The sequence below is a fragment of the Polynucleobacter sp. AP-Kaivos-20-H2 genome (assembly GCF_018882215.1).
In the GTDB taxonomy this organism is placed as follows: Bacteria; Pseudomonadota; Gammaproteobacteria; order Burkholderiales; family Burkholderiaceae; genus Polynucleobacter.
The window spans coordinates 169,399-371,895 of sequence record NZ_JACVOX010000003.1 but is presented as its reverse complement, the minus strand read 5'-3'; the positions used below and the strand labels follow the sequence as shown (position 1 = coordinate 371,895).

Annotated in this window: 183 protein-coding genes, 1 tRNA gene, 1 other RNA gene and 2 pseudogenes (1 of these 187 only partly in view); 99 read left to right on the top strand and 88 right to left on the bottom strand. The window is 46.1% G+C overall.

Going from position 1 to position 202,497, the window contains the following annotated elements; genetic code table 11:
• From ICE89_RS10360 to ICE89_RS10340, 5 genes are all read right to left on the bottom strand, one after another.
• On the bottom strand, positions 1-6,620 hold a 6,620-nt coding region (locus tag ICE89_RS10360), incomplete at its 3' end, for a filamentous hemagglutinin N-terminal domain-containing protein (protein ID WP_216265820.1).
• A 189-nt stretch (positions 6,621-6,809) separates the two neighbouring features.
• Positions 6,810-8,549, bottom strand: a complete 1,740-nt coding sequence (locus tag ICE89_RS10355; RefSeq protein WP_216265819.1) for a ShlB/FhaC/HecB family hemolysin secretion/activation protein — start codon at positions 8,547-8,549, stop codon at positions 6,810-6,812.
• Positions 8,550-8,716: 167 nt separating this feature from the next.
• Entirely contained in the window at positions 8,717-9,328 is a 612-nt protein-coding gene (locus ICE89_RS10350) for a response regulator transcription factor (protein WP_216265818.1), read from the bottom strand.
• 115 nt (positions 9,329-9,443) lie between these two features.
• Complete coding sequence (locus ICE89_RS10345; protein ID WP_216265817.1) at positions 9,444-10,838, bottom strand: sensor histidine kinase; 1,395 nt, start codon at positions 10,836-10,838, stop codon at positions 9,444-9,446.
• A gap of 160 nt (positions 10,839-10,998) precedes the next feature.
• Entirely contained in the window at positions 10,999-11,640 is a 642-nt protein-coding gene (locus ICE89_RS10340; RefSeq protein ID WP_216265816.1) for a hypothetical protein, read from the bottom strand.
• Between the two features lie 350 nt (positions 11,641-11,990).
• Here ICE89_RS10340 and ICE89_RS10335 point away from each other — a divergent pair, with 350 nt between their 5' ends.
• On the top strand, positions 11,991-12,257 hold the full coding sequence (locus ICE89_RS10335) for a hypothetical protein (protein ID WP_216265815.1): 267 nt from the start codon (positions 11,991-11,993) through the stop codon (positions 12,255-12,257).
• Positions 12,257-12,532 (top strand): hypothetical protein, encoded by a 276-nt coding sequence (locus tag ICE89_RS10330; protein ID WP_216265814.1) that lies wholly within the window; start codon positions 12,257-12,259, stop codon positions 12,530-12,532. Before ICE89_RS10335 ends, ICE89_RS10330 begins: the two co-directional genes overlap by 1 nt.
• Positions 12,533-12,787: 255 nt before the next feature.
• On the opposite strand, the gene ICE89_RS10325 is transcribed toward ICE89_RS10330, so the two are convergent.
• Positions 12,788-14,134 (bottom strand): hypothetical protein, encoded by a 1,347-nt coding sequence (locus tag ICE89_RS10325; protein WP_216265813.1) that lies wholly within the window; start codon positions 14,132-14,134, stop codon positions 12,788-12,790.
• Between the two features lie 245 nt (positions 14,135-14,379).
• Here ICE89_RS10325 and ICE89_RS10320 point away from each other — a divergent pair, with 245 nt between their 5' ends.
• From ICE89_RS10320 to ICE89_RS10310, 3 genes are all read left to right on the top strand, one after another.
• Positions 14,380-14,880 carry a hypothetical protein gene (locus ICE89_RS10320; protein ID WP_216265812.1) on the top strand — a complete coding sequence of 167 codons (501 nt, stop codon included), beginning with the start codon at positions 14,380-14,382 and terminating at the stop codon, positions 14,878-14,880.
• A gap of 722 nt (positions 14,881-15,602) precedes the next feature.
• Complete coding sequence (locus ICE89_RS10315) at positions 15,603-15,833, top strand: AbrB/MazE/SpoVT family DNA-binding domain-containing protein (protein WP_072582921.1); 231 nt, start codon at positions 15,603-15,605, stop codon at positions 15,831-15,833.
• On the top strand, positions 15,823-16,227 hold the full coding sequence (locus ICE89_RS10310) for a PIN domain-containing protein (RefSeq protein WP_216265811.1): 405 nt from the start codon (positions 15,823-15,825) through the stop codon (positions 16,225-16,227). Before ICE89_RS10315 ends, ICE89_RS10310 begins: the two co-directional genes overlap by 11 nt.
• A gap of 29 nt (positions 16,228-16,256) precedes the next feature.
• Here the strand turns inward: ICE89_RS10310 and rpoD are convergent, their stop codons facing one another.
• From rpoD to rpsU, 4 genes are all read right to left on the bottom strand, one after another.
• Positions 16,257-18,815 carry an RNA polymerase sigma factor RpoD gene (gene rpoD / locus ICE89_RS10305; protein WP_216265810.1) on the bottom strand — a complete coding sequence of 853 codons (2,559 nt, stop codon included), beginning with the start codon at positions 18,813-18,815 and terminating at the stop codon, positions 16,257-16,259.
• A 234-nt stretch (positions 18,816-19,049) separates the two neighbouring features.
• Entirely contained in the window at positions 19,050-21,017 is a 1,968-nt protein-coding gene (gene dnaG, locus ICE89_RS10300) for a DNA primase (protein ID WP_216262665.1), read from the bottom strand.
• 49 nt (positions 21,018-21,066) lie between these two features.
• Positions 21,067-21,513, bottom strand: a complete 447-nt coding sequence (locus ICE89_RS10295; RefSeq protein ID WP_216262666.1) for a GatB/YqeY domain-containing protein — start codon at positions 21,511-21,513, stop codon at positions 21,067-21,069.
• Positions 21,514-21,649: 136 nt separating this feature from the next.
• Positions 21,650-21,862 (bottom strand): 30S ribosomal protein S21, encoded by a 213-nt coding sequence (rpsU, locus tag ICE89_RS10290; protein WP_011903537.1) that lies wholly within the window; start codon positions 21,860-21,862, stop codon positions 21,650-21,652.
• Positions 21,863-21,939: 77 nt separating this feature from the next.
• Here rpsU and tsaD point away from each other — a divergent pair, with 77 nt between their 5' ends.
• Entirely contained in the window at positions 21,940-23,013 is a 1,074-nt protein-coding gene (gene tsaD / locus ICE89_RS10285) for a tRNA (adenosine(37)-N6)-threonylcarbamoyltransferase complex transferase subunit TsaD (protein WP_216265809.1), read from the top strand.
• Between the two features lie 23 nt (positions 23,014-23,036).
• On the opposite strand, the gene folE2 is transcribed toward tsaD, so the two are convergent.
• From folE2 to xseB, 4 genes are read right to left on the bottom strand one after another with little or no spacing between them, the layout of a single operon-like run.
• Positions 23,037-23,864, bottom strand: coding sequence for a GTP cyclohydrolase FolE2 (gene folE2, locus ICE89_RS10280; protein ID WP_216262668.1), 828 nt, complete (start codon positions 23,862-23,864; stop codon positions 23,037-23,039).
• Positions 23,865-23,889: 25 nt separating this feature from the next.
• Positions 23,890-25,791: a 1-deoxy-D-xylulose-5-phosphate synthase gene (gene dxs / locus ICE89_RS10275; protein WP_216265808.1), complete on the bottom strand. Its 1,902-nt coding sequence runs from the start codon at positions 25,789-25,791 to the stop codon at positions 23,890-23,892.
• Positions 25,792-25,844: 53 nt separating this feature from the next.
• Positions 25,845-26,741 (bottom strand): polyprenyl synthetase family protein, encoded by an 897-nt coding sequence (locus tag ICE89_RS10270; RefSeq protein WP_216265807.1) that lies wholly within the window; start codon positions 26,739-26,741, stop codon positions 25,845-25,847.
• Positions 26,742-26,975, bottom strand: a complete 234-nt coding sequence (gene xseB, locus ICE89_RS10265) for an exodeoxyribonuclease VII small subunit (protein ID WP_072582862.1) — start codon at positions 26,973-26,975, stop codon at positions 26,742-26,744.
• 161 nt (positions 26,976-27,136) lie between these two features.
• Between xseB and ICE89_RS10260 the strand changes: the two genes are divergently transcribed.
• Together ICE89_RS10260 and ICE89_RS10255 are read left to right on the top strand one after the other, a co-directional pair.
• Positions 27,137-28,243 carry an SRPBCC family protein gene (locus ICE89_RS10260; protein ID WP_216262671.1) on the top strand — a complete coding sequence of 369 codons (1,107 nt, stop codon included), beginning with the start codon at positions 27,137-27,139 and terminating at the stop codon, positions 28,241-28,243.
• Between the two features lie 57 nt (positions 28,244-28,300).
• On the top strand, positions 28,301-29,131 hold the full coding sequence (locus tag ICE89_RS10255) for a sulfurtransferase (protein WP_216265806.1): 831 nt from the start codon (positions 28,301-28,303) through the stop codon (positions 29,129-29,131).
• A gap of 6 nt (positions 29,132-29,137) precedes the next feature.
• Here the strand turns inward: ICE89_RS10255 and ICE89_RS10250 are convergent, their stop codons facing one another.
• The 3 genes from ICE89_RS10250 to polA are packed head-to-tail and all read right to left on the bottom strand — an operon-like array spanning position 29,138 to position 33,654.
• Positions 29,138-29,911 carry a ZIP family metal transporter gene (locus ICE89_RS10250; RefSeq protein ID WP_216262673.1) on the bottom strand — a complete coding sequence of 258 codons (774 nt, stop codon included), beginning with the start codon at positions 29,909-29,911 and terminating at the stop codon, positions 29,138-29,140.
• A 5-nt stretch (positions 29,912-29,916) separates the two neighbouring features.
• On the bottom strand, positions 29,917-30,792 hold the full coding sequence (locus tag ICE89_RS10245; protein WP_216262674.1) for a dienelactone hydrolase family protein: 876 nt from the start codon (positions 30,790-30,792) through the stop codon (positions 29,917-29,919).
• A 36-nt stretch (positions 30,793-30,828) separates the two neighbouring features.
• On the bottom strand, positions 30,829-33,654 hold the full coding sequence (polA, locus tag ICE89_RS10240) for a DNA polymerase I (RefSeq protein ID WP_216265805.1): 2,826 nt from the start codon (positions 33,652-33,654) through the stop codon (positions 30,829-30,831).
• 116 nt (positions 33,655-33,770) lie between these two features.
• Between polA and ICE89_RS10235 the strand changes: the two genes are divergently transcribed.
• From ICE89_RS10235 to ICE89_RS10225, 3 genes are read left to right on the top strand one after another with little or no spacing between them, the layout of a single operon-like run.
• On the top strand, positions 33,771-34,142 hold the full coding sequence (locus ICE89_RS10235; protein WP_255537367.1) for a hypothetical protein: 372 nt from the start codon (positions 33,771-33,773) through the stop codon (positions 34,140-34,142).
• 22 nt (positions 34,143-34,164) lie between these two features.
• Positions 34,165-35,139, top strand: coding sequence for a homoserine kinase (locus ICE89_RS10230; RefSeq protein WP_216265804.1), 975 nt, complete (start codon positions 34,165-34,167; stop codon positions 35,137-35,139).
• Positions 35,136-35,915 carry a BPSS1780 family membrane protein gene (locus tag ICE89_RS10225; RefSeq protein WP_216265803.1) on the top strand — a complete coding sequence of 260 codons (780 nt, stop codon included), beginning with the start codon at positions 35,136-35,138 and terminating at the stop codon, positions 35,913-35,915. The genes ICE89_RS10230 and ICE89_RS10225 overlap by 4 nt, the downstream gene beginning before the upstream one ends.
• 8 nt (positions 35,916-35,923) lie before the next feature.
• On the opposite strand, the gene ICE89_RS10220 is transcribed toward ICE89_RS10225, so the two are convergent.
• Positions 35,924-38,290 carry a UvrD-helicase domain-containing protein gene (locus ICE89_RS10220; protein WP_216265802.1) on the bottom strand — a complete coding sequence of 789 codons (2,367 nt, stop codon included), beginning with the start codon at positions 38,288-38,290 and terminating at the stop codon, positions 35,924-35,926.
• Between the two features lie 24 nt (positions 38,291-38,314).
• Here ICE89_RS10220 and ICE89_RS10215 point away from each other — a divergent pair, with 24 nt between their 5' ends.
• A complete protein-coding gene (locus ICE89_RS10215) occupies positions 38,315-41,206 on the top strand; it encodes a valine--tRNA ligase (protein WP_216265801.1) in 2,892 nt (963 codons plus the stop codon).
• A 23-nt stretch (positions 41,207-41,229) separates the two neighbouring features.
• The gene (gene galU / locus ICE89_RS10210) at positions 41,230-42,120 is read left to right on the top strand and encodes a UTP--glucose-1-phosphate uridylyltransferase GalU (RefSeq protein ID WP_216262681.1); all 891 of its coding nucleotides are present in this window, start codon (positions 41,230-41,232) and stop codon (positions 42,118-42,120) included.
• 89 nt (positions 42,121-42,209) lie between these two features.
• Here galU and ICE89_RS10205 read toward each other — a convergent pair whose 3' ends face one another.
• The gene (locus ICE89_RS10205) at positions 42,210-42,455 is read right to left on the bottom strand and encodes a sulfurtransferase TusA family protein (RefSeq protein WP_216860449.1); all 246 of its coding nucleotides are present in this window, start codon (positions 42,453-42,455) and stop codon (positions 42,210-42,212) included.
• Complete coding sequence (gene alaS, locus ICE89_RS10200; RefSeq protein ID WP_216265800.1) at positions 42,452-45,076, bottom strand: alanine--tRNA ligase; 2,625 nt, start codon at positions 45,074-45,076, stop codon at positions 42,452-42,454. The genes ICE89_RS10205 and alaS overlap by 4 nt, the downstream gene beginning before the upstream one ends.
• Positions 45,077-45,197: 121 nt before the next feature.
• Between alaS and ICE89_RS10195 the strand changes: the two genes are divergently transcribed.
• The 3 genes from ICE89_RS10195 to ICE89_RS10185 all read left to right on the top strand — a co-directional run bounded on the left by ICE89_RS10195 (position 45,198) and on the right by ICE89_RS10185 (position 49,035).
• Positions 45,198-45,656 (top strand): tripartite tricarboxylate transporter TctB family protein, encoded by a 459-nt coding sequence (locus ICE89_RS10195; protein ID WP_216265799.1) that lies wholly within the window; start codon positions 45,198-45,200, stop codon positions 45,654-45,656.
• Positions 45,657-45,675: 19 nt separating this feature from the next.
• The gene (locus ICE89_RS10190; protein WP_215358500.1) at positions 45,676-47,178 is read left to right on the top strand and encodes a tripartite tricarboxylate transporter permease; all 1,503 of its coding nucleotides are present in this window, start codon (positions 45,676-45,678) and stop codon (positions 47,176-47,178) included.
• A gap of 84 nt (positions 47,179-47,262) precedes the next feature.
• Complete coding sequence (locus ICE89_RS10185) at positions 47,263-49,035, top strand: glutamine--tRNA ligase/YqeY domain fusion protein (protein ID WP_216265798.1); 1,773 nt, start codon at positions 47,263-47,265, stop codon at positions 49,033-49,035.
• On the opposite strand, the gene ICE89_RS10180 is transcribed toward ICE89_RS10185, so the two are convergent.
• On the bottom strand, positions 49,016-49,912 hold the full coding sequence (locus tag ICE89_RS10180; protein WP_255558803.1) for an SDR family oxidoreductase: 897 nt from the start codon (positions 49,910-49,912) through the stop codon (positions 49,016-49,018). The genes ICE89_RS10185 and ICE89_RS10180 overlap by 20 nt on opposite strands.
• Before the next feature lie 27 nt (positions 49,913-49,939).
• Between ICE89_RS10180 and ICE89_RS10175 the strand changes: the two genes are divergently transcribed.
• Both ICE89_RS10175 and ICE89_RS10170 read left to right on the top strand, forming a co-directional pair.
• Positions 49,940-50,980, top strand: a complete 1,041-nt coding sequence (locus tag ICE89_RS10175; RefSeq protein WP_216265797.1) for a 2Fe-2S iron-sulfur cluster-binding protein — start codon at positions 49,940-49,942, stop codon at positions 50,978-50,980.
• Positions 50,981-51,061: 81 nt separating this feature from the next.
• The gene (locus ICE89_RS10170) at positions 51,062-52,255 is read left to right on the top strand and encodes an acetylornithine transaminase (protein WP_216265796.1); all 1,194 of its coding nucleotides are present in this window, start codon (positions 51,062-51,064) and stop codon (positions 52,253-52,255) included.
• A 2-nt stretch (positions 52,256-52,257) separates the two neighbouring features.
• Here the strand turns inward: ICE89_RS10170 and ispH are convergent, their stop codons facing one another.
• Positions 52,258-53,199: a 4-hydroxy-3-methylbut-2-enyl diphosphate reductase gene (gene ispH, locus ICE89_RS10165; protein ID WP_216262688.1), complete on the bottom strand. Its 942-nt coding sequence runs from the start codon at positions 53,197-53,199 to the stop codon at positions 52,258-52,260.
• A gap of 3 nt (positions 53,200-53,202) precedes the next feature.
• A complete protein-coding gene (locus ICE89_RS10160; protein ID WP_072582845.1) occupies positions 53,203-53,649 on the bottom strand; it encodes a peptidylprolyl isomerase in 447 nt (148 codons plus the stop codon).
• A 30-nt stretch (positions 53,650-53,679) separates the two neighbouring features.
• On the opposite strand from ICE89_RS10160, the gene radC reads away from it, so the two are divergent.
• The 3 genes from radC (at position 53,680) to rpmG (ending at position 54,932) form a co-directional block, all read left to right on the top strand.
• On the top strand, positions 53,680-54,378 hold the full coding sequence (gene radC, locus ICE89_RS10155; RefSeq protein ID WP_370625357.1) for a DNA repair protein RadC: 699 nt from the start codon (positions 53,680-53,682) through the stop codon (positions 54,376-54,378).
• A gap of 141 nt (positions 54,379-54,519) precedes the next feature.
• Positions 54,520-54,753 carry a 50S ribosomal protein L28 gene (rpmB, locus tag ICE89_RS10150; RefSeq protein WP_011903570.1) on the top strand — a complete coding sequence of 78 codons (234 nt, stop codon included), beginning with the start codon at positions 54,520-54,522 and terminating at the stop codon, positions 54,751-54,753.
• A gap of 11 nt (positions 54,754-54,764) precedes the next feature.
• Entirely contained in the window at positions 54,765-54,932 is a 168-nt protein-coding gene (gene rpmG / locus ICE89_RS10145) for a 50S ribosomal protein L33 (protein ID WP_015421876.1), read from the top strand.
• 92 nt (positions 54,933-55,024) lie between these two features.
• On the opposite strand, the gene ICE89_RS10140 is transcribed toward rpmG, so the two are convergent.
• Genes ICE89_RS10140 through purN form a run of 3 tightly spaced genes read right to left on the bottom strand, consistent with a single transcriptional unit; the run spans position 55,025 to position 58,432 of the window.
• Positions 55,025-56,218 (bottom strand): acyl-CoA desaturase, encoded by a 1,194-nt coding sequence (locus ICE89_RS10140; RefSeq protein WP_216265794.1) that lies wholly within the window; start codon positions 56,216-56,218, stop codon positions 55,025-55,027.
• A gap of 28 nt (positions 56,219-56,246) precedes the next feature.
• Positions 56,247-57,806, bottom strand: coding sequence for an RsmB/NOP family class I SAM-dependent RNA methyltransferase (locus ICE89_RS10135; RefSeq protein WP_216262691.1), 1,560 nt, complete (start codon positions 57,804-57,806; stop codon positions 56,247-56,249).
• Positions 57,803-58,432 (bottom strand): phosphoribosylglycinamide formyltransferase, encoded by a 630-nt coding sequence (purN, locus tag ICE89_RS10130; RefSeq protein ID WP_072582842.1) that lies wholly within the window; start codon positions 58,430-58,432, stop codon positions 57,803-57,805. The genes ICE89_RS10135 and purN overlap by 4 nt, the downstream gene beginning before the upstream one ends.
• Before the next feature lie 39 nt (positions 58,433-58,471).
• On the opposite strand from purN, the gene ICE89_RS10125 reads away from it, so the two are divergent.
• From ICE89_RS10125 to dut, 5 genes are read left to right on the top strand one after another with little or no spacing between them, the layout of a single operon-like run.
• Entirely contained in the window at positions 58,472-59,422 is a 951-nt protein-coding gene (locus ICE89_RS10125) for a bifunctional riboflavin kinase/FAD synthetase (RefSeq protein ID WP_216265793.1), read from the top strand.
• Complete coding sequence (ileS, locus tag ICE89_RS10120) at positions 59,397-62,276, top strand: isoleucine--tRNA ligase (protein WP_370625363.1); 2,880 nt, start codon at positions 59,397-59,399, stop codon at positions 62,274-62,276. Before ICE89_RS10125 ends, ileS begins: the two co-directional genes overlap by 26 nt.
• Before the next feature lie 11 nt (positions 62,277-62,287).
• Positions 62,288-62,779 carry a signal peptidase II gene (gene lspA, locus ICE89_RS10115; RefSeq protein WP_216265791.1) on the top strand — a complete coding sequence of 164 codons (492 nt, stop codon included), beginning with the start codon at positions 62,288-62,290 and terminating at the stop codon, positions 62,777-62,779.
• 9 nt (positions 62,780-62,788) lie between these two features.
• A complete protein-coding gene (gene coaBC / locus ICE89_RS10110) occupies positions 62,789-64,000 on the top strand; it encodes a bifunctional phosphopantothenoylcysteine decarboxylase/phosphopantothenate--cysteine ligase CoaBC (RefSeq protein WP_216265790.1) in 1,212 nt (403 codons plus the stop codon).
• Positions 64,001-64,020: 20 nt separating this feature from the next.
• Positions 64,021-64,470, top strand: coding sequence for a dUTP diphosphatase (gene dut / locus ICE89_RS10105; RefSeq protein WP_215320885.1), 450 nt, complete (start codon positions 64,021-64,023; stop codon positions 64,468-64,470).
• A 71-nt stretch (positions 64,471-64,541) separates the two neighbouring features.
• Here dut and ICE89_RS10100 read toward each other — a convergent pair.
• From ICE89_RS10100 to clpS, 4 genes are all read right to left on the bottom strand, one after another.
• A protein-coding gene (locus ICE89_RS10100) for an IS3 family transposase (RefSeq protein ID WP_370625356.1) occupies positions 64,542-65,899 on the bottom strand; the annotation gives its coding sequence in 2 pieces (ribosomal slippage) (positions 64,542-65,437 and positions 65,437-65,899; 1,359 coding nt in all).
• An 84-nt stretch (positions 65,900-65,983) separates the two neighbouring features.
• The gene (locus tag ICE89_RS10095; RefSeq protein WP_216262697.1) at positions 65,984-66,217 is read right to left on the bottom strand and encodes a hypothetical protein; all 234 of its coding nucleotides are present in this window, start codon (positions 66,215-66,217) and stop codon (positions 65,984-65,986) included.
• A 43-nt stretch (positions 66,218-66,260) separates the two neighbouring features.
• Positions 66,261-68,567 (bottom strand): ATP-dependent Clp protease ATP-binding subunit ClpA, encoded by a 2,307-nt coding sequence (clpA, locus tag ICE89_RS10090; RefSeq protein WP_216262698.1) that lies wholly within the window; start codon positions 68,565-68,567, stop codon positions 66,261-66,263.
• Complete coding sequence (gene clpS, locus ICE89_RS10085; RefSeq protein WP_072582834.1) at positions 68,564-68,920, bottom strand: ATP-dependent Clp protease adapter ClpS; 357 nt, start codon at positions 68,918-68,920, stop codon at positions 68,564-68,566. The genes clpA and clpS overlap by 4 nt, the downstream gene beginning before the upstream one ends.
• A gap of 276 nt (positions 68,921-69,196) precedes the next feature.
• Here clpS and ICE89_RS10080 point away from each other — a divergent pair, with 276 nt between their 5' ends.
• Together ICE89_RS10080 and ICE89_RS10075 are read left to right on the top strand one after the other, a co-directional pair.
• Positions 69,197-69,400, top strand: a complete 204-nt coding sequence (locus ICE89_RS10080) for a cold-shock protein (RefSeq protein WP_011903586.1) — start codon at positions 69,197-69,199, stop codon at positions 69,398-69,400.
• Between the two features lie 84 nt (positions 69,401-69,484).
• On the top strand, positions 69,485-69,949 hold the full coding sequence (locus ICE89_RS10075) for a DUF192 domain-containing protein (RefSeq protein WP_216265789.1): 465 nt from the start codon (positions 69,485-69,487) through the stop codon (positions 69,947-69,949).
• 83 nt (positions 69,950-70,032) lie between these two features.
• Here ICE89_RS10075 and ICE89_RS10070 read toward each other — a convergent pair whose 3' ends face one another.
• The 3 genes from ICE89_RS10070 to argF form a co-directional block, all read right to left on the bottom strand.
• A complete protein-coding gene (locus ICE89_RS10070) occupies positions 70,033-70,338 on the bottom strand; it encodes a pyrimidine/purine nucleoside phosphorylase (protein ID WP_215358532.1) in 306 nt (101 codons plus the stop codon).
• 52 nt (positions 70,339-70,390) lie between these two features.
• Positions 70,391-71,623: an argininosuccinate synthase gene (locus tag ICE89_RS10065; protein ID WP_216153260.1), complete on the bottom strand. Its 1,233-nt coding sequence runs from the start codon at positions 71,621-71,623 to the stop codon at positions 70,391-70,393.
• A 78-nt stretch (positions 71,624-71,701) separates the two neighbouring features.
• Positions 71,702-72,649: an ornithine carbamoyltransferase gene (argF, locus tag ICE89_RS10060; RefSeq protein WP_216262945.1), complete on the bottom strand. Its 948-nt coding sequence runs from the start codon at positions 72,647-72,649 to the stop codon at positions 71,702-71,704.
• A 152-nt stretch (positions 72,650-72,801) separates the two neighbouring features.
• On the opposite strand from argF, the gene ICE89_RS10055 reads away from it, so the two are divergent.
• Complete coding sequence (locus ICE89_RS10055) at positions 72,802-73,116, top strand: DUF3579 domain-containing protein (protein ID WP_216153261.1); 315 nt, start codon at positions 72,802-72,804, stop codon at positions 73,114-73,116.
• Between the two features lie 73 nt (positions 73,117-73,189).
• Here ICE89_RS10055 and rpsT read toward each other — a convergent pair whose 3' ends face one another.
• Positions 73,190-73,456, bottom strand: coding sequence for a 30S ribosomal protein S20 (gene rpsT, locus ICE89_RS10050; protein ID WP_216265788.1), 267 nt, complete (start codon positions 73,454-73,456; stop codon positions 73,190-73,192).
• 151 nt (positions 73,457-73,607) lie between these two features.
• Between rpsT and murJ the strand changes: the two genes are divergently transcribed.
• Together murJ and ICE89_RS10040 are read left to right on the top strand one after the other, a co-directional pair.
• On the top strand, positions 73,608-75,161 hold the full coding sequence (gene murJ / locus ICE89_RS10045; protein WP_216265787.1) for a murein biosynthesis integral membrane protein MurJ: 1,554 nt from the start codon (positions 73,608-73,610) through the stop codon (positions 75,159-75,161).
• Between the two features lie 5 nt (positions 75,162-75,166).
• On the top strand, positions 75,167-76,009 hold the full coding sequence (locus ICE89_RS10040; protein ID WP_216262702.1) for a SirB1 family protein: 843 nt from the start codon (positions 75,167-75,169) through the stop codon (positions 76,007-76,009).
• 46 nt (positions 76,010-76,055) lie between these two features.
• Here the strand turns inward: ICE89_RS10040 and ICE89_RS10035 are convergent, their stop codons facing one another.
• On the bottom strand, positions 76,056-76,700 hold the full coding sequence (locus tag ICE89_RS10035; RefSeq protein WP_216262703.1) for a VTT domain-containing protein: 645 nt from the start codon (positions 76,698-76,700) through the stop codon (positions 76,056-76,058).
• A gap of 76 nt (positions 76,701-76,776) precedes the next feature.
• On the opposite strand from ICE89_RS10035, the gene miaA reads away from it, so the two are divergent.
• Positions 76,777-77,766, top strand: coding sequence for a tRNA (adenosine(37)-N6)-dimethylallyltransferase MiaA (gene miaA, locus ICE89_RS10030; protein ID WP_370624864.1), 990 nt, complete (start codon positions 76,777-76,779; stop codon positions 77,764-77,766).
• A gap of 11 nt (positions 77,767-77,777) precedes the next feature.
• Here the strand turns inward: miaA and purM are convergent, their stop codons facing one another.
• A complete protein-coding gene (gene purM, locus ICE89_RS10025) occupies positions 77,778-78,830 on the bottom strand; it encodes a phosphoribosylformylglycinamidine cyclo-ligase (RefSeq protein ID WP_216262705.1) in 1,053 nt (350 codons plus the stop codon).
• Between the two features lie 72 nt (positions 78,831-78,902).
• Here purM and ICE89_RS10020 point away from each other — a divergent pair, with 72 nt between their 5' ends.
• Genes ICE89_RS10020 through panB form a run of 6 tightly spaced genes read left to right on the top strand, consistent with a single transcriptional unit; the run spans position 78,903 to position 84,171 of the window.
• Positions 78,903-79,892, top strand: a complete 990-nt coding sequence (locus tag ICE89_RS10020) for an AI-2E family transporter (protein WP_216265786.1) — start codon at positions 78,903-78,905, stop codon at positions 79,890-79,892.
• Positions 79,893-79,903: 11 nt separating this feature from the next.
• A complete protein-coding gene (gene hda / locus ICE89_RS10015; protein WP_216262707.1) occupies positions 79,904-80,659 on the top strand; it encodes a DnaA regulatory inactivator Hda in 756 nt (251 codons plus the stop codon).
• An 18-nt stretch (positions 80,660-80,677) separates the two neighbouring features.
• Positions 80,678-81,358: an HAD-IB family hydrolase gene (locus ICE89_RS10010; protein WP_216265785.1), complete on the top strand. Its 681-nt coding sequence runs from the start codon at positions 80,678-80,680 to the stop codon at positions 81,356-81,358.
• Positions 81,355-82,755 carry a polynucleotide adenylyltransferase PcnB gene (pcnB, locus tag ICE89_RS10005; RefSeq protein WP_216265784.1) on the top strand — a complete coding sequence of 467 codons (1,401 nt, stop codon included), beginning with the start codon at positions 81,355-81,357 and terminating at the stop codon, positions 82,753-82,755. Before ICE89_RS10010 ends, pcnB begins: the two co-directional genes overlap by 4 nt.
• 52 nt (positions 82,756-82,807) lie before the next feature.
• Complete coding sequence (gene folK, locus ICE89_RS10000; RefSeq protein ID WP_216265783.1) at positions 82,808-83,335, top strand: 2-amino-4-hydroxy-6-hydroxymethyldihydropteridine diphosphokinase; 528 nt, start codon at positions 82,808-82,810, stop codon at positions 83,333-83,335.
• A gap of 17 nt (positions 83,336-83,352) precedes the next feature.
• Positions 83,353-84,171: a 3-methyl-2-oxobutanoate hydroxymethyltransferase gene (gene panB / locus ICE89_RS09995; RefSeq protein ID WP_216265782.1), complete on the top strand. Its 819-nt coding sequence runs from the start codon at positions 83,353-83,355 to the stop codon at positions 84,169-84,171.
• Between the two features lie 26 nt (positions 84,172-84,197).
• Here panB and dnaJ read toward each other — a convergent pair whose 3' ends face one another.
• From dnaJ to hrcA, 5 genes are all read right to left on the bottom strand, one after another.
• Positions 84,198-85,334, bottom strand: a complete 1,137-nt coding sequence (gene dnaJ / locus ICE89_RS09990) for a molecular chaperone DnaJ (RefSeq protein ID WP_216262712.1) — start codon at positions 85,332-85,334, stop codon at positions 84,198-84,200.
• Positions 85,335-85,434: 100 nt separating this feature from the next.
• Entirely contained in the window at positions 85,435-87,372 is a 1,938-nt protein-coding gene (gene dnaK, locus ICE89_RS09985; protein WP_216262713.1) for a molecular chaperone DnaK, read from the bottom strand.
• A gap of 164 nt (positions 87,373-87,536) precedes the next feature.
• Positions 87,537-88,085 (bottom strand): nucleotide exchange factor GrpE, encoded by a 549-nt coding sequence (grpE, locus tag ICE89_RS09980; protein ID WP_216265781.1) that lies wholly within the window; start codon positions 88,083-88,085, stop codon positions 87,537-87,539.
• A 66-nt stretch (positions 88,086-88,151) separates the two neighbouring features.
• Complete coding sequence (hemH, locus tag ICE89_RS09975) at positions 88,152-89,246, bottom strand: ferrochelatase (protein ID WP_216265780.1); 1,095 nt, start codon at positions 89,244-89,246, stop codon at positions 88,152-88,154.
• Between the two features lie 51 nt (positions 89,247-89,297).
• Positions 89,298-90,308: a heat-inducible transcriptional repressor HrcA gene (gene hrcA / locus ICE89_RS09970; RefSeq protein WP_216262716.1), complete on the bottom strand. Its 1,011-nt coding sequence runs from the start codon at positions 90,306-90,308 to the stop codon at positions 89,298-89,300.
• A gap of 37 nt (positions 90,309-90,345) precedes the next feature.
• On the opposite strand from hrcA, the gene ICE89_RS09965 reads away from it, so the two are divergent.
• Positions 90,346-91,251, top strand: coding sequence for an NAD kinase (locus ICE89_RS09965; protein ID WP_216262717.1), 906 nt, complete (start codon positions 90,346-90,348; stop codon positions 91,249-91,251).
• 26 nt (positions 91,252-91,277) lie between these two features.
• Positions 91,278-92,948 carry a DNA repair protein RecN gene (gene recN / locus ICE89_RS09960; RefSeq protein ID WP_216265779.1) on the top strand — a complete coding sequence of 557 codons (1,671 nt, stop codon included), beginning with the start codon at positions 91,278-91,280 and terminating at the stop codon, positions 92,946-92,948.
• A 13-nt stretch (positions 92,949-92,961) separates the two neighbouring features.
• Here the strand turns inward: recN and glnE are convergent, their stop codons facing one another.
• Positions 92,962-95,775 carry a bifunctional [glutamate--ammonia ligase]-adenylyl-L-tyrosine phosphorylase/[glutamate--ammonia-ligase] adenylyltransferase gene (gene glnE / locus ICE89_RS09955; protein WP_216265778.1) on the bottom strand — a complete coding sequence of 938 codons (2,814 nt, stop codon included), beginning with the start codon at positions 95,773-95,775 and terminating at the stop codon, positions 92,962-92,964.
• Positions 95,776-95,843: 68 nt separating this feature from the next.
• Between glnE and ICE89_RS09950 the strand changes: the two genes are divergently transcribed.
• From ICE89_RS09950 to ICE89_RS09935, 4 genes are read left to right on the top strand one after another with little or no spacing between them, the layout of a single operon-like run.
• Positions 95,844-100,004 carry a YhdP family protein gene (locus ICE89_RS09950; RefSeq protein ID WP_255558801.1) on the top strand — a complete coding sequence of 1,387 codons (4,161 nt, stop codon included), beginning with the start codon at positions 95,844-95,846 and terminating at the stop codon, positions 100,002-100,004.
• 6 nt (positions 100,005-100,010) lie between these two features.
• Positions 100,011-100,844 (top strand): carbon-nitrogen hydrolase family protein, encoded by an 834-nt coding sequence (locus tag ICE89_RS09945; RefSeq protein WP_216265777.1) that lies wholly within the window; start codon positions 100,011-100,013, stop codon positions 100,842-100,844.
• A 20-nt stretch (positions 100,845-100,864) separates the two neighbouring features.
• Positions 100,865-102,355 (top strand): metalloprotease TldD, encoded by a 1,491-nt coding sequence (gene tldD, locus ICE89_RS09940; protein ID WP_255558800.1) that lies wholly within the window; start codon positions 100,865-100,867, stop codon positions 102,353-102,355.
• A gap of 30 nt (positions 102,356-102,385) precedes the next feature.
• Complete coding sequence (locus ICE89_RS09935) at positions 102,386-103,510, top strand: 3-deoxy-7-phosphoheptulonate synthase (RefSeq protein ID WP_216262721.1); 1,125 nt, start codon at positions 102,386-102,388, stop codon at positions 103,508-103,510.
• Between the two features lie 42 nt (positions 103,511-103,552).
• On the opposite strand, the gene ICE89_RS09930 is transcribed toward ICE89_RS09935, so the two are convergent.
• Positions 103,553-104,122, bottom strand: coding sequence for a cob(I)yrinic acid a,c-diamide adenosyltransferase (locus ICE89_RS09930; RefSeq protein ID WP_216262722.1), 570 nt, complete (start codon positions 104,120-104,122; stop codon positions 103,553-103,555).
• 42 nt (positions 104,123-104,164) lie between these two features.
• Here ICE89_RS09930 and ICE89_RS09925 point away from each other — a divergent pair, with 42 nt between their 5' ends.
• From ICE89_RS09925 to proC, 5 genes are read left to right on the top strand one after another with little or no spacing between them, the layout of a single operon-like run.
• Entirely contained in the window at positions 104,165-105,655 is a 1,491-nt protein-coding gene (locus tag ICE89_RS09925) for an FAD-linked oxidase C-terminal domain-containing protein (RefSeq protein WP_216262948.1), read from the top strand.
• Positions 105,655-106,800, top strand: a complete 1,146-nt coding sequence (gene glcE / locus ICE89_RS09920) for a glycolate oxidase subunit GlcE (RefSeq protein WP_216265776.1) — start codon at positions 105,655-105,657, stop codon at positions 106,798-106,800. Before ICE89_RS09925 ends, glcE begins: the two co-directional genes overlap by 1 nt.
• 8 nt (positions 106,801-106,808) lie before the next feature.
• On the top strand, positions 106,809-108,086 hold the full coding sequence (gene glcF, locus ICE89_RS09915; RefSeq protein WP_216265775.1) for a glycolate oxidase subunit GlcF: 1,278 nt from the start codon (positions 106,809-106,811) through the stop codon (positions 108,084-108,086).
• Entirely contained in the window at positions 108,083-108,808 is a 726-nt protein-coding gene (locus ICE89_RS09910; RefSeq protein WP_216265774.1) for a YggS family pyridoxal phosphate-dependent enzyme, read from the top strand. The genes glcF and ICE89_RS09910 overlap by 4 nt, the downstream gene beginning before the upstream one ends.
• Positions 108,805-109,674 (top strand): pyrroline-5-carboxylate reductase, encoded by an 870-nt coding sequence (gene proC / locus ICE89_RS09905; protein ID WP_216265773.1) that lies wholly within the window; start codon positions 108,805-108,807, stop codon positions 109,672-109,674. Before ICE89_RS09910 ends, proC begins: the two co-directional genes overlap by 4 nt.
• Here the strand turns inward: proC and ubiA are convergent.
• Both ubiA and recG read right to left on the bottom strand, forming a co-directional pair.
• Positions 109,671-110,534, bottom strand: coding sequence for a 4-hydroxybenzoate octaprenyltransferase (gene ubiA, locus ICE89_RS09900; protein WP_216265772.1), 864 nt, complete (start codon positions 110,532-110,534; stop codon positions 109,671-109,673). The two genes, proC and ubiA, sit on opposite strands and share 4 nt — an antisense overlap.
• Positions 110,535-110,544: 10 nt before the next feature.
• Positions 110,545-112,608 carry an ATP-dependent DNA helicase RecG gene (recG, locus tag ICE89_RS09895; RefSeq protein WP_216265771.1) on the bottom strand — a complete coding sequence of 688 codons (2,064 nt, stop codon included), beginning with the start codon at positions 112,606-112,608 and terminating at the stop codon, positions 110,545-110,547.
• 30 nt (positions 112,609-112,638) lie between these two features.
• On the opposite strand from recG, the gene queA reads away from it, so the two are divergent.
• The 5 genes from queA (at position 112,639) to secF (ending at position 118,163) form a co-directional block, all read left to right on the top strand.
• Positions 112,639-113,685, top strand: a complete 1,047-nt coding sequence (queA, locus tag ICE89_RS09890) for a tRNA preQ1(34) S-adenosylmethionine ribosyltransferase-isomerase QueA (protein WP_216265770.1) — start codon at positions 112,639-112,641, stop codon at positions 113,683-113,685.
• The gene (gene tgt, locus ICE89_RS09885; RefSeq protein ID WP_216265769.1) at positions 113,682-114,839 is read left to right on the top strand and encodes a tRNA guanosine(34) transglycosylase Tgt; all 1,158 of its coding nucleotides are present in this window, start codon (positions 113,682-113,684) and stop codon (positions 114,837-114,839) included. Before queA ends, tgt begins: the two co-directional genes overlap by 4 nt.
• A gap of 134 nt (positions 114,840-114,973) precedes the next feature.
• The gene (gene yajC / locus ICE89_RS09880) at positions 114,974-115,300 is read left to right on the top strand and encodes a preprotein translocase subunit YajC (RefSeq protein ID WP_215362058.1); all 327 of its coding nucleotides are present in this window, start codon (positions 114,974-114,976) and stop codon (positions 115,298-115,300) included.
• Positions 115,301-115,325: 25 nt separating this feature from the next.
• Complete coding sequence (gene secD, locus ICE89_RS09875; RefSeq protein WP_216265768.1) at positions 115,326-117,185, top strand: protein translocase subunit SecD; 1,860 nt, start codon at positions 115,326-115,328, stop codon at positions 117,183-117,185.
• Between the two features lie 3 nt (positions 117,186-117,188).
• Positions 117,189-118,163 carry a protein translocase subunit SecF gene (gene secF / locus ICE89_RS09870; protein ID WP_216265767.1) on the top strand — a complete coding sequence of 325 codons (975 nt, stop codon included), beginning with the start codon at positions 117,189-117,191 and terminating at the stop codon, positions 118,161-118,163.
• A gap of 20 nt (positions 118,164-118,183) precedes the next feature.
• Here the strand turns inward: secF and ICE89_RS09865 are convergent.
• The 3 genes and pseudogenes from ICE89_RS09865 to purB form a co-directional block, all read right to left on the bottom strand.
• Positions 118,184-119,380: pseudogene (locus ICE89_RS09865) on the bottom strand (3-deoxy-D-manno-octulosonic acid transferase); the annotation flags it as partial.
• A pseudogene (locus ICE89_RS11805) lies at positions 119,350-119,421 on the bottom strand (hypothetical protein); the annotation flags it as partial. The pseudogenes ICE89_RS09865 and ICE89_RS11805, both read right to left, overlap by 31 nt.
• Before the next feature lie 108 nt (positions 119,422-119,529).
• A complete protein-coding gene (purB, locus tag ICE89_RS09860; RefSeq protein WP_216265765.1) occupies positions 119,530-120,909 on the bottom strand; it encodes an adenylosuccinate lyase in 1,380 nt (459 codons plus the stop codon).
• Between the two features lie 95 nt (positions 120,910-121,004).
• Here purB and ICE89_RS09855 point away from each other — a divergent pair, with 95 nt between their 5' ends.
• Complete coding sequence (locus tag ICE89_RS09855) at positions 121,005-121,619, top strand: glutathione S-transferase (RefSeq protein ID WP_216265764.1); 615 nt, start codon at positions 121,005-121,007, stop codon at positions 121,617-121,619.
• A 74-nt stretch (positions 121,620-121,693) separates the two neighbouring features.
• Here the strand turns inward: ICE89_RS09855 and mnmA are convergent, their stop codons facing one another.
• Positions 121,694-122,806, bottom strand: a complete 1,113-nt coding sequence (gene mnmA, locus ICE89_RS09850) for a tRNA 2-thiouridine(34) synthase MnmA (RefSeq protein WP_216265763.1) — start codon at positions 122,804-122,806, stop codon at positions 121,694-121,696.
• A gap of 179 nt (positions 122,807-122,985) precedes the next feature.
• Here mnmA and ICE89_RS09845 point away from each other — a divergent pair, with 179 nt between their 5' ends.
• From ICE89_RS09845 to ICE89_RS09830, 4 genes are all read left to right on the top strand, one after another.
• Positions 122,986-124,116, top strand: coding sequence for a Re/Si-specific NAD(P)(+) transhydrogenase subunit alpha (locus ICE89_RS09845; protein WP_216265762.1), 1,131 nt, complete (start codon positions 122,986-122,988; stop codon positions 124,114-124,116).
• Between the two features lie 24 nt (positions 124,117-124,140).
• Positions 124,141-124,479, top strand: a complete 339-nt coding sequence (locus ICE89_RS09840; protein WP_011903634.1) for a proton-translocating transhydrogenase family protein — start codon at positions 124,141-124,143, stop codon at positions 124,477-124,479.
• A gap of 33 nt (positions 124,480-124,512) precedes the next feature.
• The gene (locus ICE89_RS09835; protein WP_216265761.1) at positions 124,513-125,880 is read left to right on the top strand and encodes an NAD(P)(+) transhydrogenase (Re/Si-specific) subunit beta; all 1,368 of its coding nucleotides are present in this window, start codon (positions 124,513-124,515) and stop codon (positions 125,878-125,880) included.
• A gap of 102 nt (positions 125,881-125,982) precedes the next feature.
• On the top strand, positions 125,983-126,774 hold the full coding sequence (locus ICE89_RS09830) for a hypothetical protein (RefSeq protein WP_216265760.1): 792 nt from the start codon (positions 125,983-125,985) through the stop codon (positions 126,772-126,774).
• Positions 126,775-126,785: 11 nt separating this feature from the next.
• On the opposite strand, the gene ICE89_RS09825 is transcribed toward ICE89_RS09830, so the two are convergent.
• Entirely contained in the window at positions 126,786-127,553 is a 768-nt protein-coding gene (locus tag ICE89_RS09825) for a hypothetical protein (RefSeq protein WP_216265759.1), read from the bottom strand.
• Positions 127,554-127,890: 337 nt separating this feature from the next.
• On the opposite strand from ICE89_RS09825, the gene ICE89_RS09820 reads away from it, so the two are divergent.
• Positions 127,891-128,757 (top strand): tripartite tricarboxylate transporter substrate binding protein, encoded by an 867-nt coding sequence (locus ICE89_RS09820; protein WP_216265758.1) that lies wholly within the window; start codon positions 127,891-127,893, stop codon positions 128,755-128,757.
• 90 nt (positions 128,758-128,847) lie between these two features.
• On the opposite strand, the gene groL is transcribed toward ICE89_RS09820, so the two are convergent.
• Both groL and ICE89_RS09810 read right to left on the bottom strand, forming a co-directional pair.
• Complete coding sequence (gene groL, locus ICE89_RS09815; protein WP_072582791.1) at positions 128,848-130,497, bottom strand: chaperonin GroEL; 1,650 nt, start codon at positions 130,495-130,497, stop codon at positions 128,848-128,850.
• Positions 130,498-130,525: 28 nt separating this feature from the next.
• The gene (locus tag ICE89_RS09810; RefSeq protein WP_072582790.1) at positions 130,526-130,816 is read right to left on the bottom strand and encodes a co-chaperone GroES; all 291 of its coding nucleotides are present in this window, start codon (positions 130,814-130,816) and stop codon (positions 130,526-130,528) included.
• A gap of 315 nt (positions 130,817-131,131) precedes the next feature.
• On the opposite strand from ICE89_RS09810, the gene ICE89_RS09805 reads away from it, so the two are divergent.
• Genes ICE89_RS09805 through dacB form a run of 4 tightly spaced genes read left to right on the top strand, consistent with a single transcriptional unit; the run spans position 131,132 to position 136,591 of the window.
• The gene (locus tag ICE89_RS09805; RefSeq protein ID WP_216265757.1) at positions 131,132-131,974 is read left to right on the top strand and encodes a diguanylate phosphodiesterase; all 843 of its coding nucleotides are present in this window, start codon (positions 131,132-131,134) and stop codon (positions 131,972-131,974) included.
• Positions 131,974-132,597, top strand: coding sequence for a response regulator transcription factor (locus ICE89_RS09800; protein ID WP_072582788.1), 624 nt, complete (start codon positions 131,974-131,976; stop codon positions 132,595-132,597). Before ICE89_RS09805 ends, ICE89_RS09800 begins: the two co-directional genes overlap by 1 nt.
• A 6-nt stretch (positions 132,598-132,603) precedes the next feature.
• Positions 132,604-135,030: an ATP-binding protein gene (locus ICE89_RS09795; protein WP_216265756.1), complete on the top strand. Its 2,427-nt coding sequence runs from the start codon at positions 132,604-132,606 to the stop codon at positions 135,028-135,030.
• Positions 135,031-135,061: 31 nt separating this feature from the next.
• The gene (dacB, locus tag ICE89_RS09790) at positions 135,062-136,591 is read left to right on the top strand and encodes a D-alanyl-D-alanine carboxypeptidase/D-alanyl-D-alanine-endopeptidase (RefSeq protein ID WP_216265755.1); all 1,530 of its coding nucleotides are present in this window, start codon (positions 135,062-135,064) and stop codon (positions 136,589-136,591) included.
• Here the strand turns inward: dacB and ICE89_RS09785 are convergent.
• The 7 genes from ICE89_RS09785 to ICE89_RS09755 form a co-directional block, all read right to left on the bottom strand.
• Entirely contained in the window at positions 136,537-137,643 is a 1,107-nt protein-coding gene (locus ICE89_RS09785) for an L-threonylcarbamoyladenylate synthase (RefSeq protein ID WP_216265754.1), read from the bottom strand. The two genes, dacB and ICE89_RS09785, sit on opposite strands and share 55 nt — an antisense overlap.
• Before the next feature lie 2 nt (positions 137,644-137,645).
• The gene (locus tag ICE89_RS09780; RefSeq protein WP_216265753.1) at positions 137,646-138,830 is read right to left on the bottom strand and encodes a 5-(carboxyamino)imidazole ribonucleotide synthase; all 1,185 of its coding nucleotides are present in this window, start codon (positions 138,828-138,830) and stop codon (positions 137,646-137,648) included.
• A 4-nt stretch (positions 138,831-138,834) separates the two neighbouring features.
• Positions 138,835-139,329 (bottom strand): 5-(carboxyamino)imidazole ribonucleotide mutase, encoded by a 495-nt coding sequence (purE, locus tag ICE89_RS09775; protein WP_216262748.1) that lies wholly within the window; start codon positions 139,327-139,329, stop codon positions 138,835-138,837.
• Between the two features lie 49 nt (positions 139,330-139,378).
• A complete protein-coding gene (locus tag ICE89_RS09770; protein ID WP_216265752.1) occupies positions 139,379-140,278 on the bottom strand; it encodes a phosphoribosylaminoimidazolesuccinocarboxamide synthase in 900 nt (299 codons plus the stop codon).
• Positions 140,279-140,285: 7 nt separating this feature from the next.
• Entirely contained in the window at positions 140,286-141,350 is a 1,065-nt protein-coding gene (fba, locus tag ICE89_RS09765; protein ID WP_216265751.1) for a class II fructose-bisphosphate aldolase, read from the bottom strand.
• A 66-nt stretch (positions 141,351-141,416) separates the two neighbouring features.
• Positions 141,417-142,853 carry a pyruvate kinase gene (pyk, locus tag ICE89_RS09760; RefSeq protein ID WP_216265750.1) on the bottom strand — a complete coding sequence of 479 codons (1,437 nt, stop codon included), beginning with the start codon at positions 142,851-142,853 and terminating at the stop codon, positions 141,417-141,419.
• A gap of 2 nt (positions 142,854-142,855) precedes the next feature.
• Positions 142,856-144,067, bottom strand: coding sequence for a phosphoglycerate kinase (locus ICE89_RS09755; RefSeq protein ID WP_216265749.1), 1,212 nt, complete (start codon positions 144,065-144,067; stop codon positions 142,856-142,858).
• 209 nt (positions 144,068-144,276) lie between these two features.
• On the opposite strand from ICE89_RS09755, the gene ICE89_RS09750 reads away from it, so the two are divergent.
• The 5 genes from ICE89_RS09750 to ICE89_RS09730 are packed head-to-tail and all read left to right on the top strand — an operon-like array spanning position 144,277 to position 147,571.
• Positions 144,277-145,200: a branched-chain amino acid transaminase gene (locus ICE89_RS09750; protein ID WP_216265748.1), complete on the top strand. Its 924-nt coding sequence runs from the start codon at positions 144,277-144,279 to the stop codon at positions 145,198-145,200.
• Between the two features lie 23 nt (positions 145,201-145,223).
• Positions 145,224-145,412: a zinc-finger domain-containing protein gene (locus ICE89_RS09745; RefSeq protein WP_072582777.1), complete on the top strand. Its 189-nt coding sequence runs from the start codon at positions 145,224-145,226 to the stop codon at positions 145,410-145,412.
• A gap of 46 nt (positions 145,413-145,458) precedes the next feature.
• Positions 145,459-146,499: a lipopolysaccharide heptosyltransferase II gene (gene waaF / locus ICE89_RS09740; RefSeq protein WP_216265747.1), complete on the top strand. Its 1,041-nt coding sequence runs from the start codon at positions 145,459-145,461 to the stop codon at positions 146,497-146,499.
• Between the two features lie 17 nt (positions 146,500-146,516).
• Complete coding sequence (locus tag ICE89_RS09735) at positions 146,517-146,951, top strand: nuclear transport factor 2 family protein (protein WP_216265746.1); 435 nt, start codon at positions 146,517-146,519, stop codon at positions 146,949-146,951.
• A gap of 5 nt (positions 146,952-146,956) precedes the next feature.
• On the top strand, positions 146,957-147,571 hold the full coding sequence (locus ICE89_RS09730) for a DUF2946 family protein (RefSeq protein ID WP_216265745.1): 615 nt from the start codon (positions 146,957-146,959) through the stop codon (positions 147,569-147,571).
• Here the strand turns inward: ICE89_RS09730 and ICE89_RS09725 are convergent.
• Positions 147,568-149,268: a M48 family metalloprotease gene (locus tag ICE89_RS09725; RefSeq protein ID WP_216265744.1), complete on the bottom strand. Its 1,701-nt coding sequence runs from the start codon at positions 149,266-149,268 to the stop codon at positions 147,568-147,570. The two genes, ICE89_RS09730 and ICE89_RS09725, sit on opposite strands and share 4 nt — an antisense overlap.
• 23 nt (positions 149,269-149,291) lie before the next feature.
• Here ICE89_RS09725 and moaC point away from each other — a divergent pair, with 23 nt between their 5' ends.
• Both moaC and ICE89_RS09715 read left to right on the top strand, forming a co-directional pair.
• Positions 149,292-149,771, top strand: coding sequence for a cyclic pyranopterin monophosphate synthase MoaC (gene moaC / locus ICE89_RS09720; RefSeq protein WP_216265743.1), 480 nt, complete (start codon positions 149,292-149,294; stop codon positions 149,769-149,771).
• 23 nt (positions 149,772-149,794) lie between these two features.
• Entirely contained in the window at positions 149,795-151,303 is a 1,509-nt protein-coding gene (locus ICE89_RS09715) for a hypothetical protein (protein ID WP_216265742.1), read from the top strand.
• Between the two features lie 144 nt (positions 151,304-151,447).
• On the opposite strand, the gene ICE89_RS09710 is transcribed toward ICE89_RS09715, so the two are convergent.
• Positions 151,448-152,401, bottom strand: a complete 954-nt coding sequence (locus tag ICE89_RS09710) for an IS30 family transposase (RefSeq protein ID WP_216265741.1) — start codon at positions 152,399-152,401, stop codon at positions 151,448-151,450.
• A gap of 265 nt (positions 152,402-152,666) precedes the next feature.
• Here ICE89_RS09710 and ICE89_RS09705 point away from each other — a divergent pair, with 265 nt between their 5' ends.
• Entirely contained in the window at positions 152,667-153,608 is a 942-nt protein-coding gene (locus ICE89_RS09705; protein ID WP_216265740.1) for a glycosyltransferase family A protein, read from the top strand.
• A gap of 413 nt (positions 153,609-154,021) precedes the next feature.
• The gene (locus tag ICE89_RS09700; RefSeq protein ID WP_216265739.1) at positions 154,022-154,927 is read left to right on the top strand and encodes a hypothetical protein; all 906 of its coding nucleotides are present in this window, start codon (positions 154,022-154,024) and stop codon (positions 154,925-154,927) included.
• A 4-nt stretch (positions 154,928-154,931) separates the two neighbouring features.
• Here ICE89_RS09700 and ICE89_RS09695 read toward each other — a convergent pair whose 3' ends face one another.
• The 9 genes from ICE89_RS09695 to ICE89_RS09655 form a co-directional block, all read right to left on the bottom strand.
• Complete coding sequence (locus ICE89_RS09695; protein WP_216265738.1) at positions 154,932-155,456, bottom strand: pilin; 525 nt, start codon at positions 155,454-155,456, stop codon at positions 154,932-154,934.
• 127 nt (positions 155,457-155,583) lie between these two features.
• Entirely contained in the window at positions 155,584-156,285 is a 702-nt protein-coding gene (locus tag ICE89_RS09690) for a TerC family protein (RefSeq protein WP_216265737.1), read from the bottom strand.
• A gap of 91 nt (positions 156,286-156,376) precedes the next feature.
• Positions 156,377-157,270 carry a succinate--CoA ligase subunit alpha gene (gene sucD / locus ICE89_RS09685; RefSeq protein ID WP_216265735.1) on the bottom strand — a complete coding sequence of 298 codons (894 nt, stop codon included), beginning with the start codon at positions 157,268-157,270 and terminating at the stop codon, positions 156,377-156,379.
• Between the two features lie 15 nt (positions 157,271-157,285).
• Complete coding sequence (sucC, locus tag ICE89_RS09680; protein ID WP_216265734.1) at positions 157,286-158,455, bottom strand: ADP-forming succinate--CoA ligase subunit beta; 1,170 nt, start codon at positions 158,453-158,455, stop codon at positions 157,286-157,288.
• Positions 158,456-158,643: 188 nt separating this feature from the next.
• Positions 158,644-159,165 carry a regulatory protein RecX gene (locus tag ICE89_RS09675; RefSeq protein ID WP_216265733.1) on the bottom strand — a complete coding sequence of 174 codons (522 nt, stop codon included), beginning with the start codon at positions 159,163-159,165 and terminating at the stop codon, positions 158,644-158,646.
• Between the two features lie 4 nt (positions 159,166-159,169).
• Complete coding sequence (gene recA / locus ICE89_RS09670) at positions 159,170-160,255, bottom strand: recombinase RecA (RefSeq protein ID WP_370624865.1); 1,086 nt, start codon at positions 160,253-160,255, stop codon at positions 159,170-159,172.
• Between the two features lie 114 nt (positions 160,256-160,369).
• Positions 160,370-160,912 carry a DUF2878 domain-containing protein gene (locus tag ICE89_RS09665; RefSeq protein WP_216265732.1) on the bottom strand — a complete coding sequence of 181 codons (543 nt, stop codon included), beginning with the start codon at positions 160,910-160,912 and terminating at the stop codon, positions 160,370-160,372.
• Positions 160,913-160,966: 54 nt separating this feature from the next.
• Positions 160,967-161,043, bottom strand: a tRNA-Met gene (locus ICE89_RS09660).
• Positions 161,044-161,121: 78 nt separating this feature from the next.
• Entirely contained in the window at positions 161,122-161,553 is a 432-nt protein-coding gene (locus ICE89_RS09655) for a hypothetical protein (RefSeq protein ID WP_216265731.1), read from the bottom strand.
• Positions 161,554-161,610: 57 nt separating this feature from the next.
• Between ICE89_RS09655 and ICE89_RS09650 the strand changes: the two genes are divergently transcribed.
• Positions 161,611-161,934, top strand: coding sequence for a DUF6150 family protein (locus ICE89_RS09650; RefSeq protein WP_216265730.1), 324 nt, complete (start codon positions 161,611-161,613; stop codon positions 161,932-161,934).
• Between the two features lie 30 nt (positions 161,935-161,964).
• Positions 161,965-162,576, top strand: a complete 612-nt coding sequence (locus ICE89_RS09645; RefSeq protein WP_216265729.1) for an MOSC domain-containing protein — start codon at positions 161,965-161,967, stop codon at positions 162,574-162,576.
• A gap of 53 nt (positions 162,577-162,629) precedes the next feature.
• Here the strand turns inward: ICE89_RS09645 and ICE89_RS09640 are convergent, their stop codons facing one another.
• Complete coding sequence (locus ICE89_RS09640) at positions 162,630-164,300, bottom strand: MFS transporter (RefSeq protein WP_216265728.1); 1,671 nt, start codon at positions 164,298-164,300, stop codon at positions 162,630-162,632.
• 176 nt (positions 164,301-164,476) lie between these two features.
• Entirely contained in the window at positions 164,477-165,106 is a 630-nt protein-coding gene (locus ICE89_RS09635; protein ID WP_216265727.1) for a trimeric intracellular cation channel family protein, read from the bottom strand.
• Between the two features lie 89 nt (positions 165,107-165,195).
• Between ICE89_RS09635 and maiA the strand changes: the two genes are divergently transcribed.
• Positions 165,196-165,876 carry a maleylacetoacetate isomerase gene (gene maiA, locus ICE89_RS09630; RefSeq protein ID WP_216265726.1) on the top strand — a complete coding sequence of 227 codons (681 nt, stop codon included), beginning with the start codon at positions 165,196-165,198 and terminating at the stop codon, positions 165,874-165,876.
• Here maiA and ICE89_RS09625 read toward each other — a convergent pair.
• Genes ICE89_RS09625 through ICE89_RS09615 form a run of 3 tightly spaced genes read right to left on the bottom strand, consistent with a single transcriptional unit; the run spans position 165,847 to position 168,587 of the window.
• Positions 165,847-166,776 carry an AEC family transporter gene (locus ICE89_RS09625; RefSeq protein ID WP_216265725.1) on the bottom strand — a complete coding sequence of 310 codons (930 nt, stop codon included), beginning with the start codon at positions 166,774-166,776 and terminating at the stop codon, positions 165,847-165,849. The genes maiA and ICE89_RS09625 overlap by 30 nt on opposite strands.
• Positions 166,777-166,803: 27 nt before the next feature.
• On the bottom strand, positions 166,804-167,328 hold the full coding sequence (locus tag ICE89_RS09620; RefSeq protein ID WP_216265724.1) for a gamma carbonic anhydrase family protein: 525 nt from the start codon (positions 167,326-167,328) through the stop codon (positions 166,804-166,806).
• A 56-nt stretch (positions 167,329-167,384) separates the two neighbouring features.
• Positions 167,385-168,587 (bottom strand): ammonium transporter, encoded by a 1,203-nt coding sequence (locus tag ICE89_RS09615; protein WP_216265723.1) that lies wholly within the window; start codon positions 168,585-168,587, stop codon positions 167,385-167,387.
• Positions 168,588-168,725: 138 nt separating this feature from the next.
• Here ICE89_RS09615 and ICE89_RS09610 point away from each other — a divergent pair, with 138 nt between their 5' ends.
• Positions 168,726-169,088: a Rap1a/Tai family immunity protein gene (locus ICE89_RS09610; protein ID WP_216265722.1), complete on the top strand. Its 363-nt coding sequence runs from the start codon at positions 168,726-168,728 to the stop codon at positions 169,086-169,088.
• Between the two features lie 47 nt (positions 169,089-169,135).
• A complete protein-coding gene (locus ICE89_RS09605; RefSeq protein ID WP_216265721.1) occupies positions 169,136-169,423 on the top strand; it encodes a glycine zipper domain-containing protein in 288 nt (95 codons plus the stop codon).
• A gap of 55 nt (positions 169,424-169,478) precedes the next feature.
• On the opposite strand, the gene ICE89_RS09600 is transcribed toward ICE89_RS09605, so the two are convergent.
• Complete coding sequence (locus ICE89_RS09600) at positions 169,479-169,868, bottom strand: OsmC family protein (RefSeq protein WP_216265720.1); 390 nt, start codon at positions 169,866-169,868, stop codon at positions 169,479-169,481.
• 47 nt (positions 169,869-169,915) lie between these two features.
• A complete protein-coding gene (locus ICE89_RS09595) occupies positions 169,916-170,326 on the bottom strand; it encodes a rhodanese-like domain-containing protein (protein WP_216265719.1) in 411 nt (136 codons plus the stop codon).
• A gap of 58 nt (positions 170,327-170,384) precedes the next feature.
• Between ICE89_RS09595 and ICE89_RS09590 the strand changes: the two genes are divergently transcribed.
• The 9 genes from ICE89_RS09590 (at position 170,385) to ICE89_RS09550 (ending at position 180,356) form a co-directional block, all read left to right on the top strand.
• The gene (locus ICE89_RS09590) at positions 170,385-171,647 is read left to right on the top strand and encodes a putative Na+/H+ antiporter (protein ID WP_216265718.1); all 1,263 of its coding nucleotides are present in this window, start codon (positions 170,385-170,387) and stop codon (positions 171,645-171,647) included.
• A 66-nt stretch (positions 171,648-171,713) separates the two neighbouring features.
• The gene (gene miaB, locus ICE89_RS09585) at positions 171,714-173,063 is read left to right on the top strand and encodes a tRNA (N6-isopentenyl adenosine(37)-C2)-methylthiotransferase MiaB (RefSeq protein WP_216265717.1); all 1,350 of its coding nucleotides are present in this window, start codon (positions 171,714-171,716) and stop codon (positions 173,061-173,063) included.
• Positions 173,050-173,523, top strand: coding sequence for an rRNA maturation RNase YbeY (ybeY, locus tag ICE89_RS09580; protein ID WP_216265716.1), 474 nt, complete (start codon positions 173,050-173,052; stop codon positions 173,521-173,523). The genes miaB and ybeY overlap by 14 nt, the downstream gene beginning before the upstream one ends.
• 30 nt (positions 173,524-173,553) lie before the next feature.
• A complete protein-coding gene (locus ICE89_RS09575) occupies positions 173,554-174,393 on the top strand; it encodes an HlyC/CorC family transporter (protein ID WP_216265715.1) in 840 nt (279 codons plus the stop codon).
• 38 nt (positions 174,394-174,431) lie between these two features.
• Positions 174,432-175,940, top strand: a complete 1,509-nt coding sequence (gene lnt / locus ICE89_RS09570; protein WP_216265714.1) for an apolipoprotein N-acyltransferase — start codon at positions 174,432-174,434, stop codon at positions 175,938-175,940.
• A 49-nt stretch (positions 175,941-175,989) separates the two neighbouring features.
• Positions 175,990-176,880 (top strand): glycine--tRNA ligase subunit alpha, encoded by an 891-nt coding sequence (glyQ, locus tag ICE89_RS09565; protein ID WP_068319536.1) that lies wholly within the window; start codon positions 175,990-175,992, stop codon positions 176,878-176,880.
• Positions 176,881-176,906: 26 nt separating this feature from the next.
• Positions 176,907-179,045: a glycine--tRNA ligase subunit beta gene (glyS, locus tag ICE89_RS09560; RefSeq protein WP_216265713.1), complete on the top strand. Its 2,139-nt coding sequence runs from the start codon at positions 176,907-176,909 to the stop codon at positions 179,043-179,045.
• A complete protein-coding gene (gene gmhB, locus ICE89_RS09555; RefSeq protein WP_216265712.1) occupies positions 179,042-179,614 on the top strand; it encodes a D-glycero-beta-D-manno-heptose 1,7-bisphosphate 7-phosphatase in 573 nt (190 codons plus the stop codon). The genes glyS and gmhB overlap by 4 nt, the downstream gene beginning before the upstream one ends.
• 7 nt (positions 179,615-179,621) lie before the next feature.
• On the top strand, positions 179,622-180,356 hold the full coding sequence (locus tag ICE89_RS09550) for a 1-acyl-sn-glycerol-3-phosphate acyltransferase (RefSeq protein WP_216265711.1): 735 nt from the start codon (positions 179,622-179,624) through the stop codon (positions 180,354-180,356).
• Between the two features lie 46 nt (positions 180,357-180,402).
• Here the strand turns inward: ICE89_RS09550 and rsmA are convergent, their stop codons facing one another.
• Genes rsmA through ICE89_RS09530 form a run of 4 tightly spaced genes read right to left on the bottom strand, consistent with a single transcriptional unit; the run spans position 180,403 to position 186,120 of the window.
• On the bottom strand, positions 180,403-181,179 hold the full coding sequence (gene rsmA, locus ICE89_RS09545) for a 16S rRNA (adenine(1518)-N(6)/adenine(1519)-N(6))-dimethyltransferase RsmA (RefSeq protein ID WP_216265710.1): 777 nt from the start codon (positions 181,177-181,179) through the stop codon (positions 180,403-180,405).
• 3 nt (positions 181,180-181,182) lie between these two features.
• Positions 181,183-182,190 carry a 4-hydroxythreonine-4-phosphate dehydrogenase PdxA gene (gene pdxA / locus ICE89_RS09540; protein ID WP_370625362.1) on the bottom strand — a complete coding sequence of 336 codons (1,008 nt, stop codon included), beginning with the start codon at positions 182,188-182,190 and terminating at the stop codon, positions 181,183-181,185.
• Complete coding sequence (locus tag ICE89_RS09535) at positions 182,165-183,619, bottom strand: peptidylprolyl isomerase (RefSeq protein ID WP_216265708.1); 1,455 nt, start codon at positions 183,617-183,619, stop codon at positions 182,165-182,167. The genes pdxA and ICE89_RS09535 overlap by 26 nt, the downstream gene beginning before the upstream one ends.
• Complete coding sequence (locus ICE89_RS09530) at positions 183,616-186,120, bottom strand: LPS-assembly protein LptD (protein WP_216265707.1); 2,505 nt, start codon at positions 186,118-186,120, stop codon at positions 183,616-183,618. The genes ICE89_RS09535 and ICE89_RS09530 overlap by 4 nt, the downstream gene beginning before the upstream one ends.
• 33 nt (positions 186,121-186,153) lie before the next feature.
• On the opposite strand from ICE89_RS09530, the gene ICE89_RS09525 reads away from it, so the two are divergent.
• The 10 genes from ICE89_RS09525 to ruvB all read left to right on the top strand — a co-directional run bounded on the left by ICE89_RS09525 (position 186,154) and on the right by ruvB (position 195,760).
• On the top strand, positions 186,154-187,155 hold the full coding sequence (locus tag ICE89_RS09525) for an aminoglycoside phosphotransferase family protein (protein WP_216265706.1): 1,002 nt from the start codon (positions 186,154-186,156) through the stop codon (positions 187,153-187,155).
• Between the two features lie 10 nt (positions 187,156-187,165).
• Positions 187,166-187,882: an N-acetylmuramate alpha-1-phosphate uridylyltransferase MurU gene (gene murU / locus ICE89_RS09520; protein WP_216265705.1), complete on the top strand. Its 717-nt coding sequence runs from the start codon at positions 187,166-187,168 to the stop codon at positions 187,880-187,882.
• Complete coding sequence (locus ICE89_RS09515; protein WP_370625361.1) at positions 187,875-189,242, top strand: aminopeptidase P N-terminal domain-containing protein; 1,368 nt, start codon at positions 187,875-187,877, stop codon at positions 189,240-189,242. The genes murU and ICE89_RS09515 overlap by 8 nt, the downstream gene beginning before the upstream one ends.
• Before the next feature lie 17 nt (positions 189,243-189,259).
• Positions 189,260-190,417 carry an FAD-dependent monooxygenase gene (locus ICE89_RS09510; protein WP_216265703.1) on the top strand — a complete coding sequence of 386 codons (1,158 nt, stop codon included), beginning with the start codon at positions 189,260-189,262 and terminating at the stop codon, positions 190,415-190,417.
• A 128-nt stretch (positions 190,418-190,545) separates the two neighbouring features.
• A complete protein-coding gene (gene dusB / locus ICE89_RS09505; RefSeq protein ID WP_216265702.1) occupies positions 190,546-191,562 on the top strand; it encodes a tRNA dihydrouridine synthase DusB in 1,017 nt (338 codons plus the stop codon).
• 60 nt (positions 191,563-191,622) lie between these two features.
• Positions 191,623-191,862, top strand: a complete 240-nt coding sequence (locus ICE89_RS09500; RefSeq protein ID WP_072582732.1) for a helix-turn-helix domain-containing protein — start codon at positions 191,623-191,625, stop codon at positions 191,860-191,862.
• A gap of 52 nt (positions 191,863-191,914) precedes the next feature.
• Complete coding sequence (gene purH, locus ICE89_RS09495; protein WP_216265701.1) at positions 191,915-193,495, top strand: bifunctional phosphoribosylaminoimidazolecarboxamide formyltransferase/IMP cyclohydrolase; 1,581 nt, start codon at positions 191,915-191,917, stop codon at positions 193,493-193,495.
• A gap of 26 nt (positions 193,496-193,521) precedes the next feature.
• Positions 193,522-194,052: a crossover junction endodeoxyribonuclease RuvC gene (gene ruvC / locus ICE89_RS09490; protein ID WP_216265700.1), complete on the top strand. Its 531-nt coding sequence runs from the start codon at positions 193,522-193,524 to the stop codon at positions 194,050-194,052.
• Positions 194,053-194,081: 29 nt separating this feature from the next.
• A complete protein-coding gene (ruvA, locus tag ICE89_RS09485) occupies positions 194,082-194,666 on the top strand; it encodes a Holliday junction branch migration protein RuvA (protein WP_216265699.1) in 585 nt (194 codons plus the stop codon).
• A 23-nt stretch (positions 194,667-194,689) separates the two neighbouring features.
• Positions 194,690-195,760, top strand: coding sequence for a Holliday junction branch migration DNA helicase RuvB (ruvB, locus tag ICE89_RS09480; RefSeq protein WP_216265698.1), 1,071 nt, complete (start codon positions 194,690-194,692; stop codon positions 195,758-195,760).
• Here ruvB and tyrS read toward each other — a convergent pair.
• Entirely contained in the window at positions 195,757-196,989 is a 1,233-nt protein-coding gene (tyrS, locus tag ICE89_RS09475; protein ID WP_216265697.1) for a tyrosine--tRNA ligase, read from the bottom strand. The two genes, ruvB and tyrS, sit on opposite strands and share 4 nt — an antisense overlap.
• Positions 196,990-197,065: 76 nt before the next feature.
• Between tyrS and ICE89_RS09470 the strand changes: the two genes are divergently transcribed.
• On the top strand, positions 197,066-198,193 hold the full coding sequence (locus ICE89_RS09470; protein WP_216265696.1) for an anhydro-N-acetylmuramic acid kinase: 1,128 nt from the start codon (positions 197,066-197,068) through the stop codon (positions 198,191-198,193).
• Between the two features lie 40 nt (positions 198,194-198,233).
• Here ICE89_RS09470 and erpA read toward each other — a convergent pair whose 3' ends face one another.
• From erpA to rplM, 4 genes are all read right to left on the bottom strand, one after another.
• Complete coding sequence (erpA, locus tag ICE89_RS09465) at positions 198,234-198,608, bottom strand: iron-sulfur cluster insertion protein ErpA (RefSeq protein ID WP_068319574.1); 375 nt, start codon at positions 198,606-198,608, stop codon at positions 198,234-198,236.
• Positions 198,609-198,676: 68 nt separating this feature from the next.
• Entirely contained in the window at positions 198,677-199,735 is a 1,059-nt protein-coding gene (gene argC / locus ICE89_RS09460) for an N-acetyl-gamma-glutamyl-phosphate reductase (protein WP_216265695.1), read from the bottom strand.
• Positions 199,736-199,869: 134 nt separating this feature from the next.
• On the bottom strand, positions 199,870-200,271 hold the full coding sequence (rpsI, locus tag ICE89_RS09455) for a 30S ribosomal protein S9 (protein WP_072582726.1): 402 nt from the start codon (positions 200,269-200,271) through the stop codon (positions 199,870-199,872).
• Positions 200,272-200,280: 9 nt separating this feature from the next.
• Positions 200,281-200,709, bottom strand: a complete 429-nt coding sequence (gene rplM, locus ICE89_RS09450; RefSeq protein WP_072582725.1) for a 50S ribosomal protein L13 — start codon at positions 200,707-200,709, stop codon at positions 200,281-200,283.
• Positions 200,710-201,117: 408 nt separating this feature from the next.
• Between rplM and ICE89_RS09445 the strand changes: the two genes are divergently transcribed.
• Positions 201,118-201,540, top strand: a complete 423-nt coding sequence (locus tag ICE89_RS09445; protein WP_215358648.1) for an OsmC family protein — start codon at positions 201,118-201,120, stop codon at positions 201,538-201,540.
• Here the strand turns inward: ICE89_RS09445 and rnpB are convergent.
• Together rnpB and pyrC are read right to left on the bottom strand one after the other, a co-directional pair.
• Positions 201,541-201,847: RNase P RNA component class A (gene rnpB / locus ICE89_RS09440), an RNA gene on the bottom strand.
• A gap of 59 nt (positions 201,848-201,906) precedes the next feature.
• Positions 201,907-202,497 carry the 3' portion of a dihydroorotase gene (pyrC, locus tag ICE89_RS09435; protein ID WP_216265694.1) on the bottom strand. Its footprint extends 468 nt past the window's final position, so the window shows 591 of its 1,059 coding nt (coding positions 469-1,059); its start codon lies off the right edge, out of view; the stop codon is at positions 201,907-201,909.

Here is a 202,497-nt window from a genome sequence, read left to right as displayed (position 1 = left end):
CCATTGGTGCCACTATTGGTAAAGGTAGTACCTGCGGTGGTAATCGCACCACTAATCGTTAAAGCAGAAGTACTACTCGATTCAGTAATACCAGTCACGTTAGAGCCTATTGCTCCGCTAATAGTCGTAGTCCCTGTGCCAGATCCAGAGTTGGTGATCGTGCCGATGTTGTTAATGCTGGTGCCAGAGACAGTAGTCGTTCCTGAGCTATTGTTATTGAAGATGACATTACCAGTACCACTGATATTGTTTGATATGGTCAGGACATTGGTGCCACTATTGGTAAAGGTAGTACCTGCGGTGGTAATCGCACCACTAATCGTTAAAGCAGAAGTACTACTCGATTCAGTAATACCAGTCACGTTAGAGCCTATTGCTCCGCTAATAGTCGTAGTACCTGTGCCAGATCCAGAGTTGGTGATCGTGCCGATGTTGTTTAAGGAGCCTGTAGCAAAAGTAATCGTACCGTTTGTAGCACCTTCGCTAATAACTAAGTTATTAGTTCCCGTCACCCCACCACTAAAGGTAGTAGAGATCGCAGTTCCGGTATTGCCAATTGTTAATGTTCCAGAGGTACCAGCGGACAGCACAATGGCATTGCTATAGGTCAAACCAGTAGTGGCTACCTGTAGAGTTGCACTTGTATTACCACTAGAAGCGCCTAAAGTTACCGCACCAGAACCTAAGGCGGAAGCTGAAGTAGAGGCTACTAAAGTACCTGCGGAGATAGTGGTGCCACCGCTGTAGGTATTGGTACCGGATAGTATCCAAGTACCTGCCCCAGATTTAGCCAGACTCGTTAGGCCAGTATTGTTAGCCAATACTTGACTCAGTGTGTTGTTGTTTGTACTGGTACCTGCCAGCGTTAAGGTACGGGTAGAAGTTCCGGTGTAAGCAATTGAACCACTGTTGGTAAAGGTCAGAGCGCCAGTACCTGAAGCATCAATCGTGCCACCACTATTTGTGAGCGTAAATAAACGATCGGTACTGACTGCTGCGCCAGTGTATTTGAGCGTACCGCCATCGAGTACTAAATTAGCAGCCGCATTGGTTGAGGCACCTAAATTACTACTAGAACCACCATTAGCCAAAGTTGATACTGAGAGTGTTCCACCGGAGATGGTTGTGACTCCAGTGTAGGTATTGGTACCAGAGAGGGTTACCGTACCAGCATAGCTGCTATCTGTCTTAAGTGCACCAGCACCTGAGATCACTCCCGAAAGCGTAACACTACTTGATCCAGTAAAGGAGATTATTCCTGCATTGGCAATGGTTGCCGTCAGACTACCTACGTTAGCAGTATCAAGATATACAGTGCTGCCGCTATTAATAATGATATTGGTATAAGAGCTTGTGTTGCTAGAGAGTGGAGCAAGTCCTAGACTCCAGTTTGAGGCAGTAGACCAGGTACCTCCAGATGAGCCAATATAAGTGTCATTAATAGTGCAGCCTCCAAATTGACACAATATCGGAGATGAATTGACAACACTTGAGTAGCCCCAGGCTGACGATGAGAACGTAAACCCAGTAAAGTTACTGGATACCGTCATTTGAGTAGTTGTCAATGGTGACACTGAATAATAAGTTGTTCCTGAGGGAGAACCATTAATACAGATACCGCCACAGTTCAACTTATTAACAAGACCAACGTTTGTCCAAACAGTGCCAAAGGCGTTCGTAATTGTCGCTCCCCCAACTGAACTTGCATTTGTTGAATTATAAAAAGTACTTGCCATATTTTTAGCGGGATCATCAAAATATAAGCCGCCAATAACTCCTACAACAGTTGAGCCTGCACCAGCAGTGATAGAGCCTGATGAATAAATATTGGTGAACTTACTGGGCCCCCAGTTTTCAATGGCAAAGATTCCACCAATAGCAATAGAATTTGGACCGACAGTGATATTGCCAGTGTTATAGGCATTTGTTATGATCGAGCCGCCTGTTGTAGTGGCCCCGTTAGATCCGCCCAGAAAACCAAATAGCCCCGCAACGCCACTAACAGTTAGGCCAGAAGCATTAATTGCGCCGGTGTTATAGACATTGGTAGCAATGAGAGTGTTGGCGTACCCAACAAGACCGTCAACGTAGCCACCGTTGGAACCCCAAGTTCCACCACTAATGCTAATGGAGCCAGCATTGTAGACATTGCTGAGGGTTTCAAAGTTTCCACTGCCAATGATCCCCGCAATTTTCGGGCTATTTCCTGAATAAGTGATGTTTGCAGCGTTATAGGTATTTAATATAATTCCATCATTAACATTAACGTATCCAGGGACATAAGATACGATTGCTCCTAAATACTGGCCTGCTGTGCTGCTAGTAATGCTGCCTTTAACCCCAAGATTAGAGAAAGTAAAAAAGGCCGCTTCAGAAAAAAGACCCATATTACCGTTAGTCAAAGCGACATTGATGGTGTGACCAAAACCATTAAAGTACCCGGAAAAATAAGTGCCATAGGTGGTTGGAATTATTGAGGTTGTAAGAGCCGAAGTAATGTCTGATCCAAGGACAAAATAACCCTTATTGGTATCAGTACCATCATTATTTTGCACTGCACTATTGGTAGTTATAGCATTCAATGCCGCCACACTATTAATGACGGTGTAGTTGTAACCATTAATGTTAATTGGATTAGTCGCACTACTAGAAACATTAATCTGCCCATTAAATCCATTTTGATATCCCGCTATCAAGCCACTTGTGGGTGAGCCTGCCATGCCCATTAATACGTAACCCACTCCATAACTTGCACTAGCAGCAGGATTGGATGTACAAAAAGAATTTCCTCCGCAAGCCCTCATTACCAAAACAGAAGTGCCTGTTAGCGTTAGGGATCCGGCGACAGTGGACGAACCAACATAAATATTGTTGTAGGCATTCAGAGTAAGTGTGTATGCGCCTGACCAACTAATCGTGTCATAAATATAAATATTGCCAGAACTAGAGGAAGTTCCAGAACCCGTAAGGGTGGCACCTGAGCTTGATACTGAAGAGGAGCCTGCAGTTAGGGTTACGCTGGTCGTACCTAATGCTGTCTGAATAGTTAAACCCGTAACATCGCCACCTGATGAAGCCACGGTTAAATCATAAGGATCTAACAACCAAGTTCCTGCTAAACCATTAGAACTGGCTGATGAGATATTTACGCTGTTAGCCACATTCAATGTCCGACCGGAAGTTTCAATAAAGCCGCCATTGCCACTAGCGCCCATTGCTTGTGCAGATAAGGTGCCTGCTACTAAATTTGCGTCACCCCAAACCAAAACATTACCGCCATCGCCACTGACTGTACTGTTTGTACTCAGACTACTATTGGCATCAATAGTGGTACTTGCTGATGTAGGAAGGGTAATGACTGATGAGAGACTTGGAAGCAGTGCTGCCTGAGTAGCACTTCCTGAGAGTGGACTTGCTTGGAAGTCGCGACCGATGATGATGTTACCGCCGCCGAGTGTGCCGTTTGCTTCCACTGTGGCACCAATGAGAGTTGTGCTAATAAGACCGGATTGCGCAATCGTACCGCCTAGCCCTGCTCCACCGTTTGTCTGGATATAACCTGTATTTTGGTAAGTACCTGCTGGAGAACTTAGGATGATCAAACCACCTTTATCGGCATTGGCTTGGATTGTTGCTGCGGTATTGAGGGTGGTGTTGCCGGCGATGTAAATGTATCCGGCTTGAGAATTGATATTGCTGCTTGCTGTGCTGCTTACTGCATTTGCAGTTATTTGAGTCTGCGAATCGAGGGTACTGACATCTGAAACAGTTGCGCCATTATTAAAAGCCACAGTTTGGGGCGGAGCTAAAGTTGAGCCACTGCCGGTCGTATTACTTGGATTATTAATACCAATTTGTACTACCCCACCTTGGCTAAGACCATTAGCTGCTATGGTACTGGCGACTACTTGGTTGGTATTTTGCGCTGCAATCTGGATATAACCACCAGTTGAAGATGAACCATTGGCACTAATCGTAGCATTGTTAAAGCTGGCATTGCCACCAGTCGCAATCATACTCATTGAGCCGCCGGTTGTGCCGTTAGCCAATACCTGAGCGCTGACATTAAGATCATTGGCAGCAATCGCTACGCTTCCTGCTTGGCCTACTACGCTACTTGCACTAATTAGACCGCCCAAGTTAGCGGTACTAGCGTATGCGCGAATATTGACTGAGCCACCGGCTGCGCTAGAAGTAGAGCTTGAACTTGAGCTAGATGCGCTGCTAGCTGCATCGGCAGTCACACTGGCAGCGCTAGTCGTGGTGACCGTACTCGTTGCCTGCAGATTAATTGTTCCACCACTAGCTAACTGAGTGGTTGTTGCAGTGGTCGCTATAGTGGTGCTCGTATTTGGTGCAACCGTCAAACTCATCGCTGCTTGACTGCTTCCTGATACTTGACCGGCAGCAATATTAATAATGGTAGTGGTGCCATTTGCACTAGCAGTTGTTGCACTCGCAATCGCATTATTAATCACACTGCTAGCTGCACTTGCTGCTAAGTTCACCACAGTAGTATTAGCGCTTGATGCTGTGGCCGCGCTCGTAGCACTAGTAATATTAGTTGTTGCTGCATTAGCTGCAGTAGTGACTGCTGCTGCAACCCCTCCTACGGTCGTAGGGGTTGAGGTTGAAGAGCTGCTGGACTTCTTGCTACTAGACGAAGTGCTGGAGCTTGCTGAAGAAGAACTGCTTGATCCAGTGCCTGATCCCGAACTGGATCCTGATCCTGAGCTAGTAGAACTAGAAGAAGAGCTTGAGGTTGAGCTGGAGCTCGATGATCCATTAGCACTAACTGGTCCAGCTAACACAATCCCGTTGGCAAGCATGGTGATGCCACCCGTACTACCACCAGCGGAATTTACTGAACCATTCACACTAATCGCCTGGGCAGTTGCGGTAATTTGGTTGGCACTAGTGGAGCTGCCAGTAGCCAAGTTCACACTGGTTGCATTAATTACGATGGCACCATTTTCGCCCATACTAATGGTGCCGTTATTGGTTACTGAGCCTGAGGCATTTAATGTCAGGGTGGTGCCAGAAGTACTGCTAGACGAAAGAGTTGCACCAGCAGCCACATTCAGATTGCCTGAAACAGAGATAGTGACGTTAGCTGTTGCTGCAGCATTTGAGATCGCTGTTGCCGTAGAACTAGTAATAGTCATTTCATCAGGATCTAACAACCACATCCCTACTTTGCCCAATGCTGCTGTGACATTGACTATCGCAGATTGGGCAATATTAAGAATGCCGTATGAGCTCGTTTCAATAAAACCACCGTTACCACCTTGTGAGCCGCCCAGCGCCTTCAAAATACCAGCTACATTAGTTTGTACTTGTGACCAGATATTGATCTCGCCACCATTACCGTTTTGTACTGAAGAAGCATCAACCAAGGCATTTTGCTCAACGGTCACAGTATTGGCTAGGTTCTCTGCTTTCAGGTTAGACCGAGTGCCATCAGCGTTTTGCGTAAAGCTCACTTTAGTGGTGCCAACGTTAATCAAACCACCATTGGCTGCCCCTTTTGCTGAGGTCACAGAACCAGTTGCCAAGCTTAAAGTATTGCCTTGCAAGGTAATATTGCCGCCGTTTGCACTGCTATTGGTTACTTGCGGATTGGCATTATTGCTGCTGTTTTGCGCTAGGCCACCATTGGCTGAAACTGTGCCTGCCTGGGTAATGGTGTCTGCTACTAAAGTGACCGTACCACCAGAAGTGCTGATGCTGCTCGCAGAAATCGTACCGGTATTATTGATTACTGAAGCACGTAAATCGGATGCAGAATTTGCCGCAATGATGATCTGACCACCCTCAGTTTTGATCAAACGCTTGTTCGAAATCAACGCATTAATTGCGCTGGCATCGACATTGACTTTCATTAGAGAATTACCACTAAAGGTTAAAGTCACCGATTGTCCTGCCACTAAAGCGATGGCATTAGCACCACTCATATTGGCTATCACAACGCCCTCGTTTACGACTTGAGGGGCCATCAAAGCAATGTACGCTGAGGCATTATTAACGGTCAGCTTACCTTGATTGAGGATCTGGCCAGAGCCATTACCTTTAAATTGCATCTTGCCTGAGCCAGACATAAATTCACTATCGGCCACATCCATCGTGGTCGCGACTAAACCACCGGTATTAACTTCTGCACCCTTGCCAAAAACTACCCCATTGGGATTCACAAAAACCACTTGGCCATTGGAATTGACTGCGCCATTGATCATCGATTGGTTAGCGCCGTTCACCCGATTGAGCGTCGATGCATTGGCATTGGGCTGATTAAAATTCACCGTATTGCCTTTTGCCACATCAAACGTTGACCAGTTAATGACTGCACGCTGACTGGTTTGGTTGATGTTCATCACATTAGTGCCTTGGCTAATCGTTGCGCTTCCTGCGGCTACAACTCCACCCGTTGGTAAGGCATTTCCGCCATAACTCGCGCCCGAAAAAGTCATGCAGGCACCGCAAAAGAGAGTCATCGCAATGCTTAATTGATGAGGTCTTATTTGCAAAAATGGGTTTTGCTTGACGGCAGAAATCCCTATCAAACGCTGAACAATAGCATTTGATTCTGTATGAGCAACAGAAAAAGAGAGGAGAGATTTCAAATTAAAATAATTTTCATTCCGTTAAGAACGAGAACATTTTCACAATTGAATTAGTAGTCAACAACCCTTCTTTCGAAGGGATTGTCAAAATTTTTTATTTATATTTTTTTAAAATTCAATAGAGAAATAAAATCCAGCTCTAAAAAATATTTCTGCCACCCTACGATCGTAGGATACTATTCGTGATTTTTAAAACGGAATGCTAGCTCTAATCCAGGCCTGCATCGTTTTATAAGAATTATCGACGTTGAGTTGTTGACCGCTCGAGTTATACAAAGGATTGTTGCCAATTCTAAAAGCTAAGGAAGCGCTCACTACTGCTCTGTCATAAAAATACTTAGCAGAAATACCTGCATCACTTAATTGGTATTTATTATTGGCATTGGTTAAGCCCTGCCAGTTGTTATACAGATTGACGTACTGCTGCACTATGCCAAGATCAGCAAATGCGCCAACTCGCCAGCTCTCATTTAAGCGATGGTCTATTTCAGTAGTAAAAATGGCGCCCTGTGAACCGCCACCTTGAGAGGTAGGGTACGCCCGTACACCATAAGCACCACCAAGATAAATTTGCTCTGAAGAGTTTAAATTTTTACTGGCCAATTGCCCATACACTGAATTAGTCCAGACCGTGCCTGGTAGTACAGATAACTCTTGGGCATGGGTCAAATTAAAGCTCCACTTGGTGTATGCCCCTGCGGTGCCTCCACCATTGAGATCAGCCTGAGCTTGAGTGGCATCGCGAATACCTAAATGGCCAAAAACCAATCCTGTCGAATAGTTGAGGCGAGAGCTCTCACTAGTAACCCAATCGCCACTGACCGTGACATTTGATGCTGTTAGCTGGTAGCTACTCAGTGTTGTCACGGGATTGGTTTGCACGTTGTTATACGAGCGGTTCTCAATGCTCAATTTGAATGTCGAGTTTGCCACTTGACCGCGCTCTAGAGCATAACTAGTATTCGCTTGAACCGTTGTAGCTGAGCCGGCTGATTGCGCGGTAGTCCAGTTAGGGATTGTGGTGTATTGCAAATAAGAGCTTTGCACCCCTGCATTCCAGCCATTGGTTCCAAGGGGAACAGCATAGTTAGCTACCACATAGCCTGAGCCCTGGGATTGGATCGCATTCAGATTGACCTGATCACCAATGCCAGACAGATTATTCAAACTCAAATTAGCGATCGCTTGGGCTGCTCCAGTACTAGCACTGCCATAGTTACTGAGCGCCGCTTGCCCACTAAACCAGGGGTTATCAGAAACCTTCACCCGAAAGTTACTAAAACCAGGCTCACTAGCCGCTTCAAATGCACCCGTTGCTCCAACACCAGGCACTTCATTGAGTAATAACATGCCGCGCTCAATGGGCACTACATTAATAAACGCTCCGCCATCTACCCCATGAGTAAAGTAAGCTTTGGCTCGCTCTAATGAGAAACGAGGACTAGTCTTATTTGTTGAATCGACAGGCTCGACGATAACTGATCCCAATTTGCCTTCTAAAATTTTAATGCCAAGCACGCCATCTTTAATTTCTTGAGGAGGTAAAGTGGCCTGAGCAATACGTCCTTGAGCCGCATAAAATTCTTGAATCGCTACGGTGGCATCTTGCAATTCACTTAAATAAACAGATCTGCCAATCCAGGGCTTCACCACTTGTTCTAGTTCGCTATTGGTAAAAAGAGTATTACCCTCAAACCGAATTTGCTTAATAGTCACTTGCTCACCCTTTTTGGGCTCTGGAGCTAGCGTAGGTTTGGATGGCTGAATTAAAGGCTCTTGTGACTCACGTTGTAATTGCAAATCAAGTTGATTTTGCAGAGCACCTGCATTGGGAGCAGCTTGTGCCAATACGTATGAACAAGCCCCTGCACCTAACAAAGTAATAGCTACCCTTGCTAATTGTTGAATACAAAAAGGTAATGGCTTCATCTAATCTAGTGGTTTAAGTGATTCAATCGTTATTGGGTGCTGATCCTGATGCAATACTGAGGACTGCGCATCAATAGATTGAATTATTTCTGTAAGGGGCAATCTTGGTAACCCTACGAAAGCAGGGATCATCAAAATCACTGCTATGAACTTTGATCTAGCAGGCCCTAACTAGCTGAAAGACTAGTATTGAGTGCAATGAGCTCAGCCAGTGAGCGCAAACGCAATTTATACATCACTTCAGATTTGTATTCTTTTACTGTTGGTAAAGAAATCCCCAGTTCATCAACCAGCTCTTTATTACCATAGCCCTTTGCTAATAGATTAAAGACTTGACGCTCACGTGGCGATAGGGTTTTTAGAGCCTCAGTTAGTTGAGACTTGCGAATCAGCTCTTGCATCGCAACAGTGTCTTGCTCAATGGCCTTAGCAACTGCACTCAAAAATGCTTCACGACTAAAAGGTTTTAATAAAAAGTCAAAGGCACCATTTTTAAAGGCTTTGACAATTTGCTCATCAGAACTCTCGCCACTAATGAAAATGATTGGGATCTTGTGCCCCTTAGCAATCAACTCGGACTGTAATTGGATGCCCGATTGCTTGGGCATTCGCATATCGCTTACCAATACCGCAGGCACTACAGGTTTAAATTCGCTTAAAAATTGCTCGGGACTGGCAAAAGAGAAAATGGTATAGCCGCAAAACTGCAAGGCACGCTCAAGATCAGAGCGTAACTCATCATCGTCTTCTACCAAAAAAATGTATTTTTTTGAATTCATTGCCCACTAAGCCAATTCATTAGCGCCTATTAAAAATAAATTATGACTAATGTGCTTTATTGCTCATACCCTGCGAAAGAAGGGAATTAGTCATAAGCTTGCATTGACGTATCCACTAGCTCCCCCACTTTGGCTTAAGGCCCGGGGGAATGGTGACAATAAAACTAACCCCTCCATTATCTGGCAGGTTCTTATATATCAGCGATCCTTGGTGACGCTCAACAATATAGCGTGAAAGCCATAGACCGACCCCGGTACCGGTAGACTTGGAAGTAGCAAATAAATTAAAAAGCTTGGCTTCTTGTTGGCCATGAATTCCGGGGCCATTATCAGTGATGGCAAGACAATAATATCCTTGCTCGTTGATCCTACTGTGTATTTGAATAACTTTGTTGTTTTGAGAGCTTGTATCCAGTGCGTCTATGGCATTAGACAAAAGATTGACTACCACCTGACGAAACAATGACTCCCAAATCGATTGCCTATCTATCACCTGTAAATCAAACTCTATTTGTATATGCGATTTTTGAATACGCCCTGAATACAGCGACACAATCTCCCTAATCAAGTCATCAATACTACATAAGGAAGGACTCTCCTCGCCTCGATTGAACAGTTTTTTAAGGCTCAAAATGAGTTTAGCTGCTAGATGATTTGCTTTGAGGATATTTCCCAAAGGTTGTTTTAGATCTTCAGGCTTGACACTCTCTTGGCCAATTAATTGCAAAGCCTCATCGCTATTGAGTTCAATACGAGCCAAATATTGATTAAGCTCGTGTGCTAATCCTGCCGATAGCGCACCACTTTCAATTAAAGTGCTGCTGTTTGCTAATTTTTCAATCAAGAGGTCTTTCTCTAAAAGTAACCCTTGAACCTGCTTATCCCTCGTCTTCAATTGAATAGCGTTATACGAAAAATTCTCTATCCAGTGCATCAGGATTAATAGCTGGAGAAATATAAATAGATTGCCCCTTAAAACTCGTGATGAAATATCAAATTGTGAAATATCTAAAAGCGTGAATCCAAAAATATAGCCTTGACGATTTGTTACGAGGATAATCGCCAACCAAATTACAAAAATTCCAATGAATACCAAAATGGTAGAGCGGATTAAATTGAACCAGATTGTTGGGAGTTGCTTGTTACTATTGGCAACCTCAACAAGCATCCAACTCAAAAGGCAAACAATAAAGATATAGACAAAAAATGCTCGATCTAAATAGTTTCCACTTTTTCCGACTGACCAAACGAGAACGAAAAAAGGAATTACACATCCCAAGCTCACCAAAATAAAACTCTTAGATACTCTTTTTCGAAGACTTTTATAGTAAAGAGGTTGAAATGACATCGAGAGGCCAAAAAGGAAATACCCTAAAAAAAACATCTTTTTAAAGGCTGAATCTGGCAGTTCTTCAAAAAAACGGTACGAATCTATTTCATGACCCAAGAATATAAAAGCGATGACAACTATTATTGCGCCCAATAAACCCATGGAACTTGTTAGCGACATGAAATAAAAACTCTGATTTCGTTCGACCCCTTTAGATAGTTGAAAACCTGAAATCAACATGGATAACAAGAAAAATGATATCGAAGCGAAATAGAAGGATAGGTACTGAGACATTTGTTAATATTTTATGACGTATCCGTATTGGTTATTCCAATAAGAATCAAAATTGATATCCCAGCCCCAAAAGTAGTCTGGCAGTTTGTGACGATGTAGTTATAGAAGCGTTGATTGTGCGCCCAGATGAAATGATAGTTCTTGTCGTAGTCTGAGGGTCATAGGACGAATAATTGGCTTCACCAAATAGATAAATTGCATCATATACAAACTGCTTATATCCAAGGCCTAATAAGTAGCTACTCAAGTTAGGGCCTGTATTTGAATTCACTACTTGCGTCTGCTTGCCTGCCTTTAAATAAAATAAGCCATCCTCAGTTTGAAAACCAGGGGAAAGAAAAAATCCATAGTTATATAGAGGAGAACCGCTGCTTACCGTTGCAGTTTGATTTAAAGCTTGTACTTGGAGCTGCTGCACTAAACCATTAGAGGGTGAAATATTGGCGCCTATTCCCAAATAATAATTCTGGGCAATATTGAAGTTATATCCCGTAGTGAGCACTGCTACTTGATGACTAGAACCACTTGAGTTAATGCTCGACGGAATAACTCTGCCATTGAGTGTCAAAACAGAACTGATCGATGTATTGATACCCCGATATCCAAAACCTAGATCAGTATAAAAACCTTCAAATTGAGAATGGGTCTTTTCTTGCGCCTGCACAGCAACCGGGAGTGGTGCAAGCATTGTTATTACAAGAAGAGGAGCAAACCAAAATCTGAGCATTATTAAATAGGGCTAAATGATTGAAACTGCAGTGTGGGGAAGATTTTCTACATTGAATACCCTACGATCGTAGGGTAATAGATTAGGATCCTCAATTGAAATATCTGCCTCTTTAAAACCTCCTAAAAGTTCGCCAATGAGGTCTTCCTCTAAATGCTGGAGGATTAGGAGATAGTTTTATCGGGTAAACCGTCAAAACTACGTTAAAACCATTGAATCCCAACTTCAAGAACAAGGCTCTTGTAACAATCCTTGTATTACAAAACCATCTTATATACAATACTGTTAATCGTACTATTAAGGAGGCTATCATGGGCGCCGTTGTAGCAAATGACTTGAAAACCAAGGGCATCAAAGCAATAGAAGATGCATTGCTGGGCCAACTTGAAGCGCCGGTATCGGTACGCGGACAGATCAAATATGTGGTGATGAGTCAGCAGCAATACCAGTATTTGCGCGAATGCGAACTCGAAGCTGCTCTAGCCGAATCAAAGGCGGATTTAGCAGGAGGGCGCTTTGTCAAAGAAACAGTAGCACACCACATTAAACGCCTCAAACAAATTAATAAGTCAACGTAGTGAGTTGGCAGTTAATTTTTACTGAGCAATACAACCGGCGTGCCGCTAAATTTCTAAAGCGTCATCCTGATGTAGAAAGTCAATACGAAAAAACATTAGAGCTACTAGAACTCAATCCGCACCACCCTTCACTTCGCCTTCATGGTTTATCGGGAAGGCTCGACGGGCTGCAAAGTATTTCAATTAACTTGAAATATCGAGTCACCATTGAAATGATCATCTCTGACAATGAAATTGTTTTAATCAATGTCGGAGATCATGATGCAGTGTATTGATCCCTAAGCTGCGCTTAACCACTCAAAGTCAATATGAAATCAGTCGATGTACTCGACAAACTGTTGTCGAAACCAATTGACGGACCGAGTAAAAATTGCACCCGACCGGCCAAATAAACTGTGAATTTAAAGAGATTTTATGTTGTGTATTTTTGTGTTACATTGAGACTGTTGGCGCTAAAACAACTCTTTTAATCCGTTGGTCGCGAGAGTTCTGGATCGTAAGCGTTACTTTAAGTAACGCTTGTAACCAATCTAAGCTGCCCGTAACTCCCGTTCAGCCTGCTTCTTACTAGGATAATTATCAGACGCCTTACTATCCGCCTCAATCAGCTTTCTAGTTGTAGCTCCACGTAATTGCTCTATAGCCTGTATTACTTGTAAATGGCTATAGTGCCGCTCAATCATTAATATACTTGTACCCATCTGCTTAGCTAATGTATGAATAGGCACCAGATCGTGGGTAAGTGCTAACGTGGCATAGGTATGGCGTAGGCTATAGAACACCCGCTTTTGATTAGTTTTGGGATCAATCAATAAACCATGGTCTGCTAAGAAGCCGTCAAACATATGGTTTAAGACATCACTTAAATCCCTGCCCTCTTTGGTTCTAAAGATATAGTCATCATTAGTGGGTTTAATCAGCTCAGCCAAAGGATCTTTAATTGAGCTAGCTACTCCATAGTTTCGCAAAGCTATTCTCTCTAAGACTCTGATACTAGGTAAGCGTCCAATAATCTGTCTTTGCCCTGTTTTACCTTTAACCGTCATCTCACAACTTCGGTTTAGGCTGTGCACTTCAATGACTTCACCATCCTCATCCAATTGATCTGTGACCGTACTAATAGGGTTCATCATGAAACGGATTTGCTTCCATTTCATATCAAGTAACTCAATTCCTGGTCTTGCTCCTGTATCTACCAACATCTCCACATAGTCTCTCAGAATCTCTCTTCGTTCACGCACATCTTTCGTTCTGCCTGATTCTATGTATGGACCCAGTAGTTTTAATAACGCTCTTAACTCATGCAATTCAAATGCAGGACGACGAACACTCTCTTTAGTCTTGCCATCTAACTTAGGGCGATTACTCTCAGTTAGATAACCTCTAACAATAGCTTCATCAAAGACTCGATTGAATGCAGCATTTTGGGTTTTGCGATTGCTATTTGATAGCGCCAAGCCATACTTAGCTTCACGATCATCGTAGTACTGCTGCAGGGCATCGTAGTCAATATTGGTAATAAGCCTTTGTCCAAGACTGGGTATGAAATGCTCATTAATAATACGGATGTAGTCTTTGTAGATTGACTTACCCAAGCCACCCTTTAAGTCTCGCTCCATGCGATCAATAGCTAACATAGCGATATCCTTAAAGCGTTTAGTTACCACTGGGATGCCGGAGCGCTTACGTATTTCTGCTTCTACCAATAGCTCTTTAGCTTTATTCACCGCTAAGTCAATTTGGGTTTCTTTTGTAGTTGCCCGTATCCACTTGTTATCCACCTTATAGCGACATTGCCATACGGCACTATGCTCGCGTTGATAGAGGGTTAGGTTACGGTGTATGAGTTGATGTGTACTTTCTTTTTTAATTGCCATACATATACTTTAGCTTCAGAGTCCCAGCTAGAGCAACCAAGTTGGCTGAATTATTCAGGTCAATTTAGCCAAAAGAAAGTATGGCTATATATGGTGATTATTGGGGTGTTTATGGGGTACTACGAAGGGACAAGCGTTACTTAAAGTAACGCTTGGATTTATGGGTTTCAATACAATTCAAATACTTGATACTACATATGGTAAAAAGTAAGGCGACCTTAGACCTAATCAAGAGATACTTTCCAATGTTTTATTTACACTGCTCAAAACAATTATTAGATTGGGTACCTTCAGGCGTCAACGAACCCGCCGGGAAGGGGGACAATATTTTGGGTAATTGGTATGCTAAGGCAATATTTTCAAAACCACAGGTAGCCTTATTTGTAAATGAAAGAACCCTGCTACCAGTGTTGATGCCTCTAGCCCCAGCATCGAACTTGGTAGAACGATTCCCACAATACCTATTTAAGATCTTGCTATCTCAAGGTGTAAGTGAAGCTTTTATGCAACAGGAATTAGATCATCTTGATAAAGTGGTGTATTGCAAATCAACTAATCGCAGCATCATTGGTATTTTGAATATGTTCACCTATCACCTAGAAGGCTATCAGTCCATGCATTATGCAGATGATTGCTACTCACTCTCTATGATGATGGCCGATACTCCCTGTGGACCACTTTACAAAAGTACAATCACACCTGGTAATGCTCTGAGAGAATTTGCATCGAGTGGGCAGATTCACTAGCTTGATAAAACTGTTACTTAAAGTAACGCTCAAAAAGACAAAACCCCCACCATTACTGATGAGGGTTTGCTTTTCTGGTGGGCCCACCAGGACTTGAACCTGGGACCAAAGGATTCCGGTTTGTGTTGCTTTCACAACTCCCTGGACTATGCCTTCATCATATTCAAACTTAACATCTGAACTTAGATGGGTGCCGTCTAGTCTCTACACGTTCAAAGTAATTTCTTACTAAGCTTCGCTCGGCGTTAGCTTGTGCAGCTTTTGGCTACATTTAGCTTTCTCCGAATTTGACACCATCCCTTATGCAGTTTCCACGCATAAGGCACAACTTTCGCTATGAGTCCTCTGCTCTAACCAACTGAGCTATGGGCCCTAAAACTGTTTTTACTACACACCTTTTGAGGGGTGCTTACCGCTTCAAAACCACATAAAAACCGCATTTACTACACACCTCGGTTTTTGCTCTGGTGTGTAAGCGGTGTGTAAGCAATTTTGACCACCTAATCAACCACTAACCTCTTGAAATCATTGAGGTCTTAACTACAAGACCCCTAGGGCTTCTTTCTTATGAGTCCTCTGCTCTAACCAACTGAGCTATGGGCCCTAACCACTCATTGTAATTGAAGGGGCTCTTCAAATGATTGATTGGTATGCACTTGCTGAAATGTTGGTTTTTATTTAGATATACATTATTATATGTATATCTAAAGGAGATGACAATCATGGTCGTATCAAAATGGGGGAACAGCCTTGCCATTCGTCTACCAGCTCAAGTGGTCGAATTTTTAGAGCTAAAAGAAGGGGACGACATTGAGGTCCATGTTGCCGATAAAAAGCATTTCCAAGTTAAGAAGAAACCTTCCTTGCAGGATAGGCTTCAAAGTTTGAGAAAATTTCGTGGTCGCATGCCCGCTGATTTTCACTTTGATAGATCTGAATTGAATGAACGCTAAGAAGATATTTTTTGATACCAATACCCTACTTTATTTACTATCATCAGATACCAAAAAAGCAGACTGGGTTACTAAAAATTTACAGCAATCGAACGTAATAAGCGTTCAAGTGCTTAATGAATTTACTTCTGCTAGCATTAGAAAAATAAAAATATCTAATGGTGAGCTGGATGAATTCTTAGATTTATTTACGTCTACATTCAACGTAAGATCGCTTGATATAGATACTTTTGAAACTGGATTGATGGTGTCCAGGCGATATGGATACCATCACTATGATTCAATGATTATTGCTGCGGCTTTGCAAGCAGGATGCGAAAAACTGTACTCAGAAGATATGCAGCACCGGCAAGTAATTGATAAGAGACTGCAGATCGTGAATCCTTTTTTATAAAGGACTCACGATATCGAAGTGCTAGACAATCAATCTTCCTCGAGGAAGGTCTTGAGTTTGTCGCTACGGCTTGGATGACGCATCTTGCGCAGAGCCTTCGCTTCGATCTGACGAATACGCTCACGTGTAACGTCAAACTGTTTGCCGACTTCTTCGAGGGTGTGATCAGTGCTCATCTCAACACCAAAGCGCATACGCAATACTTTTGCTTCACGTGGTGTTAATGAATCAAGAACGTCTTTCACCACATCGCGCATAGAGTCATGCAATGCTGCTTCAGCTGGAGCCAATGTATTGCCGTCTTCAATAAAATCGCCCAAATGAGAATCTTCATCGTCACCAATTGGCGTCTCCATGGAGATAGGCTCTTTAGCAATCTTCATGATCTTGCGAATCTTATCTTCCGGAATCTCCATCTTCAACGCCAAAGTTGCAGCATCTGGCTCATGGCCAGTTTCTTGCAAGATCTGACGGCTGATACGGTTCATCTTGTTGATCGTCTCAATCATGTGAACAGGGATACGGATCGTACGGGCCTGGTCAGCAATCGAACGGGTAATTGCCTGACGAATCCACCATGTTGCGTAGGTAGAGAACTTATAGCCACGACGGTATTCAAACTTATCTACTGCTTTCATCAGGCCGATATTGCCTTCTTGAATTAAGTCCAAGAACTGCAAGCCACGGTTGGTGTATTTCTTGGCAATGGAGATTACCAAACGTAAGTTGGCTACTGTCATCTCACGTTTCGCTTCACGGGCACGCTTCTCGCCAGCGATCATCTGCTTGTTTACTTCTTTTAATTCTGGAAGTGGAATAACAACATTCTTCTGAATATCAATCAACTTCTGTTGAAGTTCTTGAATTGCAGGGACGTTACGTTGCAAGAGTGCGCTGTAAGGCTTGTTCTCTTTGAGCAACTTCTCAGTCCAAGTCAAATTCATGGACATCTTAGGGAAGTCTTTTAATACTTCACTACGATTAACGCCAACTTTGTCTACCAACAAGCTCACGATGCCACGCTCAAGTTTCCATACCTGGTCCACTTGTGAGCGCATGGTGTCACATAACTTCTCAACACTCTTCGCTGTCAAACGGAAACCAAGCAACTCAGCGCGAATTGCTTCTTGTGCCTTCAGATACGCAGGACAGTTATAACCATCCTTATCAAACGCACGGCGCATCTTGTCAGCCTGTGTACGAACGATTGCAAACTTCTCTAAAGAAATCTGCTTTAACTCTTCTAATTGCTTAGCATTCGCTGTTGCAGCACCGCTACCACCGCCACCTTCGTCTTCGCCGCCCTCTTCATCGCCCTCTTCGGCATCCGGATCAATTTCTGGCTCTTCAGGTCCAAGCTTAATATCTTCTGCGTTAGGATCAACCAAACCATCAACAAACTGATCAATCTCCATCTCGCCACTAGTAATCTTGTCAACGTTGCTCAGAATCTCCGCAATCGTTACAGGGCAAGCAGCCAAAGCCATCACCATATCTTTGAGGCCGGCTTCAATCTTCTTCGCGATAACGATCTCGCCTTCGCGAGTCAGCAAATCAACTGTACCCATCTCACGCATATACATACGTACTGGATCGGTAGTGCGTCCGAATTCTGAATCAACTGTAGATAAAGCAGCTTCAGCCTTTTCTTCAGCCTCTTCTTCGGAAGCTGCAGCTTCTGTGTTGTCAGACAGGATTAAGGTTTCAGCATCGGGCGCTTGTTCGTAAACAGTAATACCGATGTCATTGAGCAAGCTGATCAAAGTCTCTAATGCATCCGCATCAGACAACTCGTCAGACATCACGTCATTCATCTCGCCATGGGTTAAATAGCCCTTGGACATGCCCATCTTGATCAAAGTCTTCAAACGAGCACGACGTAACTCTTGCTGCTCTTCTGTACCCAACTGCTGTGCTGCAAATTCTTTTAAGAGTGCCTTCTCTTTAGCCTTACGCTCACGTGCTTTTTGACGATCCGTTAATACTGGCTCTGCATTGTCTGCAGGAGCATCCGCCTTGGCTTTACGGCCGCGCTTTTTCTCATCCTCAACTGCTGGAACTTCAACTTCAGCAACCTTGGCTTTTTTACCCTTGGTTTCTTTAACTTCTTTTGCATCTTTAATTGGTTCAGCCTTAGGTGCAGGTGCAGCTTTACCTTTTTTTACTGGCTCAACTTTGACTTCTGCTTTTGCTGTTTTCACAGGGGCTTTAGCAACTGGCTTTGCCGGCACTTTTGCCGTTGGCTTTGCAACTGCTTTTGTTGGTTTTGCTGGCGCTTTAGCTGCAACCTTAGGGGCTGGCTTTGCGACAGCCTTCACCGGTTTAACTGGTGCTTTAGCTTTTGGAGCTGGCTTTGCTAAGGCCTTCGCTTTCGGTGCTGGTTTAGCAGCAACTTTTACTGGCTTAGCAGGAGCTTTCGCTTTTGGGGCCGCCTTAGCTGGTGCCTTTACTTTAGAAACTGGTTTCGCGGCAGCCTTTACTGACTTAGCTGGGATTTTTGCTTTGACCGCTGGTTTTGCAGCGGCTTTTACTGGTTTAGCTGGAGCTTTCGCTTTTGGAGCTGGTTTTTTGGTCTTGGTATTCGGCATTTATTAGCACTTACTCACATTACTGTTGTTGATATCGACTGATGAAACACAGCCCCGTAGTAACTCACTTACCCACTTACCCCAAATTTCATCAAAATAAAGCGCAAGTGGCTGAATTAAATCGGTTTTTTCTTGGGAACAGAGGATTATAGTCGATTGCGACTTTTTTACCCCTGCATCACATAAAAATATGGGGTAATTTTGGGGAATTTCTAGGGGTGTTTCAGTAAATTCTTAGGAGAATTTCAGCTTTTCGCCCAATTCCCGATAACGGGCTTTGTCTTGCTCGGAAGCGGAACTTCCAGAGATCTTTTGGGCGATTTCGGTCATTTCCTGCTTGAGATGGGTTAATTCCAGCTTTTTGAATGCCCCCTCAAGATCAGCAGCTGCACCCTCTAACTCTAAATCAGAGCCCATTACCCGATTTCTCAGGACCTCATACAGAGGAGCCAACTCACTACGAGAGAGTTGATCTTGGAACATGGCAAATGCACCGGCACCTGCGATCGCTGGTTTATTGCCCTCGCCTGGAATCAACTCAACCAAGTCACACTGTGACAAAAGGTCCTTCATTAAAGCGTGGGCTTTTTCAGATCTCTGCTCTGCCGCCTTCAATGCTAGTTCGCGCTTGTTAGGATCTAAAGCTTTTCCTAAATGCGGAAACTGGATAATCACTCGCAGCATTTGCTCGGCTAAATCCGTTGGTGCTTTGGGTGGCTCAATATTTTGAGTGGCAACTCTTTTTGCAGAACCTTTGGATGCTTGCCAAGGCGCGCCTTGACGATTGCCATTATTAGAAAAATTATTTTGGCTATTTGAGCTGCCTTGGCCACCTTGATAGCGCGCCTGTGCTGGCTGATAAGTAGTTTGTCGAACAGGTGCAGGCGCTACTGTTAAACCACAAAATGCTTCTAGTTCTGCAGGGGTGGTATTGGTACGAATCGCGAGCTCGCGCAGAATTTGCGTACGCAAAGCAATGGGAGGCATCGAGAGTAAAAGCGGCTTAGCGGCATGATGGGTATGGGCTCGACCCTCTGGAGTAGTTTGCTCGTGACCCTCACTAACAACCTTGAAGAAGAAGCTAGAGATAGACATCGCTTCTTTAATGACCTTCTCAAAAGCAGGTGCACCATAAGCACGAACATAGCTATCAGGGTCATGCTCTGTCGGTAAAAATAAGAAGCGAATTTCTTTATCGTCAGACATGAGCGGCAAACATGCTTCAAGTGCGCGCTGTGCCGCACGTTGACCAGCGGAGTCACCATCAAATGAGAAAACTACTTTATCAGTTTGTCTGAGTAACATGCGTACATGGTTTGCTGTACAAGCTGTACCCAGTGTTGCAACCGCATTAGGGAATCCCAATTGCGCAAGCGCAACAACATCCATATAACCTTCGCACACCAAAACATATTCCTGGGCACGAATCGCTTGTCTGGCCTCAAACAAGCCATAGAGCGTATTACCTTTTGAGAACAATGGCGTCTCAGGAGAATTTAAATACTTTGGTTCACCTTGATCCAAAATCCGTCCACCAAAACCAATGGTTTGACCTTTGGGATTACGAATAGGAAACATAATGCGGTCACGGAAACGATCGTAGCGCTTTACATTTGCACCTTCGGACTGCTCACTCTGGATAAGCAAGCCACCCTCTAGCAAAGTCTTGGCAACCTCATCATTAGAGTAGGTGCCAAATACCGCTTCAAGACCCTGCCAACCGTCAGGCGCATAACCCAAGGCATAACGCTTAGCAATCTCACCAGTAAGTCCACGACCTTTTAAATACTCAACCGCCCTAGTATTGCCCTTCAGTTGTTGGCGATACCAATCCGCAGCTGCGCTCATCACCTCACTTAATGCCATTGCTTGCTGCTGTCTTGCCACATCATTTGCAGTGCGCTCTTCACGAGGCACATCCAATCCTGCAGAACGCGCAAGATCTTCAATGGCATCTACATATCCAAGCCCGGAATACTCCATTAAGAAGCTAATGGCAGAGCCATGAGCGCCACAACCAAAGCAGTGATAAAACTGTTTAGTGGGTGATACTGAAAATGAGGGAGACTTCTCTGAATGAAAGGGGCACAAACCCTGAAAGTTCGCGCCCGCTTTTTTTAGCTTAACGTGCTGCCCAACCACATCAACGATATCAACCCGATTTAAAAGATCGGCAATGAAGGATTGTGGAATGAGCGCCATGTAGCCAGTATGAAAGGATTTTGCTTTCTTGACTAGCTACTGTGTTTACTTACTTCGCCAATGCGGCTTTTACCAAGCCAGATACTTTACCCATATCTGCTTTGCCAGCCAATTGACCTTTAAGTACGCCAATGACCTTACCCATGTCCTGTGGGCCTGCAGCGCCAGTCGAAGCAACGGCAGCAGCCACCGCAGCCTCTACTTCAGCATCAGATAACTGGGCAGGCAAATACGTTTGCAAAATCACCATCTCGGCAGCTTCAATCGCCACTAAATCATCGCGATTGGCTTTCTCAAACTGAGAAATCGAATCTTTACGTTGCTTAATCATTTTTTCAACTGTTGCGATCACGCCAGCATCGTCAACCACAATGCGCTCATCGACTTCGCGTTGCTTAATCGCTGCCAACAAAAGACGAATCGTTCCAAGGCGCTCAACTTCTTTAGCGCGCATAGCGTTTTTCATATCTTCGGTAATTTGATCTTTTAAAGTCATGGCTTGATTCCTAATGTTGAATATATCTAGCTGTATAGCTATCTAGTTGTATTTGGCAATTCAAAAAGCAAAAACCCGCTGCGTTTCACCGTCAGCGGGTTTCAAAGCCTCTCGGTGAGGAGAGCTTTTAATTCTATTAGTAAAGCTTCTTAGGCAACATTTGGCTGCGAATACGCTTGTAATGGCGTTTAGCAGCTGCAGCCTTTTTGCGCTTACGTTCAGCCGTTGGCTTCTCGTAGAACTCGCGTGCACGCAAGTCTGTCAAAAGGCCATTCTTTTCAATGGTGCGCTTGAAACGGCGCAATGCCACTTCAAATGGTTCGTTTTCGCGGAGGCGGACTGTAGTCATACTTATTTAACTCGTATATGCTCGATAGATATCGAAAAATTAACTGAATTGCGATTCTAGCACGGCTAAGTAAAAAAATGATTGTTTTAGGAATAGAAACTTCTTGTGACGAGACCGGGGTGGCTTTATACAACACCACGCCTTGGGAAGAGGGTAAACCGGCCTTCCAGGGCATATTGGGCCAGGGTCTGCACTCTCAAATCGCCATGCATCGGGACTATGGGGGCGTTGTCCCCGAATTAGCCTCCCGCGACCATATTCGTCGTGTTTTACCCCTCTTAGACCAATCCTTAACCCAATCTGGCCTCAAATTGGCTGATATTGATGCAGTGGCATTCACTCAGGGCCCCGGATTAGCTGGCGCCCTCCTGGTAGGAAGCGCTTTTGCTAAATCCCTAGCGCAAGGTCTTAATTTACCGTCTATAGGGGTACATCACCTCGAAGGACACCTACTTTCCCCACTTTTAGGGCAAACCGCCCCTCAATTCCCCTTTATCGCCCTGCTGGTATCTGGTGGCCATACGCAACTCATGAAGGTCTCAGGAATTGGTCAATATGAGCTGCTTGGCGAAACCTTGGATGACGCGGCGGGAGAGGCCTTTGATAAGACGGCTAAATTACTAGGCTTGGATTACCCGGGTGGTGCAGCTATTTCTAAGTTGGCAGAACTAGGTCGCCCAGGTATTTTTGATTTACCTAAACCCATGCTGCACTCTGGTGATTTAGATTTTTCTTTCTCGGGATTAAAGACGGCCGTCCTCAATCAAGTGAAAAAGTTTGCAGAAAAAAATATTACGAATCCTTCAGAGGTCGCACAATTTCATGCGGATCTTGCTAGAAGTTTTGTGGACTCCATCGTGGCAGTTCTTGTCAGCAAGTCCGAAAAAGCACTCAAACAAACGGCTTGCAAACATTTAGTGCTCGCAGGTGGCGTTGGTGCCAATTTACAACTACGTGCCGCACTCAATGACAAAGCGAAACACAATGGTTTTGAGGTACATTACCCACCGCTTGAACTCTGCACCGATAACGGCGTGATGATTGCTTTTGCTGGGGCACTTCGCATGATCGAAAAAAATAATGGCTCCACAACATCTGGAGCCTTTGACATCAAACCCCGCTGGGATTTGCAAAGCAATAATCTGAAATAGATTTACTGCCTATCTGAATTTGCCTATTTCTGATGGCTAATTCTGGCGAATGCGCTGTGGTTGTGAATAGATTCAAAGTTCTCAGCCTCAACCACAAAAGAGCGAATACGCTGATCTGCCTTGAGATTGCCGGCCACGTCACGCACTAAGTCTTCTACGAACTTCGGGTTGCTATAAGAATGCTCAGTAACCCATTTCTCATCAGGACGTTTCAGCAATCCCCACAATTCGCTAGATGCCTCACTCTCAGCAGCAGCAACTAAATCTTCCACTGTCATCTGCGTTTTGGAATCTAATGCCACAGTCATAGTGACATGTGAACGTTGATTATGAGCGCCGAACTCAGAAATCTCTTTTGAGCAAGGGCACAAACTCATTACTGGAACTTGTGCACGCAAACCCAATTCAATATCAGCGCTACCTGTTGTATTTTGCTTGGCTGTTGCCATCCAGGTCACTTCATAATCCATCAAACTTTCCACACCAGAAACCGGTGCTGCTTTTTTAACGAAGTGCGTGTAAGTAAATTGTACGTGGCCTTCTTTAGCATCAAGCAAAGGCAACATATCGCGCACTAAGGCAACAATGGTGGTGCTATCCACGGCTGCATCTTGTTTTTGGAGAAGCGCCATGAATCGAGACATGTGTGTACCCTTTACATGCGCAGGCAATGCCACATCCATCTCAAAAGTTCCAACCGATGGAAAGTTACCCGTCTTGCTGCGAATGGTCAGAGGATGACGTACGCCACGAATACCAACCTGCTCAATAGGCAGTGCGCGCTCATCCAAAGTGGATTGCACGTCAGGCATTGCGCTGGCTTTCAGAAAGGCGGGATTCAAGTCATTCATAGCTCTATTTTCAGGCAAAACGGGCTTATTTGCCTACCAGCGCTGAATTTACAGTCAATATTGCTGGAAAACGCTGTTTGATGGAGTTGGCAATACCCTCAACATCCAAGCCACACTTGGTCATCAGCAGACTGTAGTCACCATGCTCGATAAATTGATCGGGAAGACCTAATTGCAAGAGGGGTTTATGAATACCGAGATTCGAGAGCGCTTCTAAACAAGCGCTACCAGCACCGCCAGCAATAGCCCCATCCTCAATCGTCACAAAATAATCATGATCGGCTGCTAACGATTGGATGAGATCCACATCGAGCGGCTTCACAAAGCGCATATTGGCCACTGTTGCATTAATCCCTTCGGCCACTTCGAGCGCTGGGTAGAGCAAGGTACCAAACGCCAATATCGCCAAGCGTTGACCAGCAGGCGCCGTGGATTTGCGACGAATCTCACCTTTACCAAATGGCAGAGTGCGTAATTCTTTAGACGGAATAGCGCCAATACCTGCGCCACGCGGGTAGCGCACTGCGCTTGGATGTGGCTGATGAAAAGCAGTCGTTAATAAGTCACGACATTCAGATTCATCTGCTGGAGTCATCACCAGCATATTCGGAATACAACGCAAAAATGGAATGTCATAAGCGCCGGCATGGGTAGCGCCATCAGCACCAACGAGACCAGCGCGATCTAATGCAAACAACACCGGTAAATCCTGTATCGCTACATCATGAATAAGTTGGTCATACGCGCGCTGCAAGAAAGTGGAGTAAATAGCCACTACTGGTTTCATGCCTTCACATGCCATACCGGCTGCAAAAGTGACCGCGTGCTGTTCAGCGATACCGACGTCGTAGTAACGCTTAGGGAAACTCTTCTCAAATTCAACTAAGCCGGAGCCCTCTCGCATGGCTGGAGTAATGCCAACCAATAAAGGATCTGCATGAGCCATGTCGCATAACCACTCTCCAAATACTTGAGTAAACGTTTTTTTGCTGGCGGCTGATTTTTTGACGCCCTCTTCAGGATTAAATTTACTAGGGCCGTGATAGAGCACAGGATCAGCCTCAGCTAATTCATAGCCTTGACCCTTTTTAGTAACCACGTGCAAGAACTGGGGCCCGCGACCTTCTAAAGCCAAGCGACGCACGTTCTGCAGCATCGGAATCAAAGCATCTAAATCATGACCATCAATCGGGCCAAAATAATTAAAGCCAAACTCTTGGAAGATTGTCGATGGAGAAACCATTCCTTTGGCGTGATCTTCAAGGCGTTTAGCAAATTCACGCAAAGGGGGCGCAATTGATAAAACGCTATCAATGCCTTTTTTTGTCGCCGAATAAATATTGCCACTAAGTAATCTAGCCAGATGGCGATTGAGGGCACCCACGGCAGGCGAGATCGACATGTCGTTGTCGTTCAAAATCACTACCAGCGGCAAGTCGTCATACACACCAGCATTATTCATGGCCTCAAAAGCCATACCGCCGGTCATCGCGCTATCGCCAATGACTGCTACAGCGACATGGCGCTCGCCTTTGGTTTGAAACGCACGCGCCATACCCATTGCTGCAGAAATACTTGTAGATGAATGACCGGTACCAAAAGCATCAAACTCACTTTCAGAGCGATGTGGAAAGCCTGATAGGCCCTTGTGCTGACGCAAGCTACCCATACGCTCACGACGACCAGTCAGAATCTTATGTGGGTAACTTTGATGTCCAACATCCCAAACAATGCGATCGTGCGGGGTATCAAATACGTAGTGCAAAGCAATAGAGAGCTCCACCGTTCCCAAGTTGGACGACAGATGTCCACCCGTCTTGGATACAGAATCCAAGACAAACTCGCGCAACTCATCAGCTAAAGCTGGTAGCTCTTCGCGGGAGAGCTTTTTAAGATCGTCGGGGGAGTTAATGGAATATAAAGTCATTGAACCTAAATAATCTGTACTGATGAATTTCTCTTATTGCTCTTATTGATCTCTTACTTGCCGCGATTGACAACCAAGAGAGCTAAATCTTTTAATGCTTGTGCAGATGCACCAAAACTATCTAAGCTTGCGATTGCTGTTTCTTGCAACTCTTTAGCCTGCTTCTGTGCATAGTCTAAACCCATCAAGGTCACATAGGTCGGCTTATTGGCAGCAGCATCCTTGCCAGCTGTCTTACCCAAGGTTTGACTATCCGCAGTGGCGTCCAGCACATCATCCACAATCTGAAAGGCCAATCCCAGGGACTTTGAATAACTTTTCAAATGCGCCATTTGCGTTAGATTTAGGTAGGCAGCAATACCGCCTAATTCCACAGCGCATGACAACAAAGCTCCTGTTTTCATAGCATGCATTTGCTTTAGACCATCCAGGTCTAATTTCTTGCCAACACTTTCTAAATCAATTGCCTGACCACCCGCCATGCCGCGTGAGCCAGAGGCAGCCGCTAATGCAGAAATCATGTTGAGGCGAACTTGCGTATCACCATTTGCATTGGCCAAAATTTCAAAGGCGCGGGTTTGCAGTGCGTCACCAACGAGTAATGCTGTTGCCTCATCAAAAGCTTTGTGCACTGTCGGACGACCGCGACGCAAGTCATCATCATCCATGCATGGCAAATCATCGTGTACCAATGAATAAGCATGAATACATTCAATTGCTACAGCCGCAGCATCCAATGATTCGCTACTTTCGGCATTATTGCCAAGTTGGCCTGCGGCATAAACCAATAAGGGACGAATACGCTTGCCGCCACCTTGCGCTGCGTAACGCATAGCCTCATGTAAACGATGCGGCGTAGTTTGCGCGGAATCGAGCAAGCGATCTAACGCCAACTCAGTTCGCTCGGAATGAGAAGCAATCCACTCCTGAAATTGAAAAGCAGCGCCCAATTAAGCCTCGAACACTCGAACTTGTTGCTCAACCTGGGCCAACATTCCCTGACAATGTTTAAGCAAGGCTGCGCCACGTTGATAGGCTAACAAGGTTTCTTCTAAGGAAAATTTGCCAGATTCCATATCCGAAATGAGCTTTTCAAGCTCTTTAACGGCTTGCTCATAGCGCAAATCGGGGTCAATTTGGACCTCGAGACCAGGTTTTTGACTTTCTGACTTCTTGGCTGGCATAAGCTATTTCCCTCTAATTTCCCACACGGATAGCCCTATATATTAAAGCGAGAAGCCGTTTGGATGGGTATAATCGACCCCTTCCTTTCCAATATCGATCCGTCGATGGTTGGATTGGTTATTCCGCTTAGCTTCGGCTGACGTTTTCGGGGGTGGGGAGAATGACTAATCTGGCTACCGCGCAGAAGCTTGCGCCGTCCAATTTGCAATTGCCGGTTTCGGCCTATTTTGACGCTGACCTGTATCAGCGAGAAATTGAACTGCTTTTTAAGCAGGGTCCTGGCTATGTTGGTCACGAACTAATGGTGTCCGAAATCGGCTCCTATCAAACCTTAAGCGCAGAAAACGAAGGCCGCATCCTTGTTCGCAATGAGTCTGGCGTAGAACTTCTTTCCAATGTTTGTCGCCATCGTCAAGCATTGATGCTCAATGGTCGCGGTAAAGCCGACAATATTGTTTGCCCACTACATCGCTGGACTTATGACTTAGGCGGCAATTTATTAGGCGCCCCTCACTTTGAAGATAAGCCTTGTTTAAATCTTGGTAAGTCCCCGCTACAAAATTGGCAAGGCTTGTTATTTGAAGGTCCACGCGACGTACGCACTGACCTCGCCAAACTAGGCGTTGCAGATGATCTCAAGTTTGAAGGTTACATTCTTGACCATGTTGAAGTGCATGAATGCAACTACAACTGGAAAACATTCATCGAGGTTTATCTCGAGGACTATCACGTCGTGCCATTTCATCCAGGTCTTGGAAAGTTTGTTTCTTGCGAAGATCTGCACTGGGAGTTTGGTGATTGGCATAGCGTTCAAACCGTGGGCATTCACAAAGATTTACAAATTCCAGGCTCACCAACCTATCGCAACTGGCATGAAGCTGTACTTCGTCAATTTGACGGCAAAGCCCCACGCCATGGTGCTATTTGGCTTACTTACTATCCCAATGTCATGGTGGAATGGTACCCAGGCGTTCTGTGCGTATCAACACTGCACCCAATGGGTCCTGGTAAAACGCGCAATATTGTTGAGTTTTACTATCCAGAAGAAATTGCTTTGTTTGAGCGTGAATTCGTGGAAGCAGAACGTGCTGCCTATATGGAAACTTGCATCGAGGATGATGAAATTGCTGAGCGCATGGATCAGGGTCGAGCAGCCCTACTTGCCCGCGGCATTAATGAAGTAGGCCCATATCAAAGCCCAATGGAAGATGGCATGCAACATTTTCATGAATGGTATCGCCGCGTTATGAACTTCGAAGGCGCATAATCAAGACAGGCTTTACGGTTTTATTAATATCCCTCATCACAAAAAATAGGAAGCATCATGACTCCTCTAATCTCAGCTAACCAGTTAGAAGAAATCATTAATAGTGGTGAAAATGTATTGCTCTGTGATTGCCGCTTTGATTTAGTCGATCCACTGATCGGCAAAAAATCCTACGAAGAAAGTCATATTCCTGGTGCCATTTATGTAGACCTCGATCAAGATCTTTCAGGAAGCAAGACTGGCACGAACGGCAGACATCCCTTGCCCAGTCCAGAAGGCTGGGCTCAAACTAAAACGCGCTTGGGCATCAACCCCAATACCTTAGTAGTTGCCTATGACAAACAAGGCTCTGTGTATGCCAGTCGTTTGTGGTGGATGCTCAAGGCAACAGGGCACGCAAATGTTCGGGTACTAGATGGCGGCTTAGATTCTTGGAATGGTCCTATGGGTTCTATTCCAAGAGCGCCTACCCCTTGCGCCGAAGCCATTGGAGTGATGCCTTATGCGGGGCTGGTTCTAGTTGATGAAGTGGTGGCTAATCTAGAGACAAAGAAAAACAAAATTATCGATGCACGTACTGAAGATCGCTTTCATGGTCAAAATGAAACGCTGGATCCAGTTGGCGGGCATATTCCGGGGGCGATGAATCGCTTCTTTAAAAATAATCTCAATGCGACTGCATTCAAAACTCCTGAGCAGTTATTCAAAGAATTTTCAGAATTCCTCGGGACCACTAAGGCCTCTGAAGTGATTCATCAGTGCGGATCTGGCGTCACCGCTTGCCACAACCTTCTAGCGATGGAGCTGGCTGGCTTTAAAGGCTCACGCCTGTATGCAGGTAGCTGGAGCGAATGGTGCGCAGACCCCAAAAGGCCTGTTGAACTTTAAAGCTTGTTAGTGCAATAGAGACAGCAGGATTACAAACCCTACGCCACAAGCAATCAAGACCATCTGACGTAAAGACTCGACCCAGTGTGGGCGACGGTGCATTTGCGGGATGAGATCACTCACCGCAATATAAATAAAACTACTAGAAGCGACCACCAATAAATATGGCATCGCTGCGTGTGCTTTTTCCAAGAAGAAATAAGCCAATACGCCACCCACTACTGCTGATAAACCGCAGATAAAGTTGTACAACAAGGCTCGTGTGCGAGAAAAGCCAGCATTTAACAAGACAATGAAATCGCCGATCTCTTGCGGGATTTCATGGGCAATGATGGCGATGGCGGTAAAGATACCCACTTGATAGTCGGCCATAAAGGCTGCAGCAATCAAGATGCCATCTACGAAGTTATGAATGCCATCCCCAACCAAGATCATCCAGCCACTACGCCCAGCATTTTCTGCATCATGCCCATGGTGGTGGTGGTGACCATCACCTTCGTGATGGTGGTCGTGTCGCAATAATGCGATCTTCTCAAGCAAGAAGAAACCCAATAACCCAGCAAGCAAAGTAGCAAATAAGAACTGAGGTTTTGCACCTTCCATGCTAAATGCCTCAGGCAAGGAGTGGAGCAAAGCGGTTGCTAGCAAAATGCCGACCGATAGGCTCACCATATTGTTGACCATCTTGGAGAGCATGGCCAAAGAACAGCTTGCAGCCACCAAGACGCTAGCAGTTCCCGCTAACGCAGTCACTAGGAGGATGCTTTGTAAAACAGTCATCGCGCTTACACCACTCCGTTTTTCTTAAACCAGGCAATACATTTTTCCCAACCATCTTTCGCAGGGCCTTCACGATAGCTAGCACGGTAATCAGCATGGAATGCATGGGGGGTATCTGGATAAACCACAAATTCACAAGCCTTGGCAACAGGATTCTTGGGAGCAGCCTGCGCCAAAGCGGCGCGCATTTGATCAATACTCTCCAAAGAAATTCCGGTATCAGCAGCGCCATACAAGCCGAGCACCGGCGCTTTTAAATCAGCAGCAATATCTACAGGGTGTTTGGGGCTACCCTCAGTCTTCTCGCCGATGAGACGACCGTACCAAGCTACACCGGCACGCACCTGGGGTAAGGTTGCGGACAACCAAGTAATACGTCCGCCCCAACAGAAGCCAGTAACGCCGACACGCTTCAAGTCACCGCCATTTTTGCCGGCCCACACTAAAGCAGCTTGCAGATCGTTTAAGACTTGAGCATCCGGAGTCTTAGCCACAATATTGGATTGAATTTCGGCAATAGTGCCGTAAGTATTGGGGTCGCCTGCACGAGTAAAGAATTCTGGGGCAATCACAAGATATCCCAACTTCGCAAAACGCCTTGTGACGTCCGCAATATATTCGTGTACACCAAAAATCTCGCTCGCCACAATAATGATGGGCAAAGAGCCTTTAGCTTTTTCAGGTCGTGAGACATATGCGGGCAACTGAAAGCTGCCTACGGGAATCATCTGCTCGCCAGCTTTGATGCCTTTGAAATCGGTTTCAATAGCCGCAGCCATCACAGGCTCAGAGGCTCCCACAAATCCAACCCCAATAGCAGTCGCACCAATTGCAGATGTTTTTATAAAATTGCGTCGACTATTTTGAATGTCTTTACTCATTACCTGGTCTCCTGGCTTGCATTTCTCATTAAATACTTAGTGCGCCTCTTCCCAATTATCGCCAATCCCAATACTAACCACCAAAGGCACCTTTAACTGGGCGACATTGCACATCAAACCAGGTAATTTAGCTTGCACTAGTTCAAGCTCATCAAAAGGCACATCTAGAACCAACTCATCATGCACCTGTAGTAGAAGCTTAGTCTTGAGCTGCTCTTTTTCAAGCCAATCCTCAACTGCGATCATGGCCAATTTGATTAAGTCAGCTGCGGTACCTTGCATTGGAGCATTAATTGCTGCCCGCTCAGCACCTTGGCGTCGCGGACCATTAGAGCCCTTGATCTCTGGCAACCAAAGACGTCGCCCAAAGACCGTCTCTACATAACCATTCTCTCTTGCTTCGAGACGGGTGCGCTCCATATATTGAGCCACCCCAGGATAACGATCGAAGTATTTAGCAATATAGTTTTGCGCAGCAGAGCGCTCAATGCCCAAGTTGCCAGCCAATCCAAAAGCGCTCATACCGTAAATCAGGCCAAAGTTAATGACTTTGGCGTAACGACGTTGCTCAGAATTAACATCATCCAATGGGATACCAAAAATCTCTGCTGCAGTTGCCTGATGGACGTCTTTACCCTCTTTAAATGACGTTAAGAGATTTTCATCTTCGGCAATATGCGCCATGATGCGCAGCTCAATTTGGGAGTAGTCCGCCGACAATAATTTGCATCCGTCTGCTGGAATAAAGGCCTCACGAATACGACGACCCTCTTCTGTGCGCACTGGAATATTTTGCAAGTTTGGATCGCTTGATGCCAGGCGACCTGTGACTGCAGTAGCTTGAGAAAAGTTTGTATGAACGCGACCCGTCTTGGGATCGGCCATGCGAGGAAGCTTCTCAATATAGGTGGACATTAGCTTTGCCAAACTGCGGTAATCCAAAATACGCGCAGGCAAGGGATAGTCTTCCGCTAACTTCTGCAACACTTCCTCATCGGTAGAGGGTGCACCTGAAGGCGTCTTTTTAATTACCGGAAGCTCAAGTTGTCCAAATAAAATTTCTGCGATCTGCTTAGGTGACTGAATATTAAAGGGCTGTCCTGCTAGCTTGTGAATTTCGCCTTCTAACTCAAGCAAACGTTTACCCACCTGCTGGCCTTGTTTGGACAACAATGCTGAATCAATCCGAATGCCGTTACGCTCCATGATGCCGAGCACACGCATAGCGGGCATCTCTACCTTTTCATAGATATAGAGCAGGCCTGAGTTTTCCTGAATCTGTGGCCACAACTCCAAATGCAGACGCAAAGTAATGTCGGCATCTTCTGCCGCATAGTCTGTTGCAATTTGGAGATCGACTTGATCAAAACCAATCTGGTGGACACCTTTGCCGCACACCTCTTCATAGCGAATGGTTTTCATGCCCAGATGACGTTCAGCCAAGCTATCCATATTGTGGGGCATGTGTGACTCAAGCACATAAGACTCCAGCAAGGTGTCAAATGCCACGCCCTTTAAGGTAATGCCATAGTTTGCAAAAATATGGGCGTCGTACTTTAAGTTTTGACCCACCTTTAAATGCGTTGCGCTCTCTAACCAAGGCTTCATGCGCGCGAGTACTAGGGCACGATCAAGCTGCACCTCACCGTTGCGGTGAGCAACTGGAATGTAACAAGCTTCGCCCGGCTTTACTGATAAAGAAATCCCAACCAGTTCTGCCGCAAGCGCATCAAGACTAGTAGTTTCCGTATCAACTGCCGTTAATTCAGATGCCTCAATCTTCTTTAGCCACTTCTCTAAACTTACCTCGTCCACTACGCATTCGTAGTGACGCTCGACCGCATCTTGTGAGTCTCGAGTTTCTTGTGACAAATCTCTAGTCGGCGAACTAGCAATCACGCGCATCTTTTTTTCATTATCTGCTCCGCCCTCAGAGGAAGAAATTGGGCTACCTGCCAAATCAAAGCTTGCTGGCTCAGCCATACTATCCGGGCTTGTGAGCTGCTTTTCTACATCACGCAACCAAGTCTTAAATGCATAGCGCTCAAATAATTCACGCAATAAAGGAGCATCTTCAGACTTGGCATGCAAGTCGTCTAAACCTGGTAAATGAGGCGATAAATCACAGTCGGTTTTTACCGTAATGAGTTGACGAGCTTGCGGCAACCAGGAAAGCGTAGCACGCAAGTTTTCACCAACTACGCCTTTAACTTGATCGGCATTTGCCATCAAGTTATCGAGATTACCAAATTCCGCCAGCCATTTATTGGCTGTCTTTGGTCCCGCCTTCGGAACACCTGGCACGTTATCAACGGTATCGCCGATGATGGATAAATAATCCACAATCAATTCTGGTGGTACGCCAAACTTTTCTTTGACACCTTCAATATCGAGCTTTTCATTTGTCATCGTATTGATGAGGGTGACTGAAGGATTTACCAATTGCGCCAAATCTTTATCGCCCGTGGAGATGATAGTTTCCCAACCCGCTTGCGTAGCTTGGCAAGCCAAAGTTCCAATCACATCGTCCGCCTCAACACCGGAGACCATCAATACGGGCCAACCTAAAGCCTTCACCATGGCATGAATTGGCTCAATCTGTTTAACCAAATCCTCAGGCATGGGGGAGCGATGCGCCTTGTATTCTGAGTACATTTCGTCGCGAAAGGTCTTCCCTTTAGCATCAAAAACACAGGCAATATGGTCGGCCTTGAGCTCAGATCTGGCCCGGCGCATCATATTCACCATGCCATAAATAGCCCCAGTGGGCTCTCCAGCCCCATTTCTGAGGTCTGGCATAGCGTGGAAGGCGCGATAGAGGTAGCTAGAACCGTCTACCAACAAGAGTCTATGTTTAGTCATACCGCAATCGTACAATCTAGTTGTGAATTGCCTACAGGTCTGGTTAAGGAACCGCCCGAGAGTAGGCTTGAAAAGGTGAAAAAATGCATTATTTAACGAACTTAATTAGCCACTCAATGAGTCAAAGCCTAACCCTAATGAGTTTTTTGGTGGTTTTTGGACTTTTTGGTACCACTTCAGCCCAAGCTCAGAATAACAGCCAGGCACTGAGCCCATCGGAATTAAACCGTATCAATAACCAGCCACTCGCACCTGCAGTGAGTGCAAGTGGTGCGATGAATGCCCCGGAGCAACGTAAACCAAACTATCAGTACAAAGACAAAAATGGCACCACTGTTACTGAATATAAGGATGCCAATTCTCCAACACAGGTAGATGTAAAAACGCCATACACCAGCTATGAAATGGCACCACCCACCTCCGTGATGCCAGGGCCTCCAAAAGAAACAGATCTGATTAGCGTTCCAAGCGTCAGCATTCCCTTTTAATTTAAAAAGCATTTACTGATTTATGGCTGTATTTACCCCGATCGAGCTTGAAGATATTTCTCAATGGATTTCTCAAGACTTTGATATCGGCCAAGCCACTGAAATTCGTGGCATTCATGGTGGTATTGAAAACTCTAATTTTTTCTTAGATACCACCAAGGATGGCAAGAAGCAAGAATATGTTTTAACAATCTTTGAAAGATTGTCTGCGCAACAACTTCCTTTCTATTTAGAGTTAATGCGCCACCTAGCAAACAAAGGTGTGCCTGTACCCAAACCGCTTGAAAACAAGCAGGGCAATATTCTCTTTACCCTCAAAGGCAAGCCGGCAGCCATTGTTACCAAGCTACCAGGCCTTTCCAGGCTCCAACCGGAAACCAATCATTGCGCGCTCGTTGGCGAGATGCTGGCGAAGATGCATTTGGCTGGAAAAGATTTTCCAAAATCCCAAGAGAATCTTCGTAGCCTTGCTTGGTGGCAGAAAACAATACCTTCGGTATTGCCACACTTAAGCACGCCCCAGAAAGAACTCATTACTCATGAGTTAAAAACTCAAGAGGAATTTTTTGCCTCAGGCACCTATGATGGATTGCCGCAAGGGGCGAGTCATTGTGATCTCTTCCGCGACAATGTTTTATTTGATCCCAAAGGATCTGATTTCTCTCAAGATCATTTGGGTGGCTTCTTTGATTTTTACTTTGCTGGCACTGATAAATGGCTATTTGATATCGCCGTCACTGCCAATGATTGGTGTCTTGCTGATAACAAGCAAGATTTAGATCCTGTTCGCTTAGACACCTTCATGAAAGCCTATCAGTCGGTTCGCCCTGTCACCAAAGAAGAGCAAGCTAGCTGGCCACTCATGTTGCGTGCAGCCGCTTTACGCTTCTGGGTTTCAAGACTCTGGGACTTCTATTTGCCGCGCGATGCGCAGATGCTTACCCCACATGACCCTATGCACTTTGAACGTATTCTTTTAAGTCGCCGCTCACTATGAAACTGAATTCCGTAGCACCCAAAGAAGGCTACACCTGGATTAGACAAGGCATTTGGCTCTTTAAACAAAATCCCTTGGGCTTTTTAATGCTGGTCTTTATGTACGTCTTTGCAGCGCAGCTAGCAGTCGTCATTCCAGTGATTGGCGTCTTTGCAGTGCTTCTGCTCACGCCAACTCTTTCGGTTGGATTCATGACCGCTTGCCGCCAAGGCATTCAAAAGGAGCGCATTAGGCCGATGGTCTATTTGATAGTCCTGCGGTCTAGTCCTATCGTGCGAAAAAGAATTCTGCAATTAGGCCTGGTGTATGCCGGCATGATTTTGTTGCTCAGCTTTATCTTAAGTCTCTTAGTTGACTTTGAATTACTGCTTCCACTGATGACTAGTGATAAACCCATCACGCCCGAGGCTTTACGTCAGGTTTACTTGGTGCTTTGCTTTGGCGCGATACTGTACATACCAGTAGCGATGTTGATGTGGTTTTCACCAGTCTTAGTTGCATGGGCCGATATGTCTGTGCCACAAGCACTCTTCTCTAGCGCATTAGCGTGCTGGGCCAACAAAGCCGCGTTCTTTCTGTATCTAGCTATTTGGAGCGCCATTCTGATTGCTATTCCGCTAACAGTGGGAATGATTTTTGATGCGCTTGATCTGGGGCAGGCAGCCTCGTTCATCATCGCCCCAATTTCCATGGCGGGTTTGACGATAATGCACTGCTCTTTTTATGCGACTTGGAAAGCTTGCTTCACAGAAGATGAAGTGGTGTTGCCTGTTTAATTGATTTATCAGTCAATCGCAGCAAGCTTCGCAATACTCAGCTGTAGCCACTTGATACCGTGACGCTTGAAATTAACCTGCGCCCTTGCATCGGCATCTACGCCTTCTAAACCAGTCACGCGCCCTTCACCGAACTTCGTATGAAAGACATTCTGCCCAATGGTGAATGGATAATTGCCACGAGGTGGGGAGGCTAACCTTTTCACTTCCATCGAAGCTGAACCAACTCGCTTCGCTGGTCTTTGACGTTCAGAGCCTGAATCAAAAAAGTCATTCGACTCATATTCGCGTTGACGGGTATAACCGTCTTGCCAAGTAGATCCTGATCTTGAGTTTCCGCCGCCCCAGCGTGCATCTCTTGCTTTAGGAGTAAGCCATTTTAATGAATCGGATGGAAGCTCTTCTAGGAAGCGGGAAGGCATGTTGTAACGCACTTGGCCATGCAGCATCCGCGATTGAGTATGCGAGAGATAAAGCCGTTCCTTGGCACGTGTAATCGCCACATACATTAAGCGACGCTCTTCTTCCAAGCCATTCTGCTCATTCACACTGTTCTCATGAGGAAATAAACCCTCCTCAAGGCCGGTAATAAATACCGAGGTGAACTCTAAGCCCTTGGCTGAGTGCACTGTCATCAATTGGACGGCATCTTGCCCTGCTTGAGCTTGATTGTCACCAGCCTCTAATGAAGCATGGGATAAGAAGGCCGCTAAAGGTGAAACCTCTACAACGCCTGGAGCATTCTCACCCGGCAACATAGCGGCGGCCGCATCTTGGCCATAACCCTCTTCAGCAATAAAAGCAGTGGCAGCATTAATCAATTCTTGTAAGTTCTCGACGCGATCCTGTCCTTCACGCTCAGAGAGGTAGTGCTGAATCAAGCCACTATTCTGAATTACAAATTCGACTGTTTCTGGCAAAGTGTTGTGACGCGTAGCTTCACGCATGTGATCTACTAAACGCACAAATCCACTAAGTGCGGCGCCGGCTTTGCCTTCTAAAGTAGAGGCAGCTAAATATAAAGAACATTGTTGCGCTCTGGCGGCATCTTGCAAGGCCTCAATTGATCTTGCTCCAATTCCACGGGTTGGAAAATTCACGACCCGAGAGAATGAAGTGTCGTCATTCGGATTTTCGAGCAGGCGTAAATAAGCGAGTGCATGTTTAATTTCAGCGCGCTCGAAGAAACGCAAACCGCCATACACACGATACGGAATACCCGCAGAAAATAATGCGTGCTCAATAATGCGTGACTGTGCGTTGCTGCGATAGAGCAAAGCTACTTCAGTGCGCTTGATTCCGCTATTGACTAAAGCCTTAATCTCATCCACTAACCAAGCTGCCTCAGCATGATCGCTAGGCGCCTCATAAATACGGACTGGCTCGCCATGACCAGCATCGGTTCGCAGGTTTTTACCAAGGCGCTCAGAGTTATTCGCAATCAGGTGATTTGCCGTATCTAGAATATGGCCGTGTGAGCGATAGTTCTGCTCTAACTTCACCATCAATGGGTGGTATTGCTTTTCATAGAGACGCATGTTTTCAACGTCGGCGCCACGGAATGCATAAATACTTTGATCATCATCGCCCACCGCAAACACGGAACTGCTACCCATGCCGCTGACATTAATACGACTTGCGTCATGACCCGATAACAATTTGAGCCAAGCATATTGCAAAGCATTGGTATCTTGAAACTCGTCAATTAAAATATGACGGAAGCGTTCCTGATAGTGAGTCCGAATCGCTTCACTATGTTTAAGTAATTCATAACTGCGCAATAAGAGTTCAGCAAAATCCACCACACCTTCGCGTTGGCATTGCTCATCGTAAGCCGCATACAGTTGCGCCATCTTGGCTTGGAAATCATCACCAAGCGCTAAATCTTTTGCGCGTTGACCGCGCTCCTTGGCGTGGGCAATAAAGTATTGCAACTGCTTTGCAGGATATTTTTCATCATCGACTTTTAAACCCTTCAACAGGCGTTTAATTGCCGATAGTTGATCTTGGGTATCTAAGATTTGGAAAGTCGACGGTAAACCCGCTTCCTTGTGATGAGCGCGCAATAAACGATTACAAAGACCATGAAAGGTACCAATCCACATCCCCCGCGTATTGATTGGCAGCATGGCACTCAGGCGGAGCATCATCTCCTTGGCAGCCTTATTGGTGAAGGTCACCGCTAGGACGCCAATAGGGGATACCTGACCGGTCTGAATCAACCAGGCTATACGGGTGGTGAGGACGCGGGTCTTGCCGCTCCCTGCCCCAGCCAAAATCAAGGCTGATTGGGCTTGGCCATTTTCGTAGACGGGCGGGAGGGTCACTGCCTCGCGCTGTTCTGGATTGAGGTTCGCGAGCAAGTCTGAGTACATCAGCCCAATTATAATTTGCCTCTTATGCCAAATGCCTCAAATACCCCTAATTCACCAGCGGCCAGCTCAGCGGATGAGCTCGCCAAATCCTACGAACCCGCCCCGATAGAGGCCTACTGGGGTCCAGAGTGGGAACGCCGAGGTATCGCCGACTCCACCATGGATGAGGGCAAGGGGGACTTTTCTATTCAGTTGCCGCCTCCAAATGTGACTGGCACCCTGCACATGGGCCATGCCTTTAACCAAACCATCATGGACGGCTTGGTTCGTCATGCTCGCATGTCAGGCAAAAATACTTTATGGGTACCGGGCACCGATCATGCCGGTATTGCGACTCAAATTGTTGTGGAGCGTCAACTCGATGCGCAAAAAGTGTCTCGCCACGATTTGGGTCGTGACAAGTTTTTAGAAAAAGTCTGGGAGTGGAAAGAAACTTCCGGCAACACAATTACCCGCCAAATTCGTCGCTTAGGTGCTTCGATCGATTGGGGCAAAGAATATTTCACGATGGACAGCAAGATGTCCAAAGCAGTAGTCGAAGTCTTTGTCCGCCTCCATGAACAAGGCTTGATTTATCGCGGTAAACGCTTAGTGAACTGGGACCCTGTTTTGGGTACGGCAGTTTCTGATTTAGAAGTAGTGAGCGAAGAAGAAGATGGATCAATGTGGCACATCCGCTATCCATTGACCGATGGCTCTGGCCACCTCACTGTTGCCACTACCCGCCCAGAAACCTTATTAGGCGACGTTGCTGTCATGGTGAACCCAGAAGATGAGCGCTACAAGCATCTTATCGGCAAGTCAGTAAACTTACCTTTGTGTGATCGTCAGATTCCCATCATTGCTGATGACTATGTTGACTTGAACTTTGGCACTGGAGTTGTGAAGGTAACTCCCGCACATGACTTTAATGACTATGCAGTAGGTCAACGTCATCAACTACCCATGATCAACATCCTCACTTTGGATGCCAAAATTAATGAGAATGCTCCGGCCACCTATCAAGGCATGGAAAGATTCGCTGCACGCAAAAAAGTCGTTTCTGATTTAGAGGCTGCTGGTTTATTGGATAAAGTTCAGCCACATAAATTAATGGTGCCACGCGGTGATCGCACCCAAACCATCATTGAACCCATGCTCACCGACCAATGGTTTGTGGCGATGTCTAAACCTAGTCCCGATAATAAGTATCAACCAGGCTCCTCGATTGCTGGTGCTGCCTTGGATGCGGTAACCAAAGGTGATATCAAGCTGGTTCCAGAAAACTGGATCAATACCTATACGCAGTGGCTGGAGAACATTCAAGACTGGTGTATCTCCCGTCAGCTCTGGTGGGGCCATCAAATCCCCGCTTGGTATGGCGATGATGGGCAAATTTTTGTAGGGCGCTCTGAGGAAGAGGCTAAAGCGAAAGCTGTTGCAGCTGGTTACACCGGCAAACTCGACCGTGACCCTGACGTTCTAGATACTTGGTTCAGCTCTGCCTTAGTGCCATTTAGCTCTTTAGGTTGGCCAGAAGAAACGCCTGCCTTAAATCACTTCTTGCCTTCATCTGTTTTGGTGACTGGGTTTGACATCATCTTCTTCTGGGTAGCACGCATGGTGATGATGACCTGCCACTTCACTGGAAAAGTACCATTCCACACTGTCTATGTGCATGGCCTAGTGCGCGATGCGGAAGGTCAGAAGATGAGCAAGTCCAAAGGCAACACCTTGGACCCAATCGATTTGATTGACGGCATCAAGATTGAGGAGTTGGTAGGCAAAAGAACTACCGGCCTCATGAATCCAAAACAGGCTGAGAGTATTAGCAAGAAAACAAAGAAAGAGTTTCCGGATGGTATTCCTGCGTTTGGAACTGATGCCCTACGCTTTACTTTTGCCTCTTTAGCTTCGCTTGGTCGCAATATTAACTTTGATCAAAAGCGTTGCGAAGGCTACCGTAATTTCTGCAACAAGCTCTGGAATGCCACTCGCTTTGTGCTCATGAATTGCCCTGGTGGCGATGAAGACAATGGCTTTGCGCCTTGTGATAACCAATGCGGCCCTGATGGCTATTTGGGTTTTTCACCGGCTGATCGTTGGATCGTTTCTCAACTACAAAGGACAGAAGCCGAGGTAGCTAAAGGTTTTGAGGCCTATCGCTTTGACAATATTGCCAGCAGCATTTACCAATTTGTTTGGGATGAGTATTGCGATTGGTATCTAGAGCTTGCTAAAGTGCAGTTACAGACTGGTACACCAGCGCAACAACGTGCAACCCGCCGCACCCTATTGCGTGTTTTGGAAACCATTTTGCGCATGGCGCATCCTTTAATTCCATTTATTACCGAAACGCTTTGGCAAACTGTTGGCCCTAAATCCGGAAAAGTTTTAGCCCAGCAAGAAAAACAAACCATTGCGCTCCAACCTTATCCTGTTGCTCAGCCTGAAAAGATTGATGAGCAGAGTGAAGTCTGGGTTGCGCAGATCAAAGCAATTGTGGACGCCTGTAGAAATCTTCGTGGCGAGATGCAGGTTCCTCCCGGTCAAAAAGTGCCGCTCTGGATCTGCGGTCCAAAAGATTTCCTGGAAAAAGCGACTCCTTATCTCATGGCGCTTGCTAAATTAACTGAGGTCAAAATCTACAGCGATGAATCTGCTTTAGAAAAAGACGCTCCGGGTGCGCCAATTGCTTTGGTGGGCGATATCAAACTGCTACTCAAGATTGAAGTAGATGTTGCTGCTGAGCGTATTCGTCTTGGCAAAGAAATTGAGCGTCTGGCTAATGAAATCAATAAAGCCAAGGGCAAATTGACCAACGAAAGCTTCGTGGCACGTGCTCCAGCTGAGGTTGTTGCCCAAGAAAAACAGCGTCTTACAGGCTTTGAGCAAAATCATGAGAAGCTTGTTGCACAATTAGAGCGTCTCAAATAAAAAACGATAAGAACGGACTACCCATGTCAATCCATTTCGGCTCCAAAAAAGTAACTAAGGCTGTATTTCCCGTTGCGGGATTTGGCACACGCTTTTTGCCTGCAACCAAAGCCAGTCCAAAAGAAATGCTCAATGTTGTGGATAAGCCGCTGATTCAATACGCTGTTGATGAAGCTGTTGCAGCTGGAATTACTGAGCTCATTTTTGTTACGGGTCGCAGCAAGCGCGCCATTGAAGATCACTTTGATAAAGCCTACGAGTTAGAGGCAGCCCTAGAAGCAAAGAACAAACAGGACCTTCTCCAGCTTGTTCGCAGCGTTAAACCTGATAATGTGGACTGCATCTACATTAGACAAGCTGAACCATTGGGCTTGGGACATGCGGTTTTATGTGCTGCCAGAGTAGTTGGTGATGAACCATTTGCAGTTATTTTGGCCGACGACCTTTTGGATGGGCAACCGCCAGTTCTCTCTCAAATGCTCAAAGTGTATGAAGAGCAAGAGGGATCTGTTTTGGCAGTGGAAAAAATCGATCCTGCCAAAAGCAGCTCATACGGAATAGTCTCAGGGGATGAGGTCAGCAAAGGCATTTATCGCCTCAATGGCATCGTTGAGAAACCAAAGCCAGTAGATGCGCCTTCTGACCTTGCGGTAGTTGGACGTTATGTGCTCTCAGCAAAGATTTTTGATCACATTCGTAATGTAAAACCTGGTGCCGGCGGAGAAATTCAACTCACCGATGCCATTGCCGCATTACTAAAAGAAGATCCCGTATTTGCTTACAAATATGATGGCGTTCGTTATGACTGCGGTAGCAAGTTGGGCTACCTCAAAGCCTCTGTAGATTTTGCTCTACGGCACAAAGAGGTTGGCGAAGAGTTCGCTGAGTACTTAAAAAGCTGGTCTTTAAAGTAACTATCTCTCAATGCAATAAAAAAGGCAGAGATTAATCTCTGCCTTTTTGTTTGATCCCTTACCAAGAGGTATGAGCGTCAGAATTTTTCTTATCTGCGCCTCATAAAGAAAACCAGTACATCACCCTCTGTAGTGCTTGCAAGCAACTCATTGCCAGTTTGCTTGGCAAATGCAGGGAAGTCATGAGCGGCGCCCGCATCGGTTGCCTTAATCTTTAAGACCTCACCTGACTGCATCGTTGCCAATGCTTTTTTAGTACGCAAGATAGGCAATGGGCAGTTCATCCCAATCGCGTCTACCTCTGCATTAAAAGCAATATTCACTGGTTCACTCATTTGCTTGCTACCCAGTCTTTAACACCGTCCAAGGCCGCACCCAGCTTACTAGGATCAGTTCCGCCGGCCATCGCCATTTCTGGTTTACCGCCACCTTTACCGCCTACTTGTTGAGCAACAAAGTTCACGAGATCCCCTGCCTTAACTTTGCCAATCGAATCAGCAGTAACGCCCGCAATTAAACTCACCTTATCGCCCTGCACTGAGGCCAGCACAATGGCAGCAGTTTTGAGTTTAGCTTTGAGGGCATCCATCGTTTCACGAAGTACGCCAGCATCAGCGCCATCAATTCGAGCAGCAAGGACTTTAATACCATTCACATCAATGGCTTGACCCGCCAACTCATCGCCCTGGCTGGCAGCTAACTTAGAGTTCACTTTTTCTAAATCGCGCCCCGCTTGACGCAGGCTTTCTTGAAGTTGCGCAACGCGATTAACCAAATCACCAGGATGGGTTTTGAGAATCGCCGCAGCTTCATTGATCTTGTCTTCTAAACCTTGCAAGAAATGCAGCGCGTTATTGCCGGTCACAGCCTCAACGCGGCGGATACCAGCGGCAACACCACTTTCAGAAACAATCTTCAAGCTACCGATATCGCCGGTGCGACATACGTGAGTGCCACCACAGAGCTCTTTAGAAGAGCCGATCTCCAGCACACGCACTTCATCGCCGTACTTCTCACCAAACAACATCATGGCGCCAGTCTTTTGCGCATCATCCAAAGACATGACTTTGCCTGAGGTTGCGGTATTTTCCAGAATCTCTTGATTTACGATATCTTCAATGAGACGAATTTGCTCGGCCGTAATAGGCGCATTGTGCGTAAAGTCAAAACGGGTCTTAGTGGCATCCACCAATGAACCCTTTTGTTGGACATGATCACCTAATACTTCACGTAAGGCTTTATGCAAAATATGAGTAGCGCTGTGGTTACGCATCGTATCGTTTCTTTGCTGGGCGTCTACCAATGCATTGATTGCATCGCCTACTTTGAGCTCGCCCTCAAGCACTTCTCCCTGATGACCAAATACATCGGCCTGAATCTTGAAGGTATCTTCAACTACAAAACGAATACTGTCGTTGCGCAGCTCGCCTTTGTCACCTACTTGACCGCCAGATTCAGCATAGAAAGGGGTGTTATCCAAAACAATCACGGCAGCATCACCGGCTTTAACAGAGGGAACGGCAGAACCATCTACATACAGGGCGGTTACTTTGGCGCCCTCATGCTTTAAGGTGTCATAACCATGAAATTGCGTAGGCTTGCCTTTGTAATCCAGGCCCTGAGCTACCTTGAATTTGCCTGCAGCTCTTGCTTGATCACGTTGCTTCTGCATCGCTACTTCAAAACCTTCGGCATCAACAGTAACGTCACGTTCACGACAAACGTCAGCCGTTAGATCTAATGGGAAACCAAAAGTGTCATGCAAGCGGAAAGCGGTTTCTCCGTCAACTACTTTTGCACCACCAGCTAAAGCAGCATCCAAAATTTCCATGCCATTAGCAATGGTTTGGAAGAAGCGCTCTTCTTCTTGCTTAATGACTTCACTCACTTTATCTTGTGCTGCACGTAACTCTGGATAAGCCTCGCCCATCTCTTTGACAAGCGCAGGTACCAACTGATAAAAGAATGGTTTACGTGCACCTAACTTATAACCATGACGAATCGCGCGACGTGCAATGCGGCGTAATACATAACCACGACCAGCGTTACCTGGAATGACGCCATCGACCACAATGAAACTACATGCGCGGATGTGGTCAGCAATGACCTTTAATGAAGGACTTTGTGCATCACAGTTTTCACCACCCGCCGCATCCACCGCGTCCTTAGAAGCCTTAAGGAGATTGACGAAGAGGTCGATCTCATAATTGGAGTGAACATGCTGCAAGACTGCTGCAATGCGCTCAAGACCCATGCCTGTATCAACGCTAGGTTTAGGTAGCGGATGCATTACACCGGCCTCGTCGCGGTTGTACTGCATGAAGACGTTATTCCAAATTTCGATGAAGCGATCACCATCTTCATCAGGACTTCCAGGAGGGCCACCAGGAATATGTTCACCGTGATCGTAGAAAATTTCAGTACAAGGTCCACAAGGGCCTGTGTCACCCATCATCCAAAAATTATCTGATGCGTAACGCGCGCCTTTGTTGTCTCCAATGCGAATAATGCGATCGGCAGGAACCCCGATTTGTTTATTCCAAATCTCATAAGCTTCGTCATCTTCAGCATAGACAGTGACTAGGAGCTTTTCTTTTGGCAACTTGAAAACTTGGGTCAATAAATCCCAGGCAAATTGAATAGCGTCCTTCTTGAAATAATCTCCAAAAGAGAAATTTCCCAGCATTTCAAAAAAGGTATGGTGACGCGCGGTGTATCCAACGTTATCCAAATCGTTGTGTTTGCCACCGGCCCGGATGCACTTCTGGGCAGTCGTAGCGCGGTTATATGGGCGCTTATCGAAGCCCAAAAACACATCTTTAAATTGGTTCATGCCCGCATTAGTAAATAGCAGTGTTGGATCATCCCCTGGCACCACTGGGCTAGAAGGGACGATTTGGTGGCCTTTTTGGGCAAAGAAGTCCAGATAGGCCTGGCGAATTTGGGAGACTTTCATGGCAATAATTATCGCATTGGCACCTCTCTAGGGCAAACCCTAGACAAGATCCCCATATCCTGCCTTACAATCGCTCAACATCAATAAATCGACAAATAAGTCGGTAATTAAGGAGCGCAACTTGGAAATCCGCAATCAAAAAGATTTTGGGGCTGGCCTAATGTATATGGTCATTGGTCTCTTTTTCACCTTCATGGCTACCCAGTATCCAATGGGAACTGCGGCCAAAATGGGTCCTGGATACTTTCCCTTCTGGCTCGGCATAGTCATGACAGCCTTGGGTTTACTCATCCTAGTGAAGTCACTCAGCGCTAAAGCAGCGATTGAAAAAATCCCTCCTTTCAATTGGAAGGTTATTGGCCTCATTACTGGATCCGTCATTGCATACGGCATCCTCTTGCCTACGATGGGCTTTATCGTAGCCGTCTTCGTTTTGGTATTTATGTCAGCCAGCGCAAGTCATGAATTTCATTGGAAAGGCACTTTAATCAATGCCACATTTCTGATTGTTTTCACTTACTCGGTATTCGTTATGGGTCTGAAATTACAGTTCCCATTACTGCCTTTCTTCTTACAATAACGAGCCGGGATACTAAAAAATGGATTTATTTGCTAACTTAGCTCTCGGTTTTGATACTGCGTTTACATTACAAAATCTTCTGTACTGCCTGATCGGCTGCGTATTGGGAACCCTGATTGGCGTATTGCCAGGCTTGGGTCCCATCGCCACGATTGCCATGTTGTTGCCAGCTACTTATGCCTTGCCTCCAATCGCTGCATTAATTATGTTGGCTGGTATTTACTACGGCTCACAGTACGGCGGTTCTACAACAGCAATTCTGTTGAACATCCCAGGAGAGACGTCCTCGGTGGTGACGGCGATCGATGGCTACCAAATGGCCAGAAATGGTCGAGCTGGTGTTGCATTGTTCACTGCCGGCATGGGTTCATTCTTTGCGGGTTGCGTGGCAACTTTAGTGTTGGCCGCTTTTGCTGCACCACTCTCACAGTTGGCATTTAAGTTTGGTCCAGCGGAGTACTTCTCTCTGATGATCTTGGGCTTGATCGGTGCGGTTGTATTGGCATCCGGCTCTTTGATCAAAGCGATTGGCATGATCGTCTTGGGCCTTCTAATGGGCTTGATCGGCACTGACGTTAACTCTGGTGTTTCGCGTTATGCGTTTGATATTCCTGAGTTGAGCGATGGTATTGGCTTCGTTGCAGTTGCGATGGGTGTCTTTGGTTTCGCAGAGATCATGGGTAACCTTGAGAAAACCGATGAGGACGAAGGCTTCCTTAACAAAATGACCACGATGATTCCTACAAAGGAAGATGTCAAGCGCATGATTCCCTCCATCTTGCGCGGCACAACGATTGGTTCGATTCTAGGTATCCTACCGGGCGGTGGCGCAGCACTTGCTGCTTTTGGCGCTTACTCGGTTGAGAAAAAATCATCTAAGTACAGCCATGAGTTCGGTAAAGGCGCCATTGAAGGTGTTGCTGGTCCTGAATCAGCTAACAATGCTGCCGCTCAAACCTCATTCATTCCATTGTTGACTTTGGGTATCCCACCAAACGCAGTGATGGCATTGATGGTTGGCGCAATGACTATTCACAACATTCAACCAGGTCCTCAAGTAATGACCAGTAACCCAGCCTTGTTCTGGGGTCTGATCGCTTCCATGTGGATTGGAAACGTCATGTTGATTCTCTTGAACTTGCCCCTGATTGGTATCTGGGTAAAGTTACTAAAGATTCCTTATCGCTTCATGTACCCAGCCATTCTGGTTTTCTGCTGTATCGGTGTCTATACCGTAAACAACACCGTATTTGACGTATACGTGACCGCTGCCTTCGGCATCATTGGTTACCTCTTCTTCAAACTGGGTTGCGAACCGCCTCCATTGCTTTTGGGCTTCGTATTAGGACCAATGATGGAAGAGAACTTCCGCCGCGCGTTATTACTTTCCCGTGGTGATTTCACTACCTTCTTGACTCGCCCACTCTCCTTGGGATTGCTCATTGCATCAGCCCTCTTGGTGGTGATCGTGGCCCTGCCTGCGGTTAAGAAGACTCGCGAAGAGGCTTTCGTCGAAGACTGATAGTTTTACGCCTCACAGAAACGAGCCCGCAGCTGTTTGCGGGCTTTTTCTTTATGGGCTGGGGGTTTTCTCTACAATGTGGCTATGTCCCAAGATAGCAAACCTTCCAAAGCAAATACCGGCGCTATAGCCGAACCGTCTAATTTCTTGCGCCAGATCATCGATCATGATTTGGCAAGTGGGGCTTTTGCACAGCGCACCAATTTAGCTGGGGAGCCTATCCCATCGATCATCACCCGCTTTCCACCAGAGCCTAATGGCTACTTACATATTGGTCACGCTAAAAGCATTTGCCTGAACTTTGGATTAGCTGCTGATTACAACAGTCAAGCTGGAGGTGCGCGCTGCAATATGCGTTTAGATGACACCAATCCTGTTAAAGAGGATGTCGAGTACGCAGACAGTATTTTGGAAGCAGTGAAGTGGCTTGGTTTTGATTGGGGAACCCATCTTTATCATGCAAGCGATTATTTTGATCGCCTCTATGAGTTTGCTGAAATCTTGATTCAGAATGGCAAAGCATATGTCGATAGCCAAAGTGCTGATGACATTCATACCAATCGAGGTAACTTTGGCCAAGCGGGAAAAAATAGTCCTTACCGCGATCGCAGCCCAGAAGAGAATCTCTCCTTATTCCGTGAAATGCGTGCTGGGAAGTTCAAGGATGGTGAGCATGTACTGCGCCTGAAAATTGACATGACGCATCCCAATATTGTGATGCGTGATCCCGTGGTTTACCGCATCCGCCATACCGATCACCACCGCACGGGCAGCAAATGGTGCATTTACCCTTTATATGACTTCACCCATTGCATCTCTGACGCCTTAGAGAATGTCTCTCACTCCATCTGCACGCTAGAGTTCGAGAACAATCGCCCCTTGTACGATTGGATTGTGAATTCATTAAAAGAATTGGGTGTCTTTAAAGACCCGGTACCACATCAATATGAGTTCGCACGCCTCAACCTGACCTACACCATCACCAGTAAACGTAAGTTACTGCAGCTTGTAGAAGAAAAGCATGTTGAGGGCTGGGATGACCCGCGGATGCCAACCATCGTAGGCATCCGTCGTCGTGGCTACACCCCTGAAAGTATTCGTTTGTTCTGCGAGCGCATTGGCGTCTCTAAAGCTGATAGCTGGATTGATATGAGCACCCTTGATCAAGCATTACGTGATGATCTAGAAGTCAGAGCTCCACGTGCTACTGCAGTGCTCAAGCCACTCAAGCTCGTCGTTGAAAACTTTGATGCCTCAGCAAAAGAAGCTTGCTCTGCACCGCGCCATCCTAATCATCCAGAGTGGGGCAATCGTGAATTTCATTTCACACGCGAACTGTGGATTGAGGCGGATGACTTTATGAAAGAGCCTATCAAGGGATTCTTCAGACTTTATCCACCAATTGGAGACCAGCCTGGTAGCCGCGTTCGCTTACGCCATGGCTTTGTAGTGGAATGCACTGGTTTTGAAACCGATGCACAAGGGAATGTCACCCAAGTCAACGTGACACACTTTCCCGATAGCAAGAGTGGCACTGCTGGCTCCAATAACTACAAGGTCAAGGGCAATATTCACTGGATCAGCGCGGCTGAAGCGATTCCTGCAGAAGTGCGTCTATACGATCATCTGTTTAGCGACCCCCACCCAGATAGTGGTGACAAGAATTTCTTAGAATCGATCAATCCAAATTCAAAGCAAACAATTGCTGCTTACTTAGAACCCTGCATGAAAGATGCCAAAGCAGAAGATCAATTCCAGTTTGAGCGTCACGGCTACTTTGTCGCCGACAAAAATGACTCCAAATCTGGCAAGCCAGTATTCAACCGTACGGTTAGCCTCAAGGATTCTTGGAAATAGTTTTCAGAAAATGTCCTACGCTGGGATAGCGTAGTGGTGTTTTTAATTCCGGTAGGCGCTGATTGGTAACCCTGCGTGACTCGCGCATAAAGGACCAAAGCATCGGGCTAACAATTTTCTGCAACTCGCTGCCAGGCAATCTAACTGGTCTTTCCAAGCCAAATGCATCCGCCACTTCATCAAAGTAATCACCCATTTTGGTCTCGCCGCCATCACAGGCATTAATGATGCGCTGAGGCTTGCCATGGTAGACCGCTGCGCAGACTAGCCTCGCTAAATCATCGCTATGAATGTGATTCGAATAAGCATCCTCCTCCGGCAGTAATGCAGGTGTTTGCGCCTGAAGCCTCTCAATCGGTAAGCGGTCGGCTGCATAAATTCCGGGAACGCGCAGAATCGTCAAAGCCACTCCATGGGCGGGCGCCCATAAACGGAGAATCCTCTCGGCATCCACCCTTCTTTGCGCACGCTCACTTTGGGGGTTTACTGGGGTAGCCTCACTCACCTTTCCACCCCTATGATCACCGTAAACACCGGTGGTGCTGATATAAATCAGGCGCCTGACGGTATTGGAGCCTTGGGCTAAAATTCGGAGAAGGTTGCGGGTTCGGCAATCACGATTTCCACCATTTTGCGGTGGCGCTAGATGAATGACGGTTTGAGCTAAACCGCTAAGGCGCCATAAAGACTCTGGATTATCCAGATTACCCAAAATAGGAATCGCGCCAACCGCCCTCAACTCCTGAAAGCGATTTTGTTGAGAGGTAAGCGCAAAGACACGGTGGCTTCGCGAAAGTTGTTTAGCTACCCGAAGACCGATGTCTCCGCAGCCAATAATCAGGATTGAAGGCTTACCAAAAGATTGCATAAGTAACATCGTAACGATTTATTGAAAGGAATGAGAGTGTCTTATCAGGTCACGCTCAAAACGAGCGGCAAACAATTTACCGTCAATCCAGATGAGAATCTCCTGGAGGCCGCTCTTCGTCAAGGCATCAACCTGCCCTATGGCTGCAAAAATGGTGCTTGTGGCTCCTGCAAAGGTAAAGTTTTAGAAGGTCAAGTCACTCATGACCAGCATAGTGAAAGCGCCCTGAGCAAGGCCGATGAGACTGCGGGTGGCATTCTGTTTTGCTGCTCCCATCCCCAATCAGACCTGCTGATTGAAGCTCGTGAAGTACAAGGAGCGGGCGATATTGCGATTCGCAAGGTGCCTTGCCGAGTCAACGCGATTACCAAACCCAGTGATGATGTCGCCATTCTCAAGCTTCAACTACCCGCTGCAGAACGCTTTCAATTCCTGGCTGGGCAGTATTTGGAGTTTCTCCTTAAGGATGGCCAACGACGTGCTTACTCCATCGCCAATGCGCCTGAGCAAGAAGGTCCACTGGAGTTGCATATTCGTCATTTGCCAGGCGGCCTATTTACTGACTTTGTGTTTGGTGCCGTCACGCCCGCATTAAAAGAAAAAGATATTCTTCGTTTTGAAGGTCCCTTGGGTAGCTTTTTCTTAAGAGAAGATTCTAAGAAACCAATTATTTTTGTTGCAGCTGGCACGGGCTTTGCCCCAATCAAATCAATCATCGAACAAATGCGGGTGAAAAAGATTCATCGACCCATTCATTTGTACTGGGGTGGACGTCGCCCTGGCGATCTGTATTTAGGTGATTTGTGCAAAGCTTGGGAAAATGAAATTGCTGACTTTAAATACGTCCCGGTGATTTCAGACGCCTTTGCGGAGGATGGCTGGCAAGGTCGCACTGGCTTTGTCCATCAAGCTGTGATGGCTGACCATCTTGATATGAAGGGTTTTCAGGTCTATGCTTGTGGTGCCCCAGTGATGGTCAATGCCGCCAGAAATGACTTTTCATCCAAATGTCATCTGCCTGAGGAAGAATTCTTTGCCGACTCATTTACTAGCGCTGCTGATTTAGCAATAGCCTAGAGCCTGCAAACCCATTCAGTTAGATAATAGAGTTATTACTTTAGAACCCTTACTTTTCATTTTTAAGCCAAGCAGATCAGCATGAATAAGCCAACTCAGACTATTGACACCCACTCAGTCATGTTTATTACACCGCGCCCAGAGGTGGTGATGATGGAGGGCAATGGTTCATGGCTAACGGATAACAATGGGAAACGCTATTTGGATTTCTTGCAAGGCTGGGCCGTTAACTGCTTAGGTCACTGCAACCCAGGAATGATTGAAGCGCTCAATGCGCAAGCAAGGAAGTTGATTAATCCAAGCCCCGCGTTCTACAACGAACCAATGATTAGTTTATCTAACCTTCTCACTAAAAACAGCTGCTTCAATAAAGTCTTCTTTGCCAATAGCGGAGCTGAAGCCAATGAAGGTGCCATTAAGTTAGCGCGCAAATGGGGCCAACTCAACAAATCAGGCGCCTTTGAAATTATTACCTTTGGTCACAGCTTTCATGGTCGCACATTAGCAACTATGAGCGCCTCCGGAAAGCCAAACTGGGATACGATGTTTGCTCCTCAAGTAGCGGGCTTTCCTAAAGCGGATTTAAATGATTTAGAGTCGGTTAAGAAACTTGTGACCGATAAAACCGTTGCAGTCATGCTTGAACCAGTACAAGGCGAAGGCGGCGTGATTCCAACTACTCAAGAATTCATGCGTGAGCTACGCAAGTTCACTAAAGAAAATAATATTCTGTTAATTGCTGATGAAGTACAGGCTGGTTGCGGCCGTACCGGCAAGCTCTTTGCTTACCAAAACTACGGTATTGAGCCTGACATCATGACTTTAGGTAAAGGCATTGGTGGTGGTGTTCCATTAGCAGCTCTATTGGCAACAGATGCGGTAGCTTGCTTTGTGCCAGGCGATCAAGGTGGGACCTATAACGGCAACCCACTCATGACAGCTGTTGGTATTAGCGTCATTGAGCAACTGTTAGCCCCAGGATTTTTAGATAGCGTCAAATCTAAAGGTGAATTGCTCAAGTCTGAATTACTCAAGCTTTGTGCAGAATTTAATCTTGAAGGTGAGCGTGGCGAAGGATTGCTGCGCGCATTGATGCTTGGAAAAGATATTGGCCCAAAACTAGTTGATCTTGCCAGAGATCGTAGTCCTGAGGGACTGCTGATTAATTCACCAAGACCGAACTTGTTACGCTTTATGCCTGCTTTAAATGTATCGGATGATGAAATTCGTCAGATGTGCAATATGCTGCGTGAGCTGCTAAAGCAAGTCGACTAACACTACCCAATTAGGTTTTTGGGTAGAGAAAAAGTGACTTCTTCTACTACCCCATCAAGTGCCCGAACGTGTCTTGGGCCAAATTCCTGAATCCGGCTAACAATCGATTGCGCAAGGCTCTCTGGAGCCGATGCGCCTGCAGTTAAGCCAACGCGTTTTTTTCCAGCGAACCATTCTGACTTCAACTGATCTGGTGAATCCACCATGTAAGACGGAACACCGAGCTTTTCAGAAAGCTCACGCAAGCGATTGGAGTTCGAACTTGTCGCACTTCCCACGACAATAACGACCTCAACCTGAGGCGCCATGAATTTCACAGCATCTTGACGATTCTGAGTGGCATAACAAATATCTTGCTTACGGGGCTGAACAATATTGGGAAACTTCATCGTTAGCGCATCGACAATTTCTTTTGTCTCATCTACTGAGAGTGTTGTCTGGGTAACAAATGCAATCTTTTCATCGGGCGGGAAAGGCAAAGAACCCACATCGCCAACTTTCTCGATCAAGAAAACACCTTCTTTCACCTGCCCCATCGTTCCTTCAACTTCAGGATGTCCAGCGTGACCGATCATCAATACCGTGAAGCCATCTTGACACATCTTGACAACCTCAAGGTGAACCTTGGTAACCAAGGGGCATGTAGCGTCATATACCTGCAAACCCCGCGCTTCAGCATCCTTGCGCACTTCCTGAGAAACGCCATGAGCACTAAATACAACAATGCCGCCTTTGGGAACCTCATGCAATTCATCTACAAATACCGCGCCCTTATCGCGCAACTCATTGACTACATAAGCGTTGTGCACAATTTCATGGCGCACATATATTGGCGCGCCAAAACGAATGAGTGCCTCATTGACGATATTAATTGCGCGATCTACACCCGCGCAAAAACCCCGCGGCTGAGCCATCAAAATTTCTGGGTTATTAAAGTCGCTCATGGTTTACAAAATTGCCACAATCTCTGCTTCAAAAGTCACCGGTCTGCCTGCCAAAGGATGATTAAAGTCAAACCAGGCTCCCTCTTCATTAATCGATTGCAGTACACCTGCGTATTGAGCGCCGCCTGGTGCATTGAACTCAATCACATCCCCAGGATTAAATTCCACATCGTCATCGCGACCTTCTTTAAGCGCTTTCAAAGATACCCATTGCACTAAATCTTCTTTGCGCTCACCAAAACTTTCTTCTGGCGCAAGCAGTGCACTTTTTTTCTCACCAACACCTAAACCTAGCAGTACATTCTCAAAGCAAGGAGCAAATTGTCCAGACCCCATCAAAACCGTCGCAGGACGATCGACAAAAGTGTTGATGTAATCCTCCCCACTGGGCAAAGTGAGCCGATAGTTGAGGGTCAGATAGGAATTAGGCAAAACAGTAAGCTTAGTCATAAGGTGATTGTATCTAGGCCTGCGCTGGCTGTGCATTCCCCCATTACAGGCTGGCCAAAAAATGAGCAGCCTCGAGAAAAACTGCGCTTAAATGGCGCAGCGTCACTTTCTGATGCAGAACTACTTGCCATCTTTTTGCGGGTTGGGGTTAAGGGCAAAAGTGCTGTTGCCCTTGCCAAGGATCTACTGCATCACTTTGGGAGTCTCCCCCGACTATTAGCCAGCACTCCCGAAGAATTCACATGCCTCCATGGCATGGGTCTTTCTAAATGGTCTCAAATTCAGGCGGCATATGAGCTGGTTAAGAGAAGTCTAGAGGATGGCTTGACCCATGACCCTATCTTTTCATCACCCAACCACGTCAGAGAGTTTTTACAGGCCAAAATTGGCCGCCTCCCCCATGAGGTCTTTCTGTGCCTCTACTTAGACTCCCGGCTTCACTTGATTGAGTGTGATGAGCTTTTTAGGGGGTCTATTGCCCAAACAGCCATCTACCCCCGTGAAATCCTAAAGGAGGCCCTTGCTAAGAATGCGAGCGCCCTAATCGTGGCCCACAACCACCCCAGCGGCAATCCATTACCGAGCGAAGCAGATCAAAAACTTACCAAAGTACTAGCAAATGCCTTGCAACTGGTAGATATTCAGCTCCTGGATCACTGTATTGTGAGTGGCAGCGGTTTTTTCTCCTTTTCTGATTCTGGGCTTATGGATATTGGACTTAAAGGATAGTAAATGCTAACTTGATAGGCAATTTTCTACCTAGATACCCCCTTTATGCTCAATTCCCCCCAAACAAAGCCATTTAGGGCTAGCCGAAAATAGGCTGAGACTGATACAATCTTCTTTTTTCGCAATTAATGGAGTTATGTCATGGCAAAAGTTTGCCAAGTCACTGGGAAGAAGCCGATGGTTGGCAACAATGTATCCCATGCAAACAATAAAACGAAGCGTCGCTTTTTGCCGAATTTGCAAAATCGTCGTTTCTGGGTTGAATCTGAAAACCGTTGGATTAGCTTGCGCTTAACCAATGCTGGTTTGCGCGTTATCGACAAAAACGGCATCGATGCTGTGTTGTCTGATCTACGTGCACGTGGCGAAATTTAAGGAGCGCAGAAATGGCTAAAGGCGGCAGAGAAAAAATCAAGTTAGAGTCATCAGCAGGTACTGGTCACTTCTACACAACTTCAAAAAACAAGCGTACTAAGCCTGAGAAAATGGAGATCATGAAGTTCGATCCAACCATTCGCAAGCACGTTGCTTACAAAGAAACAAAGCTGAAGTAATTACTTCTTTCAGCAAATAAAAAACCCGCTACATCAGCGGGTTTTTTATTATCCAAAAAATTCTTCCAAGCGCTTGGTTAGAAATCTTTCCTTTAGGCGTAACGACGCAATCTCAACGAAAACTCACGTAGGCTTGTTAAGCCGCTTTCTTCAGCGCGCTGACACCAGGCATGCAGCTGGGAGAGCAATTGCTCTTTTGTGGCGTTAGAGCGACCCCAGATAGCCTGGAGATCACGACGCATCTCAATCATCTTGCGAAGCTGAGCATTGCTCGCCATGAGCTCTTCAAGCTTTGCTTTCTCTTGCTCAGTCAAGCGAGCTTCATCTTTAGCCAGCCAAGTACGCGCATCACTTAAATGCGTTGCCAAGACTTGCATGTGTTGCACTTCATTGCTAAAGAAGTTGCGCAATGTCTTGCTATAACGAGCCATGATTTCATAGCGGTTTGCAATGATGGCCTCTAAAGTGTTTTGATCGGCAGGACGTAAATCACTCAGTACCGGCTTAGGTGGGGTCTTCTTCACAGTAGCCAAGCCAACTGCACTCATGATCTGGATATACATCCAACCAATATCAAACTCATACCATTTGTTTGACAGCTTTGCGCTCGTTGCAAAGGTGTGATGATTATTGTGTAGCTCTTCGCCACCAATCAAGATACCCCAAGGCACAATATTTCGGGAAGCATCTTCGTAATCAAAATTACGATAGCCCCAATAGTGACCGATACCGTTAATAATGCCGGCCGCAGTAATCGGAATCCAAAGCATTTGCACTGCCCAAACTGTTAGGCCAATCGCGCCAAATAAAAACACATCAATGATGAGCATGATGGCAACGCCCTGCCAAGAAAACTTGGAGTAGATGTTGTGCTCGATCCAATCATCTGGAGTGCCGTGACCAAACTTATCCAAGGTCTCTTGATTGGCTGCTTCTTGTTTATAGAGTTCTGCGCCACGAGAGAGCACTGTATTAATACCCAAAACCTGTGGGCTATGAGGATCATCAACAGTTTCACATTTAGCGTGATGCTTGCGATGAATCGCCGCCCACTCTTTGGTAACCATACCGGTTGTTAGCCAAAGCCAAAAACGGAAGAAGTGAGAAACAATGGGATGCAGATCCAAAGCTCGGTGAGCCTGGCAGCGATGCAAGAAAATGGTTACCGCAGCAATTGTGATGTGAGTCACTACCAAAGTGAAAACAACTATCTTCCACCATGACCAATCTAAATATCCATTAGCCAACCAATGGAGGAGCAAATCAAAAACTGAAGCTGTATTCAAAAGGGAATCCCTAAAGAGGTCTAAAACTCTATTTTAGTTCTTTAGGCGTCTTCTTGTTTTTGACCTTGATCTCTTTTTCATCGTCTTTTTCAAGCTTGGTAACTGGGGCAGTAGCTTTCTTTTGGAATACAGCGCCAAAGAAACCATCCGTTCCATGAATATGGGGCCATAACTGCCACCAAGGATTGTCCGAACTACAACCTACCGGTAATTTATCCTTAGGAAACAATGGCTTAAGAACTTCAGCTGCGGGAACAGCCTCAAATTGAGGATGTTTTGCCAGAAAATCTTCTGCAATGGCTTGATTCTCCTGGGGTAACAGGCTGCAGGTGGCATAAACCAAGCGTCCGCCTGGTTTTAACAAGCGTGCAGCTGAGGCCAAGATATTCATCTGCTTCTGATTGAGCTCCAAGACTCCAGTAGGGGTCTGGCGCCATTTCAGGTCAGGATTGCGTCGTAAGGTACCCATGCCACTACAAGGGGCATCCACTAGGACACGATCAATCTTGCCGGCCAAGCGTTTGATCTTGGCGTCATTCTCACTATCAATCCACACTGGATGCACATTAGAAAGGCCACTACGCGCCTGCCTTGGCTTCAAATTCGCTAAACGACGCTCTGATGTATCCAAAGCATACAAACGCCCTGTAGAGCGCATGATCGCCCCAATGGCCAAAGTCTTGCCGCCAGCTCCGGCGCAAAAGTCAACAACCATCTCACCACGTTTAGGTGCGAGTAAGTAAGCCAAAAGCTGACTACCTTCATCCTGCACTTCAAACATACCCGCTTTAAAACCAGCGGTATTTTGCAGAGCAGGTTTGCCCATAATGCGCACGCCATCAGGCGCATAAGGAGTTGGAATTGCTTGATAGCGACCACCCAATGCATTCATCTGCACAAGCAGTTCTTCGCGATTGGTTTTCATGGTGTTCGCACGTAAATCTAACAGTGCTGGATGCATTAATGACCTAGCTAAATCTTCTCGAGCTTCTTCACCAGGATATTTTCCAAATGCATCCCACAACCACTCTGGCAAATTGTTGCGCACGAGAGGATTTAATGCCGCAGGATCAACCGTTGCAAAACGTTGCAGCCACTCATATTCACCGGGCTTAAGAACGTGCGCCAAGTCAGCAATAGCGCTCTCTGCACGATTAGCAGAGCCCAATCCGCCTTCTGATAAAGCGGACAGCAAACCCAATAGGGCTAAGCGTCTAGGCTGAGAGCCTTCGCCGCTCGAAGCAAATTGAGAGAACTCATTTTTACGGCGCAAAATGGCGAACGCACTCTCAGCAATCAAAGCACGATCGCGATTTCCGAGTTGTTTTTCTTCTCTGAAATAACGACTGACTACTCGGTCAGCCGGCTGTTCAAAACTCAGCAATTCGGGAAGTAAACGCTCAAGATGAATTGCATGCTGCGGCAATGCTTTCGCATTGGAAAAATTCTTTTGACCTTCTGGCGCAATTAAATTACCGCTAGCATTGCGACGCTCAGGACGACGCAGCGGATCTTTCGATTTAGTCGCGTAACTTTTGTGTGGGGCTAGTCTGCTGCTAGATCTGCGGGGTGGACGTTCTGCACTCATAATTTAAAAAATTGCGACTCCGGGGGTTGTAACTTCACTTGATTACCTTCTATTCGCAATCGTCCATCAAGGAACCATTTTACGGCTCGTGGGTAAATTTGATGCTCAGCAGCCAAAACACGGGCAGCTAAGGTGTCAGCATCATCACTTTCCAGCACTGGAACTGAGGCCTGACAAATAATCGGACCCTCATCCACACCCTCATTCACAAAGTGCACGGTGGCACCATGCTCCTTCACACCAGCCTCCAGAGCCCGCTCGTGGGTATGTAAACCGGGGAAGGCGGGCAACAAGGCTGGATGGATATTGATCAAGCGACCCTCAAAATGGCGAATAAAACCTGGAGTCAAAATTCTCATAAAGCCTGCAAGAACCACCAAATCAGCCCCTAAGGCATCAATCTGCGCAATTAAGGCGGCATCAAAGGATTCTCGGGTTGCATGCTCTTTATGTTCAATGGTAAAGGCCGGAATGCCCTGCGAGCGAGCAAAATCAAGGCCCTTAGCCGCCGAGTGATTCGCTATAACCCCAGCAAAAGTGACTGGCCATTGCTCTTTTTGAGCCATTTTGACGATAGCCTCGAAATTAGATCCGCGGCCGGAGATTAAGGTGACGATAGAAGGCATGCCCACAATATAATTGATGGCTACCCTGAAAGCGATTTTGTGAACGTATTCCGTGGCCCCACCCAGTTTTCTGCAGGACCTGCTTGTGCCCTAACCATCGGTAATTTCGATGGCGTGCACAGGGGTCATCGCGCCCTGCTCAAGGAGTTGGTTGATGACTCCAAGGATCAAGGTCTGGTTAGTTGTGTAATGACCTTTGAGCCACATCCAAAAGAATTCTTTTCAACCGAACAAGCTCCTCCCCGCATTTTCAATTTGCGCGATAAATTAGCAGCGCTTGCTGAACTCGGAATTGATCGCATTGTTGTGGAGCATTTCAACTCTGCTTTTGCCAAACTGTCGCCCGAAGAATTTGTTTCAGAAATTATTGTCAAACGATTGAACGCTAAATGGATTTTGATTGGTGATGATTTTTGTTATGGCGCAAAACGTGCAGGGAACTTTGCCAGTCTGAAAGCTGCTGGTGAAAAATATGGCTTTAAAGTCTCTAGCATCCAAACCATTCAAGAAAATGGTGAGCGTATTTCTAGTTCTGCACTTCGTACTGCGCTAGCTTCTGGTGACATGCAGTTAGCTGAAAAATTATTAGGGCGTCCTTACGGAATATCTGGACACGTGCTTCATGGTCAGAAGCTAGGACGTCAACTTGGGTTCCCCACTTTGAATTTAGCAGTTGCCAATCATCTCCACCATCGCAAACCGGCAACGACCGGAATCTTCACTGCACAAGTTTTAGGCTTGAGTGATAAGCCTTTGCCTGCGGTAGCCAGCTTAGGCGTAAGGCCAACAGTAGAGGATGAAGGCAGAGTTTTACTTGAGACTCATATTTTTGATTACAACGCGGATGTTTACGGAAAAATTATTACCGTAGAACTATTAGAAAAAATCCGCGATGAGGCGAAGTACCCAGACCTCGAAACCCTTACAAAAGCGATTGCAGCAGATGCAACGCATGCCAGAAATTATTTCCAGAAAAAAGCTTATGTCTGAAAAAGAAAACTCTTATCCCGTCAATCTACTAGACACTTCTTTCCCAATGCGAGGAGATCTAGCTAAGCGCGAATCACAATGGGTGGCTGGCTGGCAAAAAAACAAGCTCTACGAAAAGATTCGTGCGGCCCATGCCAATCAACCAAAATTCATTCTGCATGATGGCCCTCCTTATGCAAATGGCGATATTCATATCGGACACGCAGTAAACAAGATTTTGAAAGACATGATCGTCAAATCACGCTGGCTTATGGGCTTTGACTCTGTTTATGTACCCGGCTGGGATTGTCATGGCATGCCGATTGAAATTCAGATTGAAAAAGAATTTGGCAAGAACCTACCAACTGCTGAAGTGCAATCTAAAGCGCGTGCCTATGCGCATGTTCAAGTGGAAAAACAGAAGAAAGATTTCGAACGCTTAGGTGTATTAGGTGATTGGAATAACCCCTACCTCACTATGAGCTTTCGCAATGAGGCTGATGAAATTCGCGCCCTTGGGAAAATCTGGGAAAAAGGATATGTCTTCCGTGGATTAAAACCAGTGAACTGGTGTTTTGATTGCGGTTCTGCACTTGCTGAAGCCGAAGTGGAATACCAGGACAAAACTGACCCAACGGTGGATGTTGGCTTTGCCTTTGATGATGCACAGCGCCCACAACTAGCAAAAGCATTTGGACTTGCCGAACTACCAAATAAACCAGGTCAAATTGTCATCTGGACAACAACCCCTTGGACCATTCCTGCTAACCAAGCAATGAATGTCCACCCAGAACTTACTTACGCTTTAGTAGATGTTGGCGATAAGTTATTAATTCTGGCAAAGGACCGGGTTGAGATTTGCTTGCAGGACTATGGTCTAGAAGGTGAAGTGATTGCCACTTGCCAAGGTGCTCAATTGGAAAACATTTCTTTCTGGCATCCGCTAGCGCCATTGCACGAAGGCTATAAACGACTCTCACCAATATATCCCGCAGAGTACGTAACGCTCGATACGGGTACCGGCATTGTTCACTCAGCGCCCGCCTATGGTGAGGAAGACTTTAAATCCTGCAAAGCCAATAAGCTTGCCGATAAAGACATTCTCAATCCAGTGATGGGTAATGGTGTTTACGCCTCATGGTTACCACTCTTCGCCAATGAATACATCTGGAAAGCAAATCCCAAGATTGTTGAAGCGATGCGCGAAGCAGGCAGCTTGTTACGCGATAAAACTTACACTCACTCATACATGCATTGCTGGCGTCACAAGTCGCCTATTATTTATCGCGCAACCTCACAATGGTTTGCCAGCATGGATAAGAAACCGTCCGATGGCAAAGCAAGCTTGCGTGAGACTGCATTAGCGGGTATCGATAACACTGAGTTCTTTCCGGCATGGGGCAAACAACGTCTTAACAGCATGATTGCCAATCGTCCTGACTGGACTTTGTCACGTCAGCGCCAATGGGGCGTTCCAATGGCGTTCTTTGTACACAAGGAAAGTGGTGAGCCACATCCACGCACCGTTGAACTACTCGAAGAAATCGCTAAGCGTGTAGAAAAAGAAGGTATTGAAGCCTGGCAAAAATTGGAAGTTGCCGAGCTACTGGGCGAAGAAGCTGCCCAGTATGAGAAGAACCGCGACACCTTAGATGTTTGGTTCGACTCTGGCACAACCCATTGGCATGTCATTCGTGGATCACACCGTAACGAGTTATTAACTGCTGACGCAGAAACCCCCAACGGTCGTTTGGCAGATCTATATCTAGAGGGATCAGACCAGCACCGCGGTTGGTTCCATTCCTCATTGCTGACTGGCGCCATGCTTGATGGCAAGCCGCCATACAAGGCACTCCTTACGCATGGCTTTACCGTCGATGGTCAAGGCCGCAAGATGAGTAAATCCGTAGGCAATGTGATTGCGCCCCAACAAGTTGCCGACAAACTCGGTGCTGAGATCATTCGCCTCTGGGTTGCCTCTACCGACTACTCAGGTGAAATGACGATCTCAGACGAGATTCTCAAACGCGTTACCGAGAGCTATCGTCGTATTCGTAATACTTTGCGCTTCTTGCTAGCCAACCTATCAGATTTTGATCCTAGCAAGCACACGATGCCTGCTGAGCAGTGGCTTGAGATTGATCGCTACGCAGTTGCTCTTGCTAATCAATTGCAGAGTGATACTGAGGCGCATTACAAGGCATATGAATTCCAACCAGCAGTAGCTCGCATGCTGTCTTTCTGCTCTGAGGACTTGGGTGGTTTCTATTTGGATATTCTGAAGGATCGTCTTTACACGAGCTCACCAGACTCTCCTGACCGCCGTGCTGCTCAGAACGCCCTATTCCATATCACCCAAAACCTCTTAAAGTGGCTATCACCATTCCTCTCCTTCACCGCAGAGGAAGCCTGGAAAGACTTCCCCCATGGCTCAGGCAGCAAGCCTGCAGAATCGATCTTTATGGAAGAGTTTGGCAAGTTCCCTGAGATTGCTCATGCTGAGGAATTGCTGGCTAAATGGAATCGTATTCGTGAAATTCGTTCTGAAGTGACTAAAGCAATTGAGATTGAGCGCGAAGCAGGCAATGTAGGCTCATCGCTGCAAGCTGAACTTACGATCAAAGTCGGTGATGTTGATTTCGCCATCCTCCACTCATTAGAAGATGATTTACGCTTTGTAACCATCACCTCTAGCGCCAATATTGAACTCAGTAATGAGGGGTTAGAAGTTTTGGTGCGCAGTAGCCAATATAAAAAATGTGGTCGCTGCTGGCATCACACCAAAGATGTAGGAAGCAATGCCGACCATCCAGAATTATGTGGTCGCTGTATTAGCAACTTGTTTGGTGATGGTGATCACCGCCTCTTTGCTTGAGTGGCAGCCATATGAAAAGTCTTGCCCTACCTCGTTATCTCGCAATTGCAGTCGTCGTGTTATTGCTAGATCAACTTAGCAAGTGGTCGGCGCTCAGTAATTTGCAAATGGGTGTGCCTGAACCCGTTTTGCCTTTTATGAACTGGTTGCTCCTCTTTAATCCAGGTGCAGCGTTTTCATTTCTGGCGCAAGGCTCTGGTTGGCAGCGCTGGTTCTTCACCATTCTTGGGCTAGTAGCATCCATTTACATTATTTGGATGCTATATAAAAACCAAAGCGATAAGCTACTCTGCATAGCCATGAGCTTCATTCTGGGTGGCGCACTTGGAAATGTCTTAGATCGCGTGATGTATGGTGCTGTAGTCGACTTTATTGACTTACATTATGGCAATTGGCATTGGCCCGCATTTAATGTGGCCGATAGCGCCATCTGCATCGGTGCTGCCCTCGTTATTTGGGGTGAATTACGCAAGTCATTTGGCAAATCTGCCCAATCCCATTAAGCTGGCGCCATGCAATCACTTATTAATAAGAAGATCGTTCTCGGAATCTCTGGTGGAATAGCGGCCTATAAAGCCCCTGAGCTTGCACGTCAACTCATGCAAGAAGGCGCATCCGTACAAGTAGTGATGACCGAGGCGGCACAGCAATTTGTGACCCCTGTAACCATGCAAGCCCTCACAGGTAATCCGGTTTATTTAAGTCAATGGGATAGCACCATTCCAAACAATATGGCGCACATTGAGTTATCGCGTTCTGCAGATGCCATTCTGATTGCGCCAGCAAGTGCAGATCTCATGGCCAAGCTTTCTCTGGGCTTAGCTGATGACTTATTGACTACCTTATGCCTTGCACGAGATTGCCCCCTATTACTCACGCCGGCCATGAACAAGCAGATGTGGGAGCATGCGGCTACCCAAAGAAGCGTCAAACGACTTGCAGACGATGGCGTTACCCTTCTTGGGCCTGCCAGCGGCTTCCAAGCTTGTGGCGAAGTGGGCATGGGCAGAATGCTCGAGCCCGCCGAAATCACTGAGCAAGTTATTGCCTTCTTTCAGAAAAAATCATTGCCAAGCAAAAAAGTATTGATTACTGCAGGTCCCACATTCGAGGCAATAGATCCTGTGCGCGGCATCACCAATCACAGCTCAGGCAAGATGGGCTTTGCAATTGCAAGGGCTGCGGTTGAGGCTGGCGCTCAAGTCCATTTAATTGCTGGGCCATGTGATCTCAGTACCCCACTTGAAGCTACCGGACAAATTACCCGCACCAATGTCGTTAGCGCCAAAGAAATGCATGCGGCCACCCTGAACGCAGCTGACTGTGATATTTTCTTTGCAGTCGCCGCCGTTGCTGACTGGGGCATTACTAAGCCTGCCAAAGAAAAAATGAAGCGCCAAGGTAATCAAGCACCTCATCTAGAGTTTTCAGCTAACCCAGACATTCTGCTTGATGTTGCTAAGACAGTGAAAATTAAAGGTGGCAAGCCATACCCCTATTGCGTCGGCTTTGCAGCAGAGTCAACTGATCTAGAAAAGCATGCCGATGAGAAGCGCCAGCGCAAAGGTATCCCAATGATTGTTGGCAACATTGGTCCCGATACATTCGGCAGCGACCTCAATCAGCTGCTCGTGATTGACACCAGTGGCAGCAAAAAAATTGCTAAAGCAGAAAAGCTTCAGCTTGCACGTCAACTCATTGCGCTAGTTGCTAAGAAAATTTAAATCCCCGTTTTAGGAACATCATGCAATCACTTCAAGTCAAAATTCTCGATGAACGTATGCGCGATCAGTTGCCAAGCTATGGTACCCCTGGCAGCGCTGGATTAGATCTGCGCGCATGCATTGATGAAGCGATAGAGATTGCCCCTGGTCAAACGGTGCTCGTGCCCACTGGTTTGGCTATTTATGTTGAGGACCCGCGCTATGCGGCCTTTATTCTGCCGCGCTCTGGCTTGGGCCATAAGCACGGTATCGTGCTCGGTAACTTAGTGGGTTTAATTGACTCTGACTATCAAGGTCAGCTGATGGTGAGCACTTGGAATCGCGGATCTACTACATTCAAGCTCGAGCCGATGGAGCGTTTAGCTCAGTTGGTTGTCATGCCGGTACAACAAGTAGAACTTAAGGTCGTGGAAGAGTTCACTGAAAGTAGTCGTGGGGCAGGCGGTTTTGGAAGTACTGGCAGGGCCTAGCGGCATTAGAAATATTCAGCCGTAGAAAAAGCCACCCGCATGAACTGACCCCCAGTAGTTGGACAGTTTAGTTAGGTTAGCACGAGGGATTGAGTTCGGTATTGCACCGGGCTCAATCCCTTTAGTTTTTGCTTGATTCGATCATGGTTGTAGTAGTGGATATATTCCTTAAGCTCTGTTTTAAATGACCCGACATCGTCAAACTTCTTTTGATAGAAGAACTCGGTTTTCATAATCCCAAACCAGTTCTCCATGACTGCGTTATCCAAGCAATTACCTTTTCTAGACATGCTTTGAGTAATACCCTGCTGGTGCAGGGCCTGTTGATAAAGCCCCATCTGGTATTGCCAGCCCTGGTCTGAGTGCAAGATGGGCTTATCTTTTGGTTTTAGTTGCTTAAAAGCCTTTTGGAGCATTTGTATGACTGAGCTAATCTGTGGCCGATCAGCAATCTCATAGGAGACGATCTCTTGGTTATAAAGGTCTAAGATCGGCGATAAATAGACTCGCTCACCCTTGATATTGAACTCAGTGACATCGGTGACCCACTTCTCATTAGGTTTGCTTGCTCCAAAGTTACGCTCCAATAAATTGGGAGCCGCTTTACCAATATTCCCCTTAAAGGACTGGTATCGCTTAGGCCTCACAAGGGATTTCAGTCCTAGCTGCCCCATGAGCTTTTGTACGGTCTTGTGGTTTAAATATTGCTGTTGATTGCGCAGCTCTAAATGCACCCGCCGATAGCCATAACGGCCCTGGTGGGCATTAAAGATCTGGGTAATACGATCTTTAGCCAACTCATAAGGATCAGGCTCATGATTACTACTGGCTGCTCGCCAGTAGTAGTAAACGCTTTTAGCCATCTTGGCGATGAGTAGTAAGTCTGGTAAACGGTAATACGGCCTTAGCTCAGTAATTACTTGGGCTTGTTCTCTTTTGTTGCTTTGCTCTGAGCTAAGGCTTCTAACTTTTTTAGGTAGGCAGCCTGTGCTTCGGCGTACTCCAAACGTCTTCGCAACTCTACCGGCGTGAGCTCCGAGATAGGCTTTTTGAGTAATGCTTTGATATTAAATTGGGACATAGGCGGTTGTCCTCTCTGTCGATTGGCAAGGGCTGTAATACCGCCTTCATTGTAGAGTTTTTGCCATTGCAAAATCGTAGTCATACTACCAATCCCAAAGTGGGCGGCAGCCAGCCTAGCTGATATCTGATGCTGTGCCATATATTGGATAACTTGGACTTTGAACTCTGGGGAGTGGCGTTGGTGGCTGGGATTAAGACCACTATGGCCATGTGCTTGATAGGCTAAAGCCCATTTGCGGACATCTGAGTGACTAATCTCAAATAAGTGACTTACCCGCTTAAGACCGCCTGACTTTAGAAACTCTTTAACTACCTTTAGCTTGAACTGCTTGCTGTACTTGCTCATAAAACAAAACCCCCTTGGTTGGACATAACGTCCAACTTTTGGGGGTCAGTTCAGCAGGTGGCTTTTCTTTTTATTACAAATGCCTTACTTGCGGATATGCGCTTTGCGAGCCGCATCTTGTGACATACCTGCACCAGAGCCTTCACGAGATTCTTTTTCAGCAGTAATTTCTTTACGGCGCTCTTTGCAAGAACCAGCAATCTCCTGCAAAGCTTTACGAGCGCGTGCTGCAGAAGCTTTAATACCTTTGCCTTGAAACTTTTCATTCTCAGCTTTGTAATTTTCAAAAGCTTCTAGTAATTTATCGTGATGAGACATATCTTCCTTTTTTGGGTTGTTTTTATTTAAAAATGTTTGTTAATTAAATTTCTTCAGCAGGCGCCACATCAGCTTTAGCACGCTTACCTGGCAATACAGGAGCTTCAAAGTTCAATAGGACTTTGCCATCAGCATCAATATCAACGTCCACATGACCGCCTTGAGCTAACTTACCAAACAGTAGCTCATCAGCAAGTGCCTTACGCACAGTGTCTTGAATGATGCGTTGCATCGGGCGAGCGCCCATTAAAGGATCGAAGCCATGCTTGGCCAAATGGGCTCGCAAAGCAGGACTAAAGGTGGCATCCACTTTCTTCTCATGGAGTTGCTCCTCTAACTGCATCAAGAACTTATCAACCACGCGCATGATGATCGACTCATCAAGAGCTTTGAAGGAAACAATGGCATCCAAGCGATTGCGGAACTCTGGCGTAAAGAACTTCTTGATATCAGCCATCTCATCACCAGACTCACGAGCATTGGTAAAGCCAATGGTAGATTTCTGCATTGCCTCAGCACCGGCATTAGTAGTCATGATGATGATCACGTTACGGAAATCAGTCTTACGGCCATTGTTATCCGTCAAAGTGCCATGATCCATCACCTGCAAGAGAATATTGAAAATATCCGGGTGGGCTTTTTCAATTTCATCAAGCAAGAGCACGCAATGCGGTTTCTTATTTACGGCCTCAGTGAGTAAACCGCCCTGATCAAATCCTACATAACCTGGAGGCGCACCAATCAAGCGACTCACTGCATGACGCTCCATATACTCGGACATATCAAAACGGAGCAACTCAATACCCAAAATATAGGCGAGCTGTTTAGCAACTTCAGTCTTACCAACACCAGTTGGTCCGGAGAACAAGAATGAACCGATTGGACGATCGATCTTGCCGAGACCAGCACGAGTCATCTTGATAGCACTAGCCAAGGCCTCGATCGCAGGATCTTGACCAAAGACCACACTCTTAATGTCGCGATCCAGTGTTTGCAACTTACTACGGTCATCGACTGTGACCGATTGTGGCGGTATGCGCGCAATCTTTGCCACAATTTCCTCAATCTCTGGGCGACCAATAGTTTTCTTCTGCTTAGACTTCGGCAAAATACGTTGAGCGGCACCGGCTTCATCGATGACATCAATCGCCTTATCCGGCAAATGACGGTCATTGATATAGCGAGCAGAAAGTTCTGCGGCAGCAACTAAAGCGCCAGCTGCGTACTTCACACTGTGATGCTCTTCAAAACGAGACTTTAAGCCGCGCAAGATTTGCACTGTTTGATCTACGGTTGGCTCTACAACATCTACCTTCTGGAAGCGACGTGATAACGCTGCGTCCTTTTCAAAGATGCCACGATATTCCGTAAAGGTAGTTGCACCAATACATTTCAGCTGGCCATTAGACAAAGCAGGCTTCAATAGATTGCTTGCATCCAATGTGCCACCAGAAGCTGCGCCCGCTCCAATCAGCGTATGAATCTCATCAATAAACAAAACGCCATGAGTATGATCTTTAAGTGATTTGAGAACACTCTTCAAGCGCTGCTCAAAATCACCACGATATTTAGTCCCCGCTAAAAGAGCGCCCATATCTAAAGAGTAAACAGTAGCATTGGCCAAAATATCAGGAACATCGCCTTTCACAATTCTCCAGGCCAAACCCTCAGCAATTGCTGTCTTACCTACGCCAGCCTCGCCCACCAATAACGGATTATTTTTGCGACGACGGCAGAGCACTTGAATCACGCGCTCTACTTCGCTCTCGCGCCCAATCAAGGGATCAATCTTGCCCTGACGAGCCATAACATTGAGGTTTTGGGTGTACTGCTCAAGAGGGCTTTCTTTGCCAGATGAGGCAGATTCTTCGGTCTCCTGAGTAGGCTCAACGGGCTTTACATGCTCTGACTGATCTTTGCGTACGCCGTGGCTGATGAAGTTCACAACATCCAAGCGGGTAACGCCCTGCTGTTGCAAGAAATAAACTGCATGCGAATCCTTTTCACCGAAGATGGCAACCAACACATTTGCACCGGTCACTTCTTTCTTACCATTTGAAGTTGACTGCACGTGCATGATGGCGCGTTGAATCACACGCTGAAATCCTAACGTTGGTTGCGTGTCAACCTCATCATTACCCGGCACCACAGGTGTGTTGTCGTTAATAAAGTTTTTAAGTTGCGCACGCAGTTCTGCGATATTGACTGCGCAAGCCTTTAAGACCTCAACCGCAGTAGCGTTATCCAGTAAGGCTGCGAGCAGATGCTCGACTGTGATGAACTCATGTCGCGATGCCCTTGCGTCAACAAACGCCATGTGCAAACTTACTTCTAATTCTTGGGCAATCATGCTTCCTCCATAGTGCACTGTAGTGGGTGACCCGCTTCACGGGAGAGTTCGATAACTTGATGCACTTTCGTAGCAGCGACGTCACGAGTAAATACTCCGCAAACGCCTTTGCCAACTAAATGTACTTGCAACATGATGCGTGTAGCTGTTTCATGATCCTTATTAAAATACTCCTGAATCACCATCACCACAAATTCCATCGGCGTGTAATCATCATTCATTAATAAAACTTTATACATCGAAGGCGCCTTAACTTGCTCAATTTGCTTTTCGAGCAGAAGGGTATCTTCAACGTACGGATTGCTGGGGTTGCCAGTGGTGGGATTTTTGGGAGCGCGACTCATAAGAAACATTCTAAACACAGATATCCAAACTTTAATTTACAGGGGTCTTGTTGCAAAAAACATGCAAAAACCCCTCTTAAACCCATATTGGGGCATTTTTCGATAAAAAAAGGGGTAATTACTAGGGGGTAGGGGCATATAACTCCTTGACACCCCTCCAAAAAGGGCAAACAATCAGGGGGTAGGCTTCAAGAGAGGTTCTATTTAGGCGTGTTGTGGATTGAGACTGATTAAAAAGTATTTACCCTCATCACGGTTGTTTTAAGTTTATGTAATGGAGTTCGCATGGCGACCGGAATTGTTAAGTGGTTCAATGATGCAAAAGGTTTTGGCTTTATCAAACCTGATGATGGTGAAGAAGAGTTGTTCGCGCATTTCAGCGCAATTACTATGCCTGGGTTCAAAACCCTCAAGGAAAACCAAAAGGTAACGTTTGACATTACCCAAGGTCCTAAAGGCAAGCAAGCTACCAATATCCAAGCGGCTTAATAGTCCTTAGATCATTATTAAAAACCCAGGATTCGTTCCTGGGTTTTTTTTCGTCTGCAATTTACCTCACTTAAAATACAAAGCATGTCTATATCAATCCCCAGCACCTCACAATTATTGCGCCAAGTATTTTCTACTGCGCTCTTTATTTACTCCACCCTAACACTCGCCCAAGTTAACGTCGGTCTACCCACTATTGAGCTAAAGACGGGTATCTACCGTATTCAGGCTGAGCTGGCCGATACACCGAAGGCTAGAGAGGTTGGCCTCATGAATCGCACAAGCATGCCAAGCAATTCTGGAATGTTATTTATCTTCGAACAAAAAGCTGGTCACTGCTTTTGGATGAATAACACCAAGATTCCACTCTCGATTGCGTTCATTGCGGATGATGGCAAGATTGTGAACATTGAAGAGATGCAGGCTGAAACTACCAACAATCACTGCCCTAAAGCAGCTGTGCGCTATGCACTGGAAATGAATAAGCAGTGGTTCTCTGATCGTGTGATCGTTCCAGGGACAGTTGTTACGGGTTTGCCGAGAAATTAATTCAACATCACTCAAATCCATTGATGTTGGGCCAATAAAAAACGCAGACCGAGATCTGCGTTTTGTTTGAGAGCACCTTTGATTTATTCAAAGTGGCAAACGTAGTGCACTGGTTGCTCGGCACGAATAATGAAGTAACCACCCTTTTCTACTTCCCAGCTTTGGCCAGCCTTGAACTCTTGCTCAGGGGCACCATTGATACTGACGAAAGCATTACCATCAACCACTTCCATAATCTCGCTAGTGCTTAAGTCAAAACGCAAGGTGCTTGGCAGTACCACACCAACCGACTTACGCACGCCATTAGGCAATGTCACAGTATGAGAAACGCACTTGCCATCAAAAAATACATTGGCTTTTTTACCTACGGAAACTTGATCAAATTGCATGTTGATTCTTTCTATTCTGTTGGCTCTAATCGTTTGCCTGTTTTATTGTTTTTTATTTCTTGGCGCGCTTACGTCTAGCTGTTTCAGCAATCCGCATACGTAATGCATTGAGCTTAATGAAGCCACCAGCATCCGCTTGGTTGTATGCGCCACCATCATCGTCAAAGGTTGCAATATTTTGATCAAACAAAGTATTGGCAGAGTCACGTGAAATCACGGAGACGGAACCTTTGTAGAGCTTGAGGCGAACAACGCCGTTAACAGCCTGTTGCGTATGGTCAATCAAAGTTTGGAGTGCGAGACGCTCTGGCGCCCACCACAAACCGTTATAGATCAAGCTTGCGTAGCGAGGCATCAAATCATCCTTTAAGTGGGCCACTTCACGATCCAAGGTGATGCTTTCAATGCCACGATGAGCCTTTAGAAGAATGGTGCCGCCAGGCGTTTCGTAACAGCCACGGCTCTTCATACCAACAAAGCGGTTTTCCACTAAGTCGAGACGACCAATGCCATGTTTGCCACCAAGACGATTTAATTCTGCCAATAACTCGTGTGGCTTATATGTTTTGCCATCAATTGCTACTGGATCGCCAGCCTTGAATTCGATTTCAATAATTTCTGGGGCATCTGGAGCCTTTTCAGGAGAAACGGTCCAACGCCACATAGACTCTTCTGCCTCTGCGTTTGGATTCTCGAGGTGACGGCCTTCATAGCTAATGTGCAAGAGGTTCGCATCCATTGAATACGGTGAACCGCCTTGCTTATGCTTCATCTCAACTGGAATGCCATGCTTCTCTGCATAAGCCATCAACTTTTCGCGTGAGAGAAGATCCCACTCACGCCAAGGAGCGATTACCTTAATTCCTGGTTCAAGAGCGTAGTAACCTAATTCAAAGCGAACCTGGTCATTTCCTTTGCCGGTCGCGCCATGCGATACGGAGTCAGCACCAGTCAAGCGAGCAATTTCAATTTGACGTTTAGCGATTAATGGGCGCGCAATAGAGGTGCCCAACAAATATTCACCCTCGTAAATTGTATTCGCACGGAACATTGGGAACACAAAGTCACGAACAAACTCTTCGCGCAAGTCATCAATAAAAATGTTTTCAGGCTTGATGCCAAATTGCAAAGCCTTAGCGCGTGCTGGCTCCAGCTCTTCGCCCTGACCTAAGTCAGCGGTAAAGGTCACGATCTCGCAGCCATATGTATCTTGAAGCCACTTCAAGATCACGCTGGTATCTAGACCGCCGGAATACGCTAAGACTGCTTTTTTAATATCGGACATGTTTTTTTATTCAATCAAAATTAATGAAAACGAATTACTTGTTACTTACTGATTATTTTATTGCTGAAGTTTTATTACTTAATCCAAACGACCACAGAGCAAATACTCCATCAGAGCCTTTTGGACATGCAAACGATTTTCTGCCTCTTCCCAAACAATACTTTGTGGCCCGTCAATCACTTCTGCTGAAACCTCCTCACCACGGTGCGCTGGCAAGCAGTGCATAAACAGCGCATTAGGCTTAGCCAACGCCATTAACTCTTCATCCACCATCCAATCTTGAAAAGCATTCATGCGTAAAGTATTTTCGTCTTCATAACCCATGCTGGTCCAGACGTCGGTACTCACTAGGTCGGCACCTTTGCAGGCTTCTTTAGGATCGGCGCAAATGGTTAAATGCTTGGCGGATTTTGGTGACAAACGCGTTGCATCTAACTGATAACCCTCTGGCGCAGAGAAGCGCAACTGAAAATCAAGGCATTCAGCAGCCTGTAGCCAGGTGTAGGCCATATTGTTGGCATCACCTACCCAAGCTACCGTTTTTCCTTGAATCGGACCACGGGCCTCAACAAACGTAAAAATATCAGCCAATACTTGGCAAGGGTGAAATTCATTTGTCAGACCATTGATTACGGGCACCCGTGAATTCGATGCAAAACGCTCAATAATGTCTTGGCCAAAGGTGCGAATCATGATGATGTCCGTCATCCTTGAAATCACCTGAGCAGCATCCTCTACAGGCTCGCCACGGCCCAACTGTGTATCTCGGGTGTTTAGGTATACCGCATGACCGCCAAGCTGATGGATGCCTGCCTCGAAGGACAGGCGAGTACGAGTGGAGTGCTTCTCAAAAATCATGGCCAAAGTGCGATCGTGCAGTGGATGCCAAGTTTCATAGCTCTTGAATTTGGCCTTAAGCCACGCCGAACGCTTGAGCAAATAGTCGTACTCTTCACGAGTCAGGTCAGAAAACTGCAGATAGTGCTTTACCTTACCGGGCACTTGAGGCTTTGCCAGCGATGTCATAGTTGAGCTTTCTACTAAAGTTTTGGCTTGCATTTTTTTCTTCAAACATTCAGCTGCACGAAAATAGATCCTAAAGTCATCTTACGGCCAACTTGGGCTGTTAAGCTAGAGGGCTTAGTAATACTATTTCTTACAACCATCATTACGCGAACTTGAACCACAAAAAGCTTTTCATTCAAGGCATTACCACTTCTGGCAAACCATTTCGGCCCAGCGATTGGGCGGAGCGTCTGTGCGGGGTGATGGCAACTTTTCGCCCTCCCGGTGATTCCGGGGACCCTCGCTTTACTTATTCGCCCTATGTCAGACCAGTGCTTATTGCAAAAGTGAAATGCGTTGTTATAGATACCAGACTGAGAGACCTAGATCCTCGAGCGTTAGACTTTGTCATGAACTTTGCCAAGGACAATGACCTACCGATCGAAGAGGCATGTGAGTTCAACCCAACAGCCTCAGCCCAGCCTTAAAAACAAAAACCCGCTCTGTTGAGGAGCGGGCTTAGGTCGAAACTACTTCGACCAGCCTAAAACTAAAACTGTATTACGCTGCCATCGCCTTAATAGCTGCAGACAAACGTGACTTCTGACGTGATGCAGTATTTTTGTGAGCGATCTTTTTGTCAGCAATCTTGTCGATTGTTGCTTGGGTTGCTGCAAATACTTTTGCAGCAGCAGCTTTGTCGCCAGTTTCAATTGCTTTGCGAACTGCCTTAATGGAAGTGCGGAGCTTTGAACGCAAACTGGAATTGTGTTCGTTATGTTTTACTGCTTGGCGTGCACGCTTGCGCGCTTGTGCTGTATTGGCCATCTTTAAACCTTGCCTCTATAAATTGCAAAATGCGATTAGTTAAAAATCTTGCGGACTTGCCAGATTCATAAGCAAGCTCGCCAAAACCCAAGATTTTACCTTAAAGGGGCAAAAAAGCCCAGCCGACCGATAAATAGGTGAAAATCGCCTCATGAATCTGCTTTCTGCCGCTGCCAAGGTCAGCTCCCTAACCATGCTGTCCCGAATTACGGGACTGCTCCGGGAGACCCTCATTGCCCGTAGTTTCGGGGCTTCCGAGTGGACAGATGCCTTTAATGTGGCTTTTAGGCTACCCAATTTACTACGTCGGCTATTTGCCGAAGGGGCCTTTTCTCAAGCTTTTGTGCCGATTTTGGGCGAAATTGCCACAAACGAAGACCAAACTAAGGCCAAAATCCTCATTAATGCAGTCGCCACGCTCTTATTTTGGGCTTTGCTGCTTACGGTACTACTGGGAGTCATTGGCGCCCCAGTACTCATTCTGGTCATTGCCACAGGGTTTAAAGGTGGTCCAGCCTATGACGCCAGCGTTGTTATGACCCAAATCATGTTCCCCTATATCGGGCTAATTTCTATGGTCTCACTCTCAGCGGGGATCTTAAACACCTATCACCGCTTTGCAATCCCGGCATTTACGCCCGTCTTGCTCAACCTCGCCTTAATTGGTAGCGCCATCTTTTTGGCGCCCCACTTAGAGCAGCCGATTTATGCCTTAAGTATTGGTGTTTTACTTGGTGGAATACTGCAACTTGCCCTTCAAGTTCCAACGCTTGCTCGCCTCGGCCTATTACCTCGTATTGGTTTATTGCCTGGCGCCATCAAATCAGCCGTCACCAATCCGGAAGCTAGACGCGTCATGAAATTAATGGGGCCAGCAGTATTTGCAGTTTCTGTTGCACAAATCTCCCTCATCATTAATACCAACATTGCTTCACGTCTGCAGGCGGGAAGTGTGTCATGGCTATCCTACGCAGATCGCTTGATGGAATTTCCAACTGCACTACTGGGTGTTGCCTTGGGAACCGTTCTTTTGCCAAGCCTCAGTAAGGCCAATGCCAAAAACGATTTAGTACATGCCGGCGAATTACTCATCTGGGGATTACAACTCACATTCTTACTGGCTGCTCCCTGCGCAATTGCACTCTTTATTTTTGGCGAGCCTTTAGCAGCAGTCTTGTATCACTACGGTAAATTCAGTGCGCTTGATGTCGTGATGACGCAACGTGCATTAGCGGCTTATGGTGTTGGCCTCATTGGTTTAATTCTGGTAAAAATTTTGGCGCCCGGATTTTATTCACGTCAAGACATCCGCACCCCCGTCAAGATTGGATTACTCGTTTTAGTAGCCACCCAGTTAGCCAATCTAGTATTTGTACCTTGGCTTGGGCATGCTGGCCTTGCCCTTTCTGTAGGTACTGGCGCCTGTCTAAACGCCGCCCTGCTATGGGTTGGCCTGCATCGACGCGGAGCCTTGCCTAATTCAGGCTGGATCAAGTACCTTGGTCAGCTATTTCTAGCGCTCATCCCCTTCGCAGCAGTCCTTTTTTATGCTGCTGGCACACACAATTGGATTGCCCTCCAAGCTGAGCCGTGGCTACGTATTGGCTTGGTGGGAGCATGGCTAGGTCTTGCTGCCATTGCTTACTTCGCATCCCTGGGTTTGGTAGGAATTCGCTGGCAAAAATTCTTGCGTCATGCAAAATAGCCAATATGCCAACACAACAACTCGACTATTTCACCTCACTAGTTGCTGAAGACGAACATCTTCCTTTAACGGAGGCGACAATTGCTGTCGCACAGCATGCTTATCCTGATTTAGATGTTCAGGGGGTTCTCGATCAAATTGATGAGATGGGTAACAAACTCAAAACTCGCATCACGCCGGATACCTCACCTGTTCAGCGCTTACAAATTTTGAAGCATTTCTTTTATACCGATCTGGGTTTTGGCCCGAACCCAAATGATTTCTATGCTCCAGAAAATTCGTACTTGCATTACATACTCGAGAATCGCAGAGGAATCCCCATCTCATTAGCTATTTTGATGATGGAATTAGGCAATCAAATTGGTTTGAAAATTCGGGGGGTTTCATTTCCGAATCACTTCATGATGCGCATCTCTTTGCAACAGGGTGAAGTCATCATGGATCCCTTGACCGGTGAATCGTTATCAAAGACTCAGTTACAAGAAATGCTTGATCCTTACCTGGACGCCAAAGGTTATCGAGGTGAGTTGAGTCTGCCGCTCAATATCTTCCTACGTGCTTCTAGCTCGAGAGAGATTCTGTCGCGCTTTCTGAGAAACCTCAAAATGATTTACTCAGAACATGAGCGCTGGGAGCGTTTACTAGGTATTCAAGAGCGCCTAGTGATCCTACTGCCGGACTCTATTGAAGAGATTCGGGACAGAGGTTTGATCTTTGCGCAACTAGAGTATTTGCGGCCCGCATTGGCGGATATGCATCGCTATCTCAGCGAAGTTCCAGAAGCTGAGGATGCTGGCGATATCCGCGAGCACATTGCCACCCTTGAAAGTCAAACCAAGCTTCACTAAAGCTGAGTGGGCGTTAGTGTAAGCACTTTGGTTTTTTAAACTCCTGTTAGTTTTTCTTGTGCTGAAAAATTTTGTAGATAGCTGCCAATAAAACTGGTACCGCAGCCGCCCCCACGCCTACCAGGACGATCACATTGAGATTCTGGCGAATGACAGGGATATTGCCAAAGAAATATCCTGCTATGACCAAACCAAAGACCCACAGCGCTGCACCAGTGATGTTAAATAACTGAAAGCGTGCAAAGTTCATCTCAGACACACCCGCAATAAAAGGTGCAAAGGTACGAATAATTGGCAAGAAGCGGGCAAGAATGATCGTTTTCCCACCATGCTTTTCATAAAAAGCGTGGGTTTTTAATAAAGCGCCTTGATCAATCCAGCGCGATTGACTGCTGAATACTCGCTTACCAATCCACCGGCCAATGAAGTAGTTCACGGTGTTACCTGCGACTGCAGCAATTAATAAACCAATGCACAAGGTCCAAATATTGAAATGCTCAGTAGCGCAATAGGCGCCTGCAATAAATAAGAGTGAGTCCCCAGGCAGGAAAGGGGCAACCACTAAGCCTGTTTCTGCAAAAACAATAGCAAATAAGAGGCCATAGGCCCAAGGACCGTATTGCTGAATCACCACATCTAAATGTTTATCAATATGCAGCAATAAATCACTGATTTGCAAAAGGGTATCCATCGACTCGCTCTCTAACTTATGGGTTGTTGCGGATATTAACAGGCTCTTATAATTAGGTATGCCAACTGAACCCTACATTCAGCCTATGCATGCTCCAGATGAAGTCTCAACGCTTTGTATTGTTGGGCCCACTGGTGCAGGCAAAACCCATCTCGCCATGTCTTTGGCTGAGTATGCAAAATCTATTGGTCTGACAATTGAGCTCATCAGCATGGATTCTGCTTTGGTATATCGGGGTTTAGATATTGGCAGCGCCAAACCAACTCAGTCAGAACAAGAAGCGGTTATTCATCATCTGATTGACATCATTGATCCGACTGAAGTGTATTCAGCGGCACGTTTTGCAAATGATGCAAAACGTCTTTGCACCGAAATTCGTGCGCGAGGAAATATTCCAGTGGTGGTAGGCGGAACGATGTTGTATTGGCGCGCGTGGGCGCATGGCCTTTCCTCACTGCCTCCAGCAAATCCAGAAATTCGTGCTCGTTTGGATGAAGAGGGTAAAGCCATTGGCTGGCCGGCAATGCACGACAAGCTTGCCACGATTGATCCCGAAACTGCGGCGCGCTTAAAGCCAAACGATTCCCAACGAGTGCAGCGTGCTCTAGAGGTTTATGAAATTACCGGTAAACCTATGTCTATATCACTGGCCGACTCACCTAGTGAGGATGGCAGAGAAGGTTCAGCGATTCCACCATGGATTAAGTTAGTTTCGCTTGAACCAAGTGATCGTAAGCGATTGCATCTGAACTTAGAAAAGCGTTTTGATGAAATGCTTGCTGCTGGATTTATGGATGAAGTCAAAACTCTGCGTACCAACGCTGGATTACATACAGATCTTCCAGCGATACGTTCAGTTGGTTATCGCCAAGCTTGGGAGTATCTCAATGGTGAAATTGATGCTGAACAAATGCGCTACAAAGCCTTGGCAGCCACGCGCCAGCTTGGCAAGCGTCAACTGACATGGTTGCGTGCAATAGATGGGAGAAATACATTTGATCCCTTCAATCCGGAAGAACTGAAGGCGGCATTAGATTACTGCAAAAGCAATCTAATCAAAAAATAAAGGTAGATCGTTTAGATAACGATGGTTTGTGGCGCATCTTTTGGACGTTCAACTACTTCGCCGACTGTCCAAGCTTTAAGACCTTGCGCAGTTAAGGATTTGATTGCTGCATCTACTTGATCAGGCGCAACAATCACAACCATACCGATGCCGCAGTTAAATACGCGCACCATTTCTGCATCAGCAACGCCACCCTTCATTTGCAACCAGCGGAAGAGGTCTGGCATCTGCCAGCTATCGCGATGCAAAACAGCTTGAGTATTTTCAGGGAGTACGCGGGGTACGTTATCAACCAAACCACCACCCGTGATATGCGCCATACCTTTTACATTGATTTCAGAAATCAATTTGAGAAGCGGCTTCACATAAATTTCTGTTGGCGCCATCACAACATCACCCAATGGACGACCACCCAAATCATCAGTAGGCTTTGCACCAGCACGCTCAATAATCTTACGGACCAATGAGTAGCCATTTGAATGCGCACCACTAGAGCCAATTGCTAATACCGCATCACCCGGAACAATCGTTGCGCCAGTAATGATTTTGGATTTTTCAACTGCGCCTACGGCAAATCCCGCTAAGTCATATTCGCCTGGTGGGTACATGCCCGGCATTTCTGCGGTCTCACCACCGATTAATGCGCAACCAGATAATTCACAACCCTTGGCAATGCCACCAACAACCGTTGCCGCCGTATCCACAGTCAACTTGCCGCATGCAAAGTAATCCAAGAAGAAAAGGGGCTCAGCACCCTGAACCAGGATGTCATTCACGCTCATGGCTACCAAGTCTTGACCAATGGTTTCATGACGATTCCACTCAAAAGCTAGTCTTAGCTTGGTACCAACACCATCCGTACCGGATACTAGTACTGGCTCTTTATAGCGCTTTGGCACCTCAAAAAGGGCCCCAAAGCCGCCAATTCCAGCCAAAACACCCTCGCGCATGGTTTTCTTGGCCAACGGCTTAATGCGGTCAACCAGGGCATCCCCAGCATCAATATCGACACCAGCATCACGGTAGGAAAGGCCTTTTGAGGAAGAATTAGTAGATGAGGTCATGTCAGCGCTGGAATATTAGTAAAAAATGCTACTAGATCAGTAGAATCATTGAATTCTAGAGGATTACTCGTCATGGCTGAGATTTTTACCCCTTTTCTGGCTGCATTCATCCTTGCCTACATCCTGAGGCCTGCTTTTCTATGGATGGAAGGAAGGCGGGCGCCCGCCGCCGTGGCTGCAGCACTCTCCGTTGTTCTGGGTCTGGCAGTCGTAATTGCCATTGTGAGCCTATTTATTGGCCTTCTTAAAACCGAGATTCCATTGATTAAAGCCCAGTTGCCAGATTGGATAGCAAATACCCAGGCATGGCTCGGACCAAAGTTAGCTGAGTTTCATATCAATGTTGACTGGGGGACTTTAAAAACTGCAGCCTCACAAAAAATATCAGAGCATATTAGTGACAATGCAGATTCTTTAATGACAACGACCTTCAATACGGTACTCATGTCAGGCAGCTCAGTAATTACTGGGTTTGTAAATTCAGTGCTTATTATTTTTGTGATGTTCTATCTTCTCATTGATTGGACTCACTTCTTCGGCCTTGTCAAAACACTGGTGCCATTACGGGCTCAAGATACGATTACTCACTTAGCAATGCATACCGATGGTTTGCTCTCGCAATATTTGCGGGGCATGATCATCGTGATTTCTATCATGTCTGTTTTTTATAGTATTTCCTTAAGTGTGATTGGAATCAAAGGGGCGGTTGCTTTAGGTGTATTTACTGCTCTGATGATTGTCATTCCCTATATTGGGATTGCCCTCGGCTTTAGCCTTGCAATCGTCTCTGCAATCTTGCAATTTGGTGTTGGACCTGAGCTTGTAGGGGTGCTCATCGTATTTGGCATCGGCCAATTCCTAGAGGGCTTTTTCTTAACGCCGCGCCTAGTAGGCGAACGCATTGGCTTGCACCCTGTTGCCGTTCTGTTTGCCTTGCTACTTTTTGGCAACCTATTTGGTTTTTTTGGAGTGCTACTTGCGCTACCAATTAGTGCAGTGAGTTTGGTATTAGTTCAGTATTTTTGGTCTGTCTATACACAAAGCTCTTGGTATCAAAAATAAGTTTGGTAGTAATGAATACACCCTCGCTTCCAAAACAATTTGCGCTAGACATCAGTCACTCACCCATAGCTAGTTTAGAAAACTATCTTCCCGGGAAAGATCTTGCCTTAATTTCTGCTCTGCAAAATCTTGAAAAATCTTGGGGCAAGGTCAGCGCCCAAAACTCTGATAACCCGCTCAATCAGCGCTGGATTTATTGGTGGGGGCCAGAGGGTTCGGGTCGTACTCATCTACTCAATGCCATTGAAAATGCAGCCGAGCATGCTGGCTTGTTACACATTGCCCTCTCCCCCCTCGAGCCTACTGCTTGGGTTCGCCTAGAAGAAAAGATGAATGCAATGACTGAAAGTGATGCGCCCTCAGTCATTACTGTTGATGATGTTGACCAGCTAGATGATCGTCTTGTTGGCTCCCTATTTCGGATCCTGAATGGCGTTCAAGCAAGCAAAGCGATTCATATTTTTATGGCCGGAAACGCTGCACCAGCCAATCTCAAGCTTCGAGAAGACCTGCGAACCCGTCTGGGCTGGGGTTTGATCTTTCAAACGCAGCTTTTGGATGATGATGAGAAAATACAAGCACTAGAGGAAGCAGCCAAAGAGCGAGGGCTTGTTTTATCCCCCGATGTGTTGCCTTGGCTGTTAAGTCGCTTTTATCGCGATATGCCCAGCCTGATGGCATTGATGGATGCTTTAGACGCTTACTCCCTTGAAACAAAACGTGCTGTAACCTTACCCCTTGTTCGCGAGCTCTTGCAGCCCAAATAATTTATTAAATATCAATTCGTGACCCAGCTAGCCCTTTTCGATTTAGACCACACCCTTTTGCCCTGCGATAGCGATTACGAATGGGGTCAATTTTTGGCTCGCATTGGTGTTGTAGACAGCGAATACTATGAACGACAAAACGAGCGCTTTTATCAAGACTACAAAGAAGGTAAGCTGGATATTCATGAGTTTCTGCGTTTTGCCCTTAAGCCACTCTCAGAACATTCTCGCGTGCAACTCAAAGAGTGGCATGACGCCTTTATGAAAGAAGTCATTAACGGCCAACTCCGACAACAAGCAATCGATCTAGTAAAGCGTCATCAGGATGCTGGCGATCTTTGCTGCGTGATTACTGCCACCAACAGCTTTGTGACACGCCCTATCGTCGAAAGCTTTGGCATCGAGCATCTGATTGCTACAGAGCCCGCCACTGCAGACAACCTCCCATTAGGCAACTACACTGGTGAAGTCAAAGGCATTCCCAATTTCCGCGAAGGAAAAATTCAAAATCTACACGACTGGTTAGCATCACAAAAACTGTCTTTAGATGCCTTGCCTTATAGTTATTTTTATTCTGACTCGATGAACGATCTTCCTTTGCTTGAAAAAGTAAGTCGTCCTGTTGCCACCAATCCAGATGATCGTCTTCGCAACGAAGCTAAGCAGCGCAACTGGCCCATTCTTGAATTGTTTGCATGATCACTAAATTTATTAAACGTATTTTGCGGCGTGACCCGATGGTCAAGCATACGCAGGCTAACAATACCGGCGCCCCAAAGCGTATTCCTAAAAAAGCACATCGAATTGATCCGCATTTGCTTTCTAAGAATGCAGTCAAGGTAACGCACACATTACAACAAGCAGGTTATGAGGCATTTATTGTCGGCGGCGCTGTCAGAGATCTTGCTCTCGGTATCAGCCCAAAAGATTTTGACGTGGCAACCAATGCAACACCAGATCAAGTGCAAAGACTCTTTCGTAAAGCACGTCTAATTGGTCGCCGCTTTCAAATTGTGCACGTGACTTTTTTTGGCAAAGGCCATCCTGAAATCATCGAGGTATCAACCTTCCGAGCACTATTAGATAACGCTGGAGATCACGTGGCTGAGAGCGGCCGGATCCTGCGCGATAACGTCTGGGGTTCACAAGGTGAGGATGCTGCAAGACGCGATTTCACAATTAATGCAATGTACTACGATCCTTCGTCTGAAACTGTTTTGGACTATCACGGCGGCATGGCGGATATGCAAAAGAAAACTTTGCGCATGATTGGCGATCCCGCAAAGCGCTATCGCGAAGATCCAGTACGCATGCTCCGCGCAGTTCGCTTCGCAGCTAAGACTGGTTTTGAATTAGATGGTGCTACACGCGCGCCCATAGCAAAGCTAGGCAAATTATTAAACGACGTCCCCTCTGCGAGACTTTTTGATGAAATTTTGAAGCTTTTGATGTCTGGCTATTCCTGGGCAGCAATCCAAGGCCTCAAAGATGCGGGATTGCATCATGGCCTGCTCCCGCTCCTAGACCACATTCTGGATACGGGCGCAGACTCCAAGGGTGCCAATGATTTTGTAAAGCTTGCTTTGGCCAATACTGACGAACGCATTCAATCCGGTAAAAGTGTTTCTGCTGGATTTTTATTTGCCACCCTGCTCTGGCCTGATCTACTAAAGAATTGGAAAGCCAATTCTGCTAAAGGAATGGCTAATATTCCCGCCTTGCATGATGCGATGGACGACACGATTGCCACTCAAAGTAGCGGCATGACGATTCAACGACGCTTCGAAAGCGATATGCGCGAAATTTGGTCTATGCAGCCTCGCTTTGAGAGACGCGTGGGTCGCTACCCTTATCGACTCATTGAATCACCTCGTTTTAGAGCGGGTTATGACTTTATGCTGCTTCGCTGCGCTACCGGCGAATTAAACCCAGCAATCGGGCAATGGTGGACAGACTTCATTGCAACTGACGTCACAGGGCAAGATGAGCTGATGGCTAGCGTGAAAAATGAATCCGGTAACAGTCCAAGCCCTGCCAAAAGACGGCGTCGCAGAAAGCCGAAGGCGGCAGTGCCCCCTGAGAGTGCAGCAAGCTAAGCAGACTTAGAGAAATTTCAGTAAAGTAGTTTCATCTCTAGTTTGGAAACTTATGGCACGGGCATATATTGGATTTGGCGGTAACATCGGCGACACGCGTCAGCTTATTACTGATGCCATTGTTTGCCTGGCATTGCGCTCCGAACTTCAAATCCTGGCAAAAAGCTGTTTTTATCAAAGCGCTCCGGTTGAGGCTTCAGGTGGCGATTACATTAATGCCGTCATCGAAGTCGAAACCGAGTTAAGCCCATACGGCCTATTGCATGTTTGCCAAACCATTGAACAAGAATTTGGTCGTGAGCGGCCCTATGCAAATGCTCCTAGAACGCTTGACCTAGACATCCTTTCTTTTGAAGGGGTTACTCAAAGCGAAACTGATTTGATGCTTCCCCATCCCAGAATTATCGAGCGCTCATTTGTGCTCCTACCCCTGCTGGAAATCGCTCCCGATATCTTTTTACCTAACTGGGGTGAACTCAAGGCCTACTTACCTAATGTGGCACACCAAAGAATTGAAAAACTCCCCTGCAGGAACTGCAATTGTGGGGAAAAAGACGTTTATAGCCAAACGGCGCATTAATTCATTAAACTCTCGCCATGGGTTACTTACAAGGCGACAAGCCAATCACAATTACTAAGCTCCTCGCAATGCATGCTGAGGGTGAAAAAATTGCCATGCTCACGGCATACGATTCAACTATGTCAGCTCTTCTCAATCGCTGCGCTGTTGAAACGATCCTGATTGGCGACTCTCTTGGGAACGTGATTCAAGGACACTCTAGCACTACACCAGTGACCATCGAACAAATGGCGTATCACACCGAATGTGTAGCGCGTGCCAATACCCATGCATTTGTCATCGCTGACCTGCCATTTGCAAGCTACGGGGATCCAGTGCAGGCCCTGGAGTCAGCTGCACAGTTGATGCGTGCTGGCGCTGATATGGTAAAGCTCGAAGGTGGCGGCGAATGGCAAGTTGACGTCATTAGCCACTTGGTGGCGCGCAGTGTTCCCGTTTGCGCACACCTAGGTTTACTACCTCAATCAGTTCACGTTTTGGGCGGCTATAAGGTGCAAGGTAAATCTAAGGATTCCGCAAGCGTCATGCTTGAGCAAGCACTTGCATGCCAAGAGGCTGGCGCCCAAATGGTTGTGCTCGAAGCAATTCCATCTTCATTGGGTGAAAAAATTACTGCTGAGCTTCGTATTCCCACCATTGGAATTGGTGCTGGCCCAGATTGCTCTGGTCAAGTATTGGTTCTCCAGGATATGTTGGGCATCAGCCCAGGTAAGCCACCGAAGTTTGTCAAAAACTTTATGGATGGGCATCACTCCGTTGAAGCCGCAGTCAAGGCTTACGTACGCGAAGTGAAGTCCGGGAAATTCCCCGGGCCCGAGCATGGCTTTGCCGGCTAATTGCCAGCCAGCCTGCCCACTAGTTACTAGCTAAAGAAACTCTTTACACCATCAAACCAACCTTTTTGTTGGGGGCTGTGTTTGTCGCCAGCAGATTTCAGACTATCGTCAAACTGCTGCAATAATTTCTTTTGCTCTTCTGTAAGCTTAATCGGAGTTTCTACCAGAACGTGGACAAAGAGATCGCCCACCAAGGTAGATCGCAGACCCTTAATACCCTTGTTACGCAAGCGGAAAGTCTTACCCGTCTGAGTTCCCTCAGGAATTGGAAACTCCACGCGACCAGAGAGTGTTGGCACTTCGATTTCGCCACCGATGGTAGCTATCGCAAAAGAGATTGGCATTTGTACATGCAAATCACTACCATCACGCTCAAAGACTTTGTGAGGCTTAACACGCACCTCTACATAAAGATCGCCGGATGGTCCACCATTGATACCTGGTTCACCGTTACCCACTGAGCGGACACGCATTCCATCATCAATGCCTGCCGGTATTTTGATCTCAAGTGTTTTTTGTTCTTTATGCTTTCCGCTGCCGTGGCAAGTTTTACATGGCTTAGGAATGTACTCGCCAGTGCCGCGGCACTTAGGGCAAGTTTGCTGCATGGAGAAGAAGCCTTGTTGCACACGCACTTGACCATGACCGTTACAGGTTGTGCATGTCTCAGCCTTAGATCCTGGCTCTGCGCCAGTACCATGACAAGGCTTGCAATTACTCCAGCTAGGTACACGAATTTGGGTGGTATAGCCTTCAGCCGCTTGCTCAAGCGTAATGTCCATGTTGTAGCGCAAATCTGCGCCTTTATAGACTTGAGGGCCGGAATGACGGCCGCCGCCTTGACCGAAGATATCCCCAAAGATATCCCCAAACGCATCAGAAAATCCACCGCCACCGAAACCGCCGCCGCCAAATCCGCCACCCATCGATGGGTCCACGCCAGCATGACCATATTGATCATAGGCGGCACGTTTATTGGGATCGGTTAAGGTTTCGTAAGCTTCTTTAACTTCTTTAAATTGGGCTTCAGCCGTTTTGCTATCGGGATTGCGATCAGGGTGATGTTTCATCGCCATCTTGCGATAAGCCTTTTTTAGCTCATCGTCACTGGCACCTTTTGCTACACCAAGCACTTCATAAAAATCGCGTTTACTTTTAGGCACGGCCTATTCCTCTCAACAACCTGAATGACACAAGTCGGCACGAGGCCGACTTGTTATTTAAGTACATCAAAACTACGTTAATGAATGACTAATTGCAGAGTTACTTCTTGTCATCAACCTCTTTAAAGTCAGCGTCAACAACATCCGCATCAGGGGCGGCACCAGGGGCTGCACCACCAGGAGCTGCACCAGGTGCGGCACCGCCAGCTTTAGCTTGTTCAGCTGCCATGACTTTTTCGCCCAGCTTCTGACTTGCTTTACCCAAAGCTTCTGTTTTAGCTTCAATGGCTTCTTTGTCGCTACCTTTAATAGCTTCGTCCAAGTCTTTCAAGGCCGCTTCAATCGCTTCTTTTTCGGAAGCCTCTAAGCTAGCACCATGCTCTTCCAAAGCCTTCTTGGTTGAGTGAGCCAAGGCATCTGCAGTATTGCGAGCAGTGACCAACTCCAGCGCTTTCTTATCTTCAGCAGCATTGGCTTCAGCATCCTTGACCATGCGTTGAATTTCTTCTTCAGTCAAACCAGAGTTTGCCTTGATGGTGATCTTGTTCTCTTTACCAGTGGTCTTGTCTTTTGCTGTTACATGCAAAATACCGTTGGCGTCAATGTCAAAAGTCACTTCAATTTGTGGCATACCGCGTTGCGCAGGAGCAATACCTTCGAGGTTAAATTCACCTAGTAACTTGTTTGCAGCAGCCATCTCGCGCTCACCTTGGAAGCACTTAATAGTTACAGCAGGCTGGTTATCTTCCGCAGTGGAGTAAACCTGTGAATGCTTGGTAGGGATCGTGGTGTTCTTAGGAATCATCTTGGTCATGACGCCACCAAGAGTTTCGATACCCAATGACAATGGGGTAACGTCCAAGAGCAATACGTCCTTGCGATCGCCAGACAATACAGAACCCTGAATTGCAGCGCCAACAGCAACGGCTTCATCTGGGTTAACGTCTTTGCGTGGCTCTTTACCAAAGATTTCTTTTACTTTGTCTTGAACCGCAGGCATACGAGTTTGACCGCCAACCAAAATCACGTCGTCGATATCTGCTACGTTTACACCAGCGTCTTTAATGGCAGTTAAGCAAGGACCAGCGGTACGGCTGATCAACTCTTCAACCAAAGACTCTAGCTTGGCACGAGTCAATTTCAAGTTCAAATGCTTAGGACCGCTAGCGTCGGCTGTTACATATGGCAAATTGATTTCAGTTTGCTGTGCAGATGACAATTCGATCTTGGCTTTCTCAGCAGCGTCTTTCAAACGCTGCAACGCCAATACGTCTTTGCTCAAATCAACACCTTGCTCTTTTTTGAACTCAGCAATGATCCAATCAATGATGCGTTGGTCAAAGTCTTCACCGCCTAAGAAGGTGTCGCCGTTGGTAGAAAGAACTTCAAACTGCTTCTCACCGTCAACATTAGCAATCTCAATAATGGATACGTCGAATGTACCGCCGCCCAAGTCATAAACAGCGATCTTGCGATCCACTTTGTCTTGCTTGTCCAAGCCAAACGCTAATGCAGCAGCAGTTGGCTCGTTGATGATGCGCTTCACGTCCAAACCAGCGATGCGACCAGCATCTTTAGTTGCTTGACGTTGACTGTCATTGAAGTAAGCAGGAACAGTAATCACTGCTTCTGTCACTTCTTCGCCGAGATAATCTTCGGCAGTTTTCTTCATCTTGCGCAAGATTTCAGCAGATACTTGCTGTGGCGCCATTTTCTTGTCGCGTGCTGATACCCAAGCATCGCCATTATCAGCAGCAATAATTGAATAAGGCATCAAGCTGATGTCTTTTTGCACTTCAGGATCAGTAAATTTACGACCCATCAAACGCTTCACTGCGTAGATAGTATTTTTAGGATTGGTTACTGACTGACGCTTTGCAGGCGCACCAACCAATACTTCGCCATCTTCAACGTAAGCGATGATGGATGGAGTTGTGCGACCGCCTTCAGCGTTCTCGACAACTTTAGGTGCATTGTTTTCAACGACTGAAACGCATGAATTCGTGGTTCCTAAGTCGATTCCGATAATCTTTCCCATAATTGCTCCAAAAAATTAAATTGTTTGTTGTACTGATAAATATTTCGATACCCAGTAAATGGGGTCTAAAAAGGTGATTTCAAGGGCATAAAGAGCAAAAAAGGCAGAAATCTGCCTTTTTTAACTTTTTTATGCCTTTTTTAGGGTTTTAGCCCCTTTTTAGCTTATTTTGGGGCGCTGACCGTCACCAAAGCAGGCCTGAGAACCCTATCGGCTACGGTGTAGCCCCGCTGCAATACAGAAACCACGGTATTGAGCTCTTGCTCAGAAGGTACTGAAGCGATGGCCTGGTGGTGATGTGGGTCAAACTTATCCCCAACCGCAGGGTTAATTTCTGTCATACGGCCTTTTTCAAAGGCAGACAGTAGCTGCTTAAGGGTAATTTCAAGGCCTTCCTTAAATGCCTTAGCATCACCAGCATCGGTACTCAATGCAGCATAAAGGCTGTCCGTCACAGGCACCAAATGCTCTGCAAAACTTTCAATCGCAAATTTATGCGCCTTCGCAATATCTTCCACGGCACGGCGACGAATATTTTCTCCTTCTGCCTTAGCGCGCAAGAAGTTATCTTGCAGCTCACCAATCTTTTGATTGAGTTCGGCAATTTCCTGTTCAGGCGTTTTTACAGCCGGAGTTTCTGCTGCAGCTTCATTGACTGGCTCTGCTGCAGGTTTCTCTTGCTCTGGGGATGGGTTTTGGTTTTCTTGTGTCATGGACGCTATTTTACTTTTCTATAAAGATGGCTATTACTTTGCAATATGGGGCTGATTGTTGCAATTTCAAGACTTCATTCTTTCAGCCAGCTCAGCCCTTTCATTGCGCTTCGCTAATTCAGCATCAGACTCCACACCCAAAGACCAGCCTTGAAGATGATGATGAGCAATATCACTCAGAGCCTCTATCCACTTGGGGCTGCTGTTCAGGCAGGGAATATAGCGATAGTCTTTACCGCCATGCTCTAGGAAGATTTCGCGGGCTTCCATGGCAATCTCTTCTAAGGTCTCCAAGCAATCCGCCGGAAATCCTGGGCAAAAAATATCGATGCGCTGACAACCTTCTTTAGCTAACTTTTCAATGGTTGGCGCTGTATAGGGCTTTAACCATTCCGCCTTACCAAAGCGGGACTGGAAGGTCACAATATATTGTCCAGGCTCTAAACCCAGAGACTCACCCAGCAAGCGACCCGTTTTCAGACACTCGCAATGATAGGGATCACCCTTCATTAAATTACGCTTTGGCAAACCATGAAAAGACATTACTAAGCGATCGCCTCTTGCAAAATCAGGGCGCCCATCTTTATCCCAGCTCGATAGCACCTGATCACGCAATGCGGAAATGTAAGCGGGGTTGTCGTGATAGTGCTTGACCAAACGCAGTTCAGGTTGGTCGCGCCAAGTGCTGAGAACGCGAAAAGCTTCATCAAAGCTGGACGCCGTGGTTGTGGCGGAGTATTGGGGATACAAAGGCAATAGCAATAAGCGCTCCATACCTTGCGCCTTAAGGCTTTCAAGGGTCGCCTGCGTCGAAGGCTGGCCATAGCGCATTGCTAAATCCACTAAAACTGTATGGCCCTCATCAGCAAATTTTTCTCCCAATTCTTTCGCCTGCAAGCGTGAGTAGTGCATTAAAGGAGAGCCTAACTTTGGCAGCCAAATAGAGGCGTATTTTTTCGCAGAAGCACTACTACGAATTGGCAAAATAATGCCATTCAAAATGCACCACCAAATAATGCGCGGAATTTCTACTACACGTGGATCCGAAAGAAATTCTTTTAAATAGGCGCGCACCGCTTTAGATGTCGGGGCAGATGGTGTCCCCAAGTTCAAAAGCAACACTGCGGTTTTGGAAGCACGTAAATGCGGATTCGGATTCAAAATGTTCTGTCTCTGGTAATGAGTTTTAAATATAAAAAGTTAGACTTGCACTCAGGAGCTTAAGGCGCCCGATAGTAATTTTGAGGTGATATCCACAATCGGAATCACTCGGTCATACGCCATCCGCGTTGGCCCAATCACCCCAAGCGTTCCCACTATTTGACCGTCTACGCTATATGGGGCGCTGATCACAGCGAGGTCCTCATAAGGTAATAAATCACTTTCACCGCCAATAAATATTTGAATACCATCCGCATGACTTGATACGTCGAGCAATTGCATGAGTACCGATTTTTGCTCCAACATGTCAAACATCTTGCGTAATTTATCGAGGTTGGAACTTAAATCCCCAACATTTAGTAGGCGGCGCTCACCAGACAAAACCATGTCGCCTCGCCCCATGTCGTAATCAGCAACGCCGGTTTGCAAGGCCAAAGCCATTAATCCAGCAATATCTGTACGTAAATTATCTAGGTCCGATTTCAGATGCATGCGCACTTGATCAAAACTTTTTCCAGCAAACTGGGTGTTGATAAAGTTACCAGCTTCAATAAGTTGGCTAGGCGTGTAATCCTGAGTGGTTGGCAATATACGATTTTGTACATCACCCTCTGGCGTAACCATGATGAGCAAAATCTTGCCTTCACCCAAGCGCAAGAACTCAATATGTTTAAAAACCTGGGCTCGTTTGGGTGTCATGACAACACCAGCAAAATGGGTCAAGTTGGACAAAATCTGCGCTGCTGAGTTCAGGACCCTTTGTGGAGAATCCGGCAAAAGGCCTTTTTCAACCTCTCGAGCAGCCATCGCCTCTAGGGGGCGAACGGTGACCATAGTGTCTACAAAGAGGCGGTAGCCCTGGGGGGTTGGAATACGGCCAGCTGAAGTGTGGGGGCTAGTGACAAGCCCCATATCCTCCAAATCCGCCATCACGTTACGAATAGTGGCTGCGGAGAGGTCCAAACCCGAGAATCTAGATAGTGTGCGCGAGCCAATAGGCTGACCCTCCTCGATATAGCGCTCGATGAGAGTTTTTAGTAAGGCGCGGGAACGTTCATCCATGGTGGAAGGGATTTTATGCCTATGGTTTAATCGTTATATGTTAAGCCCATCCCCAAATTCCAGCAAAAAGGCATTTAGCCGGGTTGCGCTTGTCGGTAAATTTCATGCTGATGGCATTGAGGAGCACCTAAAAGACCTAGCCAAAGTGGTCTCAGGATTGGGTTGTGAGGTCTTTATTGAGTCTGAGACAGCCACTCACCTTGGTTTGAACACCTACCCCACAAAAACTGCGAAAGACTTTGCTGGAGCAATTGACCTTGTTGTCGTTTTGGGAGGCGATGGCACCATGCTAGGCATTGCACGTCAATTAGCAGGTAGCAATGTTCCGCTCGTTGGAATCAATATGGGTCGTCTTGGTTATATGACTGATATTCCAATTCAGTCAGTTCAGACCACGCTACCCAAAATTATTTCCGGGGAATACGAAGCCGATACGCGCACATTGCTCGATGCCGTAGTTCTTCGTGATGGCAAAGAAATTAATCGCGCGTTAGCGCTCAATGATGTTGTTGTGAACCGCTCTGGAATTTCGGGAATGGTGGAGTTGGCAGTGCATGTCAATGGCTCCTTTATGTACAACCAACGCTCCGATGGTCTGATCGTATCAACACCTACTGGCTCAACAGCTTATGCACTCTCAGCTGGCGGACCTATTTTGCATCCGCATGTGGCAGGGATATTACTTGCCCCAATTGCGCCACACTCTCTCTCCAATCGACCTATTGTTTTGCCGCAAGATAGCGTTACTGTGATTGAGGTAGTAAATGGACTTGAAGTCATCGTCAATTTCGACATGCAATCACAAACCAATCTACAAAGCGGTGACAAGGTTGAAGTGCGTCAATCCGATAAAACTATTGATCTATTACACCCCAGCAATCACAGCGACTACAAAACTTTGCGTGAGAAATTGCACTGGAATGAATACCCATCGACTTTCTGATGTCGAGTTTTTTGCTACGCTAATACATGCTTCAAACCATCTCACTCCGTGACTTTGTCATTGTTGATCAGCTAGAGTTAGATTTCTCAAGCGGGTTTACTGTGCTCACCGGCGAGACCGGTGCAGGTAAATCAATTCTGCTAGACGCCCTTGGCTTAGTGCTGGGTGAGCGTGCTGATAGTAGCCAAATTCGTGAAGGCAGTAACCGCGCAGAAATCTCATCACTCTTTCGGATTGAGCCAGAGTTAGTGCAATCGTTTAGTCAGTGGCTTGATGAGCAAGGATTCCCCATTGAGGATGAAGGCCAAAGCTTATTACTCAAAAGAACCGTAGAAAGTAATGGACGCAGTCGTGCCTTTATTAATGGCAGCGTTGCGACGCTAGCGCAATTGCGTGAAGCCGGTGATCAGCTAGTGGATATTCACGGGCAACATGCCCACCAACTCTTATTAAAGGGTGGTGCTCAACGCGAACTTCTCGATCGCCACGCTGGCTTGCTGCCACTCTCTGCAGAGGTAGCCCAAACCTTTAAAACACTGGCCAATTTTCGTCGCCGTCTTGAGCAAGCAGAAAATGCAGGTCAAGACGTTGAACGCGAGCGTGAGCGCCTTGAGTGGCAACTGGAAGAACTCACCGAGCTCTCCCCGCAAGAAGGTGAATGGGCCAATATTCAAAGTGAGCACGCCCGCTTAGCAAATGGTGCAAAGTTAATTGGTGGTTGCCAAGAAGCAATTGAAGTGTTGAGCGATGCCGATAACTCCCTGGAATCTACTTTGTCGAAAGTATGCACCAGTGTAGGCACCCTCGCGGAGCATGACCCAGCCTTAGGGGAGATCAATCAAGCACTAGAGTCAGCCAGCATTCAGTTAGATGAAGCCATTCATGGTCTCAATCGTTACCTGCAAAAGATTGACTTAGATCCCGTTCGACTTTCTGAAGTTGAAGAGCGGATGCAAGCATTGCATAGTACGGCTCGCAAATACCGCGCAGAGGTTGACGAACTACCAAAACTTCTTCTGGAGACATCAGAGCGCCTGTATGCTTTAACCGCATCCCAAAATATTGAAGCACTCCGAGATCAAGTCAAACAAGAAGAAGCTGTTTACCTAAAGCTGGCAAAACAGCTTTCACAAAAACGCAGCAAGGCCGCCAAAGAGTTAGGCGATTTAGTGACCAATGCCATGCAAGATTTATCAATGGCAGGTGGGCGCCTAGAGATTGCTTTGGCACCCCTTAGCGAGGGCGGATCCCAAGGTCTTGAGCAAATTGAATTTTTAGTAGCCGGTCATGCTGGTAGCACTCCTCGCTCACTTGCTAAGGTAGCCTCAGGTGGAGAGCTGGCCCGCATTAGCCTAGCAATCAGCGTTATTACAAGTAAAGCCTCATTCACCCCTACACTCATATTTGATGAAGTAGATGCAGGTATTGGTGGCGCTGTTGCTGAAACAGTAGGCAAGCTATTGCACCAATTGGGTCAATCTCATCAGATCTTATGTGTAACCCATTTGCCACAGGTAGCAGCTCAAGGCAATCATCACCTCAAAGTGAGCAAATCTCAAAACGGTGAAAAGACGGTATCACAAGTACAGATTTTGGGTAGGGCTGAACGGGTGGAAGAAGTAGCCCGCATGCTTGGTGGCGCCACCATTACCGACACCACTCGTCGTCATGCCCGTGAGCTGCTAGAGCAAAATTAAAGCTGCATTACTTCTAGCCAATGCTTGAGGGTGCTTTAAAAATCTCCAGCCAAAGCGCTTGAACTGCATCTCTTGCCGCAATGAGCTCAAGCTCATTTTCTAGATTGATCTGGGTCTTTTCGGCCCCATCCAAACGCAAATGATGTTGACGGGCCCTCAGCAATCGATACGCATTGCCAACAGTGAGTGCAGCCTCTTGGGTAATTAAGCCCACATCACCAGCAATTCGCAACAAAGCAATATTGCCTAGATTACCAATGAGTTGCTTATGCTGATGGGCATAAGCCAAGACCAGGAACTGCACAATAAATTCAATATCGACCATGCCGCCAGGATCATGCTTTAAGTCAAAATCGGCCTTGGTATTGGGATGACCTGCATGCACCTTGCGGCGCATTTCTAAAATTTCTGTCCTGAGCTGGTCAATATTTCTTTTCTGACTTAATACCTCGGAACGAACTGAGTCAAAAAATTTGCCCACGCCCGGATTACCGGCCGAGCAACGAGCTCGCGTAAGGGCCTGATGCTCCCAGATCCAAGCCGCATTATCACCTTCTCGAAGTTGGTATTTTTTAAAGGCATCCGCATTCGTTACTAAGAATCCAGCAGAGCCATTAGGACGAAGACGCGTATCGATTTCAAATAAGCTACCAGTAGAGGTAAATGCAGTTAACCAATTAATCATGCGCTTTGCTAGCAAGGAATAAACTTCTTGAGCGGCATAGTCTGAGTCCTCCGCTTGATACAAAAAAATAATGTCTAAATCAGAGGCGTAGCCCAATTCTTTGCCCCCCAATTTGCCATAAGAAATAATTGCAAATGGAGGGCTAGCCTCAAGAGGTAAATCAAACTTTTGAGCAACACTAGGCCAAACCCGCTCAAATGTCGTCTGCAAAATTAAATCCGCTAAAGCAGATAGGTGGTCACTAACCCGCTCCACCGGCAGAGCTTGTTGGAAGCCAATACCCAGATCAGTCAATAGCGTGATGAAGGTTTCGTTATGGTGGGTGACCCGTAGGATATCCATCGCCTGCTCAGAGCCATCGCCATCGGCCATAACATCATCGAGCCGCATATTGAGATTGGCTCGCACCTCGGTCCAATATCTTTCTGGTTCCTCGATTAAAGCCCTCTCGGTTTGAGAGTTCAATAAGTGATCCAGTAAATGGGGATGACGCGTTAGATATTGCGCACCCCATTGTGATGCCTTGAGTAAGTCAAGCACATTAGATAATGCCCTCGGATACTCGGCCAAAATAGAAAGATAGGCACTACGCCTTGCAATTGCCTCAAGCAAATCAAACAAACGCAACAGTGTTTGGTCAGCATGTGCCGAGGTGGCAGCTTCAATCTGCAAACTCTCTGCCGCTTTGCACATCAAGTTATCGAAAATTAAACGACTTTTTCTCGGCAATAATTTTTGTTTTGGGCTATCAATCCACGACTGCCAACGAATATAAGAATCAGGGAAAAATATTGGATCAGGCGCCCAGTCCTGAGCTAAGGGTGCAATCTCAAGACGAGAGCCATCATCCAGTAAAAATGCTTTTTCAAAAAGCTGGGCAACCTGATTTTGATGCCGCTCTAGTTCGGTCATAAAAGTATTTACTTGTGCTTCTTGACCTTGCATAGAAATCGCCAAACGTGACCGTACCTCAGCATCATCAGGCAGGTAGTGGGTTTGCTGGTCATCCCATACCTGAATACGGTGCTCTAAGCGTCTCAAGAAAACATAGGCCTCCTGTAAAGCATCTACTTCAACGGCGGGCAAGATGCCACATTGTTTAATGAGATCTAAGACCTCCAAGCTTGGGCGGACTCTAAAGCGAGGATCTGTACCGCCCCGCATGAGTTGAAACATTTGCGCTAAAAACTCTATCTCTCGAATACCGCCACGCCCCAACTTAATATCGCGTGAACGCCCTTGATGACCCGAAGAACGTTTTTCTGCTTCTGCCTGAATTTGTGCATGCAAATCCCGAATAGAGGCAATCACACCGTAATCTAAATGTCGACGATAAACAAAGGGCCGAATTAGTTGGTCAAGCTCTCTTTGGCAGCGAGAAAAATCAGGGGCTCCCGGTAGAGGCGCGATTAATCTGCCTTTAATCCAGGCATAGCGCTCCCACTCTCGCCCCTGAACCAATAGATATTCTTCCAGCATATCCAAACTACATACCAGGGGTCCTGAATCTCCATTGGGACGAAGGCGCATATCCACCCTAAAAACAAACCCATTGGCGTCGTGCTCAGCAAGCAGCTTGATTAAGCGTTTGCCCATTCTCGTGAACCATTCCTGGTTGGATAAACTCTTAGGCCCACCCGTAGTTTCACCCTCATGCTCATAGAGAAAAATCAAATCGATATCTGATGACAGATTGAGTTCAAGGCCGCCCAATTTACCCATGCCGACAACCATGAGCGGCATCTCTGATTGCGTTGCGTTACTCCAAGGCAAGCCGAAACGGGTTTTGAGGTCTTCCCGAATAAAGGCAATGGATGCGGAAACTGCTAATTCAGCAAAATGGCTCAGCGCCTCAGTCACCTCTTGCAAGGCGGCCATGCCATTTAAATCTCGGAATCCAACCCAGAGCATCAAACGCTGTCTTGCCAAGCGCAAATTGGCCATCCAGAGGGCCTCGTCTTGCGCATCAGCCCGTTCATCGACACCACAGTCTTTTAGCAAAGCTTTGATGCCCTGTATATCGACTTGTTTCTGCCCTTGAATACGGAGCCACTCAAGCCACCCAGAGTGAGCAGTTAGCCAACGTCGCGCATAAGTCGAGTGTTGCTCTAAAAAATCGATTTGCCGGGAAAAATCATCCATTCCCCCATCTTAATCCGACCCCAAGACCCAAGCCAGAAGCTTGTCGATCAGGCTAGGGCTGAAGGATAATGGAAGACATGCTGCAAAACATCATCCCGCCTCGCCTCAAGAGCGTGCTTGCTAAACGTCCTCAAGGTTCGAACGGGGCTTGGCGTAAGCGTGCCCTCATCTTGACAGGCATTGTTTTGGCTCTTTGTGTGCTGGTGCATGTGGGCGTGCGGTTTGTTCTTTGGCCGCAAATTGAGAAATCTAAAGCCTCGGTTGAAAGACTCATTAGTGCTCGCATTGGTGCCGATGTATCTATGAACTCTCTACAAGTTTCATGGACGGGTATTAGACCTAATTTTGAAATTGAAGGTTTGCGCTTCAACGCACCTGATAAAGCAAAACCGCTCTTACTCATTCAGAAAATTAATGGGCAACTCAGCTGGGCAACTTTTTATCATCTAGCCCCATTCTTTCATGAGCTCAATATCGAGGGCGCTGAAATTTATGGGCAACGTAATGGCAAAGGCGTAATTAGTGTTGCCGGCATCCCCATCGATGGAAAATCTAATGACTACTCTACTGAGAATTGGCTCTTTGCTCAAAATGAGATTCGTGTCAGCAATGTCAAATTATTTTGGGATGATCAACTCAAAAAGAAAGCTATTACTTCAATAGATATTCAAAACCTTTCTCTTAGCAATGGCATTCGTAGTCATCAAGGCTCGCTGAGTGTTATTACGCCCTGGACTAAAGGGCCAGTCTCGCTTGATATTGATCTTGTGCACCATATCGGCGGTCAAGCAGGTAATTGGCGCGATTGGATTGGGACCGTCTCCTGGAATGTAAATGAACTCCAGCTCACTCAAATAGCAAATGAATTTGCTCTCTCGCTCAATACGCTTGAGGGAGTGGTGAACTCCAATGGAAAATTAAAAATTGACAACGGCAAACCTGATGGTGGAGAAATTTATCTTGCTGCCGATCGTTTAACTATCCAACTATCTAAAGGTGAAGATGCCATTGCTCTTGGAAGGTTAGAAACTAACCTGGTTCAAGAAACTGATAATGGACTGATAGCGGTCACTACTAAGACATTTGCCTGGCGTGATACTGAGAGTCCAGCATCTACCCCCCTCGAGAATTTAAGTCCAATGACTTTCCGCTGGAGACCGCCAGCAGGAGACGGGGAAATTAAAGAGTTTGGTTTTTCATCGCCAAAGATTTCGGTTGAGGATGTTGCCTTATTTGCCCTTAACCTACCACTATCTAAAAAAGTTCATCAGTGGATTAAAGCCTCACAAGCTGATGGTGAGTTACAAGATCTCGATATCAATTGGTCTGAAAGTAAATCACCCTTATCTGCCCTCAATATTCCCGGCGGATGGTTCAAGTCGAACAAAGTAGACTTTACTGTGAGCGGAAAACTCATCGACCTCAGCTTTGTTGGCATCAATAAAGCTATGCCTTCAGTATCCAAACTATCTGGCTTCCTTTCTGCCGACCAAAACAAGGGCAGCTTATCGATTAAATCAACCGATCTAGAGCTCGAAGTTAACGATCTATTGGTTGATCCGAAAATCAAGCTTGATCAAGCTAATGGTCAAATTTCTTGGGCAAAACAAAAAGGGAATTGGGTCGTTAATGCAAAGCAGTTAGCACTTAGTAATTCGGAGATTTCAACCACACTCAATCTCAATTACATCATTGGTGAAGGCAAAAATCCTGACTTCATGAACCTGGACATGAATTTTGCTCAGGCTGATCTCAAAACCGCCTATCGTTATTTGCCCGTTGGCATGGGTAGCGATGCCAAATCCTATTTAAGTAAAGCCTTTGATGCAGGCATCATCAAAAATGGTAGCTTGCATATTAAAGGTGATCCCAATGAAGTGCCCTTTCCCAAATCGAGTGCCGTTGAATTTAGCCTCGAACTTCCAGTGATTGACGCTACTTTCAGCCCAGTACCAAGCTCATCTCCCGCGCAAGGTATTTGGCCCGCATTCAATAAAGTAAACGGCATGATCAATATGCAGAATGCTAACTTTACGGTAGATATCGATCAAGCAAACTACAAACAAGTTGCACTAAGCAAATTTCATGCAGAAATTCCCAGTGTTAGCGCAAAGCAATTACTTCTTACGGTGAGTGGTGAAGCTCAAGGTGACGCCCCACAACTACTTGAATATCTATTTGCCTCACCTGTTGGTAAAAAGCAGATTGCGCTTGAGCGGAATCTAAAGATTACAGGTCCCACGAACCTCAATATGGCCCTTAGCATTCCCTTATCTGGTAACGGAGACACTAAAACTGACATTCAATTAAGTTTTCCTGGCAACAGGATCCAGTGGGACAACTTGCCGCCCCTAGATAACCTCAAAGGAAAGATTCGTATAACCGAGATCAACCCTGAATTCGAGGATATCACCGCTAATTTCCTTGGTGGCGCTATTAAGATTTCAAGTACAACGCCAAATCAAGGTAGTCAGAGCTACAACATCTCGGGTGATATTAGCGCCAACTTTATTAAAGACTACTTCGCAAAAGATGCATCGATACAGGTGGCGCCGATTTTGCAAGCAATGAGCGGCGTAGCAAGATATGAGGGTGCCATTCACTTCAATAAAGGTAATAGCGAAACCAATCTCAAGATTGATATGCGTGATTGGGCTAGTTCAGCACCAGCCCCCGCGAAAAAGCAGATGGGGACACCTATGTCAGGCCAATTAACCCTGAAATCCTTTGCGAAATCACCCTCTGCCTCTAGTCGATTTACGTGGGATGGAGAAATTGGTAATACCTACTTTATTCAAGGTGAGCTTGGCAGTGATGACACTCTTCGTCATGCAGTAGGAATCGGTACTGGCGCAGTGTCCCCTAGCCAAGGATTTCAACTTAATCTTGCAAGTGCAGAGCTCAACATCGATACATGGCAAGATTTTTTAGAAAGCCAAAAGAAAAAAGTCTCCTCTAAAGCAGAAGAAAACAATCCAAGTACTATTCAAATTGCTGCCCAAGTAAAAAAAGTAATTTTTTTTGAACGTAATTGGCAGGATCTCAATTTTTCAGCAAGCAATAAAAATGCTGCTTGGCAAATGCGTATTACCTCACCATCTATCGCTGGTCAATTGCAATACACAGAACCCAATAAGTCACAGCCAAGTGGTTTGATTAGTGGGCGTTTAGCGCGACTCAAGTTTCCCGATAAAATCAGCGCTCCAATTGAGGTCAAAAAGCCAGCCTCAAAAAATCTTCCTGTCAAAACTGCAATTAATCCTGACTCCATTCCCAGTATTGACTTAGCTATTGATGATTTCAACTGGAGTAAGGCTCAACTTGGTCAGGTGAAAATTAAAACCAGGACAAATAACAACGTCCTCAATATGGATTCCATCCAATTCAATAATCCCCAAGGCAGCTCTGTTTTGACTGGGCGCTGGGTTGGCGCCACCCAGACTCAAGCTGAGCACACAACGGTGAATGTTGATTTAGACATTAAGGATGCTGGTCAAATTATTGGGCATTGGACCAGCCAAAAATCAGTCGAAGGTGGCCAGGGCAAATTGACCAGTAACGTGGAGTGGGATGGCACTCCTTTCACACCTCAATTCGACACCCTAGCCGGTAAGGTAACTTTGAATCTTGAAAAAGGTCGCTTGTTAGAGGTGAATACCAGCGGCGCCAAACTACTCGATGTTCTCAGCCTACAAAGTTTATTTAGATTCGCTACTCTAGACCTTAAGGGAAGCTTAGGCAATATTGTGACCAAGGGAACATCATTTAATTCGATTGATGCTTCTTTTGATATTAGCTCTGGAGTTGCTCAGACAAAACAATTCACAATGGGTTTAGACCAAGCATGGGTTGCCATGAATGGACAAATCAATATCCCCAAACAAACACAAGATTTACGTGTCACCATATTCCCAACAATTGATGCAACAGCAGGCTCATTGGCTGCCTTTGCCATTAATCCCATCGTAGGTCTGGGTGCATTGGTTGGGCAGTATTTAATTACAAGCCAAATCAACCGCAACCTCCAATCAGACTATCTGGTCCAAGGCTCCTGGGATGATCCAGAGGTGATTCCCCTTGATCAAAAGGGTCAGCCAATTGACTCGAAAACTTTAGATACTATTCGTAGTAAAGACTTGTTAAAAGAGCAAAGCAAACCAAACAGCAGTAACTCTGGGCCACAAAGTAACCCAAGTAATTCAGGCAACTCCAATAAAATTGCTAACTAAATCATCATGAGCCCATCAGCAAATAGCAAAGATCTCAAGATTGCCTCCATTCAGATGGTCTCTACACCTGATTTGCAGGAGAACTTATCCACTGCGAGTAGGCTCATCAGCGCCGCAGCAACAGTTGGAGCACAGCTAGCTGTCTTGCCAGAGTATTTTTGCTTAATGGGTCTCAAGGACACCGATAAAGTACGCGCCCGCGAAAGCCTTGGAAGCGGCCCCATCCAAGAGCAACTTTCGGATATTGCACAACAAAATAATATTTTCCTGGTGGCAGGCACTATTCCACTGGAAGCAAAAGACTCCAATAAAGTACTGAATACAACCCTTGTCTTTAATCCTGCCGGCGAGCAAATTTCTCGTTACGACAAAATTCATTTATTTGGTTTTCAAACAGCAACTGAGCGTTATCAAGAATCGGAAACGATTGAGGCTGGCAATGCGCCGGGCCTCTTAAAAATTTCAATTGGCGGAAATAATTGGACCTTTGGTTTGAGTATTTGTTATGACCTACGCTTCCCAGAGCTCTATCGCGCTCTTGGACAGGTAGATTGCCATATCATCCCAGCCGCCTTTACCTATACAACCGGCAAGGACCATTGGGAAATCCTCTTGCGTGCTCGCGCTATCGAAAACCAATGCTACGTATTAGCCTCCGCACAAGGCGGCATTCATCAAAATCAGCGTCGTACTTGGGGCAACAGTATGTTGATTGATCCTTGGGGCAGCATCTTAGCCAACCTCCCTGAGGGAGAAGGCTTTATTTCTGGGGTTTTGTGCAAAGATAAATTAAACGAGGTACGCTCTAAGTTACCCGCACTTGCGCATCGCAAGCTTTAAAGAAAGATTTGCTGAATCACATGAATGCACCAGAAGCACTATTCCCCGCCAATTGGACTAAAGCCAAAAAGCAAGCAGACCTCATCAAACTAGCCAAATCTATTTTGCTCGAACCAACCGGCTTATCCGAGCAAGACTTACACAGTACCTTCGGCAACTTATTTGCTCATCGCCTTGATGATGCAGATCTCTACTTCCAACATACTCGGAGTGAAAGCTGGAGTCTTGAAGAAGGCATCGTTAAATCCGGTAGCTTTAATATTGATCAAGGCGTTGGTGTGCGCGCTATCTATGGCGATAAGACGGCTTTCGCTTATTCAGATGAGATTAATTTAGAAGCACTAAATAAAGCAGCCAAAGCTACTCGAGTAATTGGGCCCGAAGGTGGCAAGCAAGCGGTTGCAAGCAAACTATTTAATCCCATATCCAATAAGCTCTACTCTGATGTCAATCCTTTAGATTCTCTTCAGCCCAAAGAAAAAATCGCACTCCTGGAAAGCATAGAACGTCGCGCTAAAGCACGTGACCCACGGATCATCCAGGTTATGGCCAGTCTAGCCGGAGAATTTGATGTTGTATTGGTTGTGCGTGCAGACGGCTTGTTAGCGGCAGATGTACGCCCACTAGTACGCGTTTCTGTACATGTCATCGCAGAACAGAATGGTCGACGTGAATCAGGCTCTTCTGGCGGTGGCGCACGTCATGACTACCTCTACTTCAATACTGATTTGATTAATCGCTATGTTGATGAAGCTGTTGACGGCGCCCTAGTCAATCTGGAATCGCGCCCAGCTCCCGCTGGTCCAATGACAGTAGTCATGGGCCCAGGCTGGCCTGGCGTTCTATTGCATGAAGCAGTAGGTCATGGTCTCGAAGGCGACTTTAATCGCAAAGGTTCTTCTGCTTTTGCTGGTCGCATTGGACAACGTGTTGCAGCTAAAGGTGTCACCGTTGTGGATGATGGAACTTTATCTGGACGCAGAGGCTCTCTGAATATCGATGACGAAGGTACTCCCACTCAATGCACCACCTTAATTGAAGACGGCATTTTGAAGGGCTACATTCAAGATAGTCTGAATGCGCGACTCATGAATATGCCCCTCACTGGCAATGGTCGGCGTGAAAGTTTTGCTTCGCTACCAATGCCGCGGATGACCAATACCTATATGTTGGCCGGCAAAGATGATCCTCAAGAAATTGTTGCCAGCATCAAGCGCGGTTTATACGCAGTGAACTTTGGTGGTGGTCAGGTAGATATCACTAGTGGCAAATTTGTGTTTTCTGCTTCAGAGGCCTACTGGGTTGAGAACGGCAAAATTCAATATCCCGTCAAAGGCGCGACCATTATTGGTAGCGGGCCAGAATCCCTAAAACAGGTTTCTATGATCGGAAATGACCTGAAATTAGACGGTGGGGTCGGGGTTTGTGGCAAGGAAGGGCAAAGTGTTCCTGTCGGGGTTGGGCAGCCTACCCTGAGGATTGATAGCCTGACTGTGGGTGGGACTGCCTAATATTGGCTAATTACGGCTTAAAATAGCCAAATGAGCCAACAAAATACGAATCCCGCTAATTGGTACTCTGCCGTCGACAAGACTTCAGATACTGACGATCAACGCATTGACAACATTTCTGTTCTGCCTCCGCCAGAGCATTTAATTCGCTTCTTTCCAATTTCTGGAACGCCTACTGAAGCGTTGATTAGCAAAACTCGCAAAAAGATCCGCGACATTATTCATGGCAAGGATGATCGCTTACTCGTGATCATCGGACCATGCTCCATTCACGATCCAAAAGCAGCGCTGGAATATTGCCAACGCCTCTTAGCTGAGCGTGAGCGTTTTGCTGGTGAATTAGAAATTGTGATGCGCGTGTATTTTGAAAAGCCACGCACTACAGTTGGCTGGAAGGGTTTGATTAACGACCCGTATCTGGATGAAAGCTATCGCATCGAAGAAGGTCTGCGCCTTGCGCGCCAAGTGCTCATGGAAATTAATCGCCTTGGCATGCCTGCTGGTAGCGAATTCTTGGATGTGATTTCTCCGCAATATATTGCCGACCTGATTTCATGGGGTGCTATTGGTGCGCGTACTACTGAGAGCCAAGTTCACCGCGAACTTGCGTCTGGCTTGTCTGCTCCTATCGGATTTAAGAACGGCACTGATGGCAACATCAAAATTGCTACCGATGCGATACAAGCTGCAGGCCGTCCACATCATTTCTTATCCGTTCATAAAAATGGTCAAGTATCCGTTGTGCAAACTAAAGGCAATAAGGATTGCCACGTGATTTTGCGTGGTGGTAAAGAGCCAAACTACGAGGCTCAGTTTGTGCAAGCGGCCTGCTCTGAGCTTGAAGCAGCCAAGCTTCCAGCCAGTTTGATGGTTGATTTATCCCATGCCAATTCAAGCAAGAAGCATGAGCGTCAGATTGTGGTTGCTGACGATGTGGCACAGCAAATTGAATCTGGCTCACACCAGATTTTTGGCGTGATGGTTGAGAGTCATTTAAATGATGGCGCCCAGAAATTTACGCCAGGAAAAGATGATCCAAACAAATTGGAATATGGCAAGAGTATTACTGATGCCTGCATCAACTGGGATGACTCCGTGAAGGTGCTAGAGCGTTTAGCTACAGCCGTTAAGAAACGTAGAAGCAAGAAAAAGTAATACTGCAGTTTTTTTTAAGCTCTACTGATAAAAGAGACTAATTTATTTAGTCTCTTTTTTTTCGTGCTTCCACAATACATCTGCCCCACCAGCCGCACGATTCAAAATACGCGCAAGCACAAAGAGTAAATCAGATAGGCGGTTGACATATTGACGAGGGGAATCATATAAAGGCTCTTCCCAACCCAAGCGAACAATCGAACGTTCGGCCCTGCGACATACGGTGCGGCAAACATGGGCTTGTGCAGCAGCACGAGTACCGCCCGGCAAAATGAATTCAGTCAACGGGGGTAAATGTTTGTTGTATTTTTCGAGCCATACATCTAGCTGTGCTACATGCTCAGGCTTAAGCAGCTTGTAATTAGGGATACAAAGTTCGCCCCCTAAATCGAATAAATCATGCTGGACCTGTAGAAAAAGCTCATGCAGTTCAGGGGCAATAGTTGCGGGAATGTCTTCGGTCATCAAAACCCCGATTTCGGAGTTAAGCTCATCGACATCACCCATAGCGCAGATCCGTAGGTGATCCTTCTCTACACGACTTCCGTCGCCCAAGCCCGTCATCCCTGCATCACCGGTTCTAGTGGCGATTTTTGATAGTCGATTTCCCATAAGCTTAATTATAGGTAAATGGCTAAAATGATTCCTATGAATATGGTGACCCCACCCCCCGAATTAGCCGCTATTAGCGCCCTTCAGTCCAAATTGGTTGCGGCCTTGCGCCCAATCCTGCCGGAACATGCCCTTCTATGGGAGCCAGAAGACACCATTCCCTATGAATGTGATGGTCTAGCCGCCTACCGTCGGATGCCTTTGGCAGTAGCTCTGCCAGAAACCGAAGAGCAGGTCGCCCAAATTTTGAAGATTTGCTATTCAATGCAAATCCCCGTAGTGCCTCGCGGATCAGGAACCGGTCTCTCGGGTGGCGCAATGCCTCTTTCTCAGGGATTGGTACTGTCATTAGCCAAACTCAAGAAAATTATCAGCATTGATCCATTTACCCGTACTGCAGTCGTTCAGCCTGGCGTGCGTAATCTTGCTATTTCTGAAGCAGTTGCCCATCTTGGCTTGTACTACGCTCCGGACCCCTCCTCTCAGATTGCTTGTTCGATTGGTGGCAACGTCAATGAAAACTCGGGTGGCGTGCACTGTCTTAAATACGGCCTCACTCTGCATAACGTTCTGCGTGTGCGCGGAATACTCATGAACGGTGAGATTGTTGAATTTGGGGGCTTAGCACCAGATGCCCCTGGACTCGATCTACTCGCCATCATGATGGGCAGCGAGGGCATGCTCGCAGTGGTCACTGAAGTTACAGTCAAGCTGGTAGCGAAACCAAAATTGGCTCGCGTCATCATGGCGAGTTTTGATGACATCGAAAAAGGTGGTAACGCAGTTGCTGCCATTATTGCTGCTGGCATTATTCCTGCTGGCTTGGAGATGATGGACAAAGCTACCACTCGCGCCGTAGAAGAATTTGTGCATGCAGGTTACGACTTAGACGCTGCAGCTATTTTGCTCTGCGAATCCGATGGCACTCCAGAAGAAGTAGCCGAAGAAATTGAGCGCATGACCAAAGTGCTTGAAGAAGCTGGTGCAAGCGGTATTCAGATTTCTAAAGATGAAGGTGAACGCTTAAAGTTTTGGAGTGGTCGTAAGAACGCTTTCCCAGCCGCGGGTCGCTTGGCCCCAGACTACTATTGCATGGATGGCACTATCCCTCGCCGTCATATTGCTACGCTCCTCAAGCGCATTCAGGGGATGGAAGAAAAGTACGGCCTTGGATGTTTAAACGTATTCCATGCGGGTGACGGCAATATGCATCCCCTGATTTTATTTAATGGTGCTGACCAAGAAGAATGGCATCGTGCAGAAGAATTCGGCACTGAAATATTAGAAGCCTGTGTAGAACTCGGTGGCACGATCACTGGTGAGCATGGTGTTGGTATCGAAAAAATTAATTCAATGTGTGTGCAGTTTGGTGAAGGTGAACGTGAATCTTTCTGGGGTGTGAAGAGTGCCTTTGATCCAGAAAAATTGCTCAACCCAGATAAAGCTATCCCAACTTTAAGTCGCTGCGCAGAATATGGTCGTATGCGTATTAGCGGCGGCCAATTGCCTCACCCAGAGTTGGAGCGCTTTTGATGAGTCACTCCCATCCACAAATTAATGCATTCCAAGAGCAAATTCTTAATGCAGCAAAGAATAAAACCCTGCTCTCTATTAAAGGCGGAGGTACTAAATCTTGGTACGGCAACCCGAATAGCCATACCAAACTAGATACACGTACTTACTCCGGTATTTTGGAGTACCAGCCAGAAGAATTAGTCATTACCGCTTGTGCAGGCACTCCGCTAAAAGAAATTGAAGCGGCTCTCAAAGAAAAGAATCAAGTACTTGCTTTTGAACCACCGCACTTTGGTGAGAACGCAACCTTTGGCGGCGCTATTGCTGCTGGGCTTGCTGGTCCAGGACGCATTACTGTTGGTAACTTTCGCGACTTTGTATTGGGTGCTCGCATTATTGATGGCAAAGGCCAAGATCTTTCCTTTGGCGGGAAGGTCATGAAGAACGTAGCGGGATATGACGTCTCTCGTTTATTACCTGGCTCTTTGGGGACACTTGCTCTTTTATTGGAAGCCTCAGTCAAGGTTTTACCTAAACCTGCGGCGACCACAACCTTACGTTGCCAGATCTCCCAAGAAAAAGCCCTCAAAATATTGAATGAATGGGCTGGACAGCCACTACCTTTATCAGCAAGCTGCTGGATTGGTTCAGCTAAAGGTGGGGATGGAGAGTTAACTTTCCGCCTCGCTGGAGCTGCAGCTGCTGTTAAGGCGGCCATTCCCCTAATGAGTTCTTTGGTTATGGCCACTGAGCTTAATCCTGAAACTGCAGAACATTTTTGGAATGATTTACGTGAGCAAAAACTTTCTGCATTTGCCAATCTAGGTGCCGATCAAACGCTTTATCGCTTAGCACTCCCTGCAGCCAGTGGGCCAATTACTATCAGTGGCGCCTCAAATGAAATTGCTCTGGAGTGGCATGGTCAACAACGTTGGATTACAGCGCCTGGTAATGAGGCTACCTTTAAAGCCATCAAGGCCGTTGCTAATTCCCATGGCGGACATGCAACTCGCTTTAGACAGGGTGCCAATGTAGACCCTAGCAATCAGCGCTTTACTTTGTTATCAGAGCAAACTCACTCCTTTGCCCTTGAGGCAGTGCAAGAGCGCCTAAGATCAGCTTTTGATCCTGCAGGTGTATTCGCTACTAAACGTCTTCCATAAGTATTTCTATGCAAACTCAACTTGCTCCTCAATTTGCCAACACGCCGGAAGGTATCGAAGCAGCCCGCATTCTGGGTAAATGTGTTCACTGTGGCTTTTGTACAGCCACCTGCCCTACCTATCAAATACTGGGTGATGAGTTAGATGGGCCTCGCGGACGCATCTATCTGATTAAGCAGATCGCCGAAGGGCAGGCACCCACTGAAAAGACTCGCCTGCATTTAGATCGCTGTTTAACTTGTCGCAATTGCGAGAGCACTTGTCCAAGCGGTGTTCAATACGGCAACTTAATAGACATTGGTCGCAAGTGGGCAGAAGAAAATACGCCTGAGCGCCCAATTGGCCAACGTTTGACTCGTTGGGCCCTAAAAGAAGGCTTAACAAAGCCTGCTTTATTTAATACAGCAATGACCCTGGGTCGTTTAGTGCGTCCGTTGATGCCAAGCGGTATCAAACGCAAGATTCCACTGACTGTCAATAAAGCATTGGCTAATTCCACCGATGCTTATGCAAGACCTACTGTAGCTCATCAGCGCAAAATGGTTTTGCTAGAGGGTTGCGTTCAGCCTGGCATGCTCCCGAATATCAATTCAGCAACAGCGCGTGTGCTTAACGCGTTAAAGATTCAAATGATTAGTGCACCCAATGCCACTTGCTGTGGAGCACTACGCTATCACCTCAATGATCAAGCTGGCGGTTTAGATAATGCCAAGCAAAATATTGATGCGTGGTGGCCTTTGGTTGAAAGTGGTGCGGAAGCCATTGTCATGACTGCATCTGGTTGTGGTGTGATGGTGAAGGACTATGGACATCTATTTGCAAATGATCCCATCTACGCAGCCAAAGCGAAAAAGATTTCAGATCTGACCAAGGATATTTCTGAAATACTGCCTTCCTTGCAAAATGAGCTGGTGCAGCTAGTAGGCACAGATCCAAAACCAGGTGTCGTTTATCACCCACCTTGCACTTTGCAACACGGTCAACAAATTCGGGGCAAGGTTGAGGGATTGCTTTCTAGTATTGGTATTGGCGTGCGTTTATGTGCCGATAGCCATCTATGCTGCGGTTCTGCGGGTACCTACTCCGTTACTCAACCAGAACTCTCTGAGCAACTTCGTAAAAACAAGTTAACTCACTTAAACGCTGCCTGCGAGGAATCTGGTGCAGAGGTCATTGTTTCTGGAAACATTGGCTGCATCACCCATCTGCAGCAAGAAGATACCCCAGTAGTGCATTGGATTGAAATCGTAGATCAATTACTTAGCAAGTCTTCTAAGGCCTCATGAATTCCATTGTTGTCAATCTGATGCAAGTCAGAGCAAGAATTGAACTTGCTGCCCTAGCAGCGAAGCGTGAGCCGGAAGATATTGAACTTTTAGCTGTTAGCAAAACCTTTCCTGCCGCTGCCGTTGAAGAAGCTATGCATGCTGGTCAATCGGCTTTTGGTGAAAACTATGTGCAAGAGGCCGTTGAAAAAATTGAGAAGTTAGCCAAATTACGCCCTTGGTTGAACTGGCATTTCATTGGACCTTTGCAAAGTAATAAAACCAGAGAAGTAGCCCAACACTTCGATTGGGTTCATAGTGTGGACCGTCTCAAAATTGCAGAACGCCTATCCGCCCAACGCGGCGAGTTTCCAGATTTACCGCCATTGATGGTTTGCGTACAAATCAATGTTAGCGAGGAGGAGAGCAAAAGCGGCATTTCTCTGGTTGAAGTTGAAGAACTCTGTAACGCTATTACCTCTTTGCCAAACTTGGTTCTGAGGGGTTTGATGGCTATTCCCGCACCTAATCCAGACCCTGTCATGCAACGCCAGGCTTTTGCAGCCGTACAAGATTGTTTCAAGCGCATACAAGCTAGGCATTTCACTGAGCTCGGCTACCAGTTCTTTGACACACTTTCGATGGGTATGTCCGATGATTTAGAGGCCGCCATCGCTGAAGGTAGCACCGTAGTTCGTGTTGGTACAGCCATTTTCGGGAAGCGCGATAAGATTAGCAAATGAGCAAAAATAAAATCGCACAAAACAATAGCAATGCGCACATTACCTTTATTGGTGGCGGCAATATGGGGCGCGCCCTCATTAGCGGCCTTCTTGCTAGTGGATTCGAATCCAATCAAATCTCTGTTGTAGAAGCAAATGCTGCAACCGCCCTCAAGCTGCACGAAGATTTTGGCGTTCAAGGCATTAGTGCCTTAGAACATATCGCTTTTGACTTCTCTAAAAATAATGTGCTTGTCATGGCGATCAAACCCCAAGACTTCAATGTCGTTGCCAAAGGTTTGGCAACTAAACTTAAGCATGCTAGCGCTCCCGGCCCACTCATTCTGAGCATCGCTGCCGGTATTCGCCTAAAAGATATGAGTCGCTGGCTTGATCACACACGCTGTGTGCGCGCTATGCCCAATACTCCAGCCTTAATTGGTAAAGGGATTACCGGGCTTTTTGCAGATGCCGCTGTAGATCAGTCTGATCGCGCCTTAGCTGAAACCATTTGTAATGCGGTGGGTCAAACCGTTTGGGTAAAAGAAGAAAAATTGATGGATACAGTAACCGCTGTTTCTGGTAGTGGCCCAGCCTATGTCTTTGCATTTTTAGAGGCAATGCAATCTGCTGGGGAGAAGCTTGGTCTTGATTCAGAGACAGCGCGCAAGCTGGCTTATGCCACTCTTGAAGGTGCTACACAGCTCGCCCATAACTCTGATGAGCACGCTGGTGTTCTCCGCGAGAGAGTCACTTCAAAAGGTGGAACTACTGCTGCCGCTCTAGATGTGATGAAACAACAAGGTTGGCATGAAATTTTAGAAAAAGCGATTGATGCAGCCAGTCAGCGTGGCAAGACTATGGGCGATGAACTCGGCCAGAGTTAGTTAATACCTAGACCCAGTACAATTCCTAGAAATAAAAATCCGCCTAACCAGTTGTTATGGCGGAACGCTTTAAAGCAATTATCTCTATTTCGAGTTGAAACCAACTTCACGTGATAAATCGCACAGGCCAATGCTGCGAACCAACCCACTAAAAAATAATTGCTTAAGTTAGCCAATTGCGCCACCCATAACTGGCTCAGAAAAAGCATTCCGTAGCTTATTGCTATAGCGACGACATCGTACTGACCAAAAGTAATGGCCGATGTTCTCAACCCTAGGCGCAGGTCATCGTCGCGATCAACCATGGCATAAGCGGTGTCATAAGCAATCGCCCAAAAGATGTTCCCAATAAATAAGAACCAGGCCTCCAGGGGGATGAAATCCAGAATGGCAGCGTATGCCATCGGAATACCAAAGCCAAAGGCAATTCCTAGGACGGCTTGGGGCATGGCAAAAAAGCATTTTGTAAAGGGATAGACGAAGGCTACTAGCAAAGCAAGCACGGACAATTGCTTTGTAAATACATTCAGAGGTTGAATGAGTAAAAAGGCGAGTAGTGCCAAAACACCAGCTACGGCTACAGCCTCTTTACCCGAGATTTTTCCACTTGTGACTGGGCGGCCTTGGGTCCGTTTAACATGCCGATCAAAATCACGATCAGCATAGTCGTTGATTGCGCAGCCCGCACTGCGCATCAAAAATGTGCCGGCAGAAAAGATCAGCAAAATAGATAAATCAGGCACGCCACTGCTTGCCAACCAAAGAGCCCAAAGCGTAGGCCACAACAGTAATAGCGTACCAATCGGCTTATCTAGCCTGATGAGGTATCCATAAGAAATGAAGCGCTCTTTTATATTCATAAGGTAATTATCAAGCCTTCAGAAATTCTGCTCGAGATCCGAGCCAGCGCTCTAAATGGCGCTCCACCAGATCTGCATGCTCAGCGAGTAAGCGCTCAGCCGCCTGTTGAGCCAACTCAATTAACCAGGCATCGCGTTGCAAATCGACAAAGCGCAACATAGCATCACCTGATTGCTTCGCGCCCAGTAACTCACCTGGGCCACGTAGTGATAAATCTCGCTCAGCAATCACAAAACCATCTGAGGTCTCACGTAAAGTTTGTAGACGCTCCTTGGCGGCCATTGAAAGAGGCTCGGCATACATCAAAATACAAACCGAATCCGCAGACCCCCTACCCACGCGCCCGCGCAATTGATGAATCTGGGCATAACCAAAACGCTCAGCATGCTCAATTACCATTAACGCCGCATTGGGTACATCTACCCCAACCTCAATTACCGTAGTAGCAACTAAGAGCTGAATCTCATTTGCCTTGAAGGCAGCCATGACTGCCGCTTTTTCTTCTGCTTTTAATCTGCCATGCACCAAGCCAACCTTAAAGTCAGGTAAAGCCTGTGTCAGTTGCTCAAAGCTCTCAACTGCAGTTTGCAATTGCAGCACTTCAGATTCTTCAATGAGAGGACAAACCCAATACGCTTGCAATCCCTTAGACAACCAACTTTGCAAACCACCAATCACCTCATCACGGCGACTGGCTTTAACTACCTTAGTAGCAATCGGTTTTCGGCCAGGAGGCAATTCATCGATGACAGAGACATCTAAGTCGGCATAGTAGGTCATCGCTAAAGTGCGTGGTATTGGTGTTGCTGACATCATCAGTTGATGACAGTAAAACAATTCTGAGCCAACCCGTTGCTGAATCTCTAAACGCTGCCTCACTCCAAAGCGATGTTGCTCATCAATCACTGCGAGGCCAAGTTTGGCAAAGCTCACATTTTCTTGAATAAGAGCATGCGTACCAATAATAAGTTGGGCTTGCCCGTTCTCGATCACCTCTTGCGCCAATCGTTTTTCTTTCGCTTTCAGACTCCCTGACAGCCAAGCGATTCTGACCCCCAAAGGTTCAAACCATTCTTTCATTTTGAGATAGTGCTGCTCAGCCAAGATCTCTGTAGGCGCCATGATGGCGGCTTGATAACCATGATCCATCGCCCGCGCCGCAGCTAAGGCAGCCACTACGGTCTTGCCGCTTCCCACATCCCCCTGCAAAAGGCGATTCATCGGAAATGATTGAGAAAGGTCATTACTAATTTCAGACCAAACACGATCTTGAGAATTAGTTAATTTAAAAGGTAATACCTTTAACAAACCCTCTTCAAAGCTTTGTTTCTTTGCCCTTGGAAAGCTGGGTGCATGTCGCTCCCGACGAATCGCATGGGCACGCTTTAACGAAATTTGCTGAGCAAGGAGTTCCTCAAACTGCACTCGACGCCAAGCAGGATGAGTGCGCTCTAGTAATGCCTGGGTATTTGCATCAGCAGGCGGTTGGTGCAAATAGGTAATCGCCGCTTGCAAGTTTGGCCAATCATGACTAGGCAGTAACTCTGCCATTAGATCTTTGGGTAAGAACTCAGCCAGACTATCTTGCAGGCTTGGGTCACGTAAGGCTTGTGACACTGCTTTACGAATAATGGTTTGCGAGACTCCAACACTTGCTGGATAAACTGGAGTCAAACTAGCAGGCAAAGGTGTATCTGGAGCGACAACTCTCACCGTAGGGTGCACCATCTCGGGACCCTGAAAACCTTCACGCACTTCACCGCGGACTCGAATATTGACCCCAACAGCCATTTGTTTTTGCTGGCTAGGGTAGAAGTTCAGGAAACGCAGATTTAAGGTTTCAGTTTCATCCTCAATAGTGACTATCATCTGCCTTCTGGGTCTAAATAAGACCTGATTACGAATAACTACGCCTTGAGTCTGAGCGGAGTTAAATCGACCCAGATGTATGGCCTCCTCGATAGTGAGCAGCTCGGTCTCATCCTCGTAACGGGATGGCAAGTGCAAAGCAAGGGCCATAGGGGTATCTAAACCCATCTTTTGGAGTGTGCTTGGCGCTTGTTTAGTAGTCATCGTTAAAATCTAATACCTGATGGTAATGCTATGCAACTCTCCGACTTTAATTACGAACTCCCACCCGAACTAATCGCCCAACATCCTTTGGCGAATAGAACCGATAGCCGCCTCTTAGAGGTCAAGGCTGATGGGCCAAATCACGTCCAATTGGTAGATCGACAGTTTAAGGACATTCTGAGCATTGTTCAGCCCGGGGACTTATTAGTCTTTAATGACACCAAGGTTATTCCTGCGCGCTTACACGGCAAAAAGGAGACTGGCGGGAACGTGGAACTGCTCATTGAACGAATTAGCGGTGAAAAGCAGGCTTGGGTGCAAATTAGAGCCTCCAAGGTACCCAAGACTGGAACCACTGTTCATATTCACAATCAGACTGGCGAAACCTTTCCTGTAGAGATGATTGGGTATGACGGACGTTTTTACGAGGTGCGCTTTCCGGAGAATGTGTTTTCTTTACTTGAGCGTTTTGGTGAGCTCCCATTGCCCCCCTATATTGAGCATCAACCGGACGGTGAAGATGCACAGCGTTATCAAACGGTAGTTGCCAAAAATCCAGGGGCGGTAGCTGCCCCAACAGCAGGCTTACATTTTGATGAAGCAATTTTGCAAAAGCTAAAGGATGCTGGTGTAAATCACGCAACCGTCACACTTCATGTCGGAGCAGGAACATTTACTCCTGTACGCGAAGAGGATCTTTCAAAACATAAGATGCACTACGAATGGTTCTCCATTCCCAATGAGACATTAGAAGCCATTGAGGCCACCAAGAAAAATGGTGGCAGAGTTGTTGCGGTAGGCACTACTAGTATGCGCGCACTAGAGAGCCAGGCTGCTAGCGGGCAAAGTAGCGGTGAGACTAATCTCTTTATTACCCCCGGCTACCAATTTAAAACGGTAGATTGTTTGTTAACCAACTTTCATCTGCCAAAATCTACCTTATTAATGTTGGTCAGCGCTTTTGCAGGAATGGAAAATATTCGTGCTGCTTATCAACATGCCATTCATCAGAAGTATCGTTTCTTCAGCTATGGAGATGCGATGTTTCTTTGTCGACTCGAGAATCCAAAGTTATGACCAAACCTGTTCACTTTAATATCCTGGCGCGCGACTCGCAAAGCCCAGCCCGCCTTGGTCAGCTTGACCTTCCACATGGCAGCGTGCAAACGCCAATCTTTATGCCCGTGGGAACGTATGGCACCGTCAAGGCAATGACACCACGTGATTTGAATGAAGCCAGGGCACAAATTATTTTGGGCAACACCTTTCATCTCTGGTTAAGACCAGGATTAGAGGTGATAAAAAAACATGGTGGTTTACATCGTTTTATGGGTTGGGACAAACCGATCCTCACTGACTCTGGCGGCTTTCAGGTATTTAGTTTGGGTGCGCTTCGCAAGATCTCTGAAGAGGGTGTGACTTTTGCATCTCCAATTAATGGCGACAAATTATTTATGTCTCCAGAAGTGTCGATGGAAATTCAGGCGGTGCTCAATAGCGATATCGCGATGCAGTTTGATGAATGCACTCCTTATGAAATCAAAGGTCAACCTACCTCTGAAAAAACAGCGCGTGCATCACTAGAGATGTCTTTGCGCTGGGGCGATCGCTCTCTCAAGCGTTTTCGCGAACTGAATACAGGCAACGGACTCTTTGGCATTGTTCAAGGCGGCATGTTCGAGAATCTGCGTGAATTTTCTTTAGATGCCGTAAGCCAGCAAGGTTTTGATGGGATTGCTATTGGCGGCTTATCAGTTGGAGAGCCTAAACCCGAGTTTGAGCGGATTCTGAATTTCACTGCGCCAAAATTGCCAGAACATATGCCTCATTATTTAATGGGTGTTGGCACTCCAGAAGATCTGATATTGGGCGTTAGCCTAGGTATTGATATGTTCGATTGCGTGATGCCAACCCGTAACGCCCGCAATGGCTGGCTTTTTACCCGCTTTGGCGACCTCAAGCTCCGTAATTCTGGGTACAAGGACGATGATCGCCCTGTGGATCCTACCTGTGCCTGCTATACCTGCCAAAACTTCACCAGATCCTACTTAAATCACCTCCAAAAGGCCAATGAGATCCTAGGGTCCCAGCTCAACACCATTCATAACCTGTCTTACTACCTCCAGCTGATGACGGAGGTCCGCGAGGCTCTGAGTAAAGACCGCTTTAGCGCCTATCGTGAGGAATTTCATAGCAATCGCCAGCGTGGTGTTGAGCCTGGACAGGACTAATAGCCCTACAGGGGGCAAAACCCCCTGTAAATCACCTCCAAAGCCCCACACAGTTTAGAATTGCGGGTTACGGCCATCGGTTTAAAGGTCGAAAAATATCGCAGTTTTTAATTGGTAATTAACGGAGGTTTTGTATGTGGATTAGTAACGCTTTTGCCCAAGCTCCTGCAGCGGGCGCAGATTCCAATGGCTTGATGAGCTTTCTCCCTTTGATTTTGATGTTTGCAGTTTTGTACTTCATCATGATTCGCCCACAAATGAAGCGTCAAAAAGAAACTAAGGCAATGCTCGAGTCATTAGGCGTTGGTGATGAGGTTGTTACTGTTGGCGGCATCATGGGCAAAGTAACGGCATTGAAAGATCAAGTGGTTACCGTTGAAATTTCTGCTGGCACTGAAGTGCACATGCAAAAAGGCGCTATCACTACAGTATTGCCAAAAGGCACACTGAAGTCTGCTTAATTTTTTTGTTTAAAAGTATCTCTATATGAATCGCTACCCTCTCTGGAAATATCTAGTCATTGCCGTTGCATTACTGATCGGCGGACTATATTCATTACCCAATTTCTATGGTGAGGCTCCAGCGGTTCAAGTCTCGTCTGCCAAGCCAACCATCAAGGTTGATTTGGCAACGCAGGCTCGTGTCGAAAAGATTCTTGCAGAAGCTAACATTAATAACACCGGTCTCTTCTTCGAAGTCGCTGGCAATGTAGGCTCCATCAAAGTTCGATTCAATAACACTGACATTCAGTTGCGTGCACGCGATCTATTGCAGCAGAAACTCAATGTAGATCAAACTGATCCCAATTACACTGTTGCCTTAAACCTACTGTCCAATACACCGGGCTGGTTAAGTGCAATCAATGCATTACCAATGCCATTAGGTCTTGATTTGCGTGGCGGAGTCTACTTCCTCTTACAAGTAGATATGAAGGGCGCAGTCCAGAAAAAAGTGACTTCCTTGGCAGGCGATATTCGCAGTCAATTGCGTGACAAGAGCATTCGTCATCAAGGTATCGAGCGTGGCGCTGATTTCATATCGATTAATTTCGCCAATGTCGAAGATGCTGATAAAGCGCGCGCAGTACTGACAACGGGGCAACCTGAGCTCATTTGGTTAATCAAATCCAATGGCTCTTTACCAAAATTAGTGGGTGAATTTAAGCCGACGGCTTTAAAAGAAATTCAAGATAACGCCGTTAAGCAAAACATCATCACCCTGAATAAGCGTGTGAACGAATTGGCGGTTAAAGAGCCAGTGATTCAACAGCAAGGTGCCGAGCGCATTGTGGTTCAGTTACCTGGCGTGCAAGATACAGCTCGTGCCAAAGACATCATTGGTCGCACAGCAACTCTAGAGTCTCGCTTAGCTGACCCCTTGGTGTCTACCATCGGCTTGGGCGAAACCCCTCCTCCAGGCATGGATACTTTCCGCTTTGGTGAAAGCCGTTTGGGTGTATTTAAAAAATCAGTCATCTTCAGCGGCGATCGTATTACGGATGCTAGCGCTGGCTTTGACCAAAACCAACGCCCCGCAGTAAATATCTCCCTAGATGCAGCTGGTGGGCGCGTCATGCAAGAAGTGACTCGCGAAAATATCGGCAAGCCGATGGGCATGATCTTGTTTGAAAAAGGTAAAGGTGAGGTACTCACTATCGCCACTATTCAAAGTGAGTTTGGCTCCAAGTTCCAGATCACTGGTCAGCCAACTACCGAGAGCGCTAATGATTTAGCCCTGCTCTTGCGCGCTGGATCATTAGCAGCGCCAATGGAAATCATTGAAGAACGCACTATTGGACCAAGTCTTGGCGCAGAAAATATTGAGAAGGGCTTTAAGTCACTCTTAATCGGCTTTACTGCGATCGCGATTTTCATGATGGCCTACTACTTACTATTTGGCACTTTCTCTGTTATTGCTTTGGCAGTGAACTTGCTCTTGCTCATCTCGGTGTTATCAATGCTGCAAGCCACCCTCACCTTGCCAGGCATCGCAGCGATGGCCTTAGCTCTGGGTATGGCGATTGACTCGAACGTGTTGATTAACGAGCGTATTCGTGAAGAGTTACGCAATGGCGCCGCCCCACAAACTGCAATTGCCGTTGGTTTCGATAAAGCCTGGGCAACGATTCTGGACTCCAACGTAACGACTTTGATTGCTGGTCTAGCCCTGTTAGCATTTGGATCGGGCCCTATCAAAGGCTTCGCAGTGGTTCACTGCTTAGGTATTCTGACTTCAATGTTCTCGGCTGTCTTCTTCTCACGTGGCCTTGTTAACCTCTGGTACGGCAGACATAAGAAGATTCAAAAACTTGCTATCGGCCAAGTTTGGCGTCCACAGGAGAAATAAGCCATGGAATTTTTCCGGATCAAAAAAGATATTCCTTTTATGCGCCATGCATTGGTGCTCAATGCGATTTCTTTAGTTACTTTTTTAGCTGCAGTCTTTTTCCTCTGGCATAACGGCCTGCATCTCTCCATCGAATTTACTGGTGGTACGGTGATGGAAGTCAGCTATCCACAAACTGCGCCATTGGACTCTATTCGCGCCAAGGTTGAGAAGCTCGGCTATGCAGATACTCAAATTCAGAACTTTGGTAGCTCACGCGATGTCATGATTCGCCTGCCATTGCAAAAAGATGCTGAAGGCAAGTTGATTTCTTCTGCTGATCAAAGTACGGCAGTGATGCAAGCACTTGAACCAGCAACGACTGGCGTGAAATTGCAGCGCGTTGAGTTTGTTGGCCCACAGGTTGGTCAAGAGTTAGCTATTGACGGCTTAAAAGCACTCATCTTTGTGATCATTGGCATCGTGGTGTATCTATCCTTCCGCTTTGAGTGGAAGTTTGCACTTGCAGGTATCATTGCGAACTTACATGACGTTGTCATTATCTTAGGCTTTTTTGCCTTCTTCCAGTGGGAGTTCTCCCTCTCAGTGTTGGCGGCTGTTCTTGCGGTTCTGGGCTATTCAGTAAACGAATCTGTGGTGATCTTTGACCGTATTCGGGAAAACTTCCGCAAATATCGCAAGATGAATACCCGCGAAATCATTGATAACGCAATTACAAGCACTATCAGCCGTACCGTAATCACTCACGGCAGTACTGAGATGATGGTCCTGGCAATGTTAGTCTTTGGAGGTCCAACACTCTTCTACTTTGCATTAGCGCTGACCATTGGTATTTTGTTTGGTATCTACTCTTCTGTCTTTGTTGCTGCGGCATTGGCTATGTGGCTTGGTGTGACACGCGAAGATTTAGTGAAGGGTGATAAAAAGCCAGATGATGATGCCCGCAAAGATGATCCCAACTACGGAGCGCGGGTCTAACTAAGCCTTCTTAGTTCACGTCAGTATTGTTGATCAAGGGCCGCTAGGATTCTGTTAGTTGCACCTTGGTGTTCAGTTGAATAAGCCTGAGCAGCGGCACCCATCTTCGCCAGCTCAGCAGTATTCAGAAGTAATTCTTTCAAAGCCTCCATTAAAGCTATTGGCTCCGTTAAAAGCAATTCGCCATGAATGCGTTTAGCTGCGCCACTATCAATCGCATCTAAGGCAGCCTGTTGAAAGTTATAGGTGTGCTCACCCAAAAGAACAGGACAGCCAGCTGCACAAGCCTCAATCAAGTTTTGACCTCCAAAGGGCAGCAAGCTTCCACCCATTAGCACTAAGTCAGAAGCGCTGTAATACATCGGCATCTCACCCATGGAGTCGCCCAGAACAACATCCAACCCAGCACACTCACTCGGAATGCCAGCCCACTCGCTACGACGGCGAAACTTGAAACTAGCATTGTTAATTTGATCTGCTACTTCTGCGAAGCGCTCGGGATGGCGTGGCACTAAACAAAGCAAGGGTGGAATTGCAAACGCATTGCTTAAGAGCAAATCTTTCCAAGCCTTCAGAATGATGGCTTCTTCTCCATCGCGCGTGCTCGCTGCACACACCATCAAGCGATTTCCTGCATGTAGCTCCCTCTGCCATTCTTTACCCTCAGCAAGCAATTTCGGATCGAGTGGAACATCAAATTTCAGATTGCCGGTAATAACCACATTTTTAACGCCAAGGCTACGGTAACGCCCAGCATCAAACTCAGTCTGCGCCAGGATTCCCGCAAAGGCTTGAAATAATGCGCGCCCGGCTTTACCAAATCGATTAACGCGTCTGGCGCTTCTCTCGGAAAGGCGGGCATTTACTAGAAATAGGGGTAAGCCAATTTCTTTGCAACGAAAGACCACAGTCGGCCACGCCTCAGTTTCCATGAAGAGGCCAAACTTTGGCTTAAATGTTTTCAAGAAATGCTCTACAGACCAGCAAAGGTCGTAAGGTAAATAAACTTGACGAATTTGCCCAGCAGCAATCTCTTTAGCAAATAACTGCTTGCCAGTACGGCGGCCATTCAAAGTCATGTGGGTGAGCAAAATAGATTCGCCTTTGGCTAAATAAGCCTCAATCAAAGGTTGAGCAGCACGCGTCTCACCTACTGATACCGCATGAATCCAAATAGAGTCCCGAGTAATAGGCTTGCTGTAGCCAAAGCCCAATCGCTCAGGAATGTGATGAAGATAGGAGAAGGCGTGACGTGCACGCCAAGCTAGACGTATAAATGCTAATGGCAATAAGAGATGCCATAACAATTGATAAGTAGCAAACCAGATCCGGGGACGCGCCCCGTATTCTGAATTGGTAGTCAAACTCACTTTTTGAGACGTTCGGTCAACTCGACCGCCTTGCCTAAGTAAGAGGATGGTGTCATTTCCAACAAACGTGCTTTTGCATCCTCAGGAATCTTCAAACCCCGAATAAAGGTTTGCAGGTCTGCTTGATTAATCCCTTTGCCACGAGTCAATTCTTTTAACTGCTCATAGGGATTCTCGATGCCGTAACGGCGCATCACAGTTTGTACCGGCTCAGCCAATACTTCCCAACATGCGTCTAAATCAGCAGCGATTGCAGCATGATTTACCTCTAACTTACCAAGGCCGCGCAAGGCGCTGTCATAAGCCAATACGCTATGACCAAATGCAGGGCCTAGATTGCGCAATACTGTAGAGTCAGTCAAGTCACGTTGCCAACGAGAGATTGGTAATTTTTCTGCAAGATGACGCAGCAATGCATTGGCAACACCCAAGTTACCTTCAGAGTTTTCAAAATCAATCGGGTTCACTTTATGGGGCATAGTTGATGAACCGATCTCACCTGCTTTAGTGCGCTGCTTAAAGTAACCAACAGAGATATAAGCCCAGAAGTCACGGTCCATATCCAAAAGAATCGTATTGGCACGAGCGATCGCATCAAAGAGCTGAGCCATGCCATCGTGCGGCTCAATTTGAATGGTATAGGGATTAAATGTTAGTCCTAGACGTTTTTCAACCACACTCTTGGAAAAATTTTCCCAATCAAAATCAGGATAGGCTGACATGTGAGCGTTGTAGTTACCTACTGCGCCATTCATCTTGCCAAGTAAAGGGGCAGCAGCGATAGACTCGATCGCATGCTCTAAACGCTTGGCAATATTGGCGATCTCTTTACCCAAGGTGCTTGGTGAGGCTGGCTGGCCATGAGTGCGAGAGAGCAAAGGAACTTTAGCGTTCTCAATTGCGAGATCAGTCAGTACTGAGAGTACTTTTCTGAGTTGAGGCAATAGAACTTCATCACGTGCACCGCGCAACATTAAACCGTGAGAAGTATTGTTAATATCTTCTGATGTACAGGCAAAGTGAATAAATTCACTTGCTTTCAACAAATCTGGTCGCCCAGCAACTTTTTCTTTTAAAAAATATTCAACCGCTTTTACGTCGTGGTTGGTTACCGCTTCGATATCTTTAATACGCTGAGCATCTGCATCTGAAAAGTTTTCTGGGAGCGAAAGCAAAAAAGCTTCGTCAGCAGCATTAATTTTTGGGACATCAGGCAAGCCGGCAGCAGCCAAAGCCAAGAGCCAATGAATTTCCACAAAAACACGCTGGCGCATAAAAGCAGCTTCGGAAAGCCAGGGACGCAAGGCATCCAGTTTTCCGGCATAACGGCCATCTAGGGGGGAGAGGGCATTGAGGGTTGAAAGCGGCTGACTCACGAATATTGCCTTTGCATTGAATATGTCAATAAAAACTGATTTTAATGCGTTCTGGAGTACAGCAAAGCCCAAATAGGATGGCTATACTTGAGCCCATGAAACTTATCGGATCCCTCACCAGCCCCTATGTACGTAAAGTACGCATTGTTTTTAACGAGAAAAAGGTCGATGTTGACCTCAAATTAGAGAATGTCTGGGCTGCAGACACCAAAATCGCCCTTACCAACCCCCTAGGGAAGGTTCCCTGCCTCATGGCTGACGATGGAGAGGCCATTTACGACTCCCGCGTTATCGCCGAATACGCTGATGGCCTAAGCCCAGTCAGCAAGCTCATTCCAGCAGATAACCGTGAGCGTGCCGCCGTGAAAACCTGGGAAGCGCTAGCAGACGGAGTAATGGATGCTGGCATTTTGGCCCGTTTAGAGCGCACCTTGCGCCCAGCAGAACAACAAAGCCAAACTTGGTATGACCGCCAGATGGGTAAGATCAATGATGCCTTACGTCAAATGTCTGAACAACTGGGTGGAAATGCTTGGTGTCACGGCAATCAAATCACCTTGGCAGATATCGCCGTAGGTTGCGCAATCGGATATTTATTATTTCGCTTTCCAGAAGTGAAATGGCAAACACAATATCCAAATTTAGATCGTCTGTATCAAAAATTATTACAGCGACCTTCTTTTATTGAAACCGAGCCACCGGCCGCTTAATTAACTTGTCGCTGAAGAAAAAATGCCAATCAGTTTTGATTGGCATTTTTGTATCTACTACTTGCTGATCAAAATTATGCAGAAATAATTCCACCACCCAAACAAATATCTCCGTCATACAAGACAGCAGATTGCCCTGGAGTAACAGCCCACTGCGCTTCTGGAAAACTTAAGTCGAAGCTTAGTGCTTCAGCACCAGCACTCAAAGTGCAAGCAGAGTCTGCTTGTCGATAACGGGTCTTAGCAGAATAATTTCCGGGTGTTGGTGCCGCACCAGAAACCCAACTGGCATCCATCGCAGCAAGCTGATTAGCCAATAGCCACGGGTGTTCGTGGCCTTGCGCTACATACAAGGTGTTATTAGGAACATCCTTGCGCGCTACATACCAAGCGTCACCATTGCCATCTTGACTACCACCCAAACCAATACCCTTGCGTTGACCCAAGGTAAAGAAAGCTAAGCCCATATGCTCGCCAACTGTTTTACCTTCTGGGGTTTTTATCGGGCCTGGTACACGGGGTAAATAGCGATTTAAGAATTCTCTAAAAGGACGTTCACCAATAAAGCAAATGCCGGTGGAGTCTTTCTTTTTAGCATTGTGCAAACCAATTTGCTCTGCAATTTTTCTGACTTCCGTTTTTGGAATTTCTCCAAGTGGGAACATCACGTTTGCCAATTGTTGCTGCGTTAAGCGATGCAAGAAATAACTTTGGTCTTTACTGACATCGACGGCTTTCAACAACTGTACTCTGCCACCATCATGGCGTACGCGCGCATAGTGACCAGTAGCAATAGCATCGGCACCCAAACTCATGGCGTGATCTAAAAAAGCCTTGAACTTAATTTCGGCGTTACATAAAACATCAGGATTGGGTGTTCGCCCTGCAGCGTACTCGCGTAAGAAATCAGCAAATACGCGCTCACGATATTCGGCAGCAAAATTGACTGCTTCAACGTCTATTCCGATCATATCGGCGACCGAAACCACATCGAGCCAGTCTTGACGAGCAGAACAGTACTCGTCGTTATCGTCATCTTCCCAATTTTTCATAAAAAGGCCAATAACTTCGAAGCCCTGTTCCTTGAGCATCCAGGCAGCAACTGACGAATCTACCCCTCCAGACATGCCAATAACGACCTTTTTGGGCCTGGAAGATGGGATTGAGGAAGAATTAGGCTGGATCATCAAAAAAATGCGAAAATACCTGTAGACAGATAAACCCCATTGTAGAAGCCTCAACCAGGCTTCGCATGATTTTAGGCAAAACCATAACCGGTATACCTGGGGGCCCAATAAGTAGGTAAAACCTACCCTATTTATCTATAAAATAGACTTTTTATAAATTTTGCTTTTGGAGACATGCCATGCGCATAGGAGTGCCACTGGAAACAAGGCCTGGGGAAACTCGAGTAGCCGCCACACCAGAAACCGTTAAAAAATTAATTGGTCAAGGTCATACCGTCGTTATTCAAAAAGATGCCGGTGTAAAAGCCAGTCAACCTGACTCTGCATACGAAGCTGTCGGTGCAAGTATTGGAAGCGCTGCAGATGCATTCGGGGCAGAGATTGTTCTCAAAGTACGCGCGCCTGAAGCGGCCGAACTCAAACAAATCAAATCCGGTGCTGTGCTTTTGGGCATGCTCGATCCGTTTGATAACGACATGATTACAGCGATGGCTGCGCAAGGTGTTACTGCATTCTCTTTAGAGGCCGCACCACGCACAACCCGCGCACAAAGCATGGACGTTTTATCTTCACAGGCAAATATTGCTGGTTACAAAGCAGTATTGGTTGCGGCTAACGAATATCAACGCTTCATGCCAATGTTGATGACTGCTGCAGGAACCGTGAAAGCTGCTCGCATATTGATCTTGGGTGCTGGTGTTGCAGGCTTGCAAGCAATTGCCACAGCAAAACGTCTTGGCGCTGTGATTGAAGCATCTGATGTGCGTCCTGCCGCTAAAGAACAAATAGAATCTTTAGGTGCGAAGTTTGTTGACGTTCCTTATGAAACCGATGAAGAGCGTGAGATCGCCAAAGGTGTTGGTGGCTATGCCCGTCCAATGCCTGAAGCTTGGATGAAGCGTCAAGCGGCCTTGGTTGCAGAGCGTGCACAACAAGCTGACATTGTGATCACAACCGCATTGATTCCGGGACGTAAGCCGCCCGTGCTTTTGCATAGCGACACCGTTACCAATATGAAGCCAGGCTCAATCGTGATCGACTTAGCTGCAGGTAAAGGCGATAACGGTTCCGGTAACTGCCCGTTAACGCAAGCAGACAAAGTAGTAGATGTGAATGGAGTGAAGATTGTTGGCTATACCAACATGGCCAGCATGGTTGCAGCAGATGCTTCCGCACTCTACTCACGCAACTTACTCGATTTCATGAAACTCATTGTGGATAAAGAAGCTAATTTAGTTATCCCAAGTGATGATGACATCGTTACTGCTTGCTTAATGTGTCGTGATGGCCAAGCCATCCGCAAAAACTAATAGTAAAAATACTAAGGAAACATTATGGATCTCGCTGCCTTTCAAAGCATCCTCACCGTTCAAAACATTACCGTGTTTGTATTGGCCATCTTCGTTGGCTATCACGTCGTTTGGAACGTTACGCCAGCATTGCATACGCCTTTAATGGCAGTGACTAATGCCATCTCCGGCATCATCATCGTTGGCGCATTGCTCCAAACTGAAGTGATTGGTGGCGATGAAATCACTCTCACCAGCATTATTGGTGCAGTAGCGGTATTCCTCGCTTCTATCAATATTTTTGGTGGCTTTATGGTCACCCGTCGCATGCTTGAAATGTTCAAGAAAAAAGCCCCTAAAGCTGATGCGGCTGGAACCAAATAAACCTAGAACAAGACCTATATAGAGACCAAAACTATGTCAAACATAACCGCTATTTCTTATCTCATTTCATCGGTGTTGTTCATCCTTGCTTTGCGGGGCTTGTCTTCACCAACCACTTCACGCCAAGGCAATACCTTCGGCATGATTGGTATGTTGTTAGCCGTTGTCACTACTTTCTTCATTCCTGATTTCAAACCTGTCCTCTCATTGATTGGTGTTGCAATTGTAGGTGGCGCGATTATTGGAACGCTTGCTGCTAAACGCGTGCAAATGACCAAGATGCCTGAGTTAGTTGCCTTGATGCACTCCTTCGTAGGTTTGTCAGCTGTGTTAATTGCGATTGCCGCTGTATTTAATCCAGCGCATGACCATACTGGCGCTCAGAAAATTGAGCTCTTTATCGGCGCGTTTATCGGCGCTATCACCTTTACTGCATCTGTCATCGCATTTGGTAAGTTATCCGGCAAAGTCAGCGGTAAGCCAGTTACTTTCGCTGGTCAACATTTGCTGAACTTGATTTTAGCTATCTCAATGGTTGGCGCTGGTATTGCTTATTACATGGGTGATAGCCACGCAGCTTTCTTGGCGATGTGTGCCATTGCTTTGGTATTGGGCGTAACCTTGATCATCCCTATCGGCGGTGCTGATATGCCAGTAGTTGTATCGATGCTCAATAGCTATTCCGGTTGGGCAGCGGCTGGTATTGGTTTCACCTTAAATAACCCAGTATTAATTATTGCGGGCGCTTGCGTAGGCTCATCCGGTGCGATTCTGTCTTACATCATGTGTAAGGCGATGAACCGCTCCATCTTGGCTGTATTGCTAGGCGGCTTTGGTGCTGAAGCTGCTGCTGGAGGTGCTGATGATGGCGGTCCTAAGAATTACAAAACAGGCTCACCTGAAGATGCCGCTTTCCTCATGGAAAATGCTGATACTGTAATCATCGTTCCAGGTTATGGCTTGGCAGTGGCTCGCGCTCAACACGCATTGAAAGAATTAACTGAAAAGTTGACTCATCATGGCGTGACTGTGAAATACGCGATTCACCCAGTGGCAGGCCGTATGCCTGGTCATATGAACGTACTCTTGGCTGAAGCTGAAGTTCCATACGATCAAGTATTTGAGATGGAAGATATCAATAGCGACTTTGGTCAGGCTGACGTAGTGTTAGTCCTTGGTGCGAATGACGTGGTGAACCCTGCCGCACGTACACCTGGTAGCCCTATTTTTGGTATGCCGATCTTGGAAGCATTTAAAGCTAAGACTATTATTGTGAACAAGCGTTCGATGGCAGCTGGTTATGCCGGCCTAGACAATGAACTCTTCTACATGGATAAAACCATGATGGTCTTCGGTGATGCGAAGAAGGTAGTTGAGGATATGGTGAAGGCTGTTGAATAAGTCTGATTCAGAAATCATCAAATAATTAACCGCCTTCGGGCGGTTTTTTATTACACTAAACAAACTCCTCAAAAAAGCGATAACACCTTACAAGAACTTGCTATGCCAAATTATGTTGAGAATCAACTAAATATCGTTCAATATGCGCCGCAAATATTTTTTGCCTCTATCCTGGTATTCTTATTGATAGGCTGGATCTTCGGGAGATATCGGACTCGTACCTCGGAACACGTCGTTGTCCGAGACTCATTGGCAACAGCAATTTTTGGCTTATCCGCACTAGTACTCGGCTTCACCTTTTCAAATGCAACCGAACATTACGACAAGAGGATTAGCTTAATACGTGACCAAGCTTACGCCCTCAAGCAAGTCTATCAATCGAGCAATTACCTGAATACCACAGATCGCATCACGGTACAAAATACCCTAAAGCAAATCCTTATTCAGAGAATGTCTAAGTATGAAAACCTCCAAAAAATGGACGATCTCGACAGTCATAATGATGCCTTAGCTAAGTCTTTAAACACTCTTAATGAAGAAATCAATCAATCTATTGGAAGGGCCCCAGTCAGCACCAAGAATTTGGCGGACGCCATCTTAAGACCCCAACTAACGAATCTATTGGACGTTTTCCAAGAAGGAATACTCAATGGAAAACGTCATCCCCCAGCAATTATCGACCGCTTCTTATTTGCCTTGCTCTCAATAGGAGCCTTATTAAGCGGTTACTCTATGGCAGTCAAAAAAGAAGAGGATTGGTTTCTGACAGCGCTTTACTTGGGCTTGATATGGTTTGCGCTTCATGTGATTTTTGCTTTGGAATTCCCGCATCAACTGCAAGATCCGCATTTCATGAATGCGGACTTTATAAAACTTCAGAAAGTCTGGCAGTAACTTTCAAATAATTACCTTCTCTGGTAGCTATTGGATAAATTGTCCTGCAGTACATAGGCAATGCCATTAACTACCAAAGAAAGGTCTTGATCGAGTACGCGGCTTCGGTAAGTCCAACCAGCAGGTAATTTCAACTGCTCACTCAGTACCGGTAGATCTTTCATGCTGAGTGCAGGATTCACAATCTGTGAGTACGACTGCATAACATAAACCTCTCCTGCGGGAGAGGTAAGCTCGTATACAGCACTACCTGCTCTATATATAAAATTGGTAGTGCGGGTAACTTCATTTGGGGTGTACTGCTTGCTACCTATCAATTGCTTAAGCAAACCCACTTGCACAGTTGCTCGCAAATTCATCTCTATGCCGCCGAAGGTCTCTTTGACGTCATTGACAGTATTGCCCGCCGCCTGAATTTCATCCATCGTCCAATAACGCGGTCCATTTAATAAAACAAACGAGGCATCAAAAGACTTCTCAATAGATTCCTTGGTCAAAGTCTTCCACTGAGCTTCAGGACAAAGGTTAAGCCCTTGAGTATTAAATACTTTTACTTCTAAGTTGAGCCAAGCTCGCTTGCCCAGCAGAACTTCGCAATAACGCTGGTTACGCAGATTTGAGACACTTTTCTGAAAGACTGGCTGAGAGTCAGTAGATTGAGCGATTGAAGACCCGCAAAATAAGGTTGAGCTCAGAAACAGCAAGCCCATAGAAATGAAGTGGGTTGCTTGATTGCGACTAGTCATTTTGACGCCCGTTCCAAAGGTAATATTGGTCATAGCTTACTCCTTAAATGCAAAACGCCTGGTCTTTTGAAACAGGTGCTCTTATTTCTACAGCCACCAGTAGCAGATTAATCCTTAGTCCTTCAGTTATGCAAAGAGGGCTGTTAAGTAAGACTTAAGAGCTAGCTACTTTAGAAAAGTACCTTCGGGTAGTTTTTTCGCTAAGATACGACATAGAGGCATCGATAGAATGCTTCATCACTTAATAAGTCGAGACAATATGCAATTCAAACCAGCTTTTGTTGCCTTTCTCATTTCAATCTGCCCAATTTTTTGGGCAGGATCAGCCAGCTCACAAAGCAACTATCCCTACCGAACTATTCAAACTATCATGCCGCTTCAAGCAGGAAGTGGCGTTGACATCTTGATGCGCCCAATTGCGCAAAAAATGGGTGAAAGCCTGGGTCAAGTAATCACAATAGAAAACATTCCTGGAGGTGCGGGTTTAATTGGCGCAGCTAAGGTTGCACAAAGTCCTGCTGATGGCTATGTCTTAGGCGCATTTAATGACAGCATCCTAACGATGGTACCCAATCTATACAAAAAGATTGATTACGATCCGATTCAAAGTTTTTCTCCAATATCTGAAGTAGCTGCGATTACTTTTGTGCTGGTTGCCAACCCAACATTTCCTGGGAATACTGCAGCAGACCTAGTGCGTATTGCTAAAGAAAGGCCTGGTAGGATTGACTACGCATCTGGGGGTAATGGTTCGCCACAGCATATTGGCATGGAAATCTTCCGCCAATACACCGGCGCCCCAATTGTTCATATTCCTTATCGTGGAGCTGCTGCTGCAGTCACTGACGTCATGGCTGGCCAAGTGCCAGTGATGATCAGCGCTTTATCAGTTGTGCTGCCCCATATTCGCGCTGGGAAGCTGAAGGCATTGGGGGTGGCGAGCAAAACACGATCTCCGTTGCTACCCAATACTCCAACAATTAATGAGAGCGTGAAAGGTTATGAATTCTCAACCTGGGGCGCTCTACTGGCACCCAAAGGCACGTCCCCAGCAATTATTGAAAAACTCAATGAGTCTTTAGCAACTGCGCTAAGAGATCCAAAGCTGCGTGAACAACTCATTCAGCAAGGCTTTGAATTTGTTCCTCTTGGCCAAGATCATTTAAAAGAAATGATTGCACAGGGATTGGTAAAGATGAAAAAAGTGATTAAGGATGGTGGTATACAGCCCGACTAATTCGAGCAGAGAACCCAATAAAAAACGCCCGGTCTTTTGAACCGGGCGCTCTTATTTCTACAGCCAGTTGGCTGAGGAAATTAACGGCTATTACATCATGCCGCCCATTCCACCCATACCACCCATACCGCCCATATCAGGCATACCACCAGCAGATTCATCTTTTGGTGCTTCGGAGATTGCGCAATCAGTTGTCAACAACAAGCCAGCAACAGAAGCAGCATTTACTAATGCAGTTTTTGTTACCTTAGTTGGGTCAATAACACCTTGTGCAACGAGGTCGCCGTATTCACCAGTAGCTGCGTTGTAGCCGTTATTGCCTGTGCTTGCTTGTACTGCATTAACAACCACACCAGCGTCTTCACCAGCGTTGCTAACGATCGTACGCAATGGCTCTTGCATAGCGCGCAATACGATGCTGATACCAGCGTCTTGATCGGCGTTATCGCCTTTCAAGCCCTTGATACCTTGCATTGCACGAATCAATGCTACGCCACCACCAGGAACAATGCCCTCTTCAACAGCTGCACGGGTTGCGTGCAATGCGTCGTCAACACGAGCCTTCTTCTCTTTCATTTCGACTTCAGTAGCAGCACCAACACGAATCACCGCAACACCGCCAGCCAACTTGGCTACACGCTCTTGCAATTTTTCTTTGTCGTAATCGCTAGTAGCTTCTTCGATCTGAACACGAATGTTCTTCACGCGAGCTTCGATTGCTTTAGCATCGCCAGCACCGTCAATGATGATGGTGTTTTCTTTGCCTACTTCGATACGCTTCGCTTGACCTAGGTGCTCAAGAGTAGTTTTCTCGAGCGTGAGGCCGATTTCTTCAGCAATTACTGTGCCGCCAGTCAAAATCGCGATGTCTTCCAACATGGCTTTACGACGGTCACCGAAACCAGGCGCCTTAACAGCACAAGTCTTGATGATGCCGCGGATGTTGTTCACAACTAAAGTTGCCAAGGCTTCGCCTTCAACATCTTCTGCAATGATCAACAATGGACGACCAGACTTCGCTACTTGCTCGAGCACTGGGAGCAAATCACGGATGTTGGCAATCTTCTTGTCAAACAAGAGAACGTATGGGCTTTCCAATACGGCAACTTGTTTTTCTGGTTGATTGATGAAGTATGGAGAGAGGTAACCGCGGTCAAACTGCATACCTTCAACTACTTCAAGCTCGTCTTCTAATGACTTGCCATCTTCAACAGTGATAACGCCTTCTTTGCCTACTTTTTCCATTGCTTCTGCAATGCGCTGACCAATGCTGTGGTCGCTGTTTGCAGAGATAGAGCCTACTTGAGCGATTTCTTTAGTAGTAGTACAAGGCTTGCTGATTTTTGCGAGCTCTTGGATAGCGGCTGCAACAGCCTTATCAATACCACGCTTCAGGTCCATTGGGTTATGGCCCGAAACAACGTACTTCATACCTTCGCGAACGATAGACTGAGCCAATACAGTAGCGGTAGTTGTACCGTCTCCAGCGATGTCAGCAGTTTTGGAAGCAACTTCCTTAACCATCTGCGCGCCCATATTCTGGAGCTTGTCTTTGAGTTCGATTTCTTTTGCTACGGATACACCGTCTTTAGTAATTGTTGGTCCACCGAATGAACGCTCAATCACCACGTTGCGACCTTTTGGTCCCAAAGTTGTTTTCACTGCATTAGCAAGAATATTTACGCCTTCGACCATCTTGGTACGAGCGCTGTCTCCAAATACAACGTCTTTTGCTGCCATGATTAAATTCCTCTCTTAAATACCGAAATTACTTCTGTACAACAGCCATGATGTCGTCTTCACGCATCACGATGAGTTCTTCGCTGTCAACTTTTACTGTTTGACCCGCATATTTGCCAAACAACACGCGATCGCCTACTTTGACGTCAGGTGCGTTTAATTTGCCGCTGTCATCACGTTTGCCTGGGCCTACTGCCAATACTTCACCTTGATCAGGTTTTTCTGCAGCAGCGTCAGGAATGATGATTCCGGAAGCAGTTTTTGATTCTTGATCTAAACGCTTGATGATTACGCGATCATGTAAGGGACGCAAATTCATCTCTTCTCCTATGTTGTAAGTGTTAACTATTTAAATAAACTATATAAATCAATGCTTTATAATCTCTTCACACGGAAGCTAAGGGTTATTTAGGTATAAATAGCCTCTTTAGCACTCGCATGTAGGGAGTGCTGATTATATAGGTCTGATTCCCTGGATTTCAAGGGCGGATCACCATAAATTCTTTAAGGATTTAGCCTATTTTTATAATAGGGACAGGCTGGTAGGTCAATTCCTACAGATAAATCAGCCTAAAGCCCTTACCGCTCCAATCCGTCCTGCCTAGACTGGATAGTCACCGATTGGAGAATGCTGATGAGCCCGAAATCCCGGCTGTACACGCTTGTAAAGGCATGGAAGAACAAACCCTTCCAAGAAGTACGAGACGCCTGTGGCGACCCCTGGCTTGGCCTTAGTAACCAAGCCCTTGAAGAACACCAATCCTGGTCCAAACGACAAGCGATTAGTCATGAACCCATTTTTAACTGTAAGGGAACCAAACTGACAGGATCTTTATTTAGACCATTACTGACTGCCTCTGATATGCAATTGCTACGCCTTTTTATGGAAGGCCTAGACACGATTGCCTATTGGTATCGCAGTGGTCGCTTTATTCCTGGAATTTTGCCAATACCAACGCATGCCATAGCCTCAAGCGGCTACGTGGATGCCATGAGTGAGCTGATTCTGAACTCACGTCTACCAGTGGGCTTGGTAAGTATTGGCATTCAAACCATTCCTGAGCCAGCCAGTGCTGATGCTTGCAAAGAAGGATTACTTCGTTTGCGACGGCTTGGTGTATTACTACATTTCCTCACATTCACCGGAAGCGTTGATGAGTTGCAGTGGATTAGTGAGATGCAATTAGAAGGCGTTCATATTGATATGAGTCAAATACGTGAGCGCGAGATGGCAAGCGACGCCCTTTCTCAACTCAGGCAATCGCCCTACTCACCTACACAAATTTATGCCAGCAATATTGGATTGATAAAAGATTTAGAAAATGCCTCCACTTTGATTGCCGACCATTCCTATGGCAGTCTCATGATGTCGCCTGTAAGCCGCCATCAAATGCTGCAGATTAACGATAGCCGTATCGCTAAAGCCATTTTTTCGCTGCACCCTCATCAACACCCAAACCAAAACGGAGACAAGTAATGAGAAAACGCGTGATGTTGGTAGATGACCATCCGGCAATGCTGATGGCTCTTAAAAGTATGTTGCAGGACCAGTTGTTATTTGAAATTGCAGGGCAAGCTCAGAATGGAGAGGAGTGCCTTAGGTCCATGAAAGAAGTGAACCCCAATATGGTGATCTTGGATCTCGATATGCCCAAGACGGATGGCTTTGATGTTATACGCCGTATCGGATTAATGTATCCCGAGGTTCGAATGCTGGTTCTTTCTAGCATGGACGAGGCTGTTTATGGCGGGAGAGTGCGCTCATTAGGTGGACATGGTTTTGTAAACAAAACTGCAGGTGCAGATGTCATCCTAGCTGCCTGCGTTGCCATATCCCAAGGCTATAACTTTTTCACTCACGGCAAAAATGGCAATAGCTCATTAAGTGACAACGATAAGCTGGCATTAATTTCTGATCGTGAGTTACAGGTTATGAAATATCTGGGCAAAGGTAACTCCAATCAGCAAATCTCCGAAATGCTACATATCAGCAATAAGACAGTGGCCACTTATAAGACCAGAGTGTTTGACAAGCTGGGCATTAACAATATTGCAGACTTGATTTTGTTCTGTCGTATGAACAACATTATCGAAAGCTAATTCAGCATGCGTCGGTCCATCACCCGTATTGCCGTTTTTATCCTATTCAATGGGATATTAAGCAATGCCTATGCGAACTTACTGAACCCAGCAGAGCAACGGTGGATCGATGCCCATCCCATAGTACGTTTTAGTATTCATGAAAAATATGCGCCTTACTTAGACGTGAATGAAAAGGGTGAGCCTGGAGTTTTTCATAGCTTTCTAAAAAAGCTCAGCGAATTTACCCAACAAGAATTTTTACCGAAGTGGCGAAAGAATGATCGGGAAGGACTTGAGCAACTAGCCAATGGAGAGGTGGATTTCATCATTGATCCGCCCACCCTGGATGACGAGTATCTGAAATTTGGTTCTTTATCAGAAGCAATCTTTTGGGGGCATGACGCTATTCTGACCAAACGATCAAAAAACGATGCGCCAATTGAGCCAATTAATATCGCCTACTTCGACCGTGGCTTTGAAAACCCCCCAATACCCAATCATCCCCAAGCCAGCGTATCCGGCCATGCGGAAAAATTACTATTCGACCTACTCAAAAACGATATTGAGGCACTTGTCTTACCGCTTCGCCTTGCGCAACAACTCATTCAGAAATTGAACGCAGACAAGTTACAAGTTGATGGGCTTTACAGCAGAGAGCCCTTTGAATATCGCTGGCTTATCTCCAATCAAGATGAAGCTTTGCATGGAGTACTTGAGCAGTTTCTTAATAATCTAGATCCAATCGCATCACGAGATCTTTTCAATCTCAACGTATCTACTTTTGAAAGAGGGCGCTCATCCCCATCCAACCATTTGCCTTGGCTTTCCACTTTAGCAATCCTGCTAATAGGCTCTACCTTGCTTTGGCGTATGCATCAGAGACAAACACTTCAAAAACAGGCAGCAAAACATCTTATTTCATCGAAGGAGCAGGCAGAAAATGCAAACGCTGCAAAGTCTGCCTTCCTAGCCACAATGAGTCATGAGATCCGCACGCCAATGAATGCGATTTTAGGGGTGCAGGAGTTATTACTCAGCAGCCCTCTTCCTGCAAATGAAAAAGCTTTACTGAAGAGCGCGCACTCATCAGCAGAATCTCTCCTAGGAATCCTAAACCAGGTTTTGGATCTATCAAAGATAGAGGCAGGCAAGCTCACACTCAATATTGAGCCTTGTAATCTCAATGCTTTGATTGATGATATCGATTCGGCATTCTCGACCGTTGCCCACAGACAAAGTCTCAAGCTTCATACCTCCAAAGATCCACGCATTGCAGAAGTCTTGTTATTAGACTCATTGCGTCTACGCCAAATACTGCAGAATCTGATTAGTAATGCCATTAAGTTCACCGATCATGGAGAAATTTATTTCTCTATCAGCGTGCTGGCAGATGATCATGCGGGACAACTGATTGAATTCAGAGTCATTGATACCGGTGTTGGCATGGGTACAGAAGAGATTGCCATAGCACTGCAAGCTTTTGAGCAAATTCCGGGTAATACCGAACAAGCGAATGGCACTGGGCTTGGCCTAACCATTACCAATCACTTAGTTACCTCCATGAACAGCCAGCTTTACTTTGAGAGCGCGCCAGGCTTTGGTAGCAATATTCATTTTTGCGTTGCATTCCCACGCACCAGCATTGCTGCAACCAGAGCCTCAAGACCTGAGCATAGCAATATATCCAGAAAGCTAGTCTCCAAGCATGCTCAAAATAATGAGTCCTCATTACAAGCATTAGTTGTTGAAGATCATGCTGCAAGCCGCCAAATTATCTCGCTTCAACTTCAGGCGCTAGGCATTGAAGTATCAGTTTGCGATAACGCCACCACAGCTCTAGATCTCATCAGTCAACGGCATTTTGATCTTCTACTAACAGATCAATCCATCCCAGGCATGCAGGGCTCAGAGCTTGCCAAGCACATACGTAATACAGGCAATCAGGGCCTTATCATCGTCGGCATTACTGCAGATATCTATGCCCTAGATTCACGCCATCAATTCTTGGAGGCTGGCATGAATGGCGTCCTGATCAAACCATTAAGTCTCATGACTTTAGAGAATGAGCTTTCTCGCTATTTTCAGGTCGAAGACTCCACAAAAACAACAACACAATCAAACTATCAGGAGGAATATTCATTTGACGCCTTCGGAAATCTCCTCAGAAACAGCCCAGAGTACATTCTGGTGATCTTGGAAGAAATTAAAAAGGTGCATGATGAGACCCTACTCACCCTAAGAAATGAAGCCATAGATGAAGATGCCTTCAGAAGGATGGTTCATAAAGTCAAAGGAGGGGCGCAGCTTCTGAGTGCCGCAAAGTTTATTAAGGCCTGTGAAGCTTTAGAGGAAGCAGAGTCTCTAGATCTTCAAATTCAAGCCTTTATCCAGTTACTTGAAGAGCAAAATCAAATGATTAGTAGGTATCAATCTCAATATCCAAAGCTTTAATCTTTGATGCGGTGGGTTTATCCTATGGGAGATGCGTTTTTCTCCTCTTCGCCCATCCGCTTTTATTGCAATCCTCCTTTGGACGGCCAGCTCTTTGGCCTTTGCCGGCGAGAGTACATCCCCAGCAATTCCCCCACCCGTAGCGAGTAGCCTCGAACGCAATCAAATCCCTCTTGATACGGTAAGTATTTCAGTTGTAGAGATCGAATCTGGTCGACCCGGAAAAAATACATCCAAGAAAGTTTTAGATTGGCGTGGTGGTGATCCAATGAACCCCGCCTCCACCATGAAGCTACTCACTACGCTTTCTGGTTTAGACATCTTAGGCCCGCAATATCGTTGGCGCACTTATGTCTATACAGATGGAGTAATTCGTCAGGGGGTATTGAAGGGCAATATCTATTTGCAAGGTACGGGTGATCCAAAACTCGTTCCGGAAGAGTTAGCCAAGATGATGAAGGACCTTCAAGGTCTGGGTATCCAGAAGATTGATGGCAATCTATTCTTTGATCGTAGTGCTTATGCGACCAGTGTCATGGAGCACAACACTATTGATGGCGAAGCTCTACGTGCATACAACGTTCAGCCAGATCCTTTGCTCTATGCATTTAGAACTTTGTCGTTTCAACTAGGTAAGTCACGCACCGCGGACTTTATTGACATTAGTTACACCCCTCCCCTCTCCCAGTTAAAGGTATCTAACCAAATGCAGCTGGTCGATCGCTCGTGCGATAACTGGAAAAGCAATATCCGCTTCAATTTAGATCCCGAAGGTGTCACCAATACCGATCAGCCTATGACTGCCCAGTTCTCTGGGGCATTCCCAAACTCCTGTAAGGGGGTGAACTTTAATGTCGTTGCGCTGGATGCCAACACCTTTTTAACCCAAGGCTTTGCCGCCGCCTGGGAATTAGCTGGTGGCACTTGGGCACAAGCTCCTGTCGGCAAAGATGGTTTAGTTCCTTTAGCCGCTCGACTCCTATTGCAATTTGAAGGCAGTAAACTTGCCGATGATGTTATAGATATCAACAAGTACTCCAATAACGTTATGGCCCGCCAAGTTCTTTTGACTATGGCTTTCGAGAAAATGGGCAAGCCAGCAACGACCGCCAATGGTGAGTTAGTCATTCAGAGCTGGCTCAAACAAAATGGTATAGATTTTCAGGGGCTAGTGATTGAGAATGGCTCTGGTTTATCTCGCAACGAAGCAATCTCCGCCAGTCAAATGAATCAACTTTTATTGACTGCACGCAATCTCCCAGTAGGCGATATTTTTTATAACAGCCTACCAATTGCTGGCACAGATGGCACGATGCGCAATCGCCTGATGGTTCAACTGCGCAAGTTTTTACATTTGAAGAAAAAACCAGAAGCCAGAATTAAAACTGGTTCTCTTTCCGATGTGCGAGCGATCTCAGGCTATGTAATGAGTAAATCAGGGAAGATGTATGCGGTGACTTCATTCATCAACCACCCCAATGCTTGGAAAGGCCTAGAAGCGCACGATCAGTTGCTATCGTGGCTGCTTGAAGATGGGCCAGAACCAAAGCACGCACGCTGAAGACGGTCTCTAACGCCGTCCCACTCCTCGCCTGCTGGCGGTTCAGGGAACAAAATCAAATCCCAACCTTGCTGATCTAAATCACGCAAGGAGCGATATAGCCGACTCGCAAAAGCACCACTATCACTTGGAACTTCAACCTCTTCAAAGTGAGCCGAAGGATGCCCATCTTCGCTTAAGGAGGATTCTGAATCCCACACCGCTACAGCAACACGCGATTTAATATCTGGGTATTCAGTCAAGGCATCCAAGATACGACCGGCGGCATATAGGCGCAAAGGCGTAGTTGGTGCGTAATGAGCTTTAAGACTTCCAGATACCCTAGGTAGACCTGCCGTTGCTTCATTACCCGCCTCAGTGCTTTTCACTTCTCCAGGCTGATAAACCTTCACACCTGTCTTAGCAAAGATTTCACTTGGAGTGATTGCGCCGGGTCTGAGCAGTACAGCCTTATCGCCAGATGACAAATCAATGATGGTTGACTCGATACCGACTTCACAATCGCCACCATCTAAGACCATTAAATCCAACATACCCCCGAACTCATTACGGACGTCCGCAGCACTAGTTGGCGATACCCTACCAAAGCGATTGGCTGATGGCGCAACAACTCCGCCTTTAAATTTACGCAACAACTCTTGAGCAATAGGATGGGAAGGAGCCCGAATCGCTACAGTATCTTGGCCGCCAGTCAGTTCATTTAAAACACTTTTATCTTTCTTGAAGACTAGGGTTAATGGTCCTGGCCAAAAAGCATTAATAAGCTTTAAGGCTTCCTCGGACAAGTCTCTGACCCACGGTGCCAAGAGCGCAACCCAATCGATTTGAGTTTGATCGAACTTATCTGGCGCAGCTAAGTGAACAATTAGAGGGTGATTTGATGGACGACCCTTAGCAGTAAAGATTTTCTTAATCGCTTCAGGGTTTTTAGCATCCGCGCCTAAGCCATAAACGGTCTCAGTAGGAAAGGCAACCAATCCACCGTCATGCAAGCTTTGTACTGCCTCATTAATCACTGCAGAAGATTGCAAGTGGGTACTGTCTGCGGACATTTCTAGGGCTCAATCCCTAATTCAGTAGCAACAACTGCGCAATTTTTCCGAGCCTCATTGAGGTTCTCGCCTAAGCAGTTAATGTGGCCCATTTTTCTACCAATGCGTGGCGCAGATTTGCCATACAGATGTAGCTTTGCATCAGGGTGAGCAAGAACTTCATTCCATGCAGGCTCTTTTGGTTGGTCTTCACTACCCTCAAACCAAAGATCGCCCAATAAGTTCAACATAGATACGGGCGCTAGCTGACGAGTATCACCCAAAGGCAATCTAGCCATGGCTCTCACCTGCTGCTCAAACTGGCTGCTCACACAAGCATCCATGGTGTAGTGACCAGAGTTGTGTGGACGTGGCGCAATTTCATTGGCAACGATGTCGCCGTTCTTCAGCACAAAAAACTCCACACAAAGAACACCAACGTAATCGATCTTCCGAATGAGCGCCTTGGCTGCATCAATAATTTTCTTTTCTTGAGCAGGCTTCAATGAAGGTGCTGGCACAGTCGAGGTATGCAAAATACCATCGCGATGGATGTTTTGGGCTACTGGATAAGCCACTACAGCATCGTCATAACCACGCACTACCAAAGCCGATACTTCAAAATCTAATTCCATGCGCTTTTCTAAAACACAGGGTACGCGCCCGAACTCATTCCATGCGGTAGTCAATTCTTCCGCGCTATAAACAGTCGCCTGACCTTTGCCGTCATAGCCCATGCGTGCGGTTTTTAAGATTCCAGGGAAAAGATCCTTTGGAGTATGGGCAATATCAGCCTCATGCTCAATCACAAAGTGAGGAGCCGGACCAATATTGGTTTCTGACTTCCAGGTGGCTAAGAAATTTTTCTCAGCAATGCGATTTTGGGCAAGAGAAACGCAACTACTGCGTGGTGCCACAAACACACCTAAAGACTCCAACTCATCTAAAGCTTGAGCGGGAACATTTTCAAATTCAGTACTCACTGATGAACACAGCGCAGCCATCTCTTTTAAAGCAGTGCTGTCAGTGTATTGTGCTTGAATAAATTTTTCAGCAATAGAGCCTGCAGGGCTATCTGAGCCAGGGTCGAGCACGCAAACCTTGTAGCCCATTGCTTGAGCGGCCTGAGTAAACATCCGCCCCAATTGACCGCCACCTAAAATTCCTAAATACGAACCCGGCAAGATGGGTTCCATACGATCTGCCATGTAATTAATATCCCGGCAAATTCATTGAACGTGCGGTATCAGACTGCTTGGCACGGAAATCTTCTAAGCGTTTAGCTAATTCAGCATCATGCAAAGCCAAACCTGCAATCACATGCAAGGCAGCATTCGCTGCACCGGCTTCACCAATCGCAAACGTAGCAACCGGAATACCTTTAGGCATCTGCACAATAGAGAAGAGAGAATCTTCACCGCGCAAATATTTACTGGCCACAGGTACGCCATAAACAGGAACAATCGTTTTTGATGCGAGCATGCCTGGCAAATGGGCTGCACCACCCGCTCCAGCAATGATCGCCTGCAAGCCATTGGCTTGGGCTTTTTCTGCATACTGAAACATATCGTCTGGCATGCGGTGTGCGGAGAGTACTTTTGCCTCGTGAGCAATGCCGAACTGCTCAAGCATTTGAGCGGCGTGCTGCATGGTGTCCCAATCCGAATTGGATCCCATCACTATTCCGACGATTGGCTTCTTGCTCATTTACCTCTCCAAATGCCTTATAACCATTAAGGACTCTATTATCCCTGACTTAGGCAGTCTCAGTAAGTCGGGTTAGCGCTTCACGATACTTTTGGGCAGTCTTATTAATCACATCTGCTGGCAATTGCGGTGCAGGGGCTGTTTTAGGCCATAACTTACCATCCACCATCGCGGTTTCAAGCCAATCACGCACAAACTGCTTGTCATAAGAAGGTGGGTTGGAGCCTACATAGTAGGTCTCTGCAGGCCAAAAACGAGAAGAGTCGGCTGTCAGGATCTCATCCATCAACACCAGTTGGTCATTGGCATCTAGGCCAAACTCAAACTTGGTATCAGCAATGATGATTCCACGAGTAGCCGCGTATTCAGAAGCCTCTTTGTACAAACGAATACTCACTTCACGAATTTGATTGGCTAACTTTTCACCAATGAGTTCAATGACTTTTTCAAATGAGATGTTTTCATCATGCTGACCAAATTCTGCTTTAGCGGCAGGAGTAAAAATGGGCTCAGGTAATTTCTGGGCATTCTCCAAACCTTCCGGTAAAGCAATACCGCAAACCTTGCCAGTTTCTTTGTAGTCTTTCCAGCCACTACCAGCTAAATAACCACGAACTACTGCCTCAACCAAAATGGGCTTTAAGCGTTTAGCAACTACCGCACGACCCTTGACTTGGGTAATCTCATCCGCTGCCACTACAGAAGCTGGATCAATACCAGTCAAATGATTGGGTATTACTGCGGCTAATTTATCAAACCAAAAATTGGCCATTTGATTGAGAACTACACCCTTCTCAGGAATGGGCTCACCCATCACCACGTCGAATGCGGAAAGACGGTCAGTAGTAATCATCAGCAACTTGTCATCATCTAATGCATAAACATCACGTACTTTGCCTTTAGACAACAAAGGTAGTGACTTAATAGAGGTAGCGTACAAAGCGGGCATATTTAAATCACTTCACAATTTGAGTTAATTTGCCGCTCTTGTATAGCTCAGCCATCTTCTCTAGGGAAATCGGTTTAATTTTGGAGGCTTGACCAGCAGAACCAAAAGCCTGGAAGCGTGCAATACAGACCTTCTTTGCGGCTTCACGGGCTGGCTTCAAATAATCACGCGGGTCAAACTTGCTTGGATTTTCAATAAAGTAACGACGAATTGCACCAGTCATTGCCAAACGGATATCGGTATCGATATTGATCTTACGAACGCCATTCTTAATGCCTTCTTGGATCTCTTCAACCGGAACACCGTAAGTCTCTTTCATATCACCGCCGAATTCACGGATCTCAGCGAGCAACTCTTGTGGAACACTAGAAGAACCATGCATTACCAAATGCGTATTGGGGATGCGCGCATGAATTTCTTTAATGCGATCAATTGCCAAAATATCGCCCGTTGGCTTTTTGGTGAACTTGTATGCCCCATGGCTAGTACCAATCGCAATCGCTAAGGCATCGCACTGAGTAGCCTTCACAAAATCAGCAGCCTGCTCAACGTCAGTCAGCAACTGCTCACGAGTCATCTTGCCATCAGCACCATGACCATCTTCTTTATCGCCCTGCATAGTCTCTAGTGAGCCTAATACACCTAATTCAGCCTCAACCGTAACGCCAATAGAGTGAGAGAACTTCACTACTTCTTTGGATACGTCTACGTTGTACTCGTAGCTAGCAACACTTTTACCATCAGCCTCTAAGGAGCCGTCCATCATCACACTGGAAAACCCACTCTTGATCGCAGCCATACAGACTGCTGGGCTTTGACCGTGGTCTTGGTGCATCACTACCGGAATATGCGGATAAGCCTCAACAGCAGCAGAAATCAAATGACGCAAGAATGCTTCACCAGCATATTTACGTGCGCCTGCTGAAGCCTGCATGATGACTGGGGAATCAGCTTCATTTGCTGCTTCCATAATCGCCGTTACTTGCTCTAAGTTGTTCACGTTAAATGCTGGCAGGCCGTAACCGTTTTCAGCAGCATGATCCAAGAGTTGTCTTAAAGATACTAAAGCCATGGTGTTCTCTTAATAAATAGTAAGGAGGTTAAAAATAAATCTGTTTTGAATCTTTTTCAATGTGAACTACTTCACATGAATAATTTTGAGCGTATTGGTGCCACCGGGCTCGCCCATCGGCTCCCCAGAAGTAAGTACAACGGTATTACCTGTTTTTACGGCGCCTACTTTTTTCAAGCATGCCTCAACCTCTTGCAATGCCGTATCACGATCTTTTGTGTAGTCCAAGCCGATTGGGGTGACATTACGATAAGTGCTTAATGCCCGCTGCGTAGAGATCTTGGAGGTCAATGCAAAAATCGGGACGTGAATATTATGACGACTCATCCAAATAGCCGTTGAGCCAGAGTCAGTTAAAGCTGCGATAGCATCAGCATTTAAATGATGAGCAGTAAATAAGGCTCCCAGGGCAATCGTTTGATCGATTCGAGTAAAAGTCTGATCTAAAAAGTCAGTATCAAGTTTCACGCGATCTGACTTTTCTGCTTCAACGCAGATCTCCGCCATCGCTTTAATAGTTTGCACTGGATACATGCCAGCAGCAGACTCAGCAGATAGCATCACTGCATCAGTACCATCCAATACTGCATTAGCAACGTCGCTGACTTCAGCACGTGTTGGCACTGGAGCATTAATCATCGACTCCATCATTTGTGTAGCAGTAATCGTAAATTTATCTGCTTCACGCGCCCAAGCAATCATGCGCTTTTGTAATGCAGGCACTGCTGCATTACCCACCTCAATGGCGAGATCACCGCGAGCAACCATGATGCCGTCACTCTCAGCAATAATGCTTTTGAGGGCTTCAGGCTCAATCGCTTCTGCGCGCTCTACCTTTGCAATGGTTCTGACCTTGCCAACACCATACTTGGCACTAGCGGCATCAGCCAACTGACGGGCATAGGCCATATCAGCACCATCTTTAGGAAAGCTGATCGCCAAGAAATCCACGCCCATTGAGATTGCGGCATCTAAGTCAGCAATATCTTTTTCAGTCAGCGCAGGAGCAGTTAAGCCACCGCCAGCACGATTAATGCCTTTGTTATTGGAGAGTGGTCCGCCTTGCTCAACAATCGTAAATATCTCTCCGCCCCTAACACTATCAACTGTCAGAACCACTAAACCATCATTTAATAAAAGACGGTCGCCTGGCTTTACATCACCTGGCAACTCTTTGTAATCAAGGCCTACTTTAGTTTGGTCACCGAGCTCACAGGCTACATCCAAGGTAAATTTGTCGCCTTCTTTCAGAAGGATTTTGCTATCTGTAAATTTACCCACACGAATTTTAGGGCCTTGTAAGTCGGCCATGATGCCAACCTCTTTGCCTACCTCAGCGGAGATGGTTCGCACCAAATCATGGCGCGCCTTATGGTCGGCAATGGTACCGTGAGAGAAGTTCATACGCACTACATCTACACCGGCTCGAATCATGTCACGTAACACTTCGGGCTTTTCAGAAGCAGGTCCTAAAGTTGCAATGATCTTGGTTGCTCTTAACATATTTAGTCTTTCGCTCTTTCAGCAAGTACCGCAAAGGCTGGCAAAGTTTTGCCTTCTAAGAATTCTAAGAAGGCGCCACCGCCAGTAGAGATGTAATCCACTTGATTCTCGATACCGTACTTTGCAATAGCCGCCAAAGTATCACCGCCACCAGCAATCGAGAATGCGGGTGAGTGCGCAATGGCTGCGGCCAACATCTTGGTGCCGCCACCAAATTGATCAATTTCAAATACGCCCAATGGACCGTTCCAAACAATCGTGCCAGCGTGAGCGAGCATGATGGATAAACGTGCAGCAGTCTTTGGACCAATATCCAAAATCATGTCGTCTTCTGCAACTTGATCCGCAGGTACGCGGTTTGCGCGGGCTAATGGAGACAACTCATTGGCAACCACTACGTCTTCAGGAATCGGCACATGAGCGCCACGCTTTTCCATGATCTCCATAATCTCTCTTGCTTCGTCCACTAAATCAGGCTCAGCAAGAGATTTACCAATCGGCAACCCCTTGGCCAGCATGAAAGTATTGGCAATGCCGCCGCCAACGATGAGCTCATCCACTTTCTCAGAGAGCGCTTTCAGAATCGTCAACTTAGAAGAAACTTTAGAGCCAGCAACAATCGCAACCAGAGGACGTTTTGGGCTCGCTAATGCACGACTCAGCGCATCCAATTCAGCAGCCATTAAAGGACCAGCACAGGCGACAGGTGCGAACTTCGCCACACCATAGGTAGTAGCTTCAGCGCGATGCGCAGTTCCAAATGCATCGTTGACATACACATCACATAACGCAGCAATTTTTTTGGCCAGCTCGTCGCTATTCTTTTTCTCACCGACATTCAATCGACAGTTTTCCAGTAAGACTACCTCGCCTGGATTCACTTCAAATCCGCCATCCACCCAGTCGCTAATTAATGGAACTTTGCGATTCAGCAAAGTAGCAATGCGATCGGCTACAGGAGCCAAACTATCTTCAGGTTTAAATTCCCCTTCGGTTGGGCGACCTAAATGCGAAGTCACCATCACTGCTGCCCCAGCATCCAAACACATCTGCACAGCAGGCATCGATGCGCGAATACGAGTGTCTTCTGTAATGTTTCCTGCCTCGTCTTGAGGAACATTCAAATCGGCTCGGATAAATACCCGCTTACCCTTTAACTGACCTGATTGGGCTAATTCACTTAAACGCTTAACTTTAAATAAGGATTCCGGCATGAGTTTTGGTAAATAAGTGGTTTATGGGGAATGTTCCATTCTAAAGGCTCTGGCCCATCCACCCCCGAGGATCGGAGCCGACAGACTGCCCTGCCTGTTCTACAATAAGGACTTAAATGCATTCTGGGCCGGAAGAGCAAAAACTGCTAGCCTAGTGCTCTGCTTAAACCGCTTTTAAAGATACTTAATAGACACAAAAGGTAAAGAAAATGTCGATGTCCGACCGCGATGGCTTTATTTGGACTGATGGGAAGCTAATTCCTTGGCGCGAGGCCAATATTCACGTGCTAACCCATAGCCTGCACTACGGAATGGGTGTATTTGAGGGTATCAGAGCCTATAAAACTCCCCAGGGAACCGCTATTTTCCGTCTTCCAGAGCACGTAAAGCGCCTTTTTAATGGCACTAAGATCTTCCAAATGAACATGCCATACAGCCCAGAAGAGATCACCCAGGGCATTATTGACGTGGTCAACAGCAATAAGCTCGAAGCCTGCTATATCCGCCCAATTATCTTTATAGGCTCCCAAAAATTGGGAATCTCCCCCAAAGGTAATAGCATCCACACCTCAATCGCCGCCTGGGAATGGGGCGCTTATTTGGGCGAAGATGGTCTAAATAAGGGCATTCGGGTTAAAACCTCTTCATTTACACGTCATTTCGTCAATTCTTCACTCGTTCGCGCCAAGGCATCGGGCTATTACATCAACTCCATTTTGGCCAACCAAGAAGTAACTGCCAATGGATACGACGAAGCTCTGTTACTAGATACCGAAGGTTATGTTTCTGAAGGCTCTGGCGAAAACCTCTTCATGGTTCGAAATGGTATCGTTTACACACCAGATTTAGCCTCATGCTTAGATGGCATCACGCGTGACTCTGTCATGCAGATCGCAAAAGATTTGGGTTACGAAATTCGCGAAAAACGTCTCACTCGTGATGAAGTCTATTCCGCTGACGAAGCGTTCTTCACTGGCACGGCGGCTGAAGTTACCCCAATTCGCGAATTAGATGACCGTACGATTGGTGATGGCAAACGTGGTCCAATTACTGAAAAAATTCAGAAGACGTATTTCGATGCTGTCTACGGCAGAGATCCTAAATACAAATCTTGGCTCACTTACGTTAAATAATTTCAGCAATTAGGAAACAGCACATGACTCAAGCTCAAGTGGTTATGGTGGATGGCAAAGATTTACCTTTGCATTGCCCCACCAATAAAACTCCTGCATGGAACTCACATCCACGCGTTTTTCTGGATATCACTGAGACCGGTGAAGCCAAGTGCCCATACTGTGGCACAGAGTACAAACTCATTCCCGGCACTGAGCCGCACGGTCACTAAGCCTTATCAGCACCTCTTTTTGGGGTGCTGAGTCGGGATACATCACATGCAAGGTATTCTGATCATTGCCCCAAACTGGATTGGGGATGCTGTGATGACTCAGCCACTATTGGCATCCCTCAAAGAACAATATCCAGAAGCAAACATTGATGTCCTCGCAAGTACTTGGGTGGCCCCAATTTATCGTGCTTGCTCTGAAGTACATGAAGTCATCGAAGCTAAGTTTGAACACAAACAGCTACAGTGGAACTTACGCAAACAACTAGCAAACAAGCTTGCAACAAAAAAATACCAAGCCTGTTTTGTATTACCCAATAGCCTTAAGTCAGCACTCATTCCTTGGCTCGCTAAAATTCCTTTTCGAGTAGGCTATCGCGGTGAATTCCGCTTTGGCTTTATTAACTTATCACTAAACAATCCGAGCAAGGTGAATCGCCCACCTATGGTGGAGCACTATCTTGCATTAAGCCAACTTCTCAATGAGGAGCGAGTTGCAGCAACAGAAAGTCAACTCGTACCTAAATTAAATGTTTCGACCGCAGCCAAACAATCTGTCCTTGTTAAATTAGTCAGCGCCAATGTTGATCCAGCCAATATTTATGTAATGTGCCCGGGCGCCGAGTACGGCCCAACCAAACGCTGGCCAACAAGTCACTTTGCACAATTGGCGCAAAAACTTTTTGCTAGTAATCCGCATAATCAGATCATCCTTTTGGGCAGCAAAGGGGACCACGCACTTGCCCAAGAAATTCAATCACAAGCAATGCAAAATAGTCACATTCATAACTGGTGTGGAGATACTTCACTAGATGAAGCGATTGCCCTGATTGGCATGAGTAAAGCGATTATCAGCAATGACTCCGGTTTAATGCACATTGCCGCGGCCCTCAAAATGCCTCAGGTTGCCATTTTTGGATCAAGCGACCCAGCCCATACCCCACCCTTGTCAGACAAAGCCAAGGTAATCTGGCTCAACCTGCCTTGCAGTCCATGTCATAAAAGAGAATGCCCACTGGGTCACTTAAAGTGCTTAAACGACATCTTGCCGGAACAAGTATTCGCTACACTGAATACATTGCAGCAATAACCCAGGAACAGTAAGCCATGACTAAACTTGCCAGACTCTTTCACAATGCAGATGATGTTGTTGAGGCATGGCGAGATGCCCTACGTCATCGCGATGTTCAAGGCGCTCTGGATATTTGGTTGGATGATGATTCTATTACCTGCGTTCTGCCCGAAGGTCATCGACTAACAGGTCATGCTGAAATTCGTGAAGGCCTAGAAAGACTGTTAGCCAAGCAACCTTTATTTCTTGAGCCCATTGCTTGTATTAGCCATTCTGTTTTAGGTGCCGCTGTATACGACACCTCCGAAGCAGTGCATCTGAGAGCCGATCAAGTTGAAGCAGAATTTTTTCTGAATATCACACTCGTACTTCTACAAGATAGTCAGGGCTGGCGGATTGCCCATTTGCATGCCAGTCACTCCACAGAAGACACCTTCGACGCGCCCTCTACACCACACGGTTTGCATTAAACATTATGGATGATCAAGTGCTTCGGTCACTCATAAAGTGGCCTAATGTACCTGATTGCTATGGTTGGCTTGCTTTAGATCGCCGCGGTCAATGGCGCATGCGGGATGAGTTCACGCAACAAAATCATCTTCCTGGGCAAGTGATTCATCATGCTGCTCTCAATGAATTCATTATTCGCAACTACGCTTGCGATGAGATTGGCAGATACTTCTTCCAGAATGGCCCGCAACGCGTTTTTGTAACTCTTGATGCAACCCCTTGGATAGCGCGCATCATCCCGAGTGAAACCGGTTCGCGTCTCACTAATCAATGCCATCAAACCATGGAGCCTGCTGCCGCACTAAGCGATGAAAAAGGCAATATTTATATCGTTGGAAAAGTAAACGAGGCCATTTACAGCAATAAAGATAATCAGCAATTTCTCAAAAATGAATCTCAATCAATAGCCCTTTTACATGATCACGATCTGGAACATTTTTCTGAACTCGCAAAGCTTCGCGAAGAAGCCTGCAGTTTTGGTGGATCATGGGTTTGGCATGATAAAACGCTGCCCTTAGATCCTATTCATTCTCAAGAGATCGCCGCTCGCTTTAACTTCATCGCCAAACCACAGCCCTAGCCTGGCATTTGCTTGCCTTGTTCCTTGAGCTCATCTTGATACTGGCGCTGCATTTCTCGTAAACGGGCATCAATACTCGAGCCCTGATAAAAATCAGCGCCGCCTGCTGATCTAGCAATGCGAAGTTGTTCAATCGCCGAAGGCCAAGCACCCTCAAGGGCGTATTTTTCTCCGAGCGCGTAATGTCGCATGGGAATATTACCGGCTTGGTCATAGGATTTAGATAGCAGGCTCCACCACACAACCTCATTAGGCTGAGCTCTTGTGCGAGCTTTTAACCAAGTAATCGCATCGTTGGTGCGGCCCAGCTTCAACTCCGCGTTAATCATGGCGGCACCAGCAGCGTATGACTGGGGATAAGCACGCAAAGTAGCTTGGGCAATTTGTAATGCCTCCTCCCCTTTACCTTTTGCTAGAGCAAGTTCAGAGGCAGTGATATCCAAGGATAGGCTCTGTCTTTGAATAGGCGATCCTGGTGCACTTGCCTTCTGGGCTAGATTGCGGGCTTGCTGCAAATCTACCTCTGCTTGGTCTATTTTTCCTTGGCGCTGCGCTATCAAAGCTAGGCCATAAAAACCTTCTAACTGCTTACCAATCGGCTGCTGTTTACTAAGACTCTCAAATGTATTTTTTAAGTCATACATCCCGCTGGAGGTGCCAGCCTGCTCCATACGCGCACGTGCCTTAATGAAATAAAATTCAACTGCAGTGGGCACATTACGTGGCGCAACTGTACGCACCCTATCTTGCATATCTGCAATACGATCTGTTGTTAGGGGGTGAGTGCGCACATAAGCGGGTACGCCCTTATCCATAATTCCAGTAACTTTTTGCAAGCGTTGGAAAAACCCTGGGGCACCATTCACATCGTATCCGCTGGCGTCCAATATCTGAAAGCCTACACGGTCCGCCTCACGTTCAGCATCCCTTGAATAAGAGAGTTGATTATTTACCGCTACTGCTTGTCCACCTTGCATTAAACCAGCTCCAGCCTGGGGATTGCGGGACATTGCCAAAGCACCGAGCACCATACCTGCAATAGCAATCATCATGTTCGTGGTTTGTTTATCCATCTGACGAGCAAGATGGCGCTGCAATACGTGACCTGTTTCATGACCCATAACGGAAGCGACTTCAGAATCCGATTCAGCACTCACAATCAAGCCCGTATGGAAGCCAATAAATCCGCCAGGCAATGCAAACGCATTAATGCTACTGTCTTTAACAGCAAATACTTCGAAGTTATAGGCGCCACTGCCCTGCTCATTGGCGCCACCGAGTTGTAACTTTTTGGCAGCCTGCAATAATCGGCGCTCCATTTGATTCAAAAAGTCGTAAAGCGGCAAGTCATTTGAATAATCAGAATCAGGGCGTATCTGACGCATGATCATTTCGCCATACCTTCTCTCGTCTACCCGACTTAAGGCATCGCCACCGGGGTCTCCCATGTCAGGCAACACAATGGTGGGTTGGCTCTGCATCGAGCTACGCGTGGGGGCATTAGCTGGGCGGGCATTAGGTGATTGCATGGCACGGCCAATGTTCTGAATAGCGGCTGAATTACCCTCTACCGACACATCGCCAACAGGGGTGGCTGCATATGCAGGAAACTCAGAGCAAGCCAATCCCAATATCAGCTGAACAGCCAAAGCACGGTGCAAAAAAGAGGTTTTTGTAATTGACTTTATGTCTTGCATCTCTATATGGTAAAACTTATCCCATGAATAAACTCACTCATTTTGACGCTAGTGGCCAAGCCCACATGGTAAACGTTGGCGATAAACCTAATACCCATCGTATAGCGATTGCTACGGGCAAGATCACAATGCTTCCTGAAACCTTCAAAATGGTCGAGGCTGGCACCCATAAAAAGGGAGATGTCTTGGGTATAGCTAGAATTGCAGGCATCCAAGCATCCAAAAGAACTTCAGACCTCATTCCTCTTTGCCACCCATTGGCGCTCACTCACGTTGGCCTAGAATTTGAGGTCAACCCTCAAGAAAGCAGCATTATCTGCCAAGTTAGAGCAGAAACCACCGGGCCAACCGGTGTTGAAATGGAAGCCTTAACTGCAGTCCAAGTCGCCCTCCTCACAATCTACGATATGTGTAAAGCAGTAGACCGTGGCATGGTGATGGGTGATGTCAAAATACTAGAGAAGAGTGGTGGCAAGAGTGGTACATGGAAAAAAGTTAAGTAAACACCAATTAGTGAAACACTTGCATGATTAGAGAACTCCGGAATCAATTGAAATCATTTAATCGACTGCAGCTATTTTTTCTATTTTTGGCCGCCTACTTTATTTGCCATTGGCTTTTTCAGTGCATCACTCTTATTTATTACCCTATAGCAACGGAATATAGGGACTGGGGAAGCATTAACCTTAGCAATGCACTTTACGATCAATCTTCCCCTTACTCATTTTCTGCCGGACCACCTTTTTTTTATATCTATGGGTTAGTTTTTCCACTTTTAGCTGGAGGTCTAAGCTGGGGAATACACGTTGATATATTTTTGATCACCAAATTATTGGTATGTACATGCGCTATCTTAACGGCAGTACTAATTGCCTCTGAAATTTATCATTTAAGCGGCCAACTCCTTCTAGCAATTCTTGGATTTACAGCGGCTCTTTGGACTGTATCTGCAATAAATGCTGTATTTACACTAAATCCAGCTCCCTGCGGGCTGTTGATTACGTTACTTTCCCTATCCCAAATTAGAAAATCCCAAAGCTATTTCTCAATCCTTATGGTTGCATTGGGAACTGTTCTTGCATTCTATACAAAACAATACTTTGTTTATATTTGTGCCCCCATCTTTCTTTTTCTTTTTGCAAACACAGGCTTGAAAAAATCCTTAATTTATGGGTTTCTCTTCATAAGCATTTTAATAATATCGATTCTTTTAATAAACCAGATTTATCCTGCCTATTTTTACGCCACAATCCTAGCCCAATTCTATGCAGTAGGCGGTGGATGGGACCATGCTCGAAGTCAGTTTATTCTCTTTTTTAATCAATATTGGCCCCTCATAATTCTTATATTTATTTACCTTGTGCGCAGGGTAAAAAATCATAGCTCTTGGAGCCAGGGGGAGAATTTATATCTTCTTGTCCTATTAATTGCTGCAATTTGCTTAATTCCCTTGGGACGCAATACTGGAGCCTTCTTAAGCTACTATTATCAACTGGCTTTACCCGCCCTGATTATCATTGGATTAGTGTCCCTCTCCCAATTGAGATCGATATTGACCCGCAATTTTTTTATTATAAGCGTCATAATCTTTAGCATATTTCATGGCGAACTACTTGGATATCGACCAATATATAGTGAGCAGGCTTTATTAAAATGGAGTCGTGCAAATCAGATCATAGCGGATACCAAGGGTCCGAAATTAATTTCGACACCCATCTTAGCCCCCATCATGGGTGATTCTTTATTGCTAGATAACGGACACTCCGAGTGCTATGTTGGTTTAGATGCGCCATCAAAATCCCTAGATAAAATTTTTCCAAAAAGACATAGTTATTTCAATAGCTTTAAATCACATTTCGATGCAATTGAACGTCAGATTTCCCAGAAAGAATTTAACTTAATAACAACTACAAAAGATTTTCACCCAATGATTTCCAGTGAAATTTTGGAAGCCAACTACATTAAATTGGAAACTATTGATCTACAAACTTGTGGGCAAACATGGGTAACTGAATTTTGGGTACCCAAAAATTAATTTGTGAATCATGCCAAGACTCAGAAAAATAGAAACATGGTCCTACTTTTATGCTTAAAGCTAGATTTGGCTTTATAAGGCCCTTACGCCGCCATTTGTTACGTCTCTTTTGATCGAGTTTGATGTTAATTTCGTTTCGTAGATTCAAACACGAAGTGCAACACGGTTTAAGGACTGCATAAATACTTCATTGGGGGTTTTAAATCCTAATCGTTTTCTAGGTCGGTTGTTTAAACGGCCTTGGATCATTCTAAGCTCCTTATCGGTCACAGTAGATAGCGGTCTCTTTTTGGGGATGTATTGCCGCAATAGACCATTGAAGTTTTCATTTGATCCACGTTGCCAACTAGCAAACGGATCCGCAAAGTACGTCGTTGATTGAAGAGCTGTATCAATCCTGGCGTGCTCGGCAAATTCCTTGCCGTTGTCAAAAGTCAGGGTTTTAACGAGTGGGGTCACGGCGTTTAATTTAGTGATGATGGCGCTACTGACTAAATCCGACGTCTTGTTCTTGACCTTAGCCAAAACGGCATAGCCACTCTTGCGCTCAACCAAGGTCACAACAGCTTGCTTGTGGGCCGCTCCAATTACAGTATCGCCTTCCCAGTGGCCGACTTGGGATCTTGTCTCAATGTGCGCTGGGCGCTCACTGATCGGCCGCCTACCTACTATTTGGCCTCTGCGATCACGGCCGCTGGCATAGCGTTTCTTGCGCTTTTTTTGGCAACGCAGCTGCTGGTAAAGATTGCCGCCAGCGGCTTTATCGGCGTAGACATGGCGGTAGATGGTCTCATGACTAATGCCAACCTGATTGGCAATTTGGACGGGGCTCCACTGAGCTAAGAGGCAATCCACTGTCTGATTCCATTGATCGGCTGTTATTTGGGCGGCATTACGGCAGCCTAATGAGCGTTCTTCTGCCAACAGGCAGGCTTGCTTGGGACGGTAACCTTTGAGCCCCGTATTGCGAGCAAGCTCTCGGCTAATGGTCGACTTATGCCGATCCATCAGTTGGGCTATTTGAGTTTGGGTTTTTCCGTCTTTCATGAGGATATAAATCTGATATCGTTCAGTTTGGCTAAGGTGTTGATAGGTCATGGCTACTTTGACTTGCAGGTCTAGAAGCTTTGGATACTAAAACATCCTTAGCCTCCTTAACTAGTTGTTCAAAGTTGCACTTCGTAGTTGAATCCACCTTTTATTAAGCTTCTTATAAATTATATTTATCTGAGGCGCCTCCCGGTTGGTACAACGCTCAAGAAGCACCGAATTCCTGGGGTCAAAAGATATCTATGATAATTCAAACTATTGTCAGAAAAATTGAATTAAATTTACATATCACTAAAAATCTAAAAAAATTTCTATGAGCCTCACTCAAAATCAGATTGTTCCTTTAATTCCAATTAGCCAAGCAACTGTTTTATTGGCAGGAACCGCACGGAATGTAGCCCAATATATTTCGACTGAAATGAAGCATCTTCTATCAGCGGTTCAAGATTTTAAAAAAGTCTTTGTTTTAATAATTGAAAGTGATTCTTCAGATAGTACTATTGAAGTTTTGCAAAACCTAAAAGAACAGATTCCAAATTTTGACTACTTAGCATTAGGCAATCTTTCTGAAAAAATTCCACTTCGTACGGCCCGCATAGCCCACTGCCGAAACCATATTATCTCCTCAGTCAAAAATGATCCCAAGTATGCAAGCGTTGATTTTGTGATACTTGCTGATCTAGACGGTATAAACACACATATCAAAAAATCTTCTATTGCTGATTGCTGGAAGAAAGAGACACCTCACTGGGATGTAGTTACGGCCAATCAATTAGATTTCTACTACGATATTTTTGCCCTACGACATAAATACTGGTCTCCTTACGATTGCGTTGAGCAGCAAAACAATTTGGAAAAGATTATGGGGTATGACCAATCTGTGAATTTAGCGGTTTGGTCTAAGCAGGTAAAATTACCGATAATGGGCGGCTACATTGAAGTAGATTCAGCATTTGGTGGATTTGCTATTTATAAAAAACAAGCCTATATCTCAAGCACTTATACCGGCGGTGAAGTCGGTCAAATAAATGGAAATGAGATATGCGAACATGTTTCTCACTGTGAAGGCATGCGAAATGCTGGATATCGCATATATATCAACTGCGCCCTAATTAACTGCAAAAGACCTACAGACCAAAACCCTCAAAAAGCTAAAACTTTTTCGACCTTAATGACTAGCGTAATACGCAATCTAGGAGTTGGGATGTTTGGAAAAAAGCGATTTAGAAAATATCTTAATTTACTAGCTGAATAGCTAGATTTGGTCTCTTTATATCCACAATGCTATGCAAAGTTATCTGGATAGGGCTTTTTTACCTTTTGGCAACCAATGAGAGAGGCATTTCTTGGCCCTTGAATTACTACCTTGGAATCAAAAGCAATTGCAGAAACTGCTCACGACCAAAAAATAAATAAGGGCATATGTAAGGAATAAATAATTTTGAACCCCAAAAGATCATCAAAATTTTCCGCGCTCCCTTGAACCACATGACCTATGACAACGAGAATAATTGCGAAGCCTTGTGCAATATCTAAAAATGAATCTCGACTTTTAATAGCACCAGCGTTGGTCATGGCACGTGGATTGAGTTTATGAATATGCCTTATTATCTAAGAAGTTTCTCAAACTCGTTTGTATCAATTCATTAAATACTGGGTAACCAACCGATGCTTAAGTCCATATCTCAATCCAACATATTGATAGCCGGGCCTGCGCGAAACATTGGTGAGTTTGTAGCTCAAAATATTCAAGCGCTTTTAGATGCCTGCATCAACTTCAAGAGCGCGAAAGCGTTGGTTATTGAGAGCGACTCAAGCGATAACACTATTGATGTTTTGGATGCTCTAAAACAATCTAATAAGCAATTCAACTACATCTCATTGGGCATCCTTGCCAAAAAAATGCCAAAACGAACAGAGAGATTGGCTTTTGCCAGAAATCGCGTTCTAGATGAGGTTGTGAATAACCCTGAATATGCTAATGTCGATTTCATTGCCATGGCAGACCTGGACGGCATCAATCGCCATATCAGCGCTGAAAAAATTGAAGCATGTTGGAATCTAAAAGAACCGTGGGATGTTGTCACGGCCAACCAGCCAGATCGTTACTACGATATATGGACTCTGAGACATCCCGTTTGGAGTCCGGATGACTGTCTATCCCAGAGATCAAAACTGGAAAAGGTCATTGGCAAGGAAGCTGCAAATACCCTTGCTGTCAAAGCCAAACAGGTTTCGCTTGACCCCTCACAAGGAATGATAGAAGTCGATTCTGCCTTTGGGGGACTTGGAATATACAAAAGATCTGCTTTTGAAGCAGGTCGTTACATTGGCCTTGATGCTGATGGAAACGAAGTTTCAGATCACATTAGCTTTCACCGGGATTTGAAAAGGGCTGGGTATCGTATTTACATCAATTGCGCACTCGTAAATAGTGATCACCATATCGATCCGCCTCCCCCACCTCCAAAATCAAGATCAATGGGTGCCCTCAACTACATACAAAAAATCGGCCTCGCCTTATTTGGGCGTGACCGATTTAATAAATATTTAGACCTACTAAAAAAAGATTAGGTACTTATTTACTAACCCTACATTCAGAGGGTAGGAGTTGTGGAATTAAATTTGTTTCAGTGGATCGACAAGTCCAACCGCCCGCCCAAGTGGCGCCTTCAGGTTTCGATAAATCAATAGGCTTCGGTGAATTAGCATCAGACTCATTTGTCGGCACTAAATGAAGCGTATTTTTTCCGTCAGGCGCTACGCTAACTTGATAATCAATTGCAATCGCGCCCGATGGTGTGATCTCAATTAACTTCACGCTACGTGTAGGAGTGAAGGTAAATGATCCGTGTGTCGCCTCATCCATCGGGACCGTTCCACGACTCGCAAAAGCTTCAGTCACCGCTAATTTTGCACTGGAGGATAAATTCATACCCTCTATAACGCGACTACGGGCAATGTAATCCTGATACTGCGGTACAGCAATTGCCACTAAAATTCCAATAATGGCCACCACAACCATTACCTCAATAAGCGTAAATCCCATCTCTTTATCCCGCTTTTGGGATGGATTTCTATAATTTTGATTTATGTTTTGCATTTATTCTGGCTCCCTAGATGAAATATCTCATCATCCAGTCTAGTCCCTTAATCCTCAAGAAACTCAGGTGTAAAAAAAGCCAGCTTTTATCGCCGGCTTTTCTGATTTAGAAGAAGGTTAAAGAAGCTTAAGCTTTAGCGCGATTCTTTTTCTTCAAATAGGTCCCTAGTAATATCACAATAGCAACTCCAATTCCCTCAAAAATCATGTGAGCGTCTTCCATTGCCCCTTGAATGGAATCCTTGATCGCCGGATCTTCCACTAACATGCCACCAGCCAATAGACCCAACAATCCAGCACCCAAAGTAATGATGACTGGGAAGCGATCCATTACTTTGAGAAGCATAGTGCTGCCAAAGATGATTAACGGAATAGAAAGGCCAAGACCAATAATTAAAAGGGCTAAACGAGTTTCTTCAGGGCCCTTTTGAGCGGCGGCAGCAACAGCAATAACGTTGTCCAAACTCATCACCAAGTCCGCCACCAATATTGTGCGTATCGCGCCCCAGATATTAGAGTGGCCATCCATCTCAGCTTCATCATCACTATCAGCCAGCAATTGCACGCCAATGTAAACCAGTAAAATTGCGCCAACGATTTTTAGATAAGGCAAACTAAGGAGCTGCACCGCAGTGATTGTCAAAACAACACGCAAAATAATAGCCGCTGCGCTACCCCAAAAAATCGCTTTCTTTTGTTGATTTGCTGGCAGATTACGTGATGCTAATGCAATCACTACTGCGTTATCACCGGATAACAAGATGTTGGCAACAATGATTGACAAAAGTGCAGCCCAAAATGCCGGACCTGAAAACACTGAAAAATCCATGAGTCGTCTCCCTACCTTATTTTTTATGTTTTAACTACTGATACAACAAAAAAGGATGCTGTTTTATCAGCATCCTTTTTCTTATTACTAATTACAACATTGCCTTTAGTAAAGCAGCCATTTCTGAAGGATTCTTCGTTACTTTGAAGCCACACTCTTCCATTACAGCAAGCTTGGCATCAGCAGTATCCGCACCACCAGAAATCAAGGCACCTGCGTGACCCATACGCTTGCCTGGAGGCGCTGTTACGCCGGCAATAAAGCCAACTACTGGCTTCTTCATATTGTCTTTACACCAGCGAGCAGCTTCTGCTTCGTCTGGACCGCCGATTTCACCAATCATGATCACAGCATCAGTCTCTGGATCTTCATTGAACATTCTCATGATGTCGATGTGCTTCAGACCATTGATTGGGTCGCCACCAATACCAACCGCTGTGGACTGGCCTAGGCCAATAGCTGTCAACTGACCAACTGCTTCATAAGTCAATGTACCAGAACGGCTAACAACGCCAATACGACCCTTCTTATGAATATGACCAGGCATGATGCCGATCTTCAGCTCATCTGGAGTGATAATGCCTGGGCAGTTAGGGCCAAGCAATAAAGTCTTCTTGCCGCCAGCAACTTCTTTAGCATGCATCTTGTTACGCACTTCAAGCATGTCGCGCACTGGAATGCCTTCAGTGATACAGATCACAAAGTCAAGGTCAGCTTCAACAGCTTCCCAAATCGCAGCAGCAGCACCAGGAGGTGGAACATAAATAACAGAAGTTGTTGCACCAGTCTGCTGAGCAGCCTCTTTTACAGTCCCATAAATAGGAATATTAAAAATAGACTCGCCCGCTTTTTTAGGGTTCACCCCAGCAACAAAACAGTTTTTACCGTTTGCGTATTCCTGACATTTTTCAGTATGGAACTGACCGGTCTTACCAGTAATACCTTGTGTAATGACTTTGGTGTTTTTATTGATCAAAATAGACATATTGAAATTCCTGGATTATTTGTTTTTGGCAACAGCAGCAACTACCTTGGTAGCAGCTTCAGCCATTGAATCGGCGCTAATAATTGGCAAACCAGAGTCTGCAAGAATCTTCTTGCCTAGATCTTCGTTTGTACCCTTCATACGCACAACCAAAGGCACTGTGAGGTTAACTGCCTTACATGCAGTAACAACGCCGTCAGCAATTACGTCGCAACGCATAATGCCGCCGAAGATGTTTACCAAAATTGCTTCAACGCTCTTGTTCTTCAACATGATCTTGAATGCTTCGGTTACTTTTTCTGCAGTAGCACCGCCACCAACGTCCAAGAAGTTTGCTGGCTCGCCGCCGAACAACTTAATAGTGTCCATGGTAGCCATCGCCAAGCCTGCACCGTTCACTAAACAACCAATATTGCCGTCTAATGAGATGTAAGCGAGGTCAAATTTAGAGGCTTCGATTTCAGAAGCATCTTCTTCATCGATATCGCGGTAAGCCACGATTTCTGGATGACGGAACAACGCGTTTGGATCAAAGTTGAACTTTGCGTCCAAAGCCTTGATCTTGCCATTACCTTCAAGAATCAATGGATTGATTTCAACTAATGAAGCATCGGTATCCCAGTAAGTCTTATACAAGTTCTTAAATACATCGCGAGCCATTGGGATGGACGCTTCAGGCACGCCAATGCCTTTAGCAACGACATCGCAATCCGCATCTGTTAATCCAACCATTGGATCAACAAATACTTTGATAATATTTTCTGGATGAGATTCAGCAACTTCCTCAATATCCATACCACCTTCGCTTGAAGCCATGATCACATTCTTTTGTGTTCCGCGGTCTGTCACGATGCTGAAGTAGTACTCTTTTTTAATATCAGCGCCATCTTCAATCAGGAGGCGATTTACTTTTTGACCTTCTGGTCCAGTTTGATGTGTCTTGAGCTGCATGCCCAAAATTTCAGAAGCATATTTTTTCACTTCATCCATGCTTCTTGCCAATTTCACGCCGCCGCCTTTACCGCGACCACCAGCATGAATCTGCGCTTTTACAACCCATACTGGGCCACCGAGTTTTTCAGCAGCTTTCACCGCCTCATCAACACTGAATGCAGGAATGCCGTTAGGAACTGGCACATTAAATTGGCGAAGAAGTTCTTTGCCTTGGTACTCGTGAATTTTCATAATTACTCCGAAACGGTATCTTTTTTAGCAAGCGATGAGGATTAGTTAAACCGATGTTGCCTTGATCCCATACTTACTCTAGAAATAGCTAAATTAGCCATATATGAATAAATGCGAACGGCTTGACCGACTTCATAAGTCTAGCATGCTGCAATGCCGCAATTAGTGTTTACTGATCCGTAATTGCCCTAATCCGGACTCTGTCCGCCAATCACTTTTGCCACCACTTCGGAGCCAAAACCCTTCGATGCCAAGAAGCGATACTGCCTAGCTCGCTCCTTTTGGTCCTGAGCGCGTATGCCGTATTTTCTGGTCCAGAGATCAAAGGCACGCTGAAACTCGGTCTCTTTTAGGGCTCCAAGCAACTTGGCTGACTGCTTGGCTTCCACCCCAGCTCTATCGAGCTCATCGGCAATCTTTCTCATCCCGTAGCGCTCACTGCGACGGCGAACCAGCGCTTCAGCAAAACGCTCGTCAGATAACCAACCTCTTGCCTCAAAGTCATCTAAAACGGCTTCAATCTGAGAGCTCCTAGATTCAGGCGTTTGCTCAGCCTGCTCGCCGCCTAACTTGCCCCATCTTGCTTCTGATTCTGCCAACTTTGCGGCTAATCCTTTGCGACTGTATTCTCGCTGCGACAAAAGGCGCAAAGCCCGAGCTTTGAGACTCGGGCTTTGTTTGACCTTCTGATTACTGCTTAACTCTTGCATCGAATTATTCGACTTCCTCTTCCTCGCTCAGCACATCCGTTACTACTGCTGAACCAGATTTAACGCCTAATTTCTCACGAATTTTTGCTTCGATATCTTTGGCAATGGCTGGGTTCTCTTTTAAGAACTCGCGCACATTGTCTTTACCTTGACCAATGCGATCACCGTTATAGCTATACCAAGAGCCTGACTTTTCAACGAGGTCAGCTTCAACACCCATATCAATAATTTCGCCTTCTCTAGAAATACCAGCACCGTACATGATGTCAAAAATTGCTTCGCGGAATGGAGGAGAAACTTTATTCTTCACAACCTTCACACGGGTTTCATTACCAACAACCTCATCGCCTTTTTTGATGCTACCAATACGACGGATATCTAAACGCATAGAGGCGTAGAACTTCAGCGCATTACCACCAGTAGTGGTTTCTGGAGAACCAAACATCACACCAATCTTCATGCGAATCTGGTTAATGAAGATCACAGTAGTGTTGGTGCGCTTGATAGCACCAGTCAATTTACGCAAAGCCTGGCTCATCAAACGCGCTTGCAAGCCTGGTAAAGAGTCGCCCATATCGCCTTCGATCTCAGCTCTTGGAACCAAAGCAGCAACAGAGTCGATGACGATTAAATCAATAGAACCTGAGCGAACTAATGCATCTGCAATTTCTAATGCTTGTTCACCAGTGTCTGGTTGAGAGATCAACAGATTGTTTACATCCACGCCGAGACGTGATGCGTACTGCACATCTAAAGCGTGCTCTGCGTCAATAAATGCGCAAGTGCCGCCAAGCTTTTGCATTTCTGCAATCGCATGTAATGTCAAAGTAGTTTTGCCAGAAGATTCTGGACCGTAGATTTCAATCACGCGCCCACGCGCAAGACCACCAACTCCAAGAGCGATATCCAATCCGAGTGAACCACTAGACACCACCTGAATGTCTTGGCTAATTTCGGCATCGCCCAATCTCATGATTGAACCTTTGCCAAACTGTTTCTCAATTTGTGCCAGTGCTGCAGTTAATGCTTTTTGCTTGTCTCCGCTCATTCCTTCAAATTCTGAAGAGGCTGATTGCTTTTTGTTATCCAAGGCCATTTTTTATTCCCTTTTCGCTATGTACTGGGCTTTTTCCCGAAGTTTTATCTACTGTGTAACAACTTAGGAGTTACTGTATATAAAAACAGTAGTCTTTGCAAGCGTCTTTTAAACTGAATTTACGGATTTTTGACTAGGTTGTACTTGATTGACTCGGTCCCAATAGAAAAAGAGGGGTATAGCGACCGCCCAGACCGCTCCTACCAGGATAAATCCAGTGATTTCACTACCAGGGACCCAGGATCCAGCCCCCATCCGAATACCAGCCTCATAGGACATTGGGCCAGCAATGGCGCCCAAAACAGCCCCTAAAACAGGCCTGCCGCGCAACCAAGTCAAGGAACCATTAATGGTGGTTGCCACCAAAACCCACAAGACCCACATCCAGAGAGGCGACAAATACGGTGACGGCCAATCATCCCGAAAATCCAAGTAGCCCATATGCATGATGAGAGTGTCGGCCACCAAACCAAAGACAAAGGCTTTCAATAAAAGGCTGATTTCTGTTTTGGGAGAAGGTGAACGCCAGGAGTGAAAAGCAATGTAGGCTAGGGTAGCAACTACCGCCCAGAGCACATCTTTATTGGCTGCGCCCAATACACAGGCAAACCAACCAAGTTGGAAAATAACAAAATTCCAAAATTTAGCCATATACCTAGCAACCTAAGAAAAAGGCCACTGCCGAGGGGCAATGGCCTTTAGATTTGGTGGCGAATCAGGGATTTGAACCCCGGACCTGCGGATTATGATTCCGTCGCTCTAACCAGCTGAGCTAATTCGCCGAACTCGCTATTGTAAATGATCGGAATGCATCTGTCTAAACGAATCAAGCCTTCTCGCCATTAGAGGTGTCTAGGTACTTATTTGATCTGAAATGTGCTGACAGCCTCATCTCGGCCATAAAGGACATTAAATTCGATTTTCTTGGCCAAAAAGAGCTTTTTAAGCACTTCATCCTTATTCTCAAACACAATCGCGGTTTGTTCAGGGTAATGCGAAAAAGGGTCGCTATTGACGTCTACCACCACCCCATCAATCTTCATTTGCTTGATTGAGCGCTTATAGAACTTATCAGGACGTATAAAAATCAGGCGCTTTACATATTTATCTAAGACGAGCTTTTGACCCTGCTCATTAGTCTTGAAGTAATAAACCAACTCCTCTTTGCCATTGGTAGTCATGTCGCGCTCTTCATCCCACTTAGCGTAAATGCTTGAACTCGCTATGGCACAAAGAAATACCAAGACCAATTGGCTCAATATAAGAAGAGATTTCTTTTGAGAGGAATTCATCCTGTGATCATATCAGCCAGATGAACACCTAAAAAGTAGAAGGCGTAATATTCCCAAATGATGAATTCATTTCTCTTGCGCCTACTCAGCTTTTTGCTCTTGAGTAGCTGCATCCCTACGACCGCTTCTGCAGCTCAAATCTTCATTACTAATTACCCATCAGAGGCCAATGCCAAAGTCTTTGTCACCAAGTACCCGTCTGAGGCGAACTGCATTGTGTATGACACCCAATACTCGAGTGATAACGAGCCTGGCGTTTGGTTTTATACAAAATATAAAAGTGATGCGCGTGCCGTGATTTACTACACCCAATACAAATCCGAGGCGGACCTTATTGTGTACTTCACTAAATACAAGAGTGATGCGCGTTGCCGCTACTAATAAACATTTTCTAAGCACACTCTTTACTTCATGAAACTTCTTTCTATATCCGCTGGCAAGGTAGCTCCTTTATTCGGCAATCACCATCCTAATTACAAATCCGTTGCTTCAGCCATTCGCAAGCAGGCGGTAAGTGATTTAAAAAATCCTGCTCCAGTTGAAATTACTCCGCTTGGTGTTAAAGGTGATGAGCAAGCCGACCTATCGGTACACGGCGGAATTGAAAAAGCCATTTATGTTTATCCAGCAGAGCATTACATCTTCTGGAATGAGCTACTCACTAGAGAAACCAAGCGGTCAGTTGACATACAGCATGGTGCTATCGGCGAGAACTTCACCGTCGAAGGCCTGCTAGAAACTGAAGTATTTGTTGGGGACCGCTTGCAAATAGGGGGGTTGGAATTCTCCGTCGTCAAACTTCGTGAACCATGTTTTAAGTTCAACGCTGCTGTTGCTTACAAGGGTGCAAGCAAAGCAATGCTGCAATCCGGCTTTAGTGGTTGGTATCTGCGGGTACTCAAAACTGGAACTCTCACTGCTGGAACTGAAATTACGTTGATTCCAGGTCCAAGAGAAATCTCTATTGCCCAGCAAAATCAAAAGCTCTTAAATAATCGCAATCAAAAAGATTTGTGGGAATAAAAAAACCCGACCATTTCTGATCGGGTTTCTTATTTGATACAGACTAAAACTGCTTAGTCACGTGCGTAGATATCTACGTCTTTAGTTTCACGTACAAACAGCGTACCAATTACCAATGTCATCGCAGCGATGATGATTGGGTACCAGAGACCGTAGTAAATGTTACCGTTTTGCGCTACCAAGGCGAAGGAGATCGTTGGCAACAAGCCGCCGAACCAACCGTTACCAATGTGGTATGGCAAGGACATAGAGGTGTAACGAATACGAGTTGGGAACATCTCAACTAACATCGCAGCGATTGGACCATAAACCATGGTTACCAAGAGCACCAAAATGACCAAGATTCCAAGAACTGCAGCATAGTTAATTGCGGCAGGATCAGCCTTAACTGGATAACCTTCTTTATTTAAAGCCTCGCGAATTGCTTTTTTAAACTCAGCATCTTTTGCTTTTGCTTCAGCAGGATCAATACCCTTAGATGTATATCCAGGGATTTCGATATCGCCAATTTTCACAACAGCAATGGAACCGGCTGGAGCCGTAACGGTTGTATAGCTAGCAGAGTTAGACGCCATCACTTGTTTTGCAATATCGCAAGAACTTGTGAACTTTGCTGTACCAGTTGGGTTGAACTGGAATGTACATTCAGCAGGATCAGCAGTAATCGTAGCTGGTGCTGTTGCCATTGCCTTTTCCAACGCTGGATTAGCAAAGTGGGTTAAGCCATTGAACAAGGAAACTGGTGTGTTGGGGATATACAGAATGACGGCAAGTAACAAACCGCCCATGATGATCACTTTACGACCAATCTTGTCAGACAAGCTACCGAAGACCACGAAGAATGGCGTACCGATTACCAAGGAAGCAGCAATCAACAAGTTTGCTGTCTTTGGATCTACTTTCAACACTTGTGTGAGGTAGAACAAAGCGTAGAACTGACCTGTGTACCAAACCACTGCTTGACCTGCAACCAGACCAAACAATGCCAAGATCACAATTTTCAAGTTCTTCCATTGACCGAATGATTCTGTCAAAGGTGCTTTAGACAATTTGCCTTCTTCTTTCATCTTCTTGAAAGCTGGGGATTCATTCATGGATAAACGAATCCATACAGAAACTGCCAACAATGCAATAGAAACGATGAAAGGAACGCGCCAGCCCCAAACATCAAAGTCTGGACCAGTGAATTCACGTGTGAACAAAATCACGAGCAAGGATAGGAACAAGCCTAAAGTAGCTGTTGTCTGAATCCAAGCTGTGTATGCGCCACGCTTGCCGTTAGGCGCATGTTCTGCAACATAAGTAGCAGCACCACCGTACTCACCGCCCAAAGCCAAACCTTGAAGCATACGCAATGCGATCAAGATGACTGGAGCAGCAACACCGATAGTTGCATAGTTAGGCAGAATACCCACGATGAAAGTTGCGCCGCCCATCAATAAGATGGTAACCAAGAAGGTATATTTGCGACCAATCAAATCGCCGAGACGACCAAACACCAACGCGCCAAATGGACGCACGATGAAACCAGCAGCAAACGCTAACAAAGCGAAAATGAAGGCAGAACCAGCATCTAGGCCAGAGAAGAATTGCTTAGCAATAATTGCCGCAAGTGAACCGTACAAGTAAAAGTCGTACCACTCAAAAACCGTACCTAAAGATGATGCAAAGATAACTTTGCGTTCTTCAGCGGTCATTGGGGCTGCTTTAATTGATGTTGACATCAGTAGCTCCTAACTATTTTTATTAAATAAATAACAACGGGTCGATTATGCTTTGAAAAAATTCAAAGAAATCCACTAGTTAGGGTAATTCCCCATCAAATAAGATCGGGGTTTTCCCGAGATATTTGGGAATTAGAGCTAGCTACGCAACACCTATGAGCCCAGCCTTGGTGCAATTAGCGTGTTTTAGTAATAAACATTTTGGGCACGCGCAGATCCCAATAAATCGCAGCTGCGCGCAGTCCAAAAATTCCGAGCATGCAAATCACGGAACCCTCGACTACATACTGAGGCAAGAAGTTCAGGACCAGGACATACGCACAACAGCCCAAAGTCACTGGAATGGCATAAAGCTCATGGGACATGATGAGCGTTTTTCTGCCAGCCAAAACATCACGTAATAAGCCTCCGCCGATTGCAGTGATTACGCCCAAGATGACTGGTGCCACAGGTAAGCCATATCCCATACCCCACGCCTTATCAGCCCCCTGAATGGCAAAGAGTGCTGCACCAAAACCATCGATGTACAGCATCCACCGATAAATTTGCGGTTGAGTAAAGAAGGATTCTGCGAAGAAGGTAATAACACTAGCAGCTAGAGCAAGCCATACATACATTTGGTTCTCAGACCAGAAAATAGGGGCTTCTAAAATAATGTCGCGAATGGTACCGCCACCAATTGCGGTAATCAAACCCAGCACCAAAACACCAAAGAGGTCTACGCCACGATCTGCAATGGCCAAAACCCCAGTTACCGCAAAGGCCATGGTTGCAATGATGCCAATCCAGAAATTAATATCTTCCATAACACCAGTCTAATGCACTTTGTCCGAGCGCAGACTTGAATGACCGCCCTGAATATACTGTTAGCTATGAGTGCAAATAAGGTGTTGATATGACCTATAAGCTTTATAGCTATTGGCGCAGCTCCGCCGCTTTTCGTGTTCGCATCGCCCTCAATCTCAAGGGTATGGATTATCAAATCATCCCCGTTCATCTGAGTAAAAATGGTGGAGATCAGCTGGGCGAGGAGTATGGCAAGAAAAATCCCAATCGCTTAGTACCCATTCTGGAAGATGGTGAAAAAAGCATTCATCAATCCTTAGCCATTATTGAGTATCTCGAAGAGATTCAAGCCGAGCCAGCACTCTTACCAACACTCGCAATTGACCGAGCATGGGTTCGCTCTGTCGCAATGGATATTGCGAGTGATATTCACCCAATCAATAATTTGCGGGTATTGCGTTACCTTATTAAAAAACTCGGTATCAGCAGTGAGGCAAAGGACGAATGGTATGGGCACTGGATCAAGGTTGGGCTTGAGAGTGTAGAGAAACAATTAAGTCTGGATCCACGGGTTGGAAGATTTGCTTATGGAGATCAACCTGGCTTGATTGACGTCTGCCTTGTACCCCAGCTATTTAATGCACTGAGCGCAAAAGTAGATATAAAGCCCTACTCTACACTCATGCGAATCTTTGATGAGTGCATGACATTGCCCGCATTTATCGATGCCTCTTGGGAAAAACAAATAGATGCTGAAGGGTTAAATCCCGTTGCTCCACCACAGAAATAAAGAGAGTGTCAGCAAAGAACTCACCGTGGTAATTAATACCACTCTAGAAATCACGCTACCGTCAGCTTTGTAGTACTGCGCCAACATAAAGGGGCCCGTACCAGTTGGGAGCGCGCTGAGTATGACAATGGCACTCACCCATAATGCCGGTAGCTCCAAGATGGGGTCCGCAATGACCCAAGCAATCAAGGGTTGCAGAATCAGCTTTGCCAAACTGATACCCCAAGCCTGAGCAGGAGCCGCAGTACTTTTTTGCATCAGAAATAAACCGATGGAAACGAGAGCACAAGGTGTCGATGCGGCTGCTAAGAATGCAATTACTTGTGCAATGGGGTCGTATAAAGTTAAATCGCTCGAGGCCCACAACAGACCCGCAACTGGAGCTATTAATAAGGGGTTGGTACAAAGCGATTGAATGACGCTCAACCCAATCTCGTGCGGCTTCTTATGCGACAAGATGCCAATCTCAATCAAGACTGTGGCTAAAGCAAACATGACAAACACAATGAAGGTGGAAATGATCGCAGGTGCTAAACCATCTTGACCAAGGGCAAGTGCACATAAAGGAATACCCATATACCCCGTATTTGAATAAGAGGCACTCAGGCCATCAAAGCTAGCTGACGCTAAATCGCGATGACGTAGCCAACTCACCAAGAGCACTAGGACAAAAACAATTAAACAACTTAGAAAAATTGCAGTGATGAAACCGGGTTGCCATAGTGTTTGCCAGCCACTATTCGCAGCAAAGTTAAAGAGTTGCGCGGGTAATGCCAACCAAACCACAAAACGATTGAGCTCAACTGAAGCGTTCATGCCCAACTTACCAGCACGCCCACCAACATACCCAATCAAGATGAGTAGAAATACTGGGAGAACTACATTAAATACGTAGAGCAAAATATTTAACGGGTGATAGTTAAAAGATTAAGAAATTTTCTTCAGGGTCTTGACATAACGCTGGGCATTTTTGACATAGCGGCCAGCGATATCGTGGATGCCAGTGATCTGCTCCGGAGTCAACTCTTTTACTGCCTTGGCGGGAGTTCCCAAAATCATGGAGCAGTCTGGAAATTCTTTCCCCTCGGTAACAAGTGCGCCTGCACCAACGAGACAGTTTTTTCCAATCTTCGCACCATTCAAAATAACTGCGCCAATGCCAATCAAGCTACCGTCTCCAATGTGACAACCGTGCAGCATCACTTGATGTCCAATGGTGACGTGCTTACCAATAATGAGTGGGTAACCTGGATCTGTGTGCAGAACAGAGGCATCTTGTACATTACTGCCTTCACCGATTTGAATGAGGTCGTTATCGCCACGGATAACAACTTTGGGCCAGATACTCGCATCTTGATGAAGTTCTACTTTGCCGATCACTTCTGCGCTGTCGGCAACCCAAGCACCCTCAGCTAGATGAGGGGCATTTTCGTCTAGTTCAAATATAGCCATGACTCATTATAGGTATGAATCAGGCTATAGATGAACGACTGCGCACTAAAAGCGAATTACCAGTTTGGCTCGCGATCAGGAGTTGAAGAAATACGATGCACACTTAAATCCGCACCTTCAAATTCTTCTTCTTGAGACATCCGAATACCCAAGACTGCTTTTAGGGCGCCGTAGACAATAAAGCCACCAAGCAATGCAATGCCAACGCCTAAGGCACTACCAATCAGCTGGCCAGTAAAAGTAACACCACCAATTCCGCCTAAGGCTTTGGTCCCAAAGATGCCGGCAGCTAATCCACCCCAAAGACCGCACAAACCATGTAAGGGCCAAACACCAAGAACATCATCAATCTTCCAGCGGTTTTGAACCAAGGTAAACATATAAACAAACAAGGCGCCGGCAACTAAGCCAACAAATAAGGCGCCGAGAGGATGCATTAAGTCTGAACCTGCACATACTGCAACCAAACCAGCAAGTGGCCCGTTGTATGTAAAACCAGGATCATTACGACCTACAACCCAAGCAGCCAATGTTCCACCAACCATTGCCATCAAAGAATTCATCGCAACTAAACCACTGATCTTGTCGATCGTTTGTGCGCTCATCACATTAAAGCCAAACCAACCCACCGCTAAGATCCATGCACCCAAGGCCAAGAAAGGAATGCTTGATGGTGGATGAGCAGAGATTTGACCTTCTTTTGTGTAACGGCCACGGCGCGCGCCCAACAAAATAACACCAGGCAAAGCAATCCAACCACCTACCGCATGAACTACCACTGATCCTGCAAAGTCATGAAACTCTTCACCAGTAAACCCTTTAATCCAAGCCTGAATACCGTAATGCTGATTCCAAGCAATGCCTTCAAAGAATGGATAGACAAAACCTACCAATAAAAAAGTAGCAATAAGTTGTGGATTAAATTTAGCGCGCTCTGCAATGCCACCAGAAATAATTGCGGGAATCGCAGCGGCAAAAGTCAGCAAGAAGAAAAATTTGACTAACTCGTAACCATTTTTCTCTGCCAGCAACTCTGCTCCGGAGAAAAAGTTCACACCATAAGCAATGCTGTAGCCAATAAAGAAATAGGCAATTGTTGAGACCGCAAAGTCGACCAAGATTTTGACTAAGGCATTGACTTGGTTTTTCTTCCGAACCGTTCCCAACTCCAAGAATGCGAAGCCTGCATGCATGGCAAGAACCATGATGGCGCCAAGCAAGATAAATAAAGCATCACTTCCAGATTTCAAAGTTTCCATGCAATTTCCCCTCTCTGATTTTTTGCATCATTATGGGGAGTGAAAAATCCCAAAAATGGGCATAGTGCACTTATTTAGTGCATATAGAGAGATTTTTATGGTTTATCATCGTTTTTACATACACCCAAGGGAGAACCCATGAAAAAAATCCTCATCGCATTAGCCGCTCTAGCTGCATTTTCCGGTCTTGCCGAAGCACAAGAAACCATCAAAGTATTGAGCACACAAGAACTTGCGAATGTTTGCAAACTCCCTGCAAGCCCAGAATCTCGTAGCTTCTGTATTGGCTTTACTACTTCTGTTTATGAAACCTATTTAGCTACTCGTCATCCGCAACGTGCAAAGCCATTTATTTGCGTTAAGCAACCTGCTCCAGCGCGTGATGAAGTCATTGGCGATTTTGTGAAGTTTGCAAACAGCACCCCACAAGTTGCAGACAAACCAGCAGCAGGCGTTTTCTTGGGCTTTTTAGCTTCACGCTTCCCTTGCGCCAAAAAATAATCTAAGCAACTTAGACAAACGAATACCCATTTAAAGGATCAGTTGAGATGAAAAAAATTATCGCAATTACCGCAGCAACTTTAGCAATCGCTGGTTGCTCAAACATGAGCAATACAGAGCAACGCACACTTTCAGGCGCAGGTATTGGCGCAGCAGCTGGTGCTGTTGGCACTGCAATTTTCCACGGCAATCCTATCTGGGGTGCAGTTGGTGGTGCAGCAGTTGGTGCAGCATCTGGCTATGTCTATGATGCTTACAAGAAAAATGAGGCTTCTAATTACAACTCTGGCTATAACGCTGGTAAAAATAATCAGCCAGCGCAGGCACCTAACTAAGCTATACCACTCGGTCTAATAAGGCCGGATTGCAGTAACACAAACCCAGCTCGTATTAATTTACCAGCTGGGTTTTTATTTGAATCTGCCCTGCCAATGCTTTATGAATTGGACATTTATGTGCAATCTCAAGTAAGCGCTCTTTCTCCTCAGCACTCAAGTTGCCTTCCAGCTGAATCTCGCGGGAGAATGTTTCAACATCATCATGCCGCTCAATATCCACAGTCACAATCGCATTGTCTAATTTCATTTCTTTGCGCCCAGCGTACATCTTTAGGGTCATTGAAGTACAGGCTGCCAAAGCAGCACCAAGGTACTCGTGAGGACTTGGGCCAGTATCAGAGCCACCTTTAGAAACTTCTGTATCAGACAAAAAATGTAAATCACCAGCAGTTAATTTCTGCTGAAGAGGGCCTTGGCCAAACTGTGAAACTACTTTTCTCATAAAAATCCTAAAAAATTATTAATACAAAGAAATCATCAAGACTGAATTTAACCCGAATGGGATTTGCTTGCTTTTTGTACGGTGGGTAATTGCGCCTTCTTCCAAGCAGTAAAGCCACCTTCTAAGTGACATATATTGGGCACACCCATTCTCTGGAGAATTTGCGTAGCTAAGGCTGAACGCCAAGCTGAGGCACAATACAACACCAATCTCTTGCCTTCCCCAAAGATTGGCTTGTAATAAGGGCTATCAGGGTCAACCCAAAACTCCAACATCCCTCTGGGGGCATGCAGCGCATTCGGAATCATGCCCTCTCGCTCTAACTCACGAACATCCCTTATATCCAAAAACACCACATTGGGATCAGCCAGTAAATCTGACGCCTTTTCCACGGAAAGCGTCTCAATTTCAGCCATTGCTTCCTGAATGAGCTCTTGATACCCAATCTTTAATTTCACCAAAATCTCCTAAATTAACAATGCCTTAGTGTCACCAAGCACCTGCTACCATTCTGCTATGAACTTTACCCCTACAGAACTTGGCGCAAGCATTATTTTTGCAATTGCTGTTTTGCATACCTTTTGCACGGGCTATTTTGAAACGATTGCTAAAAAATCGCCTCGGCATGCTGGTCTTTGGCATTTGCTTGGCGAAGTAGAAGTTGTTTTTGGTTTTTGGGCTGCCATATTGGTTATTTTCATTTCCTTATATGACGACTTAGGGACAGCGAAGAACTTTCTCAATAAACGTAATTTCACAGAACCACTCTTTGTCTTTGCCATCATGATTGTGGCCGGCACAAAACCCATTCTGTATTTTTCTACTCAAATTTTGCATGTGCTGGCCAATGGCCTGCAATACCTTTTGCGTATCAGAAGTGCTCCTGCTTTATATTTTTTAATCCTAGGCGCTACGCCCCTCCTTGGCTCTTTGATTACCGAACCTGCAGCAATGACTCTGGCTGCTTTTTTATTGCGCGATCTTGTCTATCGTCACCAATGCTCTAAAGCGCTTCTGTTTGGCACTCTTGGGGTGCTCTTTGTGAACATCTCCATTGGAGGCACACTCACTAACTTTGCCGCTCCGCCTGTTCTCATGGTGGCCTCTACCTGGGGATGGAGTTCAGCATTTATGTTTAGCAACTTTGGTCTAGAGTCTTGCATTGCAATCTTCATCAATGCTCTGGCAGCAACTCTTTTATTTCATCGCCAATTGATTGAACCTAATACCGATAAAAGGGAAGTAAAAATTCCTTTAGCAGTCATTTTGACGCATCTGCTTTTTTTATTTGGAGTGGTTTACTTTGCGCATGATCCGATTATTTTCACGTGGATTCTGCTTTTCTTTATTGGTTACACCACAGCATATCCAAAACATCAAAGTCCTCTCATTCTGAAAGAGGCACTTTTAGTCGGCTTCTTCCTGGGTGGCTTAGTAGTATTGGGTGCATTACAAGGATGGTGGCTGCAACCTATTCTTGAAATGATGAGCCCTACCGCAGTCTTTTATGGCAGTCTTGTTTTGACTGCTTTCACTGACAATGCGGCACTCACCTATTTAGGATCATTGGTAACCGGCACCTCACCGGAGTTCAAACTGGCATTAGTGGGTGGAGCGGTTGCTGGTGGTGGCCTCACCGTTATTGCTAATGCTCCCAACCCAGCCGGTATTGCGATCTTGCGTGGCCACTTTCCTGGACATACGGTTTCAGCACTATATTTACTGATGGCAGCTATTCCGCCCACTATCGTGGCAATTCTGGCTTACAGGCTCATATAAGAACAACTTGGGTCTTAGGCAGTAAAATCTGAACTTCGCCCCCAGCTATAAACCTGAGAACGGCATATGAAAAAGCTCTATATCAAAACCTTTGGCTGCCAAATGAACGAGTACGACTCGGGAAAAATGGCAGACCTCCTGCATGCCGATGAAGGCATGGTCATGACAGATCGACCGGAAGATGCCGACGTGGTTCTTCTGAATACTTGTTCTATCCGCGAGAAAGCAGAAGACAAAGTCTTTTCAGATTTGGGACGGCTACGTGAACTCAAAAAAACGAAGCCTGACTTACTAATTGGTGTTGGCGGCTGCGTTGCCAGTCAAGAAGGCCAACAAATTGTTAGTCGTGCTCCTTACGTTGATGTGGTGTTTGGACCTCAAACACTCCATCGCTTATCCGACCTCATTGCACAGCGTCGCAAAACTGGAGTCTCTCAAGTAGATATTTCTTTTCCTGAGATTGAAAAGTTTGATCATCTTCCTGCATCTCGCCAAACTCGTGGCTCGGCATACGTCTCCATCATGGAAGGTTGCTCCAAGTATTGCAGCTACTGTGTTGTGCCCTATACGCGTGGCGAAGAAGTCTCTAGGCCATTTGATAATGTCCTCACTGAAGTTGCTGGTCTAGCAAGTAAAGGCGTCAAAGAAATTGTTCTGCTTGGTCAAAACGTAAACGCTTATCTTGGCAAGATGGGTGATACCGAAGAAATCGCTGACTTTGCTCTATTGATTGAATACATCGCTGACATTCCTGGGGTTGAGCGGATCCGCTTTACTACCAGCCACCCTAAAGAATTTACACAACGCCTCATCGACGTCTACGCTAAAGTGCCTAAGCTTGTAAGTCACCTACATTTGCCAGTACAACATGGCTCGGATTCTATGCTCTCAGCGATGAAGCGCGGCTATACAGCCCTAGAGTTCAAGAGCATTATTCGCAAGATGCGCGCTGTTCGTCCCGACCTGACACTGTCCAGTGATTTCATCGTGGGTTTTCCAGGTGAAACTGAGGCTGACTTTGAGAAGCTACTCAAAATGGTTCAGGATCTGAACTTTGATAACAGCTTTTGTTTTATCTTTAGCCCACGCCCAGGAACTCCTGCGGCAAACCTTCACGATGACACACCTTACGAGGTAAAACTCAAGCGCCTCCAAACTTTATTGGCATTGGTTGAGGGACAGGCAAACCAAATTAGCCAAAAAATGCTGGGTAATACTGAAAGAGTATTAATTGAGGGTCTTGCAAAGGATGGTGTCAACTTACAGGGTCGTGCTGAAAATAATCGTGTCATTCATTTCACAGCACCCGATCAAGATATTGAGAGTCTTATTGGTCAATTCGTAGACATTCGCATTACGGAAGTTCTGAACTACACCCTCAGAGGCGAGTTGGTAGAAGCCCATGTCAGCCAATAAAAAAAGTTTCTCTCCCAAGCTAACGATTGAGCTGCAATACGCCAGTCCGGCGATTGAGGCTGCCGTCAATAAAGCAGCTTCCTCAACCCTAATTAAAAAATGGGTCAAGAGTTCCACGATACTTGGTGGCTTAATTACCCTTCGCTTTGTGAATGCTGCGGAAGGTAAAAAGCTAAATTTTGCTTTTCGTCAAAAAGATTACGCCACCAATGTTTTAACTTTTCCTTACGAGCTTTCAAAAGAAGCTGTAGTAGCAGATATTATTTTTTGCCTACCGGTTCTGCAAAAAGAAGCCAAAGAGCAAAGTAAATTACTAAAAGCCCATTTGGCCCATTTAATTGTGCACGGCTGCCTTCATGCTCAAGGTCATGATCACGAGGTGGGCCGGGATGCTAAAAAAATGGAGGCCCTGGAAATCCAAATTCTCCAAAAATTGGGCTTTGCCAACCCCTATTCTTGATTTGCCATATTTCTACGCTATTCTTGCTATATGCCTGACCCCAATAAATCCCTTTTAGATCGCTTGGCTGATTTTTTAACTCCGCAGCCAACTGAACCCAGTGAGCGCCGTCAAGAACTGATTGATACCCTTCGGGAAGCTCAGGCTGAGGGATTAATTGATGCGGATGCTCTCTCCATGATTGAGGGTGTTTTTCAAGTAGGGCAGTTGTGCGCTCGCGATATCCTTGTGCCCCGCGCCCAAATTGATTGGATTGATATTGGCCAACCTCTCTCTGAAATTATTAAGAGTGTTATTAAAGCGGCTCACTCACGCTTTCCCGTATTCGAAGGCAGTCGAGATAACGTCATTGGCATTTTGTTAGCAAAAGATTTATTACGTCACGCTACTGAGAAAGATTTTCAGGTGCGCGATTGGTTACGCCCTGCAGTATTCATTCCAGAATCTAAACGTCTTAGCGTCTTATTGCGAGACTTTAAAGATAACCGTAACCATTTAGCTATCGTAGTTGACGAATATAGCGGCGTTGCCGGCATCATTACCATTGAAGATGTGCTCGAGCAGATCGTTGGCGATATTGAGGATGAGCATGATGTCGATGAAGAAGCAGACAACCTCATCGCTTTAGATAATGGCGATATCCGAGTTAAAGGCATTACCGAGCTTGAGCAATTTAATGAAAGACTTGGCACTCATTTTGAAGTGGAAGATATTGAGACCGTGGCGGGCTTAGTGATTCAGCATTTAGGCCGCGTCCCTAAAATGGGTGAGCTCATTGAAATAGGTGGCATTGAATTTGAAGTGCAGCGCGCCGACCCAAGACAAATTCATATTCTGCTTGCACGACAATCCAATAAAAAATCAGACTGAGATTTACATTGTTTGATCAGCACTCCAATCATTCGGGTATGAGCATCAAAATCTTTTCAGTTTGCATTCTATTTGTATTGGGAGCCGCCCTTGCTGCCGTTGCTGAGTTACCTTATGGCGGCTGGATTCAGATCCCCGTTCTCAGCCTTCTCTGGTGGCGTCTTGATCAAAAGTCCATTTCCTTAAAAAAACAATTTTTCTTAGGCTTCTCATTCGGCATTGCGTATTTTGTTGTTGGTCTATGGTGGCTTTACATCAGCCTGCATGATGTTGGTGGCATGAGTGCGCCACTTGCTTGTATGGGTGTTTTTCTGCTCTCTGCTTATGTGGCGCTCTATTTCTCATTGGCAACACTTGCTATTCCGCTGTTTAAACAGAATCGCTTATTTGGCATGCTGCTGGCAGCGAGTTGGGTTCTTGCGGAATTTCTACGAGGCTATCTCTTCACTGGATTTCCTTGGATGGGCTTTGCAGAAACCCAGTTCAACGGCCCATTTGCGCCTGTCGCACCCTTCTTTGGCGGGCTAGCATGTACCTTTTTGGCGGTATGGGCCTCCTGGGAAATTTACCAAGCTCGTAAGCATGTCATTTCTAGCGCGCTCCTCATCTTGGCTGTCATTGGGATTTCTCAAAGCGCTAGTTTATTTACTTTCACCAAACCAGTTGGAGAGCCAATTAGCGTTCGCTTAATTCAAGGCAACTTTGAACAAAGTCTGAAATTCAATCCTCAAGCTATTGGCAAGCAAATCGATTTCTATGCAGGGGAAATTACTAAAGAAGCAGCCAACCTCATCATCATTCCTGAGACTGCGTTTCCATGGCCACTTCCAAATTTACCCATTGGCCTATTGGATTACTTGCAAAACTTTTCCAATAAGAGCGGTAGCAACATTCTGCTTGGCTTGATCGGTGAAGTACGTGGAGAAGGTGGTATGCAGTATTCGAATCGCGCTACTGGAATATCTCCCAATGCATTGCCCTATCAATACGATAAAGCGCACCTCGTTCCCTTTGGAGAATTTATTCCTCTAGGTTTTCAGTGGTTCGTCAAAGCCTTTCATGTACCCATGAGCGACTTTGCAAGAGGAAAGCTAGATCAATCCCCCTTTACGATTGTGCGCAAGGATCAAGATGATCTTCATGCGGCAATTACGATTTGCTATGAAGACGTCTTTGGTGGCGAACTCGCCTCTCGTATTCAACACAGCGATCAGCCGATCAACCTACTCATCAATATGACCAATCTAGCCTGGTTTGGGGAATCTCAAGCATCCACTCAACAACTCAGGCTTTCACAATTGCGGTCCTTGGAAACCGGGCTTCCCGCCTTGCGTGCCACTAATACTGGAATTACTGCGGTTCTTGGTCCCGATGGCAGAGTACTGAAAGTGCTTCCGGAATTTACCCAAACAACCCTCAACACCCAAGTCCAGGCTTATTCTGGAAAAACACCTTATGTCATTTGGGGCAATTTACCGATTTTGGGTATTTCTTGCCTGCTCTTGCTTTGGGGTCTGATTCGTCACAGGCGTTTTAAGCATTTTTAACTCTAGAGTGCTCTAGCCATGTAAAATCAAAGGCTTAGCCAGGTTAATCATGCTTACTTTTCAGCAAATCATTCTCAAACTTCAAGATTATTGGGACCAACAAGGTTGCGCCCTATTGCAACCTATCGACCTCGAGGTTGGTGCCGGCACATCCCATACCGCAACCTTCTTACGCGCCATTGGTCCAGAGCCTTGGAAAGCAGCTTATGTTCAGCCATCCCGCCGACCTAAAGATGGTCGCTATGGCGAAAATCCAAATCGTTTACAACACTACTATCAATATCAAGTAGTCCTCAAACCAGCACCTGAAAATATTCTCGATCTTTATTTGGGATCTCTTGCTGCCTTAGGCTTAGATCTTAAAGAGAATGATGTTCGCTTTGTAGAGGACGATTGGGAAAATCCGACACTGGGCGCATGGGGTCTTGGCTGGGAGGTTTGGCTCAATGGCATGGAGGTGACGCAGTTCACTTACTTCCAACAAGTAGGTGGCTTAGATTGCAAGCCTGTTCTTGGTGAGATTACCTATGGCATCGAACGTTTAGCAATGTATATCCAAAACTGCTCTAACGTCTACGACTTAGTGTGGGCCGACGGCATCTCTTATGGTGATGTGTATCACCAGAATGAAGTGGAGCAATCCTGCTACAACTTTGAACACTCCAATACTGATTTACTCTTTGCTAACTTCACAAACTATGAAAGTGAAGCAAAGCGTTTAATGGAAGTTCCACTGGCACTACCTGCTTACGAAATGGTTCTAAAAGCAGCACACACATTTAATTTATTAGATGCGCGTGGCGCTATCTCGGTTACTGAGCGTGCAGCCTACATAGGCCGTATTCGCAACCTTTCTCGTGCTGTGGCTCAGGCCTACTTTGAGTCTAGAGAAAAACTGGGATTCCCAATGTGTCAACGTCAAGCTAAAGCTCAGGCTTAAGCGCATCGAATTTCTGCATTCCACTTATGAGCACATCTAATTCAAAACCTCAATCAGCAACTTTATTGATCGAGGTATTTACCGAAGAACTGCCACCTAAGTCTCTACGTCGCTTGGGCGATGCATTTAGCGAAGGTATCTTTGCAGCACTTAAAGCTGCAGGCTTGGCAACAGATTCCTCCAAAGTCACCGGCTTTGCTACGCCACGTCGATTAGCGGTTCAAGTCACTAATATTCTTGATCAAGCGCCCGACTATCCCGTGCGGGAAAAATTATTACCCACTAGCATTGCATTTGACGCCGAAGGTAAGGCAACCCCACCACTGCTCAAAAAATTGAGTGCTTTAGGGTATGGAGATATTGATCTTGCTGCTTTAGAAAAAGCAGGTGAGGGTAAGAATGAAGCTTTGTATCTCAATGTTATTGCTAAAGGCGCCGCGCTTGAGCAAACTGCGCAGGCTGCTCTTGAGCAAACCTTGAGCAAGCTGCCCATTGCAAAAATGATGCACTACCAAGTACTGCAGAAGGACGGTCAATTAGCCGATGTGCAATTTGCTCGCCCTGCGCACCGTATCCTTACACTACACGGCGACAGTACCTTAAAAATCAGTGCTTTAGGTATTGATGCGGCCAATCAAACCGAAGGGCATCGCTTCCTAGCTCCCGGTCTCATCACTATTCAGAATGCAGACCAATATGAGACTACTTTGCAATCCAATGCGAAGATTATTCCTAGCTTTAATCAGCGTCGCGCACAAATTGAAGCCGCCCTATTAAAAGCAGCTGGTGATGATTTGGTGTTGATGCCAGAGAGTCTTCTAGATGAAGTAACGGCACTTGTTGAATGGCCAGCCATCTATGAATGCCATTTTGATCAAGAGTTCTTAGAGGTTCCTCAAGAATGCTTGATTTTGACCATGCAAACCAATCAAAAGTACTTTGCATTAACAGACAAACAAGGCAAATTACGGAATCGCTTCTTGATTGTTTCCAATATCGAAACTAGCAAGCCAGACGCCATCATTTCAGGCAATGAGCGCGTTGTACGCCCACGCTTATCTGATGCTCGCTTCTTCTTTCAGCAAGATCAAAAGCGCCCACTGGCTTCTCGCGTAGCGGATCTTGGTAAGGTGGTTTATCACAACCAGCTAGGTAATCAACTAGATCGCACTAAGCGCGTTCAAGGATTGGCTGTAGGCATCGCTAAAAAACTGGGGGCTGATGAAAAGCTGGCTTCCCGCGCCGCAGAAATTGCTAAAACAGACTTACTAACTGATATGGTTGGCGAGTTCCCAGAATTGCAGGGAATCATGGGGCGTTATTACGCCACTCATGATGGGGAGAATGCGGATGTTGCGAGCGCTTGCAGTGAACACTACATGCCGCGCTTTGCAGGCGATACCTTACCGCAAACCCAAACTGGCACGATCTTAGCCATTGCTGACAAACTAGAAACACTGGTTGGCATTTGGGGTGTTGGGCTTGCACCTACTGGCGATAAAGACCCGTATGCCCTACGTCGTCATGCCTTAGGTATTTGTCGTTTACTCCTAGAGAAGAATCTTTCTCTGGATTTACCAGAATTAATTGAGTTGGCTCGTGCGCAGTTTCCACAAGCTGATGTTCAAGAAAAAGCAAAAGCTGCCGATATCTATGCGTTCATTATTGATCGCTTGCGCGCCTATTTGCGGGACCAATCAGTTGCTGGCAAAGCATTTACTAGTGCTGAGATTGATGCCGTCCTGAGCCAAGAACCAGCACAAATTAATGATTTAATTGAGCGATTGACTGCCTTGCGTGAATTTAATGCTCTGGCAGAAGCTGCTCAACTAGCTGCCGCAAATAAGCGCATCAGTAATATTCTGAAGAAAACCACTACCGCTATTCCTGCGGCCTGTTCTGTCAACTTACTGCAAATTTCAGCAGAGGCAACACTACATAAAGCATTGGAAGCAGTGACTCCTACACTCAATGCTGCTTATGAAAAACGTCAATTTGTTGAGCTCTTAAGAGCACTTGTAGCCTTGAGTGGGCCCATTGATCAATTCTTTGCGGATGTGATGGTCATGGATCCAAATCCTGAGCTGCGCGATAACCGCCTTGCTCTCCTGCAACAACTTCACCAGAAAATGAATCTCGTTGCCGATCTCGGCAAATTAGCATGAGCATCAGCTCTTCTAAATTAGTCATTCTTGATCGCGATGGTGTGATCAATGAAGATCGCGATGATTATGTAAAGTCAGTGGATGAATGGATCCCTCTTCCAGGAAGTCTGGAGGCAATTGCTTTACTCAATCAAGCGGGCTACCAAATTGCTTTGGCGACCAATCAGTCTGGTCTTTCCAGGGGCTATTTCACAATCAATGATTTGCATGCCATGCATAGCAAAATGGAGACACTACTAAAACCATTGGGTGGCCATATCGACAGCATTTTCTTTTGCCCTCATCAAGATTCACATCAATGTGATTGCCGTAAACCTGCTCCAGGCATGATGAAAGAAATTGCATTGCGCTACAAGAGGATAGGTAGCATCAAACCACTGACAGGTGTTCCTATCGTGGGGGATTCTTTAAGGGATCTCCAGGCTGGGGTAGCCTTGGGAGCCGCACCTCACCTAGTGCTCACTGGTAAGGGTGAAAAAACGCTTGCAAAAGGTGTTCTACCTGAGGGCACGCACATTCATGCTGATCTACTGGCTTTTGCAAATGCACTTTTAGAAAATAAGGCTTAGACCCATCGTGAAATTGATTCGCTCCATACTCTTTGTCTTATTTTTAGTGATCTTCACACCTATTTGGTCAGTGCTATGCATGCTGGCCTTTCCATTCCTAAGCCCAGAAAACCGCTATACCTTTATTGGACTGTGGAACAAAATCGTTATTGCTCTATTAAAGCCATTGTGCGGTATTCATTACGAAATCCGCGGCATGGAAAATATGCAGGCCGTACTCAATGAACGCGTCATCATCTTAAGCAAACATCAGTCTGCTTACGAAACTATTGCGTATATCGCACTACTGCCAAAACAACTGTGTTTTGTTTTTAAGCGTGAACTTCTCTGGATCCCCTTCTTTGGTTGGGCTCTGGCGTTACTGAAGATGATCCACATTAATCGCTCCAATAAGCAGTCTGCGGCACATTCTGTAGCGACCCAAGGCCGTAAGCGCTTGAGCGAAGGCAAATGGATCATGCTCTTTCCGGAAGGCACTAGAACCCCTATTGGATCGACTAAGCCTTACCGTAAGGGTGGAGCGCGTCTCGCAAGTGCTACGGATGCACTAGTTATTCCAATTGCGCACAACGCCGGTCGTTGCTGGCCGAAAAATAGCTTTATTAAGGAACCCGGCACAGTCATCTTTTCAATTGGGCCTGCGATTAACTCAACCAATAAGTCAGCAGAAGAGCTCCAACGGGAAGTAGAAGCTTGGATTGAGACTGAAATGCGCGTGATTGACCCCAGCGCCTATAAATAAATACTGGAAATCAATACTCAGTACTGAGTCAGGACTGAGTATTGATTTAAGCGGCGAGAACTTTAGCCCACTCGATATATCGGTCAACAGAAATATCCTGAGCTCTCGCCTTAAGCTCTATCTCCGTCAAACTCAATCTTTCTGAAAAAGCACTCAAGTTAGTCCGTAACATTTTTCTTCTCTGGGAGAAGGCGGCAGCTACCACTTTTTCCAATGAATTCCATTGAACATGTGTCAATGTGAAATCCCTTCTCGGGATCATCCTTACTACAGCCGAGTTCACTTTAGGCTGAGGGTCAAAAGCCTCAGGAGGCACCTCTAGAACCAACTCCATATCATAACGAGCTTGCAGCATGACCGACAAACGACTGAAATCTGAGCTGCCGGCCTTCGCAACCATTCTTTCCACTACTTCGGCTTGCAACATAAATACCTGCTCATCAATTGAGGCTGCCGCAGAAACCAAATGAAACAGCAAAGGCGAAGAAATGTTGTATGGAAGATTGCCAACTACTTTACATAAGCCTTGCTTAGTCGATCTATTCTGAGCCCACGTTAAAAAGTCAAACTTGAGCGCATCACCCTCAATCACTGTGAGGCCTTTGAGATTTTTCTCATTCCAAAAAGCCACTAAATCACGGTCAATCTCCAAAAGATCTAGGTGATCAAGATTACTCAGCAAAGGAAGTGTTAGCGCGCCCAAGCCGGGACCAATCTCAATAACATGCATATCCGCACTGGGATTAATTAGCGCAACAATAGAATAAATAATTCCGTTGTCCTGCAAAAAGTTTTGGCCAAATCGTTTACGAGCACGATGCATGTTTTAGCCTTGCTTTCGTTGATTCATTGCTAACTCATATGCCAAGCGCAAAGCCTCAAGCATGCTCCCCGTGTCAGCAACGCCTTTACCAGCAATATCTAAAGCGGTTCCGTGATCTACTGAAGTTCGAATAATGGGCAATCCCAAAGTGACATTGACGCCATTACCAAAAGTAACAAACTTAAACGGCGCGAGCCCTTGATCGTGATACATCGCAATAAAAGCATCCACTTGCGCAACAGATTCTGGATCAAACATCGTATCGCCGGGATAAGGACCGGAAACATGTATTCCCGACTTCTTGGCGGCTTCAATTGCCGGTGAAATGGTTTCAATTTCTTCTCGGCCCAAATAACCAGACTCTCCTGCATGTGGATTTAACCCTGCCACCCGAATAATGGGCTTAGCGATTCCGAATTTCCTCCGCAAATCTTGATTGACGATTTGGATCGTTTCTAATATCAAGTCATAACTCAGAGCTTGTGGAACATCCTTTAAGGGAAGATGGGTTGTGACGAGAGCAACACGTAAATCCCTGGGTACCTTGAGCCCCAAAAACCCGATGGGCAATGACGCGCACAACATCATCACCACATGAGAAACCTGACAGCGCTGCGCCAAGTACTCTGTATGCCCTATAAATGGAGTCCCAGCATCATTAATAATGCTTTTCTGCAGTGGTGCAGTCACCATGGCATCAAAGCACCCTTGCTGACAACCGTCAATCGCCCGATCTAAAAGATTCACTACATAATGCGCGTTTTGGGAATTCAAACTCCCCGAGATAACAGGCGCCCCAAGTGGAATAGATTGAATTTGTAATCGACTAACTAGATCTGGGCTAAGGTCCTTAGGTAATGCCAATATTTGGTCATTACCCAATACAGTGATTCGAGCATCAGCATGTTCCCGTAGAAACTCAAGCGAAGCAGCTAAAGAAACTTCAGGCCCGACACCGGCTGGTTCACCGGTGCTTACAACGAGGTTAACGGGGTGCGCTACTTGCTGCATCATCCACGTTCAGAATTTTTACAGTTGCGTTATCGCGTAGCTCACGCATCCACTCTTGATAAGCTTGATCAAACTTTCTCTCACGGATCGCTGCTCGTGCAAATTGACGTTGCTTCTCAACAGTAAGCTGACCTTCGCGACGATCTAATACCTGAATTAAGTGCCAACCAAATTCTGATTTGACCGGATTACTAACCTCACCAATTTGCAAGCGATTCATGGCCTGCTCAAATTCAGGAACCAAATCTCCTGGGCTCATCCAACCTAGCTCACCGCCATTTGACGCAGATCCATCTTCAGAATATTTCTTTGCAAGTTCCGCAAAGTCTGCAGTCTTTGCCCGCACCTGATCGCGGTAGCCTTGCAAGCGTCTCTCTGCATCTTGATCGCTTAAGCCGGCACGGCTACGCAATAAAATATGACGGGAGAGGGTTTGTGTAATAGGAATATTTTGCGGAGTAGGTGAACCAGCATCAGGTGCTGCAGCCTGCTGCGGGGGCGCACTTGCACCTGCTGCACGGCGATCCAAAACTTTAAGCACGTGGTAACCAGCAGGACTTTTCACAACGGTATTGGCAACCTGCCCACCACCTGTATTACGAATAGCTTCATAAAATAATTGCGGTAAACGATCAGGAGTCCGATAGCCTAACTCTTGAAACTTAATCTTTGGATTTTCCTTTGCAGCCATTGCACCTAGCTGCAGAAAATCAACATCCCCACGAGCATCTCTTAGCAGAGCGGCCGCTTTCTTTTTTGCTTCAGCCTGAGCTCCAGCGCCAGCGCTAGCATCAACAGGAATAAAAATTTGAGCTACGTCGATTTCTTCAGGTTCACCTTTGGCAGCAGGTGCCGACCTCGGAGCTCCAGCACCAGAAATTGCCCGCGTACGTTCAGCAATGAAGTTATCAATTTCAGCATCTGAGATTTTGAGCCTGCCTTCAACTTCTCTTTCGCGATAACGGGTGATCATGACATCATCCAGCAATAACTGTTTATAGCGCTCAAAGGTGGTGCCTGACGCAATTACTTTCGCCTTGAACTCAGCAAACGACAGCTTATTTTTTGCTGCAATATCACCAATGATCTTGTCTAACTCTTTATTGCTTACTGTAATACCTTCCTGTTCAGCATTTTGTAATTGAATTTTTTCAATAATGAGTCTATCTAGAATAGTTTTACGCACAGTGCCATCTTCTGGCAATTTCACACCTTGTTTTTTAAGTACGGTAATTCGGTCATCAATTTCTTTGCGGGTTACATAACCCGTGTTTACGACTGCAGCCACACCATCAATGTTACGAATCCTATTGCCAGCAGCATCGGATCGACCCTGATCTTGCGCGCTAGCTAACCCAATGCAAAATAGGGCATTAAGTAAAAATATCGAAAGGAGAGTGCAGCGCGTATATTTTTGGCAAAAAATCATTGGTAATTCTCAAAAGTTGAGATTGGTAATGGTTTGGGCGTTGGCATGTAACCAGGAACATTTAACTTCATTAAATCCACAGGATTATCTCCGGCAACACCAAGACCCCTAAATTCCACCTGAAACAAAATTTGAGTCGTCGTATTGTTATTTAACAACAGTTGAGAATACGCACCACGAAACACAATGCAGTCACGAACATACTCAAGCGCAATTAAGGTATTCAATGTTTTCGTTGTAAGGGCATCATACCCCCAGCGTCCAACTAAAGAAACCTCTCTCGTGACTGGCCATTGACCAGAAATATTATACTGATCGGTAGTTGTGGCCGCTTGCGTTGCTATCGGATTAAATGAAGATGCCTGAATAGGTGGTTGCCAAACGTTTCGATATCCAAAATTCAAACTACGGCCTGGGGTTGGGCGCCAGCTACCACCCACCGTGGTCTGAACAAATCGATTCAGTTGGGTGTTGTAATCCCCAAAAAAATCTGCATTGAAATTACCCATTATTCGAACCGATGCCGAACCCAAGGTATCTGAATAAGCAGTAGGGCTTGCAATATTTCCCGTAAGCCCAACTTTCTGCGGAGAAAATTGTTGTTGCTGGGCCAAAGTAAGAACTGCGCGATCAGCCCCTGTTGTTGCCTCGGCGATTCGACTAGTTAAACCAACTGTCATCTTATTACTATCAGAGATACGGTCGTTACCAATAAAAGTATTCTCGCTAAAAATTTGCGACATACCAAATCCTGCATCAGCAGTATCAAACAAAGGGGTATTCGCTTGATTGACATAAGGTGTGTATACATAGAATGCTCTTGGCTCAAGACTTAGCAACATGTCTCGACCAAAAAAGCTACCCATTTCCAATGCATCTCTTTCGAAAGCTAAACCACTATCAAGACTCACCGTAGGAATTACAAACCCTTGGGCAGGCTGATAGCCCGGCTGAAAAGCAATCGCGTTATATGTATTGGACTGAAAAGAAACTTTTGGACGCACGTAATACCCAGGGGTATTTGTAGGATATTCAATTGCGCCCTTTACAACAGTTCGGTCGGCTTGACTAAATACTCCGGGAGCGGAACCAGGGGGAGCGCTAGCAATGTTGTACTGAAAGCGAGTAAAGTCGGTAGCCAACATGGTTGTAGGCCCCGTCGGTAAGGTGATGTACTTGCCATCAGAACCCGATACAGATGGAACTAAATTACTACGATACACAGCCGTTACCTGTGGAAGAATATTGTAAGGGGCGCCAACTACACTTGGTAAGTTCGGCTGCAAAGTTTGGAAGGTCTGAGCTTTTGCACCGATCGTCCAGTTGCTCAAACTTGACGGTAGCTGCGATAGAAACCCTACTTCTTGGCGGAACTGACTTGTAACACTACCCGCTACCGTTTGCGAAAAATCAGTTGGATATTGATTATCCGAAACCTTTGCTGCATTGATATAAGCATTTACAGAGCCTGGCCCCCCAACGGTTGATCCAACCAGATTTTGGCGCTGCTGCCAATCGTAGCGCCAACGATTTATGCCGCCAGCCTTTTGGTCGCTGGGGAGATAGTCGCCCATCACATTTCCGGTATATGCGGGATTAATAAATCGATAAGCCATGCCAAGCTGGACCCCTCTTTGACTCATATACCGCGGCAATATAGTTAAGTCTTTGTCGGGCGCAATATTCACATAGTAGGGCTGAGTAATATCGATACCATTTTTTGAGTTATATCCTGCAATTGGTGCGAGTAAACCCGATCTTCTCTCTTTGCCGGTTGGCAAACTAAAGTAAGGGACATATGCGACCGGGACATCAAAAAGATGCATTACCCCATGCTCTCCCTGCATCTCTTTTTGCTCAGTATCAATTTCAATTTTGCTAGCTGAAAAATACCAATCTAAATTTTGCGGATTACAAGTTGAATAGGTCGCATCATCAAAACTAAAAACGTCGCCACCTTTAATAGTTAATTTATTTGCTTTTCCACTTGCGGGAGTGTCACCAAACTGATACACGGGAAGATCCATTGAACCACTGCGTGCGTCAACATTAAACTTTGCTTTTGGTCCCTTAAAGTTTGTATTGTTTTTAATTAACTCTGCATTACCAACTACATCCGCTATATCAGTGTCTGGGTCATAAATAATTTCGTCGCCTTTGATAAAAGTTCCGTTGCGACGAATTTGTGCACGTCCTTGCAGATGCATATCTCTATCAACCACTCCATCAATTACATCACTCGAAGTAAATGTGAGTGCTTTACCATCCTGGATCGGGATGCCAGTACGCAATTGATCATCTAACTTAAGCACGGTTACCTTGCCGCGATCTGGGAGAATTACCGGCGCCTCGGCGGGCTTTGAAGCAGTAGGCAGCGGTGAGGGGGTCTGAGCCCTAAGCAAGGGTGCAAACTGTAAGGTTGCCACCCCGAGAATCACACGCAGAGTTGCAACTAAGAAAAGAGGAGCGCAAAGGCCAGCGCGACGGCGATAATGATTCATAGATCCAGACCCGCCTTATTATACGAATCGACCATGACTGACTCACGCTTAAATACCCTCCGTAACTGGCTAAAAGCCCTAGAAGCTAGCTGGCAATTAGATCTCGACTCTTTGGTGCCAGCCTCGGCTGATGCCAGCTTTCGACGCTATTTCCGAATTGAGTCCAAAAAGCCCAATTTTGGAACTTTGATCGTAATGGATGCCCCACCCCAACATGAGCCTTTGGATACCTTCATAAAGGTCGATTTATTGCTCTTAGAGGCAGGTTTAAATGTGCCAAAAATCCTAGAGCAAAATCTTACGGCGGGCTTCTTGCTACTAAACGACTTAGGCACAAAAACTTACTTAGCCGATCTCAACGATGACACAGCTGACCAGCTCTACAGAAATGCAACTCACGCCTTAGTACTCATGCAATTGGCGAGCAGGCCCGGCGTTTTACCAAACTATGATGAAGCGCTATTACAACGGGAATTGGATTTATTTCCAGAATGGTATCTCAAGAAACATCTCGATATCAATTTGAGCGAACAACAAACAGAGCAACTCAAAAAATCTTTTGAGTTCATTATTGAAAATAATTTAGCTCAAGCTAAGGTGTATGTTCATCGTGATTACCATTCTCGTAACTTGATGGTGACTGAAAAAAATAATCCTGGCGTAATTGACTTTCAGGATGCAGTTTACGGACCTATTACTTATGATGCTTCTTCCCTGTGGCGTGATGCTTACATTGCATGGCCAGAAGAACGTGTAATTGATTGGGTCATTAAATTTTGGGAAGAAGGTCGTAAAGCAGGACTGCCAATGCCAAATGATTTTGGACAGTTCTATCGCGATTTTGAATGGATGGGATTACAGCGCCACCTTAAAGTTTTGGGTATTTTTGCAAGACTCTTTCATCGTGATGGTAAGGATGGCTACATCAAGGACATTCCGCTCGTACTGGAATATGCCATTGCGACAGCGAACCGTTATATTGAACTAAAACCATTAGCCCGAATTCTGGAATCCACACGCGTCAGCCAAGCGTAATTCATAAGCCATGAGTCAGCTCAACTCCATACCTTGTTTTTTACTGGCAGCTGGACGCGGCGAACGTATGCGCCCCCTGACGGATAATTTGCCCAAGCCCTTACTCAGCATTCAGAACAAATCTTTGCTGGAGTGGCATTTGGAAGCACTGGCGAGGGCAAAGATTCAGGATGTTGTGATTAACCACGCTTGGTTGGGTGAAAAAATTGAGGCAGCCCTAGGTAATGGAGGGCAATTTGGGCTTCACATTCAATACTCCCCAGAAGGCAAGGCCCTAGAAACTGCTGGGGGCATTTGTAAGGCACTCCCCATCATTGCGCCCGAAGACTACTTCTTAGTCATTAATGGGGATGTATTTAGCCCGAACTTACCAATTACCCAGTTATTGGATACGGCCACCAAAATGCGCGCGGATGCCAGCAAGCCTTTGGCCCACTTATTAATGGTCCCCAACCCAGCCCAGCACCCCGAAGGTGATTTTTACCTCCAAGGCACATCCGTTGAGGATACTGGGCCCAGCAGCGCCGAAAAACTCACCTTTTCGGGAATTGGGATCTATCACAAAGATTTATTTAAAGACTTAGTCTTCGGTGCCCCAGCTAAGCTCGCACCCCTATTGAGAACTGCAATGGAGCAAAATAAAGTGTCTGGTGAAAAATATCTCGGTCCATGGCACGATGTAGGCACACCACAACGCTTACAAGAGCTTAATGCAGCATATGAATAAAACGAATACTTATCAACTTCGTAGAAACCAGTTAGCAGAACGAATCTTTACCAAGACTGGCGGTGGCATTGCCGTCATCTCAACTGCCCCTGAACTTGCTCGCAATCGTGACAGTGAATTTCCTTATCGCCACGACAGTGACTTTTATTACTTAACCGGTTTTGAAGAGCCAGGCGCAACACTTGTCATGAAGGTTGATGGCGATGGGAAAAGTTTCCGACTGCAATCTCACTTATTTTGTAGACCTAAAGATTCTGAACGAGAAATCTGGGATGGTATTCGACTTGGCCCTGAAGCAGCACCAGATGCTTTAGGCATTGATTACGCACACAGCAATAAAGAGTTGGATCAAAAACTTGGTGACTTATTGGCTGATCAAGGTGCGGTATACATTCGCCTCGCTGAGAGCGCCGAAGCCGATAGACGCCTTCGGTACTGGATGAAGCAGGTGCGTGGGCAAGCACGTTCCGGTGTAAATCCGCCATCCGAATTTCATGATATTGAAACACTGATCCATGAAATGCGTTTATTTAAAGATGTGCATGAAATTGACATCATGCGTCGCGCTGCAGAGATCTCCGCTCGTGCCCATATCCGCGCCATGCAAATCTGCAAGCCTGGCATGCGCGAATATCAACTCGAAGCGGAATTACTGCATGAATTTCGCAATAGTGGTGCGCAAAGCGTTGCCTATAACAGTATTGTTGCAGGCGGTGCAAACTCTTGCATCCTCCACTATCGCGTCGGCTCAACTGAATTACGTAGTGGCGAGCTTTGCCTGATTGATGCGGGTTGTGAACTCGATGGTTATGCATCAGACATTACACGCACCTTTCCAGTTAATGGGAAATTTACGGGGCCGCAACGCGTCCTGTATGACATCACCTTAGCCGCACAAGAAGCAGCGATTGCAATGACTAAGCCAGGCAATACATTTATGCAGCCCCATGAGGCAGCACTTAAAGTGCTTACCCAAGGCCTTTTAGATGAAAAGCTTCTTAAACTTTCAGAGCTGGGTTCTTTAGAAAACGCCATTGAGACTGGCGCCTACCGTCGTTTCTATATGCACCGAACGTCCCACTGGCTTGGCATGGATGTCCACGATGTAGGCTCTTACCGTGAAGCCGCACAAAATCTAACAGGCGGAGAAAAGCCTTGGCGCATTCTCAAAAGCGGTATGGTGATTACGGTGGAACCAGGCCTATATATCAGACCTGCTGATGATATTGATGAGGCATTTTGGAATATTGGCATTCGCATTGAAGATGACGCTGTTATCAATGATTCTGGGTGTGAGTTGATTTCTCGGGGCGCGCCTGTCAAGACCGATGAAATCGAAACACTCATGAAGAATGCTTAAGACCACCCCGATAAAAAATGAATTCATCTAATTGCGATATTTTGATTCAGGGTGGTGGTCCTGTTGGGCTCGCTTGCGCTGCATGGACCTTGCAGAAATTCCCCGAAGCAAAGATTATTTTGCTTGATCGCAATTCCATAAACGACGACGATCTTGTAAGTGCCGATAGCCGAGGTATTGCCCTCTCACACGGTAGCAAACTCTTGCTCAATACGATTAATGCTTGGCCAAAAGAGTTCGCAGAAATTCATCGAGTGCACGTTTCACAAGCGGGTCGCTTTGGCCGCGCACTGATGACGCGTGAAGAGCTTAAGCAAGATGCGTTAGGGCACATCATTCGTTATCGCGACATTCATATGGCTCTGCGTCACGCCTTACGCGCCATTCAAGCAAAGAGTCCTAACTTTGTTTGGAAGCATATCAATAAAGATGTCGAGGAAAATAGCATCAACGCACAATGTATCGTGCACGCTGAGGGTGGTTTATTTAAGACGCAAGACTGGGTTGAATCTGGACGCGACTATGGTCAGTCAGCCCTAGTAGGCTTGGTTGAAGTAGAGAATGCAGAGCCCCATCAAGCTTGGGAGCGATTTACTGCTGAGGGCCCTTTAGCAGTTTTGCCAAGTCACTATGGTGCCAATATTTTGAATCTGGTTTGGTGCGGTTCGCCAGAATCTTCGCAAAATCGTTTGCAACTGAGTGACACAGACTTCTTAGTTGAGCTACAAAAAGAATTTGGTTCACGTATTGGACGCTTTCTGAAAATTCAAGATCGTCGTTTATATGAACTTGGCTTGAACTATCGCAAAGAGATCAATCAAAATAATGAGGTTTGGATTGGCAACGCCGCTCAAACTTTGCACCCAGTAGCTGGCCAAGGTTTGAACCTAGGATTACGAGATGCTTTCTTGCTGTCAGAGAAGTTAGTTGAGGTATTTTCTGGGGTCGCAGAGAAGCGATCTCCAGTAGATGTCCAAAATGCACTTCAGAGTTATGCACAAAGTCGCAAAGTTGATAGAAAAACCACAATTGGTCTTACAGACTTTATGGCTAGAGTATTTACATCCAATTTAGTTCCAGTTGTTGCAGCCCGTGGACTGGCTTTAAGCGCCCTGCAGTGGCTTCCACCAGTCAAGACAGCCTTAGCTCGCCAGATGATGTTTGGTAGGCGCTAAAGCCCTTAAATCACCCTCAAAATTTAAGCATTCTCCGTTTGATCTGTAACAAGTAATCTGCCTAAAAAATAGGCAAATTTGGGTCTGACTGTGCTAAAGTGTCATGCTTTCCGCACACGCCCTTTTAGATGAACATTGGTCCTCACCTCCTCGCAAATAAGTTATTTGTGGCCCCTATGGCTGGGGTAACCGATCGCCCATTTAGACAGCTTTGTAAGAAGTTGGGTGCCGGATATGCGGTTTCTGAAATGGTGGCCTCAAATGCCCTGCTTTGGAAAAGTGAAAAAACGCAACGTCGCGCCAACCATGTTGGTGAATTCAAACCGATTGCCGTTCAAATTGCAGGGGCAGACCCCGCGATGATGGCAGCAGCGGCAAAAATCAATATTGATCATGGCGCTCAAATTATTGATATCAATATGGGGTGTCCCGCAAAGAAAGTATGTAATGTTGCCGCTGGTTCCGCCCTATTACGTGATGAGCCTTTAGTGCAGCAAATTCTAGAAGCAGTTGTGAATGCTGTTGGTATCGGACCAGATGCAGTACCAGTTACTTTGAAAATTCGTACGGGCTGGGATCGCGAACATAAGAATGCTATTGAGATAGCCCGTCTTGCAGAAAAATCTGGCATCACCATGCTGACAGTCCATGGCCGCACGAGAGCAGACCTGTATCACGGTGAAGCAGAGTACGAAACAATTACCGCAGTTAAAAATAGCGTGGGCATTCCGGTGGTGGCTAATGGCGATATCACCAGCCCAGAAAAGGCAGAGCAAGTTTTAAAGCTCACTGGTGCTGATGCCATCATGATTGGACGAGCCGCTCAAGGTCGCCCTTGGATCTTCCGCGAAATCAACCACTATCTTGAAACCGGCGGCAAGCTTCCGACCCCTGAGATCAATGAGATTCAGGGCATCATGAATGCCCACCTCTTAGACCACTACGAGTTTTATGGTGAGCATATTGGCCTACGAACTGCACGTAAGCATATTGGCTGGTACTGCAAAGGCTTACGTGACTCCCATGCTTTCCGCCAGCGTATGAATACCGCCGATGACTGCAAAACTCAACTGCAAATGGTCAATGATTATTTTGACGAGATGAAATCCCATTCTGACCGCTTGTTATTTTTGGAAGCGGCATAGTTCTAACTTAATTTAGTTTATTTATTTTAATTTTTTCGTTTTTTGCATTGATAGATTGTTATGACCAATAAGCACCCGATTACCGAATGTATTGAAACCCAATTGCAGGGTTACCTAAATGACCTCAAAGGAACTGCACCGACTGATATCTATGACATGGTATTGGCTGTTGTCGAAAAACCAATGTTGGAATTAGTGATGCAGCATGCCAAGCAAAATCAATCACTGGCAGCGCAGTATCTAGGCATTAATCGCAACACACTGCACAAGAAGTTAGTTGAACATCAACTTCTGAAGTAACTGCAAACTTTACTAATAACAAAGCCATTTTATAAATTAAGCTCCGAAAACCATGATCCGTACAGCCCTACTCTCAGTCTCCGATAAAAATGGCATTCTGCCTTTTGCTAAAGCCCTCCATGAGCAAGGCGTTAAGCTCATTTCTACTGGCGGCACTGCAAAACTCTTGGCTGAAAATAATCTACCCGTTGTAGAGGTTTCCTCCTTGACGAAATTCCCAGAAATGCTGGATGGTCGTGTAAAAACCCTCCACCCGATGGTGCATGGTGGCCTATTGGCTCGTAGAGATTTCCCGGAACATATGGCAGCCTTGAAAGAGCATGGCATCGACACCATCGATATGCTCGTCATTAATCTTTACCCCTTTAATGAGACTGTTGCTAAAGAAAGCTGCTCATTCGAAGATGCCGTTGAGAACATTGATATCGGCGGCCCAGCGATGTTACGCGCTGCTGCCAAGAACCATCAAGACGTTACTGTATTGATCTCACCAGAAGATTACGCCCCTGTCTTGACTGAAATGAAAGCCAATAAGAATGTCGTTTCTTACAAAACCAATTTGGCTTTAGCAAAAAAAGTATTTGCACATACTGCGCAATATGATGGTGCGATTGCTAACTATCTCTCAGCATTAGGTGATGATCTCGATCACAAAGCCCGCTCTGCTTATCCAGAAACTTTGCACTTTGCCTTTGAAAAAGTACAAGAGATGCGTTACGGTGAGAACCCACACCAATCTGCAGCGTTCTACAAAGATATCTATCCAGTAGATGGCGCCCTAGCGAATTACAAGCAGTTGCAAGGGAAAGAGCTTTCTTACAACAATATTGCCGATGCAGATTCTGCCTGGGAATGCGTTAAGAGCTTTACTGGCAATGCTGGTGGTGCCGCAGCTTGCGTCATCATCAAGCACGCCAACCCTTGTGGCGTAGCGGTTGGCGCTTCAGCGCTTGAAGCCTATCAAAAAGCCTTCAAGACTGATCCTAGCTCCGCCTTTGGCGGCATCATCGCCTTTAACGTCCCCTGCGATGGCGCTGCAGCTGAAGCCATCTCCAAGCAATTCGTGGAGGTATTGATTGCTCCTAGCTTTAGTGAAGAAGCTAAAGCGATCTTTGCTGCGAAACAAAATGTACGCCTACTGGAAATCCCATTAGGGACTGCATTTAATACCTTTGATTTCAAACGTGTTGGCGGTGGTTTACTCGTTCAATCCCCTGATGCCAAGAACGTTCTCGAAAGTGAAATGCGCGTTGTCAGTAAGCGCCTGCCAACTCCCAGCGAAATGCACGACATGATGTTTGCTTGGCGAGTTGCGAAGTTTGTGAAATCCAATGCCATTGTGTATTGCGCCAACGGCATGACTTTGGGCATTGGAGCAGGGCAAATGAGCCGTGTAGACTCTGCACGCATGGCAAGCATTAAGGCTGAGAATGCTGGCTTAAGTCTTAAAGGGTCTGCAGTAGCTAGCGATGCCTTCTTCCCATTTCGTGACGGCTTAGATGTGGTTGTTAATGGTGGTGCCAGCTGCGCAATTCAGCCTGGTGGCAGCATGCGTGATGATGAAATCATTGCGGCAGCAAATGAACATGGCATTGCCATGATCTTTACTGGCACACGTCACTTCCGTCACTAAGAAAACAAGAAGCTATAAACAAACTCATGCGCTGGATAGGAATCGACCCAGGTTTAAGGACTACCGGTTTTGGCGTCATTGATGTTGATGGTCAAAAACTGACCTATATCGCCTCTGGGACGATTGAAAGTGGCGATCCAGCTAAAGGATTGCCTGAACGCTTAGGCGCCCTCTATGCAGGCGTTAAGGAAGTGTTAGAGACCTATCGCCCAGAGTCTGCTGCCATTGAAGAAGTCTTCTTAAACGTCAACCCTCGTTCCACGCTAATGTTGGGTCAGGCTAGGGGTGCAGTCATTGCTGCCCTGGTATCTGAAAAACTCCCTGTAGCTGAATATAGCGCACTTCGAGTCAAGCAAGCAATTGTGGGTACAGGTCGCGCAGCTAAACCGCAGGTGCAGGAGATGGTTAAGCGTCTTCTGAGGCTGAGCCGGGCTCCAGGGACTGACGCTTCTGATGCACTTGGCGTTGCTATTTGCGCTGCCCATCATGCGCAGATGCCAAAAGCGATTGCTGCGGCTTTAGCACCTAAGTTAGCCCCCAAGAAACGCAACAAGTAAAAATACACATCACAGGTTAAGATCTCTACATGATTGGTCGCATTCAAGGTACTCTCGTTTCCGTTCACCCTCCTCGCCTTTTGGTCGATTGCCAAGGCATTGGTTATGAGGTTGATGTACCAATGAGTACTTTGTATCAGCTACCTCAGGCTGGTCAAAAAATTACCCTACTGACACATTTTCAGGTTCGTGAAGATGCACAGCAACTCTTCGGATTTGCCACAGAGACTGAGCGTGAAGCATTTAGACAGCTCATCAAGATTAGTGGCGTCGGTTCGCGCACAGCACTAGCAGTCCTCTCCGGCATGAGTGTTAACGAACTGGCGCAAGCTATTGCGCTTCAAGAAGCCGGGCGCCTCACTCAGGTACCTGGCATTGGCAAGAAAACTGCTGAGCGTCTCTGCCTAGAGCTCAAAGGCAAGCTAGCTCCAGATCTTGGCATCACAGGAGGTAAGCCTCAAGCGATTGAAGCAAGCAGCGAAGTGTTGCAAGCCCTCCTTGCCCTGGGCTATTCAGAAAAAGAAGCGCTTTTGGCACTCAAGCAAATTCCACCCGATACCAGTGTTTCTGATGGCATTCGCATGGGCTTGAAGTATCTATCTAAAGCCCAATAGCCAAACAGCACTAAACTCTCAGCATGGCAATACATACAGACGACCTCAGCTCTATTCCTGAAGATTTACCGGCAAGTAATGACCGCATTGTGAGCGGTGCAGCAGGCAATACTGAAGCCGTCTTCGAAAGAGCCCTTCGCCCTAAACAACTCGATGAGTATGTTGGCCAAACCAAAGCTCGTGCTCAATTAGAGATTTTTATCAGCGCTACGAGAGCACGCCAAGAAGCTTTAGATCACGTTCTGTTGTTTGGGCCTCCTGGACTTGGTAAAACCACCTTAGCCCACATCATTGCCAGAGAGCTTGGTGTGAACTTACGTCAGACTAGCGGCCCTGTTCTGGATAGGCCAGGCGATCTTGCTGCCTTGCTTACCAATTTAGAAGAAAACGATGTTCTCTTCATTGATGAGATTCATCGCTTATCTCCAGTTGTGGAAGAGATTCTTTACCCCGCACTTGAGGACTACAGCCTAGACATCATGATTGGCGAAGGCCCTGCAGCGCGCAGCGTGAAGATTGATCTCAAACCATTTACCCTGATCGGCGCAACTACTCGTGCCGGAATGCTCACAAACCCATTGCGCGATCGCTTTGGTATTGTGGCCAGACTCGAGTTCTACACGACTGAAGAGCTCACCAAAATCATTAATCGCTCAGCTAGCTTGCTTAAGGCTGATATCGATCCAGAAGGCTCCGTAGAAATTGCAAAGCGGGCTCGCGGCACGCCACGTATCGCTAACCGCTTACTGCGAAGAGTGCGCGACTATGCAGAAGTTAAAGGCACCGGCACGATTACCAAGGCCATGGCTGATGCAGCATTGAAGATGCTGGATGTAGATCCAAGTGGCTTTGATGTGATGGACAGAAAGTTATTAGAAGCCATCTTGCACAAGTTTGATGGTGGCCCAGTAGGCATTGATAACTTGGCAGCAGCGATTGGCGAAGAGCGCGATACGATTGAAGATGTTCTGGAGCCTTACCTCATTCAGCAAGGCTACTTACAAAGAACCTCAAGAGGGAGAGTGGCAACCCGTCAAGCCTATGAGCACTTTGGATTAACCCCGCCTAGCGGAAGTGCTAGCTTAGATATTTAAGCTAGCGTGACTTTCGCAAACTTACGCTTACCAACCTGCACCACGTAAGTTCCAGCTTCAACTTTTATCTGTTTATCGGTAATCGTCGCACCATCAATCTTCACACCGCTTTGTTCGATATTGCGCATCGCTTCAGATGTTGATGGGGCAAGACCTGCGGCCTTCAAAAGATTAGCGATTGCCATAGGCGCACCAGAGAGATTAACTTCTGGAATGTCATCAGGTACCCCACCTTTAGCGCGGTGATTAAAGTCTTCTAAGGCTTTTTCTGCTGCGGCTTGCGAGTGGAAGCGTGCCACGATTTCTTGGGCGAGCAGTACTTTGCAATCCTTTGGATTGCGTCCTGCAGCAACTTCTTGCTTCATCAAATCAATCTCAGCCATTGGACGGAATGACAGCAATGTGAAGTAATCCCACATCAAATCATCCGAAATACTAAGGAGCTTGCCAAACATATCGCCAGCAGACTCACTGATGCCAATGTAATTGCCTTTGGACTTACTCATCTTCTCAACGCCGTCCAAACCAACTAGCAATGGCATCGTCAAAATACATTGGGGCTCTTGGCCATACTCACGCTGGAGCTCACGCCCAACTAGAAGATTGAACTTTTGATCTGTACCGCCCAACTCTAAATCACTCTTCAGTGCAACAGAGTCATAGCCTTGCATGAGTGGATATAAAAACTCATGAATTGAAATGGGTACGCCATTGCGATAGCGCTTAGTAAAGTCATCACGTTCCAACATACGGGCAACAGTATGTTTAGCAGCCAACTGAATCATGCCGCGAGCACCTAATGGATCGCACCACTCACTGTTGTAGCGCACTTCAGTTTTAGATGGATCGAGAACCATACTCGCTTGACGATAGTAAGTCTCTGCATTGACGGCGATTTCTTCTGCGGTCAATGGAGGACGGGTAGCATTACGACCTGATGGGTCACCAATCATACTGGTGAAATCACCGATCAAGAAAATAACGGTATGACCTAAATCCTGTAACTGGCGCAACTTATTCAAGACAACGGTATGACCTAGATGAATATCAGGAGCCGTAGGATCTAAACCTAATTTAATCCTGAGTGGAGTCTTGCTAGCTTGGCTACGAGCCAGTTTCTGAACCCAGTCCGCTTCAACTAATAGCTCATCGCAGCCACGTTTGGTGACTTCGATCGCTGCAAAGACTTCGGGGGTCAAAGGATATTTTTGTTCTGGTTTAGCCGTCATGCTGATTCGGATTGCTGATTCAGTTAAATTAGTAGTTAAATTGCTAAAGCATTATTGTCGCATTCCTGAGAGCCCCATGAACAAACCCCATTCCCTCTATATCGGCCTGATGTCTGGCACCAGCCTAGATGGGATAGATGCTGTTCTAGCCAAGATAGGGCCTAATGGGGAAGCTAGTGCACTAGAGGCCATTGGCACCCCTTTCTCAGCGGAGCTCCGTAACGCCCTATCTGAGCTCCAAAGCCCTGGCCCAAATGAGCTCCACCGGGAAAAACAGGCAGGAAATGCCTTGGCCCTGGCCTATGCAGAAGCAGTTAGCCAGCTACTCAGAAAAGCAAATCTACAGCCGTCTGACATCACCGCCATCGGCGCACATGGACAAACGATTCGCCACCAACCGCATCTTGGGGACATGGCTTATACACATCAAACGCTCAACCCAGCCCTCTTGGCAGAAAAAACGGGCATTGATGTCATCGCCGATTTTAGAAGTCGGGATTTAGCTGCGGGTGGACATGGTGCACCCTTAGTTCCCGCATTTCATGCGCAGCAATTTGTAGAAGATAAACATTTAGCCATTCTCAATATTGGTGGCATTGCTAATCTCACACTGCTTCCTAAAGATGGAGAAGTTACTGGCTTTGATTGTGGCCCAGGTAATATGTTGATGGATGCGTGGATACACGAACATCAAGGTAATGCCTTTGATGAAAATGGTAATTGGGCATTACAAGGCAAAGTCAACGAAGCACTACTTGCAAAAATATTATCTGATTCTTTCTTTACAAAAGTTCCGCCGAAGAGCACTGGTAGAGACGACTTTCATCTTGCTTGGTTACAAGAAAAATTAAATGGTGAAAATCATCTTGGTGAAGATGTACAGGCTACTTTATTGCATCTCACAGCACACTCAGCCCTCGAAGCTTTAGTGCGTCATGCCCCGCAAACCCAGAAGCTAATTGTCTGTGGAGGCGGCGCCAGAAATAGTGCCTTGATGAACTTATTCAAAGTGAAGTCGCAGAATTTCTTCAAAAAGCCATTAGAAATTATTACAAGTGAGTCGGCAGGAATTGATCCACAGCTTGTGGAAGGCCTTGCTTTTGCATGGCTTGCGTGGGCCCATAAAGAAAAACGGCCAGCAAATTTGCCAGCCGTTACAGGAGCGAAGGGTCCTAGAATTCTAGGTGCTTGTTACCCAGCTTAACTTCGCTGCTTAATTAAATATTAATTAAGTTCGTTTTTGTTTAAGCAGAGAAAGAAGATCCGCAACCACAAGTAGTTTGCGCATTTGGATTCTTAATCACAAACTGTGAGCCGTTGATGTCTTCTTTGTAATCAATCTCGGCACCAACTAAATATTGGAAGCTCATTGAATCTACCAACAAGGTAACGCCATTCTTTTCAAAGAGAGTGTCGTCTTCATTCACAGCGTCATCAAATGTGAAGCCATACTGAAATCCTGAGCAACCACCGCCTTGTACGAATACGCGCAATTTCAACTCTGGATTACCTTCTTCAGCAATCAAGTCCGCCACTTTCGCAGCAGCGCTATCCGTGAACACCAATGGGGTTGGTGGCTCGGCTAAATCTTGTGCAGGTTGTGTAGCTAATTCGGTCATGATTTACTCCTAATTCAAAATGCAATGTCTTATTTTAGGCTTTTAATGCCCAGTTTGCTGAAGGGTCATTATGGGGAAACAGCAATCTGGGTAAGGCCCATAGTCTCGGGCAACCCAAACATCAGGTTCATACACTGTACACCCTGGCCTGAGGCACCCTTTACCAAATTGTCCTCAACCACCAAAATGACTAAAGTATCACCACCGCCCGGACGATGGATCGCAATCCGAATACCGTTACTACCCCGCACAGAACGCGTCTCTGGATGGCTGCCCGCCGGCATGACATCGACAAATGGCTCATCCTGATAGAAGTTCTCATAAAGCTTTTGGTAATCAACGTCTTTACCAGCCTCAGTCAAACGGACATACAAAGTCGAATGAATACCTCTAATCATCGGCGTTAAATGCGGCACAAAGGTCAAACCGATCTGATCATGACCAGCAATTGCCTTTAAGCCCTGTTCGATTTCTGGTAGATGGCGATGCCCCTTCACGCTATAAGCCTTGAAATTATCGCTAGCCTCAGATAACAAAGTGCCGATCTCTGCTTTCCGGCCAGCGCCAGAAGTGCCTGACTTCGAATCAGAAATAATATGCGTGCCATCGATGAGGTGTTTGCCGCCAGTCGATTTAGGTGACAGCAAAGGTACGAGGCCAAGCTGCACTGACGTTGGATAGCAACCCGCCAAACCAACAACGCGCGCTTTTTTAATGGCATCACGATTAATTTCTGCCAAACCATAAACCGCTTCTGACAAAATTTCTGGGCAGGTGTGCTCCATGCCATACCACTTTGCAAATTCTTTGACATCCTTCAAACGAAAGTCTGCGGCAAGATCCAAAATCTTCACATTGTTAGCGAGCAATTCTTTTGCTTGTGCCATTGCAACACCATGTGGAGTTGCGAAGAACACCACATCACATTCATTCAGTTTGGCTTCATCAGGCGTTGTAAATTTGAGAGCAACACGGCCACGCAAAGATGGAAACATCTCAGCCACTGGCATGCCAGCTTCTGTGCGAGAAGTAATTGCAGTGAGCTCTACCTCGGGATGCTGCGCCAATAAACGCAACAACTCCACTCCGGTATATCCAGTGCCGCCTACGATACCAACTTTAATCATGTCACTCTCCAAAATGCGCTATATCGAAATTATCGTATAGAGCTTACTACTTGATTCTTACGATTGTCTTAATTGTAGAAACAAAAAGGGCCGCTTGCGCGACCCTTTCGATAAAACTTAAGCGACTGAAAGAATTAGCGCTTGCTGAACTGCTTACGACGACGCGCGCCGTGCAGACCAACTTTTTTACGCTCAACTTCACGAGCATCGCGAGTTACCAAACCTGCTTTAGACAGGGCTGGCTTCAAGGCGTTGTCGTAGTCGATCAATGCACGAGTAACACCGTGACGAACTGCACCAGCTTGGCCAGTTTCACCGCCACCAGAAACGTTTACTTTGATATCAAAGGTCGTTAAGTGGGCTGTGAGAGCCAAAGGCTGACGAGCGATCATGCGTGATGTTTCACGAGCAAAATAGGCATCGATAGGCTTACCATTAACAATGATTTCGCCTTTGCCAGATTTAATGAATACACGCGCCACAGAACTCTTGCGACGACCAGTACCGTAATTCCAATTTCCGTAATTAATAGCCATTTGGGTTCCTTAAATCTCTAACGCTTTAGGCTGTTGAGCCGTGTGCGGATGATTAGCATCGCCATAAACTTTCAATTTCTTGATCATGGCATAGCCTAGTGGGCCTTTTGGCAACATACCCTTCACAGCCTTCTCCAAGGCGCGACCTGGGAAACGGTCTTGCATCTTGTCGAAGTTGGTCGAGCTAATACCACCTGGGTATCCGCTGTGACGGTAATAAATTTTGTTCAAGCCTTTTGTGCCTGTGACACGGAGCTTAGATGAATTGATGACAACGATAAAGTCGCCAGTATCAACGTGTGGGGTGTATTCAGGCTTGTGCTTGCCGCGTAGACGGAGTGCCACTTCACTGGCGACACGACCGAGGACTTTGTCCGTAGCGTCAATCACGAACCATTCATGCACTACCTCATGGGATTTTGCAGAAAAAGTTTTCATGATTTCTCAAATTGTTATGGTCAAAAAAATTACCCCAACCAAACTACGTCCACCTTGGCCCTGCTTATATTTGCAAGCTCGCAGATTCTGCAATTCAACTGGTACAACAAATTACCGCTGACCGGCTCGGTAATTCAGTAAAGCCTTGAATTGTAACCTAAAAAAACCCAGGAACGAGTCCTGGGTTGGAATCCACCTATGTTTGGGTGGAGGAGACACTGGGAGGTAAGTCGCAGTCTTATACAAGACTGACTACCAATATGGTTATTGTATCCATATGCATGGTGCGATGCAAGAATATTGACCAAAATCAATATTTTTATGTTGCTATGCAGCAACTTGATTTCCCATAAAATAGGTAAACTATTGATAATATTGATTAATTTAGTAAGTTAGGAATCACTAATAATGGAATGTCGAGTAAGTTGGTTGGGTAATGGCGGCATGGCTTTTTCTGCAGAAACTGGCAGTGGCCACCTCGTAAACATGGATGGTGCCCCTGAAGCTGGTGGCAAAAACCTCGCTCCAAGGCCAATGGAGCTTCTTTTAGCGGGTGCAGGCGGATGCTCTGCATTTGATGTGGTTTTAATCCTACAAAGGGCCCGTCAGGCCATTAGTGGCTGTGAAGTGGTTCTCCAGGCTGAACGAGCTACAGAAGACCCTAAAGTCTTCACGAAGATCAATTTGCACTTTACGGTCAAAGGGAAAGACTTGGATCAGGCAAAGGTGGATCGCGCCGTAAAGCTCTCACATGAAAAATATTGTTCAGCTACGACCATGTTGGCCAAAACTGCAGAACTGACCTACAGCGTCGAAATCATTGCGGAATAAGTGCAGAGTCAATCGATAAGCCGGATTCTGTCGCCTAGATTTGCATCTAGGGGCAATCATTCCTCTAGGCCGGCAGTTACCTGACGGCTCAAGCTCCCTACCCGCAGACTCAGCGGGACGCCTCATCGCCTGCTTACTTGGGATTGCTCCAGGTGGAGGTTACCGCGTTTCACCGTAACTAAATACGCTCGTCTCTGTGGCCCTATTCCTCACGTCGCCGTGGATGGCCGTTAGCCATCACCCTTCCCTATGGAGTCCGGACTTTCCTCCCCCTCAATAAAGAGGCGGCGATTGCCCAATTGACTCTGCGCCTGCAGTCTAACGCAGTCGGGCCAATTTGGCTAAGAAAGTAATGATTTGTGTTTTTTAAACGAGTGACCAGGCGATAGTTTCGCCAGCACGCAGCGGAACGATAGTGGCATCACCCAATGGCAATTCAGTAGGGATACTTTGCGCCTGCTTTATAAGAGTAATTTTTTTGCTATTCCGTGGCAGAGAATAAAAATCAGGACCAAAGAAACTAGCAAAGCCTTCTAACTTATCCAGTTTGCCAACACTCTCAAATGCTTCGGCATATAAACCTAAAGCATTAAAGGCACTATAGCAACCCGCACAGCCACAAGCTGCCTCTTTGGCACCCTTAGCATGAGGCGCACTGTCAGTGCCCAAGAAGAAACGAGCATTTCCACTAGTTGCCGCTTCCAATAAAGCAATGCGATGTTCTTCACGCTTTAAAACTGGCAAACAATAATTGTGTGGACGAATGCCACCAGCAAAAATAGCATTGCGATTCATGAGCAGATGCTGCGGAGTAATCGTAGCTGCAATCGTATTCTTTCCACCCGTCGCCGCATCACGCACGTAGTGAGCAGCCTGCTTGGTAGTGATGTGTTCAAAGACGATTTTGAGCTCAGGAAACTGTTGACGTAGAGGCTCCAACACCGTATCAATAAAGAC

What these genes read in the sequence shown, in the direction of transcription:
- dnaK (WP_216262713.1), bottom strand. Translation starts at nt 87,372, where the DNA reads ATGGGAAAGATTATCGGAATCGACTTAGGAACCACGAATTCATGCGTT.
- ICE89_RS09635 (WP_216265727.1), bottom strand. Translation starts at nt 165,106, where the DNA reads ATGGAAGATATTAATTTCTGGATTGGCATCATTGCAACCATGGCCTTT.
- ICE89_RS09445 (WP_215358648.1), top strand. Translation starts at nt 201,118, where the DNA reads ATGGAATGTCGAGTAAGTTGGTTGGGTAATGGCGGCATGGCTTTTTCT.
- ICE89_RS10190 (WP_215358500.1), top strand. Translation starts at nt 45,676, where the DNA reads ATGGATTTATTTGCTAACTTAGCTCTCGGTTTTGATACTGCGTTTACA.
- ICE89_RS09535 (WP_216265708.1), bottom strand. Translation starts at nt 183,619, where the DNA reads ATGATTTTTTGCCAAAAATATACGCGCTGCACTCTCCTTTCGATATTT.
- polA (WP_216265805.1), bottom strand. Translation starts at nt 33,654, where the DNA reads ATGACTAAACATAGACTCTTGTTGGTAGACGGTTCTAGCTACCTCTAT.
- tsaD (WP_216265809.1), top strand. Translation starts at nt 21,940, where the DNA reads ATGATTGTTTTAGGAATAGAAACTTCTTGTGACGAGACCGGGGTGGCT.
- ICE89_RS10220 (WP_216265802.1), bottom strand. Translation starts at nt 38,290, where the DNA reads ATGTACTCAGACTTGCTCGCGAACCTCAATCCAGAACAGCGCGAGGCA.
- ICE89_RS10205 (WP_216860449.1), bottom strand. Translation starts at nt 42,455, where the DNA reads ATGAGTGAACCAGTGAATATTGCTTTTAATGCAGAGGTAGACGCGATT.
- ICE89_RS09655 (WP_216265731.1), bottom strand. Translation starts at nt 161,553, where the DNA reads ATGAATTCCTCTCAAAAGAAATCTCTTCTTATATTGAGCCAATTGGTC.
- ICE89_RS09730 (WP_216265745.1), top strand. Translation starts at nt 146,957, where the DNA reads ATGGATGATCAAGTGCTTCGGTCACTCATAAAGTGGCCTAATGTACCT.
- ICE89_RS10065 (WP_216153260.1), bottom strand. Translation starts at nt 71,623, where the DNA reads ATGTCCGATATTAAAAAAGCAGTCTTAGCGTATTCCGGCGGTCTAGAT.
- murJ (WP_216265787.1), top strand. Translation starts at nt 73,608, where the DNA reads ATGAATCTGCTTTCTGCCGCTGCCAAGGTCAGCTCCCTAACCATGCTG.
- ICE89_RS09470 (WP_216265696.1), top strand. Translation starts at nt 197,066, where the DNA reads ATGAACAAACCCCATTCCCTCTATATCGGCCTGATGTCTGGCACCAGC.
- ICE89_RS10035 (WP_216262703.1), bottom strand. Translation starts at nt 76,700, where the DNA reads ATGGATACCCTTTTGCAAATCAGTGATTTATTGCTGCATATTGATAAA.
- ICE89_RS09770 (WP_216265752.1), bottom strand. Translation starts at nt 140,278, where the DNA reads ATGCCCGCTTTGTACGCTACCTCTATTAAGTCACTACCTTTGTTGTCT.
- mnmA (WP_216265763.1), bottom strand. Translation starts at nt 122,806, where the DNA reads ATGATCCAGCCTAATTCTTCCTCAATCCCATCTTCCAGGCCCAAAAAG.
- ICE89_RS09650 (WP_216265730.1), top strand. Translation starts at nt 161,611, where the DNA reads ATGATGAATTCATTTCTCTTGCGCCTACTCAGCTTTTTGCTCTTGAGT.
- ICE89_RS09715 (WP_216265742.1), top strand. Translation starts at nt 149,795, where the DNA reads ATGATTAGAGAACTCCGGAATCAATTGAAATCATTTAATCGACTGCAG.
- ICE89_RS09605 (WP_216265721.1), top strand. Translation starts at nt 169,136, where the DNA reads ATGAAAAAAATTATCGCAATTACCGCAGCAACTTTAGCAATCGCTGGT.
- ICE89_RS09840 (WP_011903634.1), top strand. Translation starts at nt 124,141, where the DNA reads ATGGATCTCGCTGCCTTTCAAAGCATCCTCACCGTTCAAAACATTACC.
- argF (WP_216262945.1), bottom strand. Translation starts at nt 72,649, where the DNA reads ATGACATCGCTGGCAAAGCCTCAAGTGCCCGGTAAGGTAAAGCACTAT.
- ICE89_RS09525 (WP_216265706.1), top strand. Translation starts at nt 186,154, where the DNA reads ATGACTGACTCACGCTTAAATACCCTCCGTAACTGGCTAAAAGCCCTA.
- ICE89_RS10160 (WP_072582845.1), bottom strand. Translation starts at nt 53,649, where the DNA reads ATGACTAAGCTTACTGTTTTGCCTAATTCCTATCTGACCCTCAACTAT.
- queA (WP_216265770.1), top strand. Translation starts at nt 112,639, where the DNA reads ATGCAACTCTCCGACTTTAATTACGAACTCCCACCCGAACTAATCGCC.
- ICE89_RS09755 (WP_216265749.1), bottom strand. Translation starts at nt 144,067, where the DNA reads ATGCCGGAATCCTTATTTAAAGTTAAGCGTTTAAGTGAATTAGCCCAA.
- purM (WP_216262705.1), bottom strand. Translation starts at nt 78,830, where the DNA reads ATGACCTCATCTACTAATTCTTCCTCAAAAGGCCTTTCCTACCGTGAT.
- glcF (WP_216265775.1), top strand. Translation starts at nt 106,809, where the DNA reads ATGCAAACTCAACTTGCTCCTCAATTTGCCAACACGCCGGAAGGTATC.
- ICE89_RS09830 (WP_216265760.1), top strand. Translation starts at nt 125,983, where the DNA reads ATGCCAAATTATGTTGAGAATCAACTAAATATCGTTCAATATGCGCCG.
- ICE89_RS09735 (WP_216265746.1), top strand. Translation starts at nt 146,517, where the DNA reads ATGACTAAACTTGCCAGACTCTTTCACAATGCAGATGATGTTGTTGAG.
- ICE89_RS09500 (WP_072582732.1), top strand. Translation starts at nt 191,623, where the DNA reads ATGACCAATAAGCACCCGATTACCGAATGTATTGAAACCCAATTGCAG.
- ICE89_RS10135 (WP_216262691.1), bottom strand. Translation starts at nt 57,806, where the DNA reads ATGAGTGCAGAACGTCCACCCCGCAGATCTAGCAGCAGACTAGCCCCA.
- folK (WP_216265783.1), top strand. Translation starts at nt 82,808, where the DNA reads ATGGCACGGGCATATATTGGATTTGGCGGTAACATCGGCGACACGCGT.
- fba (WP_216265751.1), bottom strand. Translation starts at nt 141,350, where the DNA reads ATGGCTTTAGTATCTTTAAGACAACTCTTGGATCATGCTGCTGAAAAC.
- hda (WP_216262707.1), top strand. Translation starts at nt 79,904, where the DNA reads ATGAATACACCCTCGCTTCCAAAACAATTTGCGCTAGACATCAGTCAC.
- ICE89_RS09780 (WP_216265753.1), bottom strand. Translation starts at nt 138,830, where the DNA reads ATGGCAGATCGTATGGAACCCATCTTGCCGGGTTCGTATTTAGGAATT.
- ICE89_RS10295 (WP_216262666.1), bottom strand. Translation starts at nt 21,513, where the DNA reads ATGACTTTAAAAGATCAAATTACCGAAGATATGAAAAACGCTATGCGC.
- ICE89_RS10020 (WP_216265786.1), top strand. Translation starts at nt 78,903, where the DNA reads ATGGCTGAGATTTTTACCCCTTTTCTGGCTGCATTCATCCTTGCCTAC.
- ICE89_RS09855 (WP_216265764.1), top strand. Translation starts at nt 121,005, where the DNA reads ATGAAACTTATCGGATCCCTCACCAGCCCCTATGTACGTAAAGTACGC.
- xseB (WP_072582862.1), bottom strand. Translation starts at nt 26,975, where the DNA reads ATGCCAGCCAAGAAGTCAGAAAGTCAAAAACCTGGTCTCGAGGTCCAA.
- ICE89_RS09825 (WP_216265759.1), bottom strand. Translation starts at nt 127,553, where the DNA reads ATGACCAATATTACCTTTGGAACGGGCGTCAAAATGACTAGTCGCAAT.
- secF (WP_216265767.1), top strand. Translation starts at nt 117,189, where the DNA reads ATGGAATTTTTCCGGATCAAAAAAGATATTCCTTTTATGCGCCATGCA.
- purE (WP_216262748.1), bottom strand. Translation starts at nt 139,329, where the DNA reads ATGAGCAAGAAGCCAATCGTCGGAATAGTGATGGGATCCAATTCGGAT.
- ICE89_RS10255 (WP_216265806.1), top strand. Translation starts at nt 28,301, where the DNA reads ATGACTCCTCTAATCTCAGCTAACCAGTTAGAAGAAATCATTAATAGT.
- ICE89_RS09645 (WP_216265729.1), top strand. Translation starts at nt 161,965, where the DNA reads ATGAAACTTCTTTCTATATCCGCTGGCAAGGTAGCTCCTTTATTCGGC.
- ICE89_RS09935 (WP_216262721.1), top strand. Translation starts at nt 102,386, where the DNA reads ATGAGCCAACAAAATACGAATCCCGCTAATTGGTACTCTGCCGTCGAC.
- ICE89_RS09745 (WP_072582777.1), top strand. Translation starts at nt 145,224, where the DNA reads ATGACTCAAGCTCAAGTGGTTATGGTGGATGGCAAAGATTTACCTTTG.
- dxs (WP_216265808.1), bottom strand. Translation starts at nt 25,791, where the DNA reads ATGACTTTATATTCCATTAACTCCCCCGACGATCTTAAAAAGCTCTCC.
- ICE89_RS10040 (WP_216262702.1), top strand. Translation starts at nt 75,167, where the DNA reads ATGCCAACACAACAACTCGACTATTTCACCTCACTAGTTGCTGAAGAC.
- rpsT (WP_216265788.1), bottom strand. Translation starts at nt 73,456, where the DNA reads ATGGCCAATACAGCACAAGCGCGCAAGCGTGCACGCCAAGCAGTAAAA.
- ICE89_RS09640 (WP_216265728.1), bottom strand. Translation starts at nt 164,300, where the DNA reads ATGTCAACATCAATTAAAGCAGCCCCAATGACCGCTGAAGAACGCAAA.
- lspA (WP_216265791.1), top strand. Translation starts at nt 62,288, where the DNA reads ATGAAAAGTCTTGCCCTACCTCGTTATCTCGCAATTGCAGTCGTCGTG.
- pdxA (WP_370625362.1), bottom strand. Translation starts at nt 182,190, where the DNA reads ATGCAGCAAGTAGCGCACCCCGTTAACCTCGTTGTAAGCACCGGTGAA.
- ybeY (WP_216265716.1), top strand. Translation starts at nt 173,050, where the DNA reads ATGTCAGCCAATAAAAAAAGTTTCTCTCCCAAGCTAACGATTGAGCTG.
- ICE89_RS10235 (WP_255537367.1), top strand. Translation starts at nt 33,771, where the DNA reads ATGAGTCAAAGCCTAACCCTAATGAGTTTTTTGGTGGTTTTTGGACTT.
- tyrS (WP_216265697.1), bottom strand. Translation starts at nt 196,989, where the DNA reads ATGACGGCTAAACCAGAACAAAAATATCCTTTGACCCCCGAAGTCTTT.
- ICE89_RS09950 (WP_255558801.1), top strand. Translation starts at nt 95,844, where the DNA reads ATGGAAGACATGCTGCAAAACATCATCCCGCCTCGCCTCAAGAGCGTG.
- glnE (WP_216265778.1), bottom strand. Translation starts at nt 95,775, where the DNA reads ATGGATGATTTTTCCCGGCAAATCGATTTTTTAGAGCAACACTCGACT.
- ICE89_RS09785 (WP_216265754.1), bottom strand. Translation starts at nt 137,643, where the DNA reads ATGTCCGCAGACAGTACCCACTTGCAATCTTCTGCAGTGATTAATGAG.
- dacB (WP_216265755.1), top strand. Translation starts at nt 135,062, where the DNA reads ATGCGTTTTTCTCCTCTTCGCCCATCCGCTTTTATTGCAATCCTCCTT.
- recG (WP_216265771.1), bottom strand. Translation starts at nt 112,608, where the DNA reads ATGACTACTAAACAAGCGCCAAGCACACTCCAAAAGATGGGTTTAGAT.
- sucD (WP_216265735.1), bottom strand. Translation starts at nt 157,270, where the DNA reads ATGTCTATTTTGATCAATAAAAACACCAAAGTCATTACACAAGGTATT.
- hrcA (WP_216262716.1), bottom strand. Translation starts at nt 90,308, where the DNA reads ATGGATGAACGTTCCCGCGCCTTACTAAAAACTCTCATCGAGCGCTAT.
- sucC (WP_216265734.1), bottom strand. Translation starts at nt 158,455, where the DNA reads ATGAAAATTCACGAGTACCAAGGCAAAGAACTTCTTCGCCAATTTAAT.
- coaBC (WP_216265790.1), top strand. Translation starts at nt 62,789, where the DNA reads ATGCAATCACTTATTAATAAGAAGATCGTTCTCGGAATCTCTGGTGGA.
- purN (WP_072582842.1), bottom strand. Translation starts at nt 58,432, where the DNA reads ATGCCTTCTATCGTCACCTTAATCTCCGGCCGCGGATCTAATTTCGAG.
- ICE89_RS10245 (WP_216262674.1), bottom strand. Translation starts at nt 30,792, where the DNA reads ATGAGTAAAGACATTCAAAATAGTCGACGCAATTTTATAAAAACATCT.
- erpA (WP_068319574.1), bottom strand. Translation starts at nt 198,608, where the DNA reads ATGACCGAATTAGCTACACAACCTGCACAAGATTTAGCCGAGCCACCA.
- ICE89_RS09610 (WP_216265722.1), top strand. Translation starts at nt 168,726, where the DNA reads ATGAAAAAAATCCTCATCGCATTAGCCGCTCTAGCTGCATTTTCCGGT.
- ICE89_RS09695 (WP_216265738.1), bottom strand. Translation starts at nt 155,456, where the DNA reads ATGCAAAACATAAATCAAAATTATAGAAATCCATCCCAAAAGCGGGAT.
- ICE89_RS10310 (WP_216265811.1), top strand. Translation starts at nt 15,823, where the DNA reads ATGAACGCTAAGAAGATATTTTTTGATACCAATACCCTACTTTATTTA.
- pcnB (WP_216265784.1), top strand. Translation starts at nt 81,355, where the DNA reads ATGATCACTAAATTTATTAAACGTATTTTGCGGCGTGACCCGATGGTC.
- purH (WP_216265701.1), top strand. Translation starts at nt 191,915, where the DNA reads ATGATCCGTACAGCCCTACTCTCAGTCTCCGATAAAAATGGCATTCTG.
- recN (WP_216265779.1), top strand. Translation starts at nt 91,278, where the DNA reads ATGCTTCAAACCATCTCACTCCGTGACTTTGTCATTGTTGATCAGCTA.
- ICE89_RS10185 (WP_216265798.1), top strand. Translation starts at nt 47,263, where the DNA reads ATGTCCCAAGATAGCAAACCTTCCAAAGCAAATACCGGCGCTATAGCC.
- ICE89_RS10350 (WP_216265818.1), bottom strand. Translation starts at nt 9,328, where the DNA reads ATGAATTCAAAAAAATACATTTTTTTGGTAGAAGACGATGATGAGTTA.
- ICE89_RS09930 (WP_216262722.1), bottom strand. Translation starts at nt 104,122, where the DNA reads ATGGGAAATCGACTATCAAAAATCGCCACTAGAACCGGTGATGCAGGG.
- dut (WP_215320885.1), top strand. Translation starts at nt 64,021, where the DNA reads ATGCAATCACTTCAAGTCAAAATTCTCGATGAACGTATGCGCGATCAG.
- rplM (WP_072582725.1), bottom strand. Translation starts at nt 200,709, where the DNA reads ATGAAAACTTTTTCTGCAAAATCCCATGAGGTAGTGCATGAATGGTTC.
- grpE (WP_216265781.1), bottom strand. Translation starts at nt 88,085, where the DNA reads ATGACACAAGAAAACCAAAACCCATCCCCAGAGCAAGAGAAACCTGCA.
- ICE89_RS09910 (WP_216265774.1), top strand. Translation starts at nt 108,083, where the DNA reads ATGAATTCCATTGTTGTCAATCTGATGCAAGTCAGAGCAAGAATTGAA.
- tldD (WP_255558800.1), top strand. Translation starts at nt 100,865, where the DNA reads ATGAATGCACCAGAAGCACTATTCCCCGCCAATTGGACTAAAGCCAAA.
- ICE89_RS09725 (WP_216265744.1), bottom strand. Translation starts at nt 149,268, where the DNA reads ATGCAAGACATAAAGTCAATTACAAAAACCTCTTTTTTGCACCGTGCT.
- tgt (WP_216265769.1), top strand. Translation starts at nt 113,682, where the DNA reads ATGACCAAACCTGTTCACTTTAATATCCTGGCGCGCGACTCGCAAAGC.
- yajC (WP_215362058.1), top strand. Translation starts at nt 114,974, where the DNA reads ATGTGGATTAGTAACGCTTTTGCCCAAGCTCCTGCAGCGGGCGCAGAT.
- ICE89_RS10355 (WP_216265819.1), bottom strand. Translation starts at nt 8,549, where the DNA reads ATGAAGCCATTACCTTTTTGTATTCAACAATTAGCAAGGGTAGCTATT.
- rpsI (WP_072582726.1), bottom strand. Translation starts at nt 200,271, where the DNA reads ATGGCTATTAATTACGGAAATTGGAATTACGGTACTGGTCGTCGCAAG.
- dusB (WP_216265702.1), top strand. Translation starts at nt 190,546, where the DNA reads ATGAACATTGGTCCTCACCTCCTCGCAAATAAGTTATTTGTGGCCCCT.
- folE2 (WP_216262668.1), bottom strand. Translation starts at nt 23,864, where the DNA reads ATGAATGACTTGAATCCCGCCTTTCTGAAAGCCAGCGCAATGCCTGAC.
- ICE89_RS09675 (WP_216265733.1), bottom strand. Translation starts at nt 159,165, where the DNA reads ATGCAAGAGTTAAGCAGTAATCAGAAGGTCAAACAAAGCCCGAGTCTC.
- glyS (WP_216265713.1), top strand. Translation starts at nt 176,907, where the DNA reads ATGAGCACATCTAATTCAAAACCTCAATCAGCAACTTTATTGATCGAG.
- rpoD (WP_216265810.1), bottom strand. Translation starts at nt 18,815, where the DNA reads ATGCCGAATACCAAGACCAAAAAACCAGCTCCAAAAGCGAAAGCTCCA.
- ICE89_RS10080 (WP_011903586.1), top strand. Translation starts at nt 69,197, where the DNA reads ATGGCGACCGGAATTGTTAAGTGGTTCAATGATGCAAAAGGTTTTGGC.
- ICE89_RS09665 (WP_216265732.1), bottom strand. Translation starts at nt 160,912, where the DNA reads ATGGCTAAATTTTGGAATTTTGTTATTTTCCAACTTGGTTGGTTTGCC.
- ICE89_RS10215 (WP_216265801.1), top strand. Translation starts at nt 38,315, where the DNA reads ATGCCAAATGCCTCAAATACCCCTAATTCACCAGCGGCCAGCTCAGCG.
- ICE89_RS10335 (WP_216265815.1), top strand. Translation starts at nt 11,991, where the DNA reads ATGGGCGCCGTTGTAGCAAATGACTTGAAAACCAAGGGCATCAAAGCA.
- ICE89_RS10315 (WP_072582921.1), top strand. Translation starts at nt 15,603, where the DNA reads ATGGTCGTATCAAAATGGGGGAACAGCCTTGCCATTCGTCTACCAGCT.
- ICE89_RS09710 (WP_216265741.1), bottom strand. Translation starts at nt 152,401, where the DNA reads ATGACCTATCAACACCTTAGCCAAACTGAACGATATCAGATTTATATC.
- groL (WP_072582791.1), bottom strand. Translation starts at nt 130,497, where the DNA reads ATGGCAGCAAAAGACGTTGTATTTGGAGACAGCGCTCGTACCAAGATG.
- rpmG (WP_015421876.1), top strand. Translation starts at nt 54,765, where the DNA reads ATGGCTAAAGGCGGCAGAGAAAAAATCAAGTTAGAGTCATCAGCAGGT.
- rpmB (WP_011903570.1), top strand. Translation starts at nt 54,520, where the DNA reads ATGGCAAAAGTTTGCCAAGTCACTGGGAAGAAGCCGATGGTTGGCAAC.
- lnt (WP_216265714.1), top strand. Translation starts at nt 174,432, where the DNA reads ATGAGCATCAAAATCTTTTCAGTTTGCATTCTATTTGTATTGGGAGCC.
- ICE89_RS09945 (WP_216265777.1), top strand. Translation starts at nt 100,011, where the DNA reads ATGAGCCCATCAGCAAATAGCAAAGATCTCAAGATTGCCTCCATTCAG.
- ICE89_RS09620 (WP_216265724.1), bottom strand. Translation starts at nt 167,328, where the DNA reads ATGGCTATATTTGAACTAGACGAAAATGCCCCTCATCTAGCTGAGGGT.
- clpA (WP_216262698.1), bottom strand. Translation starts at nt 68,567, where the DNA reads ATGATTGCCCAAGAATTAGAAGTAAGTTTGCACATGGCGTTTGTTGAC.
- dnaG (WP_216262665.1), bottom strand. Translation starts at nt 21,017, where the DNA reads ATGGCGCTCATTCCACAATCCTTCATTGCCGATCTTTTAAATCGGGTT.
- glcE (WP_216265776.1), top strand. Translation starts at nt 105,655, where the DNA reads ATGAGTCACTCCCATCCACAAATTAATGCATTCCAAGAGCAAATTCTT.
- secD (WP_216265768.1), top strand. Translation starts at nt 115,326, where the DNA reads ATGAATCGCTACCCTCTCTGGAAATATCTAGTCATTGCCGTTGCATTA.
- ICE89_RS10230 (WP_216265804.1), top strand. Translation starts at nt 34,165, where the DNA reads ATGGCTGTATTTACCCCGATCGAGCTTGAAGATATTTCTCAATGGATT.
- ICE89_RS09820 (WP_216265758.1), top strand. Translation starts at nt 127,891, where the DNA reads ATGCCGCTTCAAGCAGGAAGTGGCGTTGACATCTTGATGCGCCCAATT.
- ICE89_RS10070 (WP_215358532.1), bottom strand. Translation starts at nt 70,338, where the DNA reads ATGCAATTTGATCAAGTTTCCGTAGGTAAAAAAGCCAATGTATTTTTT.
- ICE89_RS09700 (WP_216265739.1), top strand. Translation starts at nt 154,022, where the DNA reads ATGCTTAAGTCCATATCTCAATCCAACATATTGATAGCCGGGCCTGCG.
- ruvC (WP_216265700.1), top strand. Translation starts at nt 193,522, where the DNA reads ATGCGCTGGATAGGAATCGACCCAGGTTTAAGGACTACCGGTTTTGGC.
- ICE89_RS09600 (WP_216265720.1), bottom strand. Translation starts at nt 169,868, where the DNA reads ATGAGAAAAGTAGTTTCACAGTTTGGCCAAGGCCCTCTTCAGCAGAAA.
- proC (WP_216265773.1), top strand. Translation starts at nt 108,805, where the DNA reads ATGAGCAAAAATAAAATCGCACAAAACAATAGCAATGCGCACATTACC.
- ICE89_RS09800 (WP_072582788.1), top strand. Translation starts at nt 131,974, where the DNA reads ATGAGAAAACGCGTGATGTTGGTAGATGACCATCCGGCAATGCTGATG.
- gmhB (WP_216265712.1), top strand. Translation starts at nt 179,042, where the DNA reads ATGAGCATCAGCTCTTCTAAATTAGTCATTCTTGATCGCGATGGTGTG.
- ruvA (WP_216265699.1), top strand. Translation starts at nt 194,082, where the DNA reads ATGATTGGTCGCATTCAAGGTACTCTCGTTTCCGTTCACCCTCCTCGC.
- alaS (WP_216265800.1), bottom strand. Translation starts at nt 45,076, where the DNA reads ATGAAAGTCTCCCAAATTCGCCAGGCCTATCTGGACTTCTTTGCCCAA.
- ubiA (WP_216265772.1), bottom strand. Translation starts at nt 110,534, where the DNA reads ATGAATATAAAAGAGCGCTTCATTTCTTATGGATACCTCATCAGGCTA.
- rpsU (WP_011903537.1), bottom strand. Translation starts at nt 21,862, where the DNA reads ATGACTACAGTCCGCCTCCGCGAAAACGAACCATTTGAAGTGGCATTG.
- ICE89_RS10325 (WP_216265813.1), bottom strand. Translation starts at nt 14,134, where the DNA reads ATGGCAATTAAAAAAGAAAGTACACATCAACTCATACACCGTAACCTA.
- argC (WP_216265695.1), bottom strand. Translation starts at nt 199,735, where the DNA reads ATGATTAAAGTTGGTATCGTAGGCGGCACTGGATATACCGGAGTGGAG.
- ICE89_RS10345 (WP_216265817.1), bottom strand. Translation starts at nt 10,838, where the DNA reads ATGTCGCTAACAAGTTCCATGGGTTTATTGGGCGCAATAATAGTTGTC.
- ICE89_RS09510 (WP_216265703.1), top strand. Translation starts at nt 189,260, where the DNA reads ATGAATTCATCTAATTGCGATATTTTGATTCAGGGTGGTGGTCCTGTT.
- ICE89_RS09835 (WP_216265761.1), top strand. Translation starts at nt 124,513, where the DNA reads ATGTCAAACATAACCGCTATTTCTTATCTCATTTCATCGGTGTTGTTC.
- ICE89_RS10095 (WP_216262697.1), bottom strand. Translation starts at nt 66,217, where the DNA reads ATGTCTCATCACGATAAATTACTAGAAGCTTTTGAAAATTACAAAGCT.
- ICE89_RS10250 (WP_216262673.1), bottom strand. Translation starts at nt 29,911, where the DNA reads ATGACTGTTTTACAAAGCATCCTCCTAGTGACTGCGTTAGCGGGAACT.
- rsmA (WP_216265710.1), bottom strand. Translation starts at nt 181,179, where the DNA reads ATGCATCGTGCTCGTAAACGATTTGGCCAAAACTTTTTGCAGGACAAC.
- glyQ (WP_068319536.1), top strand. Translation starts at nt 175,990, where the DNA reads ATGCTTACTTTTCAGCAAATCATTCTCAAACTTCAAGATTATTGGGAC.
- ICE89_RS10225 (WP_216265803.1), top strand. Translation starts at nt 35,136, where the DNA reads ATGAAACTGAATTCCGTAGCACCCAAAGAAGGCTACACCTGGATTAGA.
- murU (WP_216265705.1), top strand. Translation starts at nt 187,166, where the DNA reads ATGAGTCAGCTCAACTCCATACCTTGTTTTTTACTGGCAGCTGGACGC.
- ICE89_RS09965 (WP_216262717.1), top strand. Translation starts at nt 90,346, where the DNA reads ATGTTAAGCCCATCCCCAAATTCCAGCAAAAAGGCATTTAGCCGGGTT.
- galU (WP_216262681.1), top strand. Translation starts at nt 41,230, where the DNA reads ATGTCAATCCATTTCGGCTCCAAAAAAGTAACTAAGGCTGTATTTCCC.
- panB (WP_216265782.1), top strand. Translation starts at nt 83,353, where the DNA reads ATGGGTTACTTACAAGGCGACAAGCCAATCACAATTACTAAGCTCCTC.
- maiA (WP_216265726.1), top strand. Translation starts at nt 165,196, where the DNA reads ATGACCTATAAGCTTTATAGCTATTGGCGCAGCTCCGCCGCTTTTCGT.
- ICE89_RS09750 (WP_216265748.1), top strand. Translation starts at nt 144,277, where the DNA reads ATGTCGATGTCCGACCGCGATGGCTTTATTTGGACTGATGGGAAGCTA.
- moaC (WP_216265743.1), top strand. Translation starts at nt 149,292, where the DNA reads ATGAATAAACTCACTCATTTTGACGCTAGTGGCCAAGCCCACATGGTA.
- pyk (WP_216265750.1), bottom strand. Translation starts at nt 142,853, where the DNA reads ATGTTAAGAGCAACCAAGATCATTGCAACTTTAGGACCTGCTTCTGAA.
- ICE89_RS09810 (WP_072582790.1), bottom strand. Translation starts at nt 130,816, where the DNA reads ATGAATTTGCGTCCCTTACATGATCGCGTAATCATCAAGCGTTTAGAT.
- ruvB (WP_216265698.1), top strand. Translation starts at nt 194,690, where the DNA reads ATGGCAATACATACAGACGACCTCAGCTCTATTCCTGAAGATTTACCG.
- ICE89_RS10260 (WP_216262671.1), top strand. Translation starts at nt 27,137, where the DNA reads ATGACTAATCTGGCTACCGCGCAGAAGCTTGCGCCGTCCAATTTGCAA.
- ICE89_RS09925 (WP_216262948.1), top strand. Translation starts at nt 104,165, where the DNA reads ATGGTGACCCCACCCCCCGAATTAGCCGCTATTAGCGCCCTTCAGTCC.
- ICE89_RS09515 (WP_370625361.1), top strand. Translation starts at nt 187,875, where the DNA reads ATGAATAAAACGAATACTTATCAACTTCGTAGAAACCAGTTAGCAGAA.
- ICE89_RS09590 (WP_216265718.1), top strand. Translation starts at nt 170,385, where the DNA reads ATGAACTTTACCCCTACAGAACTTGGCGCAAGCATTATTTTTGCAATT.
- ICE89_RS09845 (WP_216265762.1), top strand. Translation starts at nt 122,986, where the DNA reads ATGCGCATAGGAGTGCCACTGGAAACAAGGCCTGGGGAAACTCGAGTA.
- ICE89_RS10320 (WP_216265812.1), top strand. Translation starts at nt 14,380, where the DNA reads ATGTTTTATTTACACTGCTCAAAACAATTATTAGATTGGGTACCTTCA.
- ICE89_RS10180 (WP_255558803.1), bottom strand. Translation starts at nt 49,912, where the DNA reads ATGTTACTTATGCAATCTTTTGGTAAGCCTTCAATCCTGATTATTGGC.
- ICE89_RS10075 (WP_216265789.1), top strand. Translation starts at nt 69,485, where the DNA reads ATGTCTATATCAATCCCCAGCACCTCACAATTATTGCGCCAAGTATTT.
- ICE89_RS09690 (WP_216265737.1), bottom strand. Translation starts at nt 156,285, where the DNA reads ATGGATTTTTCAGTGTTTTCAGGTCCGGCATTTTGGGCTGCACTTTTG.
- ICE89_RS09530 (WP_216265707.1), bottom strand. Translation starts at nt 186,120, where the DNA reads ATGAATCATTATCGCCGTCGCGCTGGCCTTTGCGCTCCTCTTTTCTTA.
- ICE89_RS09575 (WP_216265715.1), top strand. Translation starts at nt 173,554, where the DNA reads ATGCCTGACCCCAATAAATCCCTTTTAGATCGCTTGGCTGATTTTTTA.
- ICE89_RS10170 (WP_216265796.1), top strand. Translation starts at nt 51,062, where the DNA reads ATGAATAAGCCAACTCAGACTATTGACACCCACTCAGTCATGTTTATT.
- ICE89_RS09805 (WP_216265757.1), top strand. Translation starts at nt 131,132, where the DNA reads ATGAGCCCGAAATCCCGGCTGTACACGCTTGTAAAGGCATGGAAGAAC.
- waaF (WP_216265747.1), top strand. Translation starts at nt 145,459, where the DNA reads ATGCAAGGTATTCTGATCATTGCCCCAAACTGGATTGGGGATGCTGTG.
- ICE89_RS10340 (WP_216265816.1), bottom strand. Translation starts at nt 11,640, where the DNA reads ATGCTTGCACCACTCCCGGTTGCTGTGCAGGCGCAAGAAAAGACCCAT.
- clpS (WP_072582834.1), bottom strand. Translation starts at nt 68,920, where the DNA reads ATGTTTCTTATGAGTCGCGCTCCCAAAAATCCCACCACTGGCAACCCC.
- ICE89_RS09615 (WP_216265723.1), bottom strand. Translation starts at nt 168,587, where the DNA reads ATGGAAACTTTGAAATCTGGAAGTGATGCTTTATTTATCTTGCTTGGC.
- ICE89_RS09705 (WP_216265740.1), top strand. Translation starts at nt 152,667, where the DNA reads ATGAGCCTCACTCAAAATCAGATTGTTCCTTTAATTCCAATTAGCCAA.
- miaB (WP_216265717.1), top strand. Translation starts at nt 171,714, where the DNA reads ATGAAAAAGCTCTATATCAAAACCTTTGGCTGCCAAATGAACGAGTAC.
- ispH (WP_216262688.1), bottom strand. Translation starts at nt 53,199, where the DNA reads ATGAGCGACTTTAATAACCCAGAAATTTTGATGGCTCAGCCGCGGGGT.
- ICE89_RS09795 (WP_216265756.1), top strand. Translation starts at nt 132,604, where the DNA reads ATGCGTCGGTCCATCACCCGTATTGCCGTTTTTATCCTATTCAATGGG.